The 179,583-nt window shown below is 61.2% G+C and carries 152 protein-coding genes, 2 tRNA genes and 3 pseudogenes (1 of these 157 only partly in view); 75 read left to right on the plus strand and 82 right to left on the minus strand.

Annotation, left to right across the window (positions count from 1 at the left end; genetic code table 11):
• Together TU73_RS29265 and rsgA are read right to left on the minus strand one after the other, a co-directional pair.
• Nucleotides 1-225: the 5' portion of a type II toxin-antitoxin system PemK/MazF family toxin gene (locus TU73_RS29265; RefSeq protein WP_231984750.1), read on the minus strand. 30 nt of this gene lie to the left of the window's left edge; the window shows 225 of its 255 coding nt (coding positions 1-225); it begins with the start codon at nt 223-225; the stop codon falls past the left edge of the window.
• Between the two features lie 286 nt (nt 226-511).
• Nucleotides 512-1,543, minus strand: coding sequence for a small ribosomal subunit biogenesis GTPase RsgA (gene rsgA / locus TU73_RS01960; protein WP_043047889.1), 1,032 nt, complete (start codon nt 1,541-1,543; stop codon nt 512-514).
• A 108-nt stretch (nt 1,544-1,651) separates the two neighbouring features.
• On the opposite strand from rsgA, the gene orn reads away from it, so the two are divergent.
• Both orn and TU73_RS01970 read left to right on the plus strand, forming a co-directional pair.
• Nucleotides 1,652-2,194 carry an oligoribonuclease gene (orn, locus tag TU73_RS01965; protein WP_010213620.1) on the plus strand — a complete coding sequence of 181 codons (543 nt, stop codon included), beginning with the start codon at nt 1,652-1,654 and terminating at the stop codon, nt 2,192-2,194.
• Nucleotides 2,195-2,315: 121 nt separating this feature from the next.
• Complete coding sequence (locus TU73_RS01970) at nt 2,316-2,933, plus strand: trimeric intracellular cation channel family protein (protein WP_172833454.1); 618 nt, start codon at nt 2,316-2,318, stop codon at nt 2,931-2,933.
• On the opposite strand, the gene queG is transcribed toward TU73_RS01970, so the two are convergent.
• Entirely contained in the window at nt 2,930-3,994 is a 1,065-nt protein-coding gene (gene queG, locus TU73_RS01975) for a tRNA epoxyqueuosine(34) reductase QueG (protein ID WP_057010731.1), read from the minus strand. The genes TU73_RS01970 and queG overlap by 4 nt on opposite strands.
• A 63-nt stretch (nt 3,995-4,057) precedes the next feature.
• Here queG and TU73_RS01980 point away from each other — a divergent pair, with 63 nt between their 5' ends.
• The 13 genes and pseudogenes from TU73_RS01980 to TU73_RS29560 form a co-directional block, all read left to right on the plus strand.
• Nucleotides 4,058-4,918, plus strand: coding sequence for an NAD(P)H-hydrate dehydratase (locus TU73_RS01980; RefSeq protein ID WP_057010732.1), 861 nt, complete (start codon nt 4,058-4,060; stop codon nt 4,916-4,918).
• Nucleotides 4,906-5,376 (plus strand): tRNA (adenosine(37)-N6)-threonylcarbamoyltransferase complex ATPase subunit type 1 TsaE, encoded by a 471-nt coding sequence (gene tsaE, locus TU73_RS01985; protein ID WP_057010733.1) that lies wholly within the window; start codon nt 4,906-4,908, stop codon nt 5,374-5,376. The genes TU73_RS01980 and tsaE overlap by 13 nt, the downstream gene beginning before the upstream one ends.
• A 17-nt stretch (nt 5,377-5,393) precedes the next feature.
• Nucleotides 5,394-6,815 (plus strand): N-acetylmuramoyl-L-alanine amidase, encoded by a 1,422-nt coding sequence (locus TU73_RS01990; RefSeq protein WP_057010734.1) that lies wholly within the window; start codon nt 5,394-5,396, stop codon nt 6,813-6,815.
• Nucleotides 6,815-8,731, plus strand: coding sequence for a DNA mismatch repair endonuclease MutL (gene mutL / locus TU73_RS01995; RefSeq protein WP_057010735.1), 1,917 nt, complete (start codon nt 6,815-6,817; stop codon nt 8,729-8,731). The genes TU73_RS01990 and mutL overlap by 1 nt, the downstream gene beginning before the upstream one ends.
• Nucleotides 8,731-9,702, plus strand: coding sequence for a tRNA (adenosine(37)-N6)-dimethylallyltransferase MiaA (miaA, locus tag TU73_RS02000; RefSeq protein ID WP_057010736.1), 972 nt, complete (start codon nt 8,731-8,733; stop codon nt 9,700-9,702). The genes mutL and miaA overlap by 1 nt, the downstream gene beginning before the upstream one ends.
• A 94-nt stretch (nt 9,703-9,796) precedes the next feature.
• Nucleotides 9,797-10,057, plus strand: a complete 261-nt coding sequence (gene hfq / locus TU73_RS02005; RefSeq protein WP_003188059.1) for an RNA chaperone Hfq — start codon at nt 9,797-9,799, stop codon at nt 10,055-10,057.
• A 12-nt stretch (nt 10,058-10,069) separates the two neighbouring features.
• Nucleotides 10,070-11,371: a ribosome rescue GTPase HflX gene (gene hflX / locus TU73_RS02010; RefSeq protein ID WP_043047876.1), complete on the plus strand. Its 1,302-nt coding sequence runs from the start codon at nt 10,070-10,072 to the stop codon at nt 11,369-11,371.
• Nucleotides 11,372-11,467: 96 nt separating this feature from the next.
• Nucleotides 11,468-12,643: an FtsH protease activity modulator HflK gene (hflK, locus tag TU73_RS02015; protein ID WP_043047874.1), complete on the plus strand. Its 1,176-nt coding sequence runs from the start codon at nt 11,468-11,470 to the stop codon at nt 12,641-12,643.
• Nucleotides 12,643-13,509: a protease modulator HflC gene (gene hflC, locus TU73_RS02020; RefSeq protein WP_010213607.1), complete on the plus strand. Its 867-nt coding sequence runs from the start codon at nt 12,643-12,645 to the stop codon at nt 13,507-13,509. The genes hflK and hflC overlap by 1 nt, the downstream gene beginning before the upstream one ends.
• Before the next feature lie 293 nt (nt 13,510-13,802).
• Entirely contained in the window at nt 13,803-14,990 is a 1,188-nt protein-coding gene (locus TU73_RS02025; protein WP_057010737.1) for an ATP phosphoribosyltransferase regulatory subunit, read from the plus strand.
• A gap of 54 nt (nt 14,991-15,044) precedes the next feature.
• Entirely contained in the window at nt 15,045-16,334 is a 1,290-nt protein-coding gene (locus TU73_RS02030) for an adenylosuccinate synthase (RefSeq protein ID WP_057010738.1), read from the plus strand.
• A gap of 1,114 nt (nt 16,335-17,448) precedes the next feature.
• A pseudogene (locus TU73_RS29555) lies at nt 17,449-17,502 on the plus strand (hypothetical protein); the annotation flags it as partial.
• A gap of 390 nt (nt 17,503-17,892) precedes the next feature.
• Nucleotides 17,893-18,408 (plus strand): annotated as a pseudogene (locus tag TU73_RS29560) (methyl-accepting chemotaxis protein); the annotation flags it as partial.
• Nucleotides 18,409-18,516: 108 nt separating this feature from the next.
• Here TU73_RS29560 and TU73_RS02040 read toward each other — a convergent pair.
• The 4 genes from TU73_RS02040 to TU73_RS02055 form a co-directional block, all read right to left on the minus strand.
• A complete protein-coding gene (locus tag TU73_RS02040) occupies nt 18,517-20,070 on the minus strand; it encodes an ABC transporter permease (RefSeq protein ID WP_057010740.1) in 1,554 nt (517 codons plus the stop codon).
• Nucleotides 20,070-21,095 (minus strand): iron ABC transporter substrate-binding protein, encoded by a 1,026-nt coding sequence (locus tag TU73_RS02045; RefSeq protein ID WP_057010741.1) that lies wholly within the window; start codon nt 21,093-21,095, stop codon nt 20,070-20,072. Before TU73_RS02045 ends, TU73_RS02040 begins: the two co-directional genes overlap by 1 nt.
• A 143-nt stretch (nt 21,096-21,238) precedes the next feature.
• Nucleotides 21,239-21,325, minus strand: a tRNA-Leu gene (locus tag TU73_RS02050).
• A 154-nt stretch (nt 21,326-21,479) separates the two neighbouring features.
• Nucleotides 21,480-21,566, minus strand: a tRNA-Leu gene (locus TU73_RS02055).
• A 225-nt stretch (nt 21,567-21,791) separates the two neighbouring features.
• Between TU73_RS02055 and rnr the strand changes: the two genes are divergently transcribed.
• The 13 genes from rnr to TU73_RS02120 all read left to right on the plus strand — a co-directional run bounded on the left by rnr (nt 21,792) and on the right by TU73_RS02120 (nt 40,550).
• Nucleotides 21,792-24,425 (plus strand): ribonuclease R, encoded by a 2,634-nt coding sequence (rnr, locus tag TU73_RS02060; RefSeq protein ID WP_057010742.1) that lies wholly within the window; start codon nt 21,792-21,794, stop codon nt 24,423-24,425.
• Nucleotides 24,422-25,183: a 23S rRNA (guanosine(2251)-2'-O)-methyltransferase RlmB gene (gene rlmB / locus TU73_RS02065; protein ID WP_003188074.1), complete on the plus strand. Its 762-nt coding sequence runs from the start codon at nt 24,422-24,424 to the stop codon at nt 25,181-25,183. Before rnr ends, rlmB begins: the two co-directional genes overlap by 4 nt.
• A 743-nt stretch (nt 25,184-25,926) precedes the next feature.
• A complete protein-coding gene (rpsF, locus tag TU73_RS02070; RefSeq protein ID WP_003236224.1) occupies nt 25,927-26,349 on the plus strand; it encodes a 30S ribosomal protein S6 in 423 nt (140 codons plus the stop codon).
• 28 nt (nt 26,350-26,377) lie between these two features.
• Entirely contained in the window at nt 26,378-26,608 is a 231-nt protein-coding gene (gene rpsR, locus TU73_RS02075; RefSeq protein WP_002551829.1) for a 30S ribosomal protein S18, read from the plus strand.
• A gap of 36 nt (nt 26,609-26,644) precedes the next feature.
• Nucleotides 26,645-27,538: a YybS family protein gene (locus tag TU73_RS02080; protein ID WP_057010743.1), complete on the plus strand. Its 894-nt coding sequence runs from the start codon at nt 26,645-26,647 to the stop codon at nt 27,536-27,538.
• 18 nt (nt 27,539-27,556) lie between these two features.
• The gene (gene rplI / locus TU73_RS02085; protein WP_003171376.1) at nt 27,557-28,003 is read left to right on the plus strand and encodes a 50S ribosomal protein L9; all 447 of its coding nucleotides are present in this window, start codon (nt 27,557-27,559) and stop codon (nt 28,001-28,003) included.
• A 110-nt stretch (nt 28,004-28,113) separates the two neighbouring features.
• Complete coding sequence (gene dnaB / locus TU73_RS02090; RefSeq protein WP_003188079.1) at nt 28,114-29,511, plus strand: replicative DNA helicase; 1,398 nt, start codon at nt 28,114-28,116, stop codon at nt 29,509-29,511.
• A 208-nt stretch (nt 29,512-29,719) separates the two neighbouring features.
• Nucleotides 29,720-32,023: a YgiQ family radical SAM protein gene (locus TU73_RS02095; RefSeq protein ID WP_057010744.1), complete on the plus strand. Its 2,304-nt coding sequence runs from the start codon at nt 29,720-29,722 to the stop codon at nt 32,021-32,023.
• 209 nt (nt 32,024-32,232) lie between these two features.
• The gene (gene ssp4 / locus TU73_RS02100; protein ID WP_057010745.1) at nt 32,233-33,153 is read left to right on the plus strand and encodes an Ssp4 family T6SS effector; all 921 of its coding nucleotides are present in this window, start codon (nt 32,233-32,235) and stop codon (nt 33,151-33,153) included.
• Nucleotides 33,150-33,599, plus strand: coding sequence for a hypothetical protein (locus TU73_RS02105; protein ID WP_057010746.1), 450 nt, complete (start codon nt 33,150-33,152; stop codon nt 33,597-33,599). Before ssp4 ends, TU73_RS02105 begins: the two co-directional genes overlap by 4 nt.
• Before the next feature lie 187 nt (nt 33,600-33,786).
• On the plus strand, nt 33,787-37,077 hold the full coding sequence (locus tag TU73_RS02110) for a transglutaminase family protein (protein ID WP_057010747.1): 3,291 nt from the start codon (nt 33,787-33,789) through the stop codon (nt 37,075-37,077).
• A 96-nt stretch (nt 37,078-37,173) separates the two neighbouring features.
• Complete coding sequence (locus TU73_RS02115; RefSeq protein ID WP_057010748.1) at nt 37,174-39,660, plus strand: circularly permuted type 2 ATP-grasp protein; 2,487 nt, start codon at nt 37,174-37,176, stop codon at nt 39,658-39,660.
• Nucleotides 39,660-40,550, plus strand: coding sequence for a transglutaminase family protein (locus TU73_RS02120; RefSeq protein ID WP_057010749.1), 891 nt, complete (start codon nt 39,660-39,662; stop codon nt 40,548-40,550). The genes TU73_RS02115 and TU73_RS02120 overlap by 1 nt, the downstream gene beginning before the upstream one ends.
• A gap of 46 nt (nt 40,551-40,596) precedes the next feature.
• Here the strand turns inward: TU73_RS02120 and TU73_RS02125 are convergent, their stop codons facing one another.
• Entirely contained in the window at nt 40,597-40,776 is a 180-nt protein-coding gene (locus tag TU73_RS02125) for a hypothetical protein (RefSeq protein ID WP_057010750.1), read from the minus strand.
• A 332-nt stretch (nt 40,777-41,108) separates the two neighbouring features.
• Here TU73_RS02125 and azu point away from each other — a divergent pair, with 332 nt between their 5' ends.
• The gene (gene azu / locus TU73_RS02135; protein WP_043047849.1) at nt 41,109-41,555 is read left to right on the plus strand and encodes an azurin; all 447 of its coding nucleotides are present in this window, start codon (nt 41,109-41,111) and stop codon (nt 41,553-41,555) included.
• 121 nt (nt 41,556-41,676) lie between these two features.
• Here the strand turns inward: azu and nadE are convergent, their stop codons facing one another.
• The 3 genes from nadE to TU73_RS02150 form a co-directional block, all read right to left on the minus strand.
• Complete coding sequence (gene nadE / locus TU73_RS02140; protein WP_057010752.1) at nt 41,677-42,504, minus strand: ammonia-dependent NAD(+) synthetase; 828 nt, start codon at nt 42,502-42,504, stop codon at nt 41,677-41,679.
• A 3-nt stretch (nt 42,505-42,507) separates the two neighbouring features.
• Nucleotides 42,508-43,722 carry a nicotinate phosphoribosyltransferase gene (pncB, locus tag TU73_RS02145; RefSeq protein WP_003188094.1) on the minus strand — a complete coding sequence of 405 codons (1,215 nt, stop codon included), beginning with the start codon at nt 43,720-43,722 and terminating at the stop codon, nt 42,508-42,510.
• A gap of 215 nt (nt 43,723-43,937) precedes the next feature.
• The gene (locus TU73_RS02150) at nt 43,938-44,825 is read right to left on the minus strand and encodes a LysR family transcriptional regulator (RefSeq protein WP_057010753.1); all 888 of its coding nucleotides are present in this window, start codon (nt 44,823-44,825) and stop codon (nt 43,938-43,940) included.
• A 153-nt stretch (nt 44,826-44,978) separates the two neighbouring features.
• Between TU73_RS02150 and amaB the strand changes: the two genes are divergently transcribed.
• The 9 genes from amaB (at nt 44,979) to TU73_RS02195 (ending at nt 55,996) form a co-directional block, all read left to right on the plus strand.
• Nucleotides 44,979-46,469: an L-piperidine-6-carboxylate dehydrogenase gene (gene amaB, locus TU73_RS02155; RefSeq protein ID WP_057010754.1), complete on the plus strand. Its 1,491-nt coding sequence runs from the start codon at nt 44,979-44,981 to the stop codon at nt 46,467-46,469.
• A gap of 102 nt (nt 46,470-46,571) precedes the next feature.
• Complete coding sequence (gene amaA, locus TU73_RS02160; protein ID WP_057010755.1) at nt 46,572-47,855, plus strand: L-pipecolate oxidase; 1,284 nt, start codon at nt 46,572-46,574, stop codon at nt 47,853-47,855.
• Nucleotides 47,856-48,230: 375 nt separating this feature from the next.
• Nucleotides 48,231-49,367, plus strand: coding sequence for a branched-chain amino acid ABC transporter substrate-binding protein (locus tag TU73_RS02165; RefSeq protein WP_057010756.1), 1,137 nt, complete (start codon nt 48,231-48,233; stop codon nt 49,365-49,367).
• A gap of 200 nt (nt 49,368-49,567) precedes the next feature.
• Nucleotides 49,568-50,482, plus strand: a complete 915-nt coding sequence (locus TU73_RS02170) for an ABC transporter permease subunit (protein ID WP_003188099.1) — start codon at nt 49,568-49,570, stop codon at nt 50,480-50,482.
• Between the two features lie 2 nt (nt 50,483-50,484).
• Entirely contained in the window at nt 50,485-51,762 is a 1,278-nt protein-coding gene (livM, locus tag TU73_RS02175; protein ID WP_057010757.1) for a high-affinity branched-chain amino acid ABC transporter permease LivM, read from the plus strand.
• Nucleotides 51,759-52,634, plus strand: a complete 876-nt coding sequence (locus TU73_RS02180; RefSeq protein ID WP_057010758.1) for an ABC transporter ATP-binding protein — start codon at nt 51,759-51,761, stop codon at nt 52,632-52,634. The genes livM and TU73_RS02180 overlap by 4 nt, the downstream gene beginning before the upstream one ends.
• Nucleotides 52,631-53,347 (plus strand): ABC transporter ATP-binding protein, encoded by a 717-nt coding sequence (locus tag TU73_RS02185; RefSeq protein ID WP_046070667.1) that lies wholly within the window; start codon nt 52,631-52,633, stop codon nt 53,345-53,347. The genes TU73_RS02180 and TU73_RS02185 overlap by 4 nt, the downstream gene beginning before the upstream one ends.
• Nucleotides 53,348-54,132: 785 nt before the next feature.
• Nucleotides 54,133-54,900: an SDR family oxidoreductase gene (locus tag TU73_RS02190; protein WP_057010759.1), complete on the plus strand. Its 768-nt coding sequence runs from the start codon at nt 54,133-54,135 to the stop codon at nt 54,898-54,900.
• Between the two features lie 190 nt (nt 54,901-55,090).
• Nucleotides 55,091-55,996, plus strand: coding sequence for a cation diffusion facilitator family transporter (locus tag TU73_RS02195; RefSeq protein ID WP_057010760.1), 906 nt, complete (start codon nt 55,091-55,093; stop codon nt 55,994-55,996).
• A gap of 109 nt (nt 55,997-56,105) precedes the next feature.
• On the opposite strand, the gene TU73_RS02200 is transcribed toward TU73_RS02195, so the two are convergent.
• From TU73_RS02200 to ureE, 5 genes are all read right to left on the minus strand, one after another.
• Nucleotides 56,106-57,215, minus strand: a complete 1,110-nt coding sequence (locus tag TU73_RS02200; protein WP_057010761.1) for an AGE family epimerase/isomerase — start codon at nt 57,213-57,215, stop codon at nt 56,106-56,108.
• 165 nt (nt 57,216-57,380) lie between these two features.
• Nucleotides 57,381-57,953 carry a HupE/UreJ family protein gene (locus TU73_RS02205; RefSeq protein ID WP_057010762.1) on the minus strand — a complete coding sequence of 191 codons (573 nt, stop codon included), beginning with the start codon at nt 57,951-57,953 and terminating at the stop codon, nt 57,381-57,383.
• A gap of 22 nt (nt 57,954-57,975) precedes the next feature.
• Nucleotides 57,976-58,590: an urease accessory protein UreG gene (ureG, locus tag TU73_RS02210; protein ID WP_057010763.1), complete on the minus strand. Its 615-nt coding sequence runs from the start codon at nt 58,588-58,590 to the stop codon at nt 57,976-57,978.
• 19 nt (nt 58,591-58,609) lie between these two features.
• The gene (locus tag TU73_RS02215; RefSeq protein ID WP_057010764.1) at nt 58,610-59,284 is read right to left on the minus strand and encodes an urease accessory protein UreF; all 675 of its coding nucleotides are present in this window, start codon (nt 59,282-59,284) and stop codon (nt 58,610-58,612) included.
• On the minus strand, nt 59,281-59,781 hold the full coding sequence (ureE, locus tag TU73_RS02220) for an urease accessory protein UreE (protein WP_046070673.1): 501 nt from the start codon (nt 59,779-59,781) through the stop codon (nt 59,281-59,283). Before ureE ends, TU73_RS02215 begins: the two co-directional genes overlap by 4 nt.
• A gap of 340 nt (nt 59,782-60,121) precedes the next feature.
• On the opposite strand from ureE, the gene TU73_RS02225 reads away from it, so the two are divergent.
• Entirely contained in the window at nt 60,122-60,628 is a 507-nt protein-coding gene (locus tag TU73_RS02225; RefSeq protein WP_057010866.1) for a C40 family peptidase, read from the plus strand.
• A gap of 5 nt (nt 60,629-60,633) precedes the next feature.
• Here TU73_RS02225 and TU73_RS02230 read toward each other — a convergent pair whose 3' ends face one another.
• The gene (locus TU73_RS02230) at nt 60,634-61,266 is read right to left on the minus strand and encodes a TetR family transcriptional regulator (protein WP_057010765.1); all 633 of its coding nucleotides are present in this window, start codon (nt 61,264-61,266) and stop codon (nt 60,634-60,636) included.
• 152 nt (nt 61,267-61,418) lie between these two features.
• Nucleotides 61,419-61,739 (minus strand): hypothetical protein, encoded by a 321-nt coding sequence (locus TU73_RS02235; protein ID WP_003188116.1) that lies wholly within the window; start codon nt 61,737-61,739, stop codon nt 61,419-61,421.
• A gap of 357 nt (nt 61,740-62,096) precedes the next feature.
• Here TU73_RS02235 and TU73_RS02240 point away from each other — a divergent pair, with 357 nt between their 5' ends.
• Nucleotides 62,097-64,163, plus strand: coding sequence for an AsmA family protein (locus tag TU73_RS02240; protein ID WP_057010766.1), 2,067 nt, complete (start codon nt 62,097-62,099; stop codon nt 64,161-64,163).
• Nucleotides 64,164-64,294: 131 nt separating this feature from the next.
• Here the strand turns inward: TU73_RS02240 and TU73_RS02245 are convergent, their stop codons facing one another.
• On the minus strand, nt 64,295-64,825 hold the full coding sequence (locus TU73_RS02245) for a ferritin-like domain-containing protein (RefSeq protein ID WP_057010767.1): 531 nt from the start codon (nt 64,823-64,825) through the stop codon (nt 64,295-64,297).
• A 97-nt stretch (nt 64,826-64,922) separates the two neighbouring features.
• Complete coding sequence (locus tag TU73_RS02250) at nt 64,923-65,813, minus strand: DMT family transporter (protein ID WP_057010768.1); 891 nt, start codon at nt 65,811-65,813, stop codon at nt 64,923-64,925.
• A gap of 96 nt (nt 65,814-65,909) precedes the next feature.
• Between TU73_RS02250 and TU73_RS02255 the strand changes: the two genes are divergently transcribed.
• The 3 genes from TU73_RS02255 to TU73_RS02265 all read left to right on the plus strand — a co-directional run bounded on the left by TU73_RS02255 (nt 65,910) and on the right by TU73_RS02265 (nt 68,292).
• Nucleotides 65,910-66,698: an AraC family transcriptional regulator gene (locus TU73_RS02255; RefSeq protein ID WP_057010769.1), complete on the plus strand. Its 789-nt coding sequence runs from the start codon at nt 65,910-65,912 to the stop codon at nt 66,696-66,698.
• Between the two features lie 71 nt (nt 66,699-66,769).
• The gene (locus TU73_RS02260; RefSeq protein ID WP_005784310.1) at nt 66,770-67,069 is read left to right on the plus strand and encodes a PsiF family protein; all 300 of its coding nucleotides are present in this window, start codon (nt 66,770-66,772) and stop codon (nt 67,067-67,069) included.
• Nucleotides 67,070-67,278: 209 nt separating this feature from the next.
• Entirely contained in the window at nt 67,279-68,292 is a 1,014-nt protein-coding gene (locus tag TU73_RS02265; protein ID WP_046070680.1) for an AI-2E family transporter, read from the plus strand.
• 136 nt (nt 68,293-68,428) lie between these two features.
• On the opposite strand, the gene TU73_RS02270 is transcribed toward TU73_RS02265, so the two are convergent.
• Complete coding sequence (locus TU73_RS02270; protein WP_057010770.1) at nt 68,429-69,697, minus strand: Hsp70 family protein; 1,269 nt, start codon at nt 69,695-69,697, stop codon at nt 68,429-68,431.
• A 236-nt stretch (nt 69,698-69,933) separates the two neighbouring features.
• Between TU73_RS02270 and TU73_RS02275 the strand changes: the two genes are divergently transcribed.
• Nucleotides 69,934-70,875: a DnaJ C-terminal domain-containing protein gene (locus TU73_RS02275; RefSeq protein ID WP_057010771.1), complete on the plus strand. Its 942-nt coding sequence runs from the start codon at nt 69,934-69,936 to the stop codon at nt 70,873-70,875.
• A gap of 56 nt (nt 70,876-70,931) precedes the next feature.
• Here the strand turns inward: TU73_RS02275 and ureC are convergent, their stop codons facing one another.
• The 11 genes from ureC to urtA all read right to left on the minus strand — a co-directional run bounded on the left by ureC (nt 70,932) and on the right by urtA (nt 81,126).
• Nucleotides 70,932-72,632: an urease subunit alpha gene (ureC, locus tag TU73_RS02280; protein ID WP_057010772.1), complete on the minus strand. Its 1,701-nt coding sequence runs from the start codon at nt 72,630-72,632 to the stop codon at nt 70,932-70,934.
• Nucleotides 72,633-72,742: 110 nt separating this feature from the next.
• Nucleotides 72,743-73,048 carry an urease subunit beta gene (locus TU73_RS02285; RefSeq protein ID WP_057010773.1) on the minus strand — a complete coding sequence of 102 codons (306 nt, stop codon included), beginning with the start codon at nt 73,046-73,048 and terminating at the stop codon, nt 72,743-72,745.
• Entirely contained in the window at nt 73,045-73,578 is a 534-nt protein-coding gene (locus tag TU73_RS02290) for a GNAT family N-acetyltransferase (protein ID WP_057010774.1), read from the minus strand. The genes TU73_RS02285 and TU73_RS02290 overlap by 4 nt, the downstream gene beginning before the upstream one ends.
• 5 nt (nt 73,579-73,583) lie before the next feature.
• Nucleotides 73,584-74,096, minus strand: a complete 513-nt coding sequence (locus TU73_RS02295) for a GNAT family N-acetyltransferase (protein WP_057010775.1) — start codon at nt 74,094-74,096, stop codon at nt 73,584-73,586.
• Between the two features lie 9 nt (nt 74,097-74,105).
• On the minus strand, nt 74,106-74,408 hold the full coding sequence (gene ureA, locus TU73_RS02300; protein ID WP_003171437.1) for an urease subunit gamma: 303 nt from the start codon (nt 74,406-74,408) through the stop codon (nt 74,106-74,108).
• Nucleotides 74,409-74,584: 176 nt separating this feature from the next.
• Entirely contained in the window at nt 74,585-75,424 is an 840-nt protein-coding gene (locus tag TU73_RS02305; RefSeq protein WP_057010776.1) for an urease accessory protein UreD, read from the minus strand.
• Between the two features lie 31 nt (nt 75,425-75,455).
• Nucleotides 75,456-76,154 carry an urea ABC transporter ATP-binding subunit UrtE gene (urtE, locus tag TU73_RS02310; protein ID WP_057010777.1) on the minus strand — a complete coding sequence of 233 codons (699 nt, stop codon included), beginning with the start codon at nt 76,152-76,154 and terminating at the stop codon, nt 75,456-75,458.
• A gap of 140 nt (nt 76,155-76,294) precedes the next feature.
• Nucleotides 76,295-77,128, minus strand: coding sequence for an urea ABC transporter ATP-binding protein UrtD (urtD, locus tag TU73_RS02315; RefSeq protein WP_162276326.1), 834 nt, complete (start codon nt 77,126-77,128; stop codon nt 76,295-76,297).
• On the minus strand, nt 77,125-78,192 hold the full coding sequence (gene urtC / locus TU73_RS02320; RefSeq protein WP_057010779.1) for an urea ABC transporter permease subunit UrtC: 1,068 nt from the start codon (nt 78,190-78,192) through the stop codon (nt 77,125-77,127). The genes urtD and urtC overlap by 4 nt, the downstream gene beginning before the upstream one ends.
• Nucleotides 78,192-79,694 carry an urea ABC transporter permease subunit UrtB gene (gene urtB, locus TU73_RS02325; protein WP_057010780.1) on the minus strand — a complete coding sequence of 501 codons (1,503 nt, stop codon included), beginning with the start codon at nt 79,692-79,694 and terminating at the stop codon, nt 78,192-78,194. Before urtB ends, urtC begins: the two co-directional genes overlap by 1 nt.
• A gap of 166 nt (nt 79,695-79,860) precedes the next feature.
• Nucleotides 79,861-81,126: an urea ABC transporter substrate-binding protein gene (gene urtA / locus TU73_RS02330; RefSeq protein WP_057010781.1), complete on the minus strand. Its 1,266-nt coding sequence runs from the start codon at nt 81,124-81,126 to the stop codon at nt 79,861-79,863.
• 489 nt (nt 81,127-81,615) lie between these two features.
• Here urtA and TU73_RS02340 point away from each other — a divergent pair, with 489 nt between their 5' ends.
• Nucleotides 81,616-87,435, plus strand: coding sequence for a DUF4329 domain-containing protein (locus TU73_RS02340; RefSeq protein WP_231984749.1), 5,820 nt, complete (start codon nt 81,616-81,618; stop codon nt 87,433-87,435).
• Nucleotides 87,436-87,544: 109 nt separating this feature from the next.
• On the opposite strand, the gene TU73_RS02345 is transcribed toward TU73_RS02340, so the two are convergent.
• The 9 genes from TU73_RS02345 to TU73_RS02385 all read right to left on the minus strand — a co-directional run bounded on the left by TU73_RS02345 (nt 87,545) and on the right by TU73_RS02385 (nt 95,532).
• Nucleotides 87,545-88,912, minus strand: coding sequence for a PepSY-associated TM helix domain-containing protein (locus TU73_RS02345; protein WP_057010783.1), 1,368 nt, complete (start codon nt 88,910-88,912; stop codon nt 87,545-87,547).
• Nucleotides 88,913-89,030: 118 nt separating this feature from the next.
• Nucleotides 89,031-91,091: a TonB-dependent copper receptor gene (locus TU73_RS02350; protein WP_057010784.1), complete on the minus strand. Its 2,061-nt coding sequence runs from the start codon at nt 91,089-91,091 to the stop codon at nt 89,031-89,033.
• 93 nt (nt 91,092-91,184) lie between these two features.
• On the minus strand, nt 91,185-91,577 hold the full coding sequence (locus TU73_RS02355; RefSeq protein ID WP_057010785.1) for a DUF2946 domain-containing protein: 393 nt from the start codon (nt 91,575-91,577) through the stop codon (nt 91,185-91,187).
• A gap of 9 nt (nt 91,578-91,586) precedes the next feature.
• Nucleotides 91,587-92,069, minus strand: coding sequence for a copper chaperone PCu(A)C (locus tag TU73_RS02360; protein ID WP_057010786.1), 483 nt, complete (start codon nt 92,067-92,069; stop codon nt 91,587-91,589).
• A gap of 47 nt (nt 92,070-92,116) precedes the next feature.
• Nucleotides 92,117-92,509 (minus strand): DUF2946 domain-containing protein, encoded by a 393-nt coding sequence (locus tag TU73_RS02365; RefSeq protein ID WP_057010787.1) that lies wholly within the window; start codon nt 92,507-92,509, stop codon nt 92,117-92,119.
• A gap of 96 nt (nt 92,510-92,605) precedes the next feature.
• Entirely contained in the window at nt 92,606-92,893 is a 288-nt protein-coding gene (locus TU73_RS02370) for an addiction module antidote protein (RefSeq protein ID WP_032893775.1), read from the minus strand.
• Between the two features lie 3 nt (nt 92,894-92,896).
• Nucleotides 92,897-93,199 carry a type II toxin-antitoxin system RelE/ParE family toxin gene (locus tag TU73_RS02375; protein WP_057010788.1) on the minus strand — a complete coding sequence of 101 codons (303 nt, stop codon included), beginning with the start codon at nt 93,197-93,199 and terminating at the stop codon, nt 92,897-92,899.
• A 411-nt stretch (nt 93,200-93,610) separates the two neighbouring features.
• Nucleotides 93,611-94,330, minus strand: coding sequence for a cobalt-precorrin-6A reductase (locus TU73_RS02380; protein ID WP_057010789.1), 720 nt, complete (start codon nt 94,328-94,330; stop codon nt 93,611-93,613).
• Entirely contained in the window at nt 94,327-95,532 is a 1,206-nt protein-coding gene (locus TU73_RS02385; protein WP_057010790.1) for a bifunctional cobalt-precorrin-7 (C(5))-methyltransferase/cobalt-precorrin-6B (C(15))-methyltransferase, read from the minus strand. The genes TU73_RS02380 and TU73_RS02385 overlap by 4 nt, the downstream gene beginning before the upstream one ends.
• A 38-nt stretch (nt 95,533-95,570) precedes the next feature.
• Here TU73_RS02385 and cobG point away from each other — a divergent pair, with 38 nt between their 5' ends.
• The 5 genes from cobG (at nt 95,571) to TU73_RS02410 (ending at nt 100,919) form a co-directional block, all read left to right on the plus strand.
• Nucleotides 95,571-96,917: a precorrin-3B synthase gene (gene cobG / locus TU73_RS02390; RefSeq protein WP_057010791.1), complete on the plus strand. Its 1,347-nt coding sequence runs from the start codon at nt 95,571-95,573 to the stop codon at nt 96,915-96,917.
• The gene (locus TU73_RS02395; protein WP_046070707.1) at nt 96,910-97,536 is read left to right on the plus strand and encodes a precorrin-8X methylmutase; all 627 of its coding nucleotides are present in this window, start codon (nt 96,910-96,912) and stop codon (nt 97,534-97,536) included. Before cobG ends, TU73_RS02395 begins: the two co-directional genes overlap by 8 nt.
• Nucleotides 97,536-98,267: a precorrin-2 C(20)-methyltransferase gene (locus TU73_RS02400; RefSeq protein ID WP_057010792.1), complete on the plus strand. Its 732-nt coding sequence runs from the start codon at nt 97,536-97,538 to the stop codon at nt 98,265-98,267. The genes TU73_RS02395 and TU73_RS02400 overlap by 1 nt, the downstream gene beginning before the upstream one ends.
• Nucleotides 98,267-99,904, plus strand: a complete 1,638-nt coding sequence (gene cobJ / locus TU73_RS02405) for a precorrin-3B C(17)-methyltransferase (protein WP_057010793.1) — start codon at nt 98,267-98,269, stop codon at nt 99,902-99,904. The genes TU73_RS02400 and cobJ overlap by 1 nt, the downstream gene beginning before the upstream one ends.
• Before the next feature lie 235 nt (nt 99,905-100,139).
• Nucleotides 100,140-100,919 (plus strand): hypothetical protein, encoded by a 780-nt coding sequence (locus TU73_RS02410; protein WP_057010794.1) that lies wholly within the window; start codon nt 100,140-100,142, stop codon nt 100,917-100,919.
• Here the strand turns inward: TU73_RS02410 and TU73_RS02415 are convergent.
• The 13 genes and pseudogenes from TU73_RS02415 to TU73_RS02475 all read right to left on the minus strand — a co-directional run bounded on the left by TU73_RS02415 (nt 100,916) and on the right by TU73_RS02475 (nt 117,945).
• On the minus strand, nt 100,916-101,512 hold the full coding sequence (locus tag TU73_RS02415) for a MarC family protein (RefSeq protein WP_057010795.1): 597 nt from the start codon (nt 101,510-101,512) through the stop codon (nt 100,916-100,918). The two genes, TU73_RS02410 and TU73_RS02415, sit on opposite strands and share 4 nt — an antisense overlap.
• A 161-nt stretch (nt 101,513-101,673) precedes the next feature.
• Nucleotides 101,674-104,445, minus strand: a complete 2,772-nt coding sequence (locus TU73_RS02420; RefSeq protein WP_057010796.1) for a hybrid sensor histidine kinase/response regulator — start codon at nt 104,443-104,445, stop codon at nt 101,674-101,676.
• Between the two features lie 117 nt (nt 104,446-104,562).
• Nucleotides 104,563-105,855, minus strand: coding sequence for a phosphoribosylamine--glycine ligase (gene purD / locus TU73_RS02425; RefSeq protein ID WP_057010797.1), 1,293 nt, complete (start codon nt 105,853-105,855; stop codon nt 104,563-104,565).
• 171 nt (nt 105,856-106,026) lie between these two features.
• Nucleotides 106,027-107,634, minus strand: coding sequence for a bifunctional phosphoribosylaminoimidazolecarboxamide formyltransferase/IMP cyclohydrolase (gene purH / locus TU73_RS02430; RefSeq protein WP_057010798.1), 1,608 nt, complete (start codon nt 107,632-107,634; stop codon nt 106,027-106,029).
• An 81-nt stretch (nt 107,635-107,715) separates the two neighbouring features.
• Nucleotides 107,716-108,036, minus strand: coding sequence for a DNA-binding transcriptional regulator Fis (fis, locus tag TU73_RS02435; protein WP_043049474.1), 321 nt, complete (start codon nt 108,034-108,036; stop codon nt 107,716-107,718).
• A complete protein-coding gene (gene dusB / locus TU73_RS02440) occupies nt 108,033-109,046 on the minus strand; it encodes a tRNA dihydrouridine synthase DusB (protein ID WP_057010799.1) in 1,014 nt (337 codons plus the stop codon). Before dusB ends, fis begins: the two co-directional genes overlap by 4 nt.
• 185 nt (nt 109,047-109,231) lie before the next feature.
• Nucleotides 109,232-110,497, minus strand: coding sequence for a DUF3426 domain-containing protein (locus TU73_RS02445; RefSeq protein ID WP_057010800.1), 1,266 nt, complete (start codon nt 110,495-110,497; stop codon nt 109,232-109,234).
• 30 nt (nt 110,498-110,527) lie between these two features.
• The gene (gene prmA, locus TU73_RS02450; protein WP_057010801.1) at nt 110,528-111,406 is read right to left on the minus strand and encodes a 50S ribosomal protein L11 methyltransferase; all 879 of its coding nucleotides are present in this window, start codon (nt 111,404-111,406) and stop codon (nt 110,528-110,530) included.
• A gap of 265 nt (nt 111,407-111,671) precedes the next feature.
• Nucleotides 111,672-113,033: an acetyl-CoA carboxylase biotin carboxylase subunit gene (gene accC, locus TU73_RS02455; protein WP_046070717.1), complete on the minus strand. Its 1,362-nt coding sequence runs from the start codon at nt 113,031-113,033 to the stop codon at nt 111,672-111,674.
• Nucleotides 113,034-113,050: 17 nt separating this feature from the next.
• Nucleotides 113,051-113,515 (minus strand): acetyl-CoA carboxylase biotin carboxyl carrier protein, encoded by a 465-nt coding sequence (accB, locus tag TU73_RS02460; protein ID WP_057010802.1) that lies wholly within the window; start codon nt 113,513-113,515, stop codon nt 113,051-113,053.
• Between the two features lie 24 nt (nt 113,516-113,539).
• Nucleotides 113,540-113,995 (minus strand): type II 3-dehydroquinate dehydratase, encoded by a 456-nt coding sequence (gene aroQ, locus TU73_RS02465; RefSeq protein WP_057010803.1) that lies wholly within the window; start codon nt 113,993-113,995, stop codon nt 113,540-113,542.
• 264 nt (nt 113,996-114,259) lie between these two features.
• A pseudogene (locus TU73_RS29565) lies at nt 114,260-114,775 on the minus strand (methyl-accepting chemotaxis protein); the annotation flags it as partial.
• 1,499 nt (nt 114,776-116,274) lie between these two features.
• On the minus strand, nt 116,275-117,945 hold the full coding sequence (locus TU73_RS02475) for a response regulator (protein ID WP_057010805.1): 1,671 nt from the start codon (nt 117,943-117,945) through the stop codon (nt 116,275-116,277).
• Nucleotides 117,946-118,243: 298 nt separating this feature from the next.
• Between TU73_RS02475 and TU73_RS02480 the strand changes: the two genes are divergently transcribed.
• The 4 genes from TU73_RS02480 (at nt 118,244) to speA (ending at nt 122,460) form a co-directional block, all read left to right on the plus strand.
• Nucleotides 118,244-119,311, plus strand: a complete 1,068-nt coding sequence (locus tag TU73_RS02480) for a DUF2333 family protein (RefSeq protein WP_046070722.1) — start codon at nt 118,244-118,246, stop codon at nt 119,309-119,311.
• Between the two features lie 2 nt (nt 119,312-119,313).
• A complete protein-coding gene (locus TU73_RS02485) occupies nt 119,314-119,850 on the plus strand; it encodes an NUDIX hydrolase (protein ID WP_057010806.1) in 537 nt (178 codons plus the stop codon).
• A 182-nt stretch (nt 119,851-120,032) separates the two neighbouring features.
• Nucleotides 120,033-120,404 (plus strand): translation initiation factor Sui1, encoded by a 372-nt coding sequence (locus tag TU73_RS02490; RefSeq protein ID WP_043049484.1) that lies wholly within the window; start codon nt 120,033-120,035, stop codon nt 120,402-120,404.
• 142 nt (nt 120,405-120,546) lie between these two features.
• Complete coding sequence (speA, locus tag TU73_RS02495; protein WP_057010807.1) at nt 120,547-122,460, plus strand: arginine decarboxylase; 1,914 nt, start codon at nt 120,547-120,549, stop codon at nt 122,458-122,460.
• Nucleotides 122,461-122,571: 111 nt separating this feature from the next.
• Here the strand turns inward: speA and TU73_RS02500 are convergent, their stop codons facing one another.
• The gene (locus TU73_RS02500; protein WP_057010808.1) at nt 122,572-123,915 is read right to left on the minus strand and encodes an MATE family efflux transporter; all 1,344 of its coding nucleotides are present in this window, start codon (nt 123,913-123,915) and stop codon (nt 122,572-122,574) included.
• Nucleotides 123,916-124,125: 210 nt separating this feature from the next.
• On the opposite strand from TU73_RS02500, the gene TU73_RS02505 reads away from it, so the two are divergent.
• On the plus strand, nt 124,126-129,024 hold the full coding sequence (locus TU73_RS02505) for an alpha-2-macroglobulin family protein (protein ID WP_057010809.1): 4,899 nt from the start codon (nt 124,126-124,128) through the stop codon (nt 129,022-129,024).
• A gap of 76 nt (nt 129,025-129,100) precedes the next feature.
• Here TU73_RS02505 and TU73_RS02510 read toward each other — a convergent pair whose 3' ends face one another.
• Entirely contained in the window at nt 129,101-129,394 is a 294-nt protein-coding gene (locus TU73_RS02510; RefSeq protein WP_043049487.1) for a hypothetical protein, read from the minus strand.
• Between the two features lie 91 nt (nt 129,395-129,485).
• Between TU73_RS02510 and pbpC the strand changes: the two genes are divergently transcribed.
• The 6 genes from pbpC to TU73_RS02540 all read left to right on the plus strand — a co-directional run bounded on the left by pbpC (nt 129,486) and on the right by TU73_RS02540 (nt 136,336).
• The gene (pbpC, locus tag TU73_RS02515) at nt 129,486-131,816 is read left to right on the plus strand and encodes a peptidoglycan glycosyltransferase PbpC (RefSeq protein ID WP_057010810.1); all 2,331 of its coding nucleotides are present in this window, start codon (nt 129,486-129,488) and stop codon (nt 131,814-131,816) included.
• Between the two features lie 160 nt (nt 131,817-131,976).
• Entirely contained in the window at nt 131,977-132,285 is a 309-nt protein-coding gene (locus TU73_RS02520) for a MazG-like family protein (RefSeq protein ID WP_057010811.1), read from the plus strand.
• Nucleotides 132,278-133,027, plus strand: coding sequence for a methyltransferase (locus TU73_RS02525; RefSeq protein ID WP_057010812.1), 750 nt, complete (start codon nt 132,278-132,280; stop codon nt 133,025-133,027). The genes TU73_RS02520 and TU73_RS02525 overlap by 8 nt, the downstream gene beginning before the upstream one ends.
• 24 nt (nt 133,028-133,051) lie before the next feature.
• Nucleotides 133,052-133,654: a DUF4136 domain-containing protein gene (locus TU73_RS02530; RefSeq protein ID WP_057010813.1), complete on the plus strand. Its 603-nt coding sequence runs from the start codon at nt 133,052-133,054 to the stop codon at nt 133,652-133,654.
• 44 nt (nt 133,655-133,698) lie between these two features.
• Nucleotides 133,699-134,256: a DUF4136 domain-containing protein gene (locus tag TU73_RS02535; RefSeq protein WP_057010814.1), complete on the plus strand. Its 558-nt coding sequence runs from the start codon at nt 133,699-133,701 to the stop codon at nt 134,254-134,256.
• A gap of 133 nt (nt 134,257-134,389) precedes the next feature.
• Nucleotides 134,390-136,336, plus strand: a complete 1,947-nt coding sequence (locus TU73_RS02540; protein WP_057010815.1) for a pilus assembly protein TadG-related protein — start codon at nt 134,390-134,392, stop codon at nt 136,334-136,336.
• On the opposite strand, the gene TU73_RS02545 is transcribed toward TU73_RS02540, so the two are convergent.
• On the minus strand, nt 136,321-139,059 hold the full coding sequence (locus TU73_RS02545; protein ID WP_057010816.1) for an ATP-binding protein: 2,739 nt from the start codon (nt 139,057-139,059) through the stop codon (nt 136,321-136,323). The genes TU73_RS02540 and TU73_RS02545 overlap by 16 nt on opposite strands.
• Entirely contained in the window at nt 139,056-139,496 is a 441-nt protein-coding gene (locus TU73_RS02550) for a TadE/TadG family type IV pilus assembly protein (RefSeq protein WP_057010817.1), read from the minus strand. Before TU73_RS02550 ends, TU73_RS02545 begins: the two co-directional genes overlap by 4 nt.
• Nucleotides 139,497-139,567: 71 nt before the next feature.
• On the opposite strand from TU73_RS02550, the gene TU73_RS02555 reads away from it, so the two are divergent.
• Both TU73_RS02555 and TU73_RS02560 read left to right on the plus strand, forming a co-directional pair.
• Nucleotides 139,568-140,017, plus strand: coding sequence for a prepilin peptidase (locus TU73_RS02555; protein ID WP_057010818.1), 450 nt, complete (start codon nt 139,568-139,570; stop codon nt 140,015-140,017).
• A 124-nt stretch (nt 140,018-140,141) separates the two neighbouring features.
• On the plus strand, nt 140,142-140,924 hold the full coding sequence (locus TU73_RS02560; RefSeq protein ID WP_057010819.1) for a response regulator transcription factor: 783 nt from the start codon (nt 140,142-140,144) through the stop codon (nt 140,922-140,924).
• A gap of 39 nt (nt 140,925-140,963) precedes the next feature.
• Here the strand turns inward: TU73_RS02560 and TU73_RS02565 are convergent, their stop codons facing one another.
• From TU73_RS02565 to cpaB, 8 genes are read right to left on the minus strand one after another with little or no spacing between them, the layout of a single operon-like run.
• Complete coding sequence (locus TU73_RS02565) at nt 140,964-141,236, minus strand: DUF3613 domain-containing protein (RefSeq protein ID WP_057010820.1); 273 nt, start codon at nt 141,234-141,236, stop codon at nt 140,964-140,966.
• A gap of 10 nt (nt 141,237-141,246) precedes the next feature.
• Nucleotides 141,247-141,972 (minus strand): tetratricopeptide repeat protein, encoded by a 726-nt coding sequence (locus tag TU73_RS02570; RefSeq protein ID WP_057010821.1) that lies wholly within the window; start codon nt 141,970-141,972, stop codon nt 141,247-141,249.
• Nucleotides 141,973-141,982: 10 nt separating this feature from the next.
• The gene (locus tag TU73_RS02575) at nt 141,983-142,870 is read right to left on the minus strand and encodes a type II secretion system F family protein (RefSeq protein ID WP_057010822.1); all 888 of its coding nucleotides are present in this window, start codon (nt 142,868-142,870) and stop codon (nt 141,983-141,985) included.
• A gap of 1 nt (nt 142,871) precedes the next feature.
• The gene (locus TU73_RS02580) at nt 142,872-143,753 is read right to left on the minus strand and encodes a type II secretion system F family protein (RefSeq protein ID WP_057010823.1); all 882 of its coding nucleotides are present in this window, start codon (nt 143,751-143,753) and stop codon (nt 142,872-142,874) included.
• A 9-nt stretch (nt 143,754-143,762) separates the two neighbouring features.
• Entirely contained in the window at nt 143,763-145,034 is a 1,272-nt protein-coding gene (locus tag TU73_RS02585) for a TadA family conjugal transfer-associated ATPase (protein ID WP_057010824.1), read from the minus strand.
• Nucleotides 145,031-146,224, minus strand: coding sequence for a CpaE/TadZ family protein (locus tag TU73_RS02590; RefSeq protein ID WP_057010825.1), 1,194 nt, complete (start codon nt 146,222-146,224; stop codon nt 145,031-145,033). The genes TU73_RS02585 and TU73_RS02590 overlap by 4 nt, the downstream gene beginning before the upstream one ends.
• Nucleotides 146,221-147,426, minus strand: coding sequence for a type II and III secretion system protein family protein (locus tag TU73_RS02595; protein WP_057010826.1), 1,206 nt, complete (start codon nt 147,424-147,426; stop codon nt 146,221-146,223). The genes TU73_RS02590 and TU73_RS02595 overlap by 4 nt, the downstream gene beginning before the upstream one ends.
• Before the next feature lie 19 nt (nt 147,427-147,445).
• Nucleotides 147,446-148,390: a Flp pilus assembly protein CpaB gene (gene cpaB, locus TU73_RS02600; protein WP_057010827.1), complete on the minus strand. Its 945-nt coding sequence runs from the start codon at nt 148,388-148,390 to the stop codon at nt 147,446-147,448.
• A gap of 335 nt (nt 148,391-148,725) precedes the next feature.
• Here cpaB and TU73_RS02605 point away from each other — a divergent pair, with 335 nt between their 5' ends.
• Both TU73_RS02605 and TU73_RS02610 read left to right on the plus strand, forming a co-directional pair.
• Nucleotides 148,726-148,923 carry a Flp family type IVb pilin gene (locus TU73_RS02605; RefSeq protein WP_057010828.1) on the plus strand — a complete coding sequence of 66 codons (198 nt, stop codon included), beginning with the start codon at nt 148,726-148,728 and terminating at the stop codon, nt 148,921-148,923.
• Nucleotides 148,924-148,976: 53 nt separating this feature from the next.
• Nucleotides 148,977-149,381 carry a response regulator gene (locus tag TU73_RS02610; RefSeq protein WP_057010829.1) on the plus strand — a complete coding sequence of 135 codons (405 nt, stop codon included), beginning with the start codon at nt 148,977-148,979 and terminating at the stop codon, nt 149,379-149,381.
• Between the two features lie 226 nt (nt 149,382-149,607).
• Here the strand turns inward: TU73_RS02610 and TU73_RS02615 are convergent, their stop codons facing one another.
• From TU73_RS02615 to TU73_RS02630, 4 genes are all read right to left on the minus strand, one after another.
• Nucleotides 149,608-151,290 (minus strand): ShlB/FhaC/HecB family hemolysin secretion/activation protein, encoded by a 1,683-nt coding sequence (locus tag TU73_RS02615; protein ID WP_057010830.1) that lies wholly within the window; start codon nt 151,288-151,290, stop codon nt 149,608-149,610.
• 185 nt (nt 151,291-151,475) lie between these two features.
• Complete coding sequence (locus tag TU73_RS02620) at nt 151,476-153,266, minus strand: collagen-like triple helix repeat-containing protein (RefSeq protein WP_082642532.1); 1,791 nt, start codon at nt 153,264-153,266, stop codon at nt 151,476-151,478.
• Between the two features lie 302 nt (nt 153,267-153,568).
• Nucleotides 153,569-154,417: a MaoC family dehydratase gene (locus tag TU73_RS02625; protein WP_057010831.1), complete on the minus strand. Its 849-nt coding sequence runs from the start codon at nt 154,415-154,417 to the stop codon at nt 153,569-153,571.
• A 2-nt stretch (nt 154,418-154,419) separates the two neighbouring features.
• Nucleotides 154,420-155,772 (minus strand): 3-oxoacyl-ACP reductase, encoded by a 1,353-nt coding sequence (locus TU73_RS02630; RefSeq protein WP_057010832.1) that lies wholly within the window; start codon nt 155,770-155,772, stop codon nt 154,420-154,422.
• A 113-nt stretch (nt 155,773-155,885) separates the two neighbouring features.
• On the opposite strand from TU73_RS02630, the gene TU73_RS02635 reads away from it, so the two are divergent.
• On the plus strand, nt 155,886-157,163 hold the full coding sequence (locus TU73_RS02635; RefSeq protein WP_057010833.1) for an acetyl-CoA C-acetyltransferase: 1,278 nt from the start codon (nt 155,886-155,888) through the stop codon (nt 157,161-157,163).
• A gap of 134 nt (nt 157,164-157,297) precedes the next feature.
• Entirely contained in the window at nt 157,298-158,197 is a 900-nt protein-coding gene (locus TU73_RS02640; RefSeq protein ID WP_043051735.1) for a PA4780 family RIO1-like protein kinase, read from the plus strand.
• A gap of 83 nt (nt 158,198-158,280) precedes the next feature.
• On the opposite strand, the gene cueR is transcribed toward TU73_RS02640, so the two are convergent.
• The 3 genes from cueR to TU73_RS02655 all read right to left on the minus strand — a co-directional run bounded on the left by cueR (nt 158,281) and on the right by TU73_RS02655 (nt 161,327).
• Nucleotides 158,281-158,682: a Cu(I)-responsive transcriptional regulator gene (cueR, locus tag TU73_RS02645; protein ID WP_046070750.1), complete on the minus strand. Its 402-nt coding sequence runs from the start codon at nt 158,680-158,682 to the stop codon at nt 158,281-158,283.
• Nucleotides 158,679-160,880, minus strand: coding sequence for a heavy metal translocating P-type ATPase (locus TU73_RS02650; RefSeq protein WP_057010834.1), 2,202 nt, complete (start codon nt 160,878-160,880; stop codon nt 158,679-158,681). The genes cueR and TU73_RS02650 overlap by 4 nt, the downstream gene beginning before the upstream one ends.
• 66 nt (nt 160,881-160,946) lie before the next feature.
• Nucleotides 160,947-161,327, minus strand: a complete 381-nt coding sequence (locus TU73_RS02655; protein ID WP_057010835.1) for a hypothetical protein — start codon at nt 161,325-161,327, stop codon at nt 160,947-160,949.
• 147 nt (nt 161,328-161,474) lie between these two features.
• Between TU73_RS02655 and TU73_RS02660 the strand changes: the two genes are divergently transcribed.
• The gene (locus TU73_RS02660; protein WP_057010836.1) at nt 161,475-161,672 is read left to right on the plus strand and encodes a heavy-metal-associated domain-containing protein; all 198 of its coding nucleotides are present in this window, start codon (nt 161,475-161,477) and stop codon (nt 161,670-161,672) included.
• An 87-nt stretch (nt 161,673-161,759) separates the two neighbouring features.
• Complete coding sequence (locus tag TU73_RS02665) at nt 161,760-162,953, plus strand: multidrug effflux MFS transporter (protein WP_057010837.1); 1,194 nt, start codon at nt 161,760-161,762, stop codon at nt 162,951-162,953.
• Between the two features lie 8 nt (nt 162,954-162,961).
• Here the strand turns inward: TU73_RS02665 and TU73_RS02670 are convergent, their stop codons facing one another.
• Both TU73_RS02670 and TU73_RS02675 read right to left on the minus strand, forming a co-directional pair.
• Nucleotides 162,962-163,144 (minus strand): hypothetical protein, encoded by a 183-nt coding sequence (locus TU73_RS02670; protein ID WP_043051481.1) that lies wholly within the window; start codon nt 163,142-163,144, stop codon nt 162,962-162,964.
• Between the two features lie 146 nt (nt 163,145-163,290).
• Nucleotides 163,291-164,304 (minus strand): zinc-binding alcohol dehydrogenase family protein, encoded by a 1,014-nt coding sequence (locus TU73_RS02675; RefSeq protein WP_057010838.1) that lies wholly within the window; start codon nt 164,302-164,304, stop codon nt 163,291-163,293.
• A gap of 133 nt (nt 164,305-164,437) precedes the next feature.
• Here TU73_RS02675 and TU73_RS02680 point away from each other — a divergent pair, with 133 nt between their 5' ends.
• The 3 genes from TU73_RS02680 (at nt 164,438) to TU73_RS02690 (ending at nt 167,672) form a co-directional block, all read left to right on the plus strand.
• Nucleotides 164,438-165,367, plus strand: a complete 930-nt coding sequence (locus TU73_RS02680; RefSeq protein WP_057010839.1) for a LysR family transcriptional regulator — start codon at nt 164,438-164,440, stop codon at nt 165,365-165,367.
• A 134-nt stretch (nt 165,368-165,501) separates the two neighbouring features.
• The gene (locus TU73_RS02685) at nt 165,502-166,188 is read left to right on the plus strand and encodes an ArsR/SmtB family transcription factor (RefSeq protein WP_057010840.1); all 687 of its coding nucleotides are present in this window, start codon (nt 165,502-165,504) and stop codon (nt 166,186-166,188) included.
• 113 nt (nt 166,189-166,301) lie between these two features.
• A complete protein-coding gene (locus TU73_RS02690; protein ID WP_057010841.1) occupies nt 166,302-167,672 on the plus strand; it encodes an MFS transporter in 1,371 nt (456 codons plus the stop codon).
• 76 nt (nt 167,673-167,748) lie between these two features.
• Here TU73_RS02690 and TU73_RS02695 read toward each other — a convergent pair whose 3' ends face one another.
• On the minus strand, nt 167,749-168,702 hold the full coding sequence (locus tag TU73_RS02695; RefSeq protein ID WP_043051475.1) for an adenosine deaminase: 954 nt from the start codon (nt 168,700-168,702) through the stop codon (nt 167,749-167,751).
• Nucleotides 168,703-168,895: 193 nt separating this feature from the next.
• Here TU73_RS02695 and TU73_RS02700 point away from each other — a divergent pair, with 193 nt between their 5' ends.
• Nucleotides 168,896-169,987, plus strand: coding sequence for a calcium:cation antiporter (locus TU73_RS02700; RefSeq protein WP_057010842.1), 1,092 nt, complete (start codon nt 168,896-168,898; stop codon nt 169,985-169,987).
• A gap of 134 nt (nt 169,988-170,121) precedes the next feature.
• Here the strand turns inward: TU73_RS02700 and TU73_RS02705 are convergent, their stop codons facing one another.
• The 6 genes from TU73_RS02705 to TU73_RS02730 all read right to left on the minus strand — a co-directional run bounded on the left by TU73_RS02705 (nt 170,122) and on the right by TU73_RS02730 (nt 176,112).
• A complete protein-coding gene (locus tag TU73_RS02705; protein WP_057010843.1) occupies nt 170,122-171,480 on the minus strand; it encodes an 8-oxoguanine deaminase in 1,359 nt (452 codons plus the stop codon).
• A 146-nt stretch (nt 171,481-171,626) separates the two neighbouring features.
• Nucleotides 171,627-172,313, minus strand: a complete 687-nt coding sequence (locus TU73_RS02710) for an SDR family oxidoreductase (protein WP_057010844.1) — start codon at nt 172,311-172,313, stop codon at nt 171,627-171,629.
• 55 nt (nt 172,314-172,368) lie between these two features.
• The gene (locus tag TU73_RS02715; protein WP_057010845.1) at nt 172,369-172,950 is read right to left on the minus strand and encodes an IMPACT family protein; all 582 of its coding nucleotides are present in this window, start codon (nt 172,948-172,950) and stop codon (nt 172,369-172,371) included.
• A gap of 12 nt (nt 172,951-172,962) precedes the next feature.
• Nucleotides 172,963-173,622, minus strand: a complete 660-nt coding sequence (locus tag TU73_RS02720) for a TetR/AcrR family transcriptional regulator (protein ID WP_057010846.1) — start codon at nt 173,620-173,622, stop codon at nt 172,963-172,965.
• An 87-nt stretch (nt 173,623-173,709) separates the two neighbouring features.
• Complete coding sequence (locus TU73_RS02725; protein WP_057010847.1) at nt 173,710-175,104, minus strand: uracil-xanthine permease family protein; 1,395 nt, start codon at nt 175,102-175,104, stop codon at nt 173,710-173,712.
• An 87-nt stretch (nt 175,105-175,191) separates the two neighbouring features.
• Nucleotides 175,192-176,112, minus strand: coding sequence for a LysR family transcriptional regulator (locus TU73_RS02730; RefSeq protein ID WP_057010848.1), 921 nt, complete (start codon nt 176,110-176,112; stop codon nt 175,192-175,194).
• A 126-nt stretch (nt 176,113-176,238) separates the two neighbouring features.
• Here TU73_RS02730 and aptA point away from each other — a divergent pair, with 126 nt between their 5' ends.
• Complete coding sequence (gene aptA, locus TU73_RS02735) at nt 176,239-177,588, plus strand: omega-aminotransferase AptA (protein WP_057010849.1); 1,350 nt, start codon at nt 176,239-176,241, stop codon at nt 177,586-177,588.
• A gap of 39 nt (nt 177,589-177,627) precedes the next feature.
• Entirely contained in the window at nt 177,628-179,121 is a 1,494-nt protein-coding gene (locus TU73_RS02740) for a CoA-acylating methylmalonate-semialdehyde dehydrogenase (protein ID WP_057010850.1), read from the plus strand.
• Nucleotides 179,122-179,583: the final 462 nt, after the last annotated feature.

A 179,583-nucleotide genomic window follows, 5' to 3' on the forward strand; every position in this document is an offset into this window, starting at 1 on the left:
GCCGTCGGACTGAAGTGGGTTGGTGCGTAGCAGATGGTGCCAGTCATGCTGGATTTCTGGCGCGGTGGAGGATATTGGCACCACGGTACAGAGCTTGCGATTATGAGTGGCGGTAGGAGATATCACTACGACCTTGCGGATCTTCAGCATTTCGGGAGCAACGAAGCCTCGCGTGAAGTCGCACAACAGCACATCGCCTTGTTTGGGGTGATAGTAGAGAGCCAAATGTTAATTCCCCACAAAAAGCAAAGCCGCCCGAAGGCGGCTTCATTCGACACGCAGCGGAGCTTGCTTCGCCCCTTCTGCGCCGCTGGATCAACCCCGAAAAGGATCCAGACTCCTGCCAGCTTTTGCTGGTGACGGAGCAATTATGGGCATCAAGAAAACCGAATACAAGCAGGCTTGTGTTCACTAGCCGCCTAGTTGGCTCGAATTCTTGATGCCTACTCCCATTAAATCAATGGACTAGCAGGATCATCGGCCTGATTTATATGTATCAAGAAATTGACCGTCAATAATTGCTCTCAGGCAAGCTCGCAATAATCGACCGATAGCTGTTCATCCGCTGCTGTTGCACTCGGCCATCTTCCAAGGCCTTGAGCAACGCACAACCCGGCTCGCGGTCGTGCTTGCAGTCGCGGAAGCGGCAGGTACCGATCAGGTCGTTGAATTCGATGAAGCCTGCTTCCACATCGCTGCGGCTGACGTGGCCGAGGCCGAATTCACGGATGCCCGGGGAGTCGATCAATTCGCCGCCGCCGGGGAAGTGGAACAACCGCGCGGTGGTGGTGGTGTGAGTGCCCTGGCCGGACAGCTCCGACAGTGGGCCGACGCGGGTGTCGACTTCCGGCAACAAACTGTTGACCAGCGAGGACTTGCCCACGCCGGACTGGCCGACAAACACGCTGATGCGCCCGTCCAACTGCTGTTGCAGTTGTTCCATGCCGTTGCCGTGATGGGCCGAGACCTCCAGCACCGGGTAGCCCAGGGTGCGGTAGACCGCCAGCAACGCATTGAGCGCCGGGGCGTTCTGCTCGTCGATCAGGTCGAATTTGTTCAGCAGCAACAGTGGGCGGATGCCTGCATGCTCGGCCGCGACCAGGTAGCGGTCGATCAGGTTGGCATGGGGCTCGGGCAGCGGCGCGAACACGATCACGATCATGTCGACGTTGGCGGCTACCGGCTTGAGCTGGCCACGGCTGTCGGGGCGGCGCAGTTCGGTGCTGCGTGGCAATTGGGCGACGATCACGCCGATGCCCTGATTGCCGGCACGCCATACGACTTTGTCGCCGGTGACCAGTGCAGGCAGGTTGGCGCGCAGGTGGCAACGGGATACCGAGCCTGCGAGCTCGCCTTCCAGCGCCTCGACCTCGACCTGCACACCGAAGTGCGCGATCACCAGGCCGGTTTGTTCTGGGCCCAGGTCGCCGCCCTCGAGTGCTTCCACGGCGGAGGATTCACGTTTGGCGGCGCGTGCGGCGCGTTCACCTTGAATCTTTTCGATGCGCCAGTTTTGGCGACGATTGAGCTGGCGTTTGGCCATTGGTGTTCCGTGTCGATAATGCAAAGGTTAGGTAAAACGGTCGCGAGTCTAGCACGCCCCCGCCTGCTAAACTGCCTGGCTACGCCAAGGTGCCAAGAGAATCAAGCCATGCAAAACCCACAAAACCTGATTTGGATCGATCTGGAAATGACCGGTCTGAACCCTGACACCGACGTCATTATCGAGATGGCGACCATTGTCACCGACAGCAACCTCAACACCTTGGCCGAAGGTCCGGTGATCGCCATTCACCACAGCGACGCTGTGCTCGCCACCATGGACGAGTGGAACACCCGCACCCACGGTAACTCCGGCCTGACCCAGCGCGTGCGCGACAGCCGCATCAGCATGGCCGAAGCCGAAGCTGAAACCATCGCCTTCCTTGAAAAATGGGTGCCCAAGGGCAAGTCGCCGATCTGCGGCAACAGCATCTGCCAGGACCGTCGCTTCCTTTATACGCATATGAAGGCGCTGGAGAGCTACTTCCACTATCGCAACCTCGACGTGTCGACGTTGAAAGAGCTGGCTGCGCGATGGGCTCCGGAGGTCAAAGACAGCTTCCATAAAGGCAGCACGCACCTGGCGCTGGATGATATTCGCGAGTCGATTGCCGAGTTGCAGCATTATCGCAAGCATTTCATCAAGGCTTGAAAACGGGGCGACATGCTGAACATGTGGGAGGGGTTTGCAAATCCAAGTGTGGGAAAGCGTTTGCCCCCTTTTGGTGCCATCAGCAAATGATTAGACTGCCGGCCTCTCTGCAAGGATCGCCATCATGTTGCTGATGCTCTACCTCATCGCCATCACCGCGGAAGCCATGACTGGCGCGTTGTCCGCCGGCCGGCGTGGCATGGACTGGTTTGGCGTGGTGCTGATCGCCTGCGTGACAGCCCTGGGCGGTGGTTCGGTGCGCGATGTATTGCTTGGTCACTACCCGCTGACATGGGTAAAACACCCGGAATACCTGGTGCTGACCTCCGTTGCGGCATTGGTGACGATCTTTATCGCACCGCTGATGCGCCGCCTGCGCTCGCTGTTTTTGGCGCTGGATGCTTTGGGCTTGGTGGCGTTCACCCTGATCGGCTGCATGACCGCCCTGGAAATGGGCCACGGCATGCTGGTGGCATCGGTCAGCGGGGTGATCACCGGGGTGTTCGGCGGCATCCTGCGGGATATCTTCTGTAACGATATTCCGCTGATTTTTCGCCGGGAGCTGTACGCCAGCGTGTCATTCCTGGCCGCGTGGTTCTATCTGCTGTGCCTGTATCTGGAACTGCCCAGCGAACAAGCAATTCTGCTGACGCTATTCAGCGGCTTTTTATTGCGCCTGCTGGCGATCCGTTTTCACTGGGAAATGCCCAAGTTCGTCTACAACGACGACGTACACTAGCGGGCCGCGTGCTGGTTCAGCGCCCATTCCACATGCTCGCGCACCAACTCCGACGGGTAATCCCGTCGCGCCTTCAAGGCTTCCAAAACCGGAATGCTCGACGGCGCATTGCCCAGGCCTACCGCCAGGTTGCGCAGCCAGCGCTCGTACCCGGCGCGGCGCAAGGGTGATCCCTCGGTACTGCTGAGGAATTTATCCTCGTCCCACATAAACAGTTCGGCAAGTTCCGCGTTATCCAGATTGTGCCGTGGCTTGAAATCGCTTTCGGCGGTAGGTCGGGCGAAACGATTCCACGGGCAAACGATCTGACAGTCATCGCAGCCAAATACGCGGTTACCGATCAGTGGGCGCAGGTCCTCGGGGATGGCGCTCTTGAGTTCGATGGTCAGGTAGGAAATGCAGCGCCGGGCGTCCAGCACGTAAGGGCCGACGAAGGCATTGGTGGGGCAGATGTCCAGGCAGGCGGTGCAGCGGCCGCAGTGTTCGGTGGCGTGGGGTGGGTCCACCGGCAGCGGCAGATCCACAAACAGTTCGCTCAGGAAGAAATAACTGCCGGCCTTGCGGTTGAGTACCAGGGTGTTTTTACCGATCCAACCCAGTCCGGCTTGTTCGGCGATGGCTTTCTCCAATACGGGGGCGCTGTCGACAAAGGCGCGAAAGCCGAAGGGGCCGATCTGTGCCTGGATGCGATCGGCCAATTGCTGCACGCGCTTGCGGATCAGCTTGTGGTAGTCGCGGCCCAGGGCGTAGCGCGAGATGTAGGCTTTTTCCGGCTTGGCCAGCAGTTGTGCCATCTGGGTGTCGCCGGGCAGGTAGTCCATGCGCAGCGACACCACGCGCAAGGTGCCGGGCACCAGTTCGTCGGGATGCGAACGTTTGCTGCCGTGGGCGCCCATGTAGTCCATCTCGCCGTGGTAACCCGCGTCGAGCCAGCGTTGCAGGTGCTGTTCATGCTCAGCCAGGTCGAGGCCGCTGATGCCGACTTGCTGAAAGCCCAGCTCGCGGCCCCAGTCTTTGATCGATTGGGCGAGGGCGGGCAGATCGGAAGTAATAGCAGGCATGAGACACAGGAAACCACAGGTTAGATGCGTATAATTCTGCCAGACATCGGAGCTTGAAGACGCATGCCTCAGACAAAACACGAAATAACCGACGTGCAGCCCCTGTTACCCGGCCATTTGCCGCAACTGGCTGCGCGTTCCCCGGACGCCCATAAAGGCCTGTTCGGCCATGTATTAGTGATCGGTGGTGACCGCGGCTTTGGTGGTGCGGCGTTACTGAGTACCGAAAGTGCCCTACGCGGCGGTGCGGGCATGGTGTCCCTGGCGACCCGCCCAGAGCACGTGCCCGCCGCCCTGGCACGGCTGCCGGAAGTGATGACCATGGGGGTCAGTTCGGCCAACCAGTTGATGGGCATGTTGGAGAAGATTTCCGTTATTGTCATTGGCCCGGGCCTGGGCGCCGCGTCATGGGGTAAAAGTTTGCTTTCCTTGGCGGCCAATGCTCCTCAGCCGCAAGTCTGGGACGCTGACGCCTTGAATCAGCTGGCTACCGGCAATGTCAGCCTTCCTGTCGACAGTGTCATTACTCCGCATCCCGGCGAGGCCGCGCGTTTGTTGGGCATTTCGACAGCCGAGGTTCAGGCGGACCGCCTTAAGGTGGCGCGCGCGTTGAGCGAGAAATTTAATGCGGTGGCTATCCTCAAGGGGGCTGGCAGTTTGATTGCTAGCCCGGACGGACGTGTTTCCCGCTGTGATCAAGGCCATCCGGCCATGGCGACGGCTGGGCTTGGTGATGTCTTGGCCGGCCTGGTCGGCGCGTTATTGGCCCAGGGCATGCCCGCCTATGAGGCAAGTTGCCTGGCGGTATGGTTGCACGCCACGGCGGGAGATCGCCAAGGCAGCTTTGGTCGCGGCTTGGCGGCCAGCGATTTGATCCCTGCCATCCGTCAATTGCTGGAGGAGCAATCCCCGTGCCTGAAGTAATCCTGTTCCTGGCGAATGAAGACGCCATGGTCACGTTCGGTCATCGCATCGCGCAGCTGACGAGTGGGGCGGGGCTGATTTTTCTTGTGGGAGACTTGGGCGCGGGCAAAACCACGCTGTCCCGTGGGATTATTCGCGGGCTGGGCCATATGGGGGCGGTAAAAAGTCCGACGTTCACTCTGGTAGAACCCTACGAGATCGGTGACGTGCGTGCCTTCCACTTCGACCTCTATCGCCTGGTAGACCCCGAAGAGCTGGAGTTCATGGGCATCCGTGATTATTTCGACGAAGACGCGCTATGCCTGATCGAATGGCCAGATAAAGGCACAGGCTTTTTGCCAAAGCCAGACATGACCATTACCATTACGCCGCATGAGCACGGACGTCAGCTGAAGTTGTTGCCCCAGAGCGAGCGCGCTAAAGCGTGGTGCGCCGCTCTGGCATTGGAATTCAAATAAAATTGGTGGGGTTAGGTATGCGCTTTCGCGCGTTGGTTGCTGTCGTGGGGGTGTTGCTTGCGGCAATGACTGTCAATGCTCTGGCTGCTTCACAGGTAAAGAGCGTTCGCCTGTGGCGGGCGCCGGATAACACGCGACTGGTGTTCGACCTGTCTGGACCGGTCCAGCACAGCGTCTTTACCCTGACGGCGCCTGATCGCCTGGTGATCGACATCAACGGTGCCAGCCTGGCCGCGCCCTTGAAGGTTTCTACCGCCAACACGCCAATTACCGCCATGCGCTCGGCCCAGCGTACGCCGACCGACCTGCGCGTGGTCATCGACCTGAAAAAGGCCGTGACCCCCAAAAGTTTCTCCCTGGCACCCAACGCCCAATACGGCAACCGCCTGGTGGTCGACCTGTTCGACAACCCTGCCGACGCCGCTCCGCCGCCTGCACCGACGCCGAGCGTGGCGACGGTACCGGCGGTGCCGGTCAACCCCTCGCAACCCCAGGTCAAGTTGCCGCCGCCGCCACCCGCACCGGCAGGCAAGCGCGACATCATCGTGGTGATCGACGCCGGCCACGGTGGCGAAGACCCAGGTGCTTCCGGCTCCCGCGGCCAGCATGAGAAAGACGTGGTACTGGCGATCGCCCGCGAGCTGCAGCGCCAGATCAACGGCATGAAGGGCTACCGCGCCGAGCTGACCCGTACCGGTGACTACTTCATTCCGTTGCGTGGCCGTACCGAAATCGCCCGTAAGAAGGGTGCTGACCTGTTCGTGTCGATCCACGCCGACGCCGCCCCGTCCACCGCTGCCTTTGGTGCTTCGGTGTTTGCCCTGTCGGATCGCGGCGCCACCTCCGAGACCGCTCGCTGGCTGGCCGACAGTGAAAACCGTTCCGACTTGATCGGCGGGGCCGGCAACGTGTCCCTCGACGATAAGGACAAGATGCTCGCCGGCGTGCTGCTCGACCTGTCGATGACCGCCTCGCTGACCTCAAGCCTGAACGTCGGCCAGAAAGTCCTGAGCAACATCGGTCGCGTCACCTCGCTGCACAAACAGCGCGTGGAGCAGGCCGGGTTCATGGTGTTGAAGTCGCCGGATATCCCGTCGATCCTGGTGGAAACCGGGTTTATCTCCAATGCCAACGAAGCCTCGAAGCTGGCCAGCGCCAGCCATCAGCAGGCGTTGGCACGCTCGATCAGCGCTGGCGTGCGCCAGTTCTTCCAGCAGAACCCGCCGCCGGGCACCTATATCGCCTGGCTGCGCGACTCCGGCAAGATCGCCCAGGGCCCGCGGGACCATCGCGTGCAGCCCGGTGACACCGTTGCCATGCTGGCAGTACGTTTCCAAGTCACGCCTGCGGCCTTGCGCAGCGCCAATAACCTGAAAACCGATGAGCTGAAGATCGGCCAGGTCTTGACCATTCCCGGCACTGAATTGGCGGCGCAATAATGAGCGAGTCCATTTTGAATAGCGGCTCGCGCATCGAATTACTCAGCCCGCGCCTGGCGAACCAGATTGCCGCAGGTGAGGTGGTTGAACGCCCGGCTTCGGTGATCAAGGAGTTGCTGGAAAACAGCATCGACTCCGGCGCCAAGCGCATCGATGTCGACGTGGAGCAGGGCGGCGTCAAGCTGCTGCGGGTGCGTGATGACGGCAGCGGCATCTCCGCCGATGACCTGCCGCTGGCCCTGGCCCGTCACGCCACCAGCAAGATCCGCGACCTGGAAGACCTGGAGCGAGTCATGAGCCTGGGCTTTCGTGGTGAGGCCCTGGCCTCTATCAGCTCCGTGGCCCGCCTGACCTTGACCTCCCGCACCCGCAGTGCCGAGCAAGCCTGGCAAGTGGAAACCGAAGGTCGCGACATGGCGCCTCGGGTCCAGCCGGCTGCGCACCCGGTGGGCACTTCGGTGGAAGTACGCGACCTATTCTTCAATACCCCGGCACGGCGCAAATTCCTCAAAGCCGAGAAAACCGAATTCGATCACCTGCAAGAGGTCATCAAGCGTCTGGCCCTGGCGCGCTTCGATGTGGCGTTCCATCTGCGCCACAACGGCAAGACCATCCTCAGCCTGCATGAAGCCCACGACGACGCCGCACGCGCTCGCCGGGTGGCGGCAGTGTGCGGTAGCGGGTTCCTGGAGCAGGCACTGCCGATTGAGATCGAACGCAATGGCCTGAGGCTGTGGGGCTGGGTCGGGTTGCCGACGTTTTCCCGTAGCCAGGCCGACTTGCAGTATTTCTTTGTGAACGGCCGTGCGGTACGCGACAAGCTGGTGGCCCACGCGGTGCGCCAGGCCTACCGCGACGTGCTGTTCAACGGGCGGCACCCGACGTTTGTGCTGTTCTTTGAGGTCGACCCGTCGGTGGTCGACGTCAACGTGCACCCGACCAAGCACGAAGTGCGCTTCCGTGATGGGCGTATGGTGCATGACTTCCTGTATGGCACGTTGCACCGCGCCTTGGGCGATGTGCGTCCGGATGACCAATTGTCAGCGCCGATTGTCACGGCCGTGGTACGGCCAACTGGCCCGCAAGCCGGTGAGTTTGGCCCCCAGGGTGAAATGAGCCTGGCGGCCAACCTGCTGCAATCGCCGCAGTCGCAACCGACCTACACGGCGCCGAACTCGGGTGCCGGTGCGGGCTATCAGTATCAATACACGCCGCGCCCGCAATCGACGGTGCCGGTGGCCGAGGCCCAGGCGGCGTACCGTGAGTTTTTTGCGCCGCTGCCGGGTGCCGAGCCGGGTATTGCTCCTTCATTGCCGGAAGGCGGCGGTGATATCCCGCCATTGGGTTACGCCCTGGCGCAGCTCAAGGGCATCTATATCCTCGCTGAAAACGCTCATGGCCTGGTGCTGGTGGATATGCACGCCGCCCACGAACGAATCATGTACGAGCGCCTGAAGATTGCCATGGCCAGCGAAGGCCTCAGCGGCCAGCCGCTGCTGGTGCCGGAATCCCTGGCGGTGAGCCAGCGCGAGGCCGATTGTGCCGAAGAACATCACAGTGTGTTCCAGAAGCTTGGCTTTGAATTGCAGCGCTTGGGCCCGGAAACCCTGGCGATCCGTCAGATTCCCGCGCTGCTCAAGCAGGCCGAGGCCAACCGCCTGGTGGCAGACGTGCTGGCAGACCTGATGGAGTACGGCACCAGTGACCGTATCCAGGCGCATATCAATGAGCTGCTCGGCACCATGGCCTGCCACGGCGCCATCCGCGCCAATCGTCGCCTGGCCCTGCCGGAAATGAACGGCCTGCTGCGTGACATGGAAAACACCGAGCGCAGCGGCCAATGCAACCATGGCCGGCCGACCTGGACCCAGATGGGTCTGGAAGATCTGGACAAACTCTTCCTGCGCGGCCGTTGATGAGTGCCTTGCCCCCCGCGATCTTCCTGATGGGCCCCACGGCCGCCGGCAAGACCGACCTGGCCATCGAGCTGACCAAGGTGTTGCCATGCGAGCTGATCAGCGTTGACTCTGCCCTGGTTTACCGGGGCATGGACATTGGTACCGCCAAGCCGTCGAAAGCGTTGTTGGCCCAGTATCCGCACCGTTTGATCGACATCATCGACCCGGCCGAGAGCTATTCGGCAGCGGATTTTCGCACCGATGCCTTGGCGGCCATGGCCGAGATCACCGCGCGGGGCAATATTCCGCTGCTGGTGGGGGGTACGATGCTTTACTACAAGGCTTTGCAGGAAGGTTTGGCCGATATGCCGCCCGCCGATGCCCAAGTGCGCGCCGAACTCGAAGAACAGGCTGCACGCCTTGGCTGGCAAGCCCTGCACGATCAATTGTCTGCGGTGGATCCGGTGTCGGCGGCGCGCATTCACCCCAATGACCCCCAGCGTCTTACCCGCGCCTTGGAAGTCTGGCGCGTGAGTGGCCAGACCATGACTGAACACCGGCTCAAACAAAGTGCGCAAAGTGCTGACGCAGGCGCATCTGGTCAGTCACAATTGCCCTATACTGTGGCGAACCTGGCCATCGCTCCGGCAAATCGCCAGGTGCTGCATGAACGAATTGCACAAAGATTCACAATTATGTTGGAACAGGGGTTTGTGGAGGAGGTCGTAGCACTGCGTTCAAGAGGTGACTTGCATCCCGGGTTGCCTTCGATACGCGCTGTAGGCTACCGCCAAGTCTGGGATCATCTGGATGGCAAGCTGACGTCAGCCGAAATGCAGGAGCGCGGCATCATTGCCACGCGCCAATTGGCGAAGCGCCAGTTCACCTGGCTGCGCAGCTGGAGCGAATTGCACTGGTTGGACAGCCTGGACAGCGACAATCTGTCACGCGCCTTGAAATACTTGGGAACGGTCTCCATATTGAGCTGAGTCCTTGCAATTGCCGTCTATCCTTGGGGGTGTGGCGGCCATAAGCTATCTATTTTCCGATTTTTTATTATTGATCCTTAAAGGAGTGCGGCACATGTCAAAAGGGCATTCGCTACAAGACCCTTACTTGAATACTTTACGTAAAGAGAAAGTGGGGGTTTCCATCTATCTGGTCAACGGTATCAAGCTGCAAGGTACGATCGAGTCGTTCGACCAGTTCGTGATCCTGCTGAAAAACACCGTCAGCCAGATGGTCTACAAGCACGCTATCTCGACAGTCGTTCCAGTTCGTCCAATCCGTCTGCCTAGCGCAGCAGGTGACGAACAGGGTGACGCTGAGCCAGGTAACGCCTGATAGGAGTCTCCTTTGTTCTTTGAGCGCCACGGTGGTGGTGAGCGAGTAATCCTCGTTCACTTGGATGGACAGGACCCTGAGGCGCGCGAAGATCCGCAGGAGTTTCAGGAGTTGGCAAATTCGGCCGGCGCCGAGACCGTTGCGTTTTTTAACGTGCCGCGTCATCGGCCAACCGCCAAATACCTGATTGGCAGCGGCAAGGTCGAGGAATTGCGCGACCTGGTTCATGCCGAAGAAGCCGATCTGGTGATCTTCAATCACATTCTCACGCCCAGTCAGGAGCGTAACCTCGAACGTGTCTTCGAGTGTCGCGTGATTGACCGTACCGGCCTGATCCTCGATATTTTTGCCCAGCGCGCCCGTACCCATGAAGGCAAGCTCCAGGTCGAACTGGCCCAGCTTGACCACATGAGCACCCGCTTGGTTCGCGGCTGGACTCACCTTGAGCGCCAGGGTGGCGGTATCGGTATGCGTGGCCCCGGTGAAACCCAGCTGGAAACCGACCGGCGTCTGCTGCGCGTTCGCCTGCGCCAGATCAAGGGCCGCCTGGAGAAAGTGCGCAGCCAGCGCGAGCAATCGCGACGTGGCCGTACCCGCGCGGATATCCCGACCGTTTCCCTGGTGGGCTATACCAACGCCGGCAAATCCACGCTGTTCAACAACGTGACGAAATCGGACGTGTATGCGGCCGACCAACTGTTCGCAACCCTCGACCCGACCCTGCGCCGCCTGGATATCGACGACCTGGGGCCGATTGTCCTGGCCGATACAGTGGGCTTCATCCGTCACTTGCCCCACAAGCTGGTCGAGGCCTTTCGGTCTACGCTTGAAGAGTCGAGCAATTCCGACCTGCTCTTGCACGTGATCGATGCGGCCGAACCGGATCGCATGCTGCAAATTGAACAGGTCATGGTGGTGCTGGGCGAGATTGGTGCCCAGGACTTGCCGATTCTCGAGGTCTATAACAAACTCGATTTGCTTGAAGGCGTTGAGCCACAGATCCAGCGCGACGAAAACGGCAAGCCCCAGCGGGTCTGGTTGTCGGCGCGTGATGGCAGTGGCCTGGAGCTGCTTGAACAAGCCATTGCCGAATTGCTTGGCAGCGATTTGTTCGTCGGTACCTTGCGCTTGCCTCAGCGTTTTGCTCGACTGCGTGCACAGTTTTTCGAGTTGGGCGCGGTACAGAAAGAAGAACACGACGAAGAAGGTGTCAGCTTGCTGGCCGTTCGATTGCCGCGCTCGGAACTCAATCGGCTGGTCAGTCGAGAGGGTGTTGTACCGGCAGAGTTCATCGAACAACACACTTTGCAATAAAAGCCTCCTAAAGCGGTTGTGCCGCGGTAGCAGGCATTCTGTAGCATTGGTCGGCGCGCCGTGGGTGCGTCTTTGCTTTATCAGATGGAGAGCGCTATGGCTTGGAATGAGCCGGGTGGCAACTCGAATAATCAGGATCCTTGGGGTGGTAAGCGCCGCAATAATGGCGACCGCAAGGGGCCACCGGATCTCGACGAGGCCTTCCGAAAGCTGCAGGAAAGCCTGAATGGGTTGTTCGGTGGTGGAAAAAAACGTGGTGGTGACGACGGCGGTCGCACAAGCAAGGGCGGTGGCTATGGCCTGTTGGGCCTGGGTCTTGTCGTGCTGGCGGCCGTGTGGCTCTACAGTGCGGTATACGTTGTGGACGAGCAGGAGCAGGCCGTGGTGCTGCGTTTCGGCAAGTACTACGAGACCGTCGGCCCGGGCCTGAATATCTATTTCCCACCGATCGACAAGAAGTACATGGAGAACGTCACGCGTGAGCGGGCGTACACCAAGCAGGGCCAGATGCTGACCGAAGACGAGAACATCGTCGAAGTGCCGCTGACCGTGCAGTACAAGATCAGCAACCTGCAGGACTTCGTGCTGAACGTCGACCAGCCGGAAATCAGCCTGCAACACGCAACCGAAAGTGCCCTGCGCCACGTGGTGGGTTCCACCGCCATGGACCAGGTGCTCACCGAAGGTCGTGAATTGATGGCCAGTGAAATCAAGGAGCGGCTGCAACGCTTCCTCGATACCTATCGCACCGGTATCACCGTCACCCAGGTAAACGTACAGAGCGCAGCGGCACCGCGTGAAGTGCAGGAAGCCTTTGATGACGTGATCCGCGCCCGTGAAGACGAGCAGCGTTCGCGCAACCAGGCTGAAACCTACGCCAACGGCGTCGTGCCGGAAGCCCGTGGTCAGGCCCAGCGCATCATCGAGGACGCCAACGGCTACCGCGATGAAGTAGTGTCCCGCGCCAAGGGTGAGGCAGATCGCTTTACCAAGCTGGTGGCCGAGTACCGCAAGGCGCCGGAAGTCACCCGCGAGCGTCTGTACCTGGACACCATGCAGGAAGTCTTCAGCAACACCAGCAAGGTTCTCGTGACTGGCAGCAAGGGGGGGCAGAACAACCTGCTGTACTTGCCGCTGGACAAGATGATCGAAGGTGGTCGTAGTGGCACCAGCGCACCGTCTACCGGTTCCAATGCCGCTGCCAACGAAGCGAGCGCCCGTGCGGCCGCTGACTTGCTGCAACAGCAAACACGTACCAGGGAGAGTCGTTGATGAGCAATAAATCGCTGACCGCCCTGATTGTGGGCGTCGTCGTGGTCATCGCTGCCTGGAACTGCTTCTACATCGTGGCTCAGACCGAGCGTGCGGTGCTGCTGCAATTCGGTCGCGTGGTCCAGGCGGATGTCCAGCCGGGCCTGCATGTGAAAGTCCCCTACGTCAACCAGGTGCGCAAGTTTGACGCCCGCCTGATGACCCTGGATGCACCGACACAGCGCTTCCTGACCCTGGAAAAGAAAGCCGTGATGGTCGACGCCTACGCCAAGTGGCGCGTCAAGGATGCCGAGCGCTTCTACACCGCGACCTCCGGCCTCAAGCAGATTGCTGACGAGCGTCTTTCGCGTCGTCTGGAATCGGGCCTGCGTGACCAGTTTGGTAAACGCACCCTGCACGAGGTGGTCTCCGGTGAGCGGGATGCGCTGATGGCTGACATCACGCGTTCGCTGAACACCATGGCGGAAAAAGAGCTGGGTATCGAAGTGGTCGATGTCCGGGTCAAGGCGATCGACCTGCCCAAGGAAGTCAACCGCAGCGTGTTCGAGCGCATGAGCACCGAGCGTGAGCGCGAGGCCCGTGAGCACCGCGCCAAGGGTAACGAGCTGGCAGAGGGTATCCGTGCGGATGCCGACCGTCAGCGCCGTGTCCTGCTGGCAGAAGCCTATCGCGAGTCTGAAGAGGCCCGTGGTGATGGTGATGCCCAAGCCGCGGCGATCTACGCCAAGGCCTACGGCCAGGACCAGGAGTTCTACGCGTTCTACCGTAGCCTGCGCGCCTATCGTGAAAGCTTCGCGAACAAAACCGACGTCATGGTGCTGGACCCAAGCAGCGACTTCTTCCGCTACCTGGAAAAGTCCAAGTAACCAGCCTGTAATTCTGTAGGACGCACTCCGTCGGGCGGCTAAAATGCCTGGCGGGGTGCTCCTTTCAGAAAACGGGTGTATGATGCGGCAGCCGGGAAATTCCCGGCTTTTTTGCGTCTGCATGTTTGATTCGGCAGGCGTGACAGGTTTTTCGAGGAAAGTGCCCGACGAGGCCGGTTACAGGCCATTCGTCACGTCGCTCTTGCGCGTGGTTTATGCAGGGGGCGGGTATTTTCTGCTTCACTCAAGGCTCGGCCGAAGGCTGGCCGCCCGGATCATAGGGGAATGGCGTAATGGCAACGGTAGACCGCTGGCTGCTGCCAGATGGCATCGAAGAAGTACTGCCACCAGAAGCTGCGCGCATTGAAATAGCGCGTCGCCAGGTGTTGGATCTGTTCCAGAGCTGGGGTTACGAGTTTGTCGTGACTCCCCATATCGAGTACCTGGAATCCCTGCTGACCGGCGCGGGCCAGGACCTGGATCTGCGCACCTTCAAGGTCATCGACCCGCAATCGGGCCGGCAGATGGGGTTCCGTGCCGACATCACGCCGCAAGTGGCGCGCATCGATGCACACACTCTGCGCCGCGAAGGTCCAAGCCGCCTGTGCTACGCAGGCAGCGTGCTACATGCCCAGCCGCGTGCCTTGTCGTCTTCCCGTAGCCCGATCCAGTTGGGCGCCGAGTTGTACGGCGATGCCAGCCCGAGCAGCGATGTTGAAGTGATCAGCCTGATGCTGGCCATGCTGCAACTGGCGGATGTGCCGGATGTCCACATGGACCTAGGGCACGTCGGTATCTATCGCGGCCTGGCCCGTGCGGCCGGCTTGTCCGGCGAAGTAGAGCAGCAACTGTTCGATGCCCTGCAACGCAAGGCCATCGATGAAGTGATTGCGCTGACCGAGGGTGTACCGGCTGAATTGGCCGACATGCTGCGGGCGCTGGTGGACCTGTGCGGTGGCCGTGAAGTGCTGGTGGCTGCGCGTGAGCGCCTGGCCAATGCGCCGGCACCGGTATTGGCGGCACTGGATGATGTGCTGGCGATTGCCGAGCGCTTGTCGGCACGGTTCCCGGAGCTGCCGCTGTATTTTGATCTGGGTGAATTGCGCGGCTACCACTACCACACCGGTGTGGTGTTCGCGGTATTTGTCCCGGGTGTTGGCCAAGCCATCGCCCAGGGTGGTCGTTATGACGATATCGGCGCTGACTTCGGTCGTGCGCGTCCGGCCACTGGTTTTTCCACCGATTTGAAAACCCTGGTGACCCTGGGGCGTGCTGAGGTCGAGCTGCCGTCTGGTGGCATCTGGATGCCCGACAGTACGGACGCAGCGCTCTGGCAGCAGGTTTGCCAGTTACGCAGTGAGGGTCAGCGTGTAGTCCAGGCCTTGCCTGGGCAGCCATTGGCCGCCGCCCGTGAAGCGGACTGCGACCGGCAATTGATTCAGCAGAACGGGCTTTGGCAAGTATCGCCACTGGCTTCTTGAGTTTTCCTGCCGGCCACCGCCGGCACCAAGTTTGCGCGAATGAGGACAAGTGTTATGGGTAAGAATGTCGTAGTCCTGGGCACCCAATGGGGTGATGAGGGCAAAGGCAAGATCGTTGATCTGCTGACCGAACATGCTGCCGCCGTAGTGCGCTACCAAGGTGGCCACAACGCTGGCCACACCCTGGTCATCGATGGCGAAAAAACCGTCTTGCACCTGATCCCGTCGGGCGTACTGCGCGAAGGCGTGCAGTGCTTGATCGGCAACGGCGTGGTGGTTGCACCTGACGCCCTGTTGCGCGAGATCATCAAGCTGGAAGAGAAGGGTGTACCGGTGCGTGAGCGCCTGCGTATCAGCCCGTCCTGCCCGCTGATCCTGTCCTTCCACGTTGCGCTGGACCAGGCCCGTGAAAAGGCGCGTGGCGAGCTGAAGATCGGTACTACCGGTCGCGGTATCGGCCCGGCCTACGAAGACAAGGTTGCCCGTCGTGGCCTGCGTGTGGGCGACCTGCTCAACATGCCGCGCTTTGAAGACAAACTGCGTGAACTGGTGGATTACCACAACTTCATGCTGGTGGGTTACTACAAAGAGCCGGCCATCGAGTTCGAAAAGACCCTGGCCGAGTGCAAGGAATACGCTGAGCTGCTCAAGCCGCTGATGCTGGACGTGACGGCCGAGCTGCACGACCTGCGTCGCGCCGGCAAGGACATCATGTTCGAAGGCGCCCAGGGTTCGTTGCTGGACATCGACCACGGTACCTACCCGTACGTGACCAGCTCCAACACCACCGCTGGCGGCGTTGCCACAGGTTCAGGCGTTGGCCCGATGTTCCTGGACTACATCCTGGGCATCACCAAGGCCTACACCACCCGTGTCGGTTCGGGTCCATTCCCGACTGAGCTGTTCGACGACGTCGGTGCGCACTTGGCCAAGCAAGGCCACGAATTCGGCGCCACTACCGGCCGTGCTCGTCGTTGCGGCTGGTTCGACGCCGTTATCCTGCGTCGCGCTATCGATGTGAACAGCATCTCGGGCATCTGCCTGACCAAGCTGGACGTCCTCGACGGTCTGGAAACCATCAACATCTGCATCGGCTACAAAGATGCAGAAGGCAACGACGTCGCTCCGACCGACGCCGACAGCTACGTAGGTCTGCAGCCAGTGTACGAAGAAGTGCCGGGCTGGACCGAATCGACCGTGGGTGCCAAGACCCTGGAAGAGCTGCCAGCCAACGCCCGTGCCTACATCAAGCGTATTGAAGCGTTGATCGGCGCACCGATCGACATTATTTCGACGGGGCCGGACCGCAACGAGACCATCGTGCTGCGTCACCCGTTCGCTTAATAAGCTGTTGATGTAAAAAGCAAAGGGCTCCTTCGGGAGCCCTTTGTCGTAACTGCAGGCCAGGCGGCACGACCCTTGCTGTGTTTCTCTCTTTCGCGGTGCTATCAATTTAATGGCACCCGTGGTGGAGGGATTCCCGATGTCTGCCGTTCTCTCATTGTTACAAAGCCGGCTGTTGCGGCCGGTCTTCGTTACCCTTGGTATCGCTCTTTTGGTGCAAGTGCTGGTGGCCGTCGCTCTGACGCGGAGCACGGTCACTGCACTGGAGGCCGATTTGAGCAATCGCCTGGGTATCGACAGCCAGAAGCTGTCTGGCGAATTGGCCCAGGCGGGCAAGGAAGTCACCTCCAGCCTGGACAGCCTGTCTACCAGCACCCGCCAGCGTCTGACGGCCGGGCTTTCTACGCGCTTGCAGGAAGAACAGAAGCAGCTGCGTGCGACCCTGGAAAAAGACCTGCAGGACTCTGCCAATGATATGGCGCAATTGTTGGCTTCCGTGGCTCCCCGCGCCATGTGGGACAGTGATGTGCCGACGCTGTCGGAGTTCGCCCGGCGTGCCCAGCGCAATCCCAATGTATTGTTTGTGGTTTACGACGATGCGGCGGGGGAGCACCTGACCCGTTATCTGAACCGTGAAAACCCGATCAACCAGGCCCTGCTGGCAAAGGGCGCAGGTGAGCGTGCCCTGGATAAAGTCCTGGATGCGGCGAAGACAGATCCTTCTGTGTATTACGTCGAAGCGTCCATCAGCCCCAACGGCGTGGAAATCGGCAAGGTGCGCATGGGGGTGTCGACCGCTGCGGTCGAGGCTGATCTACAGGCATTGGATAAGCGCTTTGCCGCGCTGATCGCCAGTGGGGATCAATTGGTAGGCGACAGCCTCAAGGGTGCTGCGGCTGATAGTGCCGCCGCCATGGGCGCCAGGCTGCAATCGGCACAAGCCACTGCCACCCAGATGACCGCCAATACCGCCAGTGCCGTGCAGGAAGCTGCGGGCACCCTGCGCTGGCGCATCGGCATGGGCCTGGCCTTGGTGGGGCTTGGCGTATTGCTGCTGATCGCCATCGTACTCGGTCGGCGCGTGGTCAACCGCTTGAAGCTGCTGATCGCGGCGATGGATGACCTGGCGGCAGGCGAGGGCGATCTCACCAAGCGCGTGCAGATCAACAGCAAGGACGAAATCGGTGACATGGCCTCGGCGGTCAATCGCTTTGTGGATAAGTTGCAACCCATCGTGCGCGAAGCAGGCGATGTGGCCCAGCGCACCGGTGTTGAAATCGGTGCAATGACGTTGCGCAATGCCGGCGCCGATGCTGCCGCTGGCTTGCAGCGTGATGAAGTGGCGGAGAGTTTGCGCGCGCTCTCGCAAATGGCCGACGAGGCCCAGGCCGAAAGCCATGCGATGCAGGCGGCGTTGCAACAGGTGGTGGATATTCGCCAGGCCACGGATGAAAACTCGCGCACTTCGGCCGAAGTCGGCAACTTGATCGAGGCGTTGGCAGGACAGGTCCAGGCCGGTTCCCAGGTCATCGAGCGCCTGGCCCAGCAAAGCGAGCAGATCGAAGTCGTGCTGACCGTGATCCACGGTATCGCCGAGCAAACTAACCTGCTGGCCCTTAACGCGGCCATTGAAGCAGCACGGGCCGGCGAGACCGGTCGCGGTTTTGCGGTGGTGGCGGACGAAGTGCGGGCGCTGGCCAGCAAGACCCAAAGCTCCACTGGTGATATCCAGGCGCATATCGTCGCTTTGCAGCAGGGCGCGCGTGAGGCGGTGGAAACCATCGGCAAGGCTGGGCGCCAGGCCAATGAAGGTTTGCTGGTGCTGCGCGACAGCGTGCGCCTGCAGCAGACGGTGCAAGCTTCTGTGGAGCAGGTGCATGCGGCGATTGGCCTGGCGACACGAGCGGCCGAGCATCAGGCCCAAGGCGCGCATGCAGTACGTGGGCGCGTCGAGGTGATCCATGCCCAGGCCGAGCGTGCGGCGCAAGCGGTGGTGGAGACGACGGCCAGTGGGAAGGTGCTGGATGGGTTGGCGGCGCAGTTGAAGGCGAGCCTGGGGCAGTTCAGGGCTTGAGGTTGTCTGGACGGGCCTCATCGCAGGCAAGCCAGCTCCCACAGTTGACCGAGTTCCAACTTTGGAATGCAGTTGAGTGTGGGAGCTGGCTTGCCTGCGATAGCGGTTTCAGCGACTCAGATACATCCGAGTCGTGAGCAGATACACCGGCAACCCCGACACCAATATCAACAACGCTGCATAAGGCGCCGCCGCCGCAAACTCCACATTCGAGGTATGTGCCCAAACGGCAGTCGCCAAGGTATTCAGCCCGGTCGGACTGAGCAGCAAAGTCGCGGTCAACTCCTTCATCGCATCCAGGAACACCAGTGCAAATGCCGCCCCCAACGCCGGGAAGATAATCGGCAGCGTCACCCGACAAAACGCACTGAACGACGATGCACCCAACGTGCGTGCCGCCTCTTCCAATTGCGGTGCGGCCTTGTTCAGCGCCGTGCGAATCGGCGCCTGGGCCAAGGGCAAGAACAGCAGCGCATACGCGATCAACAGCAACGCCGAGGTCTGGTACAGGCTCGGCACGTAGTGCAGGGCGAAATACACCAGCGTCAGCGCAATCACCAGGCCGGGCAGGGCATGCAGTAGATAAGGCAGGCGCTCGGCCCAGATCGCCAGCTGACCTTTGTAGCGCACCACCAGCAGTCCCACTGGCACCGCCAGCACCAGGCACAATGCTGCGCCGCCCAGGGACAGTGCCAGGGAGGACAGCAGCGCCTCACCTATCTCTGCCATCGGAAACGCTGCAGATGAGCCTACGGCCAGCCAGTAACCGAGCATCCCCAGGGGGATACCGCTGCCAATGATCGCCAGCCCAAGGCAATACACCTGGCCCAAAGGCGTCCATTTGCCCAGCGGGACCTGTCCGGCATGTCGCGCCGCACCCTGGCCTATGCGCACGTGCCGGCCTTTGCCGCGCACGCGCAGCTCCAGCCACAGCAAGGTCAGGCACATCACCAGCAGCACCGCCGAGAGCATCGCGGCATTGGCATTGCTGAATTCCAGTTCGAATTGCTGGTAGATCGCCGTGGTAAAGGTCTGCAGGCCAATGATCGACAACGCGCCGAACTCCACCAGCATGTGCAGGGCGATCAGCAGCGCCCCGGCCAGCAGCGACGGCCACAGCAGCGGCAAGGTAATGCGCAGGAACACGCCCCAGCGGTTCAGCCCCAGGGTGCGGGCGGATTCTTCCAGGGACGGGTCAAGGTTGCGCAACGTCGCCGCCACCGGCAGGAATACCAGCGGGTACTTGGACAGGCTCATCACCAGGATCGCGCCGCCGAGCCCTTCGAAGTTGGCGCTCAGCGACACCCAGGTAAAGCTGCTGACAAACGCCGGCACGGCAAACGGCAGGCACAGGATCACGCCCCAGATGCGCCGTCCTGGCAGGTTGCTGCGTTCCAGCAGCCAGGCCAGGGACAGGCCGATTACGCCGCAGGTCAGGGTCACGCCGACCATCAATGCCAGCGTGTTGCGCAGCAGCCCGAACACATAAGGTCGCCACAGTAGATGCACCGCCTCCGTCCAGCCCGCCTGCCAGGCCTTGAGCCCGACATAGACGAGCGGCAACAGGCTCAGGCCAACCAGCAACAGCACGGGCAGCAGCAGCCAGATCGACGGGCGTTTGCGACGGGGGGTGAACCCCGCGACGGAAAGCGATGGGTTCATCAGTTCAGGCCAACGTCACGTTCCAGTTCCAGGGCTTCTTCGGCGTTGCCCAGGTCTGCGGGGGTGACCTTTGGTGGCTGCAGTTCGCTAAATGGCTTGAGGCCGCGGTTCGATTCCATGCCCTTGCGCAGCGGGTACTCCGCCGACGTGTTGGTGATCACGCGCTGGCCTTCTTCGCTGGCCATGAATGCCAACAATTGCTGAGCTTCTTTGGGATGCTTGCTGGATTTGAGTGCGGCAGCGGAGGACACGGTGATCAGGCCGCCAGCATCGCCATCAGTGAAATAGTGCAGTTGGGAGTCCAGGTTGGTTTTTTCCTTTTTCAGAGCGAACCAGTAGTAATTGTTCACCAGCACGGTGGCCACTTCGCCGTTTTCCACGGCCTTGAGGGCGACCATATTGTTGCTGTACACCTTGCCGAAGGCGCGCAGGCCGGTCAGCCATTCTTCCGCGGCTTCTCGGCCGTGCAGCTTGATGATCGCCACCGCTTGTTCCTGGAACGCGCCGCTGGTGGGTACGAAGCCGACCTTGCCTTGCCATTCGGGGCCGGCGAAGTCCAATACGGACTTGGGCAGGTCTTTTTCAGCGATCAGTTTTGGGTTGAAAGCCACGACGCGGGTGCGGGCGGTCACGCCCATCCAATCGCCGTTACGGCCGACGTAATCCTTGGGCAGTACATCCAGGGTGCTGGCATCGATCTTCGCCAGCAAGCCTTGCTCGCCGAGCTTGTTCAGCGGCGGCGATTCTTCGGTATAGATCACGTCGGCAGGGGAGCGGTCACCTTCTTCGACGACCTGGCTGGCCAACTGATTGCTGCTGCCTTTACGCACGTTAACGTGAATGCCAGTCTTGGCTTCGAAGGCTTTGGCGAGTTCATCGCCGACTTCCTTGTGTTGGCCGTTGTACAAGGTCAGGGCGATCTTGTCGGCGGAGTAGGCGGCGGGCGAGAGCAGGGTCAGGCCGAGCAGGGTGAGGCCCAGGCCACGCAGAAGGGATGTCTTGAGTCGGTTATCGCGGATCATCATCCGAAGTGTTCCTCGCTATATGCAACAAATCATTGCAAGGATAAACGATAAAACTTCTCAAGTGCGGATGAGGGGGAAATCACTGGGGAGTTTTTCTGGCGTCAGAAACGAAAAAACCCGCTTTCGCGGGTTTGATCTGAATTTGGTGCCCAGGAGAAGACTCGAACTTCCACGACCTTGCGATCACCAGCACCTGAAGCTGGCGTGTCTACCAATTTCACCACCTGGGCATTATCGAACAACGTTGCCGCTGTCGATGGGGCGAACTATACGGCGGGCTTTTTAATCTGTAAACCCCTGATTTGAAAAATATAAATCAATTTTTTCGTTAAAAATCAAAGGTCTGAAACGAAAAAACCCGCTTTCGCGGGTTTGATCTGAATTTGGTGCCCAGGAGAAGACTCGAACTTCCACGACCTTGCGATCACCAGCACCTGAAGCTGGCGTGTCTACCAATTTCACCACCTGGGCATTATCTAACAACGTTGCCGTCGTCGATGGCGCGCACTATACGGAGCGATATTTGCGCTGTAAACCCCTGCCATGAAAAAAGCCTGGAAAATTTCGCCAGTGGTCGTGCAAGGTGCGCGCCGGGGGTCGCGAAAGGCTTTTAAACGCTTGTTGATACCTGAAATTTCCCGTTTCAATACGCGTATGCCAAACTAACCCACATATAGACAAGGTGAAAACTCTCTAATGGCCGATTGGCAGTCCCTCGATCCCGAGGCCGCTCGTGAAGCGGAAAAATATGAAAACCCTATTCCTAGCCGCGAACTGATCCTGGCGCACCTCGCCGATCGTGGTTCGCCTGCTAGCCGCGAGCAGTTGGTCGAAGAATTCGGTCTGACCACCGAAGACCAGCTCGAAGCCCTGCGCCGCCGCCTGCGCGCCATGGAGCGCGACGCGCAACTGATCTACACCCGCCGCGGCACCTATGCGCCGGTAGACAAGCTCGACCTGATCCTTGGCCGCATTGCCGGCCACCGTGACGGCTTTGGCTTCCTGATCCCGGACGACGGCAGCGACGACCTGTTCATGAGCCCCGCGCAAATGCGCCTGGTGTTCGACGGCGACCGTGCCCTGGCGCGCGTTTCCGGCCTCGACCGTCGCGGTCGTCGTGAAGGCGTGATCGTCGAAGTGGTGTCTCGTGCCCACGAATCCATCGTCGGCCGTTACTTCGAAGAAGGCGGCATCGGCTTTGTGGTGCCGGATAACCCGAAGGTCCAGCAGGAAGTGCTGATCACGCCAGGCCGCAATGGCGCCGCCAAGGTCGGCCAGTTCGTCGAGGTGAAGATCACCCATTGGCCGACTGCGCGCTTCCAGCCCCAGGGCGACATCGTTGAAGTGGTCGGCAACTACATGGCGCCGGGCATGGAAATCGACGTCGCGCTGCGCACCTACGATATTCCTCACGTCTGGCCTGATGCGGTGCTCAAGGAAGCCGCCAAGCTCAAGCCGGAAGTCGAAGACAAAGACAAAGAAAAACGCATCGACCTGCGTCACCTGCCGTTCGTCACCATCGACGGCGAAGATGCCCGCGACTTCGACGATGCGGTCTATTGCGAAGCCAAGCCCGGCAAGCTGCGCCTGTTCTCCGGCGGCTGGAAGCTGTTCGTCGCGATTGCCGACGTCTCCAGCTACGTGAAGATCGGTTCGGCCCTGGATAACGAAGCCCAGGTGCGCGGCAACTCCGTGTACTTCCCTGAGCGCGTGATTCCGATGTTGCCTGAGCAGCTGTCCAACGGCCTGTGCTCCCTGAACCCGAAAGTCGACCGCTTGGCCATGGTGTGCGAGATGACCATCTCGAAAACCGGCGAGATGACCGACTACCAGTTCTACGAAGCGGTGATCCACTCCCAGGCACGCCTGACCTACAACAAGGTCAGCACCATCCTGGAAACGCCGAAGACCAGCGAAGCCAAGGCCTTGCGCAGCGAATACGCTGACGTGGTGCCGCACCTCAAGCAGTTGTACGCGCTGTACAAGGTCTTGCTGGGTGCCCGTCATACCCGTGGCGCGATCGATTTCGAAACCCAGGAAACCCGCATTGTCTTCGGCTCCGAGCGCAAGATTGCGGCGATCACCCCGACCACCCGTAACGACGCGCACAAGCTGATCGAGGAGTGCATGCTGGCGGCCAACGTGGCCACTGCCGAGTTCCTCAAGAAGCACGAAATTCCTGCGTTGTACCGTGTGCACGACGGCCCGCCGCCGGAGCGCCTGGAAAAACTTCGCGCCTTCCTCGGCGAACTCGGCCTGTCCCTGCACAAAGGCAAGGACGGCCCGACGCCGAAGGATTACCAGGCTCTGCTGGCGAGCATCAAGGACCGGCCGGATTACCACGTGATCCAGACCGTGATGCTGCGTTCCCTGAGTCAGGCGGTATACAGCGCCGATAACCAGGGCCACTTCGGCTTGAATTACGAGGCGTATACCCACTTCACCTCGCCGATTCGTCGCTACCCGGATTTGCTCACGCACCGGGCGATCCGCAGCGTGATCCACTCCAAGCAGAACACCCCGCACGTCAAGCGCGCCGGTGCCATGACCATTCCGAAGGCACGGATCTATCCGTACGACGAGGCGGCCCTGGAACAGCTGGGCGAGCAGTGCTCCATGAGTGAGCGCCGCGCCGACGAAGCCACCCGCGACGTAGTGAACTGGCTCAAGTGCGAGTTCATGAAGGATCGCGTGGGCGAGACGTTCCCGGGTGTGATCACCGCCGTGACCGGTTTTGGCCTGTTCGTAGAGCTGACCGACATCTACGTCGAGGGCCTGGTGCACGTCACCGCCCTGCCGGGTGACTACTACCACTTCGACCCTGTGCATCACCGCCTGGCGGGCGAGCGCACCGGACGCAGCTTCCGCCTGGGCGATACCGTGGAAGTGCAGGTCATGCGCGTCGATCTCGACGAGCGCAAGATCGACTTCGGCATGCCTGACAAACCCGCAGAGCCGACTGGCCGTAAAAAGCGTGGCAGCGAAACCGCGGCCCCGACTGCCAAGGGCAAAGGGGCTCCTGCTAAAGCGGCAGTCGCCGAGCCTGCACCGGCCAAGGCCGGTCGTCGTTCGTCGGCCAAGGAAAAGGCTCCAGAAGCTTACCGCCCAAGCGATGCCGCGGCGAAAAACGCCGAATTGCGCAAGAGCCGCGAGTTGAAGCAGCAGTTGCTCAACGAAGCCAAAAGCGGTGGTAAAGCGGCGTCTGGGGGAAAGTCCCAAGGGGCGGAAAAGCCGTCGAGCAAGCCGAGTAAACACCGTAAAGGCCCGCCTAAAGCGGGTTCGGCCCCCGCGAAGAGCGGCGGGTCGCGCAAACCTAAGGCCAAGTCATGAGTCTGGAAAAAATCTACGGCGTGCACGCCGTAGAAGCACTGCTGCGTCACCACCCCAAGCGCGTCAAACAGGTGTGGTTGGCCGAAGGCCGCAGCGAGCCGCGTGTACAGGCGCTGGTCGAACTGGCCACGCAAAACAAGGTGGCCATCGGCCAGGCCGAGCGTCGTGAAATGGACGTCTGGGTCGAAGGTGTACACCAGGGCGTGGTGGCGGACGTCAGTCCAAGCCAGGTCTGGGGCGAAGCGATGCTCGACGAGCTGCTCGACCGTACCGAAGGCGCGCCACTGCTGCTGGTGCTGGACGGCGTGACCGACCCGCACAATCTCGGCGCCTGCCTGCGTTCGGCAGACGCTGCCGGTGCGCTGGCGGTGATCGTGCCTAAAGACAAGTCGGCAACCCTGACGCCGGTCGTGCGTAAGGTGGCTTGCGGCGCGGCGGAAGTGATTCCGCTGGTGGCTGTGACCAACCTCGCGCGCACCCTGGAGAAACTCCAGCAGCGCGGCCTGTGGGTCGTGGGTACGGCAGGCGAGGCCGAGGTCAGTATTTATGACCAGGACCTCACCGGCCCGACCATCCTGATCATGGGCGCCGAGGGCAAAGGCATGCGTCGCCTGACCCGTGAGCATTGCGATTACCTGGTGCATTTGCCGATGGCTGGTAGCGTCAGCAGCCTCAATGTTTCGGTTGCGACGGGTGTTTGCCTGTTTGAAGCCCAGCGTCAGCGTGGTGCGAAAGCCAAGGCCAAGCCCAAGAAGTGATCAAATGTGGGAGCGGGCTTGCCCGCGATGACGGAGTGTCAGTCGGCAGAAATGTTGCCGGTGCCATGGTCATCGCAGCATAGGTATCTACACAACTCTGTAGCGCTCAACGGTAACCACGATGCGAAGCGAGCCGCTCTTGATCTTGATCTCAGGCGCCCCGTTAAACCACGCTGGCCGGAATTCGACAGGGATTTGGGGGGTAAACCGGCAGGGATGCCGGTTTAGCCGCCCCGCGCCATGGATGGCGCGTGGCGGCGGCCCCCCAAATCACTGGCGGATTACGGGCACACCGAGCCTAGGCGAGGTGCCGAGTGGTGGGGCAAGAGCCCTTTGGTTACTTTGGGGCTCTTTTCCAAAGTGACCCGCTGTCAGAGCGGAACCCTAAGTGGCCGTTACCGCAGGAATGGATATGTACCCGGTATAGCTGTGTCGCCTGTCAGGCCGCCTTCTCGAGCAAGCCCGCTCCCACAGTTTGATTGCGGGGTGTCAGGTAGATTGGCATCGGCTGGCAGGCCGTCATCGCAGGCAAGCCAGCTCCCACATTGGTTTTGTGGTGTTTATTCAGGATTGTTCAAATAATCACCAATCACCTTGCGCCGCCTCTCCCCCTTCTCTACAATTGCGCCCCTTGCCTTCCTGGCAGGCACGCATGTGCCTCCCCTGCGGCAGGATCCATAAGTGTCATTCACTCCTTGTCTGACCGTTTTTGAGCGGCAGGCTACAACCCGTAAGGAGCATTCATGCGTCATTACGAAATCATCTTTTTGGTCCACCCGGATCAAAGCGAGCAAGTCGGCGGCATGGTTGAGCGTTACACCAAGCTGATCGAAGAAGACGGCGGCAAAATCCACCGTCTGGAAGATTGGGGCCGTCGTCAACTGGCCTACGCAATCAACAATGTTCATAAGGCTCACTACGTGATGCTGAACGTTGAGTGCACTGGCAAGGCCCTGGCCGAGCTGGAAGACAACTTCCGCTACAACGATGCAGTGATCCGTAACCTGGTCATCCGTCGCGAAGAAGCCGTTACCGGCCAATCCGAGATGCTCAAGGCTGAAGAAAACCGCAGTGAGCGCCGTGAGCGTCGCGACCGTCCTGAGCACGAAGGCGCTGATAGCGCTGATAGTGATGACAGCGACAACAGCGATAACGCTGACGAGTAATCCACGGACCTTTTAAGGAGCCTATCAAATGGCACGTTTCTTCCGTCGTCGTAAATTCTGCCGCTTCACCGCTGAAGACGTGAAAGAGATCGATTACAAAGATCTCAACACTCTGAAAGCCTACGTATCCGAGACCGGCAAAATCGTTCCAAGCCGTATCACCGGTACCAAAGCACGTTATCAGCGTCAGCTGGCCACCGCTATCAAGCGCGCCCGCTTCCTGGCCCTGCTGGCCTACACCGACAGCCACGGCCGCTGAGACCGGGCAGTCGACAAGTAGTAAGGGATTGAATGCATGCGCGCCTTAGCTGAGTTCATCATGCGCGGTCGTATGCAGGCCACTCTGGTAGTGGCTGGCTGTGCGGCATTGCCGTTGCTTTATTGGTTGGGTGCTGCCGCAGGTTGCCTTGTGCTGCTGCGGCGCGGTTTGAAGGACGCCCTTGGCGTTCTTGCCCTGGGTTTGTTGCCGGCCTTGATCTGGTGGCTGCAAATGGGTGATCCACGGGTACTTCTGGTACTGCTGGGGTCATCGAGCCTTGCGTTGGTTTTGCGCGCAAGTGAGTCCTGGGTCCGTACGCTGCTGGTCAGCGTGGCATTGGGGTTGGTGTACTCAGTGATGCTTGGCGCGGCTTTCCGCCCGCAAATCGAGGCGCTGTCGCAGGAAATCGTCAAGATCCTGCCGCTGGCCCTCGGGGATCTCTACCAGCATTTGTCGGTAGATGAGCGAGCGCGGTTTGCGTCACTGATTGCCCCGGTCCTGACCGGCCTGATTGCGGCATTGTTGCAGGTCGTCAGCGTGCTGAGCCTGATTCTTGGGCGTTATTGGCAGGCGTTGTTGTACAACCCGGGTGGTTTTGGTCGCGAGTTTCGCAGTATCAGAATCCCAGCGGGGCCGGCGATGTTGCTGCTGGCGTGCATGGTTGTCGGGCCGAACTTCGGCCCACAGATGGCCTTGCTGGCGCCGATTTGCAGCGTACCGCTGGTGTTTGCCGGGCTGGCCCTGATCCATGGGCTGGTTGCGCGCAAGCGCCTGGCCAGGTTCTGGCTGGTGGGGTTGTACGTCACGCTGTTGCTGTTCATGCAGCTGATTTATCCGTTACTCGTGGTCTTGGCCATTGTCGACGGCCTGATTGATTTTCGCGGTCGTCTGGCGTCGAAAGCCGCCGATAACGCGAACGGTGAAGGTTAAAAGTTAGAGGATTTTCACATGCAACTGATCCTTCTGGAAAAAGTCGCCAACCTGGGCAACCTGGGCGACAAAGTGAACGTTAAGGCCGGTTACGGTCGTAACTACCTGCTGCCATACGGCAAAGCCACCGCTGCAACCGCTGCCAACCTGGCTGCGTTTGAAGAGCGTCGTGCTGAGCTGGAAAAAGCCGCAGCAGACAAAAAAGCGTCGGCCGAAACTCGCGCTGCCCAACTGGCTGAGCTGGAAGTGACTATCACTGCCACCGCCGGTGACGAAGGCAAGCTGTTCGGTTCGATCGGCACCCACGACATCGCCGATGCACTGACCGCCTCCGGCGTTGAAGTGCAGAAGAGCGAAGTTCGTCTGCCGAACGGCACCATCCGCAACGTAGGCGAATTCGACGTAGCCGTGCACCTGCACGCCGAAGTTGAAGCCACCGTACGCGTTGTCGTGGTAGCAGCTTAAGTCGCACCTAACTGACTGGCACCTCGCGTGTCAGCCGGTTAACATCGGGCACGATCCTGTTTACAGGTCGTGCCTTTTGTTTTTCTACACACCCCAAATTCCAAGTGGCCATGAACGAAATCTCCGCTCCTGAGCAATACGATCTGCAAACCGCTGCCCTGAAGGTGCCGCCGCATTCCATCGAGGCCGAACAGGCCGTGCTCGGTGGCTTGATGCTGGACAACAACGCCTGGGAACGCGTGCTGGATCAAGTCTCGGACGGTGATTTCTACCGCCATGACCACCGCTTGATCTTCCGCGCCATCGCCAAGCTGGCCGACCAGAACTCACCGATCGACGTGGTGACCCTGGCCGAGCAGTTGGACAAGGAAGGCCAGACCTCCCAGGTCGGTGGCCTGGGCTACCTCGGTGAGCTGGCGAAAAACACCCCGTCTGTCGCCAACATCAAGGCTTATGCGCAGATCGTCCGCGAGCGGGCCACGTTGCGCCAGTTGATCGGTATCAGCACCGAGATCGCCGACAGTGCCTTCAACCCCGAAGGCCGCACTGCCGCCGAGATCCTTGACGAAGCCGAGCGCCAGATCTTCCAGATCGCCGAAGCGCGGCCCAAGACCGGTGGCCCGGTCAGTGTCAACGACCTGCTGACCAAGGCCATCGACCGTATCGACACCTTGTTCAACACCGATGCCGCCATTACCGGTATATCCACTGGCTACACCGACCTCGACGAAAAGACCAGCGGCCTGCAGCCATCCGACTTGATCATCGTCGCCGGCCGTCCGTCCATGGGTAAGACCACCTTTGCGATGAACCTGGTGGAAAACGCCGTACTGCGCAGCGACAAGGCGGTGCTGGTGTACTCCCTCGAGATGCCAGGCGAATCGCTGATCATGCGTATGCTCTCTTCCCTGGGGCGTATCGACCAGACCAAAGTGCGTTCTGGCCAATTGGAGGACGACGACTGGCCGCGCCTGACCTCGGCGGTCAACCTGCTTAATGACCGCAAGCTGTTCATCGACGACACCGCTGGTATCAGCCCGTCCGAAATGCGTGCGCGCACCCGCCGCCTGGTACGTGAGCATGGCGACATCGCCCTGATCATGATCGACTACCTGCAGTTGATGCAGATCCCGGGTTCCAGCGGCGACAACCGCACCAACGAGATTTCCGAAATCTCCCGTTCCCTCAAGGCCCTGGCCAAGGAATTCAACTGCCCGGTGGTGGCGCTGTCCCAGCTCAACCGTTCCCTGGAACAACGTCCCAACAAGCGCCCGGTGAACTCTGACTTGCGGGAATCCGGAGCGATCGAGCAGGACGCCGACGTCATCATGTTCGTGTACCGCGACGAGGTGTATCACCCCGAAACGGAACACAAAGGCATCGCCGAAATCATCATCGGCAAGCAGCGGAACGGGCCGATCGGGTTTATCCGCCTGGCGTTTATCGGCAAATACACGCGCTTCGAAAACCTCGCGCCGGGCAGCTACAACTTCGACGACGACGAGTAGTTTGTGGGAGCGGGCTTGCTCGCGAAGGCGGTGGATCGGTCAGCAGGTGTATTGACTGACACACCACCTTCGCGAGCAAGCCCGCTCCCACATTTGAATGGGTTCACAATTCAGGACCGCCACAATTCCTACTACTGCCGTCGGAATTGGTCAAATTTTGTGCTATATTCCGCGCCCGCGATTTTTCATCTCAACACCGGTCACCGTCATGCAAACAGCCAAGCCGTTATTTGACTATCCCAAGTACTGGGCCGAATGTTTCGGTCCTGCGCCATTCCTGCCGATGAGCAGGGAGGAGATGGATCAGCTTGGCTGGGATTCGTGCGACATCATCATCGTCACCGGTGATGCCTACGTTGACCATCCGTCGTTCGGCATGGCGATCATCGGCCGGCTGCTGGAGGCCCAGGGCTTCCGCGTCGGGATCATTGCCCAGCCGAACTGGCAGTCCAAAGACGATTTCATGAAGCTCGGCGAGCCGAACCTGTTCTTCGGTGTCGCGGCCGGTAACATGGACTCGATGATCAACCGCTACACCGCCGACAAGAAGATCCGTTCCGACGACGCCTACACCCCCGGCGGCATGGCCGGCAAACGCCCGGACCGCGCCAGCCTGGTGTACAGCCAGCGTTGCAAGGAAGCCTACAAGAACGTGCCGATCGTACTCGGCGGTATCGAAGCTTCCCTGCGTCGTATTGCTCACTACGACTACTGGCAGGACCGCGTGCGCAACTCGATCCTGATCGACGCCACCGCCGATATCCTGCTGTACGGCAACGCTGAGCGCGCCATCGTCGAGGTGGCCCAGCGCCTGTCGTGGGGCCACAAGATCGAAGACATCACTGATGTGCGCGGTACCGCGTTCATCCGCCGTGATACGCCAGCCGGCTGGTACGAAGTGGATTCCACGCGCATTGACCGTCCGGGTAAGGTCGACAAGATCATCAACCCGTACGTCAACACCCAGGACACCCAGGCCTGCGCCATCGAGCAGGAAAAGGGGCCGGTCGATGATCCGGAAGAAGCCAAGGTCGTGCAGATCCTGGCCAGCCCGCGCATGACCCGCGACAAGACCGTGATCCGCCTGCCGTCGGTGGAAAAAGTCCGTGGCGACGCGGTGCTCTACGCCCACGCCAACCGCGTGTTGCACCTGGAAACCAACCCAGGCAACGCCCGCGCCCTGGTGCAGAAGCATGGGGAAGTGGATGTGTGGTTCAACCCGCCGCCCATCCCGATGACCACCGAAGAAATGGACTACGTGTTCGGCATGCCTTACGCCCGCGTACCCCACCCGGCGTACGGCAAGGAGAAAATTCCGGCCTACGACATGATCCGCTTCTCGGTGAACATCATGCGTGGCTGCTTCGGCGGCTGTACCTTCTGCTCGATCACCGAGCACGAAGGCCGCATCATCCAAAACCGTTCCGAAGAGTCGATCATTCGCGAGATCGAAGAGATCCGCGACAAGGTCCCGGGTTTCACCGGGGTGATTTCCGACCTCGGCGGCCCGACCGCGAACATGTACCGCATCGCCTGCAAGAGCCCGGAAATCGAATCCGCGTGCCGCAAGCCATCCTGCGTGTTCCCTGGCATCTGCCCGAACCTGAACACCGACCATTCTTCATTGATCCAGCTGTATCGCAGCGCCCGTGCGTTGCCGGGTGTGAAGAAGATCCTGATCGCTTCCGGCCTGCGCTACGATCTGGCCGTCGAGTCGCCTGAGTATGTGAAAGAGCTGGTGACCCACCACGTGGGTGGCTACTTGAAGATCGCCCCGGAACACACCGAGGAAGGTCCGCTCAACCAGATGATGAAGCCGGGCATTGGCAGCTATGACAAGTTCAAGCGCATGTTCGAGAAGTACACTAAGGAAGCGGGCAAGGAGCAGTACCTGATCCCGTACTTCATCGCCGCCCACCCAGGCACCACCGATGAAGACATGATGAACCTGGCCCTGTGGCTCAAGGGCAACGGCTTCCGTGCCGACCAGGTGCAGGCGTTCTACCCCTCGCCAATGGCTACCGCCACGGCGATGTACCACTCGGGCAAGAACCCGCTGCGCAAGGTCACTTACAAGAGCGACGCGGTGACCATCGTCAAGAGCGAAGAGCAGCGCCGTCTGCACAAGGCGTTCCTGCGCTACCACGACCCGAAGGGCTGGCCGATGCTGCGTGAAGCGCTGACCCGCATGGGCCGTGCCGACCTGATCGGGCCGGGCAAGGACCAGCTGATCCCGCTGCACCAGCCGGCTACCGACAGCTACCAGAGCGCCCGTCGCAAAAACTCGACGCCGGCCGGCAGCCACAAGGTCGCTAAGGAAACCACGACCAAAATCCTTACCCAGCACACCGGCCTGCCACCCCGTGGCAGCGACGGCAGCAACCCGTGGGACAAGCGTGAGCAAGCCAAGGCCGCGGCCCAGGCGCGCAACAAGCAGGCAGCCAAGGAGCGCAGCGATGCGGCCAAGGGCAAGGGCGGCAAGCCTGCACGCAAGCCGGTGGTGCCGCGTTGATCGCAGCCTGAACCTACAAAACGCCAGCCTCGTGCTGGCGTTTTGCTTTCTGGTCGGTGGTGAGTCTGTTTGGTAAGGTGGCGCCCATTAGATCACTATCGGGGGCAAGCCCCCTCCCACACTGACTGTGTTCACAGGTCCAAATGTGGGAGGGGGCTTGCCCCCGATGAGGCCCGATCGGCCACCCTCACTTTCAAGGACGAACAACCATGGGCAACCCCCTGGCCGGCATCGGCATGGACTTCAACCGCTCCCAGTTCATGGCGCGCCAGCGCATCGAAAGCCAGATCAACCTGCCGCGCCTGTTTGCGGCCATCGACGCCGACCCCGCCATTGTCGGTGCAGGTGTGGTGTATATCGATGCCGATTTCAACGTTGTCACCCTGCGCGAATTTCAGCCCATCTGCAGCATCGCACCCAAGCGTGTGATCCTGCGAGAGGCGCAGAAGTACATCGCGCCAACGCAATTCGCCCAGCAGGTGCAAGACAATCCGCGTGAGTCCCGGTTGGTGGGTGAAGCGGTCAATACCACGCTATCGTGTGCCGGCGCGGTCATCGGGTGGATTGTGGTGCTCAGTGGTTCCGTCGCGGTCCCGTTTTCGGCGGGCGCCAGTTCGGTAGTCGTGGCGCTCGGCTACACGGCTGCGGCAGCCAGTTCTGTGCAGTGTTTTGCCAGCGGCTATCGCACGGTCAATGAGGTCCGCAATCCTGCACGCAATGATCAGCTCGACAGTGAGGAATGGTACCAATACACCATGATTGCCCTGGATGCGGCGTCGTTGATTGGGGTGGGTTCATCGGCGTTGGCAACGGTCAAGCTGGTGCGGCTGAATAAGGCCGCCACCGGGAAAAGTGTGAGAGAGGTGCTCAGGGGCCTGAATCGACAGGAGCGCGCCAAGTTGACCAAAGAGCTGCTGAGCATCAACGACCCACGCTTGACGTCCAAGATGATCAAGTTGAAGCAGTTGTCGGGCGAATTGCCTAAGCGGTTCACGCCCACCGAGGTCAAGCATGCAACGGTCACGCAGATCAAGGACGCGTTGGGTGCGGCCATCGGTTTTACCGGCAGTGCGGTGTCAGGGAACGTGCGCACAATTGCCATAGGGCTGTATGAGGAGGCCGAGCAATGAACGAGCTGCCTAGCATTCGCAGTTTTCTGTCGACGTATTTCCCAGTCTTTATGGGGGCGATATTTGCCTGCATTTTCACCCTCGTGTTTGCGGTTCCGGTGTTCTTCGACAGCTATATGCCAAGCCTGTCCATGGCAGATAACGCCAAGTACTCCTTCCTGGTGGGTATCGCACTCACGCTAGTCATTGTGCACTGCAATTTCATGATTGCACGCGGGCGTCCCCAATGGATGTGGCCGTTAGTGATGCTGCTGGGGGTATGCTTTCTGGGTGTATTGCCAACACTCAATGATCAACCGAATGGGCTGGTATATGCCTTGAGCCTGTTGTTTCCATTGCTTGGGTTATTGCTGTTCAACAGCAAACGCCACCGTGAAATGCGCCAGAAACTGGTCGAAGTCCGCTGTCTGCGCCAAGTCATGATTGCCCGACACAGACACCGTTGACCGGGTAGGTTCACCGCCCACCCTCATGTCCGCGCTACAAATATGTGCGTCACTCGCACCACGGCACCCACGTTGGCGCCGTTTTGGTGCTGTACTGCACCGGGCCCCACGATGAAGTGCAATGACCGCCGCACTGGCATAAGTCTTGCGCGCGTTGTGCTTATGCCCTGGCTCGCAGGAGGCCGCCGTGTCGATTCATGTCGCGTTGCACCACGTTACGCACTACCGCTACGACCGCGCTGTTGAACTCGGCCCGCAGATCGTTCGGCTACGCCCGGCAGCCCATAGCCGTACGCGGATACTGTCTTACGCGCTGAAAGTGCTGCCGGAGCAGCATTTCATCAACTGGCAGCAAGACCCCCAGGGTAATTACCTGGCGCGCCTGGTGTTCCCGGAAAAGACTGACGAGTTGCGCATTGAAGTTGACCTGGTCGCCGAGATGGCCGTGTTCAACCCGTTCGACTTTTTCCTGGAACCCTACGCTGAAAAAATCCCTTTTAACTATGCCGCCGATGAGCAGCGCGAGCTGGCGCCGTACCTGGAAACCTTGCCGCTGACTCCAAGGTTGACCGCGTATCTGACGGGTATCGACCGCACGCCACTGCCGGCCGTGGATTTTCTCGTCGGCCTCAATCAGCGCCTGGCCGCTGATATCGGTTATCTGATTCGCATGGAACCGGGCGTGCAAACCCCGGAATTCACCCTGGAAAACGCGTCCGGCTCCTGTCGCGACTCGGCCTGGTTGTTGGTGCAATTGCTGCGCAACCTCGGGTTGGCGGCGCGATTTGTCTCTGGTTACCTGATTCAACTGACCGCTGACGTCAAAGCCCTCGACGGCCCGTCCGGTACCGAGGTGGACTTCACCGACCTGCATGCCTGGTGCGAAGTGTATTTGCCCGGCGCCGGCTGGATCGGCCTTGACGCGACTTCCGGGCTGTTCGCCGGTGAAGGGCATATCCCGTTGGCCTGTAGCCCCGATCCATCATCTGCCGCTCCGATCAGTGGGTTGGTTGAGCCGTGCGAGTGTGAATTTACCCACGAGATGTCGGTGGAACGTATCTGGGAAGCGCCACGGGTGACCCAGCCCTACACCGAAGCACAATGGCTGGCGATCCAGGCCCTGGGCCGGCAGATCGACGCTGACCTGCTCAAGCACGACGTGCGCCTGACCATGGGCGGCGAGCCGACCTTCGTCTCTATCGACGACCCTGACGGCGCTGAATGGAACACCGCCGCCCTGGGGCCGGACAAGCGTCGCCTGTCCGCCGAGCTGTTCCAACGCCTGCGCCGGCACTATGCGCCCAAGGGCCTGGTGCATTTCGGCCAGGGCAAGTGGTACCCCGGCGAGCAACTGCCGCGTTGGTCGCTTAACTGTTACTGGCGCCGAGATGGCGTGCCGATCTGGCACAACAGCGCGTTGATCGCCGATGAACAAGAGGATTATGGTGCTGACGGCGCGATGGCCGGGCGCTTCCTGGCCAGCATCGCCGAGCGCTTGAAACTGCCGGCGCGCTTTGTGTTCCCGGCCTTTGAAGACAACTTCTACTACCTGTGGCGCGAGGGCGCGTTGCCGCACAACGTCAGCGCCCAGGACCCGCGCTTGAGCGACGAACTGGAGCGCGAACGCCTGCGCAAAGTCTTCGCTCAGGGCCTGGATAAAATCATCGGCCACGTGCTGCCCCTGGCGCGCACCGCAGCCAATGATCGCTGGCAGAGTGGTCGCTGGTACCTGCGCGACAATCACTGCCGCCTGGTGCCGGGGGATTCGCCGCTGGGCTATCGCCTGCCTTTGGCGTCCCAACCCTGGGTGGCGGCGGCGGAGTATCCGTTCGTGCACCCGACCGACCCGAATCAGGATCAACCTGACCTGCCAACCACCGCCCAACTGCACAGCCATGGCGAGCCGGGACCGAGCGATGAGCGTGTGCCGAAGGTCGACGAGTCCGCTGACTGGCTGACCCGCACCGCGCTGTGCGCCGAGGCGCGGGAAGGGCGCCTGTACCTGTTTATGCCGCCGCTGGAACGCGTCGAGGATTACCTGGAACTGGTGGCCGCCATCGAGGCCACCGCCGAAGAGTTGCATTGCCCGGTGCTGCTGGAAGGTTACGAGCCGCCCGCAGACACGCGTTTGAGCAACTTCCGGGTCACGCCGGACCCCGGTGTAATCGAGGTCAATGTACAACCGTCCGCCACCTGGGACGAATTGGTGGAGCGCACCGAATTCCTCTATGAAGAAGCCCGGCAAACCCGGCTGACCACCGAGAAATTCATGATCGACGGGCGCCACACCGGTACCGGTGGCGGCAACCATTTTGTGCTGGGCGGCGCGACGCCCAAGGACTCACCCTTCCTGCGCCGTCCTGACCTGCTGCGCAGCCTGATCAGCTATTGGCATAACCACCCGTCGCTGTCCTACTTGTTCTCAGGTCTGTTTATCGGCCCGACCTCCCAGGCGCCAAGGGTGGACGAGGCACGCAACGATGCGCTGTATGAACTGGAAATCGCCTTCGCGCAGATGCCAGCGCCGGGCGAGGAGTGTCCGCCGTGGTTGGTGGATCGCCTGCTGCGCAACTTGCTGATCGATGTGACCGGCAACACCCATCGCGCCGAATTCTGTATCGACAAACTCTACTCCCCCGACGGCGCTACTGGCCGCCTGGGCTTGCTCGAATTACGCGCCTTTGAAATGCCGCCCCATGCACGCATGAGCCTGACCCAGCAGTTGTTACTGCGCGCACTGGTGGCGCGATTCTGGCGCGAGCCTTACGCGCCGCCGAAACTGGCGCGCTGGGGCACCGAGTTGCATGACCGTTTCCTGTTGCCGCATTTTATCGAGCAGGACTTTGCCGACGTGATCGTCGAACTGAATGCGGCCGGCTACCCGCTGCGTGCCGAATGGTTCGCGGCGCACCTGGAGTTCCGCTTTCCCAAGGTAGGCGCCTACGCCGTCAGCGGTATCGAACTGGAACTGCGCCAGGCCTTGGAGCCTTGGCATGTGCTGGGCGAAGAGGGCGCGGTGGGCGGTACGGTACGCTATGTGGATTCGTCCCTGGAGCGCCTGCAAGTGAAGTTGACTGGCCTGCCAGCGCAACGCTACCTGCTGACCTGCAATGGCATCCCGGTGCCACTGCAACCGACCGGCCGCGTCGCAGAGTTTGTCGCTGGCGTGCGCTACCGCGCCTGGCAACCGGCCAACTGCCTGCAACCGACCATTGCAGTGCACGCGCCATTGAAATTCGACCTGTTCGACACCTGGATGCAGCGCTCGCTGGGCGGCTGCCAATACCACGTGGCGCATCCGGGTGGACGCAATTACGACAGCTTGCCGGTAAATGCCAACGAGGCAGAGAGCCGGCGGATGGCGCGGTTTTTTCGCTTGGGGCATAGCCCGGGCAAGCTTGTGGTGCCGGCTGTAGTGGTGAACGATGAATTGCCAATGACCTTGGATTTGCGACGTTTTACAAAAAATAAGGAATGAACATGATCCAAGTGTGGGAGCAGGCAAGCCAGCTCCCACATTGGATCGTAGTGAATTTGAGTTAACCTGACTTCCCTTGCCCCTGCCGAGCGTTCCATGTCCGATTTGCTCGACCGTTACCCGCTGACCGCGGGCACCTACCACGAACTGCTGGACGCCAGCGGCGCGGTGCGTGCCCATTGGCAGCGCTTGCTCGATCACCTGCAACGCAGCACGCCCGCGCAACTGGCCCAGCGCCAGGCGCTTCTGACCCGGCAAATCCAGGAAAACGGCGTGACCTACAACGTCTACGCCGACCCCAAGGGCGCTGACCGCCCCTGGGAGCTGGACCTGCTGCCCCATGTGCTGGCCGCTGATGAGTGGCGGCAGCTGTCGGCCGGCATCGCCCAGCGGGCGCGCTTGCTCAATGCAGTGCTGGCCGACCTGTACGGCCCGCAGCGCCTGATCAAGGAAGGCTTGCTGCCCGCCGAACTGGTGTTCGGGCATAACAACTTCCTGTGGCCGTGCCAGGGCATCCAGCCGCCCGACGGCGCATTCCTGCACTTGTACGCCGTGGACCTGGCGCGCACTCCGGATGGCCGCTGGTGGGTCACCGCCGACCGTACCCAGGCGCCGTCGGGCGCCGGCTACGCTTTGGAAAACCGCACCATCGTGTCCCGCGCCTTCCCGGACTTGTACCGTGATTTGCAGGTGCAGCACCTCACCGGTTTCTTTCGCACGCTCCAGGAAACCCTGGCTCGCCAGGCGCCGGGCGACGACCAGCCACCGCTGATCGTGCTGCTCACGCCGGGCCGTTTCAACGAGAGCTATTTCGAACACCTGTACCTGGCGCGCCAACTCGGTTACCCGTTGGTAGAAGGCGGTGACCTCACCGTGCGCGACAGCACTGTGTTCCTGAAAACCCTCAGCGGCCTGCGTCGGGTCCACGCGATCATGCGCCGCCTCGACGACGATTTCTGCGACCCGCTGGAGCTGCGTACCGACTCGGCTCTCGGCGTGCCTGGCCTGCTGGACGCCGTGCGCCAAGGCAATGTGCTGGTGGCCAATGCCCTGGGCAGCGGTGTGCTGGAGTCCCCAGGCTTGTTGGGTTTCCTGCCAAAGATCAACGAATTCCTGTTCGGTGAAGCGCTGATCCTGCCGTCGATTGCCACCTGGTGGTGCGGCGAGGCACCGGTACTGGCCGAGGCGCTGGAGAAACTCCCGGAGCTGTTGATCAAACCGGCGTTTTCTTCGCAAAGTTTCGCCCCGGTTTTTGGCCGTGACCTGAACGAACAGCAACGCCAGGCCCTGGCCGAGCGCATGCGCGCACGGCCTTACGCCTACGTTGCCCAAGAGCTGGCGCAGTTGTCCCAGGCGCCGGTATGGCATACCGAGGAAGACCATCTGCAACACCGCGCCATCGGCATGCGCGTGTACGCGGTGGCCAGTGATGAGGGGTATCGCGTGCTGCCTGGTGGCCTGACCCGTGTGGCTGCCGAGGCCGATGCTGAGGTGGTATCGATGCAGCGCGGCGGCGCCAGCAAGGACACCTGGGTGTTGGGTGAGCGTGCCAACGTTGGCGAACAGTGGCGTGCCCAGCGTGCGATTGGCGCCCACGACCTGGTACGTCGCGACCCTTATTTGCCGTCGCGGGTGGTGGAAAACCTGTTCTGGTTTGGCCGCTATTGTGAACGCTGCGATGACAGTGCGCGCTGGCTGCGTATCGTGCTGGCGCGTTATGTGGATGGCGATGATCCGTTGGCGTTGCAGGCAGCGGTTGAACTGGGAGAAAGCCTGCGCCTGTTGCCGGAGGAGGGCGAGCTGCCCGAGCGCCTGCTCGCCGCCTTGCTCGGTGATGATTGGCCTTCGAGCCTGCGCGCCAACTTGCAGCGCTTGCAGTGGGCGGCGTCCCAGGTACGCGGCAAGCTGTCCCGGGAAAACTGGCAGGCCCTGGTGGAGTTGCAACGCGAAGCCTTGGAACTGGAAAGCCAAGCCCCTGATTTTGGCGAGCTGCTGGATTTCCTCAACCGCCTGGTGATGTCCCTGGCGGCGCTGTCCGGGTTTGCCCTGGACGACATGACCCGCGATGAAGGCTGGCGTTTCTTGATGATGGGCCGGCGTATCGAGCGCCTGCAGTTTCTCAGCAGCAGCCTGGCAGCGTTCCTGCGCGGTGTGGCGGTGTTCGACCAGGCCGGGTTGGAGTGGTTGCTGGAACTGGGCAACAGCAGCATCACCTATCGCTCGCGCTACCTGGCGGTGCCGCAGTTGATCCCGGTGCTCGACCTGTTGTTGCTCGATGAGCAGAATCCCCATGCGGTGCTGTTCCAGTTGAAACTGGTGAGCCGCACCCTGCGTCGCCTCAATGATGATTTCGGTGTGCCTCGGGAAACCGGCCTGGCGCCGTTGGTGGAGCGCCTGGCGCGCTTCGAGCTGGGCTGCCTGGAGAACCCGTTGTTCGGCGAGGCCAGCGTGCGTGCTGCGCTGGACGGCCTGGCCGACCTGTTGCAAACGGTCGCCGATGAAAGTGGGCAAGTGTCCGATCGCCTGGCGCTGCGCCATTTTGCCCATGTGGACGATGTCAGCCAGCAGACGGTGTCGGTGTGATGAGCGCGCGCTACCAGATTTTCCACGATACCCATTACCACTACGACAGCCCGGTGTCCTTGGCGCAGCAATTGGCGCATTTATGGCCACGGCCGTGCGCCTGGCAACGTTGTACCTGGCAGCAGCTGGAGATCAGCCCGCAGCCGTCTTCGCGTCGCGATGAGCTGGATGTGTTCGGCAACCCGATCACCCGCCTGGCGTTCGAACGGCCCCATGATGAATTGCTGGTAAACGCGGCGCTGACCGTGGAAGTGCTGGCGCGGCCTGTACTGGATTTGCAGCAATCGCCGGCCTGGGACCAGACTCGCGACAGCTTGACCTACAGCAGCCAGCCCATGGCAGGGGAACTGATCGAGGCCTGTCGTTATCGCTTCGAATCGCCTTACGTGCATTTGAAGAACACCTTTGTCGAGTTCTCCGAAAGCTGCTTCCCGCCCGGCGAGCCCTTGCTGCTGGGCACGCAGGCGTTGATGCAGAAGATTTTCAGCGAGTTCACCTTCGATGCCGAAGCCACTCAGGTCGCCACGCCACTGGTGGAGGTGCTGGAGCGGCGGCGCGGAGTGTGCCAGGACTTCGCCCACTTGATGCTCGCCTGCCTGCGCTCGCGTGGGCTGGCGGCGCGCTATATCAGCGGTTACCTGCTGACCCAGCCACCGCCCGGCCAGCCACGGTTGATCGGCGCCGACGCGTCCCATGCCTGGGTCTCGGTGTTTTGCCCGGAGTCGGGTTGGGTGGATTTTGATCCGACGAATAATGTGCAGCCGGCACTGGAGCACATTACCCTGGCCTGGGGCCGGGATTTCTCTGATGTGTCGCCGTTGCGTGGGGTGATTCTGGGGGGCGGTAGCCATGACCCGGAGGTGCGGGTGACGGTGATGCCACTGGAATAGCGGTGGGTTGTGGCGAGCAGGGAGGGCCTGCTCACCCCAACAAAATTTATTCCGCCGGGTCTTTCGGGGTTTCGGTCTCGTCAGTCACTTCACCTTCCGCATCCGGGGTCAGTGCGCCGGCTTCTTCGTCTGCAGCGGCTTTCTTGCGTTGCAGTTTTTCCTCTTTCTTCTGTTCCTTGGCCAAGTCTCTCTGACGTTTGGCGAAGGAGTAATTAGGTTTGGCCATGGGCGATCCTCTAGGGTCGAAGGTGAGGGTGGGCGGCGCGCAGCTGCCTTGGGTCGTCATGGTAGCAGCTTCAAGGTGCCTTTCGCCTTCACTTACCGCAGGCGTAGGCGGCCAGCAGGCCGTTGAACAGGTGATTAAGGTGCATGGCGCGGACTCCAGTGGGCAATGGAGCGATCATAGGCAGCCTGCGGCACTTTGGCTGGTTGATTGTGTTGATCAAGCTGATAGCCTAAAGTTGTATACAATCTGTTGATGCAGATCATAAGAGCTTAAGCCTGCTTGAGGCACCCTTGTCGCAATACGCGTTTTCTAACCCTGCCTTGGAGATTCACATGTTTGCCAAACTCGTTGCTGTTTCCCTGCTGACTCTGGCGAGCGGCCAGTTGCTTGCCGCAGAGTGCAAGGTCACCGTCGACTCTACCGACCAGATGTCCTTCAACACCAAAGAAATCACCATCGACAAGAGCTGTAAGCAGTTCACCGTTGAGCTGACTCACTCGGGTAACCTGCCCAAGAACGTCATGGGGCATAACTGGGTGCTGACCACTGAAGCCAACATGCAGCCTGTGGCTACTGACGGTATGGCTGCAGGTATCGATAAGGATTATCTGAAAGCCGGTGATGACCGTATCATCGCCCACACTAAGATCATTGGCGCTGGCGAGAAAGACTCGGTGACCTTCGACGTCTCCAAGCTGAAAGCCGATGAGAAGTACAGCTTCTTCTGCTCCTTCCCTGGCCATATCTCGATGATGAAAGGTGCCGTGGTCCTGAAGTAACACCGCGTTATCGTTCATCGCAGGCAAGCCAGCTCCCACAGGTTGAAATGCATTCCAAATGTGGGAGCTGGCTTGCCTGCGATGGCGATCTGAACATCAGCCCAAAACGATCGGGTTCACCTCAAGGCGCAAACGGCATCTCCCGCTTGTGCTCAGTCTTGCGATAGGTCTCGCAGATAATCCTGAACGCTTCCTCACGCACCGGTTCACCGTGCAGGAAGGCATCAATCTCTGCATAGGTCACGCCATGTGACGCCTCGTCCGGCTTGCCCGGCGACAAGTCTTCCAGGTCCGCCGTCGGGATCTTCTCCACCAGCGACTCGGGCGCACCAAAGTGCCGGGCAATCCCACGCACCTGGTTCTTCACCAGCCCACTCAATGGCGCCAGATCGCAGGCGCCATCACCGAACTTGGTGAAAAAACCCATCACTGCTTCTGCCGCGTGGTCAGTGCCGATCACCAGGCCACCGGCTGCTCCAGCGATGGTGTACTGCGCCACCATGCGCATGCGCGCCTTGGTGTTGCCCAGTACGAAGTCGCGGGACACCGCCGCCTTGCCTTCAAACGCTGCTACTTCATTGGCCAGGGCTTTCACTGCCGGGCCGATGTTCACGGTGTGGCGCTCGTCCGGCTCGATAAAGTCCACCGCAGCCTGGGCGTCGTGTTCGTCGAACTGGGTATCGTAGGGCAGGCGCACGGCGATAAAGCGATAAGCCTCGTCGCCGCTGCTGGCGCGCAGTTCCTGCACCGCCCGTTGGGCCAAGAGGCCTGCGGTCAGGGAGTCGACGCCGCCGCTGATGCCCAGCACCAGGGTTTTGAGCCCGGAATTGCGCAGGCAGTTCTGGATAAAGGCTACGCGTCGGGCGATCTCGGCTTCAAGGCTGGCCTGGTCGTTGAACGGCGCTTGGACCTTGAGCTGCTGCGCAATCTCACGCTGTACGGCTTGCATGATTCACTCCTTGCTGGAAAGGGCAGGTACTTTGAAAACGTGACGCAAATAGGCGACAAAATTCGGGTCGGTGCAATGGGTCTTGCCCGCTTCATCGGAGATCTTGGCGACGGGCTGGCCATTGCAGGCCGTCATTTTAAGCACGATGCTCATCGGTTCCACCCCTGGTATATCGCAGGTCAGGTTGGTGCCGATGCCAAAACTCACATTAATGCGGCCACGCAGCGCACGGAAAATCTCCAGGGCCTTGGGCAGCGTCAGGCTGTCGGAGAACACCAGGGTCTTGCTCATCGGTTCGATGCCGAGCTTGTGGTAGTGGGCGATGGCTTTTTCCGCCCACTGGATGGGGTCGCCGGAGTCGTGGCGCAGGCCGTCGAACAGCTTGGCAAAGTACAAATCAAAGTCGCCGAGGAAGGCGTCAGTGGTGATGCAATCGGTCAAGGCGATGCCCAGCAGGCCACGGTATTCGCGTACCCAGCAATCCAGGGCGGCGATCTGGCTGTCGATCAGGCGCGGGCCGAGTTGCTGGTGGGCCATGATCCATTCGTGGGCCATGGTGCCCAGGGGTTTCATGTCGAATTCGCGGGCCAGGTGTACGTTGCTGGTGCCGACAAAACGCCCGGGGAAATCGTGCTTGAGCACGCTGACCACTTCTTCCTGCACACGATAGGAGAAACGCCGGCGCGTACCGAAGTCCGCCACTTGCAGTTCCGAGAGCTCATCACTGCTGGCATTGGCCGTCAGCCAATCGAATTTGCGGTACAGCTGCTCGCGGGCCTGTTCGAGGATCACCGTCTGGTAGCGGTAGCGGTTACGCACTTCGCTGACGATGGCCAGCATCGGCACTTCAAACAGGATCACATGCAGCCACGGCCCGCGCAGGCGGATAAACAACTCGCCGTTCTCTATACCGGTCTGCACGTAGCGCAGGTTGAAACGGAACAGCCCGAGGAAGCGCAAAAAGTCCGGCTTCATAAAGCTGATGCGTTCGAGGAAACCCAACTGGTCGGGGCTCAGGCTCAGCTCGGCGAGGCGTTCGATCTGGTAGCGGATCTCCGCCAGGTACGGGCGCAGGTCTTCGCTGTTGCGGCAACGGAACTCCCATTCAACTTCCACATTCGGGTAGTTGTGCAGCACCGCCTGCATCATGGTCAGCTTGTAGAAGTCGGTGTCGAGCAAGTTCTGCACGATGCGATCGGCAAACACACTCTCGCTCATAACGGGAATCTCCAGACGGGTCGGCGATGAGGCGCCGGCCTTTACGCACTATTAAGGAAGGGGGCTAGTGGCGCATAGACCTGTGGGGTTTTGCCAGTGATTTTTTTGGAATGACCACTGGCCCCCTCGCAGGCAAGCCAGCTCCCACACTTGAAATGCATTCCAAATGTGGGAGCTGGCTTGCCTGCGAGGGCGGTGGTGCAGCCAAAAAATATCTAAACCTGTTCCATCATCCACTTCACAAAATCTCGCACTTTGGGCACTTCCGCCGAATGTTCCGGATAAGCCAGGTAATAAGCATCCTGGCTCGGCATTGCATGCTGCCAGGGAATCACCAGCTTGCCCTCGGCCAGTTCCTCCTCCACCAGAAAGCGCGGCAGCAACGCCACGCCACAGCCCACCTGCGCGGCGCGGATGCACATATAGAAGGTGTCGAAACGCGGCCCATGGTAGCTGTGCTCGGTATGCAAGCCCTGGCTGGCAAACCAGTCATGCCAGCCCTGGGGCCGCGAGGCGTTTTGCAGCAGCACCAGCTCGCTCAGTCGCGTGGGGTCGGTGAAGGGCAGGGCGGGCAGGCTGTCGGGCGAACAGACAGGCACAAGCTCTTCGCTGAACAGCTTCAGGCTCTCGGTACCGGGGCGTGCGCCCTGGCCGAAATAGAACGCCATATCGGCCTTGCCTTGCAGCAACTCGTCAGGTTCCTGCTCGTTGCACAGGTCCAGGTGAATCTGCGGGTGGCGCAGGCGCCAACCCTTGAGGCGCGGCACCAGCCAGCGCGCACCGAATGTGTAGGGCGTGGATACCCGCAGCACTTCGGTCTCGCCGCCGTAGGAGCGCAGGTAATGGGTGGACATCTCCACCTGGGTGAGGATCTTGCGCACTTCCACCAAGTACAGATCACCCGCTGGGGTCATCTGCAAGCGACGGCGTACCCGGCGAAACAGCAGGTGTTGCAGCAGCTCTTCCAACTGTGCCACCTGTTTGCTCACCGCGCTTTGCGTAAGGTTCAGCTCTTCGGCTGCACGGGTAAAGCTCAGGTGGCGAGTGGCGGCTTCGAAACACTGCAGGGCAGTGATCGAGGGCAAATGTCTTTTGTTCAGCACGGCATGCCTCTTTTTATTCTTTGCATGAATAAACGGAATGATATCTCGCCTAATCGTCGTTTGTTGGCAAGTCTTGGGCCAGCTACAAATAAGCGCTGGATCGCCGTGTCGGTGGCGGCGCGAATTTTCTGTTTGAGATTGAAGGAGTGACCCATGGTTGCCGCATTGCTTGATCGTCTCGGGGTAAACCCGACGCTGTACCAATCGGGAAAGCAGCCCGTGCATTCGCCGATCGATGGTAGCCGGATCGGCAGCGTGCACTGGGAAGGCGCCGCCGAGGTGGAGCAACAGGTCAGTCGCGCCGAGCATGCATTCGAAGCCTGGCGCAAGGTGCCGGCGCCGCGACGCGGCGAGCTGGTGCGCCAGTTTGGCGACGTGCTGCGCCAATACAAGGCCGACCTCGGCGAACTGGTGTCATGGGAAGCCGGCAAGATTACCCAGGAAGGCTTGGGCGAAGTGCAGGAGATGATCGACATCTGCGACTTCGCCGTCGGCCTGTCGCGCCAGCTGTATGGCTTGACCATCGCCTCCGAGCGCCCTGGCCACCATATGCGTGAAACCTGGCACCCGCTGGGCGTGGTCGGCGTGATCAGCGCCTTCAACTTTCCGGTGGCCGTGTGGGCGTGGAATACCACCCTGGCCCTGGTGTGCGGTAACGCGGTGATCTGGAAACCCTCGGAAAAGACCCCCCTCACCGCACTGGCCTGCCAGGCGCTGTTCGAGCGCGTATTGAAGACATTCGACGGTGCCCCCGAGTACCTCAGCCAGGTGATCATTGGCGGTCGCGACGCCGGCGCCGCGCTGGTGGATGACCCGCGCGTCGCCCTGATCAGTGCCACCGGCAGCACCCGCATGGGCCGCGAAGTGGCGCCCAAAGTTGCCGCGCGTTTCGCCCGCAGCATCCTCGAACTGGGCGGCAACAACGCGATGATCCTCGGCCCGAGCGCCGACCTGGACATGGCCGTGCGCGCCATCCTGTTCAGTGCCGTCGGCACCGCCGGACAACGCTGCACCACCCTGCGCCGGCTGATCGCCCATGAGTCAGTCAAGGAAGACATCGTCACCCGCCTCAAGGCCGCCTACTCCAAGGTGCGCATCGGCCACCCGCTGGAAGGCAACCTGATCGGCCCGCTGATCGACAAGCAGGGCTTCGACAACATGCAGGACGCCCTTGAGCAAGCCTTGAGCGAAGGCGGCAAGGTGTTCGGCGGCAAGCGCCAGTTGCAAGACCAATTCCCCAACGCCTATTACGTGTCGCCGGCCATCGTGGAAATGCCCGAGCAGAGCGACGTGGTGTGTACCGAGACGTTCGCGCCGATTCTCTACGTGGTCGGCTACACCGACTTTGCCGAAGCCTTGCGCTTGAACAACGCCGTACCCCAGGGCTTGTCGTCGTGCATCTTCACCACCGATGTGCGCGAAGCCGAGCAGTTCATGTCGGCCGTGGGCAGCGATTGCGGCATTGCCAACGTCAACATCGGCCCGAGCGGCGCGGAGATTGGTGGCGCGTTTGGCGGTGAGAAAGAGACCGGCGGCGGGCGTGAATCGGGCTCGGATGCGTGGCGCGGGTATATGCGCCGGCAGACCAATACCGTGAACTACTCGCTGGAGTTACCGTTGGCACAAGGCATTACTTTCGACTGATCTGGCACGGTCAATGTGGGAGCTGGCAAGCCAGCTCCCACAGGTGATTGAGTTCCCCATTCAAAAGAGTATTTGTTTGTTAGGTCTCATCGGAGTCTGGCAATGGCACTGCGCGAAACATGTTTATGGGAACAACTCACCCCTGGCCGGCCGGATCGTGCCGCGCTCAAGGGTGCGGTCAAGGTGGATGTATGCGTGATCGGTGCCGGCATCACCGGCTTGTCGGCTGCCATTCACTTGCTGGAGCAGGGCAAAAGCGTTGCCGTACTTGAAGCCCATCGCACCGGCCATGGTGGCTCGGGCCGCAATGTCGGGCTGGTGAATGCCGGCATGTGGATTCCACCGGACGAGATCGAAGCCGGTTTCGGTACGGCGGTGGGCAGCCAGCTCAATCGCATGTTGGGCGCGGCGCCGTCCCTGGTGTTCGGCCTGGTCGACAAATACCGCATCGATTGCCAATTGCGCCGCGAGGGCACTCTGCACATGGCCCACAATGCCCGTGGCGAGGCGGATTTGCGCAGCCGTGAAGAGCAGTGGAAACGCCGTGGTGCGCCGGTTGAGTTACTGACCGGGCAAGCATGCGAGCAAGCCACAGGGACCATGAAAATCGCTGCCGCGTTGCTGGATCGGCGTGCCGGCACCTTGAACCCCATGGCTTACACGACGGGCTTGGCGAATGCCGCCGTGGGGCTGGGCGGGCAGCTGTTCGACCATTCCCCGGTCACCCAGCTGGAGCGCCAAGGTGCCGATTGGTCGGTGCAGACCGCCGAAGGCGCGGTGCAGGCCGCACAGGTGGTGATCGCCTCCAACGCCTATACCGAAGGCGAATGGACCGAGTTGCGGCGCAATTTCTTCCCCGGCTATTACTACCAAGTGGCGTCGGCGCCGCTGACCGACGACGCCGCCCGGCAGATCCTCCCCGGCGGCCAGGGCTCATGGGACACGCGCCAGGTACTGAGTAGCATCCGTCGTGATGCCGATGGGCGCCTGTTGCTTGGCAGCCTGGGCAACGGCAATCAGAAACCGGCCTGGTTTCTCAAGGCGTGGGCCGATCGGGTGCAGCAGCACTACTTTCCCTATCTCAAATCGGTGCAGTGGGAATGCACTTGGACCGGTTGCATCGCCTTCACGCCAGACCACCTTATGCGCCTGTTTGAACCGGCCCCCGGGCTAGTGGCAGTTACCGGCTACAACGGCCGTGGCGTAACCACCGGCAGTGTGGTGGGCAAGGCGTTTGCCGACTATCTGTGTCACCAGGATCCCCAGGCCCTGCCGATCCCGTTTGCGCCCATGCAACCCTTGACCGGGGCAAGCCTGCGCAGCTGCTTGTATGAAGCTGGATTCTCGCTGTATCACGCCGGGCAATGCCTGAGGATCGTGATCTGATCAGCGAAAATACCTGTCAGAAGCCTGCATTTTCTTAGCAGGCTACCCATCTGTATTGGTGCAAGGCGTAGCAATCTCGCACTGTAAATGTGCAGTTCCGTTACGCACGTTGTTACAGGTGTAGGAACTGTCGTTTATCCCTCTGGTTGCAGGTGCGACCTGTTGAGGTTGTACTTTTTTGATCCGTTGGTTGCACCTATAGAGGCTAGACGGTTGCACGTCCTGGCAAAAGGCGTCTAAACGCCTGTAATAACAATGACACCGTGTCTTTTTGAAGAATAAAAACGTAATGGCACGCGGCTTGCTCTGAGCTTTCGGTGAAAGGTTTGAATGCAAGTTGTCGTGCCAAAAATCAAAAATATCGGAGCACCACTCATGTCCCAGACGTTTTACAAGAAAGGTTTTCTGGCCCTCGCCGTTGCAGCGGCGCTGGGTGTTTCTACGTTTGTTCAAGCCGATGTGAAGATTGGTGTGGCGGGCCCGATGACGGGCGCCAACGCCGCTTTCGGTGAGCAGTACATGAAGGGTGCCCAGGCGGCAGCCGACGTTATCAACAAGGCCGGCGGCATCAACGGCGAGCAGATCAAGCTGATTGCCGGCGATGACGCCTGCGAACCCAAGCAAGCCGTGGCCGTTGCCAACCGCCTCGCGGACCAGGACAAAGTCATCGGCGTGGTCGGGCACTTCTGCTCCTCGAACACCATCCCGGCCTCTGAGGTCTACGACGAGGCCGGCATCATCGCCATCACCCCGGGCTCCACCAACCCCCAAGTCACCGAACGCGGCTTGAGCGCGATGTTCCGCATGTGCGGGCGTGACGACCAACAAGGCATCGTCGCCGGCGACTACATTGTCGACGTGCTCAAGGGCAAGAAAGTCGCGGTGATCAACGACAAGGACACCTACGGCAAGGGCCTGGCCGATGCCACTGCGGCGCAGTTGACCAAGCGCGGCGTCAAGCCGGTGCTGGAAGAGGGCCTGACCCGTGGCGAGAAAGACTTCAGCGCCCTGGTTACCAAGATCCGCTCCCTGGGCGCCGATGTCGTGTACTTCGGCGGCTTGCATCCGGAAGCCGGCCCGTTGGTGCGCCAGATCCGTGAAGCCGGTTTGAAAGACGTCAAGTTCATGTCCGATGACGGCGTGGTGACCGACGAACTGGTGGCGACTGCCGGTGGTGCGCAGTACGTCGATGGCGTGTACATGACCTTCGGCGCCGACCCGCGCCTGCTGCCGGACAGCAAGGCGGTGGTGGAGGAGTTCCGTAAAAACGGCACCGAGCCTGAAGGCTACACCCTGTACGCCTACGCCTCGATCCAGGCCCTGGCTGCCGGCTTCAACGGTGCCAAGTCCAACAAGGGCGAAGACGCTGCCAAGTGGCTGAAAGCCAACCCGGTCCAGACGGTGATGGGCAAGAAGGAATGGGACGGTAAGGGCGACCTGAAAGTCTCTGACTACGTGGTTTACCAGTGGGACAAAGACGGCAAATACCATCAGCTGGAAAAGCAGAAGTAGGTAAAAGCACCACAGTTCCAATGTGGGAGCGGGCTTGCTCGCGAAAGCAGAGTGTCAGTCGCCGAATGTGTTTATGACACACCGCATTCGCGAGCAAGCCCGCTCCCACATAAGGGCTGTGTTTTGACCCCGATCTGTTTTTTCCTCCAGAAGCGCCGCACACCCATTGGTTGCAGGTGCTCACCGCGTGAGATTGCGTTATGGATGGTATTTTCCTGCAGCAACTGGTCAACGGCCTGACCCTCGGGTCGGTCTATGGCCTGATCGCCATCGGCTACACAATGGTCTATGGCATCATTGGCATGATCAATTTCGCCCACGGCGAGGTTTATATGATTTCCGCTTACCTCGCGGCGATCAGTCTGGCACTGCTGGCCTACTTCGGCATCGAATCCTTCCCGCTGCTCATTCTCGGCACCTTGATCTTCACCGTGGTCGTCACCGGCGTTTATGGTTGGGTCATTGAGCGTGTCGCCTATAAACCGTTGCGTAACTCTACCCGACTGGCTCCGCTGATCAGCGCCATCGGTATCTCGCTGATTCTGCAGAACTATGCACAGATCGCCCAGGGCGCCAAGCAACAAGGCATCCCGACCCTGCTGGCCGGCGCCTGGCGCGTCGATATCGGCACTGGCTTCGTGCAACTGACCTACACCAAAGTGTTCATCCTCGTGGCGGCGTTCGCCGGCATGGCGTTGCTCACCTACATCATCAAATACACCAAGCTCGGCCGCATGTGTCGCGCCACCCAGCAAGACCGCAAGATGGCCTCGATCCTGGGCATCAACACCGACCGCGTGATCTCCTACGTGTTTGTCATCGGTGCTGCCATGGCCGCCCTGGCCGGTGTGCTTATCACCCTCAACTACGGCACCTTCGACTTCTATGCCGGCTTCATCATCGGCATCAAGGCATTTACCGCAGCGGTACTCGGCGGCATCGGCTCCCTGCCTGGGGCGATGCTCGGCGGGATCATCCTCGGTATTTCCGAGTCGTTGTTCTCGGGGTTGATCAACTCTGACTACAAAGACGTGTTCAGTTTCTCCCTGCTGGTGGTGATTCTGATTTTCCGTCCCCAGGGCCTGCTTGGTCGCCCACTCGTGGCGAAGGTGTAAACATGTCTGCTGCCAAATCTATCGATATCAAGAAAAGTGTGGTCGATACGGTCCTCGCCGGGCTGATTTCGCTGATCGTGTTCGGCCCTATCGTCGGCGTGGTCCTCGACGGCTACAGCTTCAACCTGGAGCCGATGCGCGTTGCCACATTGGTCGCCATTGTGATGGCCGGGCGCTTTGCCCTCAGCCTGTTCCTGCAAACCCCCAAGGGTGTGAAGATCCTGCAGGGCTTCGAGAGCAGTGGTTCGGGCGTGCATGTGCTGGCGCCGGATTACAAGTCGCGGTTGCGCTGGATCATCCCGGCGTTGATCGTGATCGCCATCGTGTTCCCGATCTTCGCCAACAAATACCTGCTTACCGTGGTTATTCTCGGGCTGATCTATGTGTTGCTCGGCCTGGGGCTGAACATTGTGGTGGGCCTGGCCGGCTTGCTCGACCTGGGCTACGTGGCGTTCTACGCCATCGGTGCCTATGGCCTGGCGCTGGGTTATCAATACCTCGGCCTGGGCTTCTGGACGGTGCTGCCGCTGGCGGCCATTGCGGCGGCATTGGCGGGGTGCATACTCGGCTTCCCGGTGCTACGAATGCACGGTGACTACCTGGCCATCGTGACCCTGGGGTTTGGCGAAATCATTCGCCTGGTGCTCAATAACTGGCTGTCGTTTACAGGTGGGCCGAATGGTATGCCGGTACCATCGCCGACTTTTCTCGGGCTTGAATTCGGGCGCAGGGCGAAGGAGGGCGGGGTGCCGTTCCATGAGTTCTTCGGCATCGACTACAACCCCAACATCAAATTCCTGTTTATCTACATCGTGCTGTTCCTGGTGGTGCTGGCGGTGCTGTACATCAAGCATCGCTTGACCCGCATGCCGGTGGGCCGCGCCTGGGAAGCCTTGCGCGAAGATGAAATTGCCTGCCGTTCCATGGGTTTGAACCACGTGCTGGTCAAGCTCTCGGCGTTCACCATCGGCGCATCCACCGCCGGTTTGGCCGGGGTGTTTTTTGCCAGCTACCAGGGCTTCGTCAACCCGTCGTCGTTTACCTTCTTCGAGTCGGCGTTGATCCTGGCCATTGTGGTGCTCGGCGGCATGGGCTCGACGGTGGGCGTGGTGATTGCGGCGTTCGTACTGACTGTTGCGCCTGAACTGCTGCGCAGCTTCTCCGAATACCGCGTACTGCTGTTTGGCGTGCTGATGGTAGTGATGATGATCTGGCGACCGCGGGGCTTGATTCGAATCAGCCGTACCGGTGTGACCCCACGTAAAGGAGTCGCGCCATGAGCAAGGAAGTTGTGCTGTCCGTGGAACACCTGATGATGCACTTCGGTGGCATCAAGGCCTTGAGCGATGTGAGCCTCAAGGTCGAACGCAACTCGATCTTCGCCCTGATCGGCCCCAACGGCGCCGGCAAGACCACGGTGTTCAACTGCCTCACCGGCTTCTACAAAGCCAGCGGCGGCAAGATCGAACTCAACGTGCGGGGCCAGCAGACCAACGTAATCCAGCTGCTCGGCGAGCGCTTCAAGGCGGTGGACTTCGTGTCGCCGAAAAGCTTTTGCAGCCGCGTGTACTACAAGATGTTCGGCGGTACCCATCTGGTGAACCGCGCCGGCCTGGCGCGGACCTTCCAGAACATTCGCCTGTTCAAGGAAATGTCGGTGCTGGAAAACCTGCTGGTGGCCCAGCACATGTGGGTCAACCGCAACATGCTCGCCGGCATCCTCAACACCAAGGGCTACCGCAAGGCCGAAAGCGATGCCCTCGACCACGCCTTCTACTGGCTGGAAGTGGTCGACCTGGTGGACTGTGCCAACCGCCTGGCTGGCGAGCTCTCCTACGGCCAGCAGCGCCGCCTGGAAATCGCCCGCGCCATGTGCACGCGGCCGCAGATCATCTGCCTGGACGAGCCCGCTGCGGGCCTCAACCCCCAGGAAACCGAAGCCCTCAGCGCGATGATTCGCCTGCTGCGCGACGAACACGACCTCACGGTGGTGCTGATCGAACACGACATGGGCATGGTGATGAGTATTTCCGACCACATCGTGGTACTGGACCACGGCAACGTGATCGCCGAAGGCGGCCCGGAGGCGATCCGCAACGACCCGAAAGTGATTGCCGCCTACCTGGGCGCGGACGAAGAGGAGCTGGTATGAGTGCGCCTATCCTCGAAATGAAGGACCTGGACGTCTATTACGGCCCGATCCAGGCCCTGAAGAAAGTCTCGCTGTACATCAACGAAGGCGAAACCGTCAGCCTGATCGGCTCCAATGGCGCGGGTAAATCCACGCTGCTGATGTCGATCTTCGGCCAGCCACGGGCCGAGTCGGGGCAGATTCTGTACAACGGCGTCGACATTACCCACAAGTCGTCCCACTACATCGCTTCCAATGGCATTGCGCAGTCGCCGGAAGGGCGGCGGGTGTTCCCCGACATGACCGTCGAGGAAAACCTGCTGATGGGCACCATCCCCATTGGCGACAAGTTTGCCGGCGAGGACATGCAGCGCATGTTCGAGCTGTTCCCCAGGCTCAAGGAGCGACGTAACCAGCGGGCCATGACCATGTCCGGTGGCGAACAGCAAATGCTCGCTATCGCCCGCGCATTGATGAGCCGGCCCAAGCTGTTGCTGCTGGATGAGCCGAGCCTGGGGTTGGCGCCGATCGTGGTGAAGCAGATCTTTTCCACCCTGCGCGAGCTGGCCTCCACCGGGATGACCATCTTCCTGGTGGAGCAGAACGCCAACCATGCGCTGCGGTTATCGGATCGGGCGTATGTGATGGTCAATGGCGAGATTCGCCTGACGGGCACCGGCAAGGAACTGCTGGTGAATGAGGAAGTGCGCAACGCCTACCTCGGTGGTCACTAGTTTAAAATTTGACGCAGGCCCTGTGGGAGCGGGCTTGCTCGCGAAAGCGGTGTGTCAGTCAGTACATCTGGAACTGACCCACCGCTTTCGCGAGCAAGCCCGCTCCCACATTTGTTTTGTGGTGTTTACAAGGCCGATGCCAAATTGTGGAAAACAAATCCAGCCACCCTCCAAAGCGCGACATATAGCCGCCGCAAATCGCTGTTTTGTCACAGTTTTGACTTGTCCCCATCCACTGTGGAACCGGCTGTGGGTAACGTGGGAGTAGCTGGCTGAAAGCCTTTAAATACGTGGGTTACAGCCTTGTGGTTGTTTTTTGATCAGTCGCTTTTTTGCGGCCGTCCGAGGGTTTTGTCAACCTGTTTAAAGACACAGGTATATGACCGGAATATGTCCGTCCAGGCTGTGGATAAGTCTGTGACTAAACTCTGGAAAGACCCCCGCAGGGGCCGGAATGACTGGCCTGGAGCCATCGTTATGGTTTTCTGCATATGTCAGCGGCTACATACGCCCCCGTCCAGGTCAAGCAAAAAACTTTCCAGACCCGCCTGAAAGCCTTGTACACAGCGGCTTCGAGCAGTTTGCACTTGCCCCCAAAGACTGTGGGCGCAGTTGTGGATAACCTGCGCGCATATGGCTGCAAGCCACGGTTTATAAGGCTCTGCTCGAAGTGGTCAAAAAATGATCATTCATGCGGGAAGGTGTGTGCATAGCAGTTGCCGCAAAGGCGGTGTAAGGGCATTCTGCTGGCTGCTTTTTTCCCCGATGCCCGCAAGGAGAACACCATGTCCGACACGCTATTTATCACTGGCGCCACTTCAGGTTTCGGCGAAGCCTGTGCTCGTCGTTTTGCCGAAGCCGGCTGGAAGCTGGTGCTCACCGGTCGCCGTGCCGAGCGCTTGAATGCACTGGTTGAAGAGCTTTCCAAGCAGACCGAAGTGCATGGCCTGGTGGTGGATGTGCGTGACCGCAAGGGCATGGAAGACGCCATTGCCAACCTGCCGCCATCGTTCGCCAAGCTGCGTGGGCTGATCAACAACGCCGGCCTGGCCGTGGGCACCGACCCTGCGCCCAAGTGCAACCTCGACGATTGGGAAACCATGGTCGACACCAATATCAAAGGCCTGCTGACCACCACCAATCTGTTGCTGCCGCGCCTGATCGCCCATGGACGTGGCGCCGGGATCATCAACCTGGGTTCCATCGCCGGTAACTACCCGTACCCGGGCAGCCATGTGTATGGCGGCTCCAAGGCGTTCGTGAAGCAGTTCTCGCTGAACCTGCGTTGCGATCTGCAAGGCACTGGCGTGCGCGTGACCAATATCGAGCCGGGCCTGTGTGAGAGCGAGTTCTCGTTGGTGCGATTTGGCGGCGACCAGGCGCGGTACGACGCCACCTACGCAGGTGCCGAGCCGATCCAGCCGCAGGATATTGCCGATACGATTTTCTGGGTGATGAACACGCCGGCGCACGTGAATATCAACCGCTTGGAGCTGATGCCGGTGAGCCAGACTTGGGCTGGGTTCGCGATTGAGCGTGGGGCCAAAGGCTAAGACCGCATCGCTGCCATCGCAGGCAAGCCAGCTCCCACATTCGACCGCATTCCCATGTTGGAATACGGTCGAGTGTGGGAGCTGGCTTGCCTGCGATGGCGGCAAAACGGCCAAAATGCGGCATAAGGTACACTCTGCGCCTGAAAACCCCACCGCACCCAGCGGTTCAAAGGTTTTGACAGGAGGCAATGTGAGTAACCGAGGTGAGCAGGCACTGCTCAAACAATCGACGATCCTGATGTTCGCTGTGGCGATCGCCGGGATTGTCACGGGTGTGATATCCGGTGCCCAATCCATTCTGTTCGACGGCTTTTTCTCGCTGATCGCCACCGCCATCAAGGTGCTGATGCTGATCACGGCCAAGCTGATCGCCAAGAAAAGCAACGAGCGCTTCCAGTTCGGCTATTGGCACCTGGAGCCGATGGTGCTGTTGATCGAAGGCAGTTTTCTGCTGTTGATCGCCATCTACGCGTTCCTCAACGGCGTCTTCGGCATTATCAATGGCGGGCGCGAGATCGAGTTGGGGTTGGTGATCGTTTATGCGGCGGTGTTTACCGTCGTGGAGTTCGCCTACTTCTTCTATGTGCGCTACCGCAACCGCAAGCTCAAATCATCGCTGATCCAGTTCGACAACATCAGTTGGCTGGTGGACGCGATGCTGTCGGTGGGCTTGCTGATCAGCTTCCTTGCCGCGCTGTTGCTCAAATCCCAGGGCTATGGCGAGTGGGCGGTGTATGTCGACCCCTTGATCCTGATCCTGCTGGCCCTGAGCATGCTGGCGCCGGCGTTCAAGATCCTGCGCCCGGCGTTGCGCGAAGTGTTGGGCATCGCGCCGGATCACTTGGACGACAAGGTCCGCGAAGTGATGGATGCGGCGCAGGCCAAGCATGGTTTCGACGATTATGTGTCCTACGTGCAGAAGCACGGGCGGGCGCGGTTTATCGAGATTCATGTGGTGCTGCCGGCGGATTACCCGGTGGATAACGTCGCCACCCTTGATGGGCTGCGTGAGGAGATATCCACAGGGCTGGGGGCGGCGGATGCGGCGCGGTGGTTGACGATCAGTTTTACCGGAGATCGCAAGTGGATTGCCTAAAGGCTGTTAGACCGAGGTGAGGCTATCGCAGGCAAGCCAGCTCCCACATTTAAATGTGCGAACGCTATCCACTGTGGGAGCTGGCTTGCCTGCGATGGCGCCCTGCAGGTCAGCCCATATGCTGGACCAAGCCCTGATAGCAAGTCGCCAAATGATAAGGCGTAGTCGAAGGCATATCCCGCCGGCTCACCTTACCCTCGGCATCCAGGCATTCATGCCAACCCTTGGCATGCAAAAAGCGCTGTTGCAACGCCTGCAACTGGCGCTGCAGCACCGCCTCACTGCCTGGTCGTAACGTCAGCGCCCGCAGGTACTCCGCCTGAGCCCAGATACGTTGGGTGCCATCGCGCACCGTGCCATTCAGCGCAAGCATGCCACTGACCGCACCGCTCAGCTTATCCACACCCATTTCTTCGGCATAGGCAAACGCCCGTGTCAGTGATGCATGCAGCGGCGTGCCGCGCAGCACCTCTGACGATTCCAGCAAAAAGAACCATTCGAACTGGTGCCCTGGCTCAAACCAGTTATCCACAGCCCCCAGCGGTTTTTCCATCATCACGCCATGCTCGCGGTCGATGAAGCGTTGCTGCATGGCCGTCGCCAACGCCAGCAGGGCCGCCTGTACTTCGGCATCCTCACGCACCGCGAGCGTCGCAAGGAAACCTTCGGCCAGGTGCATCAATGGGTTCTGCAATGGCCCTGAGCCCAGCGAGGCCCAGTTGCGCTCCAGCACGGCCTCATACAAGCCATCGCCCGTGGCAAAGCGCTGGGCGACGACTTCCAGGGCGGCATTGAGCACCGATTCCACCAGCGGTTCGCGCACCTTGGCCCAGTAATGGGCGCAGGCAAAGATGATGAAAGCGTGGGTGTAGAGGTCTTTGCGTTTGTCCAGCGGTTGGCCGGCGGGGTCGATGCTGTAGAACCAGCCGCCGTGCTCGGGATCATGGAAGTGCCGCTGCAGGGAACGGAACAGCGCCGCCGCACGTTCTTCGGCAAAGGCCGCGCCGGGCTCACCGATGAGGCTGGCGAACAGGTACAACTGCCGGGCGCAGGCCATAGCGCGGTAGCGTTGCGGGGGCAGCGGCTGGTGATCGGCGTCCAGCGCCTCGAAGGGCAGTGCCAGGTCGGCATTCCAGCCTGGGCCTTGCCAGAGGGGCACGATCAGGTCGTGGAAGTGCGTGAGCACGGTGTTCAAGGAAGGCGGGGAAGCGATGGGCATTGGCTGGCGTCGTCACGGCAGGGGTGTAGGCGCGCATGGTAGCAGGCTTGGGTACGGCGGTGTTTATGCTGCCGCTTTCGCGAGCAAGCCCGCTCCCACAGTTGGAACGCATTCCCCACTGTGGGAGCGGGCTTGCTCGCGAAGAGGCCTCAGCAGCGCCGCAAATCAGCCCGCCAACAACCACACCCCAGTCGCTGCCGAAGCCGCCCCGGCCACTCGCACCAGCGGCGCTGCGGCAGCTGGCAAAAAGCGCACGACTGCATAACCCGCGGCATGCAACACCGCAGTCGCCCCCACAAACCCAATGGCATACGCCCAAGGGCTGGTCATGTCCGGCAGTTCAAGGCCATGGGCCACGCCGTGAAACAACGCAAACAATGCCGTGGCGCCCACCGCCATGAACAGCGGCGGCCGCACCGCCAGTGCCACGGCCAGGCCCAGGGCGAGCACCGAAGCGGCAATCCCGCTCTCCAGCGCCGGCAATTGCAGCCCTTCAAAACCCAGCACGCCGCCAATCAACATGGTGCCAACGAAGGCACAAGGCAGCGCCCAGCGTGCATTGCCTTTTTGCTGCGCCGCCCATAGACCGACCGCCACCATGGCCAGCAAGTGATCGAGGCCACCCAGCGGGTGGCTGATGCCGGCCACCAGGCCATTGTCGCCGTGGCCCGGATGGGCAAAGGCCAGGGCAGGGACGAGCAGCAGCGTGGCCGCGGCGAGGAATTTGTTGAGGCTCATGAACAGGTTCCTTATAGGTTGATCAGGCAGCGGTCAGCAGGCCCTGGCGTTCGATAAAGGCGACGATCTCTTGCAGGCCGACCCCGGTTTTCTGGTTGCTGAACACAAAGGGCTTGCCGTTGCGCATACGCTGGGTGTCGCTGTTCATCAGTTCCAGCGAGGCGCCCACCAGCGGGGCCAGGTCGATCTTGTTGATCACCAGCAGGTCGGATTTGCAAATTCCGGGCCCGCCCTTGCGTGGTAGCTTGTCGCCGGCGGACACATCGATCACATAGATGGTCAGGTCCGACAGTTCCGGACTGAAAGTGGCCGACAGGTTGTCACCGCCGGACTCCACCAGGATCAGGTCAAGGCCCGGGAAGCGACGGTTGAGCTGGTCCACGGCTTCCAGGTTGATCGAGGCATCTTCGCGAATCGCGGTGTGCGGGCAACCGCCGGTTTCCACGCCGATGATGCGCTCGGGCGCCAGCGCCTGGTTGCGCACCAGGAAGTCGGCGTCTTCGCGGGTGTAGATATCGTTGGTGACCACCGCCAGGTTGTAGCGATCGCGCAGGGCCAGGCACAGGGCCAGGGTCAGGGCGGTCTTGCCGGAGCCCACCGGGCCGCCGATGCCGACGCGCAGGGGTTGAGTGTTCATATCTGATTCTCCAAAACAACTAGGAACGGAACAGGCGGCTGTATTGGCGCTCGTGGGCCATGCACGCCAGGGACAGGCCAAAGGCGGCGCTGCCGAAATACATGGGGTCAATGCGCTCGGCGTTTTGCTGGGCTTGTTGCAGCAGCGGCAACAATTCGCTGGTCAGGCGTTGTGCGGCTTGCTGGCCGAGGGGCAGGGTTTTCATCAACACCGCCAACTGATTTTCCAGCCAGCTCCACAGCCAGGCGGCGAGGGCGTCCTCTGGGCTGATACGCCAGGCGCGGGCGGCCAGGGCCCAGCCGAGGGCCAGGTGCGGTTCGCCGCGTTGTGCAACGAACTCACGGGCGGCGCTGTCCAGTTCCGGCAAGCCAGTGAGCAGTTGTTGCAGGGAGTAGCCCATCTGTCGGCTCTCCTGATACAGCTCGCGGGTCTCGCGGCTGGCACGGTGTTCTTCACACAGCTGTGCCAGCTGCGGCCAATCCTGCTCGGCGGCGGCGCGACAATGGGCGAGCAGCAGCGGTGCCTCGAAGCGCGCCAGGTTGAGCAGCAACTGATCACTGATCCAACGCCGAGCGCTTGCGGCATCCTGCACGCGACCATTGTCCACCGCCATTTCCAGGCCCTGGGAATAGCTGTAGCCGCCAATCGGCAATTGCGGACTGGCCAGGCGCAACAGCGCCCAGGCTGGGTTCATGCGCGCACGCCAAACTGATGCAGCTTGGGCGCGTAGTTGAAGTCTTCGTCGCCATGCCGCGAATGATGATGGCCGCCGCCGTAGGCCCCGTGTTCCGGCTGGAACGGCGCTTCGATGGTCTGCGCGTCGGCACCCAGCTGTTCAAGCATGGCCTTGAGCACGTAGTCATCGAGCAGACGCAGCCAGCCGTCGCCGACTTGCAGGGCCACATGGCGGTTACCCAGGTGGTAGGCAGCGCGGGTCAGTTCAAACGCATTGCGGCAAGTGACGTGCAACAGCTGTTCAGGTCTGGCGCGAACGCGTACGACACGTCCGTCTTCGGCTTGTAGGAATTCGCCATCGTGCAGCGGCGGCTGGCCACGCTCCAGAAACAGGCCGACATCTTCACCCTCGGCACTGAAACAGCGCAGGCGGCTTTTGCTGCGGGCTTCGAAGTTCAGCAGCAATTCGGCGGCCCAGAGGGCTTGCGGGGCGATTCGGCGGTGTATCACCAGCATCAGGAGGCTTCCAGCTATGAGCGATGGATGAGCTAGAGCAAGGGGCTTGCCAATCCGCAGGTTGAGTAGGAATTCCCTGTAGGCAGGCATGGGCATGCTGCCCAATAGGGCGTCAGGAAGTTCTCCTGGTGTATCGATTTGGTGCGTGACGGGATTTATAGCACCGGTGAGGGGCGTTTTACGTTTAAGTCGGTGCGGACTTTGATGAAGTTTCTTTCATCATGTTCTTGTTGGTGTTTTTTCGGATTTGTCCTACGAGCTACCAGGATTTGGAGTTCATGGCATTACTCGCGGCTTATTTAGGCTGTGCGCCGTGTTTAATTCCACCGCGACGTTCATCATGTTTAGATCACTTTTATGCGTATGCCTTGTCAGCCTGACCTTTGTCATTTCATCGGCCTCGGCCAGTCTTCAACCACGCGCAACCCTCGGTACTTCCCTGCAGGCCATCCAGCCTGCGTCCATCGACGGCGTGATCGATCGCGCCCATGAGTTGTTGGGCACGCCTTATAAATGGGGCGGCACGTCGGCGGAGCAAGGCTTCGATTGCAGCAGCTTCCTGGTGTATCTGTTCAAGACCGAAGCCAATGTGCTGATACCCCGCACCACCGCGGCCATGCACCGGTCCTCGGCGGCGACCATCAAGCGCAATGCCTTGAAGCCTGGGGATGCAGTATTTTTCAAAGGCAACGGGCGCGGCCAGGTCAACCATGTCGGCCTGTATATAGGTGAAGGCAAATTCATCCATTCGCCGCGCACCGGCAAAAAGATCCGTATCGATTCACTGAGCAACAGCTATTGGAATAAAAACTACACCACGGCCAAGCGCTTCCACACGGCGGGCTGACCGGCTTATTCGGTGCTGCCCAGCCCCTGCCAATGCTTGAGGCCGATAAAGATAAAGCGCAGTTGCTGGGTGATTTTCGCCTGGGGCGTGAGGTGGGGCGGCAGGGCATGGGCCGGTGGGTCGATGATGTCGGGCAGGGTGGCGAACACACTTTTGACGATCAGGTCAGCCATTACATGCAAACCCTCTGCGTCCAGGTGCTGCAACTTGGGCATCAGCGTCAGGTCGGCCGCCAGGTCGCGGGTGATGTCTTCGCGCAGGGCCGCGATGGCTTGGCGTACCGCCAGGCAACCGCCGTACTGTTCACGGGCCAGGAACAGGAATTGTGACCGGTTGGCCGAGACCACATCGAGAAAGATCCGTACGGAGGCATCGATAATGCCACCCATCACGAACTCGTTATGGCGCACCAGGCGAATCGTGGCGCGGAAGGTCTGGCCGACTTCGCTGACCAATACCAACCCGAGTTGATCCATATCGGCGAAATGACGGTAGAAGCCGGTGGGCACGATACCGGCGGTCTTGGCCACTTCGCGCAGGCTCAGGCTGCCAAACCCACGGCCACACTCCATCAGATGGCGGGCTGCGTCCATCAAGGCGAGGCGGGTCTGTTGCTTCTGTTCGGCACGGGGCAGCATGAGCGGATGAGCTTTGTCGGCAAGTACAGCGACGCACTCTAGCAAAAGCGCTTTGCCGGCGTCGAACTTGGCAGGGGCGGGGGCGTGATGCGGTCTATATAAAAGCAAAAGCCCGATCGGCAGATCGGGCTTTTTTTTGGGCCACCACAGGCTTAGCTCTGTGCTTGATGCAGTTCTTGCAGACGGTCGGCACCGCCTTCAGCAACGCCTTCGGTGTAGGCGCGTTTGTTGGCTTGTTCAGCACCGCCTTCGACCAGACCTTTCTCTTGCAGGCGGTTGTAGCCATTTTCAGCCACGGCGCCTTTGGCGTAATCACGGTTTTCGTCTTCTTGCGAACCGCTGCGAGCCACGGTTTGGCTGGTCTGCACGGCTTGGGCTTTGTTCTGTGGGGTGGCCTGTTCAGCGGCTGGCAGGGCGAAAGCGCTGGAAGCCAGGACAGATAACAGAACGGTAGCGAGTAATTGGCGTTTCATGATGGTTGCTCCTAGGGAGGGCGATAAAGTGGGTACAGGGCTAATGTTACCCTTGATAAGTCGATATAAAAGTTCATAAACACAATGGTAATAATCAACAGAATTGATTGTTCTCGCCGGAGGCTCTAGATCGAGCCTCTCAAGCCCGCGGCTTTGCACCGATGTGGGTATTTTCGACACGAGCCTGGGTAACAATGGTGCGTCGTCGATGGAGAAAATTGTCTGGTTGATCAGGAAAATCGCTTTTTTCGGCTAAATCCGCCGTTGCGTTAAACCCCCAGGCACTTTGCCAGTCGTAGTCCTATAAGCTGTTTAAAAGGCTGTAGCCCAGCCAGTCGTATTCAGGAGCCCTGTGCAATGACGCGCACTCGTAAAATTGTCGCTTGGAGCTGCGCCAGCTTCGTTCTGTTAATGGCCGTCGTGGTACTGGTGTTGGTGTTCTTCGACTGGAATCGCATCAAGCCGCCCCTCAATGCCAAGGTCTCCGAAGAACTGCATCGTCCGTTCGCCATCAACGGTAACCTCGCGGTGGTGTGGCAGCGTGAGCCCGATGAAGGCGGCTGGCGCGCCTGGGTGCCGTGGCCCCATGTGATTGCCGAAGACTTGACCCTGGGCAACCCCGACTGGTCGAAACAACCGCAGATGGTCACGCTCAAGAAGGTCGAGCTGCGTATTTCGCCCCTGGCCTTGCTGGTGCAGCACGTAGTGATCCCACGTATCGACCTCACCGAACCGAGTGCCCAGTTGCAGCGCCTGGCCGACGGCCGTGCCAACTGGACCTTCAAGTTCGATCCAAAGGATCCCGACGCCGAACCCTCCAACTGGGTGGTGGACATTGGCGCCATCGGCTTCGACAAGGGCCATGTGACCCTCGACGATCAAACCCTCAAGACCCAGCTCGATGTGATCATCGACCCATTGGGCAAACCGATCCCGTTCGGCGAGATCGTTGGCGACGCCGACGCCAAGAAGGCCCTGGAAAAAGGCTCGGCGCCTCAGGACTACGCGTTCGGCCTCAAGGTCAAAGGCCAATACCACGGCCAGCAGCTCGCCGGCACCGGCAAGATCGGCGGCCTGCTGGCCTTGCAGGACGCGGCCAAGCCGTTCCCACTGCAAGCCCAGGTCAAAGTCGCCGACACCAGCATCGCCCTGGCCGGCACCCTGACCGACCCGTTGAACCTCGGCGCCCTGGACCTGCGCCTGAAACTCTCGGGCAGCAGCCTGGGCAACCTGTACCCGCTGACCGGCGTCACCCTGCCGGACTCGCCGGCCTATTCCACCGATGGCCACCTGATCGCCAAGCTGCATGAAGCCAGCGGCGCCTCATTCCGCTACGAAAAATTCAACGGCAAGATCGGCAACAGCGATATCCACGGCGACCTGGCCTATGTCGCCAGCCAGCCGCGGCCCAAGCTCAGCGGCGCGCTGGTGTCCAACCAGTTGCTCATGGATGACCTGGCACCCTTGATCGGCGCTGATTCCAATGCCAAGCAAAAGGCTCGAGGCGGGGAGAGCAAGCAACCGTCGACCAAGGTGTTGCCGGTGGAAGAGTTCCGCACCGAGCGCTGGAGTGCCATGGATGCCGACGTGGAGTTCACCGGCAAGCGCATCGTGCACAGTGCCGACCTGCCCTTCACCGACCTCTATACGCACCTGGTGCTCAACGACGGCCAACTGAGCCTGGAACCGCTGCGCTTCGGCGTGGCCGGTGGCAAGCTCGACGCGCAGATTCGCTTGAACGGCCGCACCACACCGATGGAAGGCCGCGCCAAGTTGACCGCGCGTAACTTCAAGCTCAAGCAGTTGTTCCCGACCTTTGAACCGATGAAAACCAGCTTTGGTGAACTCAACGGCGATGCCGATATTGCCGGGCGCGGCAATTCCGTGGCGGCGTTGCTGGCTACCTCCGACGGTGACCTGAAGATGCTGATCAACGACGGCGCCATCAGCCGAGGCCTGATGGAAATCGCCGGGCTCAATGTGGGCAACTACGTGGTGGGCCGCCTGTTCGGCGACAAGGAAGTGAAGATCAACTGCGCAGCGGCGGACTTCGGCATCAAGACGGGCTTGGCGACCACGCGGTTGTTTGTGTTCGATACCGAGAACGCCATCATCTACATCGATGGCACCGCAAACATGGCCACGGAGCAGTTGGACCTGACCATCACGCCAGAGTCCAAGGGCTTTCGCTTGTTTTCGCTGCGCTCGCCGCTGTACGTCAATGGGCCGTTTATCAAGCCCAATGCTGGCGTGAAAGCCATCCCCCTGGCCCTGCGCGGCGCCGGCATGGTGGCCCTGGGCGTTATTGCCGGGCCGGCCGCCGGATTGCTCGCGTTGGTCGCTCCAAGTGGCGGAGAGCCCAATGAGTGCGCACCGTTGCTGCAACAGATGAAGGAAGGCAGGGCGCCGAAAACGGTGAAGTAGCTGCCTGCACCTGAAACCAAATGTGGGAGGGGGCTTGCTCCCGATATAGGTGTTTCAGCCAGTCAATCTTCGGCTGACACTGCGCTATCGAGAGCAAGCCCCCTCCCACAGAGGGGCTGCTGTGTTGCTGATTACAAGTCTTGCAGAATATCCGCCATGTCATCGGCGTGTTCTTCTTCCTGGGCCAGGATGTCTTCGAAGATACGGCGGGTAGTTGGATCCTTATCACCGATGTACTGGATGATTTCACGGTAGCTATCCACCGCGATACGCTCGGCCACCAGATCCTCGTAGACCATCTCTTTGAGTGAGTTGCCTGCCACGTACTGGGCGTGGGAGTTCTTCGACAGCAGGTCGGGGTTGAACTCCGGTTCGCCGCCCAGTTGCACGATGCGCTCGGCTAGTTTGTCGGCGTGCTCGGCTTCCTGGGTGGCATGCTCGAGGAACTCATCGGCGGCGACACTGGCTTTCAGGCCGTTGGCCATGAAGTAGTGACGCTTGTAGCGCAACACGCAGACCAGCTCGGTGGCCAGCGCCTCGTTGAGCAGGCGGATGATTTCCTCACGGTCGGCGTCGTAGCCTTCGGTCACGGCACCGTTTTCGACGTTCTGGCGGGCGCGGCTGCGCAAGGTCGCAACGTCAGTCAAGTGGGCTTCAGTCATTTCAATCTCCTGGGGCTAATCCGGTTTTACGCCACGCTCTGCCGGCGTGATCGCTACAGGTTGTGAGTCCCGGGCCAGGCGAAAAGTTTTATCGGATTTAACAGGATGTGTCATGACGGGCTCTGACCGGCGTGGTCCATCGCTCCGAGAGGATCACCCCGCCCAAGGTCAGCAAGCCGCCCACCAGGTGATACAGCGCCAACTCTTCCTTCAGTACCACCGCTGCAATCAACGCGGTAATCAACGGCAGTAAATTGAAGAACAGCGTGGTACGGCTCGGCCCCAGGGTTTTCACCGAATGCATCCACGCCAGCGGCGCCAGCATCGAGGCCAGCAGGCAGGCATACAGCACCAGCGGTATGTTCGCCCAGCCCAAACCCGCCTTGGTCGAGAACAGGTACAGCGGAAACAGCACCACCACCGCTACCAGCACCTGCAAATACAGCAGTACCAGAGGTGGCAGGCGCAGTTGCCATTTCTTCAGCAGGGTGCTGTAGATCGCGTAGGCCAACGTGGCGATGAGCATCATGCCGTCGCCCAGGTTGACCCCGTGTTGCAGCAGCGCGGCCAGGCTGCCGGACGACACCACCACCACCACGCCGGCGAATGACAGCACTGCGCCGGTCAGCGCGCCATAGGTCAGGCGCTGGCCCAGGCTGATGATGGCGGCAGTCAGGGCCATCAGCGGCATCAGCGAAAGGATGATGCCCATATTGGTGGCGCTGGTCAGCGTGGCCGCGTAATAGGCCAGGCTTTGATACACCGCCATGCCCAGCACGCCGAGGATGAAGATCTTGCCCAGGTTCGGACGGATGAGCGCCCAGTTGGCAACGACCGGCTTGAGCATGAACGGGGTGAACAGCAGCGCGGCGAACAGCCAGCGGTAAAAGCCGATTTCAGCCGGGAAGATCGAGCCCACGGCGAGTTTGTTGATCACGGTGTTGCCGGCCCAGATAAGGATGGCCAGCAGCGGATACGCGTATTGCATCGAAATAATCCAGTGTGTTGACGAGGCGGGATTATCCCCTGTCTGGATCGAAGCCTATACTGCGAACCAGACAACCGACCTCTGAATCCAGACAACATGCCCAGACATACCGTACGCCTCGCGGATTTCGCCAGCCTGCCCAGCCCTGTGTACTTCCGCTACTCCGAGTTCGCCCCGGATACCGAGTGCACTCCGCACCGGCATGGCTGGGGCTCGCTGGACTATTCGGCCAATGGCGTGATGCGCATGGAGGTCGCCGGCAACCGCTTTATGTCGCCGCCGCAGTACGCGGTATGGATCCCACCGGATACCGAGCACAGCTCCTACAACGCCCAGGCGATCGTGTATCGCTCGGTGGGCCTGGCGCCGGCACTCTGTGAGCAACTGCCGCAAACCCCGTGCACCCTGGCGATCAGCGATATTCTCAAGGCCATCCTCAGTGATTTCGCCCAGCGTGACGTGAATATTCCGCAGGCCGACGCCGATATTCGCCTGGCCCAGGTGCTGGTGGACCAGCTCAAACAGGCGCCGATTCACGACGGCTTCCTTCCCTACGCTCGCCATCCTGGGCTGCTGGGAGTCCTGGAGGGCATGCAGGCTGAGCCCGGCGACAATCGTCCGCTGGTGCAATGGGCCGAACAGGTACATGTGAGCGAACGCACCCTGGCGCGCCAGTTTGTGCGTGAACTGGGCATGAGCTTTGGCGAATGGCGCCAGCGCCTGCGCTACCTGGCTGCCATCGAAGCCTTGGACAGCGAACGCAGCGTGCAACATGTGGCGTTTGATTTGGGCTACAGCACCGCTTCGGCGTTTATCGCCATGTTCCAGCGTCACGCCGGCTGCACGCCGGAGCAGTACCGGCGCTCGAATATACGTGGTCGCTGAAGTTGTAACAGGTTTTGACTACACTGGCAGGTAGGCCGTGCCCGTCGGCACGGTAACAGGGAGAAAACTCCATGAAGATGCTGCGTATTCCGTTGTTGATGATGGGCTTGCTGCTGTGTTCCCAAGGTTTTGCCGCTACCGCCCAGCAGAACAAAATGACCACCTGCAATGCCGAGGCCACGACCAAGACCCTTAAAGGCGATGACCGCAAGGCCTTCATGAAGACCTGCCTGTCGGCGCCTGCCGCCAACGATGCCAAGACCCTGACGCCGCAGCAGCAGAAGATGAAAGACTGCAATGCGTCGGCTAAAACCAAAGCGTTGACCGGCGATGCGCGTAAAACATTCATGAGCACCTGCCTCAAAGGTTAATCCCGATTTCGCAGGCGCTGCAGATCGAATGTGGGAGGGGGCTTGCTCCCGATAGCGCAGTGTCAGTCAATCGATTCATTGGCTGATCCACCGTAATCGGGGGCAAGCCCCCTCCCACACTTGATCGCATTCACAGTCGTCCCCCCTCGCTTGATGCCTGCAACGCTGGCAGACTGCCCATCCTTTAACGCCGTTTGTTTTGAGGCTGTATGCCAACGTTTTCTCAGCGTCATGTGTTGTTGCTGTCCAGCTACATCATCATTTTCGGCGGGTTGCTGCTGGTGCTGCCGCTCAAATTGCTGCCCAGCCTGCTGGCCGGCCTGTTGGTCTATGAACTGGTCAACATGCTCACCCCGCAACTGCAACGCCTGATCGAAGGCCGGCGTGCACGTTGGCTGGCGGTGGCCTTGCTGGGCACGCTGATCGTCAGCGTACTCACCTTGATCTTCGCCGGTGCCATCAGTTTCCTGCTCCACGAAGCGGAAAACCCCGGGGCCTCCCTCGACAAATTCATGGGCGTGGTCGACCGCGCACGCGGTCAACTGCCGCCGTTTATCGACGCCTACCTGCCCGCCAGCGCCGCCGAATTTCGCGTGGCCATCGGCGATTGGCTGAGCAAGCACCTGAGCGAACTGCAACTGGTTGGCAAAGACGCTGCGCACATGTTCGTCACCTTGCTGATCGGTATGGTGCTCGGCGCCATCATCGCGCTGCAGCGCGTGCCCGACCTGACCAAGCGCAAACCTTTGGCCGCGGCGTTGTTCGATCGCCTGCACCTGCTGGTCCAGGCGTTTCGCAACATCGTTTTCGCCCAGATCAAGATCGCCGCGCTTAACACCGCCTTCACTGCGATCTTCCTCGCGGTGGTGCTGCCGTTGTGCGGCATCCACTTGCCGTTGACCAAGACCCTGATCGTGCTGACCTTCCTGCTCGGCCTGTTGCCGGTGATCGGCAACCTGATGTCCAACACCCTGATCACCATCGTCGCGCTGTCGCTGTCGATCTGGGTGGCGGTGGCGGCGTTGGGGTATCTGATCGTGATCCACAAGGTCGAGTACTTCCTCAACGCACGCATCGTCGGCGGGCAGATCAGTGCCAAGTCCTGGGAGTTGTTGTTGGCGATGCTGGTGTTTGAAGCAGCGTTCGGTTTGCCGGGAGTGGTGGCGGGACCGATTTATTATGCCTATCTGAAGAGCGAGCTGAAGCTGGGTGGGATGGTTTAAAGACAGATTCGGGGGGTGAACTGGCCTCTTCGCGAGCAAGCCCGCTCCCACATTCGACTGCATTCCAAAGATGGAACGCGGTCAAGTGTGGGAGCGGGCTTGCTCGCGAAGGGCGCGCCGCGGTTTCAGCTGAAACTCAGCTGCCGTAACGCTTGCTCGCCTCAATCGCCAGACCGCTGCCGATACTGCCGAAGATATTGCCTTCCACATGCCGCGCATTCGGCAGCATTGCCGAGATGCTGTGGCGCAGTGCCGGGATGCCGCTGGAACCACCGGTAAAGAACACCGTATCCACCTGGGCCACATCCACCGAAGCATCGGTGAGCAACTGGGTCACGCTGTTGCGCACACGCTCGAGCAGGCCATCGATGGCGGACTCGAACAAGGTGCGACTCAGGTCCACGCTCAAGCCCGGCTCGACCCGATCCAACAGCACATGGCGGTTGTCTTCGTGGGTCAGCTGGATCTTGGTCTCTTCGACTTCCATCGCCAACCAGTGCCCGGCGCGCTGTTCGATCAGCTTGAACAGGCGGTCGATGCCGCCGGTGTCTTCGATGTCATAGCGCATGCTGCCCAGGGCCAGTTGGGATTTCTGCGAGTACACCGAGTTGATGGTGTGCCAGGTAGCCAGGTTCATGTGGTGGCTGGTGGGCATGTAGGCGCCGCTTTTCATGCGGCTGCCATAGCCGAACAGCGGCATCATGCCGGCCAGGGACAGTTGCTTGTCGAAGTCGGTGCCGCCGATGTGCACGCCACCCGTGGCGAGAATGTCGCTCTGGCGGTTGTCGTTGTGTCGGCGGTCCGGGGACAGGCGCACCAGGGAGAAGTCTGACGTACCGCCGCCGATGTCGACGATCAGCACCAGCTCTTCTTTCTCGATGGTGGACTCGTAGTCGAACGCCGCCGCAATCGGTTCGTACTGGAACGAGATGTCCTTGAAGCCGATCTTGCGCGCCACGTCCACCAGGGTGTTCTCGGCCTCCTGGTCGGCCATCGGGTCGTCATCGACGAAGAACACCGGGCGGCCCAGTACCACTTCCTCGAACTCACGGCCGGCAGTGGCCTCGGCACGGCTCTTGAGCTGGCCGATAAACAGCGCCAGCAGGTCGGTAAACGGCATGGCCGTGCCCAATACGCTGGTGTCGTGCTTGATCAGCTTGGAACCCAGCAGGCTCTTGAGCGAGCGCATCAGCCGGCCTTCGTAGTTTTCCAGGTACTCGTGCAGGGCCAGGCGGCCGTAAACCGGGCGACGCTCCTCGAAGTTGAAGAACACCACCGACGGCAAGGTGATCTTGTCGTCCTCCAGCGCGATAAGCGTCTCCTCGCCGGGGCGGATCCAGCCGACGGTGGAGTTGGACGTGCCGAAGTCGATACCGCAGGCACGGGCTGGGGATGGGTTTTTCATGTCTATCGGGTTCCGGTTGAAAAACGGCCGCGCAGTGTATGCCAGTCGCAGGCGCTTGCGTAGGCCGACTATCCGTTAAATCACGCTTGAAAGTACGGGATTTGCCCCCACATCTGGTGCATACGGCTGATGCCGATAACACTTTGACGTACCCCCCAGGCCGCCCTCAACAGGTGCAAACCAGCGCACATGGTGCCCCGGGCAGTGCGATCTCGATAAAGGATGGTGAACCGCCGATGGATTTCAAAGATTACTACAAGATTCTGGGTGTAGAGCCGACGGCCGATGATAAGGAAATCAAGGCGGCCTATCGCAAGCTCGCGCGCAAATATCACCCCGATGTCAGCAAGGAAAAAGACGCCGAAGCGAAATTCAAGGACGCGTCCGAAGCCTATGAGGCGCTTAAAAGTGCCGACAAGCGCGCCGAGTACGACGAGCTGCGTAAATACGGCCAGCATGGCCAACCGTTCCAGGGGCCACCGGGCTGGCAGAGCCGTGGTGGGTTCGGCGGTGGCGGCGCGGGTACCGAGGACTTTTCCGATTTCTTCAGCTCGATCTTCGGTGGTCGTGGCGACGCGTTCGGTGGGGGCCAGCGCCGTCCTGCGGGGCGCAAGGGCCAGGACGTGGAGATGCAACTGACGGTGCACCTCGAAGAGACGCTGTCCACCGAGTCCAAGCAGATCAACTTCCAGGTGCCGCAATACGACGCCTCGGGCCGTCACGTCAGCAACACCACCAAGAGCCTGAACGTGAAGATTCCCGCCGGCGTGGCCGACGGCGAGCGTATCCGCCTCAAGGGGCAGGGCGCACCGGGCATTGGTGGGGGCGCCAATGGCGACCTGTACCTGATCATCAAGTTTGCACCGCACCCCAAGTTTGAAGTGGACGGCGAAAACCTGATCATCAATTTGCCCCTGGCACCGTGGGAACTGGCGTTGGGCGCGGAAGTCGCAGTGCCGACGCTCACCGGCAAGATCAACCTCAAGGTGCCCGCCGGCAGCCAGAACGGCCAGCGCATGCGCGCCAAGGGCCACGGCTTGCTGAACAAGGCCGGGCAGCGCGGTTATCTGTTTGTGCAGCTCAAGGTGGTGATGCCCAAGCAAGCTGACGACGAGACCATTGCGCTGTGGCAGGAGCTGGCGAAAAAAGCCAACTTCAATCCACGCGAAAACTTCTAAGCCGACCCGTGTGGGGGCGGGCAAGTCCGCTCCCGCATTAGTCAAGTCAGCAGTCTTCAGAACAGAAAGTAACGCTGCGCCATAGGTAACACCTCAGCCGGCTCACACCACAGCAATACCCCATCGGCCTTGACCTGATACGTCTGCGGATCCACCTCGATATCCGGCAGATAATCGTTGTGAATCAAGTCGGTTTTCTGCACACCGCGACAGCCCTTGACCACCGCAATTTGCTTCTTCAAGCCCAGGGCCTCGGGCAAGCCGGCCTCCTCGGCGGCCTGGCTGATAAAGGTCAGGCTGGTGGCGTGTAACGCGCTGCCGAAGCTGGCGAACATCGGGCGGTAATGCACTGGCTGCGGCGTGGGGATCGAGGCATTGGCGTCGCCCATGAGGCTGGAGGCAATCGCGCCGCCCTTGAGGATCAACGTCGGCTTGATACCGAAGAACGCCGGGCGCCACAGTACCAGGTCGGCCCACTTGCCCACTTCGATGGAACCGACGATATGGCTGATGCCGTGGGTGATTGCCGGGTTGATGGTGTATTTGGCGATGTAGCGCTTGGCGCGGAAATTGTCGTTGCCGAGGCCATCGCCGGGCAGGGCGCCGCGCTGTTTTTTCATCTTGTCGGCGGTCTGCCAGGTGCGCGTGATCACTTCACCGACGCGGCCCATGGCCTGGCTGTCGGAGCTGATCATCGAGAACGCGCCGAGGTCGTGCAGGATGTCTTCGGCGGCGATGGTCTCGCGGCGGATGCGGCTTTCGGCGAAGGCCACGTCTTCGGCAATGCTCGGGTCCAGATGATGGCAGACCATCAGCATGTCCAAGTGTTCGTCGATGGTGTTGCGGGTGAAAGGTCGGGTCGGGTTGGTGGAGCTGGGCAGCACGTTCGGGTAACCGCAAGCCTTGATGATGTCCGGCGCGTGACCGCCACCGGCGCCTTCGGTGTGATAGGTGTGGATGGTGCGGCCCTTGAGGGCGGCGAGGGTGGTTTCGACAAAACCGGATTCGTTGAGGGTGTCGCTGTGGATCGCCACCTGCACATCGTATTGGTCGGCCACGCTCAGGCAGTTATCAATGCTTGCCGGAGTCGTGCCCCAGTCTTCATGCAGCTTCAAACCAATGGCGCCGGCCTTGACCTGCTCGATCAGCGGCTCGGGCAGACTGGCGTTGCCCTTGCCGGTGAAACCGATGTTCATCGGGAACGCATCGCTGGCCTGCAGCATGCGCGCCAGATGCCATGGGCCTGAGGTGCAGGTGGTGGCGTTGGTGCCGGTGGCCGGGCCGGTGCCGCCGCCGATCATGGTGGTGACGCCGCTGGTCAGCGCTTCTTCGATCTGCTGCGGGCAGATGAAATGCACATGGGAGTCGATGCCGCCGGCAGTGAGGATCATGCCTTCGCCGGCTATCACCTCGGTGCTGGCGCCGATGGCCATGGTCACGCCGGGCTGGATATCCGGGTTGCCGGCCTTGCCGATCGCGTGGATGCGGCCGTTCTTGAGGCCAACGTCAGCCTTGACAATGCCCCAGTGGTCGATGATCAGCGCGTTGGTGATCAGGGTGTCCACCACTTCATGGGCGAGCAACTGGCTCTGGCCCTGGCCGTCGCGGATCACCTTGCCGCCGCCGAACTTGACTTCTTCGCCGTAGACGGTGAAGTCCTGTTCCACTTCGACGAACAGGTCGGTGTCGGCCAGGCGGACCTTGTCACCGACGGTGGGGCCGTACATGTCGGCGTAGGCTTGGCGGCTGATTTTCATGTGTGTGCCCTGAAGATGTGTGTTGAAGGTGAAATCGCTATCGCAGGCAAGCCAGCTCCCACAAGGGAATACATTCCAACTGTGGGAGCTGGCTTGCCTGCGATGAGGCCTTAAAGGTCGCCCATGACCCGCCCTGCAAACCCGAATACCCGCCTTGCCCCACTCAACTCCACTAACTCCACCTCCCGACGCTGCCCCGGCTCAAACCGCACCGCCGTGCCCGCCGGAATATTCAGACGCATGCCACGGCTTGCGGCACGGTCAAACTCCAGCGCGTCATTGGTCTCGAAAAAATGGTAATGCGAACCCACCTGAATCGGTCGGTCACCGCTGTTGGCTACGTCGAGGGTAAGGGTACGGCGGCCGACATTCAGTTCGATGTCGCCCGGCTGGATCTGGTATTCGCCAGGAATCATGCAGGCTGCCCCAGGGTCTTGAAATAGATGGCGGTCGGGCTGTAGCGCCCGTCCGGGCTTTGGCAGTAGTCGGGCAGCTCACCGACCTTGGTGTAGCGCAGCGACTGGTAGAAGGCTTCGGCGCCGGAGCCGGCCTCGGTGTCCAGGTACAGCAGGCCGCGCTTGTGCTGGCGTGCGGCGAGCTCCAGGGTGTTCATCAATTGCTGGCCCAGGCCGTGGCGGCGGGCGCTGCTGTGCACCAGCAGCTTTTGCACTTCGGCGCGGTTGAGTCCATTGGCTTTCTGGCACAGCGCCAACTGCACGCTGGCGATCACCTGCTCGTCACGTACCACCACCCACAGCAGCAGGCTGGCGTCTTCGATGCTGGCTTGCACGCCGCTCAAATAAGCGCGGGCCTGGGCTTCGTCGAAGTCGTCCATAAAACCCACCGAAGCCCCATGCTGCACCGCGTCCAGCAACAGCCCGATCAAACCCAGGCGGTAATGGGCGAAGCTTTCAGCATTGACTCGACGCAATTGTGCAGCGTTCATCGATCTCACTCCTTGGGCGGCTCGGCGCCCGGGTTCAAGGTCAGTTGCATAAAGGTCAGGTCCAGCCAGCGGCCGAACTTGATGCCCACTTGCGGCATATGCCCGGTGGTGATGAAGCCCAGGCGCTCATGCAGGTGGATGGATGCCTGGTTGCCGCTTTCGATGGCTGCGACCATTACGTGTTTGCCGCCGCTGCGCGCACGCTCGACCAGCGCTTGCATCAGGCGCGGGCCAAGGCCCTTGCCACGTTGATCGTTGCGCACGTACACCGAGTGTTCGACGCTGTAGCGAAAGCCTTCGAAAGGCCGCCAGTCGCCGAATGAGGCGTAGCCGATGACTTCATCGTGTTCCACCGCCACCAGAATCGGATACTGCTGGGCCTGGCGCGCACTGAACCAGACTTGACGATTGGCCAGGTCCACCGGTTGCTCGTTCCAGATTGCCGTGGTGTTGAGTACCGCGTCGTTGTAGATGGCGCAGATCGCCGGCAGGTCGTATTCGGTCGCATCACGAATCATCGCAGTGCCTCACGCAATGGGCTGGTGGACGGTGACCAGCTTGGTGCCGTCGGGAAAGGTGGCCTCCACCTGGATGTCCGGAATCATCTCTGGGATGCCTTCCATCACCTGCTCGCGGCTGAGCAGCGTGGTGCCGTAGTGCATCAGATCAGCCACGGTGCGGCCATCGCGGGCGCCTTCCATCAGCGCGGCGGAAATATAGGCGATGGTTTCCGGGTAGTTGAGCTTCACACCGCGTGCCAGGCGGCGCTCGGCTACGAGGCCTGCGGTGAAGATCAGCAGTTTGTCTTTTTCCCGTGGGGTCAGGTCCATGGTTCAAAGTCCTTCATAAAATTCATTCTTAAATACAACGAAGATTCCGTGTGAAGCTGATTTATGTGGGAGCTGGCTTGCCTGCGATACAGGCGACTCGGTGTTTCTGATGCACCGAGGTGATGCCATCGCAGGCAAGCCAGCTCCCACAGGGAACAGGTTCCACTTTGTAATCTTCATGTGCTCCAGATTCGTGGTGCGACTGCTTCTCGCCCCAGCACTGCCGGGCGTAGCAATTTCCATAGTTCAATCAGCCAACCCCGCGCCAGCAACGCTTCACCGGCCAGGCAACGAGCCACCAGCAACCCAGGCAGTTGGGTCAGGTCACCGCGCACCGCGTGGGGCAGTGAGCGGCATTGTTCAAGCAATTCTGCATCGACTTCACCCGTCACCAGCAACGTGGCAAACACCGGCTGCCCATCCAGCCCGATAGGCGAATCCAGCAGCCCATCGGCGCCTACAATGCGCTGGCGCTCATGCCAGAGCAACTGGCCGTCGCGGCGAATGTCCAGGTGCGATTGAAAGTGGCCCAGGTCGAACCGTTCGCCACTGGCCGGGCGACCGAGGGCGACCACATCCCAATAGAACAGCCGCGCATCGCCCAACAGCTCGATGCGCGTAGTGAGTTCGGCCTGGGCGGCGCTGAACACGATGGTTTCCTGGGGCAGCCATTCCAGCGTCGCGCCGGCCTCGACGGTCAACTCGACTTGCTGAAACGCCGGGCCGCTGGCGCGATACCATTTGGCGGCGCCGGGGCTGGTCAGTTGCGCCCAGGCCCCAGTGCCGACATGGGCGCTGATGTCCAGGCGATCACCGCCGGCAATTCCGCCGGGCGGGTGCACGATGATGTGCTGGCACACCTCGGGGCCTTCGGCGTACAGGTGCTTTTGCACCCGCAGCGGGCCAAGGTGGCGGCGCAATACCGGGCGCGTGGTGTCGCCGAAACGCGCATAGCCGAGTTCCAGCTCGGCGTGCCAGCTGGGGCTGAACAGGGCAGGGGATATGGGCAGGTTCATGGCCGGGTGCTTATCGTCAGGAGGCTACAGATTAGATGGTTACCAGCCCACGCACACCTTCGCTTTCCATATTTTCACCGCGGCCTTGCTGCACGATTTCACCCCGGGACATCACCAGGTACTGGTCCGCCAGCTCGGCGGCGAAATCGTAGAACTGCTCCACCAGCAGGATCGCCATATCGCCGCGTTCCGCGAGCTTCTTGATCACCGCGCCGATTTCCTTGATCACCGATGGTTGGATGCCTTCGGTGGGCTCATCGAGGATCAGCAGGCGCGGGCGGCTGGCCAGCGCACGACCAATTGCCAATTGCTGTTGCTGGCCGCCGGACAGATCGCCGCCACGGCGATGCTTCATTTGCAGCAACACCGGGAACAGTTCGTAGATGAATGCGGGCACTTCCCTGGCTTCTGAGCCGGGGAAGCGCGACAGGCCCATCAGCAGGTTCTCTTCCACCGTCAGCCGGGCAAAAATCTCCCGTCCCTGGGGCACATAAGCGATGCCAGCATGCACACGCTGGTGCGGCTTGAAGCCGGTGATGGCCTTGCCTTCCCAATTTACCGCGCCTTCCTTGGCCGGCAGCAAACCCATCAGGCACTTGAGCAAGGTGGTCTTGCCCACGCCGTTACGCCCGAGCAGGCAGGTGACTTCGCCGATCTTCACGTCGAAGGACAGCCCGCGCAGGATGTGGCTACCGCCGTAGTACTGGTGCAGCGTGTCGACTTGCAGCATTCTCAAAACCTCCTCAATCCCCCTGCGGGAACCGAATCAACTGTGGGAGCTGGCTTGCCTGCGATAGCGGTGTACCGGATACACCGAGTCGCCTGGATCGCAGGCAAGCCAGCTCCCACATAAAGCAGTTCGTGTCAGCGTTAGCGACCGAGGTAAACCTCGATCACCCGCTCGTTTTCCTGCACCTGTTCCAGCGACCCTTCGGCCAATACGCTGCCCTGGTGCAATACGGTGACGTGATCAGCGATGGAGCCGACAAAACCCATGTCGTGCTCCACCACCATCAACGAATGCTTGCCGGCCAGGCGCTTGAACAGCTCGGCGGTGAATTCGGTTTCGGCGTCGGTCATGCCTGCCACCGGTTCATCCAGCAGCAACAGTTGCGGGTCTTGCATCAGCAGCATGCCGATTTCCAGGAACTGCTTCTGGCCGTGGGACAGCAGGCCGGCCGGGCGATGCACCGAGGCGGTGAGGCGGATGGTGTCGAGCACTTCCTCGATGCGTTCCTTCTGCTCACCGTTCAGGCGCGCACGCAGGCTGGCCCACACCGACTTGTCGGCCTTCTGCGCCAGCTCGAGGTTTTCGAACACGCTGAGGGCTTCGAACACCGTGGGTTTCTGGAACTTGCGGCCGATACCGGCCTGGGCGATCTGCACTTCGCTCATGCTGGTCAGGTCCAGGGTTTCGCCGAACCAGGCCTTGCCGTGGCTGGGCCGGGTCTTGCCGGTGATCACGTCCATCAGCGTGGTCTTGCCCGCGCCGTTGGGGCCGATAATGCAGCGCAGTTCACCGACGCCGATGTAGAGGTTGAGGTCGTTGAGCGCCTTGAAACCGTCGAAGCTGACGCTGATGTCTTCCAGGGTCAGGATGGTGCCATGGCGGGTGTTGAGTCCTTTGCCTGCTGCCTGGCCGATACCGATCGCATCGCGGCCGCTGCCCGCATCGAAAATAGGTTCAAGCATGACGTTCCTCATTTCTTCAGCAGCCCGATAACGCCCTTGGGCAGGTACAGGGTAACGATGATGAACAGCGCGCCGAGGAAGAACAGCCAGTACTCCGGGAAGGCCACGGTGAACCAGCTCTTCATGCCATTGACCACGCCGGCCCCGAGCAATGGCCCGATCAGCGTTCCGCGCCCGCCCAGGGCCACCCACACGGCGGCTTCGATGGAATTGGTCGGCGACATTTCGCTGGGGTTGATGATGCCCACCTGCGGCACATACAGCGCGCCCGCCAAGCCACACAGCACCGCGCTCAACACCCACACAAACAACTTGAAGCCTCGCGGGTCGTAACCACAGAACATCAGGCGGTTCTCGGCATCGCGCAGTGCAGTCAGCACTCGGCCGAACTTGCTCTGCGCCAGGCGCCAGCCGATGTACAGGCTCGCCACCAGCAACAGCACTGTCGCCACGAACAACACCGCCCGCGTAGCGGGTTCGGTGATGCCAAACCCGAGGATGCTGCGGAAATTGGTAAAGCCGTTATTGCCGCCAAACCCGGTCTCGTTGCGAAAGAACAACAGCATCCCGGCAAAGGTCAGGGCCTGGGTCATGATCGAGAAATACACGCCCTTGATCCGCGAGCGGAAGGCGAAGAAACCGAACACCAATGCCAACAGTCCAGGCGCCAAGACCACCAGGCACAAAGCCCAGAGGAAGTGGTCGGTGCCGGCCCAGTACCAAGGCAGCTCGGTCCAGGACAAAAAGGTCATGAACGCCGGCAACCCATCGCCGGAGGCCTGGCGCATCAGGTACATGCCCATGGCATAGCCACCCAGGGCGAAAAACAGGCCGTGACCCAGAGACAGCATGCCGGCGTAGCCCCATACCAGGTCCAGCGCCAGGGCGACGATGGCATAGCAGAGAATCTTGCCCACCAGCGTCAGGGTGTAGGCGGAAACATGAAAGGTACTGTCCGCCGGTAGCAGCGACAGCAGCGGCAACGCCAGCAGCACGGCGAGGATCACCACACCGACCGCAATCGTGACCTTGGGACCGGCCTTTTGCGTGGCCGTAAGCATCAATGGCTGGTTCATCAGTCGATCACCCGTCCTTTCAGTGCGAAGAGTCCTTGCGGGCGTTTCTGGATAAACAGAATGATCAGCGCGAGGATCAGGATCTTGCCGAGCACGGCGCCGATCTGGGGTTCGAGGATTTTGTTGGCGATCCCTAAGCCGAAGGCGGCCATGACACTGCCGGCCAACTGGCCGACGCCGCCGAGCACCACCACCAGGAACGAGTCGATGATGTAGCTCTGGCCCAGGTCCGGGCCGACATTGCCGATCTGGCTCAGCGCCACGCCGCCAAGGCCCGCGATGCCGGAACCCAGGCCAAAGGCGAGCATGTCCACGCGCCCGGTGGGCACGCCGCAGCAGGCGGCCATGTTGCGGTTCTGGGTGACCGCGCGCACGTTCAGGCCCAGGCGCGTCTTGTTCAGCAGCAGCCAGGTGAGCACTACCACGAACAGCGCGAAGGCGATGATGACGATGCGGTTGTACGGCAGCACCAGATTGGGCAGTACCTGGATGCCCCCGGACAACCACGCAGGGTTGGACACTTCGACGTTCTGCGCGCCGAACACCAGGCGCACCAGTTGTATCAGCATCAGGCTGATGCCCCAGGTGGCGAGCAGGGTTTCCAGCGGCCGACCATACAGATGACGAATGACGGTGCGCTCCAGGGCCATGCCGATGGCCGCGGTGACGAAGAACGCCACCGGCAGCGCGATCAACGGGTAGAACTCGATAGCAGCAGGCACATAGCGCTGCATCATCAACTGCACCACATAGGTCGAATAGGCGCCGAGCATCAGCATCTCGCCATGGGCCATATTGATCACGCCGAGCAGACCGAAGGTGATTGCCAAGCCCAGCGCCGCCAGCAACAGGATCGACCCCAGGGACATGCCGCTGAACGCCTGGCCGAGGATCTCGCCCATCATCAGTTTGCGCTTGACCTGGGCCAGGCTGGTTTCGGCCGCGGTGTGCACGGCGGCGTCAACTTCCACGCCTGGCGCCAGCAGCGCTTCCAGGCGGGTACGAGCCAGCGGGTCGCCGGTACTGCCGAGCAAGCGCACGGCAGCCAGGCGCACCACCGGGTCACTGTCCACCAGTTGCAGGTTGGCCAGGGCCAGGCTCAGGGCGCTGTGCACCTGCTCGTCGGTCTCGGCGGCGACCTGCTGGTCGAGGAATTTCAACTGCGCAGGTACGGCGCTTTTTTGCAGGGTGCGCGCGGCTGCCAGGCGTACCTTGGGGTCGGCGGCGAGCAACTGCTGGCTGGCCTGGACGTTATTGATCAAGCCGCGCAGGCGGTTGTTCAGGCGTACGGTCCCGGTCTCGCCGTTGAGCATGAGCTGGCCTTGCTCAAGGGCGTCCACCAACTCGATACGCGCAGGGTCGGGGTTGGCGGCCCAGTCCTGCAGGAGTTTGGCTTGCTGCACCGGATTGGCGTTGAGGAAGTCTTCGGCGTCGCTGGCGTGTGCGGCCAGGGGCAGCCACAGCAGCAGGGCGAGGATGAAACGGTGGAGGGCAGTGGGCATAGCAAAATGTCCTGATCATGCGGGGACAGTGTGGGAGCTGGTTGTGTGTGGGAGCTGGCTTGCCTGCGATGGCATCGCTGCGGTGTGTCAGGCACACCGGGTTGTTTGCATCGCAGGCAAGCCAGCTCCCACAGTGACCGCGTCCCACATTTGAGCTGTGTGGGCTTTAGTTGCTCTTCACGGCATAGTCCGGCTTCTTGTCATTACCCGGGATGTAGGGGCTCCACGGCTGCGCCCGAATCGGCTCTTGGGTCTGCCACACCACCGAGAACTGCCCGTCGGCCTGAATCTCACCGATCATCACCGGCTTGTGCAGGTGGTGGTTGGTCTTGTCCATGGTCAGGGTGAAGCCCGACGGTGCAGCGAAGGTCTGGCCGCCCAGGGCCTCACGCACTTTGTCGACGTCGGTGGACTTGGCTTTCTCCGCCGCCTGCGCCCACATATGGATGCCCACGTAGGTGGCTTCCATCGGGTCGTTGGTCACGGCTTTGTCCGCGCCCGGCAGGTTGTGCTTTTTGGCATAGGCTTTCCAGTCGGCGACAAACTTCTGGTTCACCGGGTTTTCCACCGACTGGAAGTAGTTCCACGCGGCGAGGTTGCCCACCAACGGCTTGGTGTCGATGCCGCGCAGTTCTTCTTCACCCACGGAGAACGCCACCACCGGTACGTCGGTGGCCTTCAGGCCCTGGTTGGCCAACTCCTTGTAGAACGGCACGTTGGAGTCGCCATTGACGGTGGAGACCACCGCCGTCTTGCCACCGGCGGAGAACTTCTTGATGTTGGCGACGATGGTCTGGTAATCGGCGTGGCCGAATGGGGTGTAGACCTCTTCGATATCTTTGTCGGCCACGCCTTTGGCATGCAGGAATGCACGCAGGATCTTGTTGGTGGTGCGCGGGTACACATAGTCGGTGCCGAGCAGGAAGAAACGCTTGGCACCGCCGCCTTCTTCGCTCATCAGGTACTCCACCGCCGGGATCGCCTGCTGGTTCGGCGCCGCGCCGGTATAGAACACGTTGGGTGACATCTCTTCGCCTTCGTACTGAACCGGGTAGAACAGCAGGCCGTTGAGTTCCTCGAACACCGGCAATACCGATTTACGCGACACCGAGGTCCAGCAGCCGAACACCACCGCGACTTTATCCTGGGTCAGCAATTGCCGGCCTTTCTCGGCGAACAGCGGCCAGTTCGACGCCGGGTCGACCACCACCGGTTCGAGCATCTTGCCGTTCACGCCGCCCTTGGCGTTGATCTCGTCAATGGTCATCAGCGCCATGTCTTTGAGCGAGGTTTCGGAGATCGCCATGGTCCCGGACAACGAGTGCAGGATGCCGACCTTGATGGTTTCGGCGGCCTGGACGGTCCAGGTCAAACCCATGGCGGCAATGGATGCCGACAAAGTGAAAGCCTTGATCAAGCTGCGACGCTGCATGGTGCGATCTCCGTAAACCGATAGTTTTTATGGGCAGATACGCAGGGCTTTGCAAAGGCTGTGCCTGCGGTGCCAACAGCAGGTTTGAATGGGGTTGCCGGGGCTGCTGCACGTCCATGCGCACCAGCTTGGCGCCGCAAAAGGCGGCGGGTGCGCGACGCGCCTCAAAAAGGGGCGTGGAAGCAATATGCAGCGCAAGCGGCGCGCGGTGATGTTCCAGGATGAGCCTCCCGCTCAGGCACGTGGCAAGTGCTGCAGGTCGTCGAGAATGCCCCATGCTGTGCTGTACGCGAGGGTTTCCGTTGGCATACCTATTTGGCACCTCCAATCGCCCGTTACTGCCGACTATGAATGCAGCGGTTGCCAATTCCTGGCGCCGCGATATATGCACATAGCGGTGATGAAATGGAGCGATTCAAGCGTGGCTGGTTTGGGGCAGACCCCAAGCCAGCGGTGGAGTTACCCCCGGTTGGGCCGGGATTTGTCAGCATGGACGATGCAGCCCGTTACGCCCATGAGCAGGTGGGTGACAGACGGGATCAGGAGTACGGCGGGGTGATTATGCAACGCCTGGCCGATGAACTTTTTTACCCGACCGAGCCGATCGAGGGCGGTGAGAATTTTTTTGATGTTGGCACGGTTCTGAACGAGGACAGTAATAAGCAGCTACTTCATCCCGACGGCTATCGGTGTGTGGCGGAATATCACTCACACCCGGATTTTTTCACCCAGTACAAGAGCAACAATCCGGAACTCTCCGACCGACAGATCAAAGCACTGAACAGTTTCTATTCCTTTGAAGACCTGATGGGCAACATCCTGAACCCGGAGTTCTTCAGTGCCTTCTACGTATCCGGCGCTGACGGTGCGTTGTTCAAACACGTCCCGACCCGTTCGGATGCAGAGCGGCGCTTCGCTTTGTGGATAAAGAACAAGGAACCGTTCGGCAAACCTGATGGTTATGACGGCGTGGTGGAGAATCTCTTCAAGAAGGTCGCCAGCGTCAGCCGGCTGTCGATCGTTGTTTCCAACGCTCTCTGGGGAGGGTCTACCGGCGAGGTGCCCGCGAACTGGAAACCCTACTCACCCTTTGTGCCCAAACAACGCGAGCTGCCGCCTTGCGGGCCGGTGCAAGCCAATCTCACTGGCGCGATCAAACATGCCCAGACGCGCCTGGCAGCCAAGCCGGGCGCGATCCAGCAAGTGTTTGTGCTCAAACATGACGATAAGCACGAGTACGTGGTGACTGAGCCGTCGGGTTCGTTTGGCGGTCAGTTGTCCGTGCAAGCGGCATTTCCCACGGATGCGGACGGCAAGCATCGCCTGCCCGCGCACTTCCATCTGAACGCCGTTTACCTGGGCAAGGGCGGCTACGCGGCACTGGCGAAGACCAGACAGCCGTGGTTGTACCGCAATTTCTTCTCGCCGCCGGAACTGGCCCGGCACCTTTATTACGGCCGGTTGGTACCTGATTTGCTCAAGCAAGCCGGGTTGTCGATATTTCTGGGGGCCGAAGATGGCGCGCTGTTGCGCTACACCTGCTCCTTCTCAGCGGCCGAAGCCGAGCTTTATCGGGTCGAGCCCGATGGGAAGATTGTAGATAACATGATCGACTCCGCCTTGATCGATGGCAGCCTTAAACCGAGTGATTTTGTGCTGCGCCTGGCAGCGGCGGGCCGCTTGGATGTAGTCAAGGCCAGTCAGTTAGGCAAGGGCAGCAAAGTGTGGGACAAGACCGGCACGGTTGGCGCTGACTGGCGACCCTTTGCGAGCATTACCCTGCCGACGTTGAGCCCGGCCTTTATCACCGCCGACGATGCGGCCCGTTGGGCGCATGAGCGGATCGGCCGGCGTCGCGAAGTTGAATATGGCGGAGTCGTTCTCAAGCGTGGCAATTATTACCATGCCACAACGCCCATACCGGATCTGCGTAACAGTTTCGATCACAAGCGCTTGTTGGCCAGAGACAGTGAGGGACATTTCATCGCCCCCGATGGCTATGCTGCCGAAGCGTTCTATCACTCCCATCCTGCCGACGCTGCACAAATCCAGAGCCATTTCCCGTCCTTTACGGCGGATCAAGTGCTGTTGTTCAACAACTTTTATTCCGGTTTCGATCAACTCTTCAGCATCCAGAACCGGGCGTTTGCCAAGGCCCATTATTTTTCCGGACCTGACGATGTACTGCTCAAATATGTCAGCAGCGGGTCGGCGATTGAAAGCAAACTGGCGCAAATAATCCGTGGCGAGCCGGGGGAGACCAGCCTGGATTTTGAGTTTCCGGTGCGCAGGTTGGCCGAGGCCGGCGAGCTATGGGTGTTGATTGCGCACCCGGTATGGGGCGGCGTGCGCGGGCGCATCACCAAGCAATGGCGGTTACGCACACCCGCCACCAGCGTCGAGCAACAACCCTTTTTCACCCAGGTATTCCAAAGCCCGGACCTTGCCGTATTACGTGGGCTGCTGCCTTACGGCACAGCGGACGATGGCGGCCGGGTAGGGTTTGTGCTCAAGCACACCCGTGAAGATGCATACGTGGCGACGTTGGCACAAGCCAAGCGTGAGCCGCTGTTCTCTCCAGCGCATTTATTTCCCAAGCGCCCAGACGGCAAAGTGCGTTTGCCCTCTCAGTATCGCCTTGAAGCCATTTACTTCAGCAGCTGGTATGAGAAGGGCGCCGTCGCGGCCAAGGAAACCTGGCTGGCCAGCACGTTTTTCACCCCGGCGCAGATTGTGGCCGCGACTCGCCAGGCCCGGGCGACCCTGGAGATCCAAGAGGGCAGCCGAGGATTGTCCCTGTACATGCAGGCCTCGGATGCCGCCCTGCTCAAGTTGCAGGTGCCCCAGGCCACGACGGATACGCCATTGGTCAGGCAGACCGGCACGGGGGAGCTGGACGACAACGGCGCTCAGGCGGCCATGCTTGCCGGTACGCTGAGCCCGCGTGACTATGTGCGCAGGGTGATCGCGGCGACCGATCTGACGGTGGTCCAGGCCGGCGGCCTGTGGCGCAATGTAGGCCTGCTGGAAAACCGCACGGAGCTGCTCAATCCGTTATACAAGGCGGTTGTGAGCCCGCCGTTTGTCTCGGCTCGAGATGCGGCGGTGTATGCCCATGAGCGTATCGGCAATCGCCGGGATCGCTACTATGGCGGTTACGTGCTCAAGGGCGAAGACGGCCGTTTTGTCAGCACCGAGCCTCTGCCGAGCGCGGTCAACCCCTTCGCATTTACGCTGTTTTTCCCCCTCGACAACCACGGGCCGCTGATCCCGCCGGAGCCCTACGTACTGGTCGGGCGTTACGGCTCCCACCCTGAGCTGTCCACGGTTGACCCGGCGCCGATCAAGCAGCGCGGCTGGACCCTGGATGAAGCGTTGATCAATCAGCAAGTGTTTTCACCCGATGAAGTGCACTCGATCATCCCCGCCGGGCGGGTGGCCTATCTCTCGGCAGCGCCCAGTTGTCTTCTGGAGTACACACCGAACAACTCCTCCCATGAGCAGGTGCTCCTGGCCAATATCGGGCCTCTGGCCGGTGACAATGGTCTTCAGCATCGCCTCGACAAGGGGCAGATCAAACCGGCCGATTGGGTCTGGCGGCTGGCCGAGGCGGGCGACTTCAGAATTATCCAGGGAAACCCGCTATGGGGGCCGCGCTCGGTGGTCTACAACGACTGGACGCCCAATTACAGCTACGCACCCAGGCTCGGCCCGCCCGACTACACGATTCATGGGGCCGTGTTCGCGTCTTCCGATCAGGCGGCCCGCAACCTGCACGCCCGGGTGCATGCGCGCAACTTCGCTGAGCAGGCTTGTTTTGCATTCATCCTCAAGCATAGAGACAAAGCGCAGTACATCACCAGCGAGGTGGTCGGTTTCACAACCCTTAGTCAGCTTTACAATCTCAACAGCTTGTATGAGGTAACTGCCGAGCGCGAATATCGATGGCCTGACGGTTTTATTCTGCACGGGCTGTTCTATTCGCAGCAGTGGCTGCCGACTGGGCAGAACGCAGCCAATAATTGGGTGACGCAGTTTTTCGTCACGCCGGGGGTATTGTATTGCGCGCTCTTCGAATCCCAGCGCAGTAACGAGAGCGTATTGACCAATTACTTTTCAACCCTCGATGGCGCGCTGTTGCGGTATGTGCATTTTCCGCTGGACCTGAAATCCGGCGGCCCCATAGACAGGCTCTTGACGTTGGAGCAGGAGCAGTTGAACACCGGTCAGAAGACCCCTAAGGATTACCTCAGAGGTTGGGCGGGTAAAGGTAAGCTTGACGTGATACGCACCAGCCTGTGCTGGGACACGCCAGGCCTTGTCGCCCCTAACTGGACCGGTTATGCGACCTTGATGCCGCGGCGTTTGAGCCCCGCCTTTGCCCATCCTGATGAAGCTGCCCGGCATGTCGCGGCCTTGATAAGTAACGGGTATCGCCGTGTCTATGGCGGTGTGATCCTCAAGCTGACCAATGGCCTGTTCGTCGCGACTGAGCCATTGGCCCTGCCACCGGAAGGCTTCACGTTGCACTGGATCTACCCGGACCAGGCGGTCACGGCGGGGCTTTATCCGGGCGGCAGCACAATCGTTGCACGCTATCGGTCGTTGGTGGACCAGGAAGTGCCGATGTTGCTGTCCACCCTGCAGCGAGCCATCTACAAAACCATGCTACCGAGCGACGTTCTGTCGAATCTGTTGCACCGTGAAGCCCATGTCAAAGCGGAATACGTGTTTGGCTCAAACGGCTCGATCCTCAGTTACGCCCTCACCGGCTCTGCCGAAGAATTGCTGCTCAAGACGCGCCTGGCGCCGCTGAACGCGATCAAGGGTGATTACCACGATAATGGTGTCGAACGGCAAATGCGCAGCGGTCTGCTCTCGCCCCAGGACTTTGTGAGCCAAGTGGCGAAAGCCGGTACCTTGCGGGTCGTGGAGGGCGATCGGTTGTGGGGGCTTTCCAGGCAGATAACCGTGGAATTTTCGCCCCATGTACCTGCGCCGGACCCCCATTTCATTCGCGAAGTATTCGCCGATTCGCCCTGTAGCCCGATCTTCAGCCTGGCGCTGGATGCCGTGCGGTACGTCCAGCGCGTGTCGACGGCAGCTGGCGAGGTGACCTTCGGTTATGTGCTCAAATCGCTGAAAAAGCCGCTGTATATGGCGACGCTGCCCTTGATCAGGAAAAATTTCTCCGATCTTCGGCAGATTTTCATCGATGGTGCGCTGCCCCAGGGCTATGTGCTCGAAGGCCTTTATCTGTACGCCGGCAATGCACCCATCGCTGCGGCCAGTGACGAAATGGCGGACAGTTTTTTCCCGCCGCCCTGCATTGCTGACGCACTGAGCTTCATTACCAGCCCCCGCAATGGCGGCGTCCTGTCTTTGTATCTGTTATGTGGTGACGGGGCATTGCTGGCGTATGCCTTTCCAAGGACGTCGCCGTTGTTCGATTGGACCAGCAACGCGCACCTGCATCGTGCGCAATTGCTCGAAGGCACGCTCAAGGTGCGCGACTACGTGCGTCGCCTGGCGGCGGCGGGTGGGCTTTATATCCGGCGCACCAGCCAGGTATGGGGCCGCAGCGAACGGGTTACGGCGCAATGGGTGCCAGGCAGGCAACCCCATGGGTTTGCCGATAACCCTCACTTCCATTCATTCTGCGGGCCGCTGTTTCTGTACCCCGATGATGCAGCCCGTTATGCCCAGCGCCTGGTGGCACCGTTCGACAGCAAAGAGTATCTGGGCGCGATACTGGTGCCTGAGCATACCTTGGGGTATGTCGCCATCGATCCGGTGGAGGACCGAGGCACGGGCACTGAAAGCTCGCTGGAGTTGTTGTTCTGGATGGATCATGCCGGGTTCGACGTGCGCCCTGATAGCGCCCTGAGTCGCTACAAAATTGCGGCGCTCCTGGCGTTTTACAAAGCCATACCCTCAACAACCAGCCATGAGCCGACTGACAAGAAAATGTTGGCCAACTTTGCCTCCAAGGACGACCTGCGCGCCTATCTTGCTGTGATCAAGAGCAATGCTCCCGATGCCAAGAGTTGCTACCTGGCCTGCCGGGGCGGTGCCTTGCTCAAGTACGTGCCGGCCTTTACACCGGCGGAAACCCGGTTGCTCGCTCCGGGGGCTGCGCCGGACCCCAGCGTATTGGTCAGTCAATTGCGGGCGCAGGGCAGCTTGTCCGTCGTGGTTGCCGACGCCTTCTGGACGCGTGAGGGCTTGCTGGGTCAAGAGTGGGGTGTCAGCGATTTGCAGAGCGTGTCACAAGTGGAGCCGTTCTGGTATGCCCGGGACGAACTCTGACCAGGGCGCTTGGGCAGCAAGCCGATAACGAGCAGCCCATCGCGCTTACCGGCGAGGTGGGCTCGCCGCAGGGCACGGCGAGCAACAGTAACGCAGAACCTGTTATCGGTTAACGCGGGTCGGCTGCGAGAAAGTGCGACAACACCAGGCGATCCAGCACCCACACCAGAATCAACGAAGCACCGACCAGCGGGAAAATGAGCGCCAGCCCGAGCATGATCACCATTGCGGTTTTCCACTTTGGCAGATCATGCTTTAACGGTGGCACCCCCAGCCCACCCTGGGGCCGACGCTTCCACCAGATCACCACGCCACTCACCGCGCTGAGCAGGATCATCAGGCAGATCAGCAGCACGATCAGTTGGTTGACCCAGCCGAACATCTTGCCTTCGTGCAGCATCACGCCGGTCTCGGTGGCGCGTGCGACCAGGTTGTAATGTTCCCAACGCACGTCGGCAAGGACTTTGCCGGTGTACTGATCCACATGCAGGGTGGCATCAAAGCGTGGGTCGTTGGCGAACACGGCGACGGTGAACACACCGGTGGCGGTGGTGGGGAAGGTAATGCTGTAGCCGGGCTCGACCTTGCTCGCGTTGGCCAGGTCGACCACGTGTTGCAGGCTCACGGTGGGCGCTGCGGGGCCGGCATGCATGGCACCGTGGTTCATGTGTTCGGCGTGGTCGCCGGACATTGGCATCGGTGTGTTTTCCATGGCCCAGGGCACAGTCTGCTGGCTGGCGGTATTGAGGATGCGCGCCTGCTGGTCGGACTGCGGCACGTTGTTCCACATCGCTGCCGGGAAGCTGTTCCACAGGTCGGCGTATTGCTTGCCCCAGAAACCGGTCCAGGTCATGCCGCTGAGCAGCATCACCAGCAAGAACGCTGCGCCCCAGAAACCGACGACGGCGTGCAGGTCACGCCAGAACAGTCGGCCCCGACTTTGCAAACGAGGCCACAGCACACCGGCCGATGACTTGCCGCGTGGCCACCACAGGTACAGGCCGGACACCACCAGCATCACGGCCCAACCGGCGGCGAGTTCTATCAGGCGATCCCCCGTGGTGCCGATCATCAGTTCACCGTGCAGCGCACGGGCGATGGCCTGCAGGTTGTACTTAGCGTCCTGTTCGCCGAGTAGGGTGCCGCGATACGGGTCGACGAACACCGTCACTTCGCGGCCATCGTTGTGCAGCACGAATTGCGCGCTGCTGGTGGCATCGGCAGGTGGCAGGTATTTGCTGATGGCGGCCTGGGGGTAGGCGGCCTGGGCGCGCTGCAGTTGCTCATCAGCGGTCAGTGCGTGTTCCGCGGCGGGCACCTTGAGCAGGTTGCCGTACATCAGCGGGTCGAGCTGGGGTTTGAACAGGTAGATGATGCCGGTGAGGGCCAGCAGCACCATGAAGGGGGCGACGAAGAGCCCGGCGTAAAAGTGCCAGCGCCAGGCCAGGTTGTAGAAGGAAATCTTTTGCGTGGTCATCGGGTGCTCCGCATAAGGCTTTTGATTTTTCTTGGTCTGTTACACCGTCATCGCAGGCAAGCCAGCTCCCACATGGGAATGTATTGCACCTGTGGGAGCTGGCTTGCCTGCGATGCTTTTAGAAGCTCACGTCCACCTTGGTCCAAAGCGTACGCCCCGGTTCCTTGATGGCTTGCGGGTCATTGGCCGGGTAGCCGAACCCGGCATTACCGGCCAGGTTCAGATGCTCGGCGTAGGCTTTGCCGAACAGGTTGTCGACCCCGGTGCTGACCTTGAAGTTCTTGTTGATGCGGTACGCCGCGTTCAGCGAGAACACGCCAAAGCCGCCACTTTTGTCGTAGTCCTTGCCGACCACGTTGCCCTTGTTCGGGTCGATGCGGTTTTGCGCCGCGACCACGCGCCACAAGGCCCCAGCGCTCCAATCGTCTTCGCTGTAGGTCAGGCCCAGGCGTGCATCCAGCGGTGGCATTTGTGGCAGGGCCTTGCCGTCGCTGCTGTTCTTGCCCCAGGCGTAGGCGAGGCTGGCGTCGCCTTTCCAGTTGCGGGTCAGCTTGTACGCCGCGCCCAGTTCACCGCCCATGATGCGTGCGTCCACATTGCGCGCCTGGGAGGTGGTGCCCATCCTGCCGGGCCGGTAATCGAACAGAATGAAGTCGCGCACCTGGCCGACATAACCCGAGGCCCAGGCTTCGAGATCGGCGGTTTTGTACTGCGCACCGAAATCCAGCTGGGTGGTCTTCTCGGGCTTCACACCGTCGAACGCATTGACCGAGCCGCCCGCACCGGTGTTGGGGGAGAACAGCTCCCAGTAATCCGGGAAGCGTTCAGCGTGACCCAGGCCCGCATAGACGGTAGTGGGCGTATCCGCCAGATCATGCTCGTAGCGCACAAAGCCCGATGGCAAGGTGTCTGCACGGGTGTCGTCGGCGGTGGGGTTGGGGCGGCTCATCATTCCCGAGCCGGTGCGTTGACGAAAATCCTTGGCCGAAGCGCGATCCAGACGTGCGCCGGTGATCAGGCGATCATTGTCGGCGGCGTACCAGGTCAGCTCGCCAAATACGCCGTAATTGTGGAAGTTGGCGTCCTTGTTGCGCGGCAGGTCCTTGTAGGTGTCGATGCCCATGCTGCTGCGCGCACGGTGTTCATTGGTCTGTGCATCCAGGCCGCTGATCAATTGCACATCGGCCCAGCGCCAGGTCGCCTTGATGCGTGCGCCGAGGGTGCGGCGGTCGACGTTGGACGCCATGGGCCCCGCCATCATGCCGGTGCCCGAAGGGACGCGCAGGCTGTAGTTGTCCATCACATGGTCGGCATAGTTGTAGTAGACCTGGGCCTCGACCTTATCCAGCACCTCGCCGATATTGGATTTCTCGAAACGCAGCCCAAGGCTTTCGCGCAGGAACTGCGATCCATCCATGCCGCGCCCGGCGTAGCGTGCTTCACCGTCACCACGCCCGGCGGTGAGTTCCAGCAAGGTGTCAGCGTCGGGGGTAAAACCCACCGCCACATCGCCATTCCACTTGTCATAGCGCGAGGCGACGGTGTCGTTGTTGCCGTCCTTGTAATCGTCGGCATGGGCCTGGTTGCCGATTACGCGCACATAGCCCAACGGCCCACCGGCAGCGGCATCGATGACCTTGTCGAAACGCCCGTTGGAGCCCGCCAGCACACTGGCGTTGACCCGCGTGCCCAACTCGCCGAACTGCTCGGGCTCACGGTCGAACAGGATCGTACCGGCCGACGCACCCGGGCCCCAGAGCACGGTTTGCGGGCCTTTGATCACGGTCAGCTTGTCGTAGGTTTCCGGCGAAATGTACGAGGTGGGCGCATCCATCCGCCCCGGGCAGGCGCCGAGCATCATGCCGCCGTTGGTGAGGATATTCAGGCGCGAGCCGAACATGCCGCGCAGCACCGGGTCGCCGTTGGTGCCGCCGTTGCGTACCAGGGCGAAGCCGGGGATGGTCTTGAGGTAGTCGCCACCGTCGCTGGCGGGCACCGGTTGGCGTGGGTCTTTGGGGTTGGTGACAACAGTGAGTGGCGAGCTGGGGGCGATCGCAGTGATTACCGTGGGGCTCAGCTCGTGTTCGTGCGCATGGGCGTAGGGGGTAAGCAATGCGCCGCACAGAACGGCGAAAACAGGGGTAGCGCCCAAACGGGTGTCAGCAGAAAACCTGGACATGACAAATTCCATCAATCAATCGTAAACAACACGGCCAGCAGCCTGCGGCTGTCTGTCTAGAGTCGGCCGGGGTGAAGTAACGCTGTGAAGTGTTTACGCAGTGATGGGCGGCGCGCGGCAGCGGGCGCCGGGGAACACGCTCTGCCGGGCATGTCCCAGGCGGGTGGCGGGGGTGAGGGGATTGGCCGGCGGCGGGGTGCCGAGGCTGACGTAGGACGCGCTGCCGGGCAGGGCCGGGCAACTGAAGAGCAGGCTGCAATAGCCGCACTTCTCCCAGAGCACATGATGCTCGTCGGGGACTTTGCTGTGTTGCGCTTGCTCACCGTGGCAACTGGGCATGTCCATAGACATACCGGCGTGATGATCCATCGGCATCGCTTGGGAAATCAGCGGACCGATAAAGATCATCAGCATGGCGAACAGGCTGATCCAACTGCCGCGCATCAGGCGGCGGTGCGGAGACAACCTGGCGCGGGGGGCGCCCATCGGGTTGGTCTAGTGAGTGTGCTTATGCTCGTGCGTGGCCAACGGCGGGACCTTCTGCACCGACACGTTCACCTCGATCTTGCCGGCTTTCTCGAAGGTCAGGGTCAGTGGGAATTGCTTGCCATCGGCCAACAGGCTGCGGTCTTTAAGGCCCAGCAGCATGACGTGATAAGCCATTGGCGCGAAGGTCAGCTCACCCTCGGCCGGTACGGCCACGCTGGGCACTTGCTGCATCTTCATCAGGTCGCCTTGCATCACATGCTCATGCAGCTCGGCCTTGTCTGCCACCGGGGTGTCGACACTCAGCAGGCGATCCGCAGTTTTGCCGGTGTTATGAATCACGAAGTACGCCGCGACAGTCGGCGCATTGGGTGGCAATTCCTGGGACCAGGGTTCGCTCACCATCAGGTCGCCGACCTTGTAGTCTTCGGCATTGGCAGCACTGAACACCGGCAGCAGCAACGCCGCCAGAAGCAGGGAAGATTTAAGCATGGCAGTTCTCCAGAACGGTTCTAAACGCAGTTCACTTGCGAAGAAGATCAGGCTGTTGGAGACGCTCGGGGATTAAGACTTGGCCATTGCTGGCGCGGGGTGGGATTTTGCAGGGACGGTGGCGGCAGGCTTTGCACCGCTTCAAACCGCGTCACGTACAGCTGCTGCACGTGCCCCGGCAACGCCACCAACGGCGCCGAGCCCGAGCAACACCAGCAATGCTGCATGGCGGAGTGATCGTCCGGCGGTGTTGGAATCTCCAGCTTGCCCAAGGCAATCGTCTTCAGGCTGGCGCCATTGGACGAGCAGAAACTGCCCCACATCAGACGCTTGACCGGATCATCGGTCTGCTGCATCGCACTGGCCAACGGCATGGCAAACGCATTGAACAGCACTGCAAGGCAGGCGATCCAGGCAATTGCAAAGCGTTGACGGGCCATGGCGGATAATCCGTAGGGTTAAACGATCAGGCGGGTATTTAGCCTGATCGGGGGGGATAAGTAAAAAGGGCGGGTGTGGTTTGGTGTCGCAGTGGTTCAGACGGCCGTGGCGTGGAGCTTGAGGCCCAGAGCCTTCATGACTTTCATGATAGTCGCGAATTCGGGATTGCCCGTGCTGGAGAGGGCTTTGTACAGACTTTCTCGTCCGAGGCCGGCGTCGCGGGCTATTTGGGTCATGCCTTGGGCGCGCGCGATATTGTTAAGCGCTGAGCGAATCAGCAATCCGTCACCGGCGTCCTCCTCGAAAGAAGCTTCGAGATACTCCGCCATGTCCTCTGGGGTCGTCAGATGCTCGGCTATATCGAAATCTTTAAATTGAGTCATGGGTCACTCCTTTTTCTCAAATTCATCGGCAATTTCTTTAGCGCGCTCGATGTCACGTTTTTGCGTTGATTTATCGCCACCCATCAACAAAAGGTAAACCACCTCACCTACACGCTTGAAGTACACCCGGTATCCAGGGCCATAGTGGATACGCATTTCGGATACGCCATTTCCGACGTTTTCGCAGTCGCCAAAATTGCCCATTCTTGCGTTATCCAATCTTGTCAGAACGCGTCCATGGGCCGGTTTACTGCGTAGCGAATAAAGCCATTCCTGAAACTCATCAGATCTCTTGAAGTGAATCATCTCGGATCGTATTCCTTGGGATACATATTGGCAAGTTGCGACGCGCTTCAAAAACAGTGCATCTCCATCGCGGGCGCCGGAGCAAAACCGCGAGAGGGGAGGTTATGGCGGGGGCTTTTGGCTGAGCCAGCCAGCTTGTTCGGAGGTATTTGTAGGGGGATTCGGCTTTCGGTGGGGAACCCTGATAGGACTGGTTATTTCTTGTCACGCTTGATCGTTCCCGCGCTCCGCGTGGGAATGCCGCGTTGGGCACTCTGCGTCTGCTTTTTCAAAACATCAAAACGCGTGAACGTTGTCTTTTTTTCAGCAAGGTAAAGGGCTTTTCCTAGCCAATGGTTTAATCGTGCTGCAACGTCGGGCTCATCCGGTTTCAGCGCGTCGGCTTCAAGGCGTAGTGCGTGTGCAAACTCTTTAGAGAACAGCGATTGCCTGTAGCAACGCTGGCACTGCCGTAAACTCTCGATGCACCGCAGCCAACACCGGCCGCTTCAACACCAACACCGGCACCCCCCGTTCCCGCGCCACTTCCAGCTTCGGCTCGGTGGCGGTGCTGCCGCTGTTCTTGCTGATCAGCACATCAATCCGCCGTTCTTCGAACAACGCCCGCTCGTCCTCGATGAGGAACGGCCCGCGTGCGCCAATCACTTCACAGCGCTCATTGCTCGGATACACATCCAGCGCGCGCAAGGTCCAGAACTGCTCGGCGGGGATTTCGTCGAGGTGCTGCAAGGGTTCGCGACCCAAGGTGAACAGAGGGCGCTTGAAGGGTTTGAGCGCTTCGACCAGTTCGGCCCAGTCGGCGACCTCTCGCCAGTCATCCCCCGGCTGCGGCTGCCACGCCGGGCGTCGCAACGCCCAGCAAGGTATGCCGCATGCCCTTGCAGCCTCGGCCGCGTTGCGGCTGATCTGCGCCGCATACGGGTGCGTGGCATCAAGGATCAGGCTGATGCGTTCGGCACGTACAAACTGCGCCAGGCCTTCACTACCGCCGTAGCCGCCGACCCGCACCTGGCAGGTGAGGTCGGCGGGTACGCGGCCCACGCCGGCCAGGCTATAGACGTGTTCCGGCCCCAAGGTGCGGGCGATGGCCAACGCTTCCGTGACGCCGCCCAGTAAAAGAATCCTTTTCATAACGGTTTGATCACTTCCAGCAACGTGATCGGCAGCGCCTGGCGCCAGGTATCGAACTCGCCCAAGGGCTGCGCCTGGGCCACATGGATGCGGGTCAGTTCACCGCCATGCTCGGCGCGCCAGTTCATCAAGGTCATTTCGCTTTGCAGGGTCACGGCATTGGCCACCAGCCGCCCGCCGGGGCGCAGGTGTTGCCAGCAGGTATCGAGTACGCCTTCACGGGTGACGCCGCCACCGATGAAGATGGCGTCCGGGGTTTCAAGACCGTTTAACGCGTCCGGGGCCTTGCCACGAATCAATTGCAGGCCGGGCACGCCGAGGGCGTCGCGGTTGTGTTCGATCAGGCTTTGGCGGCCTGCGTCGGCTTCAATCGCCAAGGCGCGGCAGCTGGGGTGGGCGCGCATCCATTCGATGCCGATGGAGCCGCTGCCCGCGCCCACATCCCAGAGCAGTTCGCCGGGCATCGGTGCGAGACGGGCGAGGGTCATGGCGCGCACATCGCGCTTGGTCAGTTGGCCGTCGTGTTTGAAGGCCGAGTCGGGCAGGCCGGCGAGGCGCGACAGACGTAGTGTGTTGGCATCCGCCAGGCAGTCGATAGCGACCAGGTTCAAATCGACCACCGAAGCGTGTCCCCACGACTGCGCCAACCCGTCGATACGCCGTTCGTGTTCGCCACCCAGGTGTTCAAACACGCTCAATCGGCTGGGTCCAAACCCGGACTCGACCAATAGCGATGCAATCGAAGCCGGGCTGCTGCCGTCATTGCTCAATATCAACAAGCGCATACCACTGGCCAGGTGCGCATTCAGCGCCGCTACCGGCCGGGCCACCACGGATAACGACACCACCTCCTGCAACGGCCAGCCCAAGCGCGCCGCCGCCAAAGAGACGGAGGACGGCGCCGGCAGGATCAACAGTTCTTGCGCCGCCACCTGCCGCGCCAGGCTGGCGCCCACGCCATAGAACATCGGGTCGCCGCTGGCCAGCACGCACATAGGCTCGCCGCGCCGCGACAGCACCGGTTCCAGGGAAAACGGGCTCGGCCACAGTTGGCGCTCGCCACGGATACACGCCGGCAACAGGTCCAATTGACGCTGCCCGCCTATAATCCGCGAGGCACGCAACAGGGCATGCCGGGCATTCCTGCCCAGGCCCTTGAAGCCGTCTTCACCAATGCCTACAACCGTCAGCCAGGGCGACATATCAATTCCTTGAACGACATCCGACGGGCAGGCTTTTCATGCCGCCGGACAAAGCAGGCATAATACCGCGCCTTTACCCGTCAACCGGTAGCCCCGTGAACCCAACGCCCGCTGTGAATACCTTGCGCCCCTCGGCTTGTCCGGGGTTGCTGCGTATTGTCCAGGCGTTGGATGGCGGCATTTGCCGGATCAAATTGGCCGGTGGTTCGATCAGTGCCGCCCAGGCCCATGCCGTGGCGGACGCAGCCCAGGCCTATGCGGGCGGAGTGATCGAGGCGACCAACCGCGCCAACCTGCAGATCCGCGGCATCGGCGCCGAGCAGCAGGCCCTGATCGCCATGCTGCTGGCGGCCGACCTCGGGCCGAGCAACGCCGCGGGTGACGACGTGCGCAACCTGATGCTCAGTCCCAGCGCCGGTATCGACCCGCTGATGCTGTTCGATACCCGCCCGCTGGCCGCGCAGATCCTCGCCACCTTGCAAACCCATCCGCGCTTTCATCAGCTGTCGGCCAAGTTCGCCGTACAGCTCGATGGTGGCGAAGCCCTGGCGATGCTTGAGCATCACCATGACCTGTGGCTTTCGGCGTTCGTGCGCAACGGCCAGACGCTGTTGGCATTTGGCCTGGCTGGCTGCCCGGGGCTGGATGCGCCCGTGGCGGCGGTGCCGTTGGACCAGGGCCATGCCTTGGTGGTGGCGGTGCTGGAAGCCTTTCTCGACCTGGCGACGCCCGAGCAAACGCGCATGCGCCATCTGGCTGTGGATAACGTAGTGAGCCGCCTGGGCCTGCCGCTGCTGCCGGCGGAGGGCTTCCAGCGCCCGGCCAGTGGCGCGCTGCTGCACCTGGGAAGTTATCCACAGGCGCAGAAAAACCAGTTCTACGTCGCGGCCGTCGCGCCATTGGGCCGCCTGGATCCGCTGATGCTCAAGGGCGTCGCGCAGCTGGCCAGCGAGTGCGGCGACGGGACGTTGCGTTTCACGCCCTGGCAAGGCGTGCTGCTACCCAATATCGAACGCCCTGTCGCGGTGACCGAACGCTTGGCGCAGTTGGGCTTTCTCTGCTCTATCGACCAACCCCTGGCACGCATGATCGCCTGTACCGGTTCCAGCGGCTGCGGCAAAGGCCTGGCCGATACCAAGGTCGATGCGGTGCAATTGGCGGCCCTGCAACCCGGCGTCGAGGTGCATCTGTCCGGCTGCCCGCGCTCCTGCGCCGCGGCGCACACCGCATCGGTCACCTTGCTGGCGGTGAACCCCGGCCACTACGACCTCTATTTTCGCGACGCAGCCCAACCCGGTTTCGGCCGGCTGCACGCGCGCACTCTTTCCATTGAAGCGGCGGGCGCCTTGCTGCGCGCTCGCCCACGGAGCAACACCGATGATTGATTACATCCGCGACGGTCAGGAGATCTATCGCAACTCCTTCGCCATTATTCGCGCGGAAGCCAAGTTGGAGCGCATTCCGGCTGACTTGGAAAAACTCGCGGTGCGGGTGATTCATGCGTGCGGCATGGTCGAGGCTATCGATGGCCTGCAATTCTCCGCAGGCGCAGGCAAGGCCGGGCGCGATGCCTTGGCCGCTGGCGCACCGATTCTGTGTGATGCGCGGATGGTGTCCGAAGGCGTGACCCGTGCGCGCCTGCCGGCCAATAACGAGGTGATCTGCACCCTGCGTGACGATAGCGTGCCAGAGCTGGCACGCACACTGGGCAACACCCGCTCCGCCGCCGCCCTGGAACTGTGGCGACCGCACCTGGAAGGCAGTGTGGTGGTGATCGGCAACGCGCCGACCGCGTTGTTCTATCTGCTGGAAATGCTGGATGCCGGCGCGCCGAAACCGGCATTGATCCTGGGTTTTCCCGTGGGCTTCGTCGGTGCCGCCGAATCCAAGGCGATGCTGGCGGCAGATAGCCGTGGCGTCCCGTTCGTGATTATGCAGGGGCGCTTGGGCGGCAGTGCCATGGCTGCCGCGGCAGTCAATGCGCTCGCCACGGAGGTCGAATAATGCAGGCACGCGGACGTTTGATCGGCCTGGGGGTAGGCCCCGGCGACCCGGAACTGATTACCCTCAAGGCCCTGCGCCTGCTGCGTGAATCGCCAGTGGTGGCGTACTTCGTGGCCAAGGGTAAGAAGGGCAACGCCTTCGGTATCATCGAGGACCACTTGGTCACGCAGCAAACCCTGATGCCGCTGGTGTACCCGGTGACCACCGAAGTGCTGCCGGCGCCGTTGTCCTATGAACAGGTGATCAGCGACTTCTACGACAACGCCAGTCTCGACGTGGCGGCGCACCTGGATGCAGGGCGGGATGTTGCGGTGATCTGCGAAGGTGACCCGTTCTTCTACGGCTCCTACATGTACCTGCATGATCGCCTCGCCGAACGCTACGAAGCCCAGGTGATTCCGGGCGTGTGTTCGATGCTCGGGGGCGCCTCGGTACTCGGCGCGCCGCTGGTGTATCGCAACCAGAGTTTATCGGTGCTCTCGGGCGTATTGCCCCATGACGACCTCAAGCGCCGCCTGGCGGATGCCGACGCTGCGGTGATCATGAAACTGGGGCGCAACTTCCCGAAGGTGCGCCAGGTGTTGGAAGAACTGGGCCTGGCCGGGCGTGCGCTGTATGTGGAGCGCGCCACCATGGCCAACCAGAAGATCGTGCCGCTGGATCAGGTCGATCCGGCGTCCTCGCCGTATTTCTCGCTGATCATCGTGCCCGGTGAAAGGTGGCAAGGTTGATGACTCCGGCGATTGTGATCCTGGGCCAAGGCAGCCTGGCGACGGCGCGCAAGATCCAGCAGGTATTTCCCGGCGCATCGATCCACGGCCTGGCCACACGGGTCGAGGGTGCTGACCAGAGCTACAGCGAGTTCGGCGCGACGTTGCGCCAGCTCTACCAACTGGGCACGCCGCTGATTGCGTTGTGCGCCGCCGGTATTGTGATCCGCACCCTGGCACCGTTGTTGCTGGAAAAGGGCGAGGAACCCGCCGTGCTGGCCGTGGCTGAAGACGGCAGCGCCGTGGTACCGCTGCTCGGTGGCCTGGGCGGCGTGAACGTGATGGCGCGGGATATCGCTGCGGCACTGGGTGTATCCGCTGCAATCACTACCAGTGGTGAGCTGCGTTTCGGCACCTGCCTGCTCAACCCGCCGGCGGGTTATCAGTTGGCTGACATTGAGTTGGGCAAGCGTTTTGTCTCGGACCTGCTGGCCGGCGAAAGCGTACGTATTGAAGGCGCGGCGCCGTGGCTGGATCAGGCCAACCTGCCACAGGACCGTCAGGCGCGCCTGGCGATTCATGTGGGCAATGCCGAGCGCATCCCGGCGGCCAATGAGCTGCTGATTTATCCGCGCAATGTCTACGTGACCTGCAAGCCCGGCGGGCAGTTGGCCGAGCGTGTGCGCACGGCGTTGCATGAAGCGGGGATCGCCGTGCAAGCCCTGGCCTGCCTGTTGGCCAGTGACCTGCAGATGGCCGATGCCTCATTGCATGAGGCCGCGTTGGCGTTGGGTGTGCCGCTGCGCTTTGCCCAGGTGATGCCCGTTGCGGATATCAGCATCACCGTGGCCGAACAGCCCCTGGATCTGTCACAGGTGGGGCGCCCCCGTGGCCGTCTCGCCGTGATCGGCCTGGGCCCGGGCGCCGCCGAACTGATGGTGCCGGCGGTCAAGGCCGAACTGGCGCGTTGCACTGACGTGCTGGGTTACGAAACCTACGTGCGCATGGCCGGGCCGTTCCGTGATAATCAAGTGCAACATTGCACCGACAACCGCGAAGAAATGCAGCGCGCACGCCACGCTTTCGAGCTGGCCGCGCAGGGGCGTTCAGTGGTGGTGGTGTCGTCCGGCGACCCGGGCGTGTTCGCCATGGCCGCCGCGGTGATCGAGGCGCTGCACGAGTCCAGCGACCCGGCCTGGCATCAGGTCGACCTGGAGATCCTGCCGGGGGTTTCCGCCTCCCTGGCCACCGCCGCCCAGGCCGGCGCACCGCTGGGCCATGACTTCTGCGTGATGTCGCTGTCGGACAACCTCAAGCCCTGGTCGATCATCGAAAAGCGCCTGGACCTCGCCTCCCAGGCCGACCTGGCCTTGGCGTTCTACAATCCGATCTCGCGCTCGCGGCCCTGGCAACTGGGACGTGCCCTGGAGATCGTCGCGTTGCACCGCAAGCCTGAAACGCCAGTGGTGCTGGGCCGCGACATCGGACGCCCGGGCCAGACGCTGCGCGTCACCACATTGGGGCAACTGACGCCCGAGCAGGTGGACATGCGCACCATGGTGCTGGTCGGCTCGTCCACTACCTGCACATTCCCGCGTGCCGGTGGCGGTGAGTGGGTGTACACACCGCGTTGGTACGGCGAAAAACCCGTCAGCTGAAACGCTCCATTGGCTGCCGGAAAGCTCCGAATGACCCAGGGATTTACCTGGTGTTGGCCGGGGCTTTTTCTTTTTTATGCGACGAAAACCGCAAGTACCTTGCCCGCGCCCTGTCATTGCTGGGCGAAGTTTTCTGGTGGTAGCCGCCAAGCAATGTTTGTCCCATGGAAAACCCTCCCTGCACTGGACTAGGGTGCAAGTAAGCCCCATGTGGGGTGCTTGTGGAGAACTGGAAATGGAGCGACGTCACAGAAGGATCAACAGTAAAAAAAGGCGCAAATTGATTGCCGCCTACAAGTTGCCGGGAGCCCCTGGCAAGCAGACCGCTTCAGCGCTGGATCGCGACGATGGTTGCAATGCGGCGGTAGTCAACAACAGTGTGATTTCGTTTGCCGAGGGGCTGTCTGCGCTGAACCGTGAGTACATCCGCAAAAGCTACCTGCTGGCCAGCAGTTATGTGAGCGATGTGCTGAAAGTGCAACGGGGTACCGAAGCTTGGTACGACGAATTTATCAAGGTCATGGTCAGCCTGGGGTGGCTGCCGGTGCGCAGCCGCTTTGAGCGGGTCTCGCGTTCGGGCAAGGGCCTGACGGTGCAACTGGCGGCCCTGAATATCATCGCTGCGATGCTGGCGTCGACGTCGCTGTCGGGGCCATTGGTCAGCGCCTTGCCGAAGTTGGCTGCGGATGCACTGGAAGCGTTGAAGCAGCGGCCGGCATGTTTCGACCTGTTCAAGCGCAATAGCACGGTGCAGCAGGGCGGCGATTTCGGCCTGGCTTCCTGCGCCGAAAACGACGGTGAATTGATGATGGTGCTGATGACCTACAGCACCCACGGCGTGGACAAACACCTGGGCATGCCCTTCCTGGAATGGGACAGCTCTTCGTTCGAGGCTTTCAGCGGGCAGACCTGCCTGGTGCTGAATACTTCGGTGGTCAATGAAAAAACCATTCAGCTGATGCGTGAAAGCGCCGGCGACAAAGTGCAGCTGGCCATTGCCAAGTACCGGATCTAAGGCACCAGGTAGCCGCGTACACCGGTAAAGATGATTTGCGCGGCCAGGGCGCAGACGAACAAGCCCATCAAGCGGCTGACAATCTGCAAGCCCTGGTCGCCGAGAATGCGTTCGATACGGTTGGACAGGTACAGCACCACGCCCACCGTGAGGCTGGCCAGGGCAATGCTGAAAATGGCGGTGAGTTTGTCATCCCAGTGCGGTTGGCTGACGCCCATCACCAGCAATGCGCCGATGGTACCGGGGCCGACGGTGAGTGGGATGGTCAGCGGCACGATGGTCACATCCTGCTGCACGTTGTCGGTCTGCACCGCCGACTTGCCTTGGGCCATGCCCAGGGCGGAAATGAACAACACACTGCCGGCGCCGATACGGAACGCATCAACAGTTATGCCGAACACGCTGAAGATCACCCGGCCGAACAGGTAGAGCAGTACGCTCGATACCAGGGTCGCCAGGGCCACCTTCCAGGCCAGGCGCCGGCGTTCCTTGCTGGAGTAACCGCGGGTCAGGCTGATAAAGCAGGACAGCACGAAGAACGGGCTGTAGAGCACCAGCATCTTCAGGTAAACGCTGAATAACACATGGAGCATGGGGGTGGCTCGCGGGCGGTGGAAGTGTGGAGGAGTCTATCCGACAGAGATCAAATGTGGGAGCTGGCTTGCCTGCAATAGCGGTGGGTCAGTTAACACATCAGTGACTGATCCATCGCCATCGCAGGCAAGCCAGCTCCCACAGGGGGTAGTATTTCAAATCAGGAAATGCTGTGCTCAGGGCGCTGTTGGCGCTGCGCTACCCAATAGTCCACCAGCTCACGCAACTGCGACAACTCCACCGGTTTGGCCATATGCCCGTCCATGCCGGCCTGGCGTGCGCGTTCCTTGTGTTCCGAGAGGATATGCGCGGTGAGCGCCACCACTGGCGTACGTACGCGTTGGTGGCTGACTTCCCACGCGCGCAGTTGCTGCGTGGCAGAGAAACCATCGAGGATCGGCATCTCACAGTCCATCAACACCAGGTCATAACGCCGGGCTTTCATCGCTTCGAGCGCTTCTTCGCCATTGCTGGCGGTGTCCGGGTTGAGGTTGAGCTTGCCGAGCATGCCGCGTATCACTTTGGTGGAGATGCTGTTGTCTTCGGCCACCAGGATGCGGAAATCGCTGGGCACGCTCACGGCTGCCGGTGCGCTGGGGGCCGGGCGTGGAAAGGCCGCGCCTTTGCTGCGCTGGGTCAGTTCGTCGGCCAGGGTGGTCTTGAGGGTATAACCGGCCACCGGCTTGGCGAGGATGCGCTTGATCCCGCAATTACGCGCGATGATCTTGCTCGGCGCGTTACTGATGCCGGTGAGCATGATCAGCAGGATGTCATGGTTCAGGCTCGGGTCTTCCTTGATCTTCGCCGCCAGTTGCATGCCGGTCATGCCGGGCATGTTCTGGTCGAGCAGCACCACGTCGAAGTAGTCACGCAGGTGCGCCTTGGTGCGCAGCAGGGCCAGGGCCTCCTTGCCGGAAGGCACGGCGCTGACGTTCAGGCCCCAGGCGGTACATTGCTGCACCAGCACTTTGCGGCAGGTGTCGTTGTCGTCCACCACCAGCACGCGTGCGTCCTTGAGTGGGCCGTCGAGGTCGGAGGTCGGGTGTTCCAGGCGTTCCGGGTCCAGGGGCAGGGTCAGCCACAATGTGCTGCCCTGGTGACTGCCGCTCTTGATACCGAACTCGCCGTTCATCAACAGGATCAGTTGGCGAGCGATCACCAGGCCCAGGTGGCCGCTCAAGCGCGTCGCCGAAAGGAAGTTCTTGCTGTGCAGTTCACTGTGCAGCAGGGCGTCGCGCTCGGCGGCTTCCATGGGCAGGCCGCTGTCCTGCACGGCAATGCGTAGGCGTGGCTTGGTGCTGCGCTCGTCCAGGGCCACGACGATCAGTACTTCGCCTTCATCGGTCTTGTGCAGGGCGTTTTCCAGCAGGCTCAACAACGCCTGGCGCAGGCGCGTCGGGTCACCGCTGATCACCCGCGGCACCTGGGGCTGGATAAAGCTGATCAGCTCGACATTCTGCTGCTCGGCCTTGGCGCGGAAGATACTCAGGCAGTCTTCGATCAACGCATTGAGGTCGAATTGCACATCATCCAGTTCGATCTGGCCGGACTCGAGCTTGGAGATATCCAGGATCTCGTTGATCAGGGTGAGCAATTCGTTACCGGCGCTGTGGATGGTCTGCACGTAGTCGCGTTGCTTGACCGACAACGGCGTGCCCAGCAGCAATTCGGTCATGCCCAGCACGCCGTTCATGGGCGTGCGGATCTCGTGGCTGATCTTCGCCAGGAACTCGGCCTTGGCGGCGATTTCGGCATTGCTGGCTGCCAGGTCGCGGCTGAGGCTGAAGCGGGTTTCGACAATCGCGCGTTGGCGCTCGCCAAGGGCCAGGCTCATTAGCAGGCCGCTGATGCAGATAAAGCTCAGCAGGGTGACGATCAAGCCTTGCGGCGCCACCAGTGTCAGGCCGAGCAGGGCGGGCAGGATGATCAGCGTGCCGATGTTGAACACCACCATCGCCGCCACGAACAGGCGCGCCGGGCGGTAGCCTTTCTGCCAGTGGTAGGCCGAGACAAACAGCATGCTCAGGCCGGCCAGCGCTACCAGGGCATAGGTGATGATGTTCAGTGGCAGGGTATTGACGAACAACAGCAGCAAGCCGCTTAGCACGACCAGCAGTATGTCGGCCATCAACAGTTTGTTCAGCGGGTGCGGGCCCAGGGGCATGAAGAAGCGGTAGGCAAACATCAAGCCGCAGGGGGCGGTCAGCAGCAGGGCAAGGTATGCGCCGGGGGTCTGGATTGCATGCCAGTTCGGCAGCCATGGCCCTACCAGGTTGAGGAGCAGCGCCAGGCTGAGCATCAACAGGAGTTCACAGGCGGCCAGCCACAGGCTGCTGCGCGAGCGATGGTAGGCGAAGCGCGTGAGGTTGTGCAGGATCAACATCAGCAGCACGCCGAACAGCAGGCCGTAGATCAGTGTCTGGTTCTGGTTGGCGGCGGCCAGTACGGCCGGTTCCAGGGTGATGTAGGGGCGCAACTCGTGTTCCGAGACCAGCCGCAGGTACACCTCAAGGGGGCGCGGGCTCTGGGGCATCGGCAGCATGAAGTCGCTGCTGGGCAGCGGGCGTTCAGCCTGGGGCTGGCGCGTGCCGGTGGTCTGCTGCTCTACCAGGGTGTCGCCGTCCAGCACATACAGGCTCAGGCTGGACAGGTCTGGCGCAAAGACCCGCAGCACTTGCTCGTGCTTGCCCGGTTGCAGCCTGAAGCGCACCCACAGCGCACCGTCGGGCTGCGCGGCAGTGATCCGATCCAGTTCGATGGGGCTGAATTGATTGGTGTAACGGGCAGAACGGATGTCGCTCAGTTGCAGGTCGGCCTGTTCGTCAAGCAATACTGCCCAACCACTGCCTTGCGCGGCGGCCTGGGCCGGAAGCAAGCAGAGCAGGGTCAGCAGAGTGACGGTGAAACCTATGGCGATCCTGAGCCAGCGCACGGCGAAATCCCTTCGTAGGTTGATTGCACGGGTTAACTATGCGCGGGGCGACATGTGTACGGCAAGGGCCAGAGGCCCTTACCTAACCGAACGGATAGCTACTTGAAGTGTAGCTGCTCAGCTGTTCTCACCACGTTCGCGGGCAATGGCGCGGTAGCCAATGTCAGTGCGGTAGAAGCAGCCTTTCCAGTCGATTTTCGCGGCCAGCTTGTACGCCTGCTGTTGCGCGGCATCGACACTGGCACCCATCGCGGTGGCGCACAACACTCTGCCACCTGCGGTTACAACTTTGCCGTCCTTGAGCGCGGTGCCTGCATGGAACACTTTGCCTTCCAATCCAGCCGCCGCGTCCAGGCCTTCGATCACATCGCCCTTGGCATAATCGGCAGGGTAGCCGCCGGCAGCCAGCACGATGCCGACGCTGGGACGTGGGTCCCATTGCGCTTCGACCTTGTCCAGCGCCTGGGCCAGTGCAGCTTCCACCAGCAGCACCAGGCTCGATTGCAGGCGCAGCATCACCGGTTGGGTTTCCGGATCGCCGAAGCGGCAGTTGAACTCGATGACTTTCGGGTTACCAGCTTTATCGATCATCAGGCCGGCGTAGAGGAAGCCGGTGTAGACGTTACCTTCGTCGGCCATGCCGCGCACGGTCGGCCAGATCACCAGGTCCATGACGCGTTGGTGCACTTGGCTGGTCACCACCGGCGCCGGGGAGTAAGCGCCCATGCCGCCGGTATTCGGGCCGCTGTCGCCATTACCGACGCGCTTGTGATCCTGGCTGGTGGCCATTGGCAGCACGTTCTTGCCATCGACCATCACGATAAAGCTGGCTTCTTCGCCGTCGAGGAACTCCTCGATGACCACACGGGAACCGGCGTCACCGAAGGCATTGCCGGCGAGCATGTCGCGCACGGCGTCTTCGGCTTCCTGCAGGGTCATGGCGACGATCACGCCTTTACCGGCAGCCAGGCCATCGGCCTTGATCACAATCGGCGCGCCTTTTTCACGCAGGTAAGCCAGGGCCGGCTCGATCTCGGTGAAGTTCTGGTAGTCGGCGGTGGGGATCTTGTGACGCGCCAGGAAGTCCTTGGTGAAGGCTTTCGAGCCTTCCAACTGGGCGGCACCGGCAGTGGGGCCGAAACAATCCAGGCCACGGCTGCGGAACAGGTCGACGACACCGGCCACCAATGGCACTTCCGGGCCGACGATGGTCAGGGCAACGTTCTTCTCGGCAAAGTCTGCCAGTTGCTCCAGGGCCAATACGTCGATGGCGACGTTTTCGCACTTGGCTTCGATGGCGGTGCCGGCGTTCCCGGGGGCGACGAAGACTTTCTGGACCCGTGGGTCCTGGGCAACTTTCCATGCCAGGGCGTGTTCACGGCCACCGCTGCCAATGATCAAAACATTCATTTCAAAAACCTCGGATGACGCAAATTCGGGGGGAGCACGGTTGGCTGTTTTCCTGTGGGAGCTGGCTTGCCTGCGATGGGGGCACCTCGGTGTGTCAGTTGCACCGAGGTGATGCTATCGCAGGCAAGCCAGCTCCCACATGAAGCCAGTGCCCGCTTGAGATCAAGTCAATCAGTGGCGGAAGTGACGCATGCCGGTGAAGACCATGGCGATACCGGCTTCATCAGCCGCTGCAATCACCTCGGCATCACGCATCGAGCCACCCGGTTGGATCACGGCGGTCACGCCAGCTTTTGCGGCATTGTCCAAACCATCGCGGAAGGGGAAGAACGCGTCGGAAGCCATGACCGAACCCACCACCTGCAAACCGGCGTGTTCAGCCTTGATCGCGGCGATACGCGCGGAGTTCACGCGGCTCATCTGACCGGCACCGACACCGATGGTCTGGCGGTTCTTGGCGTAGACGATGGCGTTGGACTTGACGTACTTGGCCACTTTCCAGGCGAAGATCAGGTCGTTGATCTCTTGCTCGGTCGGCGCGCGCTTGGTGACCACTTTCAGGTCCTGGCTGCCGATCATGCCGATGTCACGGCTCTGTACCAGCAGGCCGCCGTTGACGCGCTTGTAGTCCCAGGCAGCAGCGCGCTCGGCCGACCACTCGCCGCAGGCCAGCAGGCGCACATTGGCCTTGGCGGCGACGATGGCGCGGGCTTCTTCACTGACACTTGGGGCGATGATCACTTCGACGAACTGGCGCTCGACGATGGCCTTGGCGGTCTCGGCGTCCAGCTCGCGGTTGAAGGCGATGATGCCACCGAACGCAGATTCGGTGTCGGTGGCGTAGGCCAGTTCATACGCCTGGCGGATACCGCCCTCAGCGTCCGGGCTGACGGCGACGCCGCACGGGTTGGCATGCTTGACGATCACGCAGGCCGGCTTGACGAAACTCTTCACACATTCCAGCGCGGCGTCGGTGTCGGCCACGTTGTTGTAGGAAAGTTCTTTGCCTTGCAGCTGGGTTGCGGTGGCGATGCCCACTTCGGCAGGCTTGGCTTCCACGTAGAACGCCGCGCTCTGGTGCGGGTTTTCGCCGTAGCGCATTTCCTGGGCCTTGATGAACTGGCTGTTGAAGGTGCGCGGGAACTGGCTGCGATCTTCTGTGCTCAGGGTGTCAGCTGCCTGGTTAACGGTGCCCATGTAGTTGGCGATCATGCCGTCGTAGGCGGCGGTGTGTTCGAACGCCTTGAGCATCAGGTCGAAGCGCTGCGCGTAGGTCAGGCCACCGGCCTTCAGGCTTTGCAGGACTTGGGCGTAGTCGCCGGCGTTGACCACGATGGCCACGTCCTTGTGGTTCTTGGCGGCCGAGCGAACCATGGTCGGGCCTCCGATATCGATGTTTTCGATGGCGGTCGGCAGGTCGCAGCCTGGCTTGTTGATAGTGGCTTCGAACGGGTAGAGGTTGACGGCCACCAAGTCGATCGGCTTGATGCCGTGCTCGTTCATGATGGCATCGTCGATGCCGCGACGGCCGAGAATACCGCCGTGAATTTTCGGGTGCAGGGTCTTGACGCGACCGTCCATCATTTCTGCGAAACCGGTGTAGTCCGCCACTTCTACTGCGGCCACGCCGTTGTCCTGCAGCAGTTTGAAGGTCCCGCCCGTGGAGAGGATTTCCACGCCCAGGGCTTCCAGCTCCCGGGCAAATTCGAGGATCCCGGTCTTGTCGGAAACACTGATCAAGGCGCGGCGGATCGGCAGGCGGGTAGTCTGGTCGGTCATTTCAATTTCCATCAAAAGCAAAGGAGTCAGCAAAAAAGGCGACCGGTTTTACGCGGGCGCCTTTCTGGTTTGATTGAATGCTTACAGCAAATCGTACTGCTTGAGCTTTTTGCGCAAGGTGCCACGGTTGAGGCCCAGCAGCTCACTGGCTTTGGTCTGGTTGCCCTTGACGTAGTTCATCACGCTTTCGAGCAAGGGTGCCTCGACTTCGGAGAGCACCAGGTTGTACACGTCCGTGACGGAAGCGCCCTCAAGGTGGGCGAAATAATTGTGCAGCGCCTTCTCGACACTCCCGCGAAGGGTCTGGCCTTCTTCGCTCGGCGTATTGAGGTGCTGTTTCAAATTGACGTTGTCGCTCACGGGTGTTGTTCCACTCACTAAAGTCTCGGTCATCGTCGTCATGCGGCCACCCCTTGTCCATCCCCTGTTCCCAGGCTCTTGTCACGTTCGGCAAAGAACTCACGAACGGTGGCGACCTGTGCCTGCGTTTCATCCAAACGATTGAACTGGGCGCGGAACTCCTTGGCGCCCGGCAAGGTGGCGAGATACCAGCCGACATGCTTGCGAGCAATGCGTACCCCCATCACATCCCCATAGAAGGCGTGCAGGGCGGCCAGATGCTCTAGCAGAATATGTTCCACCTCGTTCAGTCCCGGTGCCGGCAATACTTCGCCGGTACGCAGGAAATGCTCGATCTCACGAAAAATCCACGGCCGCCCCTGGGCGGCCCGGCCAATCAACAAACCATCGGCGCCGGTCGCGTGCAGTACGCGTCGGGCTTTCTCGGCGGAGTCGATGTCGCCATTGGCAAAAACCGGCATCGACACGGCCTGCTTGATCGCGGCAATGGTGTCGTACTCGGCTTCACCGGTGTAAAGGTCGGCGCGGGTGCGGCCATGCACCGCCAGCGCTGTAATACCTGCCTGTTCAGCGATCTTCGCCACTGTCAGGCCATTCTTGTTGTCCCGGTCCCAACCGGTACGAATCTTCAGGGTCACCGGCACATCCACTGCGGCGACAACGGCCTGCAGGATCTCGGCGACCAACTGCTCATCCTTCAACAAGGCGGAACCGGCGGCCTTATTGCAGACCTTCTTGGCCGGGCAGCCCATGTTGATATCAATAATTTGCGCACCCAACTCGACATTGGCCCGGGCGGCCTCCGCCAGCATCTGCGCGTCACCCCCGGCGATCTGCACCGAGCGTGGCTCGGGATCTCCTTCGTGGATCATGCGCATCCGCGACTTGCGGGTGTTCCACAGACTCATGTCGCTGGTAACCATTTCAGAGACTACTAGACCCGCGCCCAAACGTTTGCACAGCTGACGAAAGGGCTGGTCGGTGACGCCCGCCATCGGGGCGAGGATCAAGCCGTTCTGCAATGTGTATGGGCCGATGCGTACCGCCGACATAGGACTTCCCTGTTGTGGGGCCGGATCATTAGAGTTCGAAAAAGGGTTGGCATGATACCCGCTCTCGATGACTGGTTAAAGGCTGAATTGGATAAAATCTGAACAGTTGCTTTTTTATTGCCATCGGTTTGGTCGATGGCGCAAAAGTCAATAATCCGCCGTCAAACCGCGACATGTGCGCCGGTTCACTCGGGCGAATGGAAGCTCAGGCTGTAGTTCACGGCCTTGTTACCTGGGTCAAGTATGTCCAGGGAGATGTGGATCGGCGTCTGCGAAGGCATTTCGCTGACACCGGCCAACTCACCGCTGAGGTATTCGGCAGGTTTGAAGCGACGACTGGCAATCAGGCTGCCGTTCAAGTCCGCAAAGCGTAGCTCCAGCAGTGGGAAGGGCTGGGAGAAGGTCGCACGGTTATAGATGATCGCATCCACCACCAGCGCCCCGGCGAACTCCGGATGGCTGCGTACCACCAGGTTGCTGCTCTTGATATGGGCAATATCGACCCGCGATGGCACGGTACAGCCCAGTTTCGGGCACAGTTCCTGGAACCACGGGCGGTAGGCGTCCTGGCGGGCCAGGTCGTCGAATTGGTAGGCGATGTACTGGCCTGCCAGGCCTGCGGCGGCGAGCACTACCAGCAATATCCAGATCAAGCGGCGGCCCCAGCCCGACGGACGTTTCTGCGCATACAAGTGCAGCGGATCGTCTTCCAGGTCCTGGAGCAGGTCGTCGTGTAAGGCGGCTTCTGGGCGCTGGCGTTTGCGGCGTGACTGTGGGCGCTCGTCGGATTCAGGCTCACCCCTCATGTCGGTGACAGGCGTCAGCGGCGGGTCAAGGTCGTCCTCGCCAGGGGAGGCATCCAGCAGCGGTTGGTCATCGAGGTCGGCGGCATGGGCCGACATGGACGGTTCTGTGCGCTGTTTGGACGCAGGTGCCCTGGTCGGCTCTGACAGGTCTTCAGGTACCTGGGCACGCTCCTCGGGTGGTTCGCTGAACAAGCTGGCGGCCCATTTTTCTTCTTCGGCCTTGACCGTGTCGCGGCTGGCACTGAAGGACTCTTCCTTTTGCCGACGCTCGGCGCCTGGTTGGCGTTGTTCCGCACCCAATGCCTGGGTGTGCTGGATATCACGACGCTCCAGCTTGGCCAGTTCCTGGTCAAGATCCAGGTTATCCAGGTCCAGCGCTTGGGCCGTCCATTGTTTCTGGCTGATTGCCCGCGGTGGCTCGGGTGTCGCTTCGACAGTCGATCTATCGGCTGGCTCGTCGCCAGCCGGCAGCTCCGGTTGCGGTGCAGGCGCATGGGCGCGTTGCTCCAGCAACTGGCGAGCGGCGTTGAACACTTGCAGGCACGAGCCGCAGCGCACCACGCCACGGGCCACGCTCAACTGGGCATGGTTGACGCGGAAACGGGCTTGGCAGTGCGGGCACTGGGTGACGAAGCTGTCGGTCATGCGGTCATCCGATTCAGGCAAGCGCTCATTCTAGCGCCGACGACCACTGATGCGTACCCAGCCATCACGGTTGGCGATCGGGTCCAGTTCGAAGTCCTGGGCGTAGGCTGCGGCGACGTCTTCACCTTGTTCGGCGAGGATACCCGACAGCGCCAGGCGGCCGCCGGGCTTGACCAGACTCGACAGTTGCGGCGCCAGGGCAACCAATGGCCCGGCGAGGATATTGGCAACCAGCACATCGGCCTGTACCTGCGGCAGATCCTCCGGCAGGTAGAGTGGGAATTTGCCTTCGGGAATGTGGTTGCGCCCGGCGTTGTCGCGGGAGGCTTCCAGGGCCTGCACATCGATGTCGGTGCCCACGGCCTCCTTGGCGCCCAGCAGCAGGGCGGCAATCGCCAGGATGCCCGAGCCACAGCCGAAATCCAGCACGTTGCAGTCGGTCAAATCCTGGCCGTCCAGCCATTCCAGGCACAGGGCGGTGGTGGGGTGGGTGCCGGTGCCGAACGCCAGGCCCGGATCCAGCAGCAGGTTGACCGCCTCGGGTTCAGGAGCGGCATGCCAGCTCGGTACGATCCACAGGCGCTGGCCAAAACGCATGGGCTGGAAATTATCCATCCAGCTGCGCTCCCAGTCCTGGTCTTCGATCACTTCGCTGTGATGCTCGGGCAGCGGCGCGCCGGTGAGCAGCTCCATATGGGCCAGGACGCTGGCGGCCTCGGTGCCGTCTTCGAACAGGGCCAGCAAATGGGTGTGGGACCACAGCGGCGTGGTGTTGAGTTCAGGTTCGAAGATCGGCTGGTCTTCGGCGTCCATGAAGGTCACCGATACGGCGCCCACTTCGAGGAACGCGTCTTCGTAGGTTTCGGCTTGTTCTGGGCTGATGGCGAGACGGACTTGCAGCCAAGGCATGGCGGGCACCTTTGAAAAAATGAATGTGCAGCGAGTAGGCCGCGAAAGCGCGCAAGTTTACGCGAGAGCACAGCAGAAGACGACCTGCACAGATCAAATGTGGGAGGGGGCTTGCCCCCGATTGCAGTGGGTCAGTCTCAATATCTGTAACTGATCCACCGCTGTCGGGGGCAAGCCCCCTCCCACATTTGTACTGCGTATGGCCTGAAAGTTGGGGCCCACAAACAACAAAACCGCCCGAAGGCGGCTTTGTTGGGTGGAGCACTTACTGGTTGGCCAGCTTGTGTTCCAGGTAGTGAATGTTCACACCACCTTCGCAGAAGCCTTCATCGCGAACCAGGTCCCGGTGCAGCGGGATGTTGGTCTTGATGCCGTCGACCACGATTTCGTCCAGGGCGTTGCGCATGCGGGCCATGGCCTCGTCGCGGGTCGCGCCCCAGGTGATCAGCTTGCCAATCAGCGAGTCGTAGTTGGACGGAACCTTGTAGCCGCTGTACAGGTGCGAATCCACACGGACGCCGTTGCCGCCGGGCGCGTGGAAATGCTTGACCAGGCCAGGGCTTGGGATAAAGGTTTTCGGGTCTTCGGCGTTGATGCGGCACTCCAGGGAGTGGCCGTGCATCTTCACGTCGTCCTGGGTGAAGGACAGCACGTTACCGGCGGCGATGCTCAGCATCTCCTTGACGATGTCGATACCGGTGACCATCTCTGATACCGGGTGCTCTACCTGCACACGAGTGTTCATCTCGATGAAGTAGAAACGGCCGTTCTCGTAGAGGAACTCGAAGGTACCGGCGCCACGGTAGTTGATGTCGATGCACGCCTTGACGCAACGCGCCAGCACTTCCTGGCGGGCTTTCTCGTCCAGGCCCGGTGCCGGAGCTTCTTCCAATACCTTCTGGTGGCGACGTTGCAGCGAGCAATCGCGGTCGCCCAGGTGGATGGCGTGGCCCTGGCCGTCGGACAGTACCTGGACTTCCACGTGACGTGGGTTGGTCAGGTACTTTTCCAGGTAGACCATCGGGTTGCCGAACCAGGCGCCCGCTTCGGAGCGGGTCTGCTTGGCGGCTTCGATCAGGTCTTCTTCCTTGTGCACCACGCGCATGCCGCGACCACCACCGCCACCGGCGGCCTTGATGATCACCGGGTAACCGACTTCGCGACCAATGCGCAGGGCGGTTGCTTCGTCTTCCGGCAGCGGGCCGTCGGAGCCTGGAACGGTTGGTACGCCGGCAGCGATCATGGCGTCCTTGGCCGACACCTTGTCGCCCATCAGGCGAATGGTTTCGGCTTTCGGGCCGATGAAGGCAAACCCGGATTTTTCCACCTGTTCGGCGAAATCGGCGTTTTCCGCGAGGAAGCCATAGCCCGGGTGGATGCCATCGGCGCCGGTCACTTCGGCCGCGGCGATGATGTTCGAGACTTTCAGGTATGAGTTCGCGGCCAATGGCGGGCCGATGCAGATGCTTTCGTCCGCCAGTTTCACGTGCATCAATTCGGTATCGGCCGTCGAGTAAACAGCGACGGTCTTGATGCCCTCTTCCTTACAGGCGCGCAGGATACGCAGCGCGATCTCGCCGCGGTTGGCGATCAGGACTTTTTGCAGTTTCTTCGCAGGTTTCAACATCGAAGGTGCTCCGCGGTTCAAACGATGGTGAACAGCGGCTGGTCGTACTCAACCGGCTGACCGTTTTCCACCAGGATGGATTCGATGACGCCGGCTTTTTCGGCCGTGATGTGGTTCATCATCTTCATCGCTTCAACGATGCAGATGGTGTCGCCCACTTTCACGGTCTTGCCCACTTCAACGAAGGCTGGCGAGGTCGGTGCCGGGGTGCGGTAGAACGTACCGACCATGGGCGACTTGACCACGAAACCGTTCAGCGCAGGTGCGGCCGGAGCGACAGGTGCAGCAGCGGCGGGTGCGGCGGCAGCAGGGGCGGCAGCGGCTGGAGCCGGTGCTTGCATCTGTGGCGCGTAGAACTGTTGGGCCGGGGTCTTGCTGTGACGGCTGATCCGTACGGACTCTTCGCCTTCCTTGATTTCCAGCTCGTCGATACCGGATTCTTCCAGCAGTTCGATCAGTTTCTTAACTTTACGGATATCCATGAATCATCAACTCCCAAGGGTCGGTCAGGGGCGCTTGGCCTGTTCTTCAAGCTGTTCCAGGGCGGCCTCCAGGGCCAGTCGGTAACCGCTGGCGCCAAGGCCGCAGATCACTCCTACCGCTACGTCGGAGAAGTAAGAGTGATGGCGGAAAGGTTCGCGTTTGTGCACGTTGGACAAATGCACTTCGATGAATGGGATGCTCACCGCCAGCAACGCGTCACGTAATGCAACGCTTGTGTGTGTAAAAGCGGCGGGATTGATCAGAATAAAGTCCACACCTTCGCCACGCGCGGCATGGATACGATCAATCAATTCGTACTCGGCGTTGCTTTGCAGGTAGAGCAAATGGTGGCCGGCAACACGGGCCCGTTTTTCCAGGTCAAGGTTGATCTGGTCGAGGGTCACTGCCCCGTAGACGCCCGGTTCGCGGGTGCCGAGCAGGTTCAGGTTGGGTCCGTGAAGAACCAGTAAGGTCGCCATCGGCTGTTCCTTATTATGGGTGTGGGTGCAGCAGAACCCGGCGACTATGCCGCAAAGCCTTTATGACTGTCCAGTTCTATGCAGTAGGCGGCACGATTAGCGAGGATTGCGCAAAATTTGTGACTGGGGGCCGACATTTGGTCAGTGTGGGAGCTGGCTTGCCTGCGATGACGGTGTGTCAGTGGCGGATGAGTTGGCTGATCCACCGCTATCGCAGGCAAGCCAGCTCCCACATTTTGATTTTCACAGGGGCGGGAAATCGGGTTAGACGCGGAAGGCTTGTACGGCAGTAGTGAGTCGCCCGCCCAGGACCAGCAGGTGCTCGCCCTGGCTACGGCCCTGGCCAATACGCAGCAAGTTATCCTCGCCCAGTTGATGAATCCGCTCACTGTTATCGCGAATCTCACTCACGGCCTCACTCTGCTGCGCGGTCACATCGGCGATGCGCACCGCAGTCTCGGAAATCGTCTGGATCGCCCCGACGATTTCATCCAGCGCGCCGTCCGCCGCCTGGGCTTGCTGGGCGGTGGCTTCGGCGTGTTCGACCTGGGCACGCATGCCTTGCACCGATTGATGGGCGGCGGTTTGCAGGCCGGCGATCAGGCCCTGGATTTCGGCGGTGGCGCCGGCGGTGCGTTGGGCCAGCGAGCGGACCTCGTCGGCCACCACGGCGAAACCACGCCCGGCTTCACCGGCACGGGCGGCTTCGATGGCGGCGTTGAGAGCCAGCAGGTTGGTCTGGTCGGCAATCGAGCGAATCACTGTAAGCACACCGCCGATGGTGGCGGATTCTTCTGCGAGTTTCTCGATCATCTGCGCATTTTGCTGTACTTCACCCACCAGGGCGTGCAGCCCGGTCAGGCTCAGGCCGATCACCCGCTGGCCTTGCTCCACCGCCTGGCCGGCGCTGCGACTGGCGCCGGCGGCCTGGCTGGCATCACCGGCTACCTGCTGGATGGTGGCTTCCAGTTCGCCCAGGGAATCACGGATCTGCGCGGTGTCGCCGGCCTGGCGCTCGGCGCCGTCGTGCAGGCCGCTGCTCAGTTCGGCCAGGGCGCGGCTGCTGCCGGCGACTTCTTCGGCGTTGCCACGAATGGTGCCCACCAGGTCCACCAGGTAGGCGCGCAAACGGTTGAGGGAGGCTTCGATAGCGTGCAGTTCACGGTTGGTCCTGCCCAAGGCAATGGGCTGGCTGAAGTCGCCTTCGGCCCAGGTGGACAAGGCCGGTGCCAGGTTGGTCAGTACCCGAGCCAGGCGGCGTTGCAGGGTGTCGATCAGCAGGGCGATCAGCAGGATCAGGCCAATCATCACGCCTTGGATGACGCGGACTTCGCCCTGGATCCTGGCGTGTTGCGCGCGCACCACTGGCTCCAGGCCGGCGATGGCTTGCTGCACGCTGGCGATTTTCATCTGGGTGCCGGCGGCGAGGTCGGCGCGTTGCTGGATCTGCTCCCGGGTGCGCTTGAGTTCGGCGGGGTAACGGGTCAGCAGGCTATTGAGTTCGCGCTTGAGATCGACGCCAGTATCTTGGGCTTCGGTTTTTTCGGTGTTTTCCAGGCCCATCAGTGCAGAGAAATCGTCGGTGTTGGATTCGGCGCTGGCCTTTACCCCAAGCAACGGCAATTGCCCCAGCAGCTCAGCCTGGGTGCGGATATTGGCGATCTCTCGCTCCACCTCATCGGCCAACTCGGCGCGGCCACTGCTTACCAGCTTGTCCCGTGCCAGGGACAGCTTGCCCAGGTGCTGTGAGGCGGCGAGCAGCGCTGGCAGGTAGCGGGCCGCATCGGCGCTATTGACGCCGCTGGCGTATTGGCTCAGTTGCTCCAGGTTAGCCCCCAGTTCGCGTTCGGCCTGCAACAGCAGCGCTTGCGGGTCGCCGGCCAGTTTGCCGGCGGCCAGCAGGTCTGTCTTGCTGAAGGTTTCCAGGTCCGCCAGGCTGGGGCGCAGGGTTTGCGCCAGCTCGGCCGGCAGCTCGGCGAGTTGCTGCAACAGGCTTTCCAGGCTCTGGCTGGCAGCGCTCAGGCGCAGGGTATCGCCGCTGGCCAGGTAGTCGTCGATATTACGTGCTGCCTGGTTTTGAAACACCTGGGACAGGCCCAGGTAGCGCTCCATCAATAAATACGGACGCTCCAGCGCCCGTTGCGACCACCACAGCGTCGCGCCGAGGGCCATGCACACGGCCACCAGCAGAAGGGTATTGAGATTGGTCAGCAGCTTGAGGCGCATGCGGGGTTTCAACCGACGGCAAAAGATAAGTGCCTGAAGTTATTGCGCCTGCGTTACAGAGTTATGACCGATTCGGTGGATTCTGGTGAAAAGATGGCACTTTGCTTTGATGTGCGGGCCGCTTGTACACGGTTACGCCCGGCATCCTTGGCGCGGTACAGCGCTTCATCGGCCTGGGCGGCCATCATCAGGCTGTCGGAGTCGTCGCACAGCTCCACCAGGCCGGCGCTGAAAGTGCACCATAAATCCTGGGGTTGGGCGGGGTAGTGGATTTCTGCAAAGCGCCCGCGAATCTCGTCCAGCACCTTGCAGGCCGATTCCAGGTCGGTGTCGGGCATGACGATGGCGAATTCTTCACCGCCATAACGGCCTATATAGTCGGTCTTGCGCAGACGCTGCTTGAGAAACAGCGCCAGGCTCTTGATCACGCGATCGCCCATGGGGTGGCCGTGGCTGTCATTGACCCTTTTGAAGTGGTCGATATCCAGCATGGCAAAGCTCAACGGCTTGTTTTCGCGGCGGGCGCGAAAGCTGCAGTCCTCGAGCAATTGCAGGATATGCGTATGGTTGTATAGCCCGGTCAGGCTGTCGCGCACCATCCGCGCCTTCAAGTTGCGCGCACGCGCTGCGCGGTTGCGCACGGTAGTGATCAGGTGGCGCGGCTTGATCGGCTTGGTGAGGAAGTCGTCGCCGCCTTCACTCATCGCGTCCAGTTGTTTATCCAGGTCGTCTTCGGCCGACAGGTAGATGATCGGCACGCTGACATAGCGGTCATTATGGCGGATCACCTTGGCCAGTTCGGTGCCGGTACAGGCAGGCATATACATGTCGAGGATGATCAGGTCGGGTTGGAAATCCGCCAGCTCGGCCATGGCCTGGATCGGTTCGATCAGGGTGCGTGTGACGATGCCGGCGCTGTTGAGCAGGCGTTCTGTATGCAACGCCTGGGCCCGCGAGTCATCGATGATCAGCACCTTGTACGGCTCGTACTGGGCAATGCAGGTGAGCACTTCGATCTTTTCCAGCAGGCTGGAGGCTTCCAGGGTGCCGGTGAGGAATTCCTCGCCGCCAGCGCGCACGGCGGCCAGGCGTGTCGGGGTGTCGGTTTCGTGCAGGCTGAAAAACAGCAGCGGCAGCTTTTGCTCCAGGCCCTCCTGGGCTTCGGCAGCGAGCTTGAGGCCCAGGCCTGGGCCGCAGAAGTCCACATCCATCACAATCGCCGACGGCAGGCGCTCGGCCATGGACGCACGAAAGGCCGCGACACTGTTCAGGGACTGGGCGCTCATGCCGAAGAATTCCAGCTGCTTGGCCAGGCGCTCGGCGCGATCGTGGTCAGCGAGCATCACGTAGATGGGCTTGCGCATCGGCGGCAGGAAGGTTTGCTCAAGCTGGTCGCCCTGGCGCAGGCCGGTGCGCGACAAGCGTTGCATCAAGCGGTTGAGCTCGGTAATCAACTGGCTGCTCAGGCGGCCGCGGTTTTCGTCCACGGCCTGCAGGGATTCACCGATATGCCGGGCCAGTTGGCTGTGTTCCGGCTGTTCGAAGCGCTCGGCAAAGCGCAGCAGGCGCAGGTTGGCTTCGCTGAGCTCGGAGAAATCGGCGTTGGACCATTCGCTGCGCTGCAGGCGCTGCCAGATCTCAAGAATTTGACGTGCCTGATGAATTACCCGCTGGGCAAAATGCTGCTTGAGACGCTCGCGGCTGGGGTCTTCTGGCTCGGTCATATCCTGACTACTGTGAGGGTGCATGCTGAGGTCGACTGATGGCTCTATGCTAGCACCTCTTTTCTGTTGCATGAGTGTCATACGTCAATTAAGTCCGCGTGCGTGACATTCAGTTATCGACCCGCTGGTCGCGCAGCATAAAAGACGTGCATCCTTTATAGTCCAATTGCCGTTGCGCGCCACTTTCGCGCAAAAGCCCCGCACCGATGGGCACGATGGGGTAGGGTTGTGGTCGGAGTGTCTGAACGCACCCGGACAATTGACGTGCATGAACTCAAGTGATTGAAAGGATATCGCCATGCTGGACTGGAAAAACCGTGCAGGCAGTGCCAAAGGCCCCGCCCCTGAGCCCAAGTCGGCCAACCGCAGCTATTTTCGCAACCTGCTGATGAGCCGAGCCTTGCTCAGCGTGATCTGCTTGTACCTGCTGGTCACCGGTGGCCTGGGTTGGTACTGGAGCCAGGAGCCGGCGCTGTTCCCGGTCCAGCAAAATGCCCAGCTTGCCGCCGAGAAGGAAGGCAAGCAGATGGTAGTGGGCTACACCACCGTCGAGACCCTCAAGACTGTGGTTGGCACTCTGTTGAACAAGCCGGGCGGCTACATTTCCAATGATCGTTTCCCACCTGGCCTGTGGATGGACAACATGCCGAGCTGGGAATATGGCGTGCTGGTGCAGGTCCGTGACCTGACCCGTGCCCTGCGTAAAGACTTTGCCCGCTCGCAGTCGCAGTCGGCTGAAGACGCCGATCTGGCCAAGGCCGAGCCGCGCTTCAACTTCGATAACAAGAGCTGGGTGCTGCCATCCAGTGAGTCGGAATACCAGGAAGGCATCAACTCCCTGAGCCGCTACGAAGCGCGCCTGTCTGACCCGAACCAGCGCGGCGCGCTGTTTTATGCGCGTGCCGACAACCTGAACAACTGGTTGGGCGATGTCGCCACCCGTTTGGGCTCGTTGTCCCAGCGCCTGTCGGCCAGCGTGGGTCGAGTCAAGCTGAACACCGCGCTGAAAACCGAGGCGCTGGCGCCGGGCGAAGTGCCGCAGGTCGATGAGGAAGTGGTGGAAACCCCATGGATGCAGATCGACAACGTGTTCTACGAAGCGCGCGGCCAGGCGTGGGCCCTGTCCCATCTGCTGCGCGCCATCGAAGTCGACTTTGCCGACGTGCTGGCCAAGAAAAATGCCACCGTCAGCGTGCGCCAGATCATTCGTGAGCTGGAGGCCTCGCAGGAACCGGTTTGGAGCCCCATGATTCTCAATGGCAGTGGCTTCGGTGTACTGGCGAACCATTCGCTGGTGATGGCCAACTATATTTCCCGGGCAAACGCTGCAGTGATCGATTTGCGTCAGCTCCTCAACCAGGGTTGATGATGGACGCTTCCTCCAGGGAGGCCGCTCACCGAGCGGCTTCCGATGCCGAACTGATCTGCTGGGTCGACGAGCAGGACAAGCTGCTCGGCCATCTGGTCAGGTCCGACCTGCGCCGGCGCGGCTTGATTGGCCGCTGCACCTTTATCTTTCTGTTCAATTCCAAAGGCGAGCTGTGTGTGCATCGGCGCACGCTGAGCAAAGCCCTGTACCCGGGGTTCTGGGATACGGCGGCGGGCGGGATGGTGGCGGCGGGTGAGTCTTACGCGTTGTCGGCAGCCCGCGAGCTGGAAGAAGAGTTGGGCGTCAGCGGTGTGCCCTTGACCGAACATGACCATTTCTATTTCGAGGATGGCGACAGTCGGCTTTGGTGCAAATCTTACTCCGCGGTGTGGGATGGTCCCCTGCGCCTGCAGCCCGAAGAGGTGATGGAGGCACGGTTTTTAACCATCGAAACCATCCAGCAGGAGGCCGCACAAAAGCCCTACTGCCCGGACGCCCAAGAGGGGCTGCGGCGCTATCTGGCCCTGCGTCGCTAAAGTTGCATAAATTGGCGCCATTTGGCTCTTAGCAACCGGGCTTTTTGTCGTTACACTGCGCGCCTTTTCACCCGAACCATTTTGCGGTTCGGTAGCGCTGCCCCTGCCAGAGTGGGGCTTCGCGGTCGGTCTCGCCCGTTGGTGCTGGCCGATCAGTCTTCATCCTCCGAAGAGGATTGCCGGTGGCCAAAAAAGCCGCATCCTTCGCCGCCCTGGGTGGCCTGGTATTTTCCACCGACGCAGGTCGACACTGCCCGGACTGTCGCCAGCCCGTGGACGCCTGCATCTGCAAACAGACCCTGATCCCCGAAGGCGACGGTATTGCCCGCGTGCGCCGCGAGAGCAAAGGCCGTGGCGGCAAGACGGTGACCACCATCACCGGCGTGCCCCTGGCTGAAGATGCGCTCAAGGAACTGGCCACGACGCTGAAAAAGCGTTGTGGCACTGGTGGCGCGTTGAAAGACGGGGTCATCGAGATCCAGGGTGACCACGTCGAACTGCTGTTGGCCGAGTTGATCAAGCTCGGGTACAAGGCCAAGAAGTCCGGCGGCTGAAAGCCTCTTCCCGACCTGTATCTAAACTCTGTCCGGGGAGTGGGGTCTACCCTGCTCACAGGCAAATCGTCATTTTCATTCTTTAGACTGCGCCAGCCTCCGTGAGAGGTGGCGCCTTCGCCTTCATTTATAGGGGACTTCGATGTCCGTACGACGCACACGCAAAGACGATGGCAGCCAATGGACAGTTGCGGACAGCCGCAGTGTTTACGGGATTCGCCATTGGGGGGCCGGGTATTTCGCGATCAATGAAGCCGGTCGCGTAGAAGTCCGTCCGAACGGCCCGAACAGCACGCCCGTCGACCTGTACGAGCAAGTCGATGCGCTGCGCAAAAGCGGCCTGTCGTTGCCGCTGCTGGTGCGCTTCCCCGATATCCTGCAAGACCGCGTGCGCCAGTTGACCGGCGCCTTCGATGCCAACATCGAGCGCTTGGAATACCAGAGCAAGTACACCGCGCTGTACCCGATCAAGGTGAACCAGCAGGAAGCGGTGATCGAGAACATCATCGCGACCCAGAACGTCTCGATCGGCCTGGAAGCCGGCTCCAAGCCTGAGTTGCTGGCGGTGCTGGCCCTGGCGCCGAAGGGCGGCACCATCGTCTGCAACGGTTATAAAGACCGTGAATTCATCCGCCTTGCGCTGATGGGCCAGAAGCTCGGCCACAATGTATTCATCGTGATCGAGAAGGAATCCGAAGTTGAACTGGTGATCGAAGAGGCGGCGAGCCTCAAGGTCAAGCCCCAGGTCGGCTTGCGTGTGCGCCTGTCGTCCCTGGCATCGAGCAAGTGGGCGGACACCGGTGGTGAGAAATCCAAGTTCGGCCTGTCGGCGGCGCAGTTGCTGTCGGTGGTCGAGCGTTTCCGCGCTGCCGGCCTGGACCAGGGCATCCGCCTGCTGCACTTCCATATGGGCTCGCAGATCGCCAACCTGGCCGACTACCAGCACGGGTTCAAGGAAGCCATCCGTTACTACGGCGAACTGCGCAACCTCGGCCTGCCGGTGGACCACATCGACGTCGGCGGCGGCCTGGGCGTGGACTACGACGGTACCCACTCGCGTAACGCCAGCTCGATAAACTACGACATGGACGACTACGCCGGCGTGGTCGTGGGTATGCTCAAGGAGTTCTGCGATGCGCAGAGCCTGCCGCACCCGAACATCTTCTCCGAAAGCGGCCGTTCCCTGACTGCCCACCACGCCATGCTGGTGGTGCAGGTGACGGACGTCGAGAAGCACAACGACGAAATCCCGCTCATCGAAAACAAGGAAAGCCTGCCGGAAACCGTGCAATGGCTGGTGGACCTGCTGGGCCCGACCGACATCGAGATGGTCACCGAAACCTACTGGCGCGCCACCCACTACATGAGCGACGTGGCCACCCAGTACGCCGATGGCAAGCTGACCCTGGCGGAAAAAGCCCTGGCCGAACAGTGCTACTTCGCCGTGTGCCGCCGCCTGCATAACTCGCTGAAAGCCCGCCAGCGCTCGCACCGCCAGGTGCTGGACGAACTCAACGACAAGCTGGCCGACAAGTACATCTGCAACTTTTCGGTGTTCCAGAGCCTGCCGGACACCTGGGCCATCGGCCAGGTGCTGCCGATCCTGCCGCTGCACCGCCTCGACGAAGAGCCGCTGCGCCGTGCGGTATTGCAGGACTTGACCTGCGACTCCGACGGCAAGATCAAGCAATACGTCGACGAGCAGAGCATCGAGACCAGCCTGCCGGTACATGCCTTGAACGAAGGTGAGGACTACCTGCTGGGCATCTTCCTGGTGGGCGCTTACCAGGAAATCCTCGGTGACATGCACAACCTGTTCGGTGACACCGACTCGGTGAACATCTACCAGCGTGAAGACGGCTCGGTGTACAGCGCCGGGATCGAGACCCACGACACCATCGAAGACATGCTGCGCTATGTGCACTTGTCGCCGGAAGAGTTGATGACCCATTACCGTGACAAGTGTGCGAGTGCAAAGATCAGCGCCAGTGAACGTACGCAGTTCCTGGACGCGTTGCGCCTGGGCTTGACGCGTTCTTCGTACCTGTCCTCGTAATAAAAATGTGGGAGCGGGCTTGCCCGCGATGGCGGAGTGTCAGGCAACCGTTAGGGGGCTGACACTCCGCCATCGCAGGCAAGCCAGCTCCCACATTGGGTCTGCATTCCTTCAGTTTGCGCCCAGCCACAGCCCTTGCCGATTCAGGCGCCAGGCGATTACCCACAACGTCAAACTGCGCACCGCCATAAACAGCAGGAAGGTAATCCACAGCCCGTGGTTACCCAAGCCCTGCAACGCCCAGGCAATCGGTAGCACCAGTATCACCGTCAGCAACATCCCATTGCGCATCTCCCGCGCCCGCGTTGCGCCGATAAACAGGCCATCGAGCAAGTAACTCCACACCGCAATCAACGGCAGTACCGCGAGGTAAGGCAGGTAGATGTCGGCCGTTTCGCGCACGCTGGGAATGTCTGTTTGCATAGCGATAAACAGATGGCCGCCGAAGGTGAAGAGCAGCGCAAAGCCGATGCTGGCGATCAACGACCAGCCGCAGGCAACCACCAGCGAGCGGCGCAATGCATGGCGGTCATGGGCGCCGATGGCGTGGCCGCACAGAGCTTCGACGGCGTGAGCCAACCCATCCAGCGCATGCGCCGTCAGCAACAGGCCATTGAGCAACAAGGCGTTGGCGGCGACCGTGGCATCCCCCAGCCGTGCGCCTTGCACCGTGATCATGAAGAACACCGACTGCAGGGCCAGGCTGCGGATAAAAATGTCGCGGTTGACCGCCAGCAACGGCCGCCAGCTTTGCCACAGTTTCAGCGCCGCCCAGGCGATATGGCCGGGATAGGCGCGCAGGGCTTTTTGCGTGAGCGCCAGGCCGAGCAGGGCGCCGGTCCACTCAGCGATCACCGAGGCACGGGCGGAGCCGACCACGCCCCAGTCCAGGCCGAGTACGAACCACAGGTTAAGCGCAATGTTCACCAGGTTGGTGGTCAGCAGAATCGCCAACGGCGCCCGCGCATTCTGCGTGCCGAGGAACCAGCCGACCAGCGCGTAGCTGGCGAGGGCGGCGGGCAGGCCGAACAGGCGGGTGTGGAAGAATTCGCGGGTCAGTTGGTTCAGTTCAGGGGAAGGCTGCATCCATTCCAAAGCCAGATGGCTCAGGGGAATACCTATCGTACCCAGCAACGTCGCCAACCCCAGCGCCAGCAGCAAGCCTTGCAACAGGATTTGCCGCAGCGCCGCCCCATCGTTGCGCCCGGCGGCCTGGGCGGCGAACCCGGTGGAACCCATGCGCAGGAAACCCATGGCCCAGGCCAGGAAGGTATACAGGCTGGCGCCGACGGCCACGGCACCCAGTTGATGGGCGTGGGGCAGGTGGCCGATGACCATGCTGTCGACCAGGGCCACCAGCGGCACGGAGATATTCGACAGGATCATCGGCGCGGCCAGAGCCCATACGCGGCGATGGGTGGGGCGGTGGCGCCAGTCGGCGAGCAGGGCGGTCATGAAGGCTCCTTGGTGGAGCGCCATTGTAACCGTCAGCCTGCCACACAGCAGAACCAATGTGGGAGCTCCAGTGGCTGTGGGATTTGGCTTGGCTTCATGCTCACCTAGAACCAACCGCCCCTCCGTCGGTCAATGTGACCGGCGCCGCAGCAGCCAGGCCGACGCTGATATATAGTTCACCCCCAGGTTCCCTCTGACGACGAGTGCCCCATGTTTAACAAAGGACTGTTCCTCGCTTGCGCGCTGGCCCTGCTGAGCGCCTGTGATTCTTCCGATAAACCGGCTGCACCCGCGGCCCCTGCAGCGCCAAGCGTGGCACCCAAAACTGTCAAGGCGGCGGTGGACGTAGCGGCGTTGAAGCAGCGCTATGCCGGGCGTGAGCTGAGTGTGGTGGACGTGTCCGAAGTGCAACTGGATGGGGCCAGCACCTTGTCGGTGAGCTTTTCCATTCCCCTGGACCCGGAACAGAAATTCGCCGATAAATTGCACTTGGTGGACAGCAAGTCCGGCAAGGTCGATGGCGCCTGGGAGCTCTCGGATAACCTCATGGAACTGCGCCTGCGTCACCTGGAGCCGCAGCGCAAGCTGGTACTGACAGTGGACGCCGGGTTGAAGGCGGTCAACGATAACCAGCTCGCCGCCGAATACACCGCCCGCCTGGAAACCCGCGATCTGCAAGCCACCGTCGGCTTCGCCAGCCGAGGTACGCTGCTGCCGACGCGGCTGGCCGAGGGCCTGCCGGTGATCGCGCTGAATGTCGACAAGATCGACGTCGAATTCTTCCGTATCAAGCCTGAATCCCTGCCGTCGTTCCTGGCGCAGTGGGGGCGCAATACCAGCCTGCAAAGCTATGAGTCCCGGGAACTGCTGCCGATGGCCGACCTGGTCTACGGCGGGCGCTTCGACCTGAACCCTGCGCGCAACACCCGCGAAACCCTGTTGTTGCCGATTGCCGGCCTCAAGCAGTTGCAACAGCCGGGCGTGTACCTGGCGGTGATGCGTGCTTCGGGCACCTACAACTATTCGCAACCGGCCACGCTGTTTACCTTGAGTGATATTGGCCTGTCGGTGCACCGCTATGCCAATCGCCTGGATGTGTTTACCCAGGCATTGGAAGGCGGCAAGGCACTGAACGGCGTCGAGCTGGAAATCCTCGATGCCGAAGGCCGCGTGCTTGGCCAGGGCAAGACCGAAGACGGTGGCCACGCTGAGCTGGCGCTGCCGAAAAAAGCCCAGGTGCTGCTGGCAAAACTTGGTGAACAAACCAGCCTGTTGCGCCTGGATAGCGCCGCGCTGGACCTCGCCGAGTTCGATATCGGTGGGCAACCGTCCCACCCGTTGCAGTTCTTTGTGTTCGGCCCGCGTGACCTGTATCGCCCTGGCGAAACCGTGCTGCTCAATGCGTTGTTGCGCGACAAGGATGGCAACGCGGTCAAGCCGCAGCCGGTGAGTGTCGAAGTCCGCCGTCCGGATGAACAGGTGAGCCGCAAATTCGTATGGGAGGCCGATGCCTCCGGCCTCTATCAATACCCGCTGCAACTGGCCGCTGAAGCACCGACCGGGCGCTGGCAGCTGGTGTTCGACCTGGGCGATGGCAAGCCGCAGCTGTATGAATTCCTCGTCGAAGACTTCCTGCCCGAACGCCTCGCACTGGAACTCAAGGGCAGTGACACGGCGCTGAGCCCGGCGGATAACCCGGTTATCCAGGTCAACGGCCGTTATTTGTATGGCGCACCGGCATCCGGCAATCGGGTCAGTGGCCAAGTCTATGTGCGTCCGCTGCGTGAAGCGGTCAAGGCCCTGCCTGGCTATCAGTTCGGCTCCGTCACCGAAGAAGAACTGAGCCAGGATTTCGAGTTGGACGAAAGCGTACTCGACGCCAACGGCGAGGAGGCGCTGACCCTGGAAAGCAAATGGGCCGAGGCCAAGTCGCCGCTGCAATTGATTGTGCAAGCCAGCCTGCAAGAGTCGGGCGGGCGGCCGATCACTCGGCGCCTGGTACAGCCGATCTGGCCGGCCGAGCAATTGCCGGGCCTGCGCGGGCTGTTTGACGGCAAGGAAACCAATGGCGATGGCCCGGTGGAATTCGAAGTGCTGGTGGCCAACCAGGACGGGCAGAAACTCGCCGCGCAAGGCCTCAAAGTGCGCCTGGTGCGCGAGCGCCGTGACTACTACTGGAACTACTCCGACAACGATGGCTGGAGCTACCACTACAACGAGAAATTCCTCAACCTCGACGAGCAGACCCTGGACATCAAGGCCGGTGATACCGCCAAGGTCAGCTTCCAGGTGGAGTGGGGCCCTTACCGTGTAGAGGTTGAAGACCCGCAGACCGGCCTGGTCAGTAGCGTGCGTTTCTGGGCCGGCTATCAGGCCCAGGACAACACCGAAGGCGGCGCCGTGCGCCCCGACCAGGTCAAGCTGGCACTGGATAAACCCGCTTATGGCGACGGCGATACTGCCAACGTCACTGTCACCCCGCCGGCTGCCGGTAAGGGCTACCTGCTGGTGGAATCTGCCGAAGGCCCGCTGTGGTGGCAGGAAATCGACGTGCCGGCCGAAGGCAAGAGCTTTGCGGTCAAGCTCGACCCGAAATGGTCGCGCCATGACCTGTATGTGAGCGCCCTGGTGATCCGTCCCGGCGAGCGCAAAGCCAATATCACCCCCAAGCGCGCCGTGGGCCTGTTGCACCTGCCGCTGGACCGCACCCAGCGCAAGCTCGGCCTGACCCTCACTGCGCCGGAAAAAATGCGCCCCAAACAACCGCTGACGGTGAAGATCGCCGCCAGGAATGCCGATGGCAGCGTACCGAAACAGGTGCATGTGCTGCTGGCGGCGGTGGACGTGGGCATTCTCAATATCACCGAATACCCCACGCCCGATCCTTACTCCAGCCTGTTCGGCCGCAAAGCCTATGGTGTCGATCAGTTCGACATCTACGGCCAACTGATCGAAGCCGGCCAGGGGCGCCTGGCCAGCCTGGCATTTGGTGGTGACGCGGCATTGGCCAAGGGCGGCAAGCGCCCGGACACCAGCGTGACCATCGTCGCCCTGCAAAGCGCTCCGGTGACACTGAACGACAAAGGCGAAGGTGAAGTCAGCGTCAACATACCCGACTTCAACGGTGAACTGCGCCTGATGGCCCAGGCCTGGAGCGATGATCGCTACGGCATGGCCGAAGGCAAGACGGTGATCGCCGCGCCGCTGATCGCCGAATTGTCGGCGCCGCGCTTCCTCGCGGGAGGTGACCAGACCACTTTGGCCCTGGACCTCTCCAACCTGTCGGGCAAGGCGCAGAAGCTCGATGTGCAATTGACCGCCGAAGGACAGTTGGAGCTGGTCAACAGCGGCGCGCAATCGGTTGACCTCAAGCAAGGCCAGCGCACCACCCTGCGCATCCCGGTGAAGGCCTGGGGCGGTCTGGGCCAGGGCAAGATCAAGGTCAGTGTGAATGGCCTGGACCTGCCGGGGGAAAACCTGCCGCCGTTCAGCCGCGAATGGACCTTGGGCGTGCGCCCGGCGTATCCGGCGCTGCTCAAGCACTACCGCGCAGTGCTCAAGGATCAGCCATGGAGCCTGCCTGCCGGTACGCTGGACCAGTTCGATGCCTCCGGGCGCGAAGCGCTGTTGAGCCTGTCGAGCCGGCCACCGTTGAACCTGGGTGCACAGATCAGCGCACTTAAGGCCTACCCTTATGGGTGCCTGGAACAAACTGCCAGCGGCCTGTACCCATCGTTGTATGCCGATGACGCACTGCTCAAGCGCCTGAGCATCAAGGGCGAGCCGGATGCCGAGCGCAAGCGCAAGATCGAGTTGGGCATCGAGCGCCTGCTGGGCATGCAACGCTACAACGGCAGCTTCGGTTTGTGGGGCGCCGACGGCGAGGAAGAATATTGGCTGACGGCGTATGTGACCGACTTCCTGCTGCGCGCCCGCGACCAGGGCTTTGCCGTACCGCCTGAAGCCTTGAAGAAGGCCAGCGAACGTTTGTTGCGGTATGTGCAGGAGCGCAACCTGATCGAAGTCGACTACAGCGACAACGCCGAGCACACGCGGTTTGCCGTGCAGGCATACGCCGGCATGGTGCTGGCGCGCAGTCAACAGGCGCCGTTGGGAGCGTTGCGCAGCCTGTTCGAGCGGCGCAGCGATGCGCGCTCCGGGTTACCGCTGGTGCAGTTGGCCATCGCCTTGCAGAAAATGGGCGATCAACCGCGTGCGGATCAGGCGCTGTTGGCCGGGTTGGCGGCACAGCGCAGCAGCAAAGAATGGCTGGCCGACTATGGCAGCCCGTTGCGTGACCAGGCGATGATCCTGGCATTGCTGGAAGAAAATGACTTGGCCAAGGGCCAACGTGAAGAGCGTTTGTTCACCCTCTCGGACCAGTTGGCCGCCAGCCCCTATCTATCGACCCAGGAGCGTAATTCACTGTTCCTCGCCGGGCGCCTCGGGTTTGCCAAACCGCAAGCCGACTGGCAGGTGTCGCTCACCGGCAGCGACGGGACGCATGAGTTGAATAACCAGCAATCGACCCTGGCGTTGGAGGGCAAGCTGCTGTCCAGCGACCTGGCCTTGAGCAATCAGGGCGAAGCGCCGGTGTATCAGCAATTGACGATCTCGGGTTATCCACAAGTGCCGCCGGCTGCCGGTGGCGAAAACCTGAGCATCCGCCGCGAATACCTGGGCATGGACGGCCAGCCGCTGAACCTGCGTAGCCTCGCCAGCGGCGACCTGGTGCTGGTGCACCTGGCCGTCAGTGCCAAGCAGCGCGTGCCGGATGCCCTGGTGGTGGACCTGCTGCCCGCCGGCCTGGAACTGGAAAACCAGAACCTGGCCCAAAGCGCGGCCAGCCTGGAAAACGCCAGTAGCCAGGTGAAGCAATGGCGCGAGTCGATGCAGAATGCCTCGCTCAAGCATCAGGAGTTCAGGGATGACCGCTATGTGGCGGCGATGAACCTGGATGGCTATGGCACCACCCATCTGCTGTACCTGGCGCGGGCGGTGACGCCGGGAACCTATCGCGTGCCGCCGCCGCAGGTGGAGTCGATGTATCGACCGAACTGGCAGGCGGTGGGCGAGACGCCGGGAGATATGGTGATCAAGGGCCGCTGATCGCTGAATCTGAGATGGGGACTACTGTGGGAGGGAACAAGCCCCCTCCCACAAGTGACTGGCACTGTCAGATAAATCAGTGCACAACCCAACTGAGCAGCCACAGGCCCAGTAGCAGCCAGATGATGCCCATGATGATCGAGGCCCGCATGAAGGCGCGTACCGCCGAGTACAGCAAGAGCAGGCCGACGATCAGGGTGATGATGCTGATGATCGAGGTGTCCATGCCCAAGGTGCGCGACAGGCCATCGATAAAGTTGCCGCCGGCGTGGGTCAAGGCCCCGAACAACCCACTGAGCCCATCGACGATGAACCGGATGACGGAGCCGAGCGCCTGGCCCAACCATTCGAAAAAGCTTTCTACCTGCATGTGCGTGTCCTGAATAAGAAGGTGGGCGTGACTGTGCCTTTGGTCGTTATTGCCACAGGCTAGTTCCCTACAAGCATAGAGGTTTGCCCGCTTGAATTTGCGTTTTGTTGCCCGCTGGACCCTGGCGAGCCTGCTGTTGGTGATTGCCTTGCTGTGGCTGGCTGATCGGATCTGGCCATTGCCCTTGCCCCAGGACGACCTGGCCCGGGTGGTGCTGGCCGAGGATGGCACACCACTGTGGCGGTTTGCCGATGCCAATGGGGTGTGGCGCTATCCGGTGCGTACCAGCGAAGTGTCGCCGTATTATCTCGATGCATTGCTCACTTACGAAGATCGCTGGTTCTACCAGCACCCTGGGGTCAACCCGTTGGCGCTGGTGCGGGCAACGTGGCAAAACCTCACAGGTTCACGGGTGGTCTCCGGCGGCAGCACCTTGTCGATGCAAGTCGCGCGCTTGCTCGACCCGCACTCGCGCACCCTGCATGGCAAGTTGCGCCAGCTGTGGCGCACTGCGCAGTTGGAGTGGCACCTGTCCAAGGACGAAATCCTCAACCTGTACCTCAACCGTGCGCCCTTCGGCGGCACCTTGCAGGGCGTGGCGGCGGCGAGTTGGGCGTACCTGGGCAAGTCGCCGTCCCAACTGACCCACGCCGAAGCCGCGTTGCTCGCAGTATTGCCCCAGGCGCCGAGTCGCTTACGCCCGGATCGGCACCCGCAGCGCGCCCAGGAGGCCCGCGACAAGGTGCTGCGCCGCCTCGCCGAGTTCAAGGTATGGCCGCAATCGGCGGTCGATGAAGCCCTGGAAGAACCGCTGCTGCTCGCTCCGCGCCTGGAACCGAGCCTGGCGCCATTACTTGCACGCCGCCTCAACCGTCCGGACAGCCCGCCGCTGATCCGCACCACCCTGGATGCCACCTTGCAACGGCGTCTCGAAGACCTGCTGCTGGGCTGGCGCGCACGGCTGCCGGAACACACCTCGGCAGCGATCCTGGTGGTCGAGGAAGAAAGCATGGCCGTGCGCGCCTACCTGGGCTCGGTGGATATCAACGACACCAGGCGCTTTGGCCATGTGGACATGATCAGCGCGCTGCGTTCGCCCGGCTCCACGTTGAAACCCTTCCTGTATGGCATGGCCCTGGACGATGGCTTGATTCACTCCGAATCGCTGTTGCAGGACGTGCCTAGGCGTTATGGCGATTACCGGCCGGGCAACTTTTCCATGGGCTTCACCGGGGCAGTGCCGGCGAGCACGGCGCTGTCCAGCTCGTTGAACCTGCCGGCGGTGCAATTGCTGGAAGCCTACGGGCCCAAGCGCTTTGCCGCGCAGATGCGCATCGGCGGCATGCCGTTGGCGCTGCCGGCGCTGGCCGAGCCGAACCTGGCGCTGATCCTCGGTGGCGCGGGCAGTCGCCTGGAAGACTTGGTGAGCGGCTACAGCGCCTTGGCCCGCGACGGCAAGAGCGCCACCCTGCGACTGCAACCGGACGACACGCTCAGGGAACGGCCACTGCTGTCACCCGGGGCGGCCTGGATTGTGCGGCGCATCCTCAGCGGCCAGGCACGGCCCGATCGAGACCCGCGTGCCGAGCTGGTGCAACGCCCGGTGCTGGCGTGGAAAACCGGCACCAGCTATGGTTTTCGCGATGCCTGGGCAATTGGCGTGGGCCCGCGTTATTTGATCGGCGTATGGATCGGCCGTCCGGATGGCACGCCAGTGCCGGGCCAGTTCGGCCTGGCCTCGGCGGCGCCGTTGATGTTGCAGGTGCATGACGTGCTGACCAATCGTGACAGCCAGCGCGGCATCAGCGCGCCGGTCAAACCGGTGCCGGCGAATGTTGGTGTGGCGGCGATCTGTTGGCCCCTGGGCCAGCCCATGAGCCGCAGCGACCCCAACTGCCGTCGCCAGCGCTTTGCCTGGACGCTGGACAACACCACGCCGCCCACCTTGCAGGCACTGGACCAACCCTTGAGTGTGGGCTTGATGGAAAGCATCTGGGTCAACGCCAAGGGGTTGAGGGTCGACGCCCATTGCCCAGGCGCACAGGCCAAGCACCTTGCCCTGTGGCCGGCGCCGCTGGAACCCTGGTTGCCAAGGATCGAGCGCCGTGAGACGCGCATCCCTGCACCTGACCCGGACTGCCCGCCACCGGCGCTGGCTGCGTCGTCGCCGTTGTCCATCGTAGGGGTACGCGAAGGCGACCAACTGCGCTTGCCGGCTGCCAGCCAACAAACCCTGCGCCTGAAAATTTCCGCCCTGGGTGGCAGTGGTCGGCGCTGGTGGTTCCTTAATGGCGCGCCGTTGGGTGACAGCGCCAATCAGGACAGTATCAGTGCCAGTTTCGAGCGGTTGGGCCGCTATCAGCTAAGCGTTCTGGATGAGGCTGGGCAAACCGCCAGGCTTGAGTTCAGCGTTGTTGATTAGGGCCTCATCGGGGGCAAGCCCCCTCCCACATTTTGAAATGTATTCACAAATCAAGTGTGGGAGGGGGCTTGCCCCCGATGGCGGCCTTGAGCACATCACCGCTATTCACTTGCCTTCAATCCCCATCCCCCTGAAGCTATACCCATTCAGGAGCCCCCGCATGAACCTTGAACACCTCACCGAACGCCTGCACCGCATTCGCGATACCAACGACTGGAAGCAGTTCCACAGCCCGAAAAACCTGGCCATGGCCGCCAGTGTGGAAATGGCCGAACTGGTGGAAATCTTCCAGTGGCTTACCGAAGACCAGTCCCGCCAGCTTCCCGCCGATAAACTTGCCCATGCCGGCCAGGAAGTCGGCGATATTGTGTTGTGCCTGCTGTTGTTGTGCAGTGAGCTGGGCCTGGACATGAACGAAGTGGTGCGTGCCAAGCTGACCGACAGCGAGCGGCGGTTTGCCCATGGGTGATCGTCATTTCGACCAGTTGGCCACGCGTTTCGCCGAAAAAATCTATGGCGGCGCCAAGGGCGCGATTCGCCTGGCGGTGCTCCAGGCCGACCTGGCCGAGGCCTTGCCGCAGCGCCCGTTGCGCGTACTGGATATCGGCGCGGGCCTGGGGCATATGTCGCTGTGGCTGGCCGAGCACGGCCATCAGGTAACCTTGGCCGAGCCCGCCGCGCCGATGCTTGAAGGCGCCCGCCAGCGCTTTGCCGACGCCGGCCAGACCGCGACGTTTATCCATGCGCCGTGGCAAGACTTGCTCGGCCAACTCACCGAGCCTTACGATCTGGTGCTGTGCCATGCGGTGCTGGAATGGCTGGCCGAACCCCATGCCATTTTGCCGGTGCTGCATCAATTGACGTTGCCCGGCGGCTGGTTGTCCCTGGCGTTCTACAACCGTGATGCGTTGATCTACCGCAACCTGCTCAAAGGCCACTTCCGCAAAATGCGCAAGAACGATATGGCCGGTGAAAAGCAGAGCCTTACGCCGCAACAGCCCCTCGACCCACGGGAGTTGGCGGCGCAACTTGAAGGGATGTGGCAGGTCGAAAGCCAAAGTGGCGTGCGGGTGTTTCACGACTATATGCCGGTAGAATTCCAGGCCCGCGCCGATTTGCAGGACTTGTTGGAGATGGAACTCGCTCACCGTCGTCACCCAAGCTTTGCCGGACTTGGGCGTTATTTGCACTGGGTCTGCCGTCCGGTTTAAGCGGACCAGCCTGCGGAGGTCGAAATGCGTCGTCTCTGTTTGATCCTGTTAGCCCTCGGCCTGGGCGCGTGTTCCAGCCCCAACCCCTACGTCGCCTCGTCGGCACCGATGCCGCCGGCCCCGGCCCAGGCGGCCACTACTTTTGATGCCAGTGCCTACCCGGCGCCCGTGCGTGACTATGGCGCCTACCGCAGTTGGGGCTGGCTCAACGGCCAGCTGCCGGCGGGCACGGCCTGGGCCGATTCGGCGCAGATTGCCGAGGCGGTCAGCGGCGCGCTCGACCAGCGCGGCCTGCGCCCCTTGCATGACAAGCGTGCCCCCGACCTGTTGGTGAGCGCCGACGTACGCCTGGAGAAACGCCTGCGCCAGGTGCAGGACGACTATGGCTACGGTTACGGCGGTTATAACCGCTACGGCAACGGCTATGGCATGTACAACAGCGTGCCTGTGGTGCGCACCTATGAAGTGACAGTGGCGGTGGCGCGTATCAGCCTGTTCGATGCGCGCACCCGCCAGCCGGTGTGGAGCACCAGCGCCGAAACCACCAGCCAGGGCAGCCTGAGCGAACGTGCCGATAGCTTGCGCAAGGCAATGCAGAAAGCAATGGCTGCCTATCCGCCCAGTTAGCAGCTATTCTCATTTCAAGCTCACGTTGTTTTTGGAGAAGTGCCATGTTTCGTCGTATCGCTGCACTTGCTGTCGTTGTGTTGCTGGGCGGTTGCCAGAGCAACCAGGTCAATCACGATTTCGACGCCAGCCGAGACTTCGGCGCGTACCGCAATTGGGCCTGGAAAGACCCGGCGTTGCAGTACCGCCCGGATGATCCGCGAATCAAGAGCGACCTTACCGAGCAACGCATCCGCCAGGCGGTGGGCGAACAGCTTGACCAGCGCGGCCTGCGCCCCGCAGCGGCCGGCACCAAGGCCGACCTGAATGTGCAGGCCTACCTGATCGTCGAAGACCGCCAGCAACAAGTCACCACCAATTACGGCGGCGCCTGGGGCGGCCCCTGGAATGGCTACTGGGGCGCGCCGATGTACAACGAAACGCGCAACATCACCTACAAAGTGGCAACCATCCAGATCGATCTGCTCGACGGCAAGGACGGCAAGTTGGTATGGCGCGGCAGCGACGAGCAGATGATGGCCAGCACGCCTAATCCAGAGGACCGCAGCAAGGCTGTCCGTAGCACTGTGACCAAGATCCTCTCCAACTACCCACCGCACTGATCGGCGCCCCTCCCACCTGCTCCAACGTTCACGGGATCTCCGTCAGTCGCCGATATGGCGAGTCGCCAGCAAGCTGCCAAAGCCTTGTCTACACTCCAGCACAACACCGGAGAGTTAGCGCAGGAGTGCTTTGATGTCTCCCCGATTCGGTTCCAGGCAGCGTGGGGCAATTGGCTTGATGACGGCGGGTACCTTGGCATTGGCCCTGGCGTTTACGCTGCTGGCGGTCGACAGCGGGCGTTTGTACCTGGAAAAACGCAAGCTGCAGTCGGTCGCCGATACGTCGGCGCTGGAAGCGGCTGGCCTCGGTGGCCTATGCGGCACCAGCACCACGGCCAACGCCTATGCCACGCAAAACGCCGCGCGCAACGGTTTCGTGGTCGGCAATGGCCGCACCCTGGCCGTGACGTGCGGCACCCTGGCGACCAATGCCACCAACACCCGCGTATTTACCGCCGATGCCACCAAGAGCGATGCGATTCGCGTAGTGGCCTCCCACACCGTAATGATCAGCATCGCCAACGGCTTGTGGAACCTGTTCAGTGGTGCGCCGATCGCCCCGCAAATCAACCTGAGCGCCACTGCCGTAGCGGCTACACCGCCGCCGGTAGCGCAACTGACGATCGGCAGCAGCCTGGCCAGCGTCGACTCAAGTAAGTCCCCCCTGCTTAATCTGGTCATGGGTAACCTGCTCGGTGGCAGCCTGTCGCTCACGGCGGCGAGTTGGAACGGTTTGCTGCAGACCAACGTCAACCTGCTCGGTTACCTGGACCAATTGGCGATCGACCTGAACGTGAAGGCCGGCGATTACGATGCGCTACTCAGCACAGCGGTCTCCGCCACCCAGTTGATCGACGCCGCGGCCAAGGTCTTGCAGAAAAATGGCGCGGCGGTCACCGCGGTTGTCAATGACGTGATTTCGATAGAAGCCATTGCGCCGAACACCAAGCTGTTGACGGTGGGCGACCTGATTGATATCGCCACCGGCACCCCGACGGCGGCGCTGAATTCCAATGTGCAGCTGTTTCAATTGCTCGAAGCAGTGGCGCAGCTATCCAGCAGCAAGAACGCCGTGAGTGCGGCGGCGCAGCTCGCTATTCCGCTGGTGGGCAATGTGTCGATCCAGACCAAAGTCATCGAGCCGCCGCAGCTGTCGGCCATCGGCAACCCGGCGCTGGCGAAGAAGGGCTTGTCGAATAACCCGCCAACCGATCAGATATTTGTGCGCACCGCACAAGTGCGTACGTTGGTGTCCATTCAACTGCCCGTGTTGAATGGCATTAATGGTCTGACGTCTGCGGTTTCCGCCATCACCACTCCGGTGACAGGTGTCGTGAATAACCTGTTGCATTTGAATTTGGTGAGCCTGCTGGATCCATTGTTATGCCTGATTGTGAAGCCCTGTGATCACACTGATGTTCAGTTGTTGAGCGGCCTGGATATCAATATCGAGGTGGCGAGCGCGAGAAGCCATGTCACGGATTTCAATTGTGCGAGCAATGCCACAAAATCGCTGACTGTTCAGGTTGAGACTGCGCTTGCAGATGTGTCCGTAGGAAAAGTGGATGCGGCGCAGGCCTTTTCCTCCGCAGTAAAATCCGAAGTGAATCCAGTAGCCCTCGTGGATATTGGCGTACAGACCTGCAAGGGGATATTTGGCTGTGGTCCACGCAAGGCAGGCGTAGGCGGTAGCTTATCCCTGTCCGTCGTCCATGCGACCGTGGGAGGGACGAGTCAAAGTCTGCTGTTTTCTCCGGTCAACGACATGAATCTGGCGCCCACCTATAAGTCTGTTCCTCCCTCGACAGAGGTGGTCAAAGGGCTGGTCAATACCTTGGGGGCGATCCAGGTGAATTATGTTGCCCCAACCGGTAGTGCCCCTGGCGGCATCCTGCCGGCTGTGTCGGGTTTACTCGAGACCATTACCAATACGCTGGTAACCGCGATCAAGAACGTATTGTCGCCAGTACTCGACCCGATTGTGGATGGCCTGTTAAGTGCACTGGGCATCAACCTCGGCAACGCCGAAGTCGGTGCCAACCTCACCTGCCACATGGGGCGGGCTTACCTGGTGATTTGATCCGGTACGATGGGCAACTCCACGCAAAATTTTGCCCCCGCCTCGCCATTGCTGACGCTCAGGCGTCCGCCCATGTTTTCCACGATCCCATAGCTCACCGAGAGCCCCAGCCCGGTGCCCACACCGATTGGCTTGGTGGTGAAGAACGGTTCGAAAATCCGCTCCAGTAAACGCGGGTCAATTCCGCCGGCATTGTCTTCGACCCAGATACGTACGTGGCGGCCGTCATGTTCGCTGTGCAGCGCAATCCAGGGGCTCAGTCCGGGGGTCTTTTCGCGCTGGCTGAGCAGCGCGTCGCGGGCGTTGACCATCAGGTTGATCAGCACCTGTTCCAATTGATCGACATAGCCTTTGACCTGCACCGAGCAGTCCGCAGGGCTGATGCGTACTTCCACGCCTTTGCCGCGCAGGCCCTCACTGAGCAGGGCCAAGGTGCCCTCCAGCGCCTGCGCCGGGTCAAAGGGTTGCTGTTCGATTTCCGAGCGGCGGCCGAAGACGCGCATGTGGTCGACCACCCGTGCCGCGCGTTGCACCTGGGCGTCGATGCGCTGGAGTTTTTCCGTGAGGTAATCCACTTGTACATCGCCATTGCCCAGGCGCTTGAGCACGTTGACGACGGCCATGTGCATCACGTTCAGCGGCTGGTTGATCTCATGGGCCAGGCCGGTGGCCATTTCGCCGAGGGTGGCCATTTTTGCGCTTTGGGTCAGTTGTTGTTGGGAGCGACGCACTTCGGTGTTGTCGCGGCCCACAGCCTGCACTTCCAACAAGGTGCCGTGTTGATCAAACACGCCACGGTCCGACCACACCCACCAGGCATGTTCACGCCCAGGCAGTTGCAGGCTGATTTCAGCCGTGCTCACCGGGAATTCCGGGGTCAGCCGCGCAATGCGCTGCACAAAGGCGGCGCGCTGTTCATCCGACAGCCATTGGCCCAGGTCGATGCCAGGCAGTTGGGCGGGCAGGCATTCCAGATAGTTGGCCAGCGGCGTGTTGCCGAAGGTCAGAATCAGGTCGGGGCGGTAGCGGCAGATCATTGCCGGCGAGTCTTCCACCAGGATGCGATAGCGCTCCTCACTCTGACGCACCTGTTCGGCGGCCAGGGTCGCCTCGGTCACGTCCAGCCACAAGCCTACGGCCTCCACCGGCAGGCCGAGGTCGTCGCGCAACAGCTTGGCTTCGTCGAGCAGCCAGTGGTAGTGGCCTTGCTTGTCGCGCAGCCGGTAGCGGCTGCGCACGTTGCCTTCGCGTAGCAGTTGGCGAGTGCGTTCAAAGTAGAGTTCGCGGTCGTCGGGGTGGATCAGCGCCGCCAGCGTGTCGAGGTTGCAGTCGGCCAGGGTCCAGCCCAGCAGTGGTAGCAGGCTGTCGCTGAAAAACGCCGGATGCAGCGCGCCGTTGACGTAGCGCTGCACATAGATCACCGCCGGTGAGCTGGCGATCAGGTTGTCCAGGCGCGCATGGGCAGCGGCGGCTTGCAGCTGCTGGTTCTTGATGTCGCTGATGTCGAGCATGAAACCGATCCAGCGCCGCTCATTGCCAACTCCCAACACTTGCCCCTGGATGCGGTACCAGAGGGGCGCTTGCTCGGCCTCCGTACGCTGCAGGCGCACGCTGGTCAGCAAGGGTTTGCCCAAGGCTTGCAGGTCTTGGAGGCGGCTGTTGAGCGCCTGGCGGTCGGCCGGGTGGATCAGTTCGAGCCAGGTGGCGAGAGCCTGTCGGGTGGGGCCTTGCTCCAGGCTCAGGTTGCGCAGTAATTGTGGCGCCAGTTGGACTTCCTGGGTGGCGGGCAGCAACTCCCACCAGCCGGTGCCGAGCAGGCCTTGCAGGGCTTCCACCCGTTCCAGTTGCTGGTGATGACGCTGTTCACGCAGGCGACTGAGCAGCGGGGCGGCGAGGGCTGCACACAGGTTGAGCCAATCGCGCTCGCGAGTGTGTTGCGCCTGGCCACTGTAGAAGCCACACAGCAACCACGCCGCGACACCTTGGCTGTCGCGGTAAGGCACCAGGAAGCCATCGGCATTGCCAAACACGCTGTGCAGGCGCGGGTTGTCGCTGCGGCCCTGGGCAATGTCCAGGCTCAGCGGCGTGTTGCCGTTGATGCTGTCCAGGCTGGTGCCCAAGTGTTGCCCGGTTTGCCACAGGGCCGGCGCATCATGGGCAGCATATTGACTGTAGATGCGCCAGCCTTGGTCCTCCTCGTCGAGCAGCGCCATGGCCACGCACGGCATGCGCCAGCGCTGGGCCACGGTGCGCAGATGCTCGTTGAACACCTGGGGTAGGCGGTTGAGGCTGCACACGCGCAATTGTTCGTTCATCAGGCCGGCGATCTGATGGTTCTGTTCGCGCTGCTGCGCCAATGCCCGGTCGGCCAGCAGGTCAGTAATATCCAGCAAATGCAGGGCCCAACCGTCTCCCTCGGGCTCCATCCAGCCGCGGGTATGCAGGACCTGACCGGCGGCACCCTGAAAGTCCAGGTCCAGGCCATGGCGTTGCCATTGCTGCGGTGCGCCCTCGACACTCAATGCGCTGTCGGCGCACAGCAAGGCGTGCAACGGTGGGGTATGGGTGTTGGTGAAGTGCTGGGTGAGCAAGGGGTGCAAGGTGCCGGCGATGCTCAGCACATGGCCCAGGTTGTCCAGTTGCAGGTGCAGGCCCAGCGCGGTCATGGCCGGCGCGCTGTGGCGCCCGCGCAGGCGCGCGAACAATTTATCCCCTGCCGTCAAAACTGCAGGCTCGAGGTGGCGGTGAGGTTGGCGGGCAGGTTCGGTACGCTGCCAACCCCAGGCAGTACCAAGGCCGGCAGCACCGCTTTGATATTGGCCGAGGGGTAGGTGATTTTTACCGTCAGCAAATTATTATTGGTGTAGGTGGCGGTGATGTAGCCGGGCAAGAATTTCAACGAGCCGGGAATCCAATTCAACTGGGCCTGCGCCGCATCCTTGGCGCGCTGTACCACCAGTGCCGAATAGCCTGCGGTACTTGGGTCCAGGGACACACTGCGGCGCACGCCCTCCGCTGCCGCCTGATGAAACGACTGCATCAACAGCAGTGGCAAGCTGTAGCTCAGCATGCCGTAGAACACCGCAAAGAAGATCACGAAGACTAAGGCAAACTCGATGGCCGCCGCACCTTTTTGCTTTCTCGGGAAGCCTGATTTCATCACTGCGTCTACCCTGAGGCGAGTACCTGATATCAGCATAGAATCATTCGACAAAAAGGGATGTTTTTTACGTGATCCAGAATGCAGTGATTCTGCTGTGGTTGGGCCTGTGTGCGGTGCAGGATATTCGCCAGCGCCAGATTGCCAATACGCTGACCTTGGGTGCTGGTTTGCTGGCGTTGATCTACCTGCTATGGGCAGGGTCGACCTGGGGCGGTGCGCCCCGCAGCGAAGGCGGCCTGGCCTTGGTTCTGGCGCTGATACTGACCCTGCCGGGTTATGCGCTGGGGCGCTTCGGCGCGGGGGATGTGAAGCTGCTCGCCGCCCTGGGCCTGGCGTCCAATACCGACTATTTATTGGGGTCGCTGATTGGCGCCGCGGTCGCCATGCTGGCCTGGACATTTGTGCATCAATGGCTTAGCGCGAGCCAGGTTGAGCGGGCAGAAAAAGCGTCAACAAAACAGCCTTTTGCGCCCTTCGTTTTGATAGGTTTTGCCGGCTGCTGGTTCTGGATCCATTAAACGCTCGAATTGATTAATGCTATATACATAGTTGGAAAGTACGTCTACGTTTAATAAGTCGTTGTATAGGATTTTTCGTCAAGAAATAGGTCGTCCTTTTGGCTTGCCAGGCATGGAGTAGCGCGTGAACAAGCTTACATCTGCAGTTAAAGTGCTCGTGGTCGACGATCAACCGTTGATCGTGGAGGAGCTCTGTGAGTTTCTCGAAAGCAGCGGGTTCCGTTGTGTCCCGTGCGAGTCCAGCCAGCAAGCTATCCAACGCTTCGGCGACGACCCCTTGATAGGTCTGGTGCTGTGTGACTTGCATATGCCGGACATGGACGGCATTGAGCTGGTGCAGGCTCTGCAACAGGTCGCCGGCAAACATCGTGCGTTCGAAGCGATCATGCTCACCGGGCGTGCCGACAAGCAGGATGTGATCAAGGCCCTGCGCGCGGGGATTGCCGATTATTACCAGAAGCCGATCAACCTCGACGAATTGCTCGAAGGCTTGAAGCGCCAGGAAGCGGCCTTGGAGGAACGGCAAAAAGACCTGCATCTGGGTAAGCTTAACCAGAAGTTGCAGTATTTGTCCGAATCGATCAACGACTTGTATATGGACCTGGACAAGGTGCGTCGCAACCCACCCAAGGACACCAACGGCGAGCCGCTGGCCGATGACGCCGGGCCATTGGAAACCCCGGCGATCTTCAACCAATTGTCACCGCGCCAGCTGGATGTGGCACGCCTGGTGGGCAAGGGCCAGACCAACTACCAGATCGCCTGTGAACTGGGGATTACCGAGAACACGGTCAAGCTGTATGTGTCCCAGGTATTGCGCCTGACCCATATGCATAACCGTACCCAGTTGGCGCTGGCGCTGTCACCCAGCAACTCGGCGATGCGCCAGCGGGTGACAGCGCACTGAAGGCCCGGCGCCTGCTCCTACAGTGGGATATAGGCTTGGCTATTTGCTCCCACCCTGTGCAGACCCGCCCACCTTCTGATCAAAGAACTCCGGGATCGGATGCTTGTTACTGTCCAGCCAGCGCTTGAGTGCCTGCTCGCGTTCTGCCGACGTGGTCTTCTGCGGGTTGGCCGAGGCTGCGCGGCCGCTTAGTTGCAGCGCCATCCAGTTTTCGGTTTCCGCTTGCCGTGGGGAAGATGGCCCGGCCTCAATGGCCGATGTGAGAAGGGGCATTGCCAGCAATCCAAGGCCGGCGAGGTAATACAATTTCATCATCGACTCCTTATTTCACAAACGCCGGAAGCGCGTCGCTGACTGCCGCTACCTGATCTTTGGATGGGCGCACTGCCGCAGCGGTTGAGCCCTTGAGGTGTTGCGCCCGCGCCTGGGCTAGGGTCACCTGTTCGGGGCTCAGGCCAAGTTGGCCGACCACTCTGGCGGCCTGTTCCCAGTTGTCCTGATAAATCAGCAAGGTCACCAGGTTCACCGCCGCCAACTGATCGCTCTGCTTGAGCTCGATGGCGGTCATGAATTCGAAACGTGCGTCTTCCAGGCGCAGTTGATCGAGGTACACCACGCCCAGGTCATTGCGGATTTTCTCGTCGGTGGGCGCCAGCTTTGCAGCACGTTGCAGGTGGGCCATGGCCTGGCCTTTGTCGCCCTTGGCCGACGCCAATTGCCCCAGGCCGTGCTCGCCATCGGCAGCCAGGCAGGTGCCCAACAGGCTGCGGTACAGCGCCTCGGCCTCGCTGCGTCCCAGCAAGCGGTAGGCACGGGCCTGGCGCTGGCGCACCTGGGGCAGGGCATTGGGCAGGCCCTGCAGGTTGGCCAGGCTGGCGTGCAGCTTGCCTTCGTTGGCCATGTCATCGGCCAGGTTCAATGAAAGCTCCTGGTCTGAACTGGGCTTGGGGCAACTGCCGGGCTCCAGCAATCCGGCCCATGGAACCTGGCCATTGCTGGCACAGCCGCCCAGCATCAGCAGGCTCAAGGCGACAATCAGTGGCTTCATGGCAGGCTCCTCAGAAGTTATTCAAAGCCCGGGCGATGGCGATAAAGGCCGGCCCCCCAAGCACAGTCAGCAGGGCGGGAAACAGGAACACCATCATCACCACGGACATCTTCGCCGACATCTTCGAGATGTATTCCTGCAAGCGGGTCAGGCGGCGGTCATCGAGCAACTGCTTGAGCGCCAACAGTGATTTCATGGCACCGCCACCCTGCTGGATCAATTGCTGGAGAATGATGCAGGTGTCGGTGAACTCATCCACGGCCAGCAGGCGCGCGGTCTTGCCCAGTTCCTCCGACAACTCCAGGCCCGAGTCGACCCGTACCAGGATCAGGCGCAGTTCGTGGGTCAGGTCCGGAAGCAGGCGCTGGGCGTCGATACTCAACACCCGCAGCGACTGTTCAACCGCCATGCCGGATTCGAACAGGATGCGCAGCAACGGAATGAATGTGGAGATCTCCCGCGCGATGCGTTCCTGGCGGTATTTCGCGCTGAGGGCCAACACACGCTTGGGCAACAGGTAACCGACCCCCAAGGCAATGGCCGGCGCGATCCACGGCGAGACCGCATGGGCAAACAGCAGTTGCTGGCCGAGCACGGTCAGGCCCAGCAGCACGATGGGCGCGCCGACCTGGCAGGCGGCGAACATGGAGCGCTGGTTGGGCTTACGCCAGCCGACGCGGTTGAGCAGGGTCTGTGTTTCGTTGTCCAGGCTGACCGAGCGCTGCGCCATCGAGCTGGCGCCCAGTTGGCGCATCAGGCTGCCAAGTTTGTCTTCGCGGGCCAGTTGGCCTTGCAGGCGTTGGTTGACCATGCGCTGGCGGCGGCGTTGCTCCAGCAGGTTGCCGGCGATCAAGACCACGGCGGCGAGTAACAGCAGGAGGCTGATCAGGATGGCCATCTCAAATACTCCGCAACATGCGCCACATGACGAAGGTGCCCGTGATGTCGAGCGCTACCGCTCCCAGCAGCAGGTAGCGCCCGGTTCCGTCATTCCACATGCTCATCAGGTAGCCCGGGTTGACCATCAGGAAGTAGCCGACCATGGCGATGGGCAACCCCGCCAGAACATAGGCGGTCATGCGTGTTTCACCGGTCATGGCCTTGAGTTGGCGCGCACCCTGCTCGCGCTCGCGGATCATCTTGATCAGGTTTTCCAGCAGCTCGCTGGCGTTGCCGCCGTAGCGGTGGTTGACCTTCAGGCCCAGGGCAAACAGGCGAAACTCATCGCGCTCGTAGAACTCGGCAAAATCGCTGGCGGACTCCGGCAGGCTCACGCCCATTTGTACATTGCGCTGGATGCGGCTCATCGCCTGCCTGAGGGGGGCTTCGGTGCTTTCGATTGCGCCCAGCACGGCGTCGGCCAGGGTGCGCCCGGACTTGAGGCTGCGCACGCTGTGGTCGAGCAATTGCGGTAGTTGTTCGATCATGCGCTGCACACGCCGTTGATAGCGCCAGGCGATGTACAGGCGCAACAGCAACGGCGGCACCAGCAGCATGGCGAGCAGGCCCAGCCAGTCGGCCAGCAAGTAGCCCAGCAGCATGGCCACCCCCCAGCCGCTCAACCACAGCCCAAGGCGATCGGTGGGTTTGCCCAGGCCGGCGCGCTGGAACATCCGTTCCATGGCGACCCAGCTGCTGTTCGATTCCTGGGGGGCGGGCTGGCCGTCGGCGAGGCGCTCCAGCACGCGGTCGGTGCCGGCCTGGCGCAGCCCGCGCTGGAACAGCCAGATGGACAGGCTGACCAGCAGAACGCAGATAAGCAGCAGGATAAGTCCGGTCATGACGCCCCCCTATAACGGCAATTGCGTTTCGCGCCGCAGCTTGTCGCCGGCCGGATGCAACGCTTCGCGCAGAAAGCCAAAGCCGGCACGGCGGTCGAAGCGGAACAGGGTATTGGTGACATACACGTCGTCGCGCACACCGACCACTTCCACCACCTCGCTGACGCAGCGGCGCCCATCGGGCAGGCGCGTCAGCTGGATCACCACATCCAGTGCGGCGCAGATCATTTGGCGCAGGGTTTTTTCCGCCACCACGCGGCCGGTCAGGCCTACCAGGGTTTCCAGGCGCAGCAGCGCGTCCTGGGCATTGTTGGCGTGGACGGTGCTCATGGAGCCGTCATGGCCGGTGTTCATGGCGGTCATCACGTCGAGTACTTCGACACCGCGAATCTCGCCGAGGATGATGCGGTCCGGGCGCATTCGCAGGGCGTTGCGGATCAGGTCGCTGGCCTTGACCTCGCCATGCCCTTCGGCATTGGGCGGGCGGGTTTCCAGGCGCACCACATGGGGGTGGCCCAGTTGCAGTTCGGCCACATCTTCGATGGTGACCAGGCGCTCGTGGGGGTTGATCAATTGGCTGAGGATATTCAGCAGCGTGGTCTTGCCGGTACCGGTACCGCCGCTGATGAGGATATTGCAGCGTTTGCCCACGGCCTCCTGGAAAAACTCGAAGATGCTCTGGTCGATGGTCTGCATCGCCACCAGGTCGCTGCTCTTGAGCATGTCCTTGCGGAATTTACGGATCGACAGGCAGGGGCCGTCCAAGGCGATCGGCGGGATGATCGCATTGACCCGGCTGCCGTCGGGCAGGCGTGCATCAACCATCGGCGACGACTCATCCAGGCGCCGCCCGAGGGGCGCGAGGATACGCTGCATCACCCGCTCTACATGGTGCGCATCGATAAAGCGCAGGTCGCTCTGGTGCAGCACGCCGTCCCGTTCGATAAACACCCGGTGCGGGCCGTTGACCAGGATCTCGGTGACCGACGCATCGCGCAGCAGCACTTCCAACGGGCCGAAACCGGTCAGTTCATCGACGATTTCTTCGGCCAGGCGCTCCATCTCGTAACGTGAGATCGCCAGGTGCATGCGCGTGATGTACTCGGCCACTTTGTCGATGACAAATTGCGCCAGGGATTGGCGCGAGCCTTCCAGCAGGTTCTGTCCGGTCTCTTCGATGGCATCGATGATGTAGCGGTGCAGCACCATTTTCAGGCTGTCGTGGTCGTTGCGCCCGGCGGCTCCACGAGTGGTGGCGCCGAAGAGTTGTTCACCGTTCATCGACCCGGCCCCAGTAGACGTTCGAACCAGCGCGTTGACGGTTTTTCCATGCCCTCGGAACGTTTTGCCAGGCGCTCGCCCAACTGACGCAAGGTGTGGGTAAGGGCTTCGCGCGGGGCCAGGGTGAACAGGCTCTGCCCCTGGTTCTTGGCGTTCAGGCGCACTTCTGGGCTAAGCGGCAGCACCGCGATGCACTCCAGGCCGAAGCTCTTTTCCAGGGTTTCGGTGTCGGGTGCGCAACCCTTGATATAGCGGTCGACCAGCAATCGGGCGTGGTCGAGCTTCATGCCTTTTTCGCGCCACAGGTTCAGCACCGCGAGGTTGCGCCGGCAGTCGAGCACGCCCTGGTCGGTGCACCACAGCAGTTTGTCGCAGTGGCTGACAAAGGTGCGCAACGGCTCGCTGTCAGCCTGCCCGGTGAGGTTGACCACGATGTGCTGGAAGTGCTGGCGCAAGGCGCTGAGCAACATGTACAGCTCGGCGGCGCTGGTCACTTCCAGGGGTTCGTCGCTGGCGGCATAAGCGAGGATGCGCAGGCCCTCGTCGGTGCTGGTGAAGGCGCTGTTGATCAGTGTGGTGTCAAGACGGCGCAGGTGGCGCAAGGCGTCGCCGAAATTGAAGCTACTCTCCAGGCCCAGCAGCGCCAGGCTGTCGCCCCGCGGCAAGCCGAGGTCGAGCAGCAGTGTCTGTTGACCGCTCTTTTGCACCACCATCGCCAAGTGGCTGGCGATCAGGGCGCCATCGGTATTGCCTTGGGTGCCGTAGAGCACCGTCAGGCCACCAAGGTGGGCGTTCGGCGCGGTGGGCGGCAGGCGCTTGCTCATGCGTCGCACCAACCCGGCCACTTCGCTGGAGCGTGAACCATAGGCGACAAAATCCCGGGCGCCGGCGCGCATCGCATTCAGTACCAACTGGTTGTCCATGCCGTCGCCGAGGGCGACCACGGCCAGCATCGGCTTGGCTTCCAGGGCGCCTTCGATCAGGGCGCTCTGGGCCACCAGGTGTTCGCGGTCCAGGCTCACGAACACCAGGTTGGCGAAGGTCACGTCCACCAGTGCCAGCAATTCATCCAGGTTGCCACCGCCGACGCTGATCACTTGGCCAAGCGGGGCCAGCGCGCCCTGCAGCCACTCCAGGTCGGTGTTGTTGCGAGTGATTGCCAGGAAGGTCTGGCCCAGGCTATCGCTCATTGGGAAAGTCCACTGCGACGGTCGAAGTTGCCGTTTTCAAGAAAGAACAGGCGGAACCAGTTCGGGTCATAGTTGCGCAGTTTTTCGCCGGGCAACGACGGCAACTGTGCGTTGGCCGCCAATGGCCGGACCAGGTGCGGGGTGACAATCATCAGCAGCTCTTTTTCCTCGCTGCGAATATTGGAGTCGCGGAAAAACGCGCCAATGATCGGGATATCGCCCAGGCCCGGGAGCTTGGCGATGGTGGAACGGTTGGTGCTGCTGATCAGGCCACTGATCACGAAGCTTTCGCCATCGGCCAGCGACACGCTGGTGTCGGTGCGTCGTACGGTCAGGGCGGGCACCTGGATGCCCTCGATCTGGATCGCGTTGTTGTAATCCAGTTCGCTGACTTCCGGTGCGACCTTCAGGGCGATGCGGTTGTGATCGATCACTGTGGGCGTCAGGGTCAAGCGGATACCGAACTCCTTGTACTCGATGGAGATGGTATCGCTGCCGGCACTGGGTACCGGGATCGGCACTTCGCCACCAGCCAGGAAGGTCGCGCTCTGGCCGCTCATGGCCACCAGGCTCGGACGCGCCAGGGTGTAGGCAAAGCCACTACTTTCCAGGGCGTTGATCAACGCCTTGACCCGGCCACCGCCAAACCCGATGTTGAAACTGTCAGCGCTCACCGGCAGCTTGAACACGCTCTCCGCTGGGGAGAGCAGGTCGGGGCTGCCGAGGAAGAAATTCTTGCCCATGCCGAGGATCTTGGTGCTGGCCTCCTTGAGCTTGGTGCGGCTGACTTCGACGAAGCGGATATCGGTCTGCACCTGGCTGGGCAGTGTCGGGTCTTCGGAGGGCAACAGGGATTGGCTGGTCAGCGCCGAAGTTGCCTTGCCCTTGACGAACACCATGCTCTGGCGCGGTGTGGTCGAACAGCTCGTCCACACCATCAGGCTGGTGGCGCCCGTGCCGACGCCGGTCAGCAGAAAATTGCGCTCGCCATTGACGCGCACGTCGGCGATTTTCGGGTCACCAATGGCCAGGCGCGTGATCGCCACCGGAGAGTGCAGTTCGGTTTGCAAACCCTCGCCCACCTCAACCACAGCGGGCAGTTGGCCCAGGGCGTTGCAGTTACCCGATGCTGCCATCGCCATGCCCACGGGCAAGCACGGCAGCATCAAGGCCAAGGCCAATTGAGCGTAGCGTTGGCTCATTCAAGGCATCCTTGTTCAATCAGGGGGTTTGGGGTGCTGATGCTGCGCCGCGAATCACTTCGACGCCGCGACGCTGGCCGGTGTCGGCAATCGTGGGGGCGATTTTCTTCGGCGGTCCGCTGAGGGCTAATTGGGTGAATTGGTAGAGGTCGCGGTTGGCGCTTTGTACCTTGTCCGGGGTGTCGCTTTCGCCGGCCCAGTAGCGGCTGAGCAGTTGCTCGTCGGCGCTGCGCACGGCCAGGCGCAAGGTGCCTGCCTGGGAGGCGAGCATCAGCCGGCTCAGCAACGCTTCGGGCACTGCCAACACAACACTGCGCGCGGCGGTACGCCGTTGTGCAGCTTGGGCGCGCTCTTCGGCAGTGGCCGGTGGGGGCACTGCCGGTGTGCCGTCGTTGGCCAGCCCCAATTGGTCGCCGACGCTGAGCAGGCGAATTGCGGGAATGATCACCTGCGCCGATTGCTCGGCATTGGCGTTGTCCTGGCGCAGGAACAGCAAGACGTCGACGTAATCGCCGGGGCTCAGTTGGCCACCGGCACCGATGACCTCATCGACGGCGACCGCCAGCGCGCGTTCATTCGCACGGATCATGCGGGCCAGCGGCCCACCGGCGTTGAAGCTTTCATCGTTTAGCCAGGTGCCGGCACTCAGAGCGCGCAAGGGCGTGCGGCCGATGGCCTGGTCAACGCTGGTCAGGCTGCCGGCCGGTACGATGCGCAGTTTTTCCACGGCGACATCAGCAGCGGTGAGAGGCACAAAAGGCGCAACCGTGTGCACCAGTACCACGACGGGCTGGCGGGTCTGGTCTTCCACGATCGCAACGGTTTTTTCAACGGAAATGACAGGTTCTGGCGAGGGCGCTACGGCGGGTGCCGGCGGACGGCTCAGCACCAAGCCCCAATACCCTGCAACCAAGGCTCCGATAAGCAGCAAGCCAGCCAGGACCATGCTGATACGACTGTTCATGACGGCGCTCCCTATCCTGTTGCACTGCTTTTATTCCCGTTAATCCAAACGAGTTAAATTCGCAACTTGGCTGTGATGAACAACTAACGATTTGGCTATTTGACGGTAGCTCAGCTAGGACAAAATGCCATTACCGCATTGAAAAATTATCTGTAGTCTAAATCACACCCCCGTGAAAACGGACTTGGGACGGCGGCGCTGTGACTAATACTTTGTGATTAATGCGTTCTTACACTTGTGAGTGTCAAGTTTGTTGACAATGCTCTAGTGGCACACGGCAATCATCGTGCGGGCCAGCAGTAACGGCGCTTTGTGGCGCATGAAGGAGAAGTCTGATGATCCTTGACCTGTTCTTGAAATTTTACATTCACGCTCAGTTATTCTTGCGTCGCAGAGACGGGGCTTCGGCCATTGAATATGTGATTATCGTGGCGATAGTTGCATTGGTAATCATTGGGTTCGGTACTGGGCTGGGCGATAAAATAAAAGGCGTTTTCCAGCAGGTGTCCGATGCGCTGCCAGCAGCGACTTAACCGTAAGGGCTGTAGGTTGTCGTTCCGATAATCTTTTTTATCAGGTACTGCCCATGAGCCACCCTTCGTCACTACGCCAGCAAATCCTATTGGTGGATGACGAGGAGGATGCGCTGGTTGAGTTAGCCGAATCCCTCGAAAACGAGGGATTCGTCTGTTTCACTTCCACCTCCGTTACTTTCGCCCTGCAAGAATTGACACTTCATCCTGATATAGCGTTGGTCATCACCGACCTGCGCATGCCCGAGGAGAGCGGAATTTCCTTGATCAAGCGCTTGCGCGAACACACCTCGCGCTCGCATTTGCCGGTGATCGTGATGTCCGGTCATGCCGAGATGGATGATGTCAGTGACATGCTGCGCCTGCAGGTGCTGGATCTGTTCCGCAAGCCGATCTATCTGGTGCGCTTGATCGATACCCTCAACAGCCTGTTTCCCCTCTCTACACCTGGTCGGTAACGGGCGGACGCCGCTCAAATGTGGGAGCGGGCTTGCTCGCGAAAAGCGCTATGGCGGACGACCGGGATATGTGCTCATTCCAACCCAATTAAATGGCCGACCCGAAGGTCGCCTTCGCAGGCAAGCCAGCTCCCACATTGGATCGAGGGGCGTCAGGGAAATAGGCGCCGGCTGTCGGGCCGTCACGGGAGCAAGCTCCCTCGCCACAAGTTCCGCGCCGCCCCCTTCACAGCTGATAACTGAAACTCAGCGTATACCGTGGCCTGCGGTTAAAGCTGTCCAGGGCGATATCCGACATTGGCTTGGCCGCCTCCAGCGCGATGTTGTAGTACTTCTTGTCGCCAAAGCGTAAACCCACCGCCGCCGAGGACATGTCGCTGGCCTTGACCGGCAGGTCGTTGAACCAGGTCTTGGCGCGGTCCAGTACCACGTAGGGTTGCACAACCCTCACCCAGTTGCCGGCGCGATTGAAACTGTAGTTGACCTCATACGCCACGCCCCAGCCCTTGTCGCCCGAGCCCTGGTCGTCAGGGTAGCCACGCCCGAAATTTTGCCCGCCGAAGGTGGCGCGTTCGCTGTCGGGCAAGGTGTTGTTGCTCCAGTACAACGCACCTGAGAGCACGCCTTGCCAGTTGTCGAAGAACTTGTCGCTTTGCACGCCGGAGAGGCGCAGGCGGAAGAAGTCGAGGTCGGGTTTTGCCACGTCCAGGTCACTGCGCGCCTTGGCGCCAAAACCGTCGATGCCTTGGTACAGGCCGCCGCTGATGATGCGTAACCGGCGTGCGTCAGCCTTGCGCCAATCACCCTCGAAGGCGAGGGCGCGCAGGTTGGATTCGATGTCGAAACTCAGCGGGTAGCCCACCAGCTTGTAACGGGTGGTCTGGTCCACCACGTACAGGCGTGTGCTCAGGGTCAATGACTCGGTAGGAGAGGCGATAAACGGGTGGCTCAGGCCGATGGAATAGCGATCGATCGACTGGTGCGGCTTGAGCTCGAAGCCGCCGTCCAGTTGCACGTTGCTGTTGGGGTCGGCGCGATAGCGTTCGGCGGCGAGCGCCAGTTGGGTGCCCTCGGCATTGATGAACTGGTTGTAGTCCACACGGTAGTAATGCTCTTTGTCCTCGCCGGGCGGGAACAGGCCGCTGACGGTTAGCTGTTCGCCCATGAACGTCTGCGAATTGCTGGTGGCGCTGAGCAAGGCTTGCGTACCACCACGGCTTTTCTGTACCAGGCTCATGCTGGTGGTGAAAGGCTTGCGGCTGGCCTGGATCTGCATGTGCGTGGCGCCATCGGTTGTGCCGGGCGGCGGTACCTGGGCTTGTACGGTCAGGCCGGGAATGCGGCTCATCAGCGTGGTGTAGCGCTCGAAGGTCTTGCGCGTCAGCGGGCGTTCGGCCAACAACTTTTGCGCCAGTTTATCGACGTAGGCCGACACCGAGCCGATGTCGCCGGTTTGCTGGTAGTCCTTGATGTAACCCTCTACCAGGACGACGCGGACCAGACCGTTTTCGAAATTTTGCTGCGGCAGGAACGCATAGGACAGCAGGTAACCGTCCTCCTGGTAGCGACGGGTGATACCACGGGTCGCTTCGATCAACTGTGCGAGGTTGGTCTCGTGACCAATCAGCGGTGCGTAGACTTGGGCCGTCTCGGTAAGCGGGTAAATGGTTCCGCCTTCGATCTGCAGCTTGCCGATGGTGACCTTGGTGTCCATCAATAAGGGTTGGCCGGCAGTCGGCGACGTTTCAGGCACTTGGGTTTTCGGCGTGACCGGTCGGTAGGCGTCAGCGGGCAGGTTGGGGACCGGCAGGGTGCGGATCGTGTCGTTACTGTTCAAAAAGCTGGGAAGGGGCTCGGCCTGTACGTAGGCACTGAGGGTCATCAATAACAACGGTGTCAACACGCGCATAGGACACTCCATGGTCAACTGCAGCAGCGCTTCGGGGCCGCCGGGTTCTGGGACGCGGTTCGGCAGGGCGGCGGTTCATCACCTATGTTGCCGCCCATAAAAAAGACGAGAGACTGATGAGGGTCTCTCGTCTCAACCAAGCGTAGGCGCTGTAGGGGAGGCCGTCTAATCGGCCAGGTGCAATTCTATTTTCCGGTCAGGCCGTTCAACAAACCGCCAAGACCGCCCGTTGCCGTGGTGCCGCCGGTTGTCGTCGTTGCAGTACCGGTGGTTGTGGTGCTGGCGCCGATGTTCAGGCCGCCAAGCAGGCCGCCGCTGGTGCCGCCAGTGCCGCCGGTGACCAGGCCACCCACCGAGCTCACGGTGTTGCCGACCGCCGTAACGGTAGTGCCGAGGGTGTTGGTGACCGGGTTGGCGTTGGCTGTGGTGAGGTTAGTGCCCAGGCTGCTCACAGCGCCGCCGACTTGTGTCACCAGGCCGTTGACCGGAGCACCAACGCCAGTGGTGGTACCAATGTTTTGCGTCAGCGCAGTGACGCCGGAGGTCACGGGGTTCAGGGCTGCGCCGACATTGGTTGCTACCGTTGCGACCGGTGCCGTGGCGCCGGTGTTGGCGACGCCGGTACCACCCAGCACGGTGCCTACGGAGGCGATGGTGTTGCCCAGCGCGCCACCGGTTACACCGGCAGCACTGACGGTGCCGTTGGTGTTGCCCACATTCAAGCCAGTCCCCACGTTACTCACCAGGCCACCCACCAGTTCCGGTATGCCGGGGGCTGCAGTGCTGCCCGCTGGTGCGACATAACCGCCGGACTTATCGAGTGTGCCACCGACGCCGGTCAGCACGCTGCCGACCACGCTGGTGACGGGGTTGCCGGTGCCGCCCGTGCTGGCGACTTGGGTACCCAGGCTGGTGACCGTCGAGCCGACTTTATCCAGCAGGCCATTGACGGGAGTGCCCAGGCCGGTTGCGGTGCCCAGATTGCCGGTGGTGTTTTCCACCAGCGACACCACAGGCACCACTACTTTGCTACCCAGGGTATTGGTCAGCGAACCCAGCGCACCAGTGGTGCTGGCGGTGCTGAGGGTATCGCCGAGCATGGTCACCGTGGTGCCGACTTTATCGACTACGCCACCGACCGCACCGCCGACACCGCCGGTCAAGCCACCAACCACAGGGACACCGCCGAGGGTGGTCGACAGCGATTGGCCGGTGGTCGAGAGACCGCCGCCCAGGTCGGCAACCCCATTACCTACACCTGCCACCGTAATGCCCAGGGAGTTGCTATTGGTGCCCAGCGAGCCCAGGCCGGTGGTCACGCCGGTGCCGATGCTGGTGACAGCAGTGCCTGCCGAGGTCACCAGGCCGCCAGCGGTCACGCCGACGATGGGCACACCGGTCAAGGTCGAGCCAAGATCACCCACGGCTGCGCCTACATTGCCCACGGTGGTGCCGAGGGTGCCGGCGATCTGGCCGGTGATCAGTGGGGTGGTTGTCGAGCCAGTTCCGCCGCCAGTACCACCACCCGTTCCGCCGGTGCCACCACCTGTGCCACCTGTGCCGCCAGTGCCTCCGCCGGTCCCACCAGTGCCTCCACCTGTGCCGCCGGTGCCGCCGCCTGTGCCACCCGTGCCTCCGTCAGTGCCGCCGGTGCCACCGCCTGTGCCACCTGTGCCTCCATCAGTGCCGCCGGTGCCGCCGCCTGTGCCACCCGTGCCTCCGTCAGTGCCCCCGGTGCCGCCGCCTGTGCCACCCGTGCCCCCGTCAGTGCCGCCGGTGCCACCGCCAGTTCCACCCGTGCCACCGCCCGTGCCGCCGTCACCGCCACCTGTGCCGGCACCTGCTCCTGCATCCGGTGAGGACGCTGCCACGCTGGATTTATGCCCGCCACCACCGCTGCTGCAGCCACCGAGGCTCATCGCCATGATCAGGGCCAGAGCGGTACTTGCTTTCCAAAACGCTGCTTGAGTTTTCATGATGAGTTCCTTGCACCTGGTACAACCTTGGTTGTTTCAAACCTTCGTTACTTCTTGGGGTAGCGATAGGTTTGTCCGTGTGGTTATCACAGACCCAGGCACTCTTTCGTGCAACGCTCAACTTGGTATTAACGATTTATATAGATAAGGTCTTAGTCGGCTTAACGACTAATACGAAGGGTGTAATGGAAAAATGATTGTTAAATACTTACATGTTTTAAATCAGTGGGTTAAATAAAAAAAACGGACCTCGTGAGGTCCGCTATAACTTTGGGTGTATATATACAATTAAGCAGGGTGTTTCAGGCGATCGGCTGCCACTTGCCGAGCATATGCTGAATGTCGCCCGCGCCTTTGAGTTCCAACTCGCCACTGGAACCGGCCGCGCTGCTCATCAATATCACTTCACTGGGCAGGCGCACGGGCTTCTTGAACTCGGCTTCGATCTCAATATTGGCCGCCGGCAGATGTTCCCCCAGCGCCGCCAGCATGCGCGCCTTGTTCCACAGCCCGTGGGCAATGGCTTGGGGAAAACCGAATAACTTGGCCGTCGACGCACTGAGGTGGATCGGGTTGTAATCGCCCGACACGCGGGCATAGCGGCGACCGATATCGGCAGGCGCCTTCCAGCGCGTCAGCTCGCTGGTCGGGCCAGGGGCCTGGAAGGTTTTATCCACGGCTTCGCCTTCAAGCTTCACGCCGCGACACAGCATTTGGCTTTCGGCCTCCCAGAGCAGCCCAAGCGCATCCTCGACGACGGTCACAATGTCAAAGGTCGCGCCTTTGGCGTGGGGCTGAAGGTTATGCGCATAGACGCCGATGCTCAGGTCGCCCACGCCACCCAAGGGGCGATGAATGCGGATGCGATTGCTCAGGTGAACCAGCCCCAGCAAGGGGAACGGAAACGCCTTGTCAGTCAGCAACTGCATCTGCAGGCCGAACGCCAGGATATGCGGATAGGTCGCCGGTAGCATCGGGCCGTCGGCAAACCCGCAGACCTTTCGGTAAGCCGCGACGGCCTTGGGGTTGACGCTGACCCGGCAACGCAAGCCGTGTTCGGGCAATGTGCTGCCGGTGATCTTGCGCTTGAGCGCCGCTCGCCAATACAACGGCAGTAGAGAGGGCGAGCTGTCTAAGGTGTGCCATTGCATATTTACGCTCCCAAAAGACTTTGCCCGCATACCCGCAGCGCTTGGCCGCTGACCGCACCGGAACCTGGCTGACCGAGCCAGGCCACCGCTTCGGCCACGTCCTGGGGCAAGCCGCCCTGGCCTAATGAACTCATGCGACGCCCGGCTTCACGCAGGGCGAACGGGATATGCGCGGTCATCTGGGTCTCGATAAAGCCTGGCGCCACGGCATTGATGCTGATCCCCCTTTCCTTCAACAGAGGCGCCCAGGCCTGGGCCAGGCCGATCAAGCCGGCCTTGCTCGCGGCGTAGTTGGTTTGCCCGCGATTACCGGCAATGCCGCTGATCGAGGCCAGCAGCACCACGCGTGCGTTGTCATGCAGGCTGCCGCTGTCGAGCAGGGCCTTGGTCAGCACCTGTGGGGCATTGAGGTTGACGGCCAGCACGGCATCCCAGTATTCAGGGGTCATATTGGCCAGGGTCTTGTCGCGGGTGATACCGGCGTTGTGTACCAGGATATCGAGGCCGTCGGGCAGGTGTTCGACCAGTTGGCTGGCGGCGTCTTCGGCGCAGATATCCAGCACCACCGTGCGCGCATTCAAGCGCGCAGCCAGGGCTTCGAGATCGGCCTTGGCCTGGGGCACATCGAGCAGGATCACCTCGGCACCGTCGCGGGCCAGGGTTTCAGCGATGGAAGCACCGATGCCACGGGCGGCGCCGGTGACCAGGGCTTTGCGCCCCGCCAGCGGGCGCGTCCAGTCCTCGACCGGGGTGTCGCAGGCCGCCAGGCGGATGACCTGGCCCGAGATATAAGCGCTTTTCGGCGACAGGAAAAACCGCAGCGCACCCTCCAGCTGGTCCTCGGCGCCGTCGCCCACATACAGCAATTGCAACACGCCGCCGCTGCGCAACTCCTTGGCCAGGGAGCGGCTGAAACCTTCCAGGGCATGCTGGGCGCTGGCAGCAAACGGATCGCTGAGGCTTTCCGGCGCCCGGCCGAGGATCACCAGGTGTGCACTGTGATCAAGGTTTTTCAGCAGCGGCTGGAAGAACTCGCGCAGTTGCTTGAGCTGGTCGGTGTGCTGCAAGTGGCCGGCGTCGAACACCACTGCCTTGAGCTTGGGGCCGTGCCCGGGAATCCACGCGGTTGCTGTCGAGGCTTCGGTGCCGTAGCTGTAAACCGCGTCGGTGAGCCGATTGGCAAACGCCAGCACCTGGGTTGTCAACGAGCCCCCGCCGAGCAGCAGTGCACCCTCGACCGGGCGCAGTCGTCCGGCCTGCCAGCGTTCCAGGCGTACCGGCGACGGCAGGCCAATGGCGGCGACCAGGCGATGGCCGAGGCTTGAGTTGGCGAAGTCGATATAACGGTCAGACATGGAACGCTCTCCGAAGGCTGGGGTTCAAAGGTTGACCACCCTGGGGTGGCAGTCGTTCGATTGAGCCTAGGCTAGGCTTGATGATTCCACCCACCTTCACGAGGGAGCTTTCCATGACTCAATTGCGCCGCGTAGCGATCATTGGCGGTAACCGCATTCCTTTCGCCCGCTCCAATGGCCCTTACGCCACGGCGAGCAACCAGGCGATGCTGACCGCCGCGCTGGAGGGCCTGATCGAGCGCTACAACCTGCACGGCCTGCGCATGGGTGAGGTAGCCGCCGGCGCGGTGCTCAAGCACTCCCGTGATTTCAACCTGACCCGCGAATGCGTGCTCGGCTCGCGCCTGTCGCCGCAAACCCCTGCATACGATATCCAGCAAGCCTGCGGCACCGGGCTGGAGGCGGCGTTGCTGGTGGCCAACAAAATTGCTCTGGGCCAGATCGAATGTGGGATTGCCGGCGGCGTGGACACCACGTCCGATGCGCCGATCGGGGTGAACGAAGGCTTGCGCAAGCTTTTGCTGCAAGCCAATCGCGGTAAATCCATGGGGGATAAACTAAAAACCTTGTTACAACTTCGCCCCCAACATCTCAGGCCGGAACTGCCGCGCAATGGCGAACCACGCACGGGCTTGTCCATGGGCCAGCATTGCGAACTGATGGCGCAGACCTGGCAGATTCCCCGTGCCGAGCAGGACCAGCTTGCGCTTGAGAGTCATCAGAACATGGCCGCGTCCTACGCCGAAGGCTGGCACAACGACTTGCTCACGCCTTTTCTTGGCCTCACCCGCGACAACAACCTGCGCGCCGACCTGACCCTGGAAAAACTCGCCAGCCTCAAGCCGGCCTTCGAGCGCAGCGAAAAGGGCACACTCACTGCCGGCAACTCCACGCCACTCACCGATGGCGCATCCCTGGTGCTGCTGGGCAGTGAAGCCTGGGCCAAGGAGCGCGGCTTGCCGATCCTGGCGTACCTGCGTGATGGCGAAGCGGCGGCGGTGGATTTCGTCAACGGCGCCGAGGGCCTGTTGATGGCGCCGGTGTATGCGGTGCCGCGCTTGCTGGCCCGCAACGGTTTGACCCTGCAGGACTTTGATTACTACGAGATCCACGAAGCCTTCGCCGCCCAGGTGTTGTGCACGCTCAAGGCGTGGGAAGATGCGCACTATTGCAAGACCCGCCTGGGCCTGGATGCGCCGCTGGGGTCCATCGACCGCAGTCGGCTCAACGTCAAGGGCAGTTCCCTGGCGGCGGGTCATCCGTTTGCCGCCACGGGCGGGCGCATCGTCGCCAACCTCGCCAAACTGTTGGACGCAGCGGGCAGAGGTCGCGGGCTGATTTCGATCTGCGCTGCGGGCGGCCAAGGGGTGACGGCGATTATCGAACGCTGATTAACGACAAAACTGGCCCATTGCATGCATTCTTGAGTGGTCAGAGGTCGGTAGCCTCTCCCACCGGCGAGCCGATTGCCGTATAACGAGTGCCACACGCGTGTTTGGTAATACAGGACCCACAATAAAAGCTGATGAAGACTCCTAAACGCATTGAACCCCTGATCGAAGACGGTCTGGTCGACGAAGTGCTGCGCCCACTCATGAGTGGTAAAGAAGCAGCTGTTTATGTGGTGCGCTGCGGCAACGAATTGCGTTGCGCCAAGGTTTACAAGGAGGCGAACAAACGAAGTTTTCGTCAGGCGGCCGAATACCAGGAAGGCCGTAAGGTCCGTAACAGCCGCCAGGCCCGGGCCATGGCCAAGGGCTCCAAGTTCGGCAAGAAAGAAACCGAAGACGCCTGGCAGAACGCCGAAGTTGCGGCGCTGTTCCGCCTGGCCGGTGCCGGCGTTCGCGTGCCCAAGCCGTATGACTTTCTTGAAGGCGTGCTGCTGATGGAACTGGTTGCCGACGAGTACGGCGACGCGGCGCCGCGCCTGAACGACGTGGTGCTGGAGCCGGACCAGGCGCGTGAATACCACGCCTTCCTGATCTCCCAGATTGTGCTGATGCTATGCACTGGCCTGGTGCACGGCGACCTTTCGGAATTCAACGTACTGCTCACGCCAACGGGCCCGGTGATCATCGACCTGCCCCAGGCAGTGGATGCGGCGGGCAACAACCATGCATTCAGCATGTTGGAGCGCGACGTTGGCAACATGGCTTCCTACTTCGGGCGCTTTGCCCCGGAGTTGAAGAAGACCAAGTACGCCAAGGAAATGTGGGCGCTGTACGAAGCCGGTACCTTGCACCCGGCCAGTGTATTGACCGGTGAGTTCGACGAACCGGAAGAACTGGCGGACGTGGGCGGTGTGATCCGCGAGATCGAAGCGGCGCGGCTGGATGAAGAGCGTCGCCAGGCGATTCGTGCGGCGGATGATGCGCCACCGAGCAAAGTGCCGGACGAGCCACCGCCGCCGCCTTGGATGCAATGATCTCCCGGCAAAAGGAGATGTAAAAAATGTGGGAGGGGGCCTGCCCCCTCCCACATTTGGATTGTGTGTATCCAGCCAGAGCATCAGGCGCAGCAGTTCCCCGCTGCCAACTCCTTGAGTATCGGGCAGTCCGGTCGATGATCGCCCTGGCAGTGCTCCATCAGGTCCTGCAAGGTGTCGCGCAGTTGCCCCAATTCGCGAATCTTGTGATTCAGCTCGTCGATGTGCTGGCGCGCCAAGGCTTTTACGTCGGCGCTGGCCCGTTGGCGGTCTTCCCACAGGGTCAGCAGCTTGCCGACTTCTTCCAGTGAAAACCCCAGGTCCCGCGAGCGCTTGATAAACGTCAGAGTGTGCAGGTCGTCATGACCATACACGCGATAGCCGCTGTCAGTGCGATGGGGCGTTTTCAGCAGGCCGATGGATTCGTAGTAGCGAATCATCTTTGCGCTCAGCCCGCTGTTGCGGGCGGCTTGGCCGATGTTCATGGGCGTTGATCCTCCAAGTCCTTGGGTTTCCAGGTTTTCAACAACAGTGCATTACTCACCACGCTGACGCTGGACAAGGCCATCGCCGCACCGGCCAGCACCGGGTTGAGCAGGCCGAAGGCGGCCAGGGGAATGCCGATCAAGTTATACACAAAGGCCCAAAACAAGTTCTGGCGAATTTTCGCGTAGGTCTTGCGGCTGATCTCCAGGGCCGCCGGCACCAGGCGTGGGTCGCCCCGCATCAAGGTGATGCCGGCCGCATGCATGGCCACGTCGGTACCGCCGCCCATGGCGATGCCGATATCGGCCGCGGCCAGGGCCGGGGCGTCGTTGATACCGTCGCCGACCATCGCCACCACGCCGGTTTTTTTCAGTTCGGCAACGGCAGCCGCTTTGTAGGCGGGCAGTACCTCAGCGTGCACATCGTCGATACCCAAGGCCTCCGCGACGACCCGGGCACTGCCGTGGTTATCGCCGGTAATCAGGTGGCTGCTGATGTGTTGCGCCTTGAGTTGTTGCACGGCCTCCAGCGCGCCGGGCTTGAGGGTGTCGCCAAAGGCGAACAAGCCCAATACGCGGGGCTGCGCGCCTTGCTCGATCAGCCAGGACAAGGTGCGGCCTTCGGCCTCCCAATCCTTGGCGCGCTGAGCCAATTCGCCCGCCTCCAAGCCCGTTTCTTGCAGCAAGCGTCGATTACCCAGCGCCAGTGGCCGACCGTCCAGCGTGCCGGCAATGCCGCGTCCGGTCAGGGACTGGCTGGCGCTCACATCGGCCACGTCCAGACCTTTCTCCTGGCACGCATCCAGCACGGCCTTGGCCAATGGGTGTTCACTGCCGCGTTGCAACGCGCCGGCCTGTTGCAACAAGAGGGCTTCGTTGCCATCCACGGCCGCCAGGTGCGCAATTTTCGGCGCGCCGGAGGTGAGGGTGCCGGTCTTGTCGAACACCACGGCGCTCACCGCATGGGCGCGCTCCAGGGCTTCGGCATCCTTGATCAGAATGCCATGGCGCGCGGCGACGCCGGTGCCGGCCATGATCGCGGTGGGTGTGGCCAGGCCCAGGGCGCAAGGGCACGCGATCACCAACACGGCAACCGCATTGATGATCGCAGTTTCCAGGGATGCGCCATACAACCACCAGCCCACCACGGTGATCAACGCCAAGACCAATACCGCTGGTACAAACACCTGGCTGACTTTATCCACCAGTTTCTGGATCGGCGCCTTGGCAGCCTGGGCGTCTTCGACCAGGCGGATGATGCGTGCCAGCACGCTCTCGGCCCCCAGGGCCAGGGTGCGCACCAATAGACGGCCTTCACCGTTGATGGCGCCACCGGTGACCGGGTCGCCTGGCTGTTTAGGCACCGGCAGGCTTTCACCGCTGATCAGCGCCTCATCGGCATGGCTTTGGCCCTCCACCACTTCACCGTCCACCGGGAAGCGTTCGCCGGGTTTGACCAGCACCAGGTCACCGTGCTTCAACGCATTGATTGCGACGTCTTCTTCGCGGCCATCCTGCACGCGGATCGCCCGTTCCGGCCGCAAGGCTTCCAGGGCGCGGATCGCGCTGGCGGTCTGGCGTTTGGCGCGGCTTTCCAGGTATTTGCCCAGCAGCACCAGGGCGATGACCACCGCTGAGGCTTCGAAGTACAGGTGCGGCGTCACGCCGGGGGCGGCGGTGAGCCATTCATAGATGCTCAGGCCGTAGCCGGCGCTGGTGCCGATTGCCACCAGCAGGTCCATATTGCCAGCACCGGCGCGCACGGCTTTCCATGCGGCAACATAGAAGCGCGCACCGAGGATGAATTGCACCGGCGTGGCCAGGGCAAATTGTATCCAGGCGGGGAGCATCCAGTGCAGGCCGAAGGGTTCCACCAGCATTGGCAGCACCAGCGGCAACGCCAAAATAATCCCCGCTGCCAGCGCCCAACGCTCGCGGCGCAGGCGTCGGGCCTGGTCGGCTTCGGTGGCGGTTTCGCTTTGGGGCAGGGTGGCGGTGTAGCCAGCCTTGTCGACTGCGGCAATCAGCACGCTGGCGTCCATCTGGCCGAGCACTTCGATATGGGCGCGTTCGTTGGCCAGGTTGACGCTCACGCGTTGCACCCCAGGCACCTTGCCCAGCGCGCGTTCGACGCGGCCGGCACAGCTGGCGCAGGTCATGCCGCCGATGGGCAAGTCAAATGTGGTGGATCCATTCATGGGACAGTCCTCCAGGAAAAGTTGCCCTTAGGATCAACCTTAACCTGTGGGGAAGGTCAAGCGTCTTCAGTATTCCAATGCTGCAGGCTTGAGGTACATGCCGTCCGGGCCTTGGGCGATACGCAATTTGCGTACATCGCCAGCTTTCAAGGTAATGTTCTGCGCGGGTGGCGCCAGCAGGCTGGGCAGGCAGCCTCGGGACTGACCCGGCAACAGCTTGAGACGCAGCGATACATCGCCCGCAGGCAGATTGAACGAGGTGGCCTGTTCCTGGAACAGGCGTCCGGCCAACTGGTCCTGGATATACAGGCCAATCTCGCAGTTGGTCGGCACCTCCAGGCGCTCGCGGGAAATGATCAGCACCGCATAATCTTCAGCAGCAAGGGCCTGGGGCACAACGGTAGACAAGCTCATCAGGCCGGCAAAGGCAAAAAATGACCAGCGCATGGCAAATGCTCCGTGGTTCACAGTAAGGAAAGTTGAAGCTTGGCCGACGCTGCCAACGAATACCAGCCCGGCCGATTTTTTTGAAACTTGACCTTGCTATCGTGGCAAGGTTGACACTGTGCCCAACCTCATCAAAGGAGTCATGTCATGCAAATATTCAATGTTGAAGGAATGACCTGCGGCCATTGCGTTCGATCAGTGACCCAGGCGGTACAGAGCCAGGACCCGGCAGCGAGTGTCGAAGTAGATTTGGGCGCTAAAGAAGTGCGCGTGGCAAGCAGTCTGCCCTCGGATAAGGTCATCCAACTGATCACCGAGGAGGGCTACACCGCCAAGCTGGCGTAGTTTTTATGATCGTTAGCGACCTAACGTAATGTTCACGGCACCCAAGCGCGGCTAGACTGTCGAGCTGCCGACTCACTTGGGTGTCTGATGAACCTTCGCATAATCCTGATTTTGGGCGCCTTGAGCGCCTTTGCGCCGTTGGCGATCGATTTTTACCTGCCGGGCTTTCCGGCAATGGCCACGGCCTTTGCCACCGATGAAAAACATATCCAGTTGACCCTGGCGGTGTACTTCGCCGGCCTGGCCATTGGCCAATTGATCTACGGCCCGCTGGCCGACCGTTTTGGCCGGCGTATACCGCTGCTCAGCGGCGTCACCCTGTTTACCCTCGCGTCCTTCGCCTGTGCCTACGCACCGTCCCTGGAGTGGCTGATCGCTGCGCGTTTCGTGCAGGCCCTTGGCGGTTGCGCGGGCATGGTGATTTCCCGGGCGGTGGTCAGTGACAAGTGCGATGCGGTGGGCTCGGCCAAGGTGTATTCGCAATTGATGCTGGTCACCGGCCTGGCGCCGATCCTTGCACCTTTGGCGGGTGGGTTGATGGTCGGGGTGTGGGGCTGGCAATCGATCTTCCTGGCACTGTCGCTGTTCAGCGTAATGGCGGCGATTGCCGTGGCAGTCGGGCTGCCGGAAACCTTCCCGGCCGATCAGCCGCGCCAGCCGTTGTCTGGCTCGTTGCGCCGCTACGGCTCGCTGTTGTCGGACCGCGTATACCTCGGCTATGCCTTGACCGGCGGCATCTCGATTGCCGGCATGTTTGCCTACATCGCCGGCTCTCCCTTTGTATTTATCAAACTCTACGGCGTGCCTGCCGAGCATTACGGCTGGCTGTTCGGTTCCAACGCCGCCGGCTTTATCCTGGTGGCGCAGTTGAATGCGCGGTTGCTGGCCAAGCGCGGCCCGGCGTTTTTGCTGTCGCGCACGGTGTGGGTTTATGTGGCGGCCGCGTTGACGTTGCTGGGTATTGCCGCGCTGCGCACAGAGGCCTTGTGGCCTTTGCTGGTGCCACTGTTTATCTGTATCGCCAGCCTGGGCTGCATTTTGCCCAATACCTCGGCGTGCGCCATGAGCGGGCAGGGCGCCAGGGCCGGCAGTGCTTCGGCGTTGCTAGGTTGCATTCAGTTCGGTGTGGCGGCAGGGGCCGCGTCGTTGGTCGGCGTGTTGCACGACGGCACGGCGATGCCGATGGCCATGGTCATCAGCTTGTGTGGTGTGCTGGCGGTGACCATTGCGATGTCGACCCAGCGCCTGCAACGGGCAAGGGCCGAACAGGCGCAGGTCTGAAATGCGGCTCAGCCAGCGGCAGAGCGTTGCTGGCCGAGGGGAAAGCGGTGGGGCGCCTGGATACGGGCTTGCAGGGTATCGGCAAAGGCGCGGGCCTCGGCTTCACTGCGGAAGGTGATGGCTTCGCCGTCGAGACGAACCTGCCATTGGCTGCCTGGGGATTTTGCTAACGCTTTTATCAGGATCTTCATTGCTGACTTCCTCGCGTAAAAGACTCGTGGCAAAGGCGGCCAATATAAACCCGAATCCCCCCAAAAATATGACAAGGATCAACTCTCGGACTAATGGTGTCGTCCATTACTTACATGAATAACGGACGACACTGACAGTCGTTTTTTCAGAACCCTTCCAGCACGATCTTGCCCTTGGCCTTGCCACTTTCCAGCAGCGCGTGGGCACGCCGCAGGTTGGCCGCATTGATTACACCGAAGTGCTCGCCCACCGTGGTTTCCAGGATGCCGGCGTCGATCAGTTCGGCCACGCGGTTGAGCAAGTTGTGCTGCTCGATCATGTCCGGCGTTTCGAACATCGAGCGGGTGTACATGAACTCCCAGTGCAGCGACAGGCTCTTGCGCTTGAGCTTGCTTACGTCCAGCGCCTTGGGGTCGTCGATCAGCGCCAGCTTGCCCTGGGGTTGCAGCGCTTCCACCAGTTGATCGAGGTGATGCTCGGTCTGGGTCAGGCTGGCAACGTGGGTCACTTGCGGATGACCGGCCTGTTTCAGCGCTTCGCTCAGCGGCTGGCTGTGGTCGATCACCAGGTGGGCACCCAGGGCCTTGGCCCATGCCTGAGTCTCAGGGCGCGAGGCGGTGCCGATGACTTTCAGCGCGGTGAGCTGGTTGGCCAGTTGCGTCAGGATCGACCCCACGCCGCCGGCTGCGCCGACGATCAGCAGGCTCTGGCCTTGATCTTCCTTGCCTTCAATTATCTGCAAGCGTTCGAACAGCAGCTCCCAGGCGGTGATGGCGGTCAACGGCAGTGCAGCGGCCTCGGCAAACCCCAGGCTCTTGGGCATATGGCCGACGATACGCTCATCTACCGTGTGCAGTTCGCTGTTGCCGCCTGGGCGTACCAGGGAACCGGCGTAGAACACCTTGTCGCCAGCCTTGAACAGCGTCACGTCGCTGCCAACGGCCTTGACCACACCGGCTACATCCCAGCCCAGCACCTTGGCGGCGCCGTTTTCGGGAGTGACGTTCTGGCGCACCTTGGTGTCCACTGGGTTGACCGAGATGGCTTTGACTTCCACCAACAGGTCACGCGGGCCGGCCACGGGCTCCGGCAGTTCGATGTCTTGCAGGGATTTTGGGTCGTTGATCGGCAGTGAGGCGTAGTAGGCAATGGCTTTCATGGTGGCTCCGATAAATGGGCTGTGTGAAACGGGTGATAACGGAATGGGCAGATGATTGGCTATTTCCCATGCCGATAAAAGCGGCTAAAACAGCAGTCTGTTTCAATAAAATTTTGATAATGGGTGGAAATGCATGCTGCGTTTTGATGATTTGCAGTTGTTTGTGCGCGCTGCGGACCTGGGCAGCCTGTCTGCAGCAGCGCGGGGCATGGACCTGTCACCAGCGGTAGCCAGTGCCGCATTGAAGCGTATTGAGCAGCAACTGGGCGCACGCTTGCTGGCGCGCTCCACTCGCAGCTTGCGCCTGACCGCCGAGGGTGAAGGTTTCCTGGAGTATGCCCGTGCCGCGCTGAGCGCCCTGGATGAAGGTCGGCGCCTGTTGGCCAGCGGCCAGGATCATGTCAGTGGTGTGTTGCAACTGTCGGCCCCTTCGGATTTCGGCCGTAACCAGTTGCTGCCATGGTTGGATGAATTCCAGCAGGAACACCCGCAGTTAAACGTACGGCTGTTGCTCGGCGATCGCATTGCCGACCTGTTCCGCCAGCCGGTGGACATCGCCTTGCGCTATGGCGAACCCGAAGACTCCAGCCTGATTGCGCTGCCCATCGCCGCGGACAATATTCGAGTGCTGTGTGCCGCCCCCTGTTACCTCGCCCGCCATGGCGAACCGCGCCATCTGGAACAATTGGCCCAGCACAATTGCCTGCTATACATGCTCGGTACCCGCGTGCATGACCACTGGGGGTTTTATGACGGCAAACGTCAAGTGAGCTTGACGGTCAGTGGTGATCGGTTCAGTGATGATGCCGACGTCGTCCGCCGCTGGGCGGTGGCGGGGATGGGGATTGCCTATAAGTCCTGGCTGGATGTAAGCACCGACGTGCTGGCCGGGCGCTTGCGCTTGATCCTGCCGGAGCTGCAGGGCGAGCGCACGCCGCTCAACTTGCTGTGTGCCCACCGTGCGCAATTGAGCAAACCGATCAATCTGCTGCGGGACATGCTCGTGGCACGTTGTGCGACATTGACCGCGCAGCGACCGGGGCGAATGGCTGCTAGGCAATAGCCTGCGCCACGGTCGGAAGTTTCACTCATATCCTGTCCTGATCTGCGCTGTCAGACGCCGCGGAACCGCTGGCCTGCGCACCTATACTTTGGCCTCAACCGCAGCAGAAAAATGGTTTAACAGGGAGTGAATACATGGAAGCAGCACCTTGCATCAGTCAGATCGCCAGCTTGCTCGCCGAGCCCAAGCGTACGGCCATGCTCTGGGCCTTGATGGACGGCTCGGCGAAGTCTTCAGAAGAGCTGGCGAGCCTGGCCGGACTGTCGCCGGCATCGGCCAATGCACATTTGGCGCGCCTGACCGGCAGTGGCCTGCTGCGGACCGAGGCTCGACGGGGCAAGCGGTTGTTTCGCGTGGCGGCTGCGGATGTCAGTGTCGCCATTGATGCGCTGGCCAGTACCACCATGGCCAGCGCGGCGCGCAGCACGCCGAATACCTTGCCGCCGGCGCTTATGGCGCCACCGCTGCTGCGGCGTGCCCGGCTGTGCCATGGCCATCTTGGCGGCGAGCTGGCGGCGGGGCTGTACCAGCGGATGTTGGAGGCGGGCTGGATCGAGCGCCATGAGCAGCGTACCGAGGTCACGGTCAAGGGCGCGCAGTATTTGGCAGGCCTGGGCATTTTTACCCAGGCACTGGCGGCGCCGTTGGCCTGCGATTGCTTCGACTGGAGCCAGCAGCAGCCACATCTGGGCGGGGCGTTGGGTGCGGGGTTGTTGCAACTGTTCCTGCAGTCGGGCTGGATCAGTGTGGTCAACGAGTCGCGGGCCTTGCAGGTTTCCGATATCGGGCTCGTGGAAATAAACCGGCTGGCGGCAGTGTAGGCGCCTCGTCAGCGGTTTGCGTCGTTCAGGGTTTCAGTCAGGTCGCATCCAGCAATAGCCAGGGATAACGATGTCGCACACTCGCCAAGGGATTTTTTACAAGGGGGTGTGGCATGGGTATACAGGGCTATAGCGCAGCGGAACGGTTGGAACGGCTGCCGATCAGTGGTTACCACCGAATCATTTTCATCATCATCGCCTTGGCGTTTTTCTTCGACTCCATGGACTTGGCGATGATGACCTTCCTGTTGGGGTCGATCAAAACCGAGTTTGGCTTGAGCACCGCCCAGGCCGGATTACTGGCCAGTTCGAGCTTTTTCGGCATGGTGGTCGGCGCTTCGCTGTCCGGCATGCTTGCCGATCGCTTCGGGCGCAAGCCGGTGTTCCAGTGGAGCATCGTGTTGTGGGGCGTCGCCAGTTACTTGTGTTCCACGGCGCAGACGGTGGAGATGCTGACGTTGTTTCGTATTCTGCTGGGCATTGGCATGGGCATGGAGTTTCCCATCGCTCAGTCGATGCTGTCGGAGCTGATTCCGGCCAAGGGGCGCGGGCGCTATATCGCGTTGATGGATGGTTTCTGGCCGTTGGGTTTTGTGGCCGCAGGCGTGTTGTCTTACTTCCTGTTACCGGTGATTGGCTGGCGCGACATCTTCCTGGTGTTGGCGGTGCCGGCGGTGTTTGTGTTGGCTATCCGGTTCTTTATCCCGGAATCACCGCGCTGGCTGGAACAGGCCGGAAAGCATGACGCGGCGGACAAGGTCTTGCTGGGCATTGAGCAGAAGGTACGCGAGTCCCTGGGCCGCGCTGATTTACCCGAGCCGGTTGCCCTGCCACGGGTCGAGACTGTGCCGGGGACTTTCTTCTCCGCGTTCCAGCAGCTGTGGTCGGCGCAGTACCGCCAACGCACAATGATGATCTGGAGTGTGTGGTTTTTTGCCTTGCTCGGCTTTTACGGGCTGACGTCGTGGTTGAGTGCGTTGTTGCAGCAATCGGGTTTTGCCGTGACCCAGTCGGTGTATTACACCGTGATCATTTCCCTGGGCGGGATCCCGGGCTTCCTGATGGCGGCGTGGCTGGTCGAGCGCTGGGGGCGTAAGCCGGTGTGCGTCGTGACGCTGCTGGGCGGCGGGGTGATGGCGTTTTTGTATGGGCAAAGTGCGGTATTTGGTGGCAACGTCGGCTTGCTGATTACTTCGGGGCTGCTGATGCAGTTCTTCCTGTTTGGCATGTGGGCCGTGCTGTACACCTACACGCCGGAGTTGTATCCCACTTCGGCGCGGGCGACGGGCTCCGGGTTTGCTTCGGCGGTTGGCCGGGTTGGCTCATTGCTGGGGCCGTTGGTAACCGGGCTGGTATTCCCGATAACAGGGCAGGGCGGGGTATTTGCCTTGGGCGCGCTGTGCTTTGCGGTGGCGGCGCTGGTGGTGTGGGTGTTTGGGATGGAGACCAAAGGCAAGACGCTGGAAGAGCTCACCCAAGTCTAAAGGTCAATACAAAACCTCTGCGGGAGGGGGCATGCCCCCTCCCACATTTAGCATGCATTCATTTAATGATGGTTGGTTATGGTTTTACGAGACGCGCATCCAGGCTGTTTTGCGCCAGGCGTTTGGCCTGGTCCTGGGTCATGCCCAGTGAGGTGTACAGCGCGTGGAAGTTCTCGGTGACATAGCCGCCGAAGTACGCCGGGTCATCCGAGTTCACAGTCACCTTCACGCCACGCTCGAGCATGTCGAGGATGTTGTGCTGGGCCATGTCGTCGAACACGCAGAGCTTGGTATTGGACAGCGGGCACACGGTCAACGGGATCTGCTCGTCGATGATGCGCTGCATCAGGCGCTCGTCTTCGATGGCGCGCACGCCATGGTCGATGCGCTGGATCTTCAGCAGGTCGATGGCTTCCCAGATGTACTCGGGCGGGCCCTCTTCACCGGCGTGGGCCACGGTCAGGAAACCTTCGTGACGGGCACGGTCGAACACGCGCTGGAACTTGCTCGGTGGGTGGCCCATTTCCGAGCTGTCCAGGCCCACGGCCACGAACGCGTCACGGAAAGGCAGGGCCTGGTCGAGGGTTTTTTCGGCTTCGGCTTCGCTCAGGTGGCGCAGGAAACTGAGGATCAAGCCGCTGGTGATACCCAGTTGTTGCTCGCCATCCTTAAGTGCCGCGGCAATGCCGTTGAGCACCACTTCGAACGGCACGCCACGGTCGGTGTGGGTCTGCGGGTCGAAGAAGGGTTCGGTGTGAATCACGTTCTGGGCCTTGCAGCGCAGCAGGTAGGCCCAGGTCAGGTCGTAGAAATCCTGGGACGTGCGCAGCACATCGGCGCCTTTGTAATACAGGTCGAGAAACTCTTGCAGATTATTGAAGGCATAGGCCTTGCGCAGGGTTTCGACGTCGTTCCACGGCAGCGCAATCTTGTTGCGCTCGGCCAGGGCGAACAGCAACTCAGGCTCCAGCGAACCCTCCAGGTGCAGGTGCAATTCAGCCTTGGGCAGGGCGTTGAGCCAATCGTACATTTTTAAAATCTCATCAGGTGCAATGGCGGCATTCTACAGGCCATGGCTGAAATAATCGGCAAAACCTGACCAGCAGGAGAGTATTTGTCTCACCCACGCAAGGTTGATGTGAACTAAGGTGTAACGAAACGTTAGCGGCTTGGCGCAGTCTGTACCCCATCAATGACTGATTCGCCGTATGAAAAGGCCCGGAATGCTCACATCCCTCAAGCAAGAAAAATTCATGTTGTTGGCGCTGATAGCCGCCATTGCTGCCTACCCTCTGGAGCACTGGATGCTCCACAGCGGGCAGTTGGTGGCGCTGCTGGCGGGCTTGGCGCTGATCGCCTTTATCGTGATGGCTTCGATGCGCGTCGCGCACCATGCCGAGCAACTGGCGGAAAAGGTAGGTGACCCCTACGGCACCATGATCCTGACCCTCGCCGCGGTATTGGTGGAGGTGGTGATCCTGGCGATCATGATGAGCAACGAGCCATCACCCACGCTGGTGCGTGACACCATCTACTCGGCGGTGATGCTCGATATCAACGGCATCCTCGGCCTGGCCGCGCTGATGGGCGGCATCAAGCATGGCGAGCAGTCCTATAACGATGATTCGGCGCGCACCTACAGCGTGATGATCCTTACCGCCATGGGTGTGTCGATGGTGGTGCCGGAGTTTATCCCCGAAGCGGATTGGAAAATCTACTCGGCCTTCACCATTGGCGCGATGGTGGTGCTTTACACCTTGTTCCTGCGCATGCAGGTGGGGCCGCACAGTTATTTCTTCAGCTACAGCTACCCGGAAAAGCGCCGCAAGAAACAGCCGGAAGACGAGCATGCGCCGTCTGTCAGCCTGACGTTTTCCATTGCGACCCTGGTGTTTGGGGTGATCGTGATTGGCGCGCTGGCCGAGGTGATGTCCAAGACCCTCGACCTGGGCCTGGAAGGCACCGGCGCACCGCCGGTGATTACCGCGATTGTGGTGGCGGCTATCTCGGCCGCGCCGGAAATCCTCACGGCACTGCGCGCTGCGTTGGCTAACCGCATGCAGTCGGTGGTGAATATTGCGTTGGGGGCATCGTTGTCCACGGTGATCCTGACGGTGCCGGTGATGGAGGCCATGGCCCTGTATTCCGGCCAGCCGTTCCAGATGGCGATGACGCCGGTGCAGACGGTGATGGTGTTTATCACGCTGATCGTCAGTGCGATCAACCTCAATGATGGTGAAACCAACGCCATCGAAGGGATGACTCATTTTGTGTTGTTTGCGACTTTTATCATGCTGTCGCTGTTGGGTTTGTAATCGATTTGAAAAGTGGCACAGATCCAATGTGGGAGCGGGCTTGCTCGCGAATGCGCTGTGTCAGTCAGTACATCTGTGACTGAACCACCGCATTCGCGAGCAAGCCCGCTCCCACATTTTGATTGGCGCCTGGCTTAGGTGCCCGCGATCAATTGGCGCGCCGCCTGGCTGTGATCGGCGATCAAGGCCTTGAGGTCCAGGCCTTCCACTTGGCCGTCGATCACCCGCCACTTGCCGCCAACCATCACTCGATCTGCACGATCCGCACCGCACAACAGCAGCGCTGAAATCGGATCGTGGCTACCGGAAAAGCGCAGTTCGTCCAGCTTGAATAGCGCCAGGTCAGCTTGCTTGCCTACCGCCAGTTCACCAATATCCGTGCGCCCCAGCAACTGCGCCGAGCCCTTGGTGGCCCAGCCCAATACGCCTTCAGGAGTGATCTTTTCCGCGCCGTAACGCAGGCGCTGGATATACAGGGCCTGGCGCGCTTCAAGGATCATGTTCGAAGCGTCGTTGGAGGCGGAGCCGTCCACGCCCAGGCCGATGGGCGCGCCGGCGGCAAGCAGGTCCAGGGTCGGGCAGATGCCGGAGGCCAGGCGCATATTCGAACTTGGGCAGTGGCAGATGCCAGTTCCGGCGGCGCCCAGGCGCTCGATTTCGTCCGGGTTGAAGTGAATGCCGTGGGCCAGCCAGGTGCGCGGGCCGAGCCAGCCGACGCTGTCGAGGTAATCCACGGTGCGCAGGCCGAAACGTTGCAGGCAGAAATCTTCCTCGTCGAGGGTTTCCGCCAAGTGGGTGTGCAGGCGCACATCCAGGCGGTTGGCCAGCTCGGCGCTGGCTTGCATGATCTCGGGGGTGACCGAGAACGGCGAGCACGGCGCCAGGGCTATCTGGATCTGTGCACCGTCGCCACGCTGGTGGTATTCGCGGATCAGGCGCTGGCTGTCGTCGAGAATCACCTGGCCTTGTTGTACGGTCTGCTGCGGCGGCAGGCCACCATCGGCCTCGCCCAGGCTCATGGAGCCGCGGGTGAGCATGGCGCGCATGCCCAGTTCGCGCACGCTTTCTACCTGCACATCTATGGCGTTTTCCAGGCCATCAGGGAACAGGTAGTGGTGGTCGGCTGCGGTGGTGCAGCCTGAGAGCAGCAATTCAGCCAAGGCAACTTTGCTGGCCAGGGCAAGTTTTTCCGGGGTGAGCCGTGCCCATACCGGGTACAGGGTCTTCAACCAGGGAAACAACGGCTGGTTGACCACCGGGCCCCAGGCGCGGGTCAGGGTTTGATAGAAGTGATGGTGGGTGTTGATCAGCCCAGGCAGGACCACATGCTCGCGAGCGTCGAACACCTGTGCACAGGGTTGTGCCGGTTCTTGGCCTTGGGCCAGCACTTCGGTGATCACACCGTCTTGCAGCACCAGGCCACCGCGGGCATCGAGGCCATTGGCAGTGAAAATCGCGAGAGGGTTTTTTAACCAGATACGGGTCGCAGGCATTGGCCGGCTCCTCTGAATGATGGGTTCAGGTTTGCCAGCTCAGTGTTGCCCTGTCTGCTGATCCAGGGTCGCCGGGGAGGGCGAGGTGGGCAGTTTACGCGTGGATCGTTATCGACGGCAATCGGTCGATAACGACCCTTTGCCACTTACCAGTCGATGGTGTCGCCCTTGTAGTCCACGAAGTGATGGCCGCCTTTGCCGGTGTAGGCATTCACCTGGTCCACCAGGCCGCGCACGCTGGTCTCGACGTCGATGTGTGCGTTTTCGCCGCCCATGTCGGTCTTCACCCAGCCCGGATGCAGCGACAGCACCGTCGGCTTGTGCTCGCCCAGTTGCGTGATAAAGCTATTGGTCATCGAATTGAGGGCGGCCTTGCTGGCCTTGTACAGCGCCAGATCCGAGTTGTCGGGAATGGTCACGCTGCCCAGCACCGAACTCATGAAGGCCAGCACGCCGGTATCTTTGCGGATCTGCCCGACAAAGCGCTGGGCCAGGTTGATCGGTGCCACGGCGTTGGTGAAAAACAGCTGGCCGACTTCCGCCAGCGTGGCGTGGCCGGGCTCCTGGTTCGCCGGGCCCTTGACGCCAGCGTTGACGAACAGCAGGTCGAAGGTGCGGTCTTTCAGGCGTTGGGCCAGGGCGATCACGGCTTGCTGGTCGTCCATGTCCAACTTCTCGACCTGCACCGGCCCCACGGCTTTCAGCGCATCGGCTTTGTTCGGATCGCGCACGGTGGCGGTCACATCCCAGCCATCCTGGAGCAATTGCTTGACCAGGCCAAGCCCCAGCCCGCGTGAGGCGCCGATGATCAGTGCGGTTTTTGGCGTAGACATGAAAGGCTTCCTTTGAATCGCGGTTCAGGGAGTTCAGCGCGTAACAGTAGCAGTTTCAACGTTGCAGCAGGATGCGCCCACGGCTCAGGTCGGCGAGCTGGGCTTGCAGGGTGTCGATGTGTGCCTCCCCCAGCGCAAGCCGCAGCTCCACGCCGTTGGCGGTGAAGGTTTCTTCCACCACCAGGCCTGCGAGTTCAGCGATACGCAGCTTCACCAGGTTCAGCTCGGAAAACCCACAGGCGCAGCTCAGTGGCACACGGCTGATCAGTTCGATGCGCTCGGCATTTTGCAGGCACTTGTTCGCACCGCCGCCATAAGCACGGGCCAGCCCGCCGGTACCCAGCTGGATGCCGCCGTACCAGCGGATCACCAACACCGCGACCTGATCAAAGCCCTGTGCCTCGATAGCCGCAAGAATCGGGCGTCCGGCGGTTCCGCCAGGTTCGCCATCATCGTTGCTGCGGTATTGGTCGGCCAGCTTCCAGGCCCAGCAGTTATGCGTGGCGTTCAGGTCGCTGTATTGCTCGAAAAATGCCTGGGCGTCCTGCGGGCTGGTGATGGGTACCGCCAGGGTGATAAAGCGGCTTTTGCGGATTTCTTCACGAAATTCGCAAAGGCCTGTCAGCGTAAAAGACATAACTCGCTTCGTTTATGGGGCTGGCTTGATGCCGCAGCCTTTGAGGATGATCTGGATCAGATTGGTGCCAGCGTCTTCCATGTCCTGCTTGGTCAGCTTGGTGCGCCCGGTGACGCGGCAGATCTGGGTGGCGAAGTCGGCGTAGTGCTGGGTGCTGCCCCACAGCAGGAAGATCAAATGCACCGGGTCGACGGGGTCCATTTTGCCGGCGTCGATCCAGGCCTGGAACACCGCCGCCCGGCCACTGAACCAGGCACGATAGTCCTGGCTGAAATATTCGGTGAGGCATTCGCCGCCGCTGATGATCTCCATGGCGAAGATCCGTGAGGCTTGTGGCTGGCGTCGCGAAAATTCCATCTTGGTGCGGATGTAGCGCGTAAGTGCCACGGCAGGGTCGTCCTCGGCGGTCAGCGCGTTGAAGGTGCTGTCCCACAGTTCGAGGATATTGCTGAGTACCGCGATGTACAGGCCCAGCTTGTTGGTGAAGTAGTAGTGCAAGTTGGCCTTGGGCAATCCGGCACTGGCAGCAATGGTATTCATGCTGGTGCCTTTGTAGCCATGGCGGGCGAATTCATCTTCAGCAGCCTGGAGAATCGCTTGTTCGTTCTTTTGCCGGATGCGGCTGGCGGGTTTACCGGCGTGGTTGCTGTGGGCAGGAACTTCGAGGCTCATGGAGGTTTCCGTGCTGATCGATAGAGACGACGTGTGCACAGATAACCCACCCTCAAGCCTCAGACAAGTCCCGATGCAATAAAACCGTCAAAGCGGTTCCAGGCTGTCGCTTTCTGGCGTGTGGTTTGCGGCAGTGGTGCTCGGCTTGGCTTCCGGCAGTAACAGGCACAAGAGGATGGCGGTGAGGCCGCCGCTGGTGATGGCGGAGTCGAACAGGTTCTGCACCAGTGTTGGCATCAGGTGCAGCAGGTTGGGCTGGGCAGCGATACCCAGGCCGACGCCGAATGAGGTGGCGATGATCAACATGCTGCGTCGGTCCAGCGGCGCCTGGGCAAGAATACGCACGCCGGCAGCGGCCACACTGCCGAACATCACCAGGGTCGCGCCGCCCAGCACTGGTTTGGGAATTTGCTGCAGCACGGCGCCGATCAGCGGAAACAGGCCGAGACAGAACAGCAACGCGCCGATATATAAGCCGACGTAACGGCTGGCCACGCCGGTGAGTTGGATCACGCCATTGTTCTGGGCGAAGGTGGTATTGGGGAAGGCGCTGAAAGTGGCGGCGATCATGCAGCTCACGCCATCGCCCAGCACGCCGCCCTTGAGTCGGCTTATATAAGAGGGGCCGCTGATCGGTTGGCGGGCAATCATGCAATTGGCAGTGAGGTCGCCGACGGTTTCGATACTGCTGATCAGATAAATCAGCGCTATCGGCAGGAAGGCGCTCCAGTCGAAGTTGAAACCGAAGCGGAACGGCGTAGGCAGGCTGATCAGGGGCAGGTCAGGCAGGGCCTGGGGAGTGAGTTTGCCGCTGAGCCATGCGGCCAGGCTCCCCAGGGCCAGGCCGATGATGATCGCCGAGAGGCGTACCCATGGGGTATTGGAGCGGTTGAGCAGAATGATCGTCAGCACCACGAACAAGCCGAGCGCCAGGTTGACGGGGGCGCCAAAGTCCGGTGCATTGAAGCCGCCGCCGAGATCGGTGATGCCCACCTTGATCAGGCTGATGCCGATCAACGTAATCACAATCCCTGTAACCAGAGGCGTGATGACTCGACGCAGTTGGCCGATAAAGCGGCTCAGCACGATCTGTACCGCCGCGCCGAAGAAGCACACGCCGAAGATCATCGCCAGAATATCTTCCGGGCTACCACCGCGTTGCTTCACCAGAAAACCTGCCGACAACACCGCGCCGAGAAACGCAAAGCTGGTGCCTTGCAGGCAGATCATCCCGGCGCCGATACCAAACGGCCTGCGTGCCTGGATGAAAGTACCTACGCCCGAGACCATCAGCGCCATGCTGATCAGGTAGGGCAGGTGGGCGGTGAGGCCGAGGGTAGAGCCGATGATCAGCGGTGGGGTGATGATGCCGACGAACGCCGCCAGTACATGTTGCAGCGCTGCCAATAGCGCAGGCAGTGGTTTCGGGCGGTCGTTGAGGCTGTAGATCAGGTCGCTGGAGTTGGAGGATTCTGGGGGCATGGCGGGTTAACTCGAGGCAGACGGTTCAAGGTCTCTGTGCCTTGCAAAAAGCTGTCCAGCTGCTCAGCTTTTACCTCGAGGCCCGAGTTAGCGGGTTGCGGCCAGGCTTTCCAGGAAGCTTTCCAGCACCAAATGAGGGCGGCGGCCCTTGCGTGTGACCGATGCCAGGCTCAAATCGTAAAAACGTGTCGCCGGTTTCAGCGCACGCAGTCGGCCTTGTTGCACCCACAAGCTGGCGTAGTGATCGGGCAAGTAACCGATGTAGCGGCCGGTGAGGATCAGGAACGCCATGCCCTCACGGTCCGAGGCGCTGGCGGTGCAGTTGAGCGCTTGGTAATGGGCCTGGATCTGCGCAGGTAAGCGAAAGGTGGGGGCGATGGCGTCCTGGTTGTCGATGCGTTCGTCGTTCAGTTGTTTGTTGTCGGCATAAAACAGTGGGTGACCGACCGCGCAATAGAGTAGCGAGCGTTCGCTGTACAGCGGTTGGTATTCCAGCCCCGACAGCGCGCTGGCCTGGGGCACCACGCCGACGTGCAGGCGCCCGTCGAGCACACCTTGTTCCACTTCATTGGGGGCGATCATGCGGATCTGGATCTGCACGTCCGGGCCTCGCTCCTTCAACTGTGCCAGTGCATGGGTGATGCGCATATGGGGCAGGGTGACAAGGTTGTCGGTAAGGCCGATGATCAATTCGCCGCGCAGGTGCTGGTGCAGGCCGTTGACCTCAGTGCGAAAGCTTTCCAGGGCACTCAATAATTGCAGGGCTGACTGATAGACCTCGCGACCTTCCTCGGTCAGGGAAAACCCGGCGCGGCCGCGTTGGCAGAGCCTTAGCCCGAGGCGCTGTTCAAGGTCGCTCATCTGTTGACTGATCGCCGAGCGGCCAATACCGAGTACGGCTTCTGCCGCCGAGAAGCCGCCGCACTCCACCACGCTGCGAAAAATGCGCAACAAGCGAATATCAAAGTCGCTGACTTGCGCCAAAGGGTCGGGACGACGGCTGCTCATAGTTTAGTAAAGTTCTGACTGAAGGTTAGAAGAGTTGGATTTCATCGACTTTATCCCCGTGGCAATTTAGCTGCAAGAACGCTTTTCCGATCCCGACGCTGCCTTTTGCCTTGCGAGGTTTTGCTGATGAACATGCCCGAAAACGCCCCATCGTCCCTGGCCAGCCAACTGAAGTTGGACGCGCACTGGATGCCCTACACCGCCAACCGTAACTTCCAGCGTGACCCGCGCCTGATCGTGGCCGCCGAAGGCAGTTGGTTGATCGATGACAAGGGGCGTAAGGTCTACGATTCGTTGTCGGGGCTGTGGACCTGTGGCGCCGGGCATACGCGCAAGGAAATCCAGGAAGCCGTTGCCAAGCAACTGGGTACCTTGGACTATTCTCCAGGTTTCCAATACGGTCATCCGTTGTCTTTCCAGCTGGCGGAAAAGATTACCGACTTGACCCCAGGCAACCTGAATCACGTGTTCTTCACCGACTCCGGCTCCGAGTGTGCCGATACCGCAGTGAAGATGGTGCGCGCCTACTGGCGCCTGAAAGGCCAGGCCACCAAGACCAAGATGATCGGACGCGCCCGCGGCTACCACGGTGTGAATATCGCCGGTACCAGCCTGGGCGGCGTCAACGGTAACCGTAAGTTGTTTGGCCAGGCGATGATGGATGTTGACCATCTGCCTCACACCTTGCTGGCGAGCAATGCGTTCTCCCGTGGTATGCCGGAGCAGGGCGGTATCGCGCTGGCCGATGAATTGCTCAAGTTGATTGAGTTGCATGACGCGTCGAACATCGCGGCAGTGTTTGTAGAGCCGATGGCCGGTTCCGCTGGTGTGCTGGTGCCGCCACAGGGTTACCTCAAGCGTCTGCGTGAGATTTGCGATCAGCACAATATCCTGTTGGTGTTCGACGAAGTGATCACCGGTTTCGGCCGTACGGGCTCGATGTTCGGTGCCGACAGCTTCGGCGTGACCCCGGACCTGATGTGCATCGCCAAGCAGGTCACCAATGGTGCGATTCCGATGGGCGCGGTGATTGCCAGCAGCGAGATCTATCAGACCTTCATGAACCAGGCGACTCCGGAGTACGCCGTGGAATTCCCCCACGGTTACACCTATTCGGCGCACCCGGTGGCTTGCGCGGCTGGCCTGGCGGCATTGGACCTGTTGCAGAAGGAAAACCTGGTGCAGAGCGTAGCCGAAGTCGCGCCGCACTTTGAGAATGCGTTGCATGGTCTGAAGGGCAGCAAGAATGTGATCGACATCCGTAACTACGGTCTGGCCGGTGCGATTCAGATTGCCCCGCGTGACGGGGATGCCATCGTGCGGCCATTCGAGGCTGGCATGGCCTTGTGGAAAGCCGGTTTCTACGTGCGCTTTGGCGGTGACACCCTGCAGTTCGGGCCAACGTTCAACAGCAAGCCGCAGGACCTGGATCGTCTGTTTGACGCGGTCGGCGAAGTGCTGAACAAGATCGACTGATTTCTCCTTCTATATAGAACCATTTTTCAGGAGCCCTGCATGAGCCTTATCCAGCATTTGATCAACGGCCAGTTGGTCAGCGACAGCGGTCGTACCGCCGATGTGTACAACCCATCCACTGGCCAGGTAATTCACCAGGTGCCGTTGGCCAATCGCGAAACCATTCAAAGTGCGATCGACTCGGCCAAGGCGGCGTTCCCGGCCTGGCGTAATACGCCGCCGGCCAAGCGTGCGCAGGTGATGTTCCGTTTCAAGCAATTGCTGGAGCAGAACGAAGCGCGTATCTCGCAGTTGATCAGCGAAGAGCATGGCAAGACCTTGGAAGATGCGGCGGGTGAACTCAAGCGCGGGATTGAGAACGTGGAGTACGCGTGCTCGGCACCGGAGATTCTCAAGGGGGAGTACAGCCGCAATGTTGGGCCGAACATTGATGCATGGTCGGACTTCCAGCCGTTGGGCGTGGTGGCGGGGATTACTCCGTTCAACTTCCCGGCCATGGTGCCGTTGTGGATGTATCCGCTGGCGATTGTGTGCGGTAACTGTTTCATCCTTAAGCCGTCCGAACGTGATCCAAGCTCGACGCTGTTGATCGCGCAGCTGTTGCAGGAAGCTGGCTTGCCTAAAGGTGTACTGAGTGTGGTGCACGGCGACAAGGGCGCGGTGGATGCATTGATCGAAGCGCCGGAAGTAAAAGCCTTGAGCTTTGTAGGCTCGACGCCGATTGCCGAGTACATCTATTCCGAGGCGACCAAGCGTGGTAAGCGCGTACAAGCGTTGGGCGGAGCGAAGAACCACGCCGTGCTGATGCCGGATGCGGATCTGGATAATGCCGTGAGTGCCTTGATGGGCGCGGCGTATGGTTCTTGCGGCGAGCGTTGCATGGCGATTTCGGTGGCTGTGTGCGTCGGCGACCAAGTGGCGGATGCGTTGATCGCCAAGTTGGTGCCGCAGGTCAAGGCGTTGAAGATCGGCGCGGGCACTTCTTGCGGCCTGGATATGGGGCCATTGGTGACGGGCCAGGCTCGGGATAAGGTCAGTGGCTACATAGAAGAAGGTGTGACTGCGGGCGCGGAGTTGGTGGTTGATGGTCGCGGCTTGAGCATTGCTGGGCATGAGCAAGGGTTCTTTCTCGGCGGCAGTTTGTTCGATCACGTGACCCCTGAGATGCGCATCTATAAAGAAGAAATCTTCGGACCGGTGCTGTGTGTAGTGCGGGTCGACAGCCTGGAAGCTGCAATGCAGCTGATCAATGATCACGAATATGGCAATGGCACCTGCATCTTCACCCGTGATGGTGAGGCGGCGCGGCTGTTCTGTGACGAGATTGAAGTGGGCATGGTGGGGGTCAATGTGCCGCTGCCGGTTCCGGTTGCTTATCACAGCTTTGGTGGTTGGAAACGTTCGCTGTTTGGCGATCTGCATGCCTATGGGCCGGACGGGGTGCGTTTCTACACCCGTCGCAAGGCGATCACCCAGCGTTGGCCGCAGCGGGCCAGCCATGAAGCGTCGCAATTCGCCTTCCCTAGTCTTTAAGGCTCGGTAAGTGGAAAGCCGGCTCCTTAGGGCCGGCTTTCGCGTTTCCGGGGCTTTTTATGACCCATGTGACAGAAATGTGAAAAAGAAGGTTGACGGCAGATTCTGGAAGCCTATAATTCGCCCCACTTCCGGCGCAGTCGAAACGGAAAACTCCTTGGTAAACAATGAGTTATGAAGTTTTCGGCAGCAAGTTGCTTCAGTTCACCGAAGCCCAAAGGAAGTTGAAAAAGAGGTGTTGACAGCAGCGTGTAACGCTGTAGAATTCGCCTCCCGCTGATGAGAGATCAGAAGCGCAAGTGGTTGAAGTTGTTGAAGAAATCTTCGAAAGCTTCTGAAAATAATCACTTGACAGCAAATGAGGCTGCTGTAGAATGCGCGCCTCGGTTGAGACGAAAGATCTTAACCAACCGCTCTTTAACAACTGAATCAAGCAATTCGTGTGGGTGCTTGTGGGGTCAG

Source organism: Pseudomonas libanensis, assembly GCF_001439685.1.
Taxonomy (GTDB): Bacteria; Pseudomonadota; Gammaproteobacteria; order Pseudomonadales; family Pseudomonadaceae; genus Aquipseudomonas; species Aquipseudomonas libanensis.

What these genes read in the sequence shown, in the direction of transcription:
- rsgA (WP_043047889.1), bottom strand. Translation starts at nt 1,543, where the DNA reads ATGGCCAAACGCCAGCTCAATCGTCGCCAAAACTGGCGCATCGAAAAG.
- orn (WP_010213620.1), top strand. Translation starts at nt 1,652, where the DNA reads ATGCAAAACCCACAAAACCTGATTTGGATCGATCTGGAAATGACCGGT.
- queG (WP_057010731.1), bottom strand. Translation starts at nt 3,994, where the DNA reads ATGCCTGCTATTACTTCCGATCTGCCCGCCCTCGCCCAATCGATCAAA.
- TU73_RS01980 (WP_057010732.1), top strand. Translation starts at nt 4,058, where the DNA reads ATGCCTCAGACAAAACACGAAATAACCGACGTGCAGCCCCTGTTACCC.
- TU73_RS01990 (WP_057010734.1), top strand. Translation starts at nt 5,394, where the DNA reads ATGCGCTTTCGCGCGTTGGTTGCTGTCGTGGGGGTGTTGCTTGCGGCA.
- mutL (WP_057010735.1), top strand. Translation starts at nt 6,815, where the DNA reads ATGAGCGAGTCCATTTTGAATAGCGGCTCGCGCATCGAATTACTCAGC.
- miaA (WP_057010736.1), top strand. Translation starts at nt 8,731, where the DNA reads ATGAGTGCCTTGCCCCCCGCGATCTTCCTGATGGGCCCCACGGCCGCC.
- hfq (WP_003188059.1), top strand. Translation starts at nt 9,797, where the DNA reads ATGTCAAAAGGGCATTCGCTACAAGACCCTTACTTGAATACTTTACGT.
- hflK (WP_043047874.1), top strand. Translation starts at nt 11,468, where the DNA reads ATGGCTTGGAATGAGCCGGGTGGCAACTCGAATAATCAGGATCCTTGG.
- hflC (WP_010213607.1), top strand. Translation starts at nt 12,643, where the DNA reads ATGAGCAATAAATCGCTGACCGCCCTGATTGTGGGCGTCGTCGTGGTC.
- TU73_RS02025 (WP_057010737.1), top strand. Translation starts at nt 13,803, where the DNA reads ATGGCAACGGTAGACCGCTGGCTGCTGCCAGATGGCATCGAAGAAGTA.
- TU73_RS02030 (WP_057010738.1), top strand. Translation starts at nt 15,045, where the DNA reads ATGGGTAAGAATGTCGTAGTCCTGGGCACCCAATGGGGTGATGAGGGC.
- TU73_RS02040 (WP_057010740.1), bottom strand. Translation starts at nt 20,070, where the DNA reads ATGAACCCATCGCTTTCCGTCGCGGGGTTCACCCCCCGTCGCAAACGC.
- TU73_RS02045 (WP_057010741.1), bottom strand. Translation starts at nt 21,095, where the DNA reads ATGATGATCCGCGATAACCGACTCAAGACATCCCTTCTGCGTGGCCTG.
- rnr (WP_057010742.1), top strand. Translation starts at nt 21,792, where the DNA reads ATGGCCGATTGGCAGTCCCTCGATCCCGAGGCCGCTCGTGAAGCGGAA.
- rlmB (WP_003188074.1), top strand. Translation starts at nt 24,422, where the DNA reads ATGAGTCTGGAAAAAATCTACGGCGTGCACGCCGTAGAAGCACTGCTG.
- rpsF (WP_003236224.1), top strand. Translation starts at nt 25,927, where the DNA reads ATGCGTCATTACGAAATCATCTTTTTGGTCCACCCGGATCAAAGCGAG.
- rpsR (WP_002551829.1), top strand. Translation starts at nt 26,378, where the DNA reads ATGGCACGTTTCTTCCGTCGTCGTAAATTCTGCCGCTTCACCGCTGAA.
- TU73_RS02080 (WP_057010743.1), top strand. Translation starts at nt 26,645, where the DNA reads ATGCGCGCCTTAGCTGAGTTCATCATGCGCGGTCGTATGCAGGCCACT.
- rplI (WP_003171376.1), top strand. Translation starts at nt 27,557, where the DNA reads ATGCAACTGATCCTTCTGGAAAAAGTCGCCAACCTGGGCAACCTGGGC.
- dnaB (WP_003188079.1), top strand. Translation starts at nt 28,114, where the DNA reads ATGAACGAAATCTCCGCTCCTGAGCAATACGATCTGCAAACCGCTGCC.
- TU73_RS02095 (WP_057010744.1), top strand. Translation starts at nt 29,720, where the DNA reads ATGCAAACAGCCAAGCCGTTATTTGACTATCCCAAGTACTGGGCCGAA.
- ssp4 (WP_057010745.1), top strand. Translation starts at nt 32,233, where the DNA reads ATGGGCAACCCCCTGGCCGGCATCGGCATGGACTTCAACCGCTCCCAG.
- TU73_RS02105 (WP_057010746.1), top strand. Translation starts at nt 33,150, where the DNA reads ATGAACGAGCTGCCTAGCATTCGCAGTTTTCTGTCGACGTATTTCCCA.
- TU73_RS02115 (WP_057010748.1), top strand. Translation starts at nt 37,174, where the DNA reads ATGTCCGATTTGCTCGACCGTTACCCGCTGACCGCGGGCACCTACCAC.
- TU73_RS02120 (WP_057010749.1), top strand. Translation starts at nt 39,660, where the DNA reads ATGAGCGCGCGCTACCAGATTTTCCACGATACCCATTACCACTACGAC.
- TU73_RS02125 (WP_057010750.1), bottom strand. Translation starts at nt 40,776, where the DNA reads ATGGCCAAACCTAATTACTCCTTCGCCAAACGTCAGAGAGACTTGGCC.
- azu (WP_043047849.1), top strand. Translation starts at nt 41,109, where the DNA reads ATGTTTGCCAAACTCGTTGCTGTTTCCCTGCTGACTCTGGCGAGCGGC.
- nadE (WP_057010752.1), bottom strand. Translation starts at nt 42,504, where the DNA reads ATGCAAGCCGTACAGCGTGAGATTGCGCAGCAGCTCAAGGTCCAAGCG.
- pncB (WP_003188094.1), bottom strand. Translation starts at nt 43,722, where the DNA reads ATGAGCGAGAGTGTGTTTGCCGATCGCATCGTGCAGAACTTGCTCGAC.
- amaB (WP_057010754.1), top strand. Translation starts at nt 44,979, where the DNA reads ATGGTTGCCGCATTGCTTGATCGTCTCGGGGTAAACCCGACGCTGTAC.
- amaA (WP_057010755.1), top strand. Translation starts at nt 46,572, where the DNA reads ATGGCACTGCGCGAAACATGTTTATGGGAACAACTCACCCCTGGCCGG.
- TU73_RS02165 (WP_057010756.1), top strand. Translation starts at nt 48,231, where the DNA reads ATGTCCCAGACGTTTTACAAGAAAGGTTTTCTGGCCCTCGCCGTTGCA.
- TU73_RS02170 (WP_003188099.1), top strand. Translation starts at nt 49,568, where the DNA reads ATGGATGGTATTTTCCTGCAGCAACTGGTCAACGGCCTGACCCTCGGG.
- livM (WP_057010757.1), top strand. Translation starts at nt 50,485, where the DNA reads ATGTCTGCTGCCAAATCTATCGATATCAAGAAAAGTGTGGTCGATACG.
- TU73_RS02180 (WP_057010758.1), top strand. Translation starts at nt 51,759, where the DNA reads ATGAGCAAGGAAGTTGTGCTGTCCGTGGAACACCTGATGATGCACTTC.
- TU73_RS02185 (WP_046070667.1), top strand. Translation starts at nt 52,631, where the DNA reads ATGAGTGCGCCTATCCTCGAAATGAAGGACCTGGACGTCTATTACGGC.
- TU73_RS02190 (WP_057010759.1), top strand. Translation starts at nt 54,133, where the DNA reads ATGTCCGACACGCTATTTATCACTGGCGCCACTTCAGGTTTCGGCGAA.
- TU73_RS02200 (WP_057010761.1), bottom strand. Translation starts at nt 57,215, where the DNA reads ATGCCCATCGCTTCCCCGCCTTCCTTGAACACCGTGCTCACGCACTTC.
- TU73_RS02205 (WP_057010762.1), bottom strand. Translation starts at nt 57,953, where the DNA reads ATGAGCCTCAACAAATTCCTCGCCGCGGCCACGCTGCTGCTCGTCCCT.
- ureG (WP_057010763.1), bottom strand. Translation starts at nt 58,590, where the DNA reads ATGAACACTCAACCCCTGCGCGTCGGCATCGGCGGCCCGGTGGGCTCC.
- TU73_RS02215 (WP_057010764.1), bottom strand. Translation starts at nt 59,284, where the DNA reads ATGAACCCAGCCTGGGCGCTGTTGCGCCTGGCCAGTCCGCAATTGCCG.
- ureE (WP_046070673.1), bottom strand. Translation starts at nt 59,781, where the DNA reads ATGCTGGTGATACACCGCCGAATCGCCCCGCAAGCCCTCTGGGCCGCC.
- TU73_RS02225 (WP_057010866.1), top strand. Translation starts at nt 60,122, where the DNA reads ATGTTTAGATCACTTTTATGCGTATGCCTTGTCAGCCTGACCTTTGTC.
- TU73_RS02230 (WP_057010765.1), bottom strand. Translation starts at nt 61,266, where the DNA reads ATGCTGCCCCGTGCCGAACAGAAGCAACAGACCCGCCTCGCCTTGATG.
- TU73_RS02235 (WP_003188116.1), bottom strand. Translation starts at nt 61,739, where the DNA reads ATGAAACGCCAATTACTCGCTACCGTTCTGTTATCTGTCCTGGCTTCC.
- TU73_RS02240 (WP_057010766.1), top strand. Translation starts at nt 62,097, where the DNA reads ATGACGCGCACTCGTAAAATTGTCGCTTGGAGCTGCGCCAGCTTCGTT.
- TU73_RS02245 (WP_057010767.1), bottom strand. Translation starts at nt 64,825, where the DNA reads ATGACTGAAGCCCACTTGACTGACGTTGCGACCTTGCGCAGCCGCGCC.
- TU73_RS02250 (WP_057010768.1), bottom strand. Translation starts at nt 65,813, where the DNA reads ATGCAATACGCGTATCCGCTGCTGGCCATCCTTATCTGGGCCGGCAAC.
- TU73_RS02255 (WP_057010769.1), top strand. Translation starts at nt 65,910, where the DNA reads ATGCCCAGACATACCGTACGCCTCGCGGATTTCGCCAGCCTGCCCAGC.
- TU73_RS02260 (WP_005784310.1), top strand. Translation starts at nt 66,770, where the DNA reads ATGAAGATGCTGCGTATTCCGTTGTTGATGATGGGCTTGCTGCTGTGT.
- TU73_RS02265 (WP_046070680.1), top strand. Translation starts at nt 67,279, where the DNA reads ATGCCAACGTTTTCTCAGCGTCATGTGTTGTTGCTGTCCAGCTACATC.
- TU73_RS02270 (WP_057010770.1), bottom strand. Translation starts at nt 69,697, where the DNA reads ATGAAAAACCCATCCCCAGCCCGTGCCTGCGGTATCGACTTCGGCACG.
- TU73_RS02275 (WP_057010771.1), top strand. Translation starts at nt 69,934, where the DNA reads ATGGATTTCAAAGATTACTACAAGATTCTGGGTGTAGAGCCGACGGCC.
- ureC (WP_057010772.1), bottom strand. Translation starts at nt 72,632, where the DNA reads ATGAAAATCAGCCGCCAAGCCTACGCCGACATGTACGGCCCCACCGTC.
- TU73_RS02285 (WP_057010773.1), bottom strand. Translation starts at nt 73,048, where the DNA reads ATGATTCCTGGCGAATACCAGATCCAGCCGGGCGACATCGAACTGAAT.
- TU73_RS02290 (WP_057010774.1), bottom strand. Translation starts at nt 73,578, where the DNA reads ATGAACGCTGCACAATTGCGTCGAGTCAATGCTGAAAGCTTCGCCCAT.
- TU73_RS02295 (WP_057010775.1), bottom strand. Translation starts at nt 74,096, where the DNA reads ATGATTCGTGATGCGACCGAATACGACCTGCCGGCGATCTGCGCCATC.
- ureA (WP_003171437.1), bottom strand. Translation starts at nt 74,408, where the DNA reads ATGGACCTGACCCCACGGGAAAAAGACAAACTGCTGATCTTCACCGCA.
- TU73_RS02305 (WP_057010776.1), bottom strand. Translation starts at nt 75,424, where the DNA reads ATGAACCTGCCCATATCCCCTGCCCTGTTCAGCCCCAGCTGGCACGCC.
- urtE (WP_057010777.1), bottom strand. Translation starts at nt 76,154, where the DNA reads ATGCTGCAAGTCGACACGCTGCACCAGTACTACGGCGGTAGCCACATC.
- urtD (WP_162276326.1), bottom strand. Translation starts at nt 77,128, where the DNA reads ATGAGGAACGTCATGCTTGAACCTATTTTCGATGCGGGCAGCGGCCGC.
- urtC (WP_057010779.1), bottom strand. Translation starts at nt 78,192, where the DNA reads ATGAACCAGCCATTGATGCTTACGGCCACGCAAAAGGCCGGTCCCAAG.
- urtB (WP_057010780.1), bottom strand. Translation starts at nt 79,694, where the DNA reads ATGCCCACTGCCCTCCACCGTTTCATCCTCGCCCTGCTGCTGTGGCTG.
- urtA (WP_057010781.1), bottom strand. Translation starts at nt 81,126, where the DNA reads ATGCAGCGTCGCAGCTTGATCAAGGCTTTCACTTTGTCGGCATCCATT.
- TU73_RS02340 (WP_231984749.1), top strand. Translation starts at nt 81,616, where the DNA reads ATGGACGATGCAGCCCGTTACGCCCATGAGCAGGTGGGTGACAGACGG.
- TU73_RS02345 (WP_057010783.1), bottom strand. Translation starts at nt 88,912, where the DNA reads ATGACCACGCAAAAGATTTCCTTCTACAACCTGGCCTGGCGCTGGCAC.
- TU73_RS02350 (WP_057010784.1), bottom strand. Translation starts at nt 91,091, where the DNA reads ATGTCCAGGTTTTCTGCTGACACCCGTTTGGGCGCTACCCCTGTTTTC.
- TU73_RS02355 (WP_057010785.1), bottom strand. Translation starts at nt 91,577, where the DNA reads ATGGGCGCCCCCCGCGCCAGGTTGTCTCCGCACCGCCGCCTGATGCGC.
- TU73_RS02360 (WP_057010786.1), bottom strand. Translation starts at nt 92,069, where the DNA reads ATGCTTAAATCTTCCCTGCTTCTGGCGGCGTTGCTGCTGCCGGTGTTC.
- TU73_RS02365 (WP_057010787.1), bottom strand. Translation starts at nt 92,509, where the DNA reads ATGGCCCGTCAACGCTTTGCAATTGCCTGGATCGCCTGCCTTGCAGTG.
- TU73_RS02370 (WP_032893775.1), bottom strand. Translation starts at nt 92,893, where the DNA reads ATGACTCAATTTAAAGATTTCGATATAGCCGAGCATCTGACGACCCCA.
- TU73_RS02375 (WP_057010788.1), bottom strand. Translation starts at nt 93,199, where the DNA reads ATGATTCACTTCAAGAGATCTGATGAGTTTCAGGAATGGCTTTATTCG.
- TU73_RS02380 (WP_057010789.1), bottom strand. Translation starts at nt 94,330, where the DNA reads ATGAAAAGGATTCTTTTACTGGGCGGCGTCACGGAAGCGTTGGCCATC.
- TU73_RS02385 (WP_057010790.1), bottom strand. Translation starts at nt 95,532, where the DNA reads ATGTCGCCCTGGCTGACGGTTGTAGGCATTGGTGAAGACGGCTTCAAG.
- cobG (WP_057010791.1), top strand. Translation starts at nt 95,571, where the DNA reads ATGCCGCCGGACAAAGCAGGCATAATACCGCGCCTTTACCCGTCAACC.
- TU73_RS02395 (WP_046070707.1), top strand. Translation starts at nt 96,910, where the DNA reads ATGATTGATTACATCCGCGACGGTCAGGAGATCTATCGCAACTCCTTC.
- TU73_RS02400 (WP_057010792.1), top strand. Translation starts at nt 97,536, where the DNA reads ATGCAGGCACGCGGACGTTTGATCGGCCTGGGGGTAGGCCCCGGCGAC.
- cobJ (WP_057010793.1), top strand. Translation starts at nt 98,267, where the DNA reads ATGACTCCGGCGATTGTGATCCTGGGCCAAGGCAGCCTGGCGACGGCG.
- TU73_RS02410 (WP_057010794.1), top strand. Translation starts at nt 100,140, where the DNA reads ATGGAGCGACGTCACAGAAGGATCAACAGTAAAAAAAGGCGCAAATTG.
- TU73_RS02415 (WP_057010795.1), bottom strand. Translation starts at nt 101,512, where the DNA reads ATGCTCCATGTGTTATTCAGCGTTTACCTGAAGATGCTGGTGCTCTAC.
- purD (WP_057010797.1), bottom strand. Translation starts at nt 105,855, where the DNA reads ATGAATGTTTTGATCATTGGCAGCGGTGGCCGTGAACACGCCCTGGCA.
- purH (WP_057010798.1), bottom strand. Translation starts at nt 107,634, where the DNA reads ATGACCGACCAGACTACCCGCCTGCCGATCCGCCGCGCCTTGATCAGT.
- fis (WP_043049474.1), bottom strand. Translation starts at nt 108,036, where the DNA reads ATGACGACGATGACCGAGACTTTAGTGAGTGGAACAACACCCGTGAGC.
- dusB (WP_057010799.1), bottom strand. Translation starts at nt 109,046, where the DNA reads ATGTCGGCGGTACGCATCGGCCCATACACATTGCAGAACGGCTTGATC.
- TU73_RS02445 (WP_057010800.1), bottom strand. Translation starts at nt 110,497, where the DNA reads ATGACCGACAGCTTCGTCACCCAGTGCCCGCACTGCCAAGCCCGTTTC.
- prmA (WP_057010801.1), bottom strand. Translation starts at nt 111,406, where the DNA reads ATGCCTTGGCTGCAAGTCCGTCTCGCCATCAGCCCAGAACAAGCCGAA.
- accC (WP_046070717.1), bottom strand. Translation starts at nt 113,033, where the DNA reads ATGTTGAAACCTGCGAAGAAACTGCAAAAAGTCCTGATCGCCAACCGC.
- accB (WP_057010802.1), bottom strand. Translation starts at nt 113,515, where the DNA reads ATGGATATCCGTAAAGTTAAGAAACTGATCGAACTGCTGGAAGAATCC.
- aroQ (WP_057010803.1), bottom strand. Translation starts at nt 113,995, where the DNA reads ATGGCGACCTTACTGGTTCTTCACGGACCCAACCTGAACCTGCTCGGC.
- TU73_RS02475 (WP_057010805.1), bottom strand. Translation starts at nt 117,945, where the DNA reads ATGACCGAGCCAGAAGACCCCAGCCGCGAGCGTCTCAAGCAGCATTTT.
- TU73_RS02480 (WP_046070722.1), top strand. Translation starts at nt 118,244, where the DNA reads ATGCTGGACTGGAAAAACCGTGCAGGCAGTGCCAAAGGCCCCGCCCCT.
- TU73_RS02485 (WP_057010806.1), top strand. Translation starts at nt 119,314, where the DNA reads ATGGACGCTTCCTCCAGGGAGGCCGCTCACCGAGCGGCTTCCGATGCC.
- speA (WP_057010807.1), top strand. Translation starts at nt 120,547, where the DNA reads ATGTCCGTACGACGCACACGCAAAGACGATGGCAGCCAATGGACAGTT.
- TU73_RS02500 (WP_057010808.1), bottom strand. Translation starts at nt 123,915, where the DNA reads ATGACCGCCCTGCTCGCCGACTGGCGCCACCGCCCCACCCATCGCCGC.
- TU73_RS02505 (WP_057010809.1), top strand. Translation starts at nt 124,126, where the DNA reads ATGTTTAACAAAGGACTGTTCCTCGCTTGCGCGCTGGCCCTGCTGAGC.
- TU73_RS02510 (WP_043049487.1), bottom strand. Translation starts at nt 129,394, where the DNA reads ATGCAGGTAGAAAGCTTTTTCGAATGGTTGGGCCAGGCGCTCGGCTCC.
- TU73_RS02520 (WP_057010811.1), top strand. Translation starts at nt 131,977, where the DNA reads ATGAACCTTGAACACCTCACCGAACGCCTGCACCGCATTCGCGATACC.
- TU73_RS02525 (WP_057010812.1), top strand. Translation starts at nt 132,278, where the DNA reads ATGGGTGATCGTCATTTCGACCAGTTGGCCACGCGTTTCGCCGAAAAA.
- TU73_RS02530 (WP_057010813.1), top strand. Translation starts at nt 133,052, where the DNA reads ATGCGTCGTCTCTGTTTGATCCTGTTAGCCCTCGGCCTGGGCGCGTGT.
- TU73_RS02535 (WP_057010814.1), top strand. Translation starts at nt 133,699, where the DNA reads ATGTTTCGTCGTATCGCTGCACTTGCTGTCGTTGTGTTGCTGGGCGGT.
- TU73_RS02540 (WP_057010815.1), top strand. Translation starts at nt 134,390, where the DNA reads ATGTCTCCCCGATTCGGTTCCAGGCAGCGTGGGGCAATTGGCTTGATG.
- TU73_RS02550 (WP_057010817.1), bottom strand. Translation starts at nt 139,496, where the DNA reads ATGAAATCAGGCTTCCCGAGAAAGCAAAAAGGTGCGGCGGCCATCGAG.
- TU73_RS02565 (WP_057010820.1), bottom strand. Translation starts at nt 141,236, where the DNA reads ATGAAATTGTATTACCTCGCCGGCCTTGGATTGCTGGCAATGCCCCTT.
- TU73_RS02570 (WP_057010821.1), bottom strand. Translation starts at nt 141,972, where the DNA reads ATGAAGCCACTGATTGTCGCCTTGAGCCTGCTGATGCTGGGCGGCTGT.
- TU73_RS02575 (WP_057010822.1), bottom strand. Translation starts at nt 142,870, where the DNA reads ATGGCCATCCTGATCAGCCTCCTGCTGTTACTCGCCGCCGTGGTCTTG.
- TU73_RS02580 (WP_057010823.1), bottom strand. Translation starts at nt 143,753, where the DNA reads ATGACCGGACTTATCCTGCTGCTTATCTGCGTTCTGCTGGTCAGCCTG.
- TU73_RS02585 (WP_057010824.1), bottom strand. Translation starts at nt 145,034, where the DNA reads ATGAACGGTGAACAACTCTTCGGCGCCACCACTCGTGGAGCCGCCGGG.
- TU73_RS02590 (WP_057010825.1), bottom strand. Translation starts at nt 146,224, where the DNA reads ATGAGCGATAGCCTGGGCCAGACCTTCCTGGCAATCACTCGCAACAAC.
- TU73_RS02595 (WP_057010826.1), bottom strand. Translation starts at nt 147,426, where the DNA reads ATGAGCCAACGCTACGCTCAATTGGCCTTGGCCTTGATGCTGCCGTGC.
- cpaB (WP_057010827.1), bottom strand. Translation starts at nt 148,390, where the DNA reads ATGAACAGTCGTATCAGCATGGTCCTGGCTGGCTTGCTGCTTATCGGA.
- TU73_RS02605 (WP_057010828.1), top strand. Translation starts at nt 148,726, where the DNA reads ATGATCCTTGACCTGTTCTTGAAATTTTACATTCACGCTCAGTTATTC.
- TU73_RS02610 (WP_057010829.1), top strand. Translation starts at nt 148,977, where the DNA reads ATGAGCCACCCTTCGTCACTACGCCAGCAAATCCTATTGGTGGATGAC.
- TU73_RS02615 (WP_057010830.1), bottom strand. Translation starts at nt 151,290, where the DNA reads ATGCGCGTGTTGACACCGTTGTTATTGATGACCCTCAGTGCCTACGTA.
- TU73_RS02620 (WP_082642532.1), bottom strand. Translation starts at nt 153,266, where the DNA reads ATGAAAACTCAAGCAGCGTTTTGGAAAGCAAGTACCGCTCTGGCCCTG.
- TU73_RS02625 (WP_057010831.1), bottom strand. Translation starts at nt 154,417, where the DNA reads ATGCAATGGCACACCTTAGACAGCTCGCCCTCTCTACTGCCGTTGTAT.
- TU73_RS02630 (WP_057010832.1), bottom strand. Translation starts at nt 155,772, where the DNA reads ATGTCTGACCGTTATATCGACTTCGCCAACTCAAGCCTCGGCCATCGC.
- TU73_RS02635 (WP_057010833.1), top strand. Translation starts at nt 155,886, where the DNA reads ATGACTCAATTGCGCCGCGTAGCGATCATTGGCGGTAACCGCATTCCT.
- TU73_RS02640 (WP_043051735.1), top strand. Translation starts at nt 157,298, where the DNA reads ATGAAGACTCCTAAACGCATTGAACCCCTGATCGAAGACGGTCTGGTC.
- cueR (WP_046070750.1), bottom strand. Translation starts at nt 158,682, where the DNA reads ATGAACATCGGCCAAGCCGCCCGCAACAGCGGGCTGAGCGCAAAGATG.
- TU73_RS02650 (WP_057010834.1), bottom strand. Translation starts at nt 160,880, where the DNA reads ATGAATGGATCCACCACATTTGACTTGCCCATCGGCGGCATGACCTGC.
- TU73_RS02655 (WP_057010835.1), bottom strand. Translation starts at nt 161,327, where the DNA reads ATGCGCTGGTCATTTTTTGCCTTTGCCGGCCTGATGAGCTTGTCTACC.
- TU73_RS02660 (WP_057010836.1), top strand. Translation starts at nt 161,475, where the DNA reads ATGCAAATATTCAATGTTGAAGGAATGACCTGCGGCCATTGCGTTCGA.
- TU73_RS02665 (WP_057010837.1), top strand. Translation starts at nt 161,760, where the DNA reads ATGAACCTTCGCATAATCCTGATTTTGGGCGCCTTGAGCGCCTTTGCG.
- TU73_RS02670 (WP_043051481.1), bottom strand. Translation starts at nt 163,144, where the DNA reads ATGAAGATCCTGATAAAAGCGTTAGCAAAATCCCCAGGCAGCCAATGG.
- TU73_RS02675 (WP_057010838.1), bottom strand. Translation starts at nt 164,304, where the DNA reads ATGAAAGCCATTGCCTACTACGCCTCACTGCCGATCAACGACCCAAAA.
- TU73_RS02680 (WP_057010839.1), top strand. Translation starts at nt 164,438, where the DNA reads ATGCTGCGTTTTGATGATTTGCAGTTGTTTGTGCGCGCTGCGGACCTG.
- TU73_RS02685 (WP_057010840.1), top strand. Translation starts at nt 165,502, where the DNA reads ATGGAAGCAGCACCTTGCATCAGTCAGATCGCCAGCTTGCTCGCCGAG.
- TU73_RS02690 (WP_057010841.1), top strand. Translation starts at nt 166,302, where the DNA reads ATGGGTATACAGGGCTATAGCGCAGCGGAACGGTTGGAACGGCTGCCG.
- TU73_RS02695 (WP_043051475.1), bottom strand. Translation starts at nt 168,702, where the DNA reads ATGTACGATTGGCTCAACGCCCTGCCCAAGGCTGAATTGCACCTGCAC.
- TU73_RS02700 (WP_057010842.1), top strand. Translation starts at nt 168,896, where the DNA reads ATGCTCACATCCCTCAAGCAAGAAAAATTCATGTTGTTGGCGCTGATA.
- TU73_RS02705 (WP_057010843.1), bottom strand. Translation starts at nt 171,480, where the DNA reads ATGCCTGCGACCCGTATCTGGTTAAAAAACCCTCTCGCGATTTTCACT.
- TU73_RS02710 (WP_057010844.1), bottom strand. Translation starts at nt 172,313, where the DNA reads ATGTCTACGCCAAAAACCGCACTGATCATCGGCGCCTCACGCGGGCTG.
- TU73_RS02715 (WP_057010845.1), bottom strand. Translation starts at nt 172,950, where the DNA reads ATGTCTTTTACGCTGACAGGCCTTTGCGAATTTCGTGAAGAAATCCGC.
- TU73_RS02720 (WP_057010846.1), bottom strand. Translation starts at nt 173,622, where the DNA reads ATGAGCCTCGAAGTTCCTGCCCACAGCAACCACGCCGGTAAACCCGCC.
- TU73_RS02725 (WP_057010847.1), bottom strand. Translation starts at nt 175,104, where the DNA reads ATGCCCCCAGAATCCTCCAACTCCAGCGACCTGATCTACAGCCTCAAC.
- TU73_RS02730 (WP_057010848.1), bottom strand. Translation starts at nt 176,112, where the DNA reads ATGAGCAGCCGTCGTCCCGACCCTTTGGCGCAAGTCAGCGACTTTGAT.
- aptA (WP_057010849.1), top strand. Translation starts at nt 176,239, where the DNA reads ATGAACATGCCCGAAAACGCCCCATCGTCCCTGGCCAGCCAACTGAAG.
- TU73_RS02740 (WP_057010850.1), top strand. Translation starts at nt 177,628, where the DNA reads ATGAGCCTTATCCAGCATTTGATCAACGGCCAGTTGGTCAGCGACAGC.